General features: G+C 70.7%; 217 protein-coding genes, 1 tRNA gene and 1 pseudogene (2 of these 219 cut by a window edge). 126 read left to right on the top strand and 93 right to left on the bottom strand.

Annotation, left to right across the window (positions count from 1 at the left end; translation table 11 throughout):
- From BKE41_RS06840 to BKE41_RS06680, 35 genes are all read left to right on the top strand, one after another.
- Positions 1-143 carry the 3' portion of a GcrA family cell cycle regulator gene (locus BKE41_RS06840; protein ID WP_070998833.1) on the top strand. 409 nt of this gene lie to the left of the window's left edge, so 143 of the gene's 552 nt are visible here — the last part of the coding sequence; the start codon falls outside the window, past its left edge; the stop codon is at positions 141-143.
- A 1-nt stretch (position 144) separates the two neighbouring features.
- Positions 145-729: a transcription termination/antitermination NusG family protein gene (locus BKE41_RS06835; protein WP_070998831.1), complete on the top strand. Its 585-nt coding sequence runs from the start codon at positions 145-147 to the stop codon at positions 727-729.
- A 151-nt stretch (positions 730-880) separates the two neighbouring features.
- On the top strand, positions 881-1,291 hold the full coding sequence (locus BKE41_RS31980) for an HNH endonuclease (RefSeq protein WP_159392719.1): 411 nt from the start codon (positions 881-883) through the stop codon (positions 1,289-1,291).
- A 224-nt stretch (positions 1,292-1,515) separates the two neighbouring features.
- Positions 1,516-1,872 carry a hypothetical protein gene (locus BKE41_RS06825; protein WP_070998828.1) on the top strand — a complete coding sequence of 119 codons (357 nt, stop codon included), beginning with the start codon at positions 1,516-1,518 and terminating at the stop codon, positions 1,870-1,872.
- A gap of 7 nt (positions 1,873-1,879) precedes the next feature.
- On the top strand, positions 1,880-3,550 hold the full coding sequence (locus BKE41_RS06820) for a terminase large subunit (RefSeq protein WP_070998826.1): 1,671 nt from the start codon (positions 1,880-1,882) through the stop codon (positions 3,548-3,550).
- Between the two features lie 6 nt (positions 3,551-3,556).
- The gene (locus BKE41_RS06815) at positions 3,557-4,843 is read left to right on the top strand and encodes a phage portal protein (RefSeq protein ID WP_070998824.1); all 1,287 of its coding nucleotides are present in this window, start codon (positions 3,557-3,559) and stop codon (positions 4,841-4,843) included.
- A gap of 2 nt (positions 4,844-4,845) precedes the next feature.
- The gene (locus BKE41_RS06810) at positions 4,846-5,568 is read left to right on the top strand and encodes an HK97 family phage prohead protease (protein WP_199825831.1); all 723 of its coding nucleotides are present in this window, start codon (positions 4,846-4,848) and stop codon (positions 5,566-5,568) included.
- Between the two features lie 12 nt (positions 5,569-5,580).
- A complete protein-coding gene (locus BKE41_RS06805) occupies positions 5,581-6,882 on the top strand; it encodes a phage major capsid protein (protein WP_199825830.1) in 1,302 nt (433 codons plus the stop codon).
- 59 nt (positions 6,883-6,941) lie between these two features.
- Entirely contained in the window at positions 6,942-7,202 is a 261-nt protein-coding gene (locus BKE41_RS06800) for a hypothetical protein (protein ID WP_070998823.1), read from the top strand.
- A gap of 16 nt (positions 7,203-7,218) precedes the next feature.
- Entirely contained in the window at positions 7,219-7,887 is a 669-nt protein-coding gene (locus BKE41_RS06795; protein ID WP_070998821.1) for a hypothetical protein, read from the top strand.
- Complete coding sequence (locus tag BKE41_RS06790; RefSeq protein WP_070998820.1) at positions 7,887-8,231, top strand: head-tail adaptor protein; 345 nt, start codon at positions 7,887-7,889, stop codon at positions 8,229-8,231. The genes BKE41_RS06795 and BKE41_RS06790 overlap by 1 nt, the downstream gene beginning before the upstream one ends.
- On the top strand, positions 8,231-8,809 hold the full coding sequence (locus BKE41_RS06785; protein ID WP_070998819.1) for an HK97 gp10 family phage protein: 579 nt from the start codon (positions 8,231-8,233) through the stop codon (positions 8,807-8,809). The genes BKE41_RS06790 and BKE41_RS06785 overlap by 1 nt, the downstream gene beginning before the upstream one ends.
- The gene (locus tag BKE41_RS06780) at positions 8,809-9,282 is read left to right on the top strand and encodes a DUF3168 domain-containing protein (protein ID WP_070998818.1); all 474 of its coding nucleotides are present in this window, start codon (positions 8,809-8,811) and stop codon (positions 9,280-9,282) included. Before BKE41_RS06785 ends, BKE41_RS06780 begins: the two co-directional genes overlap by 1 nt.
- Positions 9,283-9,284: 2 nt before the next feature.
- A complete protein-coding gene (locus BKE41_RS06775) occupies positions 9,285-9,737 on the top strand; it encodes a hypothetical protein (RefSeq protein WP_070998817.1) in 453 nt (150 codons plus the stop codon).
- Positions 9,734-10,162, top strand: coding sequence for a gene transfer agent family protein (locus BKE41_RS06770; protein ID WP_070998816.1), 429 nt, complete (start codon positions 9,734-9,736; stop codon positions 10,160-10,162). The genes BKE41_RS06775 and BKE41_RS06770 overlap by 4 nt, the downstream gene beginning before the upstream one ends.
- Complete coding sequence (locus tag BKE41_RS32390) at positions 10,159-10,287, top strand: hypothetical protein (protein ID WP_280944501.1); 129 nt, start codon at positions 10,159-10,161, stop codon at positions 10,285-10,287. The genes BKE41_RS06770 and BKE41_RS32390 overlap by 4 nt, the downstream gene beginning before the upstream one ends.
- Positions 10,288-10,371: 84 nt before the next feature.
- On the top strand, positions 10,372-12,603 hold the full coding sequence (locus tag BKE41_RS06765) for a hypothetical protein (RefSeq protein WP_245295909.1): 2,232 nt from the start codon (positions 10,372-10,374) through the stop codon (positions 12,601-12,603).
- A gap of 3 nt (positions 12,604-12,606) precedes the next feature.
- Positions 12,607-13,188, top strand: a complete 582-nt coding sequence (locus tag BKE41_RS06760) for a hypothetical protein (protein ID WP_070998812.1) — start codon at positions 12,607-12,609, stop codon at positions 13,186-13,188.
- A complete protein-coding gene (locus tag BKE41_RS06755) occupies positions 13,185-13,574 on the top strand; it encodes a hypothetical protein (protein ID WP_245295908.1) in 390 nt (129 codons plus the stop codon). Before BKE41_RS06760 ends, BKE41_RS06755 begins: the two co-directional genes overlap by 4 nt.
- Positions 13,574-15,037 (top strand): hypothetical protein, encoded by a 1,464-nt coding sequence (locus BKE41_RS06750; protein WP_070998811.1) that lies wholly within the window; start codon positions 13,574-13,576, stop codon positions 15,035-15,037. Before BKE41_RS06755 ends, BKE41_RS06750 begins: the two co-directional genes overlap by 1 nt.
- Positions 15,038-15,044: 7 nt before the next feature.
- A complete protein-coding gene (locus BKE41_RS06745; RefSeq protein WP_070998809.1) occupies positions 15,045-15,737 on the top strand; it encodes a hypothetical protein in 693 nt (230 codons plus the stop codon).
- Between the two features lie 28 nt (positions 15,738-15,765).
- The gene (locus BKE41_RS06740) at positions 15,766-17,334 is read left to right on the top strand and encodes a hypothetical protein (protein WP_070998807.1); all 1,569 of its coding nucleotides are present in this window, start codon (positions 15,766-15,768) and stop codon (positions 17,332-17,334) included.
- Entirely contained in the window at positions 17,331-17,684 is a 354-nt protein-coding gene (locus BKE41_RS06735; protein ID WP_070998805.1) for a hypothetical protein, read from the top strand. The genes BKE41_RS06740 and BKE41_RS06735 overlap by 4 nt, the downstream gene beginning before the upstream one ends.
- Before the next feature lies 1 nt (position 17,685).
- Positions 17,686-18,093 (top strand): hypothetical protein, encoded by a 408-nt coding sequence (locus BKE41_RS06730; RefSeq protein WP_159392718.1) that lies wholly within the window; start codon positions 17,686-17,688, stop codon positions 18,091-18,093.
- Positions 18,094-18,105: 12 nt separating this feature from the next.
- A complete protein-coding gene (locus tag BKE41_RS06725) occupies positions 18,106-18,654 on the top strand; it encodes a hypothetical protein (protein ID WP_159392717.1) in 549 nt (182 codons plus the stop codon).
- A 9-nt stretch (positions 18,655-18,663) separates the two neighbouring features.
- Positions 18,664-20,016, top strand: a complete 1,353-nt coding sequence (locus BKE41_RS06720) for a hypothetical protein (protein WP_070998799.1) — start codon at positions 18,664-18,666, stop codon at positions 20,014-20,016.
- 3 nt (positions 20,017-20,019) lie between these two features.
- The gene (locus BKE41_RS06715) at positions 20,020-20,208 is read left to right on the top strand and encodes a hypothetical protein (protein ID WP_070998797.1); all 189 of its coding nucleotides are present in this window, start codon (positions 20,020-20,022) and stop codon (positions 20,206-20,208) included.
- Between the two features lie 10 nt (positions 20,209-20,218).
- Positions 20,219-21,955, top strand: a complete 1,737-nt coding sequence (locus BKE41_RS06710) for a hypothetical protein (RefSeq protein WP_070998795.1) — start codon at positions 20,219-20,221, stop codon at positions 21,953-21,955.
- 29 nt (positions 21,956-21,984) lie between these two features.
- Complete coding sequence (locus BKE41_RS31060; RefSeq protein ID WP_159392716.1) at positions 21,985-22,140, top strand: hypothetical protein; 156 nt, start codon at positions 21,985-21,987, stop codon at positions 22,138-22,140.
- A 32-nt stretch (positions 22,141-22,172) separates the two neighbouring features.
- Complete coding sequence (locus BKE41_RS06705; protein ID WP_070998792.1) at positions 22,173-22,871, top strand: TIGR02594 family protein; 699 nt, start codon at positions 22,173-22,175, stop codon at positions 22,869-22,871.
- Positions 22,872-22,951: 80 nt separating this feature from the next.
- Positions 22,952-23,659, top strand: a complete 708-nt coding sequence (locus tag BKE41_RS06700) for a hypothetical protein (RefSeq protein ID WP_070998790.1) — start codon at positions 22,952-22,954, stop codon at positions 23,657-23,659.
- A gap of 1 nt (position 23,660) precedes the next feature.
- A complete protein-coding gene (locus BKE41_RS06695) occupies positions 23,661-23,909 on the top strand; it encodes a peptidoglycan-binding protein (RefSeq protein WP_070998787.1) in 249 nt (82 codons plus the stop codon).
- Positions 23,906-24,097 (top strand): hypothetical protein, encoded by a 192-nt coding sequence (locus BKE41_RS06690; protein WP_070998784.1) that lies wholly within the window; start codon positions 23,906-23,908, stop codon positions 24,095-24,097. Before BKE41_RS06695 ends, BKE41_RS06690 begins: the two co-directional genes overlap by 4 nt.
- Positions 24,098-24,152: 55 nt before the next feature.
- Positions 24,153-24,719: a hypothetical protein gene (locus BKE41_RS31555; RefSeq protein WP_245295907.1), complete on the top strand. Its 567-nt coding sequence runs from the start codon at positions 24,153-24,155 to the stop codon at positions 24,717-24,719.
- A 70-nt stretch (positions 24,720-24,789) separates the two neighbouring features.
- Positions 24,790-25,074: a hypothetical protein gene (locus tag BKE41_RS06680; RefSeq protein WP_245295906.1), complete on the top strand. Its 285-nt coding sequence runs from the start codon at positions 24,790-24,792 to the stop codon at positions 25,072-25,074.
- Positions 25,075-25,891: 817 nt separating this feature from the next.
- Here BKE41_RS06680 and BKE41_RS31055 read toward each other — a convergent pair.
- Positions 25,892-27,637 (bottom strand): glycosyltransferase family 2 protein, encoded by a 1,746-nt coding sequence (locus BKE41_RS31055; protein WP_159392715.1) that lies wholly within the window; start codon positions 27,635-27,637, stop codon positions 25,892-25,894.
- A gap of 144 nt (positions 27,638-27,781) precedes the next feature.
- On the opposite strand from BKE41_RS31055, the gene BKE41_RS30040 reads away from it, so the two are divergent.
- The 6 genes and pseudogenes from BKE41_RS30040 (at position 27,782) to BKE41_RS31045 (ending at position 35,759) form a co-directional block, all read left to right on the top strand.
- Positions 27,782-28,536, top strand: a protein-coding gene (locus tag BKE41_RS30040) for an IS5-like element ISMra5 family transposase (RefSeq protein WP_107645293.1) whose coding sequence is annotated in 2 segments (ribosomal slippage) — positions 27,782-28,103 and positions 28,103-28,536 — 756 coding nt in all. Because the reading frame shifts where the segments join, the coding sequence is not laid out codon by codon here.
- A gap of 77 nt (positions 28,537-28,613) precedes the next feature.
- A pseudogene (locus BKE41_RS30035) lies at positions 28,614-29,263 on the top strand (transposase); the annotation flags it as partial.
- 263 nt (positions 29,264-29,526) lie between these two features.
- Positions 29,527-30,321, top strand: coding sequence for an ABC transporter permease (locus tag BKE41_RS06665; RefSeq protein WP_070998777.1), 795 nt, complete (start codon positions 29,527-29,529; stop codon positions 30,319-30,321).
- Positions 30,322-31,461: 1,140 nt separating this feature from the next.
- Complete coding sequence (locus tag BKE41_RS31050) at positions 31,462-32,301, top strand: hypothetical protein (RefSeq protein ID WP_159392714.1); 840 nt, start codon at positions 31,462-31,464, stop codon at positions 32,299-32,301.
- Positions 32,302-33,703: 1,402 nt separating this feature from the next.
- Positions 33,704-34,816 carry a hypothetical protein gene (locus BKE41_RS30030; protein WP_245295905.1) on the top strand — a complete coding sequence of 371 codons (1,113 nt, stop codon included), beginning with the start codon at positions 33,704-33,706 and terminating at the stop codon, positions 34,814-34,816.
- A gap of 490 nt (positions 34,817-35,306) precedes the next feature.
- A complete protein-coding gene (locus tag BKE41_RS31045; RefSeq protein WP_159392713.1) occupies positions 35,307-35,759 on the top strand; it encodes a hypothetical protein in 453 nt (150 codons plus the stop codon).
- Positions 35,760-36,289: 530 nt separating this feature from the next.
- On the opposite strand, the gene BKE41_RS06655 is transcribed toward BKE41_RS31045, so the two are convergent.
- The 8 genes from BKE41_RS06655 to pdxY all read right to left on the bottom strand — a co-directional run bounded on the left by BKE41_RS06655 (position 36,290) and on the right by pdxY (position 45,336).
- Entirely contained in the window at positions 36,290-36,688 is a 399-nt protein-coding gene (locus BKE41_RS06655; RefSeq protein WP_070998776.1) for a phosphomannose isomerase type II C-terminal cupin domain, read from the bottom strand.
- 1,030 nt (positions 36,689-37,718) lie between these two features.
- On the bottom strand, positions 37,719-38,399 hold the full coding sequence (gene cysC / locus BKE41_RS30025) for an adenylyl-sulfate kinase (protein WP_083374294.1): 681 nt from the start codon (positions 38,397-38,399) through the stop codon (positions 37,719-37,721).
- Positions 38,400-39,013: 614 nt separating this feature from the next.
- Positions 39,014-39,103 (bottom strand) — tRNA-Ser (locus BKE41_RS06650).
- Between the two features lie 141 nt (positions 39,104-39,244).
- Entirely contained in the window at positions 39,245-41,515 is a 2,271-nt protein-coding gene (gene glgX / locus BKE41_RS06645; protein ID WP_070998774.1) for a glycogen debranching protein GlgX, read from the bottom strand.
- 124 nt (positions 41,516-41,639) lie between these two features.
- Positions 41,640-42,638 (bottom strand): ABC transporter substrate-binding protein, encoded by a 999-nt coding sequence (locus BKE41_RS06640; RefSeq protein WP_070998772.1) that lies wholly within the window; start codon positions 42,636-42,638, stop codon positions 41,640-41,642.
- A gap of 180 nt (positions 42,639-42,818) precedes the next feature.
- The gene (locus tag BKE41_RS06635; RefSeq protein ID WP_012318148.1) at positions 42,819-43,553 is read right to left on the bottom strand and encodes an NUDIX hydrolase; all 735 of its coding nucleotides are present in this window, start codon (positions 43,551-43,553) and stop codon (positions 42,819-42,821) included.
- On the bottom strand, positions 43,546-44,430 hold the full coding sequence (locus BKE41_RS06630) for a PhzF family phenazine biosynthesis protein (RefSeq protein ID WP_070998770.1): 885 nt from the start codon (positions 44,428-44,430) through the stop codon (positions 43,546-43,548). Before BKE41_RS06630 ends, BKE41_RS06635 begins: the two co-directional genes overlap by 8 nt.
- Positions 44,431-44,487: 57 nt before the next feature.
- A complete protein-coding gene (gene pdxY / locus BKE41_RS06625; RefSeq protein ID WP_012318146.1) occupies positions 44,488-45,336 on the bottom strand; it encodes a pyridoxal kinase PdxY in 849 nt (282 codons plus the stop codon).
- A 136-nt stretch (positions 45,337-45,472) separates the two neighbouring features.
- Here pdxY and BKE41_RS06620 point away from each other — a divergent pair, with 136 nt between their 5' ends.
- From BKE41_RS06620 to BKE41_RS06605, 4 genes are all read left to right on the top strand, one after another.
- Positions 45,473-45,994 carry a DedA family protein gene (locus BKE41_RS06620; RefSeq protein WP_012318145.1) on the top strand — a complete coding sequence of 174 codons (522 nt, stop codon included), beginning with the start codon at positions 45,473-45,475 and terminating at the stop codon, positions 45,992-45,994.
- 16 nt (positions 45,995-46,010) lie between these two features.
- On the top strand, positions 46,011-46,787 hold the full coding sequence (locus tag BKE41_RS06615; protein ID WP_070998769.1) for a cobalamin-binding protein: 777 nt from the start codon (positions 46,011-46,013) through the stop codon (positions 46,785-46,787).
- Between the two features lie 116 nt (positions 46,788-46,903).
- Positions 46,904-47,416: an MmcB family DNA repair protein gene (locus BKE41_RS06610; RefSeq protein ID WP_012318143.1), complete on the top strand. Its 513-nt coding sequence runs from the start codon at positions 46,904-46,906 to the stop codon at positions 47,414-47,416.
- A gap of 102 nt (positions 47,417-47,518) precedes the next feature.
- The gene (locus tag BKE41_RS06605; RefSeq protein WP_070998767.1) at positions 47,519-49,123 is read left to right on the top strand and encodes a Na+/H+ antiporter; all 1,605 of its coding nucleotides are present in this window, start codon (positions 47,519-47,521) and stop codon (positions 49,121-49,123) included.
- Between the two features lie 36 nt (positions 49,124-49,159).
- Here BKE41_RS06605 and BKE41_RS06600 read toward each other — a convergent pair whose 3' ends face one another.
- Together BKE41_RS06600 and BKE41_RS06595 are read right to left on the bottom strand one after the other, a co-directional pair.
- Entirely contained in the window at positions 49,160-49,438 is a 279-nt protein-coding gene (locus BKE41_RS06600) for a hypothetical protein (protein WP_012318141.1), read from the bottom strand.
- A gap of 149 nt (positions 49,439-49,587) precedes the next feature.
- The gene (locus BKE41_RS06595) at positions 49,588-50,037 is read right to left on the bottom strand and encodes a GNAT family N-acetyltransferase (RefSeq protein ID WP_029361065.1); all 450 of its coding nucleotides are present in this window, start codon (positions 50,035-50,037) and stop codon (positions 49,588-49,590) included.
- Between the two features lie 199 nt (positions 50,038-50,236).
- Between BKE41_RS06595 and BKE41_RS06590 the strand changes: the two genes are divergently transcribed.
- The 3 genes from BKE41_RS06590 (at position 50,237) to glyS (ending at position 53,812) form a co-directional block, all read left to right on the top strand.
- A complete protein-coding gene (locus tag BKE41_RS06590; RefSeq protein WP_070998765.1) occupies positions 50,237-51,148 on the top strand; it encodes a glycine--tRNA ligase subunit alpha in 912 nt (303 codons plus the stop codon).
- A gap of 68 nt (positions 51,149-51,216) precedes the next feature.
- Positions 51,217-51,660 (top strand): hypothetical protein, encoded by a 444-nt coding sequence (locus BKE41_RS06585; RefSeq protein WP_024830717.1) that lies wholly within the window; start codon positions 51,217-51,219, stop codon positions 51,658-51,660.
- Positions 51,661-51,712: 52 nt separating this feature from the next.
- A complete protein-coding gene (gene glyS / locus BKE41_RS06580; RefSeq protein ID WP_070998764.1) occupies positions 51,713-53,812 on the top strand; it encodes a glycine--tRNA ligase subunit beta in 2,100 nt (699 codons plus the stop codon).
- Between the two features lie 79 nt (positions 53,813-53,891).
- On the opposite strand, the gene BKE41_RS06575 is transcribed toward glyS, so the two are convergent.
- Positions 53,892-54,572: an aldolase gene (locus BKE41_RS06575; protein ID WP_043073305.1), complete on the bottom strand. Its 681-nt coding sequence runs from the start codon at positions 54,570-54,572 to the stop codon at positions 53,892-53,894.
- A complete protein-coding gene (locus BKE41_RS06570; RefSeq protein WP_070998762.1) occupies positions 54,569-55,576 on the bottom strand; it encodes a LacI family DNA-binding transcriptional regulator in 1,008 nt (335 codons plus the stop codon). Before BKE41_RS06570 ends, BKE41_RS06575 begins: the two co-directional genes overlap by 4 nt.
- 307 nt (positions 55,577-55,883) lie before the next feature.
- Here BKE41_RS06570 and BKE41_RS06565 point away from each other — a divergent pair, with 307 nt between their 5' ends.
- The 5 genes from BKE41_RS06565 (at position 55,884) to denD (ending at position 61,308) form a co-directional block, all read left to right on the top strand.
- A complete protein-coding gene (locus tag BKE41_RS06565; RefSeq protein WP_012318134.1) occupies positions 55,884-57,206 on the top strand; it encodes an MFS transporter in 1,323 nt (440 codons plus the stop codon).
- A 106-nt stretch (positions 57,207-57,312) separates the two neighbouring features.
- Positions 57,313-58,221 (top strand): L-threonate dehydrogenase, encoded by a 909-nt coding sequence (gene ltnD, locus BKE41_RS06560; RefSeq protein WP_024830721.1) that lies wholly within the window; start codon positions 57,313-57,315, stop codon positions 58,219-58,221.
- A 29-nt stretch (positions 58,222-58,250) separates the two neighbouring features.
- Positions 58,251-59,033 carry a 2-oxo-tetronate isomerase gene (gene otnI, locus BKE41_RS06555; protein ID WP_058607906.1) on the top strand — a complete coding sequence of 261 codons (783 nt, stop codon included), beginning with the start codon at positions 58,251-58,253 and terminating at the stop codon, positions 59,031-59,033.
- A complete protein-coding gene (otnK, locus tag BKE41_RS06550; protein ID WP_070998761.1) occupies positions 59,030-60,304 on the top strand; it encodes a 3-oxo-tetronate kinase in 1,275 nt (424 codons plus the stop codon). Before otnI ends, otnK begins: the two co-directional genes overlap by 4 nt.
- Positions 60,305-60,330: 26 nt before the next feature.
- On the top strand, positions 60,331-61,308 hold the full coding sequence (gene denD / locus BKE41_RS06545; protein ID WP_012318130.1) for a D-erythronate dehydrogenase: 978 nt from the start codon (positions 60,331-60,333) through the stop codon (positions 61,306-61,308).
- Positions 61,309-61,311: 3 nt separating this feature from the next.
- Here the strand turns inward: denD and BKE41_RS06540 are convergent, their stop codons facing one another.
- Both BKE41_RS06540 and BKE41_RS06535 read right to left on the bottom strand, forming a co-directional pair.
- Complete coding sequence (locus tag BKE41_RS06540) at positions 61,312-61,713, bottom strand: type II toxin-antitoxin system VapC family toxin (RefSeq protein ID WP_070998759.1); 402 nt, start codon at positions 61,711-61,713, stop codon at positions 61,312-61,314.
- Positions 61,713-61,949: a type II toxin-antitoxin system VapB family antitoxin gene (locus BKE41_RS06535; protein ID WP_024830725.1), complete on the bottom strand. Its 237-nt coding sequence runs from the start codon at positions 61,947-61,949 to the stop codon at positions 61,713-61,715. Before BKE41_RS06535 ends, BKE41_RS06540 begins: the two co-directional genes overlap by 1 nt.
- 83 nt (positions 61,950-62,032) lie before the next feature.
- Here BKE41_RS06535 and recQ point away from each other — a divergent pair, with 83 nt between their 5' ends.
- The 5 genes from recQ (at position 62,033) to grxD (ending at position 67,513) form a co-directional block, all read left to right on the top strand.
- Positions 62,033-63,874 carry a DNA helicase RecQ gene (gene recQ, locus BKE41_RS06530; RefSeq protein ID WP_070998757.1) on the top strand — a complete coding sequence of 614 codons (1,842 nt, stop codon included), beginning with the start codon at positions 62,033-62,035 and terminating at the stop codon, positions 63,872-63,874.
- A gap of 154 nt (positions 63,875-64,028) precedes the next feature.
- Positions 64,029-66,254: a phosphoribosylformylglycinamidine synthase subunit PurL gene (purL, locus tag BKE41_RS06525; protein ID WP_070998755.1), complete on the top strand. Its 2,226-nt coding sequence runs from the start codon at positions 64,029-64,031 to the stop codon at positions 66,252-66,254.
- 126 nt (positions 66,255-66,380) lie between these two features.
- Positions 66,381-66,617: a BolA family transcriptional regulator gene (locus BKE41_RS06520; protein ID WP_007568343.1), complete on the top strand. Its 237-nt coding sequence runs from the start codon at positions 66,381-66,383 to the stop codon at positions 66,615-66,617.
- 23 nt (positions 66,618-66,640) lie between these two features.
- Positions 66,641-67,135 carry a DUF29 domain-containing protein gene (locus BKE41_RS06515; protein ID WP_012318125.1) on the top strand — a complete coding sequence of 165 codons (495 nt, stop codon included), beginning with the start codon at positions 66,641-66,643 and terminating at the stop codon, positions 67,133-67,135.
- A gap of 39 nt (positions 67,136-67,174) precedes the next feature.
- Positions 67,175-67,513: a Grx4 family monothiol glutaredoxin gene (grxD, locus tag BKE41_RS06510; protein WP_012318124.1), complete on the top strand. Its 339-nt coding sequence runs from the start codon at positions 67,175-67,177 to the stop codon at positions 67,511-67,513.
- A gap of 76 nt (positions 67,514-67,589) precedes the next feature.
- Here grxD and BKE41_RS06505 read toward each other — a convergent pair whose 3' ends face one another.
- On the bottom strand, positions 67,590-68,246 hold the full coding sequence (locus tag BKE41_RS06505; protein ID WP_070998753.1) for a class I SAM-dependent methyltransferase: 657 nt from the start codon (positions 68,244-68,246) through the stop codon (positions 67,590-67,592).
- 98 nt (positions 68,247-68,344) lie between these two features.
- On the opposite strand from BKE41_RS06505, the gene rlmN reads away from it, so the two are divergent.
- Entirely contained in the window at positions 68,345-69,619 is a 1,275-nt protein-coding gene (gene rlmN, locus BKE41_RS06500) for a 23S rRNA (adenine(2503)-C(2))-methyltransferase RlmN (protein ID WP_070998752.1), read from the top strand.
- Between the two features lie 82 nt (positions 69,620-69,701).
- On the opposite strand, the gene BKE41_RS06495 is transcribed toward rlmN, so the two are convergent.
- The 4 genes from BKE41_RS06495 to BKE41_RS06480 form a co-directional block, all read right to left on the bottom strand.
- Positions 69,702-70,826 (bottom strand): mechanosensitive ion channel domain-containing protein, encoded by a 1,125-nt coding sequence (locus BKE41_RS06495; RefSeq protein ID WP_029360372.1) that lies wholly within the window; start codon positions 70,824-70,826, stop codon positions 69,702-69,704.
- 291 nt (positions 70,827-71,117) lie between these two features.
- On the bottom strand, positions 71,118-76,424 hold the full coding sequence (locus tag BKE41_RS06490) for an alpha-2-macroglobulin (protein WP_070998750.1): 5,307 nt from the start codon (positions 76,422-76,424) through the stop codon (positions 71,118-71,120).
- A gap of 129 nt (positions 76,425-76,553) precedes the next feature.
- Entirely contained in the window at positions 76,554-76,853 is a 300-nt protein-coding gene (locus BKE41_RS06485; RefSeq protein ID WP_010685588.1) for an antibiotic biosynthesis monooxygenase family protein, read from the bottom strand.
- Positions 76,854-76,869: 16 nt separating this feature from the next.
- Complete coding sequence (locus BKE41_RS06480; RefSeq protein ID WP_024830777.1) at positions 76,870-77,730, bottom strand: Kdo hydroxylase family protein; 861 nt, start codon at positions 77,728-77,730, stop codon at positions 76,870-76,872.
- Positions 77,731-77,937: 207 nt separating this feature from the next.
- On the opposite strand from BKE41_RS06480, the gene BKE41_RS06475 reads away from it, so the two are divergent.
- A complete protein-coding gene (locus BKE41_RS06475; RefSeq protein WP_012318118.1) occupies positions 77,938-78,387 on the top strand; it encodes a DNA-directed RNA polymerase sigma-70 factor in 450 nt (149 codons plus the stop codon).
- 143 nt (positions 78,388-78,530) lie between these two features.
- Here BKE41_RS06475 and BKE41_RS06470 read toward each other — a convergent pair whose 3' ends face one another.
- Entirely contained in the window at positions 78,531-79,529 is a 999-nt protein-coding gene (locus BKE41_RS06470) for a GNAT family N-acyltransferase (protein ID WP_012318117.1), read from the bottom strand.
- 171 nt (positions 79,530-79,700) lie between these two features.
- The gene (locus BKE41_RS06465; protein ID WP_012318116.1) at positions 79,701-80,183 is read right to left on the bottom strand and encodes an Hsp20 family protein; all 483 of its coding nucleotides are present in this window, start codon (positions 80,181-80,183) and stop codon (positions 79,701-79,703) included.
- A 230-nt stretch (positions 80,184-80,413) separates the two neighbouring features.
- On the opposite strand from BKE41_RS06465, the gene BKE41_RS06460 reads away from it, so the two are divergent.
- Positions 80,414-81,448, top strand: a complete 1,035-nt coding sequence (locus tag BKE41_RS06460) for an alpha/beta hydrolase (RefSeq protein WP_024830778.1) — start codon at positions 80,414-80,416, stop codon at positions 81,446-81,448.
- A gap of 4 nt (positions 81,449-81,452) precedes the next feature.
- On the opposite strand, the gene BKE41_RS06455 is transcribed toward BKE41_RS06460, so the two are convergent.
- Positions 81,453-81,977 carry a histidine phosphatase family protein gene (locus tag BKE41_RS06455; RefSeq protein WP_012318114.1) on the bottom strand — a complete coding sequence of 175 codons (525 nt, stop codon included), beginning with the start codon at positions 81,975-81,977 and terminating at the stop codon, positions 81,453-81,455.
- A 213-nt stretch (positions 81,978-82,190) separates the two neighbouring features.
- Between BKE41_RS06455 and BKE41_RS06450 the strand changes: the two genes are divergently transcribed.
- A complete protein-coding gene (locus BKE41_RS06450; protein WP_063109977.1) occupies positions 82,191-83,114 on the top strand; it encodes a class I fructose-bisphosphate aldolase in 924 nt (307 codons plus the stop codon).
- Between the two features lie 13 nt (positions 83,115-83,127).
- On the opposite strand, the gene BKE41_RS06445 is transcribed toward BKE41_RS06450, so the two are convergent.
- The 4 genes from BKE41_RS06445 to BKE41_RS06430 form a co-directional block, all read right to left on the bottom strand.
- Complete coding sequence (locus BKE41_RS06445; RefSeq protein WP_070998749.1) at positions 83,128-84,048, bottom strand: NAD-dependent epimerase/dehydratase family protein; 921 nt, start codon at positions 84,046-84,048, stop codon at positions 83,128-83,130.
- A gap of 16 nt (positions 84,049-84,064) precedes the next feature.
- Positions 84,065-85,138 (bottom strand): glycosyl transferase, encoded by a 1,074-nt coding sequence (locus BKE41_RS06440; RefSeq protein WP_199825829.1) that lies wholly within the window; start codon positions 85,136-85,138, stop codon positions 84,065-84,067.
- A gap of 43 nt (positions 85,139-85,181) precedes the next feature.
- The gene (locus tag BKE41_RS06435) at positions 85,182-86,867 is read right to left on the bottom strand and encodes a methyl-accepting chemotaxis protein (RefSeq protein WP_053620876.1); all 1,686 of its coding nucleotides are present in this window, start codon (positions 86,865-86,867) and stop codon (positions 85,182-85,184) included.
- 110 nt (positions 86,868-86,977) lie between these two features.
- On the bottom strand, positions 86,978-89,020 hold the full coding sequence (locus BKE41_RS06430) for a protein meaA (protein ID WP_070998747.1): 2,043 nt from the start codon (positions 89,018-89,020) through the stop codon (positions 86,978-86,980).
- A 612-nt stretch (positions 89,021-89,632) separates the two neighbouring features.
- Here BKE41_RS06430 and ccrA point away from each other — a divergent pair.
- Together ccrA and BKE41_RS06420 are read left to right on the top strand one after the other, a co-directional pair.
- The gene (gene ccrA, locus BKE41_RS06425; RefSeq protein ID WP_012318106.1) at positions 89,633-90,919 is read left to right on the top strand and encodes a crotonyl-CoA carboxylase/reductase; all 1,287 of its coding nucleotides are present in this window, start codon (positions 89,633-89,635) and stop codon (positions 90,917-90,919) included.
- Positions 90,920-91,089: 170 nt separating this feature from the next.
- Positions 91,090-91,389, top strand: coding sequence for an alkylphosphonate utilization protein (locus BKE41_RS06420; protein WP_070998746.1), 300 nt, complete (start codon positions 91,090-91,092; stop codon positions 91,387-91,389).
- A 52-nt stretch (positions 91,390-91,441) separates the two neighbouring features.
- Here the strand turns inward: BKE41_RS06420 and BKE41_RS31550 are convergent, their stop codons facing one another.
- On the bottom strand, positions 91,442-91,618 hold the full coding sequence (locus tag BKE41_RS31550) for a hypothetical protein (RefSeq protein ID WP_012318104.1): 177 nt from the start codon (positions 91,616-91,618) through the stop codon (positions 91,442-91,444).
- A gap of 193 nt (positions 91,619-91,811) precedes the next feature.
- Between BKE41_RS31550 and BKE41_RS06410 the strand changes: the two genes are divergently transcribed.
- Entirely contained in the window at positions 91,812-93,284 is a 1,473-nt protein-coding gene (locus tag BKE41_RS06410) for a trypsin-like peptidase domain-containing protein (RefSeq protein WP_070998744.1), read from the top strand.
- 101 nt (positions 93,285-93,385) lie between these two features.
- Here the strand turns inward: BKE41_RS06410 and BKE41_RS30760 are convergent, their stop codons facing one another.
- From BKE41_RS30760 to BKE41_RS06380, 7 genes are all read right to left on the bottom strand, one after another.
- Positions 93,386-93,541: a hypothetical protein gene (locus BKE41_RS30760; RefSeq protein WP_007563230.1), complete on the bottom strand. Its 156-nt coding sequence runs from the start codon at positions 93,539-93,541 to the stop codon at positions 93,386-93,388.
- A gap of 121 nt (positions 93,542-93,662) precedes the next feature.
- The gene (locus BKE41_RS06405; RefSeq protein WP_053620879.1) at positions 93,663-94,712 is read right to left on the bottom strand and encodes a cysteine synthase A; all 1,050 of its coding nucleotides are present in this window, start codon (positions 94,710-94,712) and stop codon (positions 93,663-93,665) included.
- Between the two features lie 39 nt (positions 94,713-94,751).
- The gene (locus tag BKE41_RS06400; protein WP_012318101.1) at positions 94,752-95,735 is read right to left on the bottom strand and encodes a sulfate/molybdate ABC transporter ATP-binding protein; all 984 of its coding nucleotides are present in this window, start codon (positions 95,733-95,735) and stop codon (positions 94,752-94,754) included.
- 58 nt (positions 95,736-95,793) lie between these two features.
- The gene (gene cysW / locus BKE41_RS06395) at positions 95,794-96,675 is read right to left on the bottom strand and encodes a sulfate ABC transporter permease subunit CysW (RefSeq protein WP_012318100.1); all 882 of its coding nucleotides are present in this window, start codon (positions 96,673-96,675) and stop codon (positions 95,794-95,796) included.
- Positions 96,668-97,522 carry a sulfate ABC transporter permease subunit CysT gene (gene cysT / locus BKE41_RS06390; RefSeq protein ID WP_012318099.1) on the bottom strand — a complete coding sequence of 285 codons (855 nt, stop codon included), beginning with the start codon at positions 97,520-97,522 and terminating at the stop codon, positions 96,668-96,670. The genes cysW and cysT overlap by 8 nt, the downstream gene beginning before the upstream one ends.
- A gap of 11 nt (positions 97,523-97,533) precedes the next feature.
- Positions 97,534-98,544, bottom strand: a complete 1,011-nt coding sequence (locus BKE41_RS06385; RefSeq protein WP_107645291.1) for a sulfate ABC transporter substrate-binding protein — start codon at positions 98,542-98,544, stop codon at positions 97,534-97,536.
- 422 nt (positions 98,545-98,966) lie between these two features.
- The gene (locus tag BKE41_RS06380; RefSeq protein ID WP_012318097.1) at positions 98,967-99,152 is read right to left on the bottom strand and encodes a hypothetical protein; all 186 of its coding nucleotides are present in this window, start codon (positions 99,150-99,152) and stop codon (positions 98,967-98,969) included.
- A gap of 193 nt (positions 99,153-99,345) precedes the next feature.
- Between BKE41_RS06380 and BKE41_RS06375 the strand changes: the two genes are divergently transcribed.
- The 5 genes from BKE41_RS06375 to fdhE all read left to right on the top strand — a co-directional run bounded on the left by BKE41_RS06375 (position 99,346) and on the right by fdhE (position 105,895).
- Positions 99,346-99,687, top strand: coding sequence for a hypothetical protein (locus BKE41_RS06375; RefSeq protein ID WP_012318096.1), 342 nt, complete (start codon positions 99,346-99,348; stop codon positions 99,685-99,687).
- Between the two features lie 154 nt (positions 99,688-99,841).
- Positions 99,842-102,922, top strand: a complete 3,081-nt coding sequence (gene fdnG / locus BKE41_RS06365; RefSeq protein WP_083374293.1) for a formate dehydrogenase-N subunit alpha — start codon at positions 99,842-99,844, stop codon at positions 102,920-102,922.
- Between the two features lie 15 nt (positions 102,923-102,937).
- Positions 102,938-103,873, top strand: a complete 936-nt coding sequence (gene fdxH / locus BKE41_RS06360; RefSeq protein WP_024830790.1) for a formate dehydrogenase subunit beta — start codon at positions 102,938-102,940, stop codon at positions 103,871-103,873.
- 300 nt (positions 103,874-104,173) lie between these two features.
- Positions 104,174-104,896: a formate dehydrogenase subunit gamma gene (locus BKE41_RS06355; protein ID WP_012318092.1), complete on the top strand. Its 723-nt coding sequence runs from the start codon at positions 104,174-104,176 to the stop codon at positions 104,894-104,896.
- A 3-nt stretch (positions 104,897-104,899) separates the two neighbouring features.
- Positions 104,900-105,895, top strand: coding sequence for a formate dehydrogenase accessory protein FdhE (fdhE, locus tag BKE41_RS06350; protein WP_012318091.1), 996 nt, complete (start codon positions 104,900-104,902; stop codon positions 105,893-105,895).
- A gap of 18 nt (positions 105,896-105,913) precedes the next feature.
- Here fdhE and BKE41_RS06345 read toward each other — a convergent pair whose 3' ends face one another.
- On the bottom strand, positions 105,914-106,699 hold the full coding sequence (locus tag BKE41_RS06345) for an NAD(P)H-dependent oxidoreductase (RefSeq protein WP_070998740.1): 786 nt from the start codon (positions 106,697-106,699) through the stop codon (positions 105,914-105,916).
- A 91-nt stretch (positions 106,700-106,790) separates the two neighbouring features.
- Here BKE41_RS06345 and BKE41_RS06340 point away from each other — a divergent pair, with 91 nt between their 5' ends.
- Positions 106,791-107,741: a LysR family transcriptional regulator gene (locus BKE41_RS06340; RefSeq protein WP_043073282.1), complete on the top strand. Its 951-nt coding sequence runs from the start codon at positions 106,791-106,793 to the stop codon at positions 107,739-107,741.
- On the opposite strand, the gene BKE41_RS06335 is transcribed toward BKE41_RS06340, so the two are convergent.
- The 5 genes from BKE41_RS06335 to BKE41_RS06315 form a co-directional block, all read right to left on the bottom strand.
- Entirely contained in the window at positions 107,732-108,076 is a 345-nt protein-coding gene (locus BKE41_RS06335) for a hypothetical protein (RefSeq protein ID WP_024830794.1), read from the bottom strand. The two genes, BKE41_RS06340 and BKE41_RS06335, sit on opposite strands and share 10 nt — an antisense overlap.
- A gap of 200 nt (positions 108,077-108,276) precedes the next feature.
- Positions 108,277-108,762: an SRPBCC family protein gene (locus tag BKE41_RS06330; RefSeq protein WP_012318087.1), complete on the bottom strand. Its 486-nt coding sequence runs from the start codon at positions 108,760-108,762 to the stop codon at positions 108,277-108,279.
- A 125-nt stretch (positions 108,763-108,887) separates the two neighbouring features.
- Entirely contained in the window at positions 108,888-109,451 is a 564-nt protein-coding gene (locus tag BKE41_RS06325) for a glutathione S-transferase family protein (RefSeq protein WP_083374292.1), read from the bottom strand.
- Positions 109,452-109,543: 92 nt separating this feature from the next.
- Positions 109,544-110,182, bottom strand: coding sequence for a L,D-transpeptidase (locus tag BKE41_RS06320; RefSeq protein WP_070998739.1), 639 nt, complete (start codon positions 110,180-110,182; stop codon positions 109,544-109,546).
- A 134-nt stretch (positions 110,183-110,316) separates the two neighbouring features.
- On the bottom strand, positions 110,317-111,303 hold the full coding sequence (locus BKE41_RS06315) for a nitronate monooxygenase (protein WP_070998737.1): 987 nt from the start codon (positions 111,301-111,303) through the stop codon (positions 110,317-110,319).
- A 124-nt stretch (positions 111,304-111,427) separates the two neighbouring features.
- On the opposite strand from BKE41_RS06315, the gene BKE41_RS06310 reads away from it, so the two are divergent.
- Together BKE41_RS06310 and BKE41_RS06305 are read left to right on the top strand one after the other, a co-directional pair.
- Complete coding sequence (locus tag BKE41_RS06310) at positions 111,428-112,330, top strand: LysR family transcriptional regulator (RefSeq protein WP_070998736.1); 903 nt, start codon at positions 111,428-111,430, stop codon at positions 112,328-112,330.
- A gap of 99 nt (positions 112,331-112,429) precedes the next feature.
- Positions 112,430-113,722 (top strand): ArgE/DapE family deacylase, encoded by a 1,293-nt coding sequence (locus BKE41_RS06305; protein ID WP_012318082.1) that lies wholly within the window; start codon positions 112,430-112,432, stop codon positions 113,720-113,722.
- 113 nt (positions 113,723-113,835) lie between these two features.
- Here BKE41_RS06305 and BKE41_RS06300 read toward each other — a convergent pair whose 3' ends face one another.
- Together BKE41_RS06300 and BKE41_RS06295 are read right to left on the bottom strand one after the other, a co-directional pair.
- Positions 113,836-114,897 carry an SDR family oxidoreductase gene (locus BKE41_RS06300; RefSeq protein WP_070998734.1) on the bottom strand — a complete coding sequence of 354 codons (1,062 nt, stop codon included), beginning with the start codon at positions 114,895-114,897 and terminating at the stop codon, positions 113,836-113,838.
- A 194-nt stretch (positions 114,898-115,091) separates the two neighbouring features.
- Positions 115,092-116,426 carry an aspartate aminotransferase family protein gene (locus BKE41_RS06295; RefSeq protein ID WP_070998733.1) on the bottom strand — a complete coding sequence of 445 codons (1,335 nt, stop codon included), beginning with the start codon at positions 116,424-116,426 and terminating at the stop codon, positions 115,092-115,094.
- Between the two features lie 167 nt (positions 116,427-116,593).
- Between BKE41_RS06295 and BKE41_RS06290 the strand changes: the two genes are divergently transcribed.
- The 4 genes from BKE41_RS06290 to BKE41_RS06275 all read left to right on the top strand — a co-directional run bounded on the left by BKE41_RS06290 (position 116,594) and on the right by BKE41_RS06275 (position 119,424).
- Positions 116,594-117,154: a cupin domain-containing protein gene (locus tag BKE41_RS06290; RefSeq protein ID WP_012318079.1), complete on the top strand. Its 561-nt coding sequence runs from the start codon at positions 116,594-116,596 to the stop codon at positions 117,152-117,154.
- A gap of 13 nt (positions 117,155-117,167) precedes the next feature.
- Complete coding sequence (locus BKE41_RS06285; protein ID WP_070998731.1) at positions 117,168-117,803, top strand: alpha/beta fold hydrolase; 636 nt, start codon at positions 117,168-117,170, stop codon at positions 117,801-117,803.
- Between the two features lie 35 nt (positions 117,804-117,838).
- Positions 117,839-119,158 carry an MFS transporter gene (locus BKE41_RS06280; RefSeq protein ID WP_029359924.1) on the top strand — a complete coding sequence of 440 codons (1,320 nt, stop codon included), beginning with the start codon at positions 117,839-117,841 and terminating at the stop codon, positions 119,156-119,158.
- Between the two features lie 68 nt (positions 119,159-119,226).
- A complete protein-coding gene (locus BKE41_RS06275) occupies positions 119,227-119,424 on the top strand; it encodes a hypothetical protein (RefSeq protein WP_029359925.1) in 198 nt (65 codons plus the stop codon).
- 101 nt (positions 119,425-119,525) lie between these two features.
- On the opposite strand, the gene BKE41_RS06270 is transcribed toward BKE41_RS06275, so the two are convergent.
- The 3 genes from BKE41_RS06270 to BKE41_RS06260 all read right to left on the bottom strand — a co-directional run bounded on the left by BKE41_RS06270 (position 119,526) and on the right by BKE41_RS06260 (position 122,364).
- Entirely contained in the window at positions 119,526-120,395 is an 870-nt protein-coding gene (locus BKE41_RS06270) for an amidohydrolase family protein (RefSeq protein WP_043073279.1), read from the bottom strand.
- Positions 120,396-120,397: 2 nt separating this feature from the next.
- On the bottom strand, positions 120,398-121,702 hold the full coding sequence (locus BKE41_RS06265) for an MFS transporter (RefSeq protein WP_012318074.1): 1,305 nt from the start codon (positions 121,700-121,702) through the stop codon (positions 120,398-120,400).
- A gap of 140 nt (positions 121,703-121,842) precedes the next feature.
- The gene (locus tag BKE41_RS06260; protein WP_012318073.1) at positions 121,843-122,364 is read right to left on the bottom strand and encodes a hypothetical protein; all 522 of its coding nucleotides are present in this window, start codon (positions 122,362-122,364) and stop codon (positions 121,843-121,845) included.
- Positions 122,365-122,592: 228 nt separating this feature from the next.
- Between BKE41_RS06260 and BKE41_RS06255 the strand changes: the two genes are divergently transcribed.
- Complete coding sequence (locus BKE41_RS06255) at positions 122,593-123,354, top strand: phosphodiester glycosidase family protein (RefSeq protein ID WP_024830804.1); 762 nt, start codon at positions 122,593-122,595, stop codon at positions 123,352-123,354.
- 195 nt (positions 123,355-123,549) lie between these two features.
- Here BKE41_RS06255 and BKE41_RS06250 read toward each other — a convergent pair whose 3' ends face one another.
- Positions 123,550-124,668: an NADH:flavin oxidoreductase/NADH oxidase gene (locus BKE41_RS06250; protein WP_029359928.1), complete on the bottom strand. Its 1,119-nt coding sequence runs from the start codon at positions 124,666-124,668 to the stop codon at positions 123,550-123,552.
- 187 nt (positions 124,669-124,855) lie between these two features.
- On the opposite strand from BKE41_RS06250, the gene BKE41_RS06245 reads away from it, so the two are divergent.
- Positions 124,856-125,329 (top strand): hypothetical protein, encoded by a 474-nt coding sequence (locus BKE41_RS06245; protein WP_012318070.1) that lies wholly within the window; start codon positions 124,856-124,858, stop codon positions 125,327-125,329.
- Positions 125,330-125,373: 44 nt separating this feature from the next.
- Here BKE41_RS06245 and BKE41_RS06240 read toward each other — a convergent pair whose 3' ends face one another.
- Both BKE41_RS06240 and BKE41_RS06235 read right to left on the bottom strand, forming a co-directional pair.
- On the bottom strand, positions 125,374-127,302 hold the full coding sequence (locus tag BKE41_RS06240) for a propionyl-CoA synthetase (protein WP_053620891.1): 1,929 nt from the start codon (positions 127,300-127,302) through the stop codon (positions 125,374-125,376).
- Positions 127,303-127,501: 199 nt separating this feature from the next.
- Positions 127,502-127,684, bottom strand: coding sequence for a DUF465 domain-containing protein (locus tag BKE41_RS06235; protein ID WP_012318068.1), 183 nt, complete (start codon positions 127,682-127,684; stop codon positions 127,502-127,504).
- A gap of 131 nt (positions 127,685-127,815) precedes the next feature.
- Between BKE41_RS06235 and BKE41_RS06230 the strand changes: the two genes are divergently transcribed.
- From BKE41_RS06230 to BKE41_RS06215, 4 genes are all read left to right on the top strand, one after another.
- Positions 127,816-128,076, top strand: coding sequence for a DUF465 domain-containing protein (locus BKE41_RS06230; RefSeq protein WP_012318067.1), 261 nt, complete (start codon positions 127,816-127,818; stop codon positions 128,074-128,076).
- 78 nt (positions 128,077-128,154) lie between these two features.
- On the top strand, positions 128,155-128,655 hold the full coding sequence (purE, locus tag BKE41_RS06225) for a 5-(carboxyamino)imidazole ribonucleotide mutase (protein WP_012318066.1): 501 nt from the start codon (positions 128,155-128,157) through the stop codon (positions 128,653-128,655).
- Entirely contained in the window at positions 128,652-129,764 is a 1,113-nt protein-coding gene (locus BKE41_RS06220; protein WP_024830809.1) for a 5-(carboxyamino)imidazole ribonucleotide synthase, read from the top strand. The genes purE and BKE41_RS06220 overlap by 4 nt, the downstream gene beginning before the upstream one ends.
- A gap of 334 nt (positions 129,765-130,098) precedes the next feature.
- Positions 130,099-130,971, top strand: coding sequence for a tetratricopeptide repeat protein (locus BKE41_RS06215; RefSeq protein ID WP_070998729.1), 873 nt, complete (start codon positions 130,099-130,101; stop codon positions 130,969-130,971).
- Positions 130,972-131,040: 69 nt separating this feature from the next.
- Here BKE41_RS06215 and BKE41_RS06210 read toward each other — a convergent pair whose 3' ends face one another.
- From BKE41_RS06210 to BKE41_RS06195, 4 genes are all read right to left on the bottom strand, one after another.
- The gene (locus BKE41_RS06210) at positions 131,041-132,195 is read right to left on the bottom strand and encodes an acyl-CoA dehydrogenase (RefSeq protein ID WP_053620893.1); all 1,155 of its coding nucleotides are present in this window, start codon (positions 132,193-132,195) and stop codon (positions 131,041-131,043) included.
- Between the two features lie 193 nt (positions 132,196-132,388).
- Complete coding sequence (locus BKE41_RS06205) at positions 132,389-133,585, bottom strand: acyl-CoA dehydrogenase family protein (RefSeq protein ID WP_029359931.1); 1,197 nt, start codon at positions 133,583-133,585, stop codon at positions 132,389-132,391.
- Positions 133,586-133,587: 2 nt separating this feature from the next.
- Positions 133,588-134,772 (bottom strand): acetyl-CoA C-acyltransferase, encoded by a 1,185-nt coding sequence (locus tag BKE41_RS06200; protein ID WP_070998728.1) that lies wholly within the window; start codon positions 134,770-134,772, stop codon positions 133,588-133,590.
- Between the two features lie 14 nt (positions 134,773-134,786).
- The gene (locus tag BKE41_RS06195) at positions 134,787-136,856 is read right to left on the bottom strand and encodes a 3-hydroxyacyl-CoA dehydrogenase NAD-binding domain-containing protein (protein ID WP_070998726.1); all 2,070 of its coding nucleotides are present in this window, start codon (positions 136,854-136,856) and stop codon (positions 134,787-134,789) included.
- A 337-nt stretch (positions 136,857-137,193) separates the two neighbouring features.
- Between BKE41_RS06195 and BKE41_RS06190 the strand changes: the two genes are divergently transcribed.
- The 4 genes from BKE41_RS06190 to BKE41_RS06175 are packed head-to-tail and all read left to right on the top strand — an operon-like array spanning position 137,194 to position 141,003.
- Positions 137,194-138,222: a nitronate monooxygenase family protein gene (locus tag BKE41_RS06190; RefSeq protein WP_199825828.1), complete on the top strand. Its 1,029-nt coding sequence runs from the start codon at positions 137,194-137,196 to the stop codon at positions 138,220-138,222.
- Positions 138,219-138,956 carry an enoyl-CoA hydratase-related protein gene (locus tag BKE41_RS06185; protein WP_070998724.1) on the top strand — a complete coding sequence of 246 codons (738 nt, stop codon included), beginning with the start codon at positions 138,219-138,221 and terminating at the stop codon, positions 138,954-138,956. Before BKE41_RS06190 ends, BKE41_RS06185 begins: the two co-directional genes overlap by 4 nt.
- A complete protein-coding gene (locus BKE41_RS06180; RefSeq protein ID WP_245295904.1) occupies positions 138,953-139,795 on the top strand; it encodes an IclR family transcriptional regulator in 843 nt (280 codons plus the stop codon). The genes BKE41_RS06185 and BKE41_RS06180 overlap by 4 nt, the downstream gene beginning before the upstream one ends.
- An 11-nt stretch (positions 139,796-139,806) precedes the next feature.
- Entirely contained in the window at positions 139,807-141,003 is a 1,197-nt protein-coding gene (locus tag BKE41_RS06175) for a CaiB/BaiF CoA-transferase family protein (RefSeq protein ID WP_012318056.1), read from the top strand.
- Between the two features lie 37 nt (positions 141,004-141,040).
- On the opposite strand, the gene BKE41_RS06170 is transcribed toward BKE41_RS06175, so the two are convergent.
- Together BKE41_RS06170 and BKE41_RS06165 are read right to left on the bottom strand one after the other, a co-directional pair.
- Positions 141,041-141,418: a PH domain-containing protein gene (locus BKE41_RS06170; RefSeq protein WP_012318055.1), complete on the bottom strand. Its 378-nt coding sequence runs from the start codon at positions 141,416-141,418 to the stop codon at positions 141,041-141,043.
- Between the two features lie 256 nt (positions 141,419-141,674).
- Positions 141,675-142,130 (bottom strand): Rrf2 family transcriptional regulator, encoded by a 456-nt coding sequence (locus BKE41_RS06165; protein WP_041372265.1) that lies wholly within the window; start codon positions 142,128-142,130, stop codon positions 141,675-141,677.
- A gap of 87 nt (positions 142,131-142,217) precedes the next feature.
- Between BKE41_RS06165 and BKE41_RS06160 the strand changes: the two genes are divergently transcribed.
- A complete protein-coding gene (locus BKE41_RS06160; protein WP_012318053.1) occupies positions 142,218-142,997 on the top strand; it encodes a class I SAM-dependent methyltransferase in 780 nt (259 codons plus the stop codon).
- Between the two features lie 28 nt (positions 142,998-143,025).
- On the opposite strand, the gene BKE41_RS06155 is transcribed toward BKE41_RS06160, so the two are convergent.
- Both BKE41_RS06155 and BKE41_RS06150 read right to left on the bottom strand, forming a co-directional pair.
- Positions 143,026-144,042, bottom strand: a complete 1,017-nt coding sequence (locus tag BKE41_RS06155) for a GDP-mannose 4,6-dehydratase (RefSeq protein ID WP_070998722.1) — start codon at positions 144,040-144,042, stop codon at positions 143,026-143,028.
- A 26-nt stretch (positions 144,043-144,068) separates the two neighbouring features.
- Positions 144,069-145,307 carry a complex I NDUFA9 subunit family protein gene (locus BKE41_RS06150; protein WP_083374290.1) on the bottom strand — a complete coding sequence of 413 codons (1,239 nt, stop codon included), beginning with the start codon at positions 145,305-145,307 and terminating at the stop codon, positions 144,069-144,071.
- 270 nt (positions 145,308-145,577) lie between these two features.
- On the opposite strand from BKE41_RS06150, the gene BKE41_RS06145 reads away from it, so the two are divergent.
- Complete coding sequence (locus BKE41_RS06145) at positions 145,578-145,760, top strand: hypothetical protein (RefSeq protein ID WP_106427812.1); 183 nt, start codon at positions 145,578-145,580, stop codon at positions 145,758-145,760.
- A gap of 9 nt (positions 145,761-145,769) precedes the next feature.
- Here the strand turns inward: BKE41_RS06145 and BKE41_RS06140 are convergent, their stop codons facing one another.
- The 3 genes from BKE41_RS06140 to BKE41_RS06130 form a co-directional block, all read right to left on the bottom strand.
- Positions 145,770-146,711, bottom strand: a complete 942-nt coding sequence (locus BKE41_RS06140; RefSeq protein ID WP_012318049.1) for an MBL fold metallo-hydrolase — start codon at positions 146,709-146,711, stop codon at positions 145,770-145,772.
- 205 nt (positions 146,712-146,916) lie between these two features.
- Positions 146,917-148,110 carry a murein L,D-transpeptidase family protein gene (locus tag BKE41_RS06135; RefSeq protein WP_070998720.1) on the bottom strand — a complete coding sequence of 398 codons (1,194 nt, stop codon included), beginning with the start codon at positions 148,108-148,110 and terminating at the stop codon, positions 146,917-146,919.
- Between the two features lie 142 nt (positions 148,111-148,252).
- Positions 148,253-150,838, bottom strand: coding sequence for an ABC transporter ATP-binding protein/permease (locus BKE41_RS06130; protein ID WP_070998718.1), 2,586 nt, complete (start codon positions 150,836-150,838; stop codon positions 148,253-148,255).
- Between the two features lie 401 nt (positions 150,839-151,239).
- Here BKE41_RS06130 and BKE41_RS06125 point away from each other — a divergent pair, with 401 nt between their 5' ends.
- The 14 genes from BKE41_RS06125 (at position 151,240) to BKE41_RS06060 (ending at position 165,309) form a co-directional block, all read left to right on the top strand.
- Positions 151,240-151,899 carry a cytochrome c3 family protein gene (locus tag BKE41_RS06125; protein WP_012318046.1) on the top strand — a complete coding sequence of 220 codons (660 nt, stop codon included), beginning with the start codon at positions 151,240-151,242 and terminating at the stop codon, positions 151,897-151,899.
- Positions 151,896-154,868, top strand: coding sequence for a TAT-variant-translocated molybdopterin oxidoreductase (locus tag BKE41_RS06120; RefSeq protein WP_070998716.1), 2,973 nt, complete (start codon positions 151,896-151,898; stop codon positions 154,866-154,868). Before BKE41_RS06125 ends, BKE41_RS06120 begins: the two co-directional genes overlap by 4 nt.
- Before the next feature lie 2 nt (positions 154,869-154,870).
- On the top strand, positions 154,871-156,895 hold the full coding sequence (locus BKE41_RS32385; protein ID WP_070998715.1) for a DUF3341 domain-containing protein: 2,025 nt from the start codon (positions 154,871-154,873) through the stop codon (positions 156,893-156,895).
- Complete coding sequence (locus tag BKE41_RS06110) at positions 156,892-157,422, top strand: cytochrome c (RefSeq protein WP_070998713.1); 531 nt, start codon at positions 156,892-156,894, stop codon at positions 157,420-157,422. Before BKE41_RS32385 ends, BKE41_RS06110 begins: the two co-directional genes overlap by 4 nt.
- Positions 157,419-158,480, top strand: coding sequence for a hypothetical protein (locus BKE41_RS06105; RefSeq protein ID WP_053620903.1), 1,062 nt, complete (start codon positions 157,419-157,421; stop codon positions 158,478-158,480). The genes BKE41_RS06110 and BKE41_RS06105 overlap by 4 nt, the downstream gene beginning before the upstream one ends.
- On the top strand, positions 158,477-158,965 hold the full coding sequence (locus tag BKE41_RS06100) for a hypothetical protein (protein ID WP_058606987.1): 489 nt from the start codon (positions 158,477-158,479) through the stop codon (positions 158,963-158,965). The genes BKE41_RS06105 and BKE41_RS06100 overlap by 4 nt, the downstream gene beginning before the upstream one ends.
- Positions 158,962-159,951 (top strand): cytochrome c oxidase subunit II, encoded by a 990-nt coding sequence (gene coxB / locus BKE41_RS06095; RefSeq protein WP_070998711.1) that lies wholly within the window; start codon positions 158,962-158,964, stop codon positions 159,949-159,951. Before BKE41_RS06100 ends, coxB begins: the two co-directional genes overlap by 4 nt.
- Positions 159,948-161,624: a cbb3-type cytochrome c oxidase subunit I gene (locus BKE41_RS06090; RefSeq protein ID WP_024830827.1), complete on the top strand. Its 1,677-nt coding sequence runs from the start codon at positions 159,948-159,950 to the stop codon at positions 161,622-161,624. Before coxB ends, BKE41_RS06090 begins: the two co-directional genes overlap by 4 nt.
- Positions 161,621-162,280, top strand: a complete 660-nt coding sequence (locus tag BKE41_RS06085) for a cytochrome c oxidase subunit 3 (RefSeq protein ID WP_012318038.1) — start codon at positions 161,621-161,623, stop codon at positions 162,278-162,280. The genes BKE41_RS06090 and BKE41_RS06085 overlap by 4 nt, the downstream gene beginning before the upstream one ends.
- Before the next feature lies 1 nt (position 162,281).
- Positions 162,282-162,593, top strand: coding sequence for a hypothetical protein (locus tag BKE41_RS06080; RefSeq protein WP_024830828.1), 312 nt, complete (start codon positions 162,282-162,284; stop codon positions 162,591-162,593).
- A gap of 78 nt (positions 162,594-162,671) precedes the next feature.
- A complete protein-coding gene (locus BKE41_RS06075; RefSeq protein WP_012318036.1) occupies positions 162,672-163,457 on the top strand; it encodes a class II glutamine amidotransferase in 786 nt (261 codons plus the stop codon).
- 163 nt (positions 163,458-163,620) lie between these two features.
- Positions 163,621-164,361 (top strand): NepR family anti-sigma factor, encoded by a 741-nt coding sequence (locus tag BKE41_RS06070; protein ID WP_012318035.1) that lies wholly within the window; start codon positions 163,621-163,623, stop codon positions 164,359-164,361.
- Positions 164,362-164,487: 126 nt separating this feature from the next.
- Entirely contained in the window at positions 164,488-164,901 is a 414-nt protein-coding gene (locus tag BKE41_RS06065) for a DUF1236 domain-containing protein (RefSeq protein ID WP_012318034.1), read from the top strand.
- Between the two features lie 132 nt (positions 164,902-165,033).
- Positions 165,034-165,309 carry a hypothetical protein gene (locus BKE41_RS06060; protein WP_012318033.1) on the top strand — a complete coding sequence of 92 codons (276 nt, stop codon included), beginning with the start codon at positions 165,034-165,036 and terminating at the stop codon, positions 165,307-165,309.
- Positions 165,310-165,325: 16 nt separating this feature from the next.
- On the opposite strand, the gene mscL is transcribed toward BKE41_RS06060, so the two are convergent.
- From mscL to BKE41_RS06040, 4 genes are all read right to left on the bottom strand, one after another.
- On the bottom strand, positions 165,326-165,745 hold the full coding sequence (gene mscL / locus BKE41_RS06055; protein WP_024830829.1) for a large conductance mechanosensitive channel protein MscL: 420 nt from the start codon (positions 165,743-165,745) through the stop codon (positions 165,326-165,328).
- Between the two features lie 60 nt (positions 165,746-165,805).
- Positions 165,806-166,690: a phosphatidylcholine/phosphatidylserine synthase gene (locus tag BKE41_RS06050; protein WP_059408720.1), complete on the bottom strand. Its 885-nt coding sequence runs from the start codon at positions 166,688-166,690 to the stop codon at positions 165,806-165,808.
- 7 nt (positions 166,691-166,697) lie between these two features.
- Positions 166,698-167,408, bottom strand: coding sequence for a phosphatidylserine decarboxylase (locus BKE41_RS06045; RefSeq protein WP_012318030.1), 711 nt, complete (start codon positions 167,406-167,408; stop codon positions 166,698-166,700).
- A 1,029-nt stretch (positions 167,409-168,437) separates the two neighbouring features.
- Entirely contained in the window at positions 168,438-169,721 is a 1,284-nt protein-coding gene (locus BKE41_RS06040) for an RsmB/NOP family class I SAM-dependent RNA methyltransferase (RefSeq protein WP_071000640.1), read from the bottom strand.
- 152 nt (positions 169,722-169,873) lie between these two features.
- Here BKE41_RS06040 and BKE41_RS31965 point away from each other — a divergent pair, with 152 nt between their 5' ends.
- Positions 169,874-170,152, top strand: coding sequence for a DUF1674 domain-containing protein (locus BKE41_RS31965; protein ID WP_053622271.1), 279 nt, complete (start codon positions 169,874-169,876; stop codon positions 170,150-170,152).
- Between the two features lie 19 nt (positions 170,153-170,171).
- Here BKE41_RS31965 and BKE41_RS06030 read toward each other — a convergent pair whose 3' ends face one another.
- On the bottom strand, positions 170,172-171,182 hold the full coding sequence (locus BKE41_RS06030; RefSeq protein ID WP_070998709.1) for a 2-keto-3-deoxygluconate permease: 1,011 nt from the start codon (positions 171,180-171,182) through the stop codon (positions 170,172-170,174).
- A gap of 239 nt (positions 171,183-171,421) precedes the next feature.
- Here BKE41_RS06030 and BKE41_RS06025 point away from each other — a divergent pair, with 239 nt between their 5' ends.
- Complete coding sequence (locus tag BKE41_RS06025) at positions 171,422-171,730, top strand: cupin domain-containing protein (RefSeq protein WP_012318026.1); 309 nt, start codon at positions 171,422-171,424, stop codon at positions 171,728-171,730.
- A gap of 12 nt (positions 171,731-171,742) precedes the next feature.
- Here BKE41_RS06025 and BKE41_RS06020 read toward each other — a convergent pair whose 3' ends face one another.
- Together BKE41_RS06020 and bluB are read right to left on the bottom strand one after the other, a co-directional pair.
- Positions 171,743-172,252 carry a L,D-transpeptidase gene (locus tag BKE41_RS06020; protein ID WP_012318025.1) on the bottom strand — a complete coding sequence of 170 codons (510 nt, stop codon included), beginning with the start codon at positions 172,250-172,252 and terminating at the stop codon, positions 171,743-171,745.
- Positions 172,253-172,455: 203 nt separating this feature from the next.
- Positions 172,456-173,094: a 5,6-dimethylbenzimidazole synthase gene (gene bluB / locus BKE41_RS06015; protein WP_024830835.1), complete on the bottom strand. Its 639-nt coding sequence runs from the start codon at positions 173,092-173,094 to the stop codon at positions 172,456-172,458.
- 357 nt (positions 173,095-173,451) lie between these two features.
- Here bluB and BKE41_RS06010 point away from each other — a divergent pair, with 357 nt between their 5' ends.
- Positions 173,452-173,826 carry a DUF2794 domain-containing protein gene (locus BKE41_RS06010; protein ID WP_012318023.1) on the top strand — a complete coding sequence of 125 codons (375 nt, stop codon included), beginning with the start codon at positions 173,452-173,454 and terminating at the stop codon, positions 173,824-173,826.
- Positions 173,827-173,889: 63 nt separating this feature from the next.
- Here BKE41_RS06010 and BKE41_RS06005 read toward each other — a convergent pair whose 3' ends face one another.
- The 3 genes from BKE41_RS06005 to BKE41_RS05995 all read right to left on the bottom strand — a co-directional run bounded on the left by BKE41_RS06005 (position 173,890) and on the right by BKE41_RS05995 (position 176,671).
- Positions 173,890-174,783 (bottom strand): dihydrodipicolinate synthase family protein, encoded by an 894-nt coding sequence (locus BKE41_RS06005; protein WP_070998707.1) that lies wholly within the window; start codon positions 174,781-174,783, stop codon positions 173,890-173,892.
- Positions 174,784-174,878: 95 nt separating this feature from the next.
- Positions 174,879-175,649, bottom strand: coding sequence for a Bax inhibitor-1/YccA family protein (locus BKE41_RS06000; RefSeq protein ID WP_012318021.1), 771 nt, complete (start codon positions 175,647-175,649; stop codon positions 174,879-174,881).
- Between the two features lie 434 nt (positions 175,650-176,083).
- Positions 176,084-176,671 carry a PAS domain-containing protein gene (locus BKE41_RS05995; RefSeq protein WP_029360557.1) on the bottom strand — a complete coding sequence of 196 codons (588 nt, stop codon included), beginning with the start codon at positions 176,669-176,671 and terminating at the stop codon, positions 176,084-176,086.
- A 160-nt stretch (positions 176,672-176,831) separates the two neighbouring features.
- Between BKE41_RS05995 and BKE41_RS05990 the strand changes: the two genes are divergently transcribed.
- Positions 176,832-177,146: a hypothetical protein gene (locus BKE41_RS05990; protein ID WP_012318019.1), complete on the top strand. Its 315-nt coding sequence runs from the start codon at positions 176,832-176,834 to the stop codon at positions 177,144-177,146.
- Positions 177,147-177,500: 354 nt separating this feature from the next.
- On the opposite strand, the gene BKE41_RS05985 is transcribed toward BKE41_RS05990, so the two are convergent.
- Entirely contained in the window at positions 177,501-180,077 is a 2,577-nt protein-coding gene (locus tag BKE41_RS05985; RefSeq protein ID WP_053622273.1) for an FtsX-like permease family protein, read from the bottom strand.
- On the bottom strand, positions 180,077-180,760 hold the full coding sequence (locus BKE41_RS05980; RefSeq protein WP_107088353.1) for an ABC transporter ATP-binding protein: 684 nt from the start codon (positions 180,758-180,760) through the stop codon (positions 180,077-180,079). The genes BKE41_RS05985 and BKE41_RS05980 overlap by 1 nt, the downstream gene beginning before the upstream one ends.
- Positions 180,761-180,967: 207 nt before the next feature.
- Here BKE41_RS05980 and BKE41_RS05975 point away from each other — a divergent pair, with 207 nt between their 5' ends.
- Positions 180,968-181,567, top strand: a complete 600-nt coding sequence (locus tag BKE41_RS05975; RefSeq protein WP_059410012.1) for an arylesterase — start codon at positions 180,968-180,970, stop codon at positions 181,565-181,567.
- Entirely contained in the window at positions 181,567-182,106 is a 540-nt protein-coding gene (thpR, locus tag BKE41_RS05970) for an RNA 2',3'-cyclic phosphodiesterase (RefSeq protein ID WP_070998706.1), read from the top strand. Before BKE41_RS05975 ends, thpR begins: the two co-directional genes overlap by 1 nt.
- A gap of 85 nt (positions 182,107-182,191) precedes the next feature.
- Here thpR and coaA read toward each other — a convergent pair whose 3' ends face one another.
- From coaA to BKE41_RS05955, 3 genes are all read right to left on the bottom strand, one after another.
- Positions 182,192-183,181, bottom strand: coding sequence for a type I pantothenate kinase (gene coaA / locus BKE41_RS05965; RefSeq protein ID WP_012318014.1), 990 nt, complete (start codon positions 183,179-183,181; stop codon positions 182,192-182,194).
- Entirely contained in the window at positions 183,178-183,501 is a 324-nt protein-coding gene (locus BKE41_RS05960; RefSeq protein ID WP_024830843.1) for a phosphoribosyl-ATP diphosphatase, read from the bottom strand. The genes coaA and BKE41_RS05960 overlap by 4 nt, the downstream gene beginning before the upstream one ends.
- 142 nt (positions 183,502-183,643) lie before the next feature.
- On the bottom strand, positions 183,644-184,591 hold the full coding sequence (locus tag BKE41_RS05955; RefSeq protein WP_041372515.1) for an aspartate carbamoyltransferase catalytic subunit: 948 nt from the start codon (positions 184,589-184,591) through the stop codon (positions 183,644-183,646).
- Between the two features lie 379 nt (positions 184,592-184,970).
- Here BKE41_RS05955 and BKE41_RS05950 point away from each other — a divergent pair, with 379 nt between their 5' ends.
- From BKE41_RS05950 to topA, 3 genes are all read left to right on the top strand, one after another.
- On the top strand, positions 184,971-185,834 hold the full coding sequence (locus BKE41_RS05950) for a cytochrome b/b6 domain-containing protein (protein ID WP_012318011.1): 864 nt from the start codon (positions 184,971-184,973) through the stop codon (positions 185,832-185,834).
- Positions 185,831-186,790 (top strand): molybdopterin-dependent oxidoreductase, encoded by a 960-nt coding sequence (locus tag BKE41_RS05945; RefSeq protein ID WP_012318010.1) that lies wholly within the window; start codon positions 185,831-185,833, stop codon positions 186,788-186,790. The genes BKE41_RS05950 and BKE41_RS05945 overlap by 4 nt, the downstream gene beginning before the upstream one ends.
- A 162-nt stretch (positions 186,791-186,952) precedes the next feature.
- Complete coding sequence (topA, locus tag BKE41_RS05940) at positions 186,953-189,637, top strand: type I DNA topoisomerase (RefSeq protein ID WP_024830849.1); 2,685 nt, start codon at positions 186,953-186,955, stop codon at positions 189,635-189,637.
- Between the two features lie 175 nt (positions 189,638-189,812).
- Here the strand turns inward: topA and BKE41_RS05935 are convergent, their stop codons facing one another.
- Positions 189,813-190,001 (bottom strand): hypothetical protein, encoded by a 189-nt coding sequence (locus BKE41_RS05935; protein WP_012318006.1) that lies wholly within the window; start codon positions 189,999-190,001, stop codon positions 189,813-189,815.
- A 371-nt stretch (positions 190,002-190,372) separates the two neighbouring features.
- On the opposite strand from BKE41_RS05935, the gene parE reads away from it, so the two are divergent.
- Positions 190,373-192,433 carry a DNA topoisomerase IV subunit B gene (gene parE, locus BKE41_RS05930; RefSeq protein ID WP_059410009.1) on the top strand — a complete coding sequence of 687 codons (2,061 nt, stop codon included), beginning with the start codon at positions 190,373-190,375 and terminating at the stop codon, positions 192,431-192,433.
- Between the two features lie 51 nt (positions 192,434-192,484).
- Here parE and BKE41_RS05925 read toward each other — a convergent pair whose 3' ends face one another.
- On the bottom strand, positions 192,485-192,979 hold the full coding sequence (locus tag BKE41_RS05925; RefSeq protein WP_012318004.1) for a PRC-barrel domain-containing protein: 495 nt from the start codon (positions 192,977-192,979) through the stop codon (positions 192,485-192,487).
- 217 nt (positions 192,980-193,196) lie between these two features.
- Positions 193,197-194,063, bottom strand: coding sequence for a porin family protein (locus tag BKE41_RS05920; protein WP_012318003.1), 867 nt, complete (start codon positions 194,061-194,063; stop codon positions 193,197-193,199).
- A 447-nt stretch (positions 194,064-194,510) separates the two neighbouring features.
- On the opposite strand from BKE41_RS05920, the gene BKE41_RS05915 reads away from it, so the two are divergent.
- The 3 genes from BKE41_RS05915 to BKE41_RS05905 all read left to right on the top strand — a co-directional run bounded on the left by BKE41_RS05915 (position 194,511) and on the right by BKE41_RS05905 (position 197,817).
- Entirely contained in the window at positions 194,511-194,900 is a 390-nt protein-coding gene (locus BKE41_RS05915) for a hypothetical protein (protein ID WP_059409615.1), read from the top strand.
- Between the two features lie 209 nt (positions 194,901-195,109).
- On the top strand, positions 195,110-196,657 hold the full coding sequence (locus BKE41_RS05910) for a DEAD/DEAH box helicase (RefSeq protein ID WP_070998704.1): 1,548 nt from the start codon (positions 195,110-195,112) through the stop codon (positions 196,655-196,657).
- Positions 196,658-196,758: 101 nt separating this feature from the next.
- Positions 196,759-197,817 carry a GGDEF domain-containing protein gene (locus tag BKE41_RS05905; RefSeq protein ID WP_012318000.1) on the top strand — a complete coding sequence of 353 codons (1,059 nt, stop codon included), beginning with the start codon at positions 196,759-196,761 and terminating at the stop codon, positions 197,815-197,817.
- A gap of 45 nt (positions 197,818-197,862) precedes the next feature.
- On the opposite strand, the gene BKE41_RS05900 is transcribed toward BKE41_RS05905, so the two are convergent.
- Positions 197,863-198,240 (bottom strand): iron-sulfur cluster assembly accessory protein, encoded by a 378-nt coding sequence (locus tag BKE41_RS05900; RefSeq protein ID WP_024830854.1) that lies wholly within the window; start codon positions 198,238-198,240, stop codon positions 197,863-197,865.
- Between the two features lie 132 nt (positions 198,241-198,372).
- Complete coding sequence (locus BKE41_RS05895; protein WP_012317998.1) at positions 198,373-199,389, bottom strand: threo-3-hydroxy-L-aspartate ammonia-lyase; 1,017 nt, start codon at positions 199,387-199,389, stop codon at positions 198,373-198,375.
- Between the two features lie 236 nt (positions 199,390-199,625).
- Here BKE41_RS05895 and BKE41_RS05890 point away from each other — a divergent pair, with 236 nt between their 5' ends.
- Both BKE41_RS05890 and BKE41_RS05885 read left to right on the top strand, forming a co-directional pair.
- A complete protein-coding gene (locus BKE41_RS05890) occupies positions 199,626-199,844 on the top strand; it encodes a hypothetical protein (protein WP_024830855.1) in 219 nt (72 codons plus the stop codon).
- Between the two features lie 168 nt (positions 199,845-200,012).
- On the top strand, positions 200,013-200,186 hold the full coding sequence (locus tag BKE41_RS05885) for a hypothetical protein (RefSeq protein ID WP_245295903.1): 174 nt from the start codon (positions 200,013-200,015) through the stop codon (positions 200,184-200,186).
- 54 nt (positions 200,187-200,240) lie between these two features.
- Here BKE41_RS05885 and lpdA read toward each other — a convergent pair whose 3' ends face one another.
- The 8 genes from lpdA to BKE41_RS05845 form a co-directional block, all read right to left on the bottom strand.
- On the bottom strand, positions 200,241-201,680 hold the full coding sequence (lpdA, locus tag BKE41_RS05880; protein ID WP_012317996.1) for a dihydrolipoyl dehydrogenase: 1,440 nt from the start codon (positions 201,678-201,680) through the stop codon (positions 200,241-200,243).
- Between the two features lie 55 nt (positions 201,681-201,735).
- Positions 201,736-201,984: a hypothetical protein gene (locus tag BKE41_RS05875; RefSeq protein ID WP_012317995.1), complete on the bottom strand. Its 249-nt coding sequence runs from the start codon at positions 201,982-201,984 to the stop codon at positions 201,736-201,738.
- A gap of 45 nt (positions 201,985-202,029) precedes the next feature.
- Positions 202,030-203,463, bottom strand: a complete 1,434-nt coding sequence (locus BKE41_RS05870; RefSeq protein ID WP_070998702.1) for a pyruvate dehydrogenase complex dihydrolipoamide acetyltransferase — start codon at positions 203,461-203,463, stop codon at positions 202,030-202,032.
- Positions 203,464-203,467: 4 nt separating this feature from the next.
- Positions 203,468-204,061 (bottom strand): Uma2 family endonuclease, encoded by a 594-nt coding sequence (locus tag BKE41_RS05865; protein ID WP_043073252.1) that lies wholly within the window; start codon positions 204,059-204,061, stop codon positions 203,468-203,470.
- A 15-nt stretch (positions 204,062-204,076) separates the two neighbouring features.
- Positions 204,077-204,364 (bottom strand): DUF5076 domain-containing protein, encoded by a 288-nt coding sequence (locus tag BKE41_RS05860; RefSeq protein WP_012317992.1) that lies wholly within the window; start codon positions 204,362-204,364, stop codon positions 204,077-204,079.
- Between the two features lie 60 nt (positions 204,365-204,424).
- Complete coding sequence (locus tag BKE41_RS05855) at positions 204,425-205,867, bottom strand: pyruvate dehydrogenase complex E1 component subunit beta (protein ID WP_012317991.1); 1,443 nt, start codon at positions 205,865-205,867, stop codon at positions 204,425-204,427.
- 56 nt (positions 205,868-205,923) lie between these two features.
- Entirely contained in the window at positions 205,924-206,901 is a 978-nt protein-coding gene (pdhA, locus tag BKE41_RS05850) for a pyruvate dehydrogenase (acetyl-transferring) E1 component subunit alpha (RefSeq protein ID WP_234742070.1), read from the bottom strand.
- 268 nt (positions 206,902-207,169) lie between these two features.
- Positions 207,170-207,481, bottom strand: coding sequence for a septum formation initiator family protein (locus BKE41_RS05845; protein ID WP_012317989.1), 312 nt, complete (start codon positions 207,479-207,481; stop codon positions 207,170-207,172).
- Between the two features lie 113 nt (positions 207,482-207,594).
- On the opposite strand from BKE41_RS05845, the gene BKE41_RS05840 reads away from it, so the two are divergent.
- Positions 207,595-208,797, top strand: a complete 1,203-nt coding sequence (locus tag BKE41_RS05840) for an adenylate/guanylate cyclase domain-containing protein (protein WP_024830861.1) — start codon at positions 207,595-207,597, stop codon at positions 208,795-208,797.
- A gap of 466 nt (positions 208,798-209,263) precedes the next feature.
- On the opposite strand, the gene eno is transcribed toward BKE41_RS05840, so the two are convergent.
- Complete coding sequence (gene eno, locus BKE41_RS05830; protein ID WP_070998701.1) at positions 209,264-210,553, bottom strand: phosphopyruvate hydratase; 1,290 nt, start codon at positions 210,551-210,553, stop codon at positions 209,264-209,266.
- Between the two features lie 195 nt (positions 210,554-210,748).
- On the opposite strand from eno, the gene queF reads away from it, so the two are divergent.
- Positions 210,749-211,201, top strand: coding sequence for a preQ(1) synthase (gene queF, locus BKE41_RS05825; RefSeq protein WP_070998699.1), 453 nt, complete (start codon positions 210,749-210,751; stop codon positions 211,199-211,201).
- Positions 211,202-211,265: 64 nt separating this feature from the next.
- On the opposite strand, the gene BKE41_RS05820 is transcribed toward queF, so the two are convergent.
- The gene (locus tag BKE41_RS05820; RefSeq protein WP_012317985.1) at positions 211,266-211,604 is read right to left on the bottom strand and encodes a hypothetical protein; all 339 of its coding nucleotides are present in this window, start codon (positions 211,602-211,604) and stop codon (positions 211,266-211,268) included.
- A gap of 333 nt (positions 211,605-211,937) precedes the next feature.
- Between BKE41_RS05820 and BKE41_RS05815 the strand changes: the two genes are divergently transcribed.
- Positions 211,938-212,612 (top strand): methyltransferase domain-containing protein, encoded by a 675-nt coding sequence (locus BKE41_RS05815; RefSeq protein WP_043073250.1) that lies wholly within the window; start codon positions 211,938-211,940, stop codon positions 212,610-212,612.
- Between the two features lie 5 nt (positions 212,613-212,617).
- On the opposite strand, the gene kdsA is transcribed toward BKE41_RS05815, so the two are convergent.
- Both kdsA and BKE41_RS05805 read right to left on the bottom strand, forming a co-directional pair.
- Positions 212,618-213,472: a 3-deoxy-8-phosphooctulonate synthase gene (gene kdsA, locus BKE41_RS05810; protein WP_024830864.1), complete on the bottom strand. Its 855-nt coding sequence runs from the start codon at positions 213,470-213,472 to the stop codon at positions 212,618-212,620.
- Between the two features lie 10 nt (positions 213,473-213,482).
- On the bottom strand, positions 213,483-213,971 hold the full coding sequence (locus BKE41_RS05805) for a hypothetical protein (RefSeq protein ID WP_012317982.1): 489 nt from the start codon (positions 213,969-213,971) through the stop codon (positions 213,483-213,485).
- Between the two features lie 165 nt (positions 213,972-214,136).
- Between BKE41_RS05805 and BKE41_RS05800 the strand changes: the two genes are divergently transcribed.
- Positions 214,137-215,156: an alpha/beta hydrolase gene (locus BKE41_RS05800; RefSeq protein WP_012317981.1), complete on the top strand. Its 1,020-nt coding sequence runs from the start codon at positions 214,137-214,139 to the stop codon at positions 215,154-215,156.
- Between the two features lie 66 nt (positions 215,157-215,222).
- Here the strand turns inward: BKE41_RS05800 and BKE41_RS05795 are convergent, their stop codons facing one another.
- Positions 215,223-216,398, bottom strand: a complete 1,176-nt coding sequence (locus BKE41_RS05795; protein WP_012317980.1) for an amidinotransferase — start codon at positions 216,396-216,398, stop codon at positions 215,223-215,225.
- Between the two features lie 210 nt (positions 216,399-216,608).
- Here BKE41_RS05795 and BKE41_RS05790 point away from each other — a divergent pair, with 210 nt between their 5' ends.
- From BKE41_RS05790 to hpnJ, 4 genes are all read left to right on the top strand, one after another.
- The gene (locus BKE41_RS05790; RefSeq protein ID WP_012317979.1) at positions 216,609-217,721 is read left to right on the top strand and encodes a flippase-like domain-containing protein; all 1,113 of its coding nucleotides are present in this window, start codon (positions 216,609-216,611) and stop codon (positions 217,719-217,721) included.
- Positions 217,712-218,335, top strand: a complete 624-nt coding sequence (locus BKE41_RS05785; RefSeq protein ID WP_012317978.1) for an ABC transporter substrate-binding protein — start codon at positions 217,712-217,714, stop codon at positions 218,333-218,335. The genes BKE41_RS05790 and BKE41_RS05785 overlap by 10 nt, the downstream gene beginning before the upstream one ends.
- A gap of 86 nt (positions 218,336-218,421) precedes the next feature.
- Positions 218,422-219,630 carry a bacteriohopanetetrol glucosamine biosynthesis glycosyltransferase HpnI gene (gene hpnI / locus BKE41_RS05780; RefSeq protein ID WP_024830865.1) on the top strand — a complete coding sequence of 403 codons (1,209 nt, stop codon included), beginning with the start codon at positions 218,422-218,424 and terminating at the stop codon, positions 219,628-219,630.
- A gap of 57 nt (positions 219,631-219,687) precedes the next feature.
- A protein-coding gene (gene hpnJ / locus BKE41_RS05775; protein ID WP_012317976.1) for a hopanoid biosynthesis associated radical SAM protein HpnJ crosses the window boundary here: on the top strand, positions 219,688-220,591 show its 5' portion. It continues 530 nt past the right edge of the window; 904 of the gene's 1,434 nt are visible here — the first part of the coding sequence; the start codon lies at positions 219,688-219,690; the stop codon falls past the right edge of the window.

Raw genomic sequence — 220,591 nt, 5'->3', positions numbered from 1 at the left:
GCTGGTGCCGCGTGCACCTCGACGTCGTCAGCGGCGCGACCGGCCGAACCCCAGGCGGCGCCAGCGTGGCGAATGTCGCGAACGGCCAAGTGAGACCCGACCGCGAACCGGCGCGCTCGGGATGGGGCGCGACTGGAGCGTAGCGTGGGCAAGAAGCGCGGCACCAACGGACCACGGATCAAGGGGGAGCACGTGACGATCGATCAGAGCCTGACCTGGTACGTCGTGCATACCCTGCCACTGCATGAGGCCGCGGCCGCCGAGGAGTTCCAGAAGCTGGCCATGGAATGCTGGCTGCCGCGCTATCGCGTCACCGTCGTGCGCCGTGGCCGCAAGGTCGACACGCAGGCGATCTTCTTCGCCTCGTACCTGTTCGTCGGTCTCGACCGGGAGCGGCATGCATCACGCTGGACCGAGCCGCTGTTCGACAGCCGGCACGTGATCGACGTCCTCGGGCGCCGCGAGCCGCTCGCGATATCCGGCAAGGTGCTCCAGGCCCTGGCCGATCGCATCGCCGGCGTCGACGAGACCGATTACGCCAAGCGTCGGAAGGATGCGGCGATGTTCGAGATCGGCGAACTGCGCAGGGTTTTGAACGGCCCGTTCATGTCGTTCTTCGCCGAGGTCGAGGAGGTCCTGAGCAACGGTGTCGTAAAGGCCGGCGTGAGCATATTCGGGCGCCACACCCCGGTAGAGTTCACGCCTGACCAGTTGGGCGAGGTCGCCTGATCTGTCCACACGTCGAGCTTGACTCACCGAACCGGCTCTGAATCTATCCTGCCCGTGGACGGCCGGATTGTGAGCAGCGCTCGTTGGAGGGTGCGCCTGCCGGAGGAACCGGGTCACGTGTCAGCGTCGGGACCAGCTGCCCACGCGCGACATGGCCAGCCTGGACTCTGCGCGAACCCCCGGTGATCTGCTGATGCCCCGGCTGACCAACCTCAAGCCCAAGATCGCTACGCTCGACACCCGCCTGCGGTATGCCGAGCAGCCGCTCGGTCTCACCCCGGACCAAGCGTACAGCCGGGTGCGCAGGCAGAGCAGCCCAGTGGATCGGCTCTACACCTCGTCACGGTGGCGGGCCGTCAGAGCCGAGCAGCTGAGCCGAGAGCCGCTCTGCTGCATGTGCCTCGCGGAGGATGGACGGGCTGAAGCCGCCACCGTCTGCGACCACGTCACGCCTCACAGGGGCGATGTGGCCGCCTTCTGGGCCGGCCCGTTCCAGAGCCTGTGCGCTCACCACCACAACGCGGCCAAGCAGCGGGAAGAGAACGCAGCAGCCCAGAGGTAGGGGGGTCGGAAGTCGCGAAGCTTTCGGCACAGAGGCGGATGGCAACCCATCCGCAGAATTAATTTCAGACGGTCACAAATTCGATGTCGGATAATCGCCCTCGCCGCCGCGGTCGGCCGCCGAAGGCTGGCCCGCGTGAGGCGAACGGTCGGCTCAAGCGAGCGTCGAAGCCGTCAGCTTCGAGGGCCTCACTTCTCGCGCTGCCGAACGACCTGGCCCTTGAGGTGGAGCAGCTCGTCGCGCTCGGTGAGCCGCAGGCGGTGATCGCAGCGGCAGTCGGGTGCACCATGGAGGACCTGACCGCGCGCTTCGGCGTGGAGCTCCTCCACGGCCATGCGCGGCGCCGGCGCGAGGTGGTCGGGCTGATGTTCGCGAAGGCCAGGACCGGCAACGCCACCCTGATCAAGGAACTGCACGACCTCACGCGGCTGGTCGCGGCCGAGCGTGGGGCAGAGGCGGAGCAGACAGCAGCCGTGCCGGCGCGTCTGGGGAAGAAGGTCGAGGCGCAGCAGGCGGCCGAGACCGCGGGCGTCGGCACCGAGTGGGGTGACGACTTGGGCCAGGCCCCGTCGCTGAACTGAGGCACCGATGTGGGACACAGCCTGTCCGGACTGGGAGGAGCGGTTGCTCGCGCGGCGACCGCTCGTTCCGGATCTGCCGCTGTTCGCCGATCAGGCTGACAAGGCAGAGCGCATCTTCAACCGGCTGCGCATTCCGGACGTGATCGGCACACCGACCATGGCCAATGCGGCGGGCGACTGGATCCGCGCGATCGTGCGGGCGCTGTTTGGCTCCTACGACGCCGAGCGCCATCGGCGGATGATCCAGGAGGTGTTCCTCCTCGTGCCGAAGAAGAACTCGAAGAGCTCGTCGGCGGCCTCGATCATGGTCACGGCGCTGATCATGAATGAGCGGCCGGCCGCGGAATTTCTGCTGATCGCGCCGACGAAGGAGATCGCCGACATCGCGTTCAAGCAGGCGGCTGGCCTGATCGCCTTGGACAAGGAACTCGCCAAGCTCTTCCACCCGCAGCGGCACATCCGGACCATCACGCACCGGCGCAGCGGCGCGATGATGCAGGTGAAGGCGGCCGACACCGACGTCATCACCGGCTCGAAGAGCACGGGCATCCTGGTCGACGAGACCCACGTCTTCGCCAAGAAGCCGAACGCAGCGGACATCTTCGTCGAGATCCGGGGCGCGCTTGCGGCGCGGCCCGACGGGTTCATGATCCAGATCACGACCCAGTCGAAAGATCCGCCGGCTGGCGTCTTCGCGAGCGAGTTGCGTAACGCTCGAGACGTGCGGGACGGTAAGCTGCGGCTGCCGCTCCTGCCGGTGCTGTACGAGCTGCCGGAGCGCGTCGCGGCCGATGATGGCTGGAAGGCTCCCGAGACGTGGCCGCTGGTCAACCCGAACCTGGGCCGGTCGGTTGATGAGGGGTTCCTCCGGCGCGAGTTGCTGAAGGCCGAGCGCGAGGGGCCGGCGCAACTCGCGCTGCTCGCCTCGCAGCACTTCAACGTCGAGGTCGGGCTGCGCTTGCGCAGAGATCGCTGGGCCGGCGCCGACAAGTGGGAAGCGGCCGCCGAGCCGAGCCTGACACTGGACGAGCTGCTCGAGCAGTCGGAGGTCGTCTGCGTCGGCATTGACGGAGGCGGCCTCGACGACCTGTTCGGGCTCGCAGTGCTTGGCCGGCACAAGGTGACCAAGCACTGGCTCCTGTGGGTGCACGCCTGGGCCTACCGCGGGGTGCTAACGCTAAGGAAGTCCGAGGCGGCGCGGCTCCTCGACTTCGAGCGCGACGGCGACCTGACCGTCGTGGATCGGCTCGGCGACGACATTGAGGGCATCGCCGCGATCGTGAAGCGGATCGACGACGCCGGCTTGCTCGCCCGCGTGGGCCTCGACCCGGTCGGGGTCGGCGCCGTGGTCGACGCGCTGGACGGAATCGAGGTCAACGGCGACCGCGTCGTCGGCATCTCGCAGGGCTGGAAGCTCTCCGGGGCGATCAAGACGGCCGAGCGAAAGCTGGCCGACGGCACGCTCCGGCATGGCGGGCGACCGCTGATGGCTTGGTGCGTGGGTAACGCGAAGGTCGAGCCCCGTGGCAACGCCACGACGATCACGAAGCAGGCGGCGGGGACGGCGAAGATCGATCCGCTGATGGCGGCCTTCGACGCAGTGGCGCTGATGGCGATGAACCCGGAGGCCAAGGGCATCGACATGGACGATTTCCTCAAGAACCCGATCTGGGCGTGATCAGGCATGAGCGTCGGAACCGCGCTCCGGCGCCTCGTCGGCCTGCAGGCGAAATCGCGAGCGCTGTCGGTTGTCGATGGCCGCGACGCGCCGCTGTGGTCGCGCCTCCTCGGCTATGGCGACAGCGCCTCCGGCAAGGTCGTCACGCCTGAGACCGCGATGCAGGTCGCCACGGTGTGGTCCTGCATCCGGCTGCTCGCCGAGACGATCGCGACGCTGCCGCTGGTGGTCTACGAGCGCAAGGACGATGACAGCCGCGTCGTGGCGCGTTCGCACCCGCTGTCGACCCTGCTGCGGGTCTCCCCCGACGGCGAACACACTGCGGTCGAGTTCATCGAGGGGCTCATCATCTCGCTGTGCCTGAACGGGCACGCCTTCGGGGAGAAGATCCGCAGCGCCAACGGGCGCCTCGTCGCCATCCACCCGATGCTGTTCAACCGGACCACGGCGCGGCGGCTCGACGACGGGTCGTGGCAGTACCGCTACGACGACCCCGTCACGCGGATGGTTCGCATCCTGTCCGAGGACGACGTCTTCCACGTCCGCGGATTCGGGAACGGCCTCTCGCCCATCGCCTTTGCGCGGCAGACGATCGGGGCATCGATCGCGGCCGACGAGGCGGCGGGACGGCTGTTCGCGAACGGCGTGCGCCCGAGCGGTGTCCTTGAGGTCAGCCAGGTCCTGAAGAAGGAGCAGCGCCAGGACCTCCGCAACAACATCGTCGCTCCGCTGGCCGGCTCCCAGAATGCCGGCGGGATCTTCGTCCTGGAAGCCGGGATGAAGTTCACGCCGATCAGCCTCAACCCCGACGACGCGCAGCTGCTCGAAACCCGCCGATGGCACGTCGAGGAGATCTGCCGCTGGTTCATGGTGCCACCGATCCTCATCGGGCACGCGGCGCAGGGTCAGACGATGTGGGGCTCGGGCGTCGAGCAGATCAACCTCGGCTGGCTGTCGACGGGCCTGCGCAACTGGCTGAACCGGATCGAGGCCGCGATCCTGCTGCGCCTGTTCATGCCGGGCGAGCGCGGCCGCTACTACGCCGAGTTCAACATCGAGGGCCTGCTGCGCGCCGACAGCAAGACGAGAACCGACCTTCTCGCCCGGCGCGTCCAGAACGGCCTGATGAACCGCAACGAGGCCCGCCGCCTCGACAACCTCCCGCCCTACGAGGGCGGCGAAGCCTACACGGTCCAGTCCAACCTGCTGCCCATCGACATGCTGGGCAAGGTCGCCGTGCAGCCCAACGAGAAGCCGATCGGGGGCGAGGACGGGTCCCACCAGGAGCAATGACCATGCGAACCCACGGCACGGCCGCGCGCCTGGAGCGCAAGAAGGCCTCCCTCAAGATCCGCGACTTCGGTCTCGAGGTGAAGGCCGTCAACGACGACGGCACGTTCTCCGGCTACGGCTCGGTGTTCGGTGCGATCGACAGCTACGGCGAGGTCGTCGCCCCGGGCGCGTTCGCCGACAGCCTCGTCGAGATCGCGCAGAAGGGCCGGCCGGTTCCGGTGTTGTGGCAGCACCGCAGCGATCAGCCGATCGGGATCTACTCGTCGCTGAAGGAGGACGACACCGGCCTGTATGTCGAGGGCGCGCTGCTGAAGGACGCGGTCCGGCAGGCTGCCGAATCCTACGCGCTGATGAAGGCCGGCGCCGTCTCGGGCCTGTCCATCGGCTATTACGTCCGGGCGTCGTCCTTCGACGAGAAGACCGGCATCCACACCCTGCAGAAGGTCGACCTCGTCGAGATCAGCCTCGTCACGTTCCCGGCGAACGATGAGGCCCGGATCGATGCTGTCAAATCCAAGATCGCGCACGGTGAACTGCCGTCGCTGAACGAGTTCGAGCGGTTCCTGCGCGAGGCAGGCTTCTCGAAGACCAAGGCCGCCGTGATCGCCAATCGCGGCCTTGCGCATCTGCTCCGGAGTGAGTCCGCGGGCGACCAGGCGAACGAACCCGAGGCCGTCAAGGCGCTGCACAGCACGCTGTCCGGCTTCACCCTTCCCCAGTTCTGAGGACTCACCCCCATGAACATGCACACCCCCCGGCTCGTGCCGGGTCACCGCGAGTACGGCCGCAAGGATGCGGGCGGCGGCGGCACCGATCCCGCGCTCGCCCAGGTCCAGAACGAGATGTCCCGGATCCTCGGCGAGGTGAAGGGCTTCGCCGAGAAGGCCTCGGCCGAGGTCAAAGCCAACGGCGACCTCACCAAGGCGACCAAGGAGAAGGTCGACGAGGCGCTGCTCAAGTTCGGCGAGACCGCCACCAAGCTCCAGGAGGCCAGCGACCGCCTCACCGACGTCGAGCAGAAGCTCTCGCGTCGCGGCTCGCCGGAAGCGCCGGCCGCCGAGCGCACGCTCGGTCAGGCGGTGATCGAGAGCGAGGCGTTCAAGGCGGGCGGCATGACCAGCGCCTCGCGCATGTCGCTGCGCGTGAAGATGGACCGTAAGGACATCACCAGCGCCAACACCACCGTCGGCACCGGCCGCAGCCAGGGCACCTCGCTCGTGCCGGCCGATCGCCAGCCCGGCATCGTGACGCCGCCCGTTCGCCGGATGACGATCCGCGATCTGCTGCTGCCCGGCGAGACCGCGTCGAGCAACATCGAGTACGTGGTCGAGACCGGCTACACCAACAACGCCGCGATGGTGGCCGAGGGCACGACGAAGCCCAAGTCCGATCTCGCCTTCGACATGAAGAACGCGCCGGTGCGGACTCTGGCGCACATCTTCAAGGCGTCGCGCCAGATCATGGACGATGCGCCGGCGCTGCGCTCCTACATCGACGGCCGGGCCCGCTACGGCCTGACCTTCAAGGAGGAGGTGCAGCTCCTGAACGGTGACGGCACCGGTCAGAATCTGCTCGGCCTCCAGCCGCAGGCGACCGCCTTCGCCGTCCCGGACGGCATGGCCGCGGTGGCGAACATGACCGTCATCGACCGGCTGCGCATCGCCATCCTGCAGGTGATCCTGGCCGAGTACCCGGCCTCGGCGTTCGTCCTGAACCCGATCGACTGGGCGACCATCGAGCTGACCAAGGACACGCAGGGCCGCTACATCATCGGCGATCCCGCTGAGGGCGTGCAGCCCCGCCTCTGGAACCTGCCGGTCGTCGCGACCCAGGCGCAGGCACAGAACCGGTTCCTCACCGGTGCCTTCGACATCGCCGCCCAGATCTTCGACCGCATGGAGATCGAGGTTCTGCTGTCGACCGAGAACGTCGACGACTTCGAGAAGAACATGATGACGATCCGCGCCGAGGAGCGGCTGGCCCTGGCGGTCTACCGGCCCGAGGCCTTCGTCACCGGTCAGCTCGTCGTCACGCCGTAAGGCGTCGCGATCGCCCGAGGGGTACGCCTCTCGGGCTTCTCCAGCAGAGCGAGGGTGTCATGGCAAAGAACGAAGACGGGGCCGACCATGTCCTGGTCCGCGCCGTGCGCCCGTTCGAGGGCGCCGAAGGACACAAGGACGAGAGCAGCCCGCCTTTCCGCGTGCATCGTCGGCGGGCCGCCGAGCTGAAGGCGAACGGCCTCGTCGAGCATCATGACGAGCCGGAAGCCAAGGCCGCTCCCGTGCCGCAGAACAAGATGGCCGCCGAGCCGGCCAACAAGGCGGCCCCCGCCGCGACGGGCCGGCGCACCCGAGACTGACGGCCTCGGTGAACCGATGAACTGCGTTCAGATCGTGCCGCCGGCAGCGCTGCTGACCCTCGACGAGGCGAAGCGTCAGGTCCGCCGTACCGACGACACCGACGATGACGAGTACCTGACGGGCCTCATCGCGGTCGCGCAGGCGCAGATCGAGGCCGGCAGCGGCAATCTCGGCCGCTCCATCATGCCTCAGACCTGGGAGTTGCGCCTCGGCGCGGACGCTTGGCTGATGCCGTTCGATCGCTGCGACCGGTCACGGTGGAGCGCTGGCCTCCACGGCATTCCGCTCCCGTATCCGCCCGTGATCGCCCTCGACGGCGTCACCTACCGCGACGACACGGGAGCGCAGCAGGTCCTGGCCGGCTGCCAGATCGGCGGGGATCCGGCGAATGCGCCTCTGCTTCTGCCGCCCGCTGGCCGGACGTGGCCGGCGACCTCCCTCGCGCCCGACAGCATCCGGATCCGCTATCGAACCGGATACTCGAAGCGCGATGAGGACGGCGAGCCGGTTCTCGACGGCGCCGGCAAGGTCGAGGCGGCGGCGCCCGCCGCACTGAAGCATGCGGCCCTCCTCCTGCTCGCGCACCTCTACGAATACCGGGCCGCGGCCGTGCCGGTCGGCAGCGCCGTGACACTTCCGCTCGGATTCGAGAACCTCGTCCAGCCCTTCCGGGTCTGGTCCTGATGGACGCCGGCAAGCTCGACAAGCGCGCCGTCGTCATGCGGCGGCCGGTCATCACGGATGACGAGGGCGAGGATACGGGCCAGCGCGGAGATTACGCGCCGGCCATGTCGCTCTGGGCGAACTACAAGCCGCTGAGCGCTCGCGAGGCCGCAGAGGGCGGCCGGGCGCAGAACGTCGAGACCGGAACGCTGACGATCCGAGACAGCGCTCAGGCGCGCACCATCACGAACGGCGAGCGCATCGTGCTCCAGGGCCGGGACTTCGGCGTCACCGGTGCAGGCCTACCGGACCGGCGCACGGGCATGATCCAGCTCAACATTTCGACGGACCTCGGAGGGCAGTGATGCCTGATATCGGCGCCACCTTCGGCTACCTCGGACAGGGGCAGGCCGCTCTCGACCTGACCGGGGCGGCCCGCGGCTTTGATCGGGCGCCCGGGGTGCTGTCGGGGCTACGCTTCATCGACACCGTCGCCGGCGTGGTCGGCGTCGACCGGATCTCAGGCCAGCTGGCGAAGTACGCCGTGAAGCTGGCGCTGAAGGGCGACCAGGCCTCCCTGCACGCAGCGCAGGAGATGGTCGAGCTGATGCGGTCCCGGGTGCCGCTGGACACCGGCCTGCTTCTGAACGGGATCACGTACCGGCGCGAGGGCGGCTTCTACGTCGTCGAGGCCACCGCCGACCGCGGCGGCTACGACTATGCCCTGGCGGTCGAGGCCGGCCACCATGCCGGCGGCACGCACGCGGACGGGGACTTCTTCGCCGACACCACCGGCAAGGGGGGTCGGCAGGTGCGCCAGTCGCAGGAGAGCGACGTGCCCGGGCAGCCGTTTTTCTACGGGTCGGCCCGCGAGGCGCTGTCGGACTGGAGCAGCGAGCTCGGCGCCAGCATCGGCGCCGCGGCGCGCGAGGAGGGGCTATGATGGCCGCATCGACCACGTTCGAGCTCGCCCTGCGCGATGCGATCCGGGCCCGGCTGAAGGCCGACGCGGGCTTCAATGCGCTCGCGGCGAAGCGGATCTACGACGAGGTGCCGACGAGCAGCGGCAAGGCCATCCCGCTGCCGACGGATCCGGTGCCGCCCTACGCTTACTTCGGCCCGATCCGGCGCTCGAACAGGGTGCTCGACTGCAGCGAGTCCTGGACGATCCAGGCGCGGCTCTACGCGGTCTCGACCGCCTTCAACCGCGATCAGGGCTGGCTGCTCATCGACGCGATGGTGGCCTCGCTCGACCAGCTTGAGCGGCCCGACTTGCCGCTCGCCGAGCCCTACAGCCTGCGCACGCCCATTGTGGTCGGCCAGGCCGGGGACGTGATCGACCCGCTCCAGGCGAAGTCGGTCTTCTTCGACCTGACCACCACCATCGCCCGGCCGCTGCCGGCAGAGGAGAACTGACCATGGCAGAGCCCGCGCTGCTTCCTGGCAACCGATTCCGCGCTTATCGGTCCGATACCGGGACCTCTGGTCCGTGGTCGTTCATCTGCCTCGGCCAGTCGATCACCCTCACGCTCACCAACACGTACGAGGATGCCACGGTCGCGGACTGCGACGACCCCGTGGGCATCCCGGACCGCAAGAGCGTCCTGTCGTCGAGGTCCTGGGGCGGCCGCGTCGCCGGCCAGGTGGCGGCGGATCACCTTCCCGAGCTCCGCAAGGACGCCAAGAGCGAGACACCCGTTCCCTACCAGTTCCGCGTGGACCCGAAGGACGGCGTCGAGGCGGGGAATTGGACCGGCCTCGTGTTCGCCGAGAGCCTGGAGATCACGAAGTCGAACAACGGCATCGTGAGCTTTACGATGCAGTTCCGCGGCGACGGCCCGCTGTCCTGGAACGACGGGGCCAGCACGTGAGCGAGGCGGACACCTCACGCACCATGATCACCGCGCCCTTCGCCGGGCGCGAGTGCAAGTTCCAGCTTCGCCTCGGCGAGATGGCCGAACTGGAGCGGCTGGTCGGCCACGGCATCGGCGCGATCTTCATGCGCATCGCCGGCCACACGTTCAGCCACCGCGAGGTCTGGGACACGATCCGCCTCGGCCTGGAGGGCGGCGGGATGAGCAGCATCTCGGCCTCCGCGCTGGTGCTTCGCTACCAGAACGAGCCGCTGATGGATTACCTGTCGCTGGCCGGCCAGATCGTGGCCGCGGCAGTCAACGGCGTACCCAAGGGAAAAGCCGAGACCGAGAGGGGGAGCGAAGCCGACCCGGCGACCTCTCGGTCTTCGTCGGCGCCGGGGCGGTCGCGGGGTTCTCGCCGGAAGAGGTCCGCCGGATGACGCTGGCCGAATGGCACGTCGTCATCGACTCCTTCATCGCCGCCAACAGCCTGCCCGACGAGGGCAGCACCGAGGACGAGTTCATCGCGGTGCTGGCCGAAGAGATGGCCGCGGGGCGCGCCTGACCGCCCGACCACAGCAGGATCGCCGACTTGGCCGAACCGCTCGTCATATCGTTTGCCGCGGACACCTCGCGCGCTCAGAGCGCGATGGCGACGCTGGCCGGCCAGATCGTGGGCAACATGACCTCGATCGGCGTGGCCATGTCCGGCGGCGCGGCGAACAGCAACGGCTTCGGCGCGGCGCTCCAGGGGCTCGCGAACAATGCGCAGCGCGCAGCGGCAGCGGTCGGGCGCGACGTCCGAAACATCTCAACGGCCACGGCCAACGCCGCGACCGCGGACCGGGCGACGCTGGAGGGTGTGGTCCGCGCGTTCACCGGAGCGGCCGCCGCGTCGGAGACCGCCGGCGCTGGCGTGCGTGCCAGCCTCACGGCGACCACCAGCACCATCGCGGGCGTGGCGGCGCAGATCCCCTCGCTCAACACGCTGCTGGCCGCATTCCTGGGCTTCCAGGCCGCGAAGCTCGTGTTCGACAGCGTGGGCGCCTCGATCGAGGCGGCCCGCAAGCACATCCAGGATTACGTGCAGATCGGCAGGGACGCCGAGAAGGTCGGGGTCGGCACGGACTTCTTTCAGCGCGCCACGCTCAGCGCGGACAAGTTCGGCCTGAAGGTCGAGCAGGTCGTCGCCGCGCTTCAGAAGGCCCGCGAGGCCAGCGAGATCCGGATCGGCGAGGGGAAGGAAGGCACGAACACCTCGGCCATCGACGGGCGCCTCGAGCAGAACGTCCGCGCCGGAAATCTGACCGCGGCGGACAAGGCCATCTTCGACAACGCCGGCAGCCAGGAAGCCAAGATCAAGGCCATCCTCGACCTGATCGACAAGCTCCGGGCCAGCCAGCGCGATCTCGCCGCGTTCGACCTCGCCGGCAAGTTCTTCGGCGCGGACTTCGAGCGGCAACTCCGGAACGGCGTCGACCTGACCGCGCAGCTGCGGGACACGCTGAACAGCACCTCGACCACGGTGGGCGGCGTGCGCATCGTCGGCCCGGACGAGGTCGAGCGGGCCAACCAGCTCGACGCCAAGGCCAAGGACATCGCCGACACCTTCGCGACCGCGCTCGCGCCGATTCAGCGCGACATCTCGAACGCGGTGCTCGACACCTACCAGGCCTTCCTGAGCGTGGAGGCCGTGATCGCCCGGGTCGTGCAGATCGCGGCGAACCTCTACACGACGATCAGCGGGGTGGTCGGCAAGGTCCGCGACCTCGTCGGATCGATCCCGGGCATCGGCAAGATCATCACCGCGGGCAACCCGCTGACCTTCCTCCAGGAGGTCGGCAAGGCCACCGGCGTGATCGAGCCGGACGTGCAGGGCCCGCCGGCGCCGCTGACGGTGAAGGTGCGCCCGAAGGGTCCGGATCGGTCGGCGGTGCTGCCGTCACTGCGCACGCCCCGCGCGCGCGAGAGCGGCGGATCTGAGAGCCTCGACGCGGTCGAGACCCTGATCAACCAGCTTGAGAAGGCCCGGGACACCGCGAAGGCCGAGCTCGACAACGTCGGCAAGACGAACGTCGAGCGTGAGAAAGCGGTGGCGCTTGCCAAGGCCGAGGCGGCGGCGCGCGAGGAGGTGAAGAAGGGCAACCGCACGGATCCGGCTCTCGACGACGACGAGCGCTCCCGCGTGCTCGCCGCGGCCGAGGCCATGCAGAAGTACAAGGACGCCACCGACAACGCCCAGCAGGCGCTGAGGCAGACCGCCGACGCGGCCCGGTACTTCGCCGAGACCGCCTCGAACGGCCTCGCCGACGCGATCATCAACGGCAAGTCGTTCGGCTCGGTGCTGGCCGATATCTCGAAGCAGTTGGAGCGCTCGCTGCTCACCGGCCTGCTGACCGGCACGGGCCCGCTCGCCGGGCTGCTCGGCACTGCGCCGCTGGCCAGCGCCGGCAGCAACGCGACGGGCGGCCTCCTCGGCAGCGTATTCGGGAATGCGCTCCGCGGTGGCGGCGGCTCGGCCGGCTCGCCGCTCCCGGGCGCGCAGGGGCCCAGCCTCCCGTCAGTCGGGATCTTCGACACCATCGCCGGGCTGTTCCGGGCGAACGGCGGCCCGGTCTCGGCCGGCCAACCCGTGACGGTGGGCGAGATGGGGCGCGAGCTGTTCGTGCCGAACGCCGACGGCAAGGTGATCCCGATCACAGGCGGCAGCATGGGCGGCGGCGATAACATCACCATCGGCCCGCGGAACTACAACATCACGTCCGCGAACGGCGTCACTCCCGCGCAGATGACGGCGGCGCTGAACCGCTACGACGCCGACCTGAACCGAACGCTGAGCGCTCGCACCGCCACGGCAAGCCGCCGTTACGGGCGGCGCTGAGCGATGGCCATCTTCGATGCGGCCGGGGCGGCGGCGCTGCGCGGGGCGACGATCACCGCCGAGATCCTGGCGTTCTTCGACTTCGCTTCCGCGGCGCAGCGGATTCATGCCGGCTTCGGTACGCTGCGGGCCGGTGGCTACGACTGGCAGGGCATCGGCGGCCTCGGCGCGGTGTCCGACATTGAGAGCGCCGTCGGCGGCATCGCCCCGGTGGTCACGTTCACCTTGGAGGGTGTGGGCCCCGAGGTCGCGAACGATGTCGTGAACGCCAAGACGGAGGTGAAGGGCCGGGACTGCGCGGTGTACCTGCAGCTCTACGACCCGATGCTGACCCCGCTCGGCGGTCTCTACACCCTGTATCGCGGCGTGATGGATCGGCTGATCCACACCGCCGACGCCAACACCTGGACCGTGCAGCTCACCGCCGAGACCAAGTTCTCCCGGCGGGGGCTGCCGCCGTTCGGCAATCTGACCAACGCCGACCAGCAGCGCCGCTACCCCGGCGACAACGGCCTGTTCGACATCGCCGAGATGATCAACCGGAGGCGCCCTTGGAACCCCGAGATCCCAGAGGAAGACACGTGAGCGGCGACCTGATCGCGTTCATGCGCGCGATGGCCCGCGCCTCGTTCGTCTGGGGCTCGTGCGATTGCTCGCTCGTCATGGCGGACTGGTGCCGGGCCAAGCGCGGCGTGGACCCGGCGGCGAGCTTGCGGGGGCGCTACAGCACGGCGGCCGGCGCCATGCGCCATGTCATCCGGCTCGGCGGCTTCGAGGCCATGGGCCGCTCGCTCATGGCCGGCTGCGGCTTCTCGGTGACCGGGGCGCCCCGCGTCGGCGACGTCGGCCTGGTGACGCATCCCATCGTCGGGCCGGTGTTCGCGATCCGGTGCGCGCTCGGCTGGGCCGTGAAGAGCCCGGAGGGGTTCGCCGTGGACGAGTATCCGACCATCGTGGCCTGGTCCGTCTGATGCCTGCTGCCGTCGGTATCGCGATCCTCGGCGAGGTCGGTCTGAGCTCAGTGATCGGCACGACGATCGCCGGCGTGGCCGCCGAGACGCTGGTGGGCTACGCCGCGATCTCGGCCAGCCTGATCGGGGCGCAGTACGCCGCGCAGGCGCTCCAGGGCAGCGAGAAGCGCGCCGACGCCCAGATCACCATCCGGCAGGCGGTCGCGCCGCGGCGGCGCGTGTTCGGGCAGGCGAAGGTCGGCGGCGTCATCTTCGCTTTGGACACGAGGCCGTACCAGGACGAGAACAAGATCCTCTACCGCGGCGCTGTCCACTGCGTCGGCCCGATCTCCATCCTCCAGTACTTCCTGGGGGACATCAAAACGAGCCTGCCGTCCGGTCCGGGAGGCATCGTTCCGGACTCGGTCTACCAGGGGAAGGTCGTCATCGAGGGGCACGTCGGCGCGCCCGACCAACCCGCCTCGGCCTCGCTGCTGCAACTGCCCTACTGGGACGCCAGCATGCAGCTCAACGGGCTCTGCTACTCGGTGGTGGTGGCCACGCCGCTGCGGAAGGGCAGCCAGATCTTCCCCGAGGGGGCTCCGGACGTCCGGCTGCTCGTGGCGGCCGCGCCGTCCTACGACCCCCGGACCGGTGGCTACGCCTACACGGACAACGCCGCGATCGTGCTGCTCGACTACCTGACGCACGAGAGCGGCTACGGCCTCGCGCTTGGCGAGATCAACCTCCAGACGTTCGCCGATCTGGCCAACGTTTGCGACCAGCCGATTGCGCTCGTGCTGCCGGATCCGAACGGCTCGACTTCGGAACCGCGCTACCGTGCCTGGGGGAGCTACACCTACGACGAGCAGCGCTCGGATGTGCTGGGGCGCCTGCTCGCCTCGTGCGATGCCGAGCTCTACCAGGATGCCGATGGCCGCATCGCCGTGCGCGGTGGGCGCTGGCAGCCGCCGACCTTTACCATCGACGAGAGCATGATCCTCGGGTGGGAGCAGCTTGAGGAAGGCGACGAGGCCTACAACACCTTCACCCGGATCAAGCACACCTACACGGACCCGTTCCAGGACTACCAGCCGACCGAGGGTGACCCCTGGGACGATCTGGGCTCGCAGGCCGTCCAGGGCGTAATCGAGACCGAGAAGAGCTTCATCGCCGCGCCGTCGCACAGCCAGTCGCGGCGGCTGGCCAAGATCGCCATGGCGAAGGGCAACCCGCGGTTCCGGATCGCCGGGCTGCGCCTCTCGCCCGCCGGCCTGCCGGCATACGGCGAGCCGACCGTGGCGCTGAACCTGCCCTCGTTCGGCATCAACACGACGTTCGCGATCATGCGGGGCACGCTGGCGATGTCCGGGAACGCGCTCACCAGCGTGAAGCTCGACCTCATCTCGCTCGATCCCTCGGCCTACTCATGGGACCCGGGCGAGGAGGGCCAGCGCCCGCCGCTGCCCGACACCTACAACTGAGGCCGGCATGGCGGATCCGATCATCTGGCCGAGCCTGCTGGTGCCATCCTCGGAGGACTGGTCACTGCGGGGCGGCACGCGGTCCGGCGGCCAGACCTTCCTCGGAAACGAGCAGGTGGTGGCGTCGCCGACGGCGCGGTGGAAGGCGACGCGCACGATCCCCTGCATGACCCGCGAGACCAGCCTCGCGATGCGGAGGATCATCGCCCTGGGCCGCAGCGTCGTTTGGAACGTCGGGCCCTGCGAGAACACCCGCGCGCCCTGGAACATCGACCTGGTGGGCGGGAAGATCACCTACGGCCGGGCCGCCCAGCGCCCGGACGTCTACATCGGGGACCAGCGCCCGGATCTGGACTTCAAGGTCGCCGCGGCGGCCGCGACGAACGCCACAGAGCTGACCATCCAGCGCAACCGCGGCGGCGTGCTTGAGCACGGCATGATGCTCTCGATCGGCGGCAGGCTGCACACGATCGTGGATCTGCCGAACGGCGAACTCGCGGATCCCGGCAGCCAGGGTCCGGCGGGTACGGTCACCATCGTGATCCGCCCGTGGCTGCGGGTCGACGTGGATGCCGGCACCCCGGTCGAGTTCGGCACCCCCAACGGCCTGATGCGCCTCGCCTCGGACGACACCGGAGCGATGGAGCAGCAGCTCTCTCGGTTCAGCACCGTCGCGATCGACCTTGTCGAAGCGTTCTGACGCCCACCTTTCAGCCTCCGAGGCCCGCATGGTAGACCGCCCCGTGCCCGGGAATACCGGCGCGACCCTCAACAGCATCAATCAACTCTGCGACGCTGCCGATTTGGCGGCCGCGGCCATCGCCGATTTCGAGGCGCGTCTTGGCGTTGTGCAGGCTGCGGTCTCGGCCGAGGTCGCAGCGCGCCGGCAGGCGGTCTCGGGTGAAGCGCAGGCTCGCGGTGCGGCGGTGGCGACCGAGTCGCAGGCACGGCAGCAGGCCGTGACGGGCGAAGCGAATGCCCGTGTCGCCGCTATCCAGCAGGAGCAGCAGGATCGCGGGGCGGCGATCGCCTCGGCGGCTCAGGATCTCGGCCAGCGGATCAGCGATCTGCGCGATAGCCTGGGCGACGCATTGCGCGCCGAGACGCAGGCCAGGACTGCCGCCGACGCCGCGGAACAGAAGGGTCGCGTGGAGGCGATCACCGCGCAGGCCAAGGCCCTCACGGACGCTGTCGCTAATCTGGAAGCGCAGATCAGCACGAAGGCCAGCACCGATGATCTGACCGCCGCGGGCGCCGCGCAGGCGAAGGCTCTGGCTGACGCGGTCGCCGCGATCCGCGTGGTGACCGATGGGATCTCGGCCACCATCGCCGCGCAGCGTCTCGACTTCGTCGCCTACCCGGGGCGCCCGGGCGATGCGCCAGTGCGCTACACCTTCGTGACGGCGGCCGCGGCTCTGGCGGGCTCCCGTGCGGCACTGCCCCTCATCCCGCCTGCCATGCTGGCCGGGACCGAGAATGGCCCGGTCGTGCGCGTCGACGGCGCCGGGATCGTGGCCGGGCGCGCGGCTTGTCCGCTGGAGGACGGGCGGCTCTACCGGGCGCGGTACGTGGTCCAGCGCCGCGCCAACCCGGCTGATCCGAGCGGCGATGCGGTCGTGTGCGGCCTCGTGTTCCTCGACCAGTCATTGCGGGTGCTCGGCAGCGTGATGGCGGTGAAGGCCTATCCGGCCCTCACCACCGCGTTCGGGCGGCAGGAATGCGAGGCGCTGGTCTCGCGCTCGGCCGGGCTCGGTGAGGCCTTCGTGGCGCCGCCCCGAGCGCGGTTCATGGTGCCGGTGGTGGCGACCTTCGGACCGGACGCCCTCACCGATGTCGAGGTGCTGAACCTGGAGGACGTCACCGGCTCGTTCGTCTTGGCGCCGCCGCCGGACGGGCTGGAGGCGCGGCTGACGGCGCTTGTGGTCGGCCTCGCCGCCCGGGTGCAGGCGCTGGAGAGCGAGGCGGGCAACCCGAGCAAGCGGACCTTCGAGTCACGCGGCGACGCGGCGGCTGCGACCATCCCCGAGAGCGTGCAGGTCGTCGAGCTGCTCGGCCGACGGTTCGCGGGCGATGGCGGCGGCGGGCTGTTCGCGCGGGTCGGCGGCGATCCTGCGCCTGGCGCTGAGACCTTCACATCGAACGGCGCGGTGTTCCAGCGGGTACGCGCGCTCCCGGATGTCGCAGCCGCAACGCTCGACGCCGGATTCCCGACCTTCGTCGGCGCCTTGCCGAGCGAGCCACCGCCGACATCGGGCACCGCTTGGAACAACGCTGGCGCCCCGGTGCTCACGCCATGAAACCGGCTCACCACGACTTCCGCTTCCCGCGTGGCGGCGTGCCGTTCCTCGGCGTGCGTCTGCATGGCCGGGACCCTCGCACGCAGGAGGTGCGGCGGCTGCCGATCCCCGGCGTCACGATCGAGTGGACGATCGAATGGCCGGATAGCGAGGCCGAGACGCGCACGCAGTTCTCGGACGCACCGCTGACGATCGATCCCCGCAGCGGCTTCGTCATGTTCCCGATCGCAGCCGCCCGCGTCGAGGAGATCGAGGTCGCGGGCCGGTCGGTCCCGACCCGCATCTGCCTCCTGATGCCCGACGGCACGCGGGTGCCGTTCCTGGCCGGCGCAATCTCCCTGGAGTGCTGAGATGGCTGCAAGCCCGATGCCCGCTCTGCCGGCGGTGGTCGCCATCGCGCCCCGCCTCGAGCCGCACCTCGTCGAGGTGGTGGTCTGGTATCCGTTCGGCGCGGCGGATGAAGCCGTTGCGGCGGCCGCGGCGAAAGTCGCGGAGGTGCTGGCCGCTCCGGACCTCGGCGCTCCCACCGCCGACACGCCGGACGTGGATGAAGACAGCCCGCGCGTGGCGACCGCCGCCATGGTGCAGGCGGTGGCGCGCTTGGTGATCGAGGAGGCGCGGAAGATCGCCGCCGCGGCTGTCGTCGATCTCATGACCAAGCCCGGCGTGATGAGCGGCATGCTGCCGACCGAGCCGCCCCCGGATGCCGAGACGCCCTGGCTGAACAAGGGCGGTCTCGCGATCACCCCGAAGGCCTGACGGAGCCAGACCATGAATGCAGCTTGCGCCTCCCTAGGCCTCGTGCCGGGGGACTCTCTAGACCTGCTCATCAACCTGTACACCGACGAGGACGGCAACAAGCTGCCGCTCCAGATGGACCCCGGCGAGGTGTTCGTCCTGACGGTGGGCCGCGAGGTTGCCACCACGGCGGCGAACGGTCCCGAGCGGCTCCAGGTGCTGGCCACCGCGGACCGCACGACGTTCTCGCGCCAGTTCACCCCGGCCGAGACCAGCCGCTTCCGGCAGTCCGGCGGCCAGTGTGGGCAACCCCTGGAATGGTCCTTCGTGCGGATCCCGCGGAAGGGCATCCGCCGCACCTACGCTCGAGGCCCGATCACCCTGTCCGCCGGCAACTGCGCGGGCCCGGCGATCCAGACCCTCGACCTCATCGTCAAGGACGGCGGTGTGTTCATCGAGATGGGAGGCGTGCCGGACGTGGCCTCCTACACGGACGCTCGCGAGGCCGCCATCCGGCAGGACATGGGCCTGCAGATCAACCAGGCGGAGACCCTCGCCGCCGCTTTCGCGCTCCTGCTCTGAAGGTGAACCATGCGCAATCCGGCAGCCGTCTCCTACTCCTTCAATCACACGAACCGGACCGTCGATTTCTCGGGTGAGCCCGGGTTCGACATTCGGATCCTGAAGGGGATCTTCCACCTTCCGAGCGGGACGTTCCTCTATTTCCCCGGCCTGCCGGCGCTCGGCTACTCGGGGCTCAACGGCGCGGTCCTGACGCTGAAGGCCAACACCTCCGGCTTCAACGACAACGACCCGCTGCTGTGCATCCTGGACGACGGCCTGAATGGCGTCGCGACCTCGGCCAAGCAGGATGACGCCAAGGCGGTGCTCCAGAGCATCCTGGGCGTGCTGAGCAACCAGCGGGCCGAGACGCTCTGGACCGACAACACGGGCAAGTTCTTCATCCGCCTCGACAACGGCGCCGGGTCGATCTCGTGGACCACGATCACCGGTGCGCCGAGCAGCCCGCCCGGCGAAGGCGCGCGGCCGGAGACCGACGGCGGCACCGTCGTCTCGAAGTCGTCCTATCGCGCGACCGCGGCCGGCACCGGCTACAGCGTCGACGACGTCCTCGATCACCTCGCGGTCACCTCGGCCACGGCGGGCGACCTCGTCTCCAGCTTCTGGCTCAACGTCTCCACCGGCGCGCGGATCGACCCGCCGGATTCCGCGTCGATCGTGCCGCTGGCGCGGTTGCCAGATGGCGCCTCGACTGCGGATCTCCAGGCGGCAGGCAACGTCCTGCTGACCGCGTCCGCCACTGCTCTCGGAGCGCCGGGCGACACGGACCCAGGCGCGGATTCGGCGCCCGGTAGCATCGTTGCGAAACTGACCCGGCTCCTGCTGTCGGTCACCGGCCTCGGCAACCTGCTGACCGACATCAGGGCGCGGCTGCCGGCGTCGCTGTCGAGCGGTCGCCTCTCGGTGGACGGGTCAGGCGTGACGCAGCCGGTGGCCGGCGCCGGGGCGGTGGGCTCGGCTCCGACCACGGCCCCGCTGCACATCGCGGCGATCGACGCCAACGGCAGGAAGCGTGCGCTGCTGGTCGATGACGATGGCGCCCTGAAGGTGGCCACCTCGGTCCCGACCACCGTCCGGACCGGGCAGGTCAAGATCGTCACCACCGGCACCGCGGTTCAGCTCCCGGCCTATCCGCTTCGGAATGGCGTGGCGATCAAGGCGCATGTGGCCAACGCCCAGCCGGACGCCACGAACATGCTCAGCGCCATGGTCGGCCCCTCGGGGGTGACCATGCAGTACGACGGCGCCGGCAACGGCTACCCGCTCTCCCCCGGCGAGGGCGCCTCGTTCGCCTGTGCCGACGCCAGCGACGTGTGGGTCGTGGGCACGGCCGGCGACATCTTCTCCTTCGAGGGCAACTGAGCCATGGCCGCACCTCCGATCCCCCCGACCACGCTCAGCGTCGCCGCTCTCGTGGCCGCGCTGACCGCGCAGAACGGCGCCGCGCTTGCCGCCGTGAAGGCCGCCTTGCCCACGACGCCCGACGGCCTTCCGCCCGGTGCGCCCTGGTCCAACGGCGACACGATCTCTTTCGTCCCGCAGACTCAGTCGTAAGGAACCCGCCATGCGGACCCGTTTCCTCGCCGCGGCGCCCCTGGCGCTGCTCTCCAGCCATGCCTCGGCGTTCGATGCGTCGAAGGCGGCACGCTACCCGTCTCCGGACATGAACGCGCCCAACGTGGGGCAGATCACCACTTTCGGGCCGATCAAGTGCGCGCCCGGTGTGGTGTGCGATGTATCCGGTCTGAGCGTCGCATTTCCGAGTCTCGCTACCCGAACGCTTCTGGACCGGCTCCTCGAGCGCCCCTCGGTCATTGACTACGGCGTCGACATGACCGGGGCGGCGGACAGCACCGCCGCGCTCACTGCCGCCCTCAACTCCAGGAAGCGTGTCTCGGCGCCCTGTGGCACAGTCCGCCTCGTCTCGACGGTCACGGTCACGTCGCAAGCCCTGTTCGACGGGCCGGGTGATTGCCTGACGCTGAAGTACGACGCGCCAGCTGGATCGCCGGGAGCGCCCCTGCTCGACATCAAGCCGACCGCAGCAGGCTCGCGGTTTGACAACTTCGCTTTCGACCATCAGGCGAACACGAAGGGATTCACCGACCCGACCGTCTACGGCGGCAACCTCATCGCGGGGTCAGCCGTCCTAGTTCAGGCCGATAACACCAGCCTGACGCGCGTCACCGGGCGTAATGGACACAATAACTGCATCTCGGTCGTCCAACTTCCGAATAGCGGTCCGTCGTGGGAGGCCATTCCGGGCCAGCCACGAAACTATAGCCTGCAGACGATCCGAACCTTTGCCTGCGGTCAGGATCAGTATAAGGCCGGCGCCGGTATCGATATCGGGTCCGGTGCGCACGGCACCGTGGACGACCACACTGACGTAGGGTCGTATGGTGCCTTCATCCTCGACATCGGTGCGGGCGCGCAGGGCTCGTTCTCGAACCTCACCGGCATTGCCACGGCTTTCAGCCAGTCTCGCTTTGCCCTCGATGGTACTCGTTCGCAGACTTTCTACATCGGGTCCGGTGGTTCGAACTGGAGCAACCTCGTCTCTATCGACGCTGGCGACCGCGCTCTGTGGTTGGATGGCTTCGCCACCCGCACGGTGATGACGAATGTCAACTTAAAGACCCCTGCGGCTGAGGCAGCCATCATAAAATCTCCTCAGGCTACTATCTCGGGGCTCGTAATCGACAGCCCCGGTTACTTAAAGCCGACCGGTACGGTTGATGCCATCATCCTCGATACATCAGCAGGCCCGCTGACCGGGCTTAACCTCATCAATCCTTCTGTCCAGTCGACCTTTAACAAAGCTCGTTACGGCATCACTCAGACGGGTTCCAATGCCGCGACCGGCTATGCGCTGGGCTATGACTTCTCGGGGGCTGTGACCGAGAGCAACAACCTGTCGCCGACCTTCGGCATGATCAACGCCTCGGCGCTCGGCGGCGGATGGACGAGCTACACGCCGACCGTAACGTTCTCCAGCGGCACGGCCACCACGATGACCGTCACGGGCGCCTATCGAAAGGTCGGCAAGACGGTCGAGTGGCGAGCCAACGTCAACATGCCGAACATCGGCTCTGCCGCTGGCGCTGTCACAGTCTCTCTTCCGTTCGCGGTGTCGGATATTACCTCGTTCAACGGCACTGAAATCGTGAATACGGGCGCTTCGATACCTGGATCTGCTATCGGTGGTCAATCCACGGCGAGCTTCAAGCGCTACGACGGAACCTCTCCCGTCGCGAATAATAACTATCTGGCGCTGAACGGCACGTACCAGACGCCCTGATATCAGCGGCAGCATCCACGCGCTCGGCCATGCGAACGCTGGCCATCGCAACCCTCCTCGGGATCGTGTTCTGCGGTCCCGGGGAGGCGGCCAGCCGCCGGCATCAGCCGCGCGGCGTGTGCGTCCCGGTGTTCATCGAGGGCGCCGGCACCGTGCGGCTCTGCGCGCCGGTCCGCGGCCGCTGACGTAATACCAACCCCGACATCGTGAGGACGACATGACCGTGGAGGAAATCCAGCGGGCTCTGATCGCGCGCGGGTACGACCTCGGCAAGGCGGGGGCGGACGGCGATGCGGGCCCGAAGACGATCGCCGCGCTGACTGCCTTCCAGAAGGCGGCCGGGCTGCACGCGGACGGCATCGCCGGGCCGCTGACCCAGAAGGCGCTCGGCTCGGTCGACGTGACCCAACAGAAGGCCGAGCCCGCCATGCCGCCGTGGCTAGCATTGGCGAGCCACGAGATCGGCACCCACGAGGGCGTCGGCAAGGCGAACAACCCGAAGGTGGTGGCCTACTTCAAGGACGCCGGCTTCCCAGGCATCAAGGACGACGCGACCTCCTGGTGCGCGGCGTTCGTCGGGGCCATGCTTGAGCGCTCCGGTTACAAGCCGTCCGGCAGCCTCGCCGCCCGGTCCTACGAGGGCTGGGGCATCGGTCTGAAGGAGCCCGTGCTCGGCTGCATCGCTACCAAGAAGCGCGGCAACAGCTCCTGGCAGGGGCACGTCTTCTTCATCGTCGGAGCCGACAAGACGCACGTCTACGGGCTCGGCGGCAACCAGGCCGACGCGGTGAACGTGGCGACGTTCAAGCGGTCCGAGATCACCTCGTTCCGCTGGCCGTCCGACGTGCCGATCCCGACCGCCTCGAAGCTGCCGACCACGGTGGCAGGCGCCAAGGCCGGCGTGAGCGAGGCCTGACCCAAGCTCCGCGGTTTCCGCGGTAGTTCGACCCGAGCCGGCCGGGCCCGCCGCGCACCCCTGACAATCGAGATCTCGACATGACCCGCATTATCCCTGCGGCGCTGGCGCTCGCCTGCGTCTGCTCTCCAGCCCTGGCCGCGACCAGCCGGCCGTTCGATCTGTCCCGCGCCGCGGGCCACAGCGTGATGGTGCTCCTGCTCGGCTCGGGACTGATCGCCGCACTGATCTGCGCCGCCCGCCGCGCGCCTGGGCTGATGCTCGCCGCCGTGGCGCTCGTCGTCGCCGTCGGGGCCGGCATCCATCCGGCCTTCGCCCAGGCCGCAGCTACCGTCGCCCAGCCGGCGACCGATACCGCGGTGGTGACGGTGCCGCTCGGGACCTGGATCGCCTCCTACGCCCAGGCGGCGGTCGAGCTCGTTACGGCCGTCGTGATGGCGGCGATCACCTGGGGCCTGCGCCGGCTGCCGGCCTCGATCGGCGCCGTCGTGAAGGGCCTGATCACCCAGCAGCTCGTCGAGAAGGCGATCAGCTTCGGCGTCAACACGGTGGCCGGCGCCGCCAAGGACAAGACGCTGAGCTTCGACGTCGGCAACCAGGTGCTCGCCAACGCCCTGAACTACGTCGTCGAGCACACCCCAGGCTGGCTGCTCTCCTGGACCGGCGGCGTGAACGCGATCCGCGACCACATCATTGCGCTACTGCCGGTGGAGGATGGCGCCTCGCTCGCCACCTCGACGCCGACCGCCGCCGGCCCGACCACCACGGCCCCGGCTGTGGTCGGCTGACGTGTTCAGCTTCTCAGCCCTGCTGAGCGCGCTGCTCGGCCTCCTCGCGCGGACGTTCTCGGACGCCATCGTGAAGGAGGTCGACAGCCTGCGGCACGACCAGGATCAGCGCGACCTCGGCGCGGCCCAGCAGGCCAACGCCTCCACGCTGGTAGCCGAGGCGCAGGAGGCCCGGGCGCGCGCGGCCGCCGACGCCGCGGCGGACGGGCCGGACGACGACCGCGACATCGTCCCGGAGGTGACCTCGTGACCTGCATCGGCTTCGCCCTCGGGCTCGCGATCCTGCACTGCGACCTCGACGCGCCCGCGGTCCCGGCAGCCCGGCTCTGTCAGGTGATGACCTCGCCCGTGCAGTACGCGCGCACGGACGATCCGCGGACCCGGCGGCGGTTGCGCTCGCTCAACGCCGCGTGGCGCTCGGCCTGCGCGAGCCACTGATCGCCGTCTGATTCCCGGGGCTCCCCCGATCGCCCCCAGCATCGAGGAGAAGCCCTTGTCCTACCAGATCCCCGCAGCCGCGCGCCTGATCTCCGCGCCAGCCGTGTGCCGTATGCTCTACATGAAACAGTACGATCCGGACCCGGCGATTGATGCGAGGATCCGAAGGGCCGTTCGCTATGGACAGACCAGGTGGGCCGAGATCTGGTTCTCGGTGATCATGTTGGTGGTGGGCCTGACGTGTCTGATGCCGTGGCCCACCTTCGTCGGCCCGCAGTACCGGATCATCACCCACTACGTCAGTGAGCCGTCGGCTGGGCTAATCGCCCTGGCTGTCGGCACGTCGCGGGTCGTCGCCCTCTACATCAACGGGCGGAGGGGACGCGAGACGTCCTTTGTTCGGACCATCGGGTGCCTGCTTGGATTCGTCTTCTGGCTGGCAATGGCGCTTGGCTTCGCGCTGGCTTTCCCCCCCCTATCCCTCAGCGCTGGCATCTACACCGTCTTCGCGATCGCCGAGCTGCACTCGTCAGGCCGGGCGGCCGGCGACATGGCGGCCGAAGACACCTTCGGCTTCAGGAAACGGAGGCGAGCCAGTGCCGGCAGCAGCACAGCAGCTTGATGGATGGCCAGCGGTTGTCATTGCGCTGCTAGGCGCATTGGGAGTGCTTCTGGTCCCTCTGACCGGGTTCATGAAGGAGTGGTGGGGGTACAAGAAGGAGGTGCGGGCGGCCGAAGCGCTGAAGCCTGAGGTGGCGCGCGATGTGGCGGTGACGCCGGGTGCCACTCTGTTCGACAGCATCGCGCTCGCGGATCTCACCAAGGCGGTGAATGGCCTGACCGCTGCGATCGTCGCCGAAACAGCATCCGAGGAGGCTCAGCACACAAACCAGATGACCGCGGCGATCGCGCGGCTCACCGAAACGCTGGATCGATGGGATGATGATCACCCGCGCCAGCCTCGAGGGCGGCGCTGATGCTTTGGGCTCATCCGACCGAGACCATGATGTGGGTCGGTGTCGGCCTCATCATCGGCCTGTTCGTCGGCGGCTGGGTCGCGGACCGGCAGCGGCCGCCGCCACGCTGATTTTACGGAATCCGGCTCGAATTATGCACTGATCCATGCAAGCCCGCCCGGCTCCGGCCGAGGCGGTTTTTTTGTTCTCAACTGTCTGCTATCGAACCTGTACCGGCAGCTTGGACGGCCGCCGCCACTTCAGCCCCGCCGGCACTTGTCGCGCGGGGTTTTTTCGTGCGCATGAACGATCTCTCGGCGCCACCGAGGTGACCGCCGATTGGCACCCGCCGCTTGCTGAGGCTTGAACGCTGGTCAACGAGAGCAACTGCCCGAAGGCATTCAAGGCCAACGGCACGATCTACCCGAGCTGAGGCCAGCTGAGAGCTAATCGTTGATAGACCGGTCCGCCTGCTCAGGGCTGTTCGTACTCGAAGGCTGGCTCAGTTACGGCTCGTAGGCCAACTCAACCCGAGTGTCACCGGCATATCGCATGGGTCGCGGTCAAGGCCCATGGTTCATGCTCAGCCAGGCCGTACCAACCACTTACCATATGCCGATAGCTCGCCCAAATCGTAAAATCAGGGCGAAATCCTGTGTGTCTGGTACCAGCAGAAACGACAGAAACTAGAGCCTTGCCTGTTTTTTTGAATTATTCAGTCTCGCCACCCGGGCTATCTGCAGAATAACTATGACGCAAAACCCGTCTCAATTGGCATTTTGTCGCTCGCTTTGTAGATTTACATTGTATTTGGGCCGCTCGATAGATACGGAATAGATTATTGCTTCGCGACCGCAATGTCTGTCAGTATTTTCTTTATATCAGGCCGCTGTTTTATACCGTGGACCGAAGATTTAACTCCAAGGCTGGGCTCGGCCGCGGTTTTTTGCGACGGGTCGAGAAGCCATTTCAGATGCCAGAAATGATATGCCTTAGAAATGGCAGTTGTCATAAATTTGCTGGCCCAAGAAGCCAGGTCATGATCGAGCCTAGCCAAATACTCGTCTGCTCCAGAAATTCCAGAGAAGGCATGATGTCGATCTCTTCGGAACAGCGTTGGCAGTGCAGATTGTCTATTTTGATAAAGATCGCAGTAATAATCGCAATCTACGAGCTCCCTTTTGGAGCCGGCTATATGATCGATTCCGTAATTTGATGAAACCAGCGTTTTCAAATTCGGAAATTCAGGAAAATAGTCGTCAAGGTCGGCAAGAAGAATATAATCGTGTTGAGCTAAAAGGAGCGTGGTCGTCCGCCGTCGATCGGCCTCGAATCCTTTAACTCCACCTAAGCCGGCTTTTCTATAGCCATCTTTGTTGAAGATATTTCTGTCTCTAAAGGATGCCTGTTGGTCGCGGATAACATGGACGGGAAATCCTGTCTCCTTCGAGAACTTATGAAACAGGTCAATTGTCCCATCGGTGCTCCCGCCGTCGTTTACAATGATCTCATCACAGTGTGGGCGCACCATTTTACAATAGGTCTCAACAAGCGGCGCGTCATTAAACGATATCGCGATGCATGAAATTTTTACCTCACTCCGATCAACAGGAGAAATATTTTCGATTGGCTGATTTTCTCTAAGCATCTCGATACGGCCGGCTGAGGAGTAGGAATGAGACGCCGCAGCAACATCTCCCAACGACTCCTGCAGTGCACCAAGTGGCCAGTAACAGGCAAAATACTCTTCTCCGAGAGCAATCAGATTCTGAATTTCTTGCTCCGCCATTTCGGGACCGAGCCGCTCATGCATCTGCAGACTAAGTCTATAAGCATCGAAAGGAGAAAGTTTCGACCGGCTCTTCTCTAGTCCGGCATAAACATCACGCCACCTACTTCTGATATCGAGCGACGCAGGTGCAGAAAAATCACCATGAAGAAGACTGATCAACTTCAGCTCGTTATCATGGCTGCTGCTCCGCGAACCGCAGATTTTTTCGAATTCCGTCAATTGATTCTTCGAGCTAGCAATCTCGTAGAATTTCCTTAATGCCGCATCCGAAAGATCAAAATCATTTTCGAGCTCTTCAATTGAGACAACAAGATTTGCGAAATTATTATGGTCGGTAAGGTGGGTTATTATATGACTGATGACCCGGCCCCTGTTGTGCCGATTAAAATGGCGCAGCCGTTCTAGCGCTGCCTTAGTAGCAACAAGCCTGGATCGCTCTTTGATTGCTAGAGTATAAAATTTTAGGGATTCGAATAGCCAGTTTTCACCAATATTTTGCGCGATCTCTGTTTTGCAAAGTTCTCCTAATATGTATTCAGCCTCCTTATAGTTCTCGGTTTCAAGTAGACAAATTCCGTAATTTAGCACATGCGGGAGATGCATGTGGTTGGTTTGGAAGAGCAGCTCGAATTCCGATAGACAAAAACTGAGGCCCTTCTCATTCTTGAGTGAATCGCGTTTCTGAAACGCTTGATCGAACTCTTTATCGTCCCACATCACGGAATGCTGCTCGAAAAATTTGGGCGTGGCTTTTGTCGAGCCACACATACATGCCCGCATGATGTGCCTCAAGGTGGTCTTCGAGGTAGTCAGCATCAGTGGTTGGGAGGTCACATTTCGGCGCTCAATCCCCCTGCACCAGATTGCTAGCGTCCGGACCCATAACGGTGGCGCGGACGGCTTGGGTGTGATTCACGGCTCTTGCGGGAGGGGCCGATGGACCATTTCTGGCTGACGGACGAGCAGTTTGCGAGGATCGCACCGCTTCTGCCAAACGACACACGGGGCAAGGAGCGCGTGGACGACCGGCGCGTGATCAGCGGCATCGTCCACGTGCTGAAATCTGGAGGGCGCTGGACGGACGCGCCACGCGATCTCTACGGGCCGAAGAAGACCCTCTACAATCGCTTCGTGCGCTGGGCGGCCAAGGGGGTCTGGATCGGGCTGTTCGAGACCCTCGCTCAAGCCGGTGGGCCGCCCTCTCAAGTGCTGATCGACTCCACCGCCGTGAAGGCCCACCGCTGCGCCGCAGGAGGCAAGGGGGGGAGCAGAGCCAAGCCATCGGTCGCTCGCGGGGCGGGCGCACGACCAAGATCCACGCCCTCACCGACCGCTTCTGCCGTCCGCTCGCGTTCCTGCTGACCGGCGGGCAGGCTGCCGACTGCAAGGCTGGCGCGCTGCTGCTCGAACGCTTGCCCTCCTGCCGCATCGTGCTGGCGGACAAGGGCTACGACAGCGACGCCATTCGCCGGCAGATTGAGGCGGCCGGGGCCGCACCCAACATCCCGCCCAAGCTCAACCGCCGCTGGAAGCCGTGCTTCTCCCCGGTGCTCTATCGCGGGCGCAACGCCATCGAGCGCATGTTCGGCCGCCTCAAGGACTTCCGCCGCATCGCCACCCGCTACGACCGTCTGGCGACCAACTATCTCGCCGCCGTCTGCCTCGCCGCCACCGTCAGCTACTGGTTATGAGTCCGGACGGTAGGGTGCACCGCACCCCGTTTTGACCGGACAGGTGGCATAGCTCACGAAGGCATGGGCGTTGGCCTATGGGTAAGGCTATGTCATCCGATCCGACCGCCCCGCCCGTGCACGGCGAGATCCTGACCGGCGTTCAGCGTCGCCGGCGCTGGTCCACCACCGAGAAGATCCGCCTCGTCGAGGAGAGCCAGCAGCCCGGCTCGTCCGTGTCGTTCGTTGACCTTCGCTACGGCCTCTCGCCCAGCCTGCTGTTCTCGTGGAAGCGGCGCATGCTGGAGGGCGGCCATCAGGCCGTGCACGCCGACGAGGAGGTCGTCGGCACCAGCCGCGTGCGCGAGCTGGAGCGGCGCGTGCGCGACCTTGAACGCCTGCTCGGGCGCAAGACCATGGAGGTCGAAATCCTGAAGGAGGCGCTCGACCTCCCGCGCACAAAAAAACCGACCTCGCCGCTCAGCTCCTGGGGCGGTTCAACGGGCGGTTCGCGGTGAAAGCGGTCGCCGACACGCTCGACGTGGCCCGCTCCCACCTGGCCGAGCGCCTGAGACGACCTGCTCGGCCGCGCGGCCCCTACCACAAGCCCGAGGATGCGCAGCTGTTGCCGACGATCCGGGCGATCGTCGATGCCCGCCCGAGCTACGGCTATCGCCGCGTCACCGCACTGGTGAACCGGGCCCTGCGCTCGCGCGGCGAGGCGAGCGTCAATGCCAAGCGTGTGCTGCCTGGGCCCATCCCTTCTGCGGCCAAAGGTACGACGCCTTTCCCTCCCTGCCGACAGGCGTAAGCAGCTCCGATCTCGTGCGCAAATGACAATAAATGCCCCAGCCAAATCATGCTAAATCATTGGCCGGAAACCATTATTTACGTTTGGTGCCCTCGTTTCGAAACTCTCTGCTCGCTGTGCCTTCTCGATCAGCCGCGCTCCCATCGCACTTTGGCCTGGATTCTGATCAAGACACACGCCGCAACGCGAGAGTGCCGGTCATGCCCGCCCTTCCAACGTCATCATCACAGAAATCTCCTATAGAATCGTACCTGCATGTGCTGCACGCGTTGATGCTGCGCGACATGCGCACGCGCTTCGGAGCAACTTTGTGGGGCTATGGCGTCGTTGTGCTCTGGCCATGTGTGCATATTTTTGTGCTGATCGGAATATATACTTTCCAGAAGTTGGCAGTTCCCCTTGGAGATAGCCGGCCACTGTTTTTCGCAACCGGCGCAGTTCCGGTTCTAGTCTTCCAGTATATTTCTCGCGAAGTAATGAAGTCGGTAATCATGAACCGGCCTCTTACTTATTATCCCCAAGTTAAATTGTTTGACGTGATCTTAGCCAGAATTTTGGTCGAGATTGTAACGGGATTTTTGGCATTGCTGGTCGTAACGGCTGTCCTTATTTGTATTGGCACAAACCCATTGCCGGCCGATCCATTCAAAGCGATGTGCGCTTACCTATCGGCCATTCTTCTCGGAATTGGCATCGGAACAATCAACGTGGCCATAATCGGCTTCTTTCCCGGTTGGATGATCGGCTACGCGCTGCTAAGTATCCTTCTCTATATCTCCTCCGGGGTGATGTTTCTGCCAAGCTATTTGCCTGACAAAATTTACTATTGGATGAAATTTAACCCCGTTCTTCAGCTCGCCGAATGGGTCAGAGCAGCTTATTATCCATATGCTGGCATTGAGATTGACTATCTATATATAAATCTGTGCGCCTTGGCATCAATCACAGTCGGGCTATGGCTGGTTCGTACAGTTGTAACCAAAATGACTGCATAAGTGGATAAGTCAGGCCGAGCTCACCTGCTCTTTTAGGATGGGCTCGGCCTCGGTTTTGAGCGTCGCGGTTACATGAGGGCCATCGGAAGGCAGGATGTACCGGCCTCTTGCGCTATCTAGGCGCTCTGGTGCTGCCAAACCCAGGCTTCCTTACGCGCCTATCGGAACCGAACTGGCCGGAAGCCATCGAGTGGGCCTGACGACCGGTGTCCCTCTCGCTCTTAATCAATAGCTGTTCTCGGCACTGACCGGCCAATGATTTCGATGGGCTCAAGCCTCTGATCTCGGCATGGCGCGGGAGGCCGTCCAATCGTGCTGCCTTATCGAGAAGCTCCTCGGCTAATCACCCGGCCGAACGGGCTCGCCAGAAGGGCTTACCTGCCCAACGTGCACAGGCGCATCGCCGATCATCCGGCAAAACGGCTGGCCGCCCAACTACCTTGGGACTGATAGCCAGCCCCCAATCACTCAAGCCGCTTGACAAGCTAGCCCTTCGCCGAAATTTTACCCTTCAACCCCCTTAAGAACCTCACTACCTTGCGCTCGATGTACTAAGCTCGACCGCAGCTGAGCCTCTGCTCTTGCTAGGGCTGCCGTGGTCTCCTTCTGATTCTGATCGAGCCCAGACCCTTGCCCGTTCTGCTTAGGAGCTGAAGCAATTTGGGGTTTGATGCTCCCGTGTCGGAACGGTCAACTCTTTCCATGTTTAATCGCCCCAGCCGCCGCTCGATCGTCTTGTCTCTAGTCGCTTCTGGATCAGGTGCGGCCAGCACCGCACAGAGCGCTGTCCTGCTTGGCACTCCGCACTTGGCACGGGCTCCATGCCTACCATGGAGTTTGACTGACTTTGGGCCGACCGGCCGGCCCAACACCGACCATACGATACTGATACAAAAATCTATATCCAGCGGCGAAAAATTAGTCAGCTGCCCGCCCGGCAATTATAACGTTGAAGACACCATTAATTTTGGTATCGCCGGCATGAGATTCGTCGGCGCTGGTTCATCTACTGTATTTATAAATCGGAGACCTGCGAGATCACCCGCTATTCCGTTGATGTTGCTTCCGCGTGACGCTTCCGACTGTCATCTAACAGGGTTTGTTTTGAAGGCGGTCGGGTCGGACAAATCCAATCCGCAAGTGGGCAACGGAGACATCTCTTCAGTCCCATACGGGTCCGCACTCATCGTCTGCAGCGACCGGGTGCGGATTTCAGATGTGGATATCCATGATGCGTGGGACAACGGCTTGGCGCTGATTGGCGCGCCGTTCGGCAGCGCATCTCCAGGGGTGCCCGCCGACCCGCTGATCCGTGACGTGAGAACGTTCAACTGTGGCTGCGGAGATCACGCGATAGGTGGGCCCGGACGCATCGGATCTGGTATTAACATTCTCTCAGCATCCAATGCATCTGTCATCGGGTGCATTGATCGAGGCTCAAACGGTGCAGTGACGTTTGATGATGGCGGTGGAGCAAACGGGCGAGTTATCGGCTGTTCGGGATTCGAGAACCCGCGCAATGGGACAGGTGTGGGAGCCTCATTCTACACCGGGACGAATGAAGTCGAGTTCTTGGGCTGTCAGAGCTTTTTCCCGGCATCGCGGGGCTTTTGGCTAAACGGGGCCGCTGACATAGTTGGGGGGCTTGTGGTTGGTGCCACTGATGCTGGGCTACACATCACGGGCGATAATTGCAGCGTTTCTGGCGTAACCTTCAAGAATATAGGCTTCCGAGATCGGGATAATAAAGCGGCAGTTATATGCGTCGATCCAATTTTTCGTGATATAAAGAATTTGATAATACAGAATGTACGCTCTTGGTCCAGTGTCGCAAATATTCCTGCATATGGGTACTACGAAGTGCCTGATAGGAAGTACTCGGTCCGTGTGGAACTGACGGGCGACCTGACAGGCCGTGTGGCTGATTACAAAACGAATGGAGCCAGCAGGGTTCCGGCCAACACTAAGCCTCCGCGGTAGCTGCGCCTGCTGTAGATACTGAGGTATGAGCCGGACCAGGCCGCTACAGGGTATGTCGATTTGTAACTCCGGGTGCCAATTTTTCGGTTTGAAGGTAGCGGTGGTTGGTCTGTACTGGCTCTCGCATGAAAGGCGGGCGGTGATTGGACCCGCCGTGGCTAGCCGCATATTCCGACCTGCGCAGAAGGACGATCGGCAGAGCATTCTCAGCATCGTGCCCGTTCTGACTTCGAGCTGTCGAAGGCGCGACACCCAGTCGGCCTACGACCCGCGAACCACGGCCCGCAGCCAATTCGATCGATGGTCATGGCGTGGTTTGGAAAGCCGTACTCGCGGCTCAGGCCAAGCCTCGCTAGGCTGGCGACGCAGCAGCCACTCGACAGTGGTCACGTCTGGGTCCATCTCTTGGCCCATGGCTCTAGAGGGGGGCGTCAGCGCAGGCAGTCAGCTCGTCGCACGGCAGCCGGACCACCGAGATCCACACGCTCATCGAGGTGCTCGACTGCCGCGGTATTCTCTTGCAGCTCCTCGACTTCGCAGCGACGTCAGGACCGTGCGTGTGGCGACGAATGAAGCACCTGGCTGGATCCAGCGCCTGGCCTTTGACAGAACTACCACGCCCGCGGGCTGCGCGTTGATCTCCACAAGGGCAGCGTAACGCCATCCATCCCGAGCAGACAGGTTCGGCATAAGGGCCGGGTCTCACATGAAGGGTCCTGCTATCGGAGTGCTGGGAGATCGAGGCCTCCTTATCATCGAGTCAAGAACTTCCACCGCATTGCCACCCAATATGACAAGCCTACCCGTAGCTAAGCCTCCGCTCTTGTTGGACTGCGGACGTCGCCTTTTGGAGCTGATCGGTGCCAAGCCGGAGGGTGGCGCAACAGTAGAGCTGAACGCCGGTGCGATGCTGCGAACGATTCATGCTGTTCACCGCGACGTGACGGGTCGCCATAGGTTGTTACGGTGTGCGGCTCACCGCTATCGAAACCGGCATTCGATCTGTCGAGCCAAATTCGAGTTTGCAACCTTGCAGCGTTGCTGTCAGATAATACAAGAAAAAGCGTGCTTGGACGCGTTACGGCTTTGGGGGCGTCGATCCGGGCAAACAGCGAGCGTCGGGGCATGACAGTTAAGGTCTGGAAATGAGCGTCATCGAAGGCGGACTGAAGACCATCGCCCGACCCCAGCGATTACTAAACGCTTCGCCCGGGAAGGCGCACGACCCATAAACCATAAACTAGTTTGTATGCCGTTCGTCTGTAATTACAAAAATCAAGACGCGAGGGTTCGGGCTTTGTATAATAGGGTTGCCTTATTCCATCTGAAAAAGACGGCTGGAACTTCTGCGTACCGCCATCTTCGAGAGGCTGTCAGGCCAGATTTGGCTGCGAGCTGGAGTTTGAGTTTCGAACTGGCAAGATCTTATGACGTTATGGGAGGACATTATAGCTTCAAAGAAATCACAAGTCTTGATGCTTTAAAGATATGTTTCCTGCGCGACCCGGTGGAACGGGTTATTTCTTTATATAACTACGTGCATACGTTGTCAAAGCAAGAAATAATTCGAAATAGAGATGCCGGCGCGACAGCTATGTACTCGATGTCCCTTGAAGAATGTTTGGACAGCGATGATCAAAATGTTCTATATGACGTTTCAAATCATTACTGCAAGAATTTTTTTGGCCGAGACTACGTGTCAAGTGAGATCTTCTCCGAAGATGGACTGCTCACTGATTATGCTTCGACCGAAATAAATAAGATAGACTTCTTTGGATTCCAAGAAAATTTCGAATCGTCAATTTTGGAGATGATGGACTTTCTCGGATTGAGCCGACCGAGACGAATACATAGAGAAAAAAACATTAGTGATCTTGTGAACGACGGCAACAAATTTGCTGGGCCGGACGAGATAAAATCTCTTTCAACGAGGATCATGCTGCTTAACGCAGACGATATGGCGCTATATAGGAATATTCAAACGCGTAGATCCACATTGGCGTCGAGTCGGCCAAATTACATCCTAGGTGATTTTCCACGTGCCGAGGTTGGACGGAAATACCAGTTTAAAGGTGTTGTCGATTCGTTCGCGAATATCTTATATCGGGGGTGGTACGGTGTCGAAGATGGTGTTTGGTCAAAAGGAGCTACCGCTGCGCTAGCTGTGTCTAATAATTCCGATGCGAACTTGGTCGTTTTGGAAATTGAAGTGCCCCTACAGGACAAGGTCCCGAGTAAAACGATTACTGTTACTGTAAATGAGAAATCTATGCATCGGGCGCATATTATTCATTCTCACACTGCTTTTAAGATTGCGGATTTGAAGCCCGCCGATAGATTTGTTTCACCCGACAGTGCGGGAAAGTTCTTGTTGAGCATTCCAGTCGGGCATATATCGGAACCTGTGTACCATATGGTAATATCGATTGATAAGATCTTCGTGCCGGCGCGACATGAAGCGACGGGCGATGACAGAGAGCTTGGCTTCAAGATTCACCATGTCTCTGTTCTTTAAATATTACGCCTGATTTTGACGAGAGCGAGCGCGATCCATCAACTGCAACGGGATCGTTGCTTGTCTCCAAGTTTATAGAAAATATTGCTCGTCCGCTAACTCCTGCTTTGCAAAACGGAGTGCTTCTTCTGTTTTGACTTCATTACTCATTCATCACTTGGCACTATGATCAGAGTTGGTTTCCCCAAAAGCAATTCGATGCGGACCAAAGGCGCGAGCGTTAGATAGGAGGCCATTTGACCGCATCGCAGCCTAAATTCTGATTTGCGACCCGCTGTTGCTTTTTGGCATGACTGTATCAGGTGCCGGTCCATGGTAAGTAGTTGTGTTGCCGGTATCAGATGCCCTCGGAATGGCTGGCAATGCCCTCTCAAGCCGGTGCGTCGGCCTGGGCACACTCCCAATCGGACTTCGTGCAGTCGGGGTAGGGGTATTGAGCCGCCGCTAATGCGGCTTCATTGAGAGCTGATGGAGCGTTTCGGAGAGGTGCGTGATCGAGATGCTGGTGTCAAAATGCATTGATGTGCGACATTTAGCGTCGCGACCATGCTGTTTGCTTGAGACTTGTCACTCTACCGTCGTATCTTACGACACGAACTTTCATTTGGATCACGAGTCAAATCCAGATAATCCTGCAATATTTTTGATGTTGGAAGGTGGTGGCCTTCTGGTGCCTGCTCAACTGCCCAAAGTTCGGCGGACCATGCCTGATCGCTTCGTCTTCCCACTTTTGATCACTGAGTTGGAAGATGGGAGGCGTGCGCTGAAAGATTGCTTTTCAAGCCTGTATGTCTGCTCTCAACGAAGGGGTATGGACTCTAGTATTTGTATAGACAGGGATCACATAGCGGAATGGGAAAAATTTAAATTTGTCAAATTGCCCGAAAGCATCTTCGATGGGCACCCTGCCCAAATTTTTCTTCGTACTGTCTACGAGTTTTAGTGTAAGCGTCTTCCGGCTGTTCTGAGCAATGGCAGCGTCTGCTGTAAAATTGAATCGTTGGGAAAGTGTGCTGGCTTTTAAGGGTTGGCGCCGATGAAGACCATGAAGTTGGGTGAGCTGCGCTCGAAGCGACACGCTTCGCTTGCTCCGCGGTTGGCAAGGTGGGAGTGCGGCTCCGTTCGCCTGTCATCTGCGGGGTGTGGGGGCGAACCCATCTGGCTGGCATACTGAGCCAGCGTGCACTTCGAGATCCGCGTGCGCTCGGCACCGATCTCTTGAGCCAAATGCCCATCGATGCTGCGCAGGTGATGGTGACCGCCTCGGATCGGACTTTTCTACCAGGTGCTTGGCGTTGGCCGCCGCGTTGTCCTTCGCAACGCTCTTCAACGGGGACGGCCAGTCGCTGACCAGCATCTTAGCGTACGGCTGATGAAATAGCATTCGACATCAGGAATAACCTAACGGCGATCCGGTTCCTTGGTCCAGCATTGCTCGGGGTAAGTACATATCTTAGGCTGGGTGCCTGATCCTTAAGCCGGAACGCAGCGACCGTAATCGTCTGTCACGCGTACAATGTCGTTCTCGTCGAGCACTGCGCCGTATTGAACCTCGATGAAGACCATCTCACTGTCGCCGACGTTGCGGATGCGGTGCGTCGCGTTCAGCGGGATGTGGACGTGCTCACCGTTGGTCAGGCGTTGGAGCGAACCATCGATTTCCACCTCTGCGACGCCGGTTACAACAGTCCAGTGCTCGGCGCGATAGTTGTGGTATTGCAGCGACAGCCGTTGGCCAGGCGCGACGGTGATCCGCTTGACGGTGTAGCCAGATCCAGTCGCAAGCACCTCCCATCGCCCCCATGGCCTCACGTCGCTGTCGCCAGGGTTGTACCGGACGGCGGAAGGCTGGATCGGCGCCGTAGGCGTCATGGGAATTATGCCTCTGCAGTGTGGATAGACTCCTCTCGCCCGTTTTGGGGGCCATGTCTGTCGTTTGAGCGCCACAGGCGCCTATGAGGCTGTGGCGCCTTTGTGGCCACCGTCTGACCGCCAAAGAAACTAAGCAGTTGGATGTGCGTTGCCCCTATCAAAGGAGAGCGCGTATGCGGGCCAAGCTCTGGATTCACCTATGTGAAAGCACGCGCGAGTTGACCTGGGTTGGTCAAGGCGAGCAGTGCAATTGGTGCCCTGTGCAGGAGCTGAGCTGCGCGGAGTTGCTAGATGAGCACGAGCCGGCTGAGAGGCTTGCTACGCCTCAGGGACAGGCTGCCGGCAGCGAAGGTGAGAGCCAAAAGCAATAGCCGAGGCGAAATTTTGAGGAGGCATGCAAAGGCTCTGATGCCTTGGCGAGCCATCCAGACCGCCGCTCGCTCGCAAGTATGAGCATCTTTGTCCGGCTGCCTTCGCCCTGTCGACGCATGGGCAGACCAATGTGCCGGTGCCGTCCAGAATTCCCGCCACGATCGAGGTTTGGAGCGAGTCCGGCGGGAGCATCGCGTTGCGCCTCGCGACGATCTGTTCACCGCCGATGGCGAAGGTCGAGCTCAGGGCGGCGTGCTTCGAGTGGCTGACGCATTAGGTAACTCTACCCGATCGAGTGTCCGTCATATCAAGGCGTAGGCTGCCGCCACGGAGCACCTGTGCTTCAAAACCGACGACACTTACTGACGTTGTTGGCCTTCAGGGTTTATCGATTCTCGGGGTGTTCTTCGCTGGGGATGAACACACGCACAACTTCGGAGGTGGAGTGCATCCGGATTAATGCTTCTGAGCCTTTATCGACGGGCCAGACCTTGATTATAGTGCCCTGAATGCTGCCGTCATCTGACTTGTAGTCTTGCCCGACCTCCAGGCGCTTTCGCATAAACTTCATAGGTGATGCCTGACATCGCTTTTGCGCACGCAACTCAGGCAGGTCTTAGATGTTTCTGAATGTCTCCACTACAGATTGCCTTTTGCTTTAAGCAGCTTTCGCCGCCAAATTGCGATCAAGATTTCGTGAGTTGGGGTCCGGATCAATCGTCGCTTTCAAATTTGAGTTGTTCATCAACCGAGAGATGATTGATGTCGCCGATTGTTCAATCGTCCGCCCCTCGGTCGGAGCGACCAGATCAGGTGCTTCGGGAGCTTCGTAGGGGGCGGAGATGCCGGTGAAATTCGGTATCTTCCCAGCACGAGCCTTTAGATAAAGCCCTTTCGGATCGCGTCCTTCACAAACTTGGAGCGGCGTATCAACAAAGATTTCGAGAAAAGGAATGTCGCCTGCAATACAGCGCGCCATCCCGCGCTCCTTGCGGAAAGGGGAGATCAGCGAGACGATTACTATCAAGCCAGCGTCAGCCATTAGGCGAGCAGTCTCGGCCGCCCGACGGATGTTCTCGACCCGGTCAGCGTCGTTGAAGCCCAGGTCGCTGCTGAGGCCGTGACGTAGATTGTCCCCATCGAGCACCATGGTATGGCGCCCAGCCTCCGTCAGCGCGCGGTCAACCGCATTGGCGATGCTCGATTTGCCGGCCCCCGATAGGCCCGTGAACCACGCGATCACCGGGCGCTGTCCTAGAGCGCGCCACCGCTCCTCACGAGGTTGCAGCGTTTGCCAAGTCAGGTTGCGGTTTTCCGCGCCGTCAGGTCTCTTGTCCATCGGTCCGCCAGTCGCACAACTTGTGAGTAGAGTACACGGATCTGTGATGGTGAATGTGTTAAATTCGGCACGGTGGCGCGAGGGAATTTCGGCAAACTGAGGGCGTGTGAGCGAGCAAATTTCGCGGTGGTCTCCGCCGCCCGGTTAAGTTCCGGCAGCTCTCGTGGATCGCCAAGCCGGCATGCTCCAGACGCATCAGCGGCAGGCGGCATGAATGACGCTGTTGTCTGGGATCGCAGGCGTAAGCGGCGGTCAAAGGCTCGGACGTTAGGGGCGCCTGGTCGCGCGATCGAATGTCGTAACGCAGCCGGGTGCCTCAAACCGATGAGGTTTTCGGCGGAGGCCAGCCTAGACCAACGCCTCGATCGTGCCTCGACGGGTTGCGTTCAGCCGCTCGTCGTCGGATTGGTCCTGTACTCGGCAGAGATCCTCAGAACGATTTGCGGCCTCTTCCAGGCTGAGTCGGCCCGCGAATCAGACTATGATCCGCAACATGCGCTGGATGGGGCGCCGGTCAGATTGAGTGGCTGGAGAGCAGTTTCCACCGTCTGGTGGGATAGATGGTGGGGTAGGATCACCAGATCGGAAAATTATTCAACAAAATCAATGCTAATTGGCGGAGGGAGCGGGATTCGAACCCGCGATACCGTTTCCGGTATACACACTTTCCAGGCGTGCGCCTTCAACCACTCGGCCACCCCTCCGTCCGCGAACCGGGCACCCGGGCGCGCACGCGGCGCGCCGGGCGCGGCCAGGGCCGCGCGGTGCCGTGCTGTTAGCCGGGTGCGCCGTCCGGCGCAAGGCGCTGACGGCCGGGCGATGCGAAAACAGCCCGGCCGCGTCCCTCAACCCTCGGCGTCGTCGAGGTGGAAGCGGACATGCTCCACGTTCGCCCGCTCGAAGGCCTGCATCACGTGCTGGTAGGAGCGCTCCATGGCGTTGTCCTCGACCCCGGGGCTATCCTCGGGCTTCAGCACGAACATCAGGAGCGAGCGCCCGGTCACGTCGTAGCCGGAGCTGAACTTGAAGCTCTCCACGTCCTGGCTGTCGGGCAGGTTGGTGTCGAGGAGCCGCGTCCAGGCCACGCCGCCGACCGATTCCGGCAGCGTGAACGTCACGAGGTCGTGGTAGGCGTTGAACATGATCAGCAGCGTCGCGTCGCCGCCGCGGCGGTGCAGGCCGGTGGCCTGGGCGCGCCCGTCGAGCTGGACCGCGAAGGCCCGGGCCTCGCCGTCGGACCAGTTCTCGCCCGCCATCTCGCTCCCGTCCGGCCGCAGCCACGTCACGTCCTTGACGCCGAACTCCTCGTCGTACTGGCCGGTGAGGAACCGCCCGCGGCTCAGGATCGGCAGGGCGTTGCGCAGGATGATCAGGCGCTGGGTGAACTCGGCCAGATCCCGCTCCTCGTCGCCGATCGCTTCCCAGTCGAGCCACGAGACCTCGTTGTCCTGGCAGTAGGCGTTGTTGTTGCCCTTCTGGGTCCGGGCGAACTCGTCGCCGGCGAGCAGCATCGGCGTGCCGCGGGACAGGAACAGGGTCGCCAGCATGTTGCGCATCTGGCGCAGGCGCACCGCACGGATCTCGGGATCGTCCGTCGGGCCCTCCACCCCGTAATTGTACGAGAGGTTGTGCGAGTGGCCGTCGCGGTTGCCCTCGCCGTTCGCCTCGTTGTGCTTGTCGTTGTACGAGACCGTGTCGTGCAGGGTGAAGCCGTCGTGGGCGGTGAGGAAGTTCACCGAGGCCCAGGGCTTGCGCCCGCGCTTGTTGAACTTGTCGGCCGAGCCCGAGACGCGCGCCGCCAGGTCCGGCAGCAGCCCGCCGTCGCCCTTCCAGTAGGCGCGGACGTCGTCGCGGAACCGATCGTTCCACTCGGCCCAGCCAGGCGGGAAGCCGCCGACCTGGTATCCGCCCGGGCCGCAATCCCACGGCTCGGCGATGAGCTTGACGTTGTTGAGCACCGGGTCCTGCCGGCAGGTGTCGAGGAAGCCGCCGCCCTCGTCGAAGCCGTAGGGCTCGCGGCCCAGGATCGTCGCGAGGTCGAAGCGGAACCCGTCCACCTGCATCTCCTGCGCCCAGTAGCGCAGGGAGTCGGTGACGAGCTGCAGCACCCGCGGATGCGACAGGTTGAAGGTGTTCCCGGTGCCGGTGTCGTTGATGTAGTAGCGCGGATCGTTCGGCAGCAGCCGGTAGTAGGAGGCGTTGTCGACGCCCTTGAACGACAGGGTCGGACCCTTCTCGTTGCCCTCGGCGGTGTGGTTGTAGACCACGTCGAGGATCACCTCGAGGCCGGCGCCGTGGAAGCGCGACACCATCTCCTTGAACTCGGAGAAGGCGAAGTCCGGCACTGCCGCGTAGCGCCGCGCGGGGGTGAAGAACGAGATCGTGTTGTAGCCCCAGTAATTCACCAGGTCCTTCTGCTGCAGGTAGTCGTCCTGCACGAAGGCGTGGACCGGCAGCAGCTCCACCGAGGTGACGCCGAGGCTCTTGATGTAGTCGAGCACGTCCCGGGTGCCGAGGCCGGCATAGGTGCCGCGCAGCTTCTCCGGCACCCGCGGGTCGAGCTTGGTCATGCCCTTGACGTGGGTCTCGTAGATGATCGTCTTCTCCCACGGGACCAGCGGCTTCTGGTGCCGCCCCCAGGTGAAGGCCGGGTCGATGACGCGGGAGCGGCGCGTGTAGGGGGCGCTGTCGCGCTCGTCGAAGGTCAGGTCGTCGCCCGTCTCCATCTGGTAGCCGAACAGCGCCGGGTTCCAGGTGATCGAGCCGACGAGCCCCTTCGCGTAGGGGTCGATCAGCAGCTTGTTGGGGTTGAAGCGGTGACCGGCCTTCGGCTCGTAGGGGCCGTGGACGCGGTAGCCGTAGATCGTGCCGGGGCGCGCGTCGGGCAGGTAGCCGTGCCAGATCTCGTCCGTGTACTCGGGCAGCTCGATCCGCTCGATCTCCTGGTCGCCCTGGTCGTCGAACAGGCAGAGCTCGACCTTGGTGGCGTGGGCCGAGAACAGCGCGAAATTGACCCCGAGCCCGTCCCAGGTGGCGCCGAGGGGATAGGGGCGGCCTTCCTGGATGCGCGAGCGGGTCGCGCGGGCCTGCGATGCGGGACGACGGGAATCGGACATGGACACTCCGGAACGCGACCCGCCCGGCCACGTGCCGCTGCGGGGAGCCCCTGGTGAACGTGCCGGAAACAGCGAAGCTCCCGCAGTGCCGCAAAAATCGCGGAGCGTGACGACCGCGCCCCACTCAGTTCGAGGCCGCTTCCGTGAAGCTCCGGTCCACGGCCCGCCCGACATCGAGGGGCTTCGACAGGATGCCGTACCGCGTCGCCCGGTCCGAGGCCGCCTGGACCTCCCTCACGACGTCCGCGTCGAGCGCGATCGGGCTGGTCCGCTGCGCCGTGTAGGCCGCACGCAGGACGTCCTCGGGCAGCTTGGTCAGCGCGGCCGTGTTCCGGGCGTAGGCGTCGAGGTGGTCCAGCGACCAGAGCCGCGCCCGGCTCAGGCGGCTCAGGAAGTCCTGGAGGGCCGCCCGCTTGGTGGCGATGGCGCTGTCCGTGGCGACGACGAAAGTGATGGTCGGCGTGAGGCCCGCGCCGTCCGCGATCGGCCGGGCCCTGTCCTTGAGCGTCGCGAACGCGACGTAGGGCTCCCAGACCGCCCAGGCATCCACCGAGCCGGCCATGAGCGCGACCTTGGCGTCGACCGGGTTGAGCGGCGCGAACGTGGCCTCGGACGGCGCGATCCCGGCCTTCTCCAGTGTCGCGCTGATCAGGAACTGGCCCCAGCCGCCGCGGGTGCCGGCGAGTCGCTTTCCCTTCAGGTCGGCGGCCGAGCGGATCGGCGAATCCGCGCGGACCAGGATGGCCTGCGTCCGCGGATCCGACCTGGTGCCGCCGATCGCCTTGATCGGCGCCCCGGCCGCGACGGCGGTGAGGACGGAGAGGTCGCCGGTGTAGCCGACATCGAGGGCGCCGGCGTTGAGCGCCTCCAGGATCGGCGCGGCGGCGGGGAATTCCGACCACGCGATCCGGTAGGGCAGATCCTTCGCGTCGCCGGCGATCTCGAGGAGCGACCGGTTCCCGCCCTTCTGGTCGCCGACCCGCAGGACGACCTCCTCCGCGCGGGCGGTCACCGCGGCCAGCGTCGTCATGGCCAGCATCGTCGTGGCCAGCGACAGTGCGGCGGCGAGCAGCGCCCCGGCGAGCCGGCGGCCGCCGGGACGCGCGTGAGATCCGATGAGCATGAGGCCTGCCGCGATCCGCTGCCCGCGTTGTGCGGGACTGTTCTGTGGAGGGCCGATTTTATGCTTGCCGCCAGGACGGTCAACGAAAAGAAAATCTGTATTGTCCGCGGTCGATGCGCGAGATGACATCCGATCGACCCGCGCGGGGAGACGAATGTCTTTCCCCGCGCGCCGCGCCGGTCAGCGGGCGGGTGGGAACGCGTCCGCCAGGTAGGCCCGCACGAAGCCCGGCATCCGCGCGGCGTCGATGTCGTCGCGGCCGCGCACCACGTGCATCCGGGCGAGTTCCGGCTCGGCCTCGGCGCCGAGATGGTCGGCGATCCGGGCCACGAGCCGCGCGGCCGGCTCGGGGAAGCGCACCGGCCGGAGGAAGGCGAGCTGGCCCTCCCCCTCCAGCAGCACCCAATCCGTTTCGGCCTCGTCCGGCAGCGCGAGGCCGGTCTCCTCGGCGAGTTCCCGGGCGGCGCTGCCGGTGAGATCGACCTGCGCGCCGCGCACGTCGTCCGGATCCGGGGTGCCGCAGGGGAAGTAGAGCTGGCCGGCATTGGCCGTGTGGGCGCCCATCTCGCCGAGCAGGACGGCGCCGTCCGCCGTCCAGGGCACGATCGCCGCGAAGGCGTTGGCGATGCGGGCCTCGGCGTGGGGCACCTCCCGGTAGTAGGTGAAGGTCGCGTAGCGCGTCGCGAACAGGTCGAGGCGGGCGACCCCGTCGGCGACCGCGTGGTCGCAGCACAGCAGGACAGTCCCGTCGAACATGCCGGGGCTGCGGCGCAGCCGGGCCTGCCAGTGGGCCGCGATGGCGGCTTCGTGCGCGCGGGGGAAGGCCCAGTCGTGGTCCACGAACCGCGCCGCCACGTCCGCGACGCGGGTGATCCGGAAGCCGTCGGAGAAGCCGTCAGAAGAGCGGTCAGACATGCAGGGTGCCGTCCGACAGGATCACGGCGGCGCCGCCGATCTCGACGCCCTGCAGGGCGCCGGCCGCGACGGTGAGCTGGAGCGCGATGTCGCTCGGCCGTCCCATCGCCTCGCCCTGGCGGATCGCCACGTCGTGGGTGCCGTCGCCCAAAGCCTCGAACTGCATCAGCACCCCCGCGAAGGCGGAGGCCGCCGAGCCGGTGGCGGGGTCTTCCGGCACGCCGACATTCGGCGCGAACATGCGGACGCGCCAGCGCTGGCCGGTGCCCTCGGGATCCGGGGTGTAGAGGTAGAGCCCGTCGGCCGGATCGGGCGCCTGGGCCGTCCGGGCGGCGTCGAGGGCGGCCACCGACGCCACCGGCACGCAGGTGAAGGTCGGCCCCACGCCGTGGCGGCTCGGTGCGTGCCGGCCGGTGCCGATGTCGCCGGGCTTGAGGCCCAGCAGCGGCGCCAGCGCCGCGGGATCGGGGCCGGGCCCGAGGTATTCCGGCAGGACCGGGAGCCGGAACCGGGCCCGTCCGCCGGTCCCGTCCGCCAAGGTCTCGACCACGCAGGGGACGATCCCGATCCCCTCCTCCAGGCCGAAGGCCCGGGCGTCGCCCCGGGTCGGGTCCTGCAGCGCCAGCAGCACGGCGGTGCCGACCGTCGGGTGCCCGGCGAAGGGCAGCTCCCGGGCGGGGGTGAAGATGCGCAGCGACGCCCGGTGCCGGGCCTCCCGGGGCGGGAGGACGAAGACCGTCTCCGACAGGTTGAACTCCCGCGCGATGGCCAGCATGGCGGCGGTGTCGAGCCCCTCCGCGTCGAGCACCACGGCGAGGGGATTTCCGGCGAGCCTCTGCTCGGTGAACACGTCGAGGGTGACGAAGCGGCGCGCCATCGTGTCGATCCTTGCTGCTCTCTGCGGACTTGAACGGAGCGGTTTGCCGGGGGCGCCTCAGACCGCCTCGACCGGAAACCGCGCGCTCGGGTTCACGTACTCCTCCTGCGCGGCCACCGTCAGGATCTCCCGCGACCCCGCCTCGGCGGTGCGCTTGAGCAGCCCGTAGATCGAGGCCGCCGCCGCGCCGAGCGCCGCTTCGGCCGAGCCGGTCCGGGCGTAGTGCACCAGGAACAGCGCCGCGATGCAGTCGCCGGCCCCGTTCACCGCGATGGCGAGCCGCGGCGTCCGGACCCGGAACACCCGCCCCTCCGCGCCCGCGAGCAGGTCGATGCTGTCGGCCGGCGTGTCGGCGCAGAGCGCCGAGGTGACCAGGACCACCCGCGGCCCGCGCGCCCGGAGCGCCGCGATCGCGGCCCCGGCCTCCGCCAGGGTGCCGCTCGGCAGGCCGGTGAGCAGGCCGAGCTCGAACTGGTTGGGGGTGAGGATGTCGGCGGCCGGGACCGCGCGCTCGCGCAGGAACGCCTCGATGCCGGGCCGCACGTAGACGCCCTCCTCGACGTCGCCGATCACCGGGTCGCAGCAGTAGAGTGCCCGCGGGTTCGCCGCCCGCACGGCGTCCACCGCCTCCAGGATCGCGGCGCCGATCTCGGCCGAGCCCATGTAGCCCGACAGGACCGCGTCGCAGCCGCCCAGGACCCCGCGCTCGCCGATGCCGCGCACCACCTCGCGGATCATCGCCGCGTCGAAGACGGGGCCGCGCCACGCCCCGTAGCCGGTGTGGTTGGAGAACTGCACCGTGTGGACCGGCCAGACCTCGACCCCGAGCCGCTGCATCGGGAACACCGCGGAGGCGTTGCCGACATGGCCGTAGGCGACGTGGGACTGGATCGACAGGACGTTCAACGCGGGACTCGCTCGTTGTCCCGCTACGGTTAGCCGGTTCCCGCGCCGGCCGCACCCCTGTCCCTTGCCGCCCTCCCCCGCGCGCCTCAGATGGGACCGACCCTCCCCCTGCCCCCTAAGCCCCGTTCGGAGCCCCATGGACATCGAAGCCCTGCGCACCTCGACCCTCGCCTTCGTGGAGGCGCACAAGGCCTGGACGCCCCTCATCGCCGGCGGCCTCGCCTTCTGCGAATCGATCGCGATCCTGTCGCTGTTCGTCCCGGCGACCGTGATCCTGGTCGGCATCGGGGCCCTCGTCGGCGGCGCCGACATCCCGTTCTGGCCGGTGGTGATCGCCGCGGCGCTGGGGGCCGCCCTCGGCGACTGGATCTCCTACGAGGCCGGGCGCTGGTTCGGGCCGGGGGCGAAGACCAAGTGGCCGCTGCGGCGCTATCCCGAGCTCATGGCCAAGGCCGAGGCCTTCATCGGCCGCTGGGGCATCGCCGCGGTGGCTCTGGGACGCTTCTTCGGGCCGGCCCGCGCCCTGGTCCCGCTCTTCGCCGGGATCCTCGGCCTGGCGCGGCTGCCGTTCCAGCTGGCCAACGTCGCCTCCGCCCTGGTCTGGGCCTTCGTGCTGCTGGCCCCCGGGGCCGGGCTGCTGACGTGGCTCGACCGATGACCCGGCGCGGCCGCTGATGCGCCGCTTCCCGCCCGAGCGGATCGTCTGCCTCACCGAGGAGACGGTCGAGACCCTGTACCTCCTGGGCGCGGAGGACAGGATCGTCGGCGTCTCGGGCTACGCGGTGCGCCCGCCCCGGGTCCGCCGGGAGAAGCCGCGCGTCTCCGCCTTCACCAGCGCGGACATCCCGAAGATCCTGGCGCTGGCGCCGGACCTCGTCCTGGCCTTCTCGGACCTCCAGGCCGGCATCGTCGCCGACCTCGCCCGCGCGGGCGTGGCGGTCCACCTGTTCAACCAGCGCGACGTGGCGGGCTGCCTCGCGATGGTGCGCACGCTCGGCGCCCTCGTGGGCCTGCCAGAGCGGGCCGAGATCCTGGCAGCGGGCTTCGAGGCGCGGCTGGCCGCGGCCGCCGCGGAGGTGCGGGACCGGCCGCCCCCGCGCGTCTACTTCGAGGAGTGGGACGCGCCGATGATCTCCGGCATCGGCTGGGTCTCGGACCTGATCGGCCTCGCGGGCGGCCGGGACGTCTTTCCGGAGTTGAGCCGCCAGCCGGCCGCGAGGGACCGGATCGTCACCGCCGAGCAGGTGATCGCGGCCGCGCCCGACGTGATCCTCGCCTCGTGGTGCGGCAAGCGGGTCAACGCCGAGCGCATCCGGTCCCGGCCCGGCTGGGCGGCGATCCCGGCGGTGCGCGACGGGCGCATCCACGAGATCAAGTCGCCGCTGATCCTGCAGCCCGGCCCGGCCGCGCTCACCGACGGGTTCGACGCGATCCGGGCCTGCCTCGGGTGATCGCCGCTGGGCGATGCCGTGGGGCGATGCCGCGCCGCAGGTGACGGACCGGGCGCGACTTGGCAGGATGTCCCGATTCGGTACAGACGCACCCGCAGACGCATCCCACGAGCTCGATGTCCGCCACCCTCGGCCTTCCCGATTCCGCGCCCCCGTCCGTCGAGGCGCTGCTGCCGCCCGACCGGCGGCAATCGCCCACGGCCCTGCGCATCCAGCGCGGCGTGCGCCGGCTGTTCTCCGAGATGGGCTGCGTCACCCTGCCGGAATTCTCCCTCGTCAACGGCCGCCGCGCCGACGTGATCGCGCTCTGCGGCGCCGGCAAGCTCACCATCGTGGAGATCAAGTCGAGCGTGGCCGATTTCCGCGCCGACCGGAAATGGCCGGATTACCGCGACTTCTGCGACCGGTTCTTCTTCGCCATCCCCGAGGACGTGCCCGAGTCGCTGATCCCGGAGGAGTGCGGCCTGATCGTCGCCGACGCCTACGGGGCCGGGATCCTGCGGGAGCCGCCGGAGCACCCGCTGAGCGGCGCCCGCCGCAAAGCCGTGACGCTGCGCTTCGCCCACAGCGCCGCGCGCATCCTGCACGCGCTGGCCGACCCGGGGGCCGTGCGGGAAGGGGCGCTGTAGGGCGCGGCCCGCACCGCGACCCTGGGCGGCTCGGTATTCATCCGACCCAGAAACGTCCTAGAACGGCCGCGCTTGCCGGAGTTCCGGCGCCGAGACCGATCGATGACATCCGTCGCCCTGTTCGAGCTGATCCTCGGCCTCCTCGGCGCGGCCCTGCTGCTGTCGCTGGCGGCCGGGCGCCTCGGCTTCCCGCCGGCCGCCGCCCTCGTCGTCGGCGGCATGGCGCTGGCGGTGGCGCCGGGCCTGCCGGCCTTCGATCTCGACCCGGACCTGATCATGGTCCTGTTCCTGCCGCCGCTCCTGCTCGAATCCGCCTACTTCACCGTCTGGCGCGACTTCCGGGCGAGCCTCGGCCCGATCCTGTCGCTGTCCCTCGGCGCGGTCCTGTTCACGACCCTCGCGGTCGGGCTCGTCGCCCACGCGGTGGTGCCGTCCCTGCCCTGGGCCGCCTGCTTCGCCCTCGGCGCCATCGTGTCGCCGCCGGACGCGGTGGCCGCCAAGGCGGTGCTGGCCCGCGTCGCCCTGCCCCGCCGGATGATCACGGTCCTGGAGGGCGAGAGCCTCGTGAACGACGCCTCGGGCCTCGTGCTCTACCGCTTCGCGGTGGCGGCGGCCCTGACCGGCAGCTTCAGCGCCGCCGCGGCACTCGGCAGCTTCGCGTGGCTCGCGGTGGCGGGCGTCGCGGTCGGGATCGCCTGCGGGGTGGCGGTGACGCTCGTGGTGCGGCGGATGCACGACGCCAACGCCATCACGGTGCTGAGCTTCCTCGCCGCCTACGTCGCCTACCTCGCGGCCGAGGAGATCCACGCCTCCGGCGTCCTGGCCGTGGTGGCCTGCGGCCTGATGATGGGCGGCCGGGAGCACGAGACCTTCGACGCGCATGCCCGCCGCCATTCCGTGGCGGTGTGGGAATTCGTCGTGTTCGTTCTGGAGGCCCTGGTCTTCGTGCTGATCGGGCTGGCGCTCCGCGGCGTGCTGGCCCGGACCGGCGGCCAGCTGGGGGCGCTCTCGGCCGAGATGCCGCTGGCCCTCGCGGTCACCGCGACCTGCGTCGTCGCCCGCCTGCTCTGGGTGTTCCCCGCCGTCTACCTGCGGCGGCTCCTGTCGCCGCGGTTCCGCGCGCAGGAGCCCTCCCCGAGTCCGGCCGTGCCGCTGATCGTCGGCTGGGCCGGCATGCGCGGGGTCGTGACCCTGGCGGCCGCCCTGGCCCTGCCGGTGGACTTTCCCGGCCGCGACGCGATCCTGGTGGCGGCCTTCGCGGTGATCCTGTTCACCGTGCTGGTGCAGGGCACGACCCTGGGGCCGCTGATCCGCAGCCTCCGCCTCGACCCCGCGGCGCACCTCCCCGACGGCCATCTCGACGCGCCCATGGCCCGCGTGGTCGTGAACGAGGCCGGACTCGCCGCCCTCGAGGGTTTGGTGTTCCCCGAGACCGGCGCGCTGCAGCACCCGCGCCTCGTCGAGGAGTATCGCCGCCGGGTGCGGGCGTCCTCGCGGGACCGCGACGAGCGGACGGCGCTCGAGGCCGAGAAGACCGAGCACTTCGCCGCCGCGCTGCTCGCCGTGCGCTCAGGCCGGTCGGCCCTGATCGACCTGCACCGGCAGGATCGGATCCACAGCTCGGTGCTGCGGCAGCTGGAGACGGAGATCGACCTGGAGGAGCTCCATCTCAAGCGTCTCGCTGGGACCGCGCCGGCCCACGGCTAGGCGACGGTCGGCGCGGCCGGGGCCATCGACGGGCCGTCAGTGGGCGGCGCAGCCGTCCGCCGGCTGGCCGTAGCCGCTGTAGACGACCCGCACCTTGTGCCGGCAGGCCGGCTCGGCCTTCGGAGCGGCCGCCACGGGGGCGACCTCCACCGGCTCGACCCGCAGGGTCGCGGCCACCGGCTGGTCCTCGGAGGTGGCGAGCGCGCGGCTGGCGCTCATCACGAACGGCGTGGCGGCCAGCGACGAGATGGCGAGCGCGGCGAAGACGGCGATGTTCTTGCGGCCGAAGGTGTTGCGGGTGCGAGCATTGAACATGACGAGTGGTCCGACGTCTTGTGTTCGGCAGCGCTGAGGTGCCGAGATCCCCTGTTGCGCTGATAACTTGGCCGTCAGCTCGGCGGTTCCGGTTTATTGCCCAAAAACCGCCACGCTTGGGTGTCCCGGCGCACGCGGGGCGCCGGCGCTCAGAAGATCCTGCGGTACTGCACGAAGCCCGACTTCTCGGCGATCCGGTCGTAGAGCTGCATCGCGTCCGCGTTGGTCTCGTGCGTCAGCCAGTGGACGCGGGAGCAGCCGGCGGCCTGCGCGGCCGCGTAGACGTGCTCGATCAGCCGGCGGCCGATCCCGAGCCCGCGGGTGCCGTCCGCCACGAACAGGTCCTGGAGGTAGCAGTAGTCGCCGATCGTCCAGGCCGAGCGGTGGCGGATGTGGTGGACGAGGCCGACCGCCTCGGCGCCGCGCCAAGCCAGGGCGCCGTCCACCGGCTCGGCCGGATCGTTGAGGCGCTGCCAGGTCGTGTCCGTGACGGCCTCCGACAGGTCGACCTTGTAGAAGGCTTGGTAGCCCCGCCAGAGCGGCAGCCACGCATCCCGGTCGCCGGGGCCGATCGGGCGAATCGCGACGCTGCTGTCCATGATTGTCTCCGGCTGTCTCCGCGGGTCCGGGGCGATCGGACCATCATCCGGGCCGGGCAGGCAACCCGGGCCGCCGGCGCCGCAGATCCCGGGCGTGGCCTCGCGCCCGATACCCGCCGCCTTGCACCCCCGGCCGCCCGCACCTAAACCGGCCCGCCGGCGGCCCCAGCCGCCGCGCGATCCCGAGCCGCCGAGACCGATGTCCCAGAAAAAATCCTTCCAGGGTCTGATCCTGACGCTTCAGGAATTCTGGACGGCGCAGGGCTGCGTGATCCTCCAGCCCTACGACATGGAGGTCGGCGCCGGCACGTTCCACCCGGCCACGACCCTGCGGGCGCTCGGCCCGAAGCCCTGGAAGGCGGCCTACGTCCAGCCGTCGCGCCGGCCCAAGGACGGCCGGTACGGCGAGAACCCGAACCGGCTCCAGCACTATTACCAGTTCCAGGTGATCCTGAAGCCGAACCCGCCGAACCTGCAGGAGCTCTACCTCGCGTCGCTCGCCGCCATCGGCGTCGACCTCAAGCTCCACGACATCCGCTTCGTCGAGGACGATTGGGAGAGCCCGACGCTGGGCGCCTGGGGGCTCGGCTGGGAATGCTGGTGCGACGGGATGGAGGTCAGCCAGTTCACCTATTTCCAGCAGGTCGCGGGCTTCGAGTGCGCGCCGGTGGCGGGTGAGCTGACCTACGGGCTGGAGCGGCTCGCCATGTACGTCCAGGGTGTCGAGAACGTCTACGACCTCGACTTCAACGGCGCCGAGGGCGCCGACCGCATCACCTACGGTGACGTGTTCCTGCAGGCCGAGCAGGAGTATTCCCGCCACAACTTCGAGGCGGCCGACACGGCGATGCTGTTCCGCCAGTTCACCGACGCGGAGGCCGCCTGCCGGTCCTACCTCGCGGCGGGCGCGCCGGACGCGGAGGGCGCGCGCCACCGCATGGCGCAGCCGGCCTACGACCAGTGCATCAAGGCGAGCCACGTCTTCAACCTGCTCGACGCGCGCGGCGTGATCTCGGTGACGGAGCGCCAGAGCTACATCCTGCGCGTGCGCGAGCTGGCCAAGGCCTGCGGCGCGGCGTGGCTGAAGACGGCGGCCGGCGGAGCCCCTTGAGCCCTCGCGCGTTGCAACCCCCGCCAACCGGCGCGCCTCGGCGCGTCCGCAGACGCGGGAACCTCGTGATGAAGAAGACGATCCTCGCCCTCAGCCTCCTGGGATTCGGCCTCGCCCCCGCGCTGGCGGCCGATCCCGGTCCCGAGGCCACGGTGAAGAAGCTCTACGCCGAGCCGCACCCGAATCACTCCTCCGTGTACTCGAAGCGCCTGCAGGGCCTGTTCGACGCCGACGCGAAGCAGGCCAACGGCGCCACCGGCAACCTCGATTTCGACTACCGCCTGAACGGCGAGCCCCTGAAGCCCGACACGGTGAAGAACCTCACCTTCAAGGAGGCCACCGAGGGCAAGGATCAGGCGAAGGTCACCGTCGAGCGCAAGGGCGGCAACGGCGCCAACGTCATCGTGTACGATCTCGTGCGCGAGGATGGCGGCTGGCGGGTCTCGGACGCCCACGCGATCGGCGACCGCAAGTGGCAGCTCTCGACCATCCTCAAGGGCGAGTCGCGCTGAGCCTCGCGCGCCGACCCTCGACAGGGGTGCGGCGCGGCGATATGGCCGCCGCATGCCCGACCTCCTGCTCGAACTCCGCTCGGAAGAGATCCCCGCCCGCATGCAGCGGCGCGCGGCGGAGGATCTCAAGAAGCTCGTCACCGACGCCCTCGTGGCGCGCGGCTTCCTGTACGAGGGCGCCCGGGCGTTCTCGACGCCCCGCCGCTTGGCGCTGCACATCGCCGGCCTGCCCGCCCGGGGCGAGGCCGTGCGCGAGGAGCGCCGCGGCCCGCGGGTCGGCGCCCCCGAGGCGGCCGTCCAGGGCTTCCTGAAGGGCGCGGGGCTCGCGAGCCTCGATCAGGCCACGACCGTCACCGACCCGAAGAAGGGCGAGTTCTACCTCGCGGTGATCGAGCGGCCCGGCCGCGAGACGCTCGACGTCCTGGCCGAGCTCCTGCCCGAGATCGTCAGAAGCTTTCCCTGGCCGAAATCCATGCGCTGGGGCGCGGCCTCGGCCGAGCCGGGCTCTTTGCGCTGGGTGCGCCCGCTGCAGTCGATCGTCGCCACCTTCGGGCCGGAGACCGAGACGCCGGAGGTGGTCCCCGTCTCGGTCGGCGGGATCGCGGCCGGCACGGTGACCTACGGCCACCGCTTCCTCGCCCCCGAGGCGATCGAGGTGCGCCGGTTCGACGACTACATCCAGGCGCTGGAGCGCGCGAAGGTCATCCTCGACGCCGACCGGCGCAAGGACGTGATCCTGCACGACGCCCGCGACCTCGCCTTCGCCCGCGGCCTCGACCTCGTGGAGGACGAGGGACTGCTGGAGGAGGTGTCAGGCCTCGTGGAGTGGCCGGTCGTGCTGATGGGCTCGTTCGACGAGTCCTTCCTCGACATCCCCGCCGAGGCGATCCGCGCGACCATCCGGGCGAACCAGAAGTGCTTCGTGCTGCGGAAAGGCGGCTCCGAGGACTTGGCGCCGGCCTTCATCCTGGTCTCGAACCTCGTGGCCTCCGACGGCGGCCTAGCGATCACCGCCGGCAACGAGCGGGTGGTCCGGGCGCGGCTCTCGGACGCGAAGTTCTTCTGGGAGACCGACAAGGCGACCCGCCTGGAAGACCGACTGCCCAAGCTCGACGCCATCGTCTTCCACGAGAAGCTCGGGACGCAGGGCGAGCGCATCGCCCGCATCGCCGCCCTGGCGAAGGACCTCGCGCCGCTGGTCGGCGCCGACCCGGCACTCGCGGAGCGCGCCGCCCGCCTCGCCAAGGCCGACCTCGTCACCGAGATGGTCGGCGAGTTCCCCGAGCTCCAGGGCCTGATGGGCCGGAAATACGCGGCGCTCCAGGGCGAGCACGACAGCGTCTGCGCCGCCATCGAGGAGCACTACAAGCCGCTCGGCCCCTCCGACCGGGTGCCGACCGATCCGGTCTCCATCGCGGTGGCGCTCGCCGATAAGCTCGACACGCTGGCGGGCTTCTGGGCGATCGACGAGAAGCCCACCGGCAGCAAGGACCCGTTCGCCCTGCGCCGGGCGGCGCTGGGTGTGATCCGGCTGATCCTCGACCGGGGCCTGCGCCTGGCCCTGCTGGAGCAGGTCGGCGCGGCGGATCGCGGCCTCGCCGGGCGGGCGGGCGCCGACGCGCGGGACCTCCTCGGCTTCTTCGCGGACCGCCTGAAGGTCTATCTCCGCGACCAGGGCGCCCGCCACGACCTGATCGACGCCGTCTTCGCCCTGCCCGGCCAGGACGACCTGCTCATGGTCGTGCGCCGCGTCGAGGCGCTCGCCGCCTTCCTCGACACCGAGGACGGGAAGAACCTGCTCGCGGGCTACAAGCGCGCGGCCAACATCCTGCGGATCGAGGAGAAGAAGGACGGCCGCGCCTACGATGCCGCGCCCGACGCCGCCCTCGCCGCCGCGGGCGAGCCGGCCGAGCGGGCGCTGGCCGAGGCCCTGGCCAAGGCGCGGGAGACCGCCTCGGCGGCCGTCGCCCGCGAGGATTTCTCAGGCGCCATGCAGGCGCTCTCGACGCTGCGCGCGCCGGTGGACGCGTTCTTCCAGGACGTGACCGTCAACGCGCCCGACCCGAAGCTCCGCGAGAACCGCTTGGCTCTGCTCAACGCGCTGCGCGCCGCGACGCGGGAAGTGGCGGAGTTCGCGAAGATCGAGGGGTGAGCGTCGGCGCACCGAGCGCAGGATCTCGCGCAAGTCTCCCTAGAGGGGACTTGCGCCTCGTACCGACCCTTGAGGCCCCTCACCCGTGATCGTGCCCGGCATGGTCGTCCGGCTCGGGCAGGGTCAGGCCGAAATGGCTCACCAGATCGGCCACCTGCCCGGGGCTCAGCTGACGCGGGTTGAGGTTGCGCAGGAGTAGGTAGAGCTTGGCGGTCTCCTCCAGCTCCTCGGTGGCGAAGACCGCGCCCTCCAGGCTGTCGCCCGCCACCACCGGTCCGTGATTGGCGAGCAGCACCGAGCTGTACTTCCCGGCCAAGCCCCGGATCGCGTCCGCCACGGCCGGGTCGCCCGGGCGGTGATACGGCACGAGCGCCGTGCCGCCGGTCCGCATCAGGTAGTAGGGCGTCAGCGGCGGCAGCACCTGCCGCGGGTCGATCTCCGGCAGCATCGACACCGCCACCGCGTGGGTCGAGTGCAGGTGGACGATAGCCTTCGCCGCGCTCCGGCTCTCGTAGAGCGCGCTGTGCAGCGGGATCTCCTTGGTGGGCTTGTCGCCGGAGACGAGGCGCCCCGCATCGTCGAGCCGCGAGATCCGCGCCGGGTCGAGGAAGCCGAGCGACGCGTTGGTCGGCGTCACCAGCCAGCCGCCGTCGGGCAGGCGCAGCGAGATGTTGCCGGACGAGCCCGGCGTCAGCCCGCGCTCGAACAGCGAGCGGCCGTAGCGGCAGATCTCCTCGCGCAGCCGGCTCTCGTCGCTCATGCGGTCGCTCCCTCGATCAGCTCGAATCCGAGATCGATTGTTTTCGGGCCTTCGCCGGTCAGGCAGGCGGCGGCCCGCCGACCGATCTCCAGGCGCGGCGTGCGCACCGTCGACAGGGGCTGGGGCATCGCCGCCGCGAAGTCGAGCCCGTTGAAGCCGAACAGCGCGATCCGCCCCGGCACCGCCAGCCCCGCCGACAGGCAGGCGAAGTAGCCGCCGAGCGCCATGTCGTCGTTGGAGAAGTAGACCGCGTCGAGGTCGGGCACGCGCGCCAGCAGCGCCTCCAGGCCGGCCCGGCCCGAGGCCGGCGAGGACGGCCCCGGCCGGATTTCCCTGCCCCAGAGCGCCAGCCCCGCCTCCTCCAGCGCGGCCTCGAACCCGGCGAGCCGCTTGCCCGCGCGCAGGTCGACGCGCAGGTCGTGGCCGAGATAGCCGATCCGCCGGTAGCCGCGCGCGACGAGGTGGCGGGCGCTCGCCGCCCCTACGGCCCGGTTGGAGAAGCCGACCACGGCGTCGATCCCCTCCCCGTCCGTGTCGATCATCTCGACCACGCGCACGCCCCCGGCCTTCGCCATGGCCACCGTCCCGGGATTGTGCTCGAGCCCGGTGAGCAGCAGCGCCGCCGGCCGCCAGGACAGGAGCGCGGCCACGAGCGCCTCCTCCCGGTCCGGATCGTAGTCGCTCACCCCGATCACGCAGGGGATGCCCTCGGCATCGAGGGCCGCGGTCAGGCCACGCAGCAGGTCGGGGAAGACCACGTTGGCGAGCGACGGGATGACGACGCCCACGAGCCGCGCGCTCGCCCCCTGGCCGGCGAGGCTGCCGGCGAGGCGGTTCGGCACGTAGCCGAGCCGGGCCACCGCCTCCGCCACCCGCTCGCCGGCGCGCTTGGAGTAGGAGCCGTGGTTGCGCAGGACCCGCGAGACCGTGCTCTCGCCGACCCCGGCCTCGCGGGCGACGTCGGTGAGGGTGACGAGCCGCCCCGGCGGCTGGATGTCGTCCATGGCCTCGCTCTCCCGGCGCGGTTTTTTTTCACGACGCCCGTCGAACCTCCCGGCCTGCTTCCCTCATCCTGAGGCGACCCGAGGCGGGGCCCGAAGCAGGCCTCCGCCGCGCTGCGGCGCCTCGGGATAAGGCAGGGGATGGGAAGACCGTCCGCGTCGATCCGCGACTGACATAGCCGCCTGCATTATCTCGCACAACCGGATTGGCAGCGCTGCCAAAAGGCGATATGGCACCGCCCCAGCGCCGCCCGACGAGCGGTGAAGACCAATGTCCGGCGGCCGTGCGGCCCGGACCAGGGAGTACGCCATGCCGGTCCAAGCTGCCCCGCTGGGGGGCGCCTCCGCAGCCGCGGACCAGAAATCCTTCGCCGACCGCACCTATGCGAAGGTGTTCTGGCGCCTCGTGCCGTTCCTGATGCTCTGCTACGTGGTGGCGTATCTCGACCGGGTGAATGTCGGCTTCGCCAAGCTCCAGATGTCCCAGGAGCTGAAGTTCTCCGAGACGGTCTACGGCCTCGGCGCCGGCATCTTCTTCCTCGGCTACTTCCTGTTCGAGGTGCCCTCGAACGTGATCCTGCACCGGGTCGGCGCCCGGGTGTGGATCGCCCGGATCATGATCACCTGGGGGGTGATCTCCGGGGCGTTCCTGTTCGTGAACTCCGAGTGGAGCTTCTACGGGATGCGCTTCCTCCTCGGACTCGCCGAGGCCGGGTTCTACCCGGGCGTCATCCTCTACACGACCTCGTGGTTCCCGGCCCATCGGCGGGCCCGGGTGATCGCGGTGTTCATGGCCGCGATCCCGATCTCCGGCATCTTCGGCAACCCGCTCTCCGGCTGGATCATGGACGCGTTCAACGGCGCCCACGGCCTGTCCGGCTGGCAGTGGATGTTCCTGATCGAGGCGGTCCCGGCGGTGCTGATCGGCCTCGCGGTGTTCTTCTACCTCGACAACCGCCCCGCCGAGGCCACGTGGCTGACCGACGCCGAGAAGCAGCTCCTCGAGCGCGACATCGCGGCCGACAACCAAGGCAAGGAGTCGAGCCCGCACTCCATCGCCACCGTGTTCCGCAACGGCCGCGTGTGGTTCATGAGCCTGATCTACTTCGCCTTCGTCACCGGCCAGTACGGGCTGACCTTCTGGATGCCGACGATCGTCAAGGCGTCGGGCGTGCAGGGCAACTTCAACATCGGCCTGATCAGCGCGATCCCCTTCGTCTGCGCGGCGATCGTGATGGTCCTGCTCGGCCGCTCCGCCGACCGGATGCGCGAGCGCCGCTGGCACCTGATCATCCCGGCGCTGATCGGCGCGGTCGCCTTCGTGGTCTCGGCCAATGCCGGCTCGACGACGCTCGCCATCGCGGCGCTGTCGGTGGCGGCGGCCGGCGTGCTGACCTGCTCGCCCCTGTTCTGGTCGCTGCCCACGGCGTTCCTCAGCGGCGCCGGCGCGGCGGCCGGCATCGCGCTGATCAACTCGGTGGGGAACCTCGCGGGCTTCGTCAGCCCCTACGTGATCGGCGCGCTGCGCGACGCCACCGGCAGCACCGCCACCGGCCTCTACGCGCTGGCCGCCATGCTGGTGGTCGGTTCGGTCTGCGTGTTCGTCACGCCCGCCCGGATGGTCAACCGCTGACGCGCCGGATCCCGGCACGACCCGCCCCTCTCCCGCACGGGAGAGGGGACTTGCGCCCCACGCGGTGATGCGGAGGCGCCCTCCCCTTCATGCAGGAGCCGCCCCGATGACCAACGCAACACACCGCGCCGCGGTGATCGGCCTGGGCTCCATGGGCTCCGGCATGGCCGGCTCGCTCCTGCGCGCGGGCTTCTCGGTCGCCGCCTGCGACGTGAACCCGGAGGCGGTGGCGCGCTTCGCGGCCGCCGGCGGGCGCGCCGCCGCGAACCCCGCCGAGGCGGCGCGCGACGCCGACGTGGTGGTGAGCGTGGTGGTCAACGCGGCCCAGACCGAGGCGGTGCTGTTCGGCGAGAACGGCGCCGCCGCCGCGATGCCGGAGGGCGCGGTGTTCGTCTCCTCCGCCACCATGGATCCGGCCGTCGCCCGGGCGCTGGCGGCGCGGCTGGAGGCCACCGGCCGCCACTATCTCGACGCCCCGATGAGCGGCGGCGCCGCCCGCGCGGCAGAGGGCGGCCTGACCTTCCTGGCCTCGGGCTCGACGGCGGCCTTCGCCAAGGCGCGACCCGCCCTCGATGCCATGGCCGGCACGCTCTACGAGCTCGGCGACGCGGCCGGCCAGGGCGCGGCCTTCAAGATGATCAACCAGCTGCTCGCGGGCGTGCACATCGCCGCCGCCGCCGAGGCCATGGCCTTCGCGGCCAAGCAGGGGCTCGACCTCCGGCGCGTCTACGAGGTGATCACCAAGTCGGCCGGCAATTCCTGGATGTTCGAGAACCGGGTGCCGCACATCCTCGACGCCGACTACAGCCCGAAGAGCGCGGTCGACATCTTCGTCAAGGATCTCGGCATCGTGCAGGACATGGCCCGGGCCGAGAAGTACCCGGTCCCGGTGGCGGCGGCGGCCCTGCAGATGTTCCTGATGGCGTCCGGCGCCGGTATGGGCCGGGACGACGACGCCTCGGTGGCGCGGCTCTACGCGCAGGTCTCGGGCGCGAAGCTGCCGGGCCAGAAGTAGCCGGATCGAACGCAGGGAGTTCGAAGACAATGCCGCGCTTTGCCGCAAACCTGAGCCTCATGTTCAACGAGGTGCCCTTCCTCGACCGGTTCGAGGCCGCGGCCCGCGCCGGGTTCGACGCCGTCGAGTTCCTGTTCCCCTACGAGCACCCGCCGGAGGCCATCGGCGAGCGGCTCCGGGCCAACGGCCTGACCCAGGCCCTGTTCAACCTGCCGCCGGGGGACTTCGCCAAGGGCGAGCGCGGGATCGCGGCTTTCCCCGAGCGCTTCGACGAGCTGAAGGCCGGTGTCGATACCGCACTCCGCTACGCCGAGGCGACCGGCGTCGGGCGGCTCCACCTGATGGCGGGCCTCGCGCCCTGGGACGACGCCGCGGCGGCCGAGTCCTACCGCCGGGCCGTCACCTGGACGGCCGAGCGGCTGGCGTCGGCCGGCCTCGACCTCGTCCTGGAGCCGATCAACGGCCGGAACATGCCGGGCTACTTCCTCAACGATTTCGGCCGGGCCGCGGACCTGATCCGCGACCTCGCCCTGCCGAACCTGAAGCTGCAGTTCGACCTCTACCACTGCCAGATCCTGCACGGCGACGTGACCATGCGGCTGCGCGCCCTGATGCCGCTCATCGGCCACGTCCAGACCGCGAGCGTGCCCGAGCGGCACGAGCCCGGCACCGGCGAAATGGCCGACTTCTTCCTGTTCGACGAGCTGGATCGGCTCGGCTACCGCGGCTTCGTCGGCTGCGAGTACATTCCGGCCGCCGACACCGTCGCGGGCCTCGGCTGGCTCGCCGCCTACAAGGGGAGCGCCCGATGAGCCTCGCGCTGGGATGCGTCGCCGACGACTACACGGGCGCCTCGGACCTCGCCAACACGCTGACCAAGGCGGGCCTGCGCACGATCCAGACCATCGGCGTGCCTGAGGCGGGCCGGGCGCTGCCGGAGGCCGACGCGGTGGTGGTGGCCCTCAAGAGCCGCTCGATCCCCGCCGATCAGGCCGTGGCGCGCTCCCGCGAAGCCGAGCGCTGGCTGCGGGCGCGGGGCGCGGCCCACGTGATGTTCAAGGTCTGCTCGACCTTCGACTCCACCGATGCGGGCAATATCGGCCCGGTCATGGACGCCCTGCGGGCCGACGCGGGCGAGACCGTCGCCCTCGTGACGCCGGCCTTCCCGGAGACGGGGCGGAGCGTCTACCAGGGCAACCTGTTCGTCGGCTCGGTGCCGCTGAACGAGAGCCCGCTCAAGGACCACCCGCTCAATCCGATGCGCGACGCCAACCTCGTGCGCGTGCTCGGGCGCCAGAGCCGGAGTCCGGTCGGCCTGATCGACACCGCCACGGTCGCCCGGGGCGCGGAGGCCGTGGCTGCCCGCCTCGACGCCCTCGCGCAGGAGGGCAAGGGCGCCGCCATCGCGGACGCGATCTTCGACAGCGACCTCGAAGTGCTCGGCCGGGCGATCCTCGACCGCAAATTCTCGGTGGGGGCCTCCGGTCTCGGCCTCGGCCTCGCGCGGGCGCTGGCCGCCGACGGGCGCGGCACCAGGGACGCCGCCGGCGCGGCCGTGGGCGAGCCGGTGGGCGGAGCCTCGGCCTGCCTCGCCGGCAGCTGCTCGCAGGCGACCCTCCAGCAGGTCGCCGCCGCGGAGGCGATCATGCCGGTGCTGCGCCTCGACCCGGCGCGGCTGCTCGCGGGCGACGACGTGGTGGCGGAGGCCCTGGCCTTCGCGGAGGAGCGCCTGGCCTCCGGCCCGGTGCTGATCGCCACCTCGGCGCCGCCCGAGGCGGTGCGCGCGCTCCAGGCCGCCCACGGAGTCGACGCGGCCGGCCACGCCATCGAGGCGGCGCTGGCTGCGACAGCCGAGGGCCTCGTCGCCCGCGGGGTGCGCCGGCTCGTGGTCGCCGGCGGCGAGACCTCCGGCGCGGTGGTCGACCGGCTGGGGCTGACCGCCTTCCTGCTCGGGCCGGAGATCGCGGCGGGCGTGCCGGTGCTGCGCACGGCGGGCCGGCCCGAGCCGATGCTGCTCGCCCTCAAATCCGGCAATTTCGGCGGCGCCGACTTCTTCGGCCGCGCCCTCGACATGATGGCCTGACGCCACAACCCGACGGGAGGTTTTCCATGCACGCCCTGATTCTTGGCGCCGCCGGCATGATCGGCCGCCGCCTCGTGGACGCCCTGGTGAGGGACGGCCGGGTCGGCGGTGAGCCGCTCACCGCCCTCACGCTCCTCGACGTGGTGCCGCCCTCGCCGCCCGAGGGCTTCTCCGGCCCGGTGCGGGCCGAGGCCGCCGATCTCACGGCGCCGGGCGCCGCCGAGGCCGCCATCGCCGAGCGGCCGGGGGTGATCTTCCACCTCGCCGCCGTGGTCTCGGGCGAGGCCGAGGCCAACCTCGAACTCGGCTACCGGGTCAATCTCGACGGCACCCGCCTGCTCCTCGACGCGATCCGGGCGGCCAATGCGGCGGACGGCTACCGGCCGAAGCTCGTCTTCACCTCCTCCCTCGCGGTGTTCGGGCCGCCCTTCCCGAAGGTCATCCCGGACGACCACATCCTGCGCCCGGCCTCGTCGTACGGCGTGCAGAAGGCCATGGGCGAGCTGATGCTCGCCGACTACGCGCGCCGCGGCTTCCTCGACGGGATCGGCCTGCGCCTGCCGACGATCTGCGTGCGGCCGGGCAAGCCCAACAAGGCGGCCTCGGGCTTCTTCTCGGGGATCATCCGCGAGCCGCTGGCCGGCCAGGAGGCGATCCTGCCGGTGCCCGACACCGTCCGGCACTGGTTCGCCAGCCCCGCCGCGGCGGTGGGCTTCCTGGTCCACGCCGCCGGGCTCGACCTCGCGGCGATCGGCCCGCGGATCAGCCTGACCATGCCGGGCGTCTCGGCGACGGTGGCGGAGGAGATCGAGGCCCTGCGCCGCGCGGCGGGTGACAAGGCCGTGGCGCTGATTCGGCGCGCGCCCGATGCCACCATCGCGCGGATCGTCGGCTCCTGGCCGGAGGCGTTCGAGCCGGAGGCCGCCCTGGCCCTGGGCTTCCGGGCGGACGCGTCCTTCGACGCCATCGTGGCCCAGCACGTGGCCGAGTTCCACGGCGGCTGAGGCTCAGCCGAGGGCCGAGCGGATGTCGGTCTGCGAGAAATCGTCGCCGACGTAGAGCAGCGGCACGCCGTGCACCCGCGCGCAGGCATAGGCAAAGCAATCGCCGAGGTTCAGTCGCGCCGGGTGGCGGCCCTTGCCGTAGCGGGCATGGGCCGCGAGGGCCAGGGCGGTCTCGGCCTCGGCGACGGGGACGATTCGCAGACCTACGACGCGGATGAATTCCGCGACCTGCGCCTCGGCGTCGTCTACGGACATCGCCGTCTTGCGGGCCACCGCGATCGCCGTTTCGAAGACGGCGAGGCCTGAGGTCAGAGGGTCCACCGCACCGTCGAGGCGGCTCAGTAGAGTGGAACGCTCCGTTCCCGCGGTCAGGATCGCCACGAGGGCCGAGGTGTCGACGAACATCACTCGTCGTTCAGGCTGTCGTAGAATGCCTTGTCGCCCTCGAGGCCCGTGCGCGGCACGGCATCCATCCTGTCAAGGAGGGGCTTCAGCCGTTCTGCAAGGGACAGGCACGACTCCCGGCGCGCCAGCTCGTTCGCGAGCGCGAGTCGCACCGCCTCAGTCTTGCTCACGCCGGCCCGCGATGCCAGCTTCTCGGCCAGCTGATTCACCTCTTCGCTGCGGATGTTGAGCGGCATGGCGGCTCCCGTGTAGACACGTGGAGGCTAGTGTCTACACACCCCTGCCGCAAGGGCGGCCAGAACCCCGACCAAGGATCCCGATGACCCGCCTCGACGAGGCCCGCGCCGCGCTGAAGAAGACGTTCGGCTACGAGGATTTTCGCCCCGGCCAGGACGAGGTGATCGGCGCCGTGCTCGACGGGACCGACGTGTTCGCCGTGATGCCCACGGGTTCGGGCAAGTCGATGACCTACCAGCTCCCGGCCCTGGTCGACCCGGGGCTGACCGTGGTGGTCTCGCCGCTGATCGCGCTGATGCACGATCAGGTCCAGCAGATGCGCAGCGTCGGCATCCAAGCCGCGACCCTGAACTCGACGGTCGGGGAATCCGAGTCCCGCGAGACGTGGCGCGCCCTGCGCTCCGGCGACCTGCGGCTGCTGTTCGTCTCCCCCGAGCGCCTGCTGATGGACGGCTGCATGGACGCCCTGCGCGGGGCCGGCGTCCGGCGGCTGGCCGTCGACGAGGCCCACTGCGTCTCGCAGTGGGGGCACGATTTCCGGCCCGAGTACCGGGAGATCGCCCGCGCCCGGACGGCGCTGGGCAACGTCCAGACCCTGGCGCTCACCGCCACCGCCGACGCCGCGACCCGCGCCGAGATCGCCGAGCGGCTGTTCCCGCAGGACCGGCCGCCGAAGATCTTCGTCCATTCCTTCGACCGGCCGAACATCCGGCTGACCTTCCAGCCAAAGGACAACCCGGCCCGGCAGATCGAGCGGTTCCTGAAGCACCGGCGATCGGAGAGCGGGATCATCTACTGCTCGTCGCGCAAGCGCACCGAGCAGCTGGCCGAGACCCTCCGGAAGGACGGGTTCGACGCCCTGCCCTACCATGCCGGCCTCGACCAGGCGACGCGGATGGCGAACCAGGACCGGTTCCTGCAGGAGGACGGGGTGGTGATGACCGCCACCGTCGCCTTCGGCATGGGCATCAACAAGCCGGACGTGCGCTTCGTCTGCCACGCCGACATGCCCAACAACGTCGAGGGCTACTACCAGGAGATCGGCCGCGCCGGCCGCGACGGGCTGCCCGCCGACACGCTGACCCTGTACGGCCTCGACGACATGGCGCTCCGCCGCCGCCAGATCGACGAGAAGGAGATCTCGGACGACCGCCGCCGGGTCGAGCGGCGCAAGCTCGAGGCGATGATCACCCTGTGCGAGGGCGCGACCTGTCGCCGCCAGTCGCTGCTCGCCTATTTCGGCGAGTCGAGCGGCGCTTGCGGCCGCTGCGACCTGTGCCGCGGTGGCGTGACCCTCGTCGACGGGACCGTACCGGCCCAGAAGATCCTCTCGGCGATCGTGCGCACCGGCCAGCGCTTCGGCGCGGCCTATATCTGCGATGTGGTCCACGGGAAGGAGAGCGACCAGATCCGCCGCAACGGCCACGCGAGCCTCAAGACCTTCGGGGTCGGGGCGGACAAGCCGGTGGCGGCCTGGCGGGCGATCCTGCGCCAGCTCTTCGCGGCCGGGGCGATCGCCGAGAACGCCGACGGCTACGGCGGCCTGTCCATGACCGAGAAGGGCGAGGCGATCCTGTTCGGCCGGGAGCCGGTCCAGCTCCGCCCCGACCCGGAGCCGAAGGCCGAATCCCGCGAGCGCCGCCGGGCCGCCGCCCGCGAGGACGGCGAGATCGCCCTCTCGGAGGCCGACGAGGCGCTGTTCCAGCACCTGCGGGGCCTGCGCGCCACGCTGGCCCGGGCCGAGGGCATCGCGGCCTTCATGGTCTTCCCGGACCGCACCCTCATCGAGATGGCCCGCCAGAAGCCCGTCGACCTCTGGGCGCTGCGCACCGTGCACGGCGTCGGCGAGCGCAAGCGCGAGGCCTACGGCGACAAGTTCGTGGCGGCGATCGCCGATTTTCTGGCCCATCCGCCGGCGGCGTGAGCGGCACCCATACACGGCCAGCAGGGCCGGCGTATTGCAACGCGGTGGCGGAACGCACTAATCCGTCACCGTCGCCGCGCGCGGCCCGGTTCGGGTCGCGCATCGGGTCGAGGGCCCTGCCGGGGCTCCCGGACCGCCCTCGTCGAGACCGCCCATGTTCCGCAACGACGTTCCGATCACCCCCGAGCTCGTGGCCCAGCACGGCCTGACGCCGGACGAGTACGAGCGCTTCCGCGGCCTGATCGGGCGCGACCCGACGCTGACCGAGCTCGGCATCGTCTCGGCGATGTGGAACGAGCACTGTTCCTACAAATCCTCCCGCAAGCACCTGCGCGGGCTGCCGACCTCGGCGCCTTGGGTGATCCAGGGGCCGGGCGAGAACGCGGGCGTCATCGACATCGGTGACGGCCACGCCTGCGTCTTCAAGATGGAGAGCCACAACCACCCGAGCTACATCGAGCCCTACCAGGGCGCGGCGACGGGCGTGGGCGGCATCCTGCGCGACGTCTTCACCATGGGCGCGCGGCCGATCGCGGCGCTCAACGCCCTGCGCTTCGGCTCCCCCGACCACCCGCGCACGCGCAGCCTCGTCTCCGGCGTGGTCGCGGGCGTCGGCGGCTACGGCAATTCCTTCGGCGTGCCGACCGTCGGCGGCCTGACCGGCTTCCACCGGCGCTACGACGGCAACATCCTGGTCAATGCCATGGCGGTGGGGCTCGCCCGCACCGACGGCATCTTCTACGCGGCCGCCGCCGGCGTCGGGAACCCGATCGTCTATCTCGGCTCCAAGACCGGCCGCGACGGCATCCACGGCGCCACCATGGCGTCGGCCGAGTTCGACGAGGAATCCGAGTCGAAGCGCCCGACCGTGCAGGTCGGCGACCCCTTCGCCGAGAAGCTGCTGCTGGAAGCCTGCCTGGAGCTGATGGCCTCCGGCGCGGTCATCGCCATCCAGGACATGGGCGCGGCCGGCCTCACCTGTTCGGCGGTGGAGATGGGCGCCAAGGGCGACCTCGGCGTCGAGCTCGACATCGACAAGGTGCCGGCCCGCGAGGAGGGCATGACGCCCTACGAGATGATGCTCTCGGAGAGCCAGGAGCGCATGCTCATGGTGCTCAAGCCCGGCATGGAGGCCGAGGCCGAGGCGATCTTCGTGAAGTGGGGCCTCGATTTCGCGGTGATCGGCCGGACCACCGACACGCTGCGCTTCGTCATCAAGTGGCACGGCGAGACCGTGGCCGACCTGCCGATCAAGGAGCTCGGCGACGAGGCCCCGCTCTACGACCGGCCGCATCTGGCCAACACGCACCAGCCGGTGATCGCGGCCGCCGATGTCCCGGCGCCGGCCTCGCTCACCGACGCGCTGAAGCGCCTCGTCGGCTCCCCCGACCTCGCCTCGAAGCGCTGGGTGTTCGAGCAGTACGACCACTTCATCTTGGGCAACACCGTCCAGAAGCCCGGCGGCGACGCCGCCATCGTGCGGGTCGAGGACGGGCCGAAGGGCCTGGCGCTGACCTGCGACGTCACCCCGCGCTACTGCGAGGCCGACCCGGTCGAGGGCGGCCGGCAGGCCGTTGCTGAGGCGTGGCGCAACATCACGGCGGTCGGCGCCAAGCCGCTCGCCATCACGGACAACCTCAACTTCGGCAACCCCGAGAAGCCCGAGGTGATGGGCCAGCTCGTCGGCTGCCTCCAGGGCATCGGCGAGGCCTGCCGGGCGCTCGACTTCCCGGTCGTGTCGGGCAACGTCTCGCTCTACAACGAGACCAACGGCGTCGGCATCCTGCCGACCCCGACCATCGGCGGCGTCGGCGTGCTCGACGACGTCGCGCGTCACGCGACGATCGCCCTCAAGCGCGAGGGCGACGTGCTGGTGCTGATCGGGGCGAGCGAGGGCTGGCTCGGCCAGTCGGCCTACCTGTCGGTGATCGAGGGCCGCGAGGAGGGCGCGCCGCCGCCCGTCGACCTCGCGCTGGAGCGCCGCAACGGCGACTTCGTCCGCGGCCTGATCCAGGCGGGCACCGTCGACACGGTCCACGACCTCGCAGATGGCGGCCTCGCCGTCGCGCTCGCCGAGATGGCCATGGCGGGCCGCCTCGGCGCGGCGCTCTCCGACGTGCCGGTTGACCTGCCGCCCCACGCCTACCTGTTCGGCGAGGATCAGGGCCGCTACCTGCTGGCGGTGCGGCCGGAGGCGGCCACCGACCTGCTCGCGGCCGCCGCGGCCCAGGGTGTGGCGGCGGCCTCGGTCGGCGTCGCCGGCTCCGACCGTTTGACCCTGCCGGGCGGCGAGACCATATCGCTCGCCGACCTGTCCGCGGCGCACGAGAGCTGGCTGCCCGACTACATGGCGAGCCAGCCGGCCGCGCCCGCGTCCTGATCCCCGTTGGGCATCGGACCGGATTCCAGATCCGGTCCGATGCCCCAGATCTTCATTTTAGCATCATCGTTTTCCGAAAGCCGGCGACCACCTTTCGGGATGATGCTCGACCCCAGGAGTTTCCCGATGCCGATGGATGCGGGCGAGATCGAGCGCATGATCCGCGAGGCCCTGCCGGACGCGCAGGTGGAGATCCGCGACCTCGCGGGCGACGGCGACCACTACGCCGCCACCGTCCTGTCGGCGGCCTTCAAGGGCAAGACCCGGGTGGCGCAGCACCAGATGGTCTACGGCGCCCTCCAGGGTCGGATGGGCGGCGTGCTCCACGCCCTTGCGCTGACCACGGGTGTCCCGCAGGATTGAGCCTTCTGGCGGGAGCGCTCCCGATGGACCGACCGAGCCTCTACGACGACGATATCGTGACCTGGGCCGAGGAGCAGGCGGCGGCTCTGCGCGCGCTGGCCGAACGGCCTGAGCTGTCGAACGCGGTCGATTGGGAGAACGTTGCCCAGGAGATCGAGAGCGTGGGGCGTTCGCATCTCCGGGCCGTCGAGGGGCTGTTGATCCAGACGCTTGCCCACCTCCTCAAGCGCGCGTCCGCCCCCCTCGCGCCGGCCAGCCTGCACTGGCGGGAGGAGATCGCGACCTTCCAGATCACCGCCTGGAACGCCTACGAAGCGTCGATGCGGCAAAGGCTGAACTGGAGCAGGATCTGGAAATCGGCCGTCACGGCTGCGGAGGCTGGTCTCGGTGCCTATGGGAACGCGCTGCTCCCGGGACTGCCGGAAGCCTGCCCGATCCGTCCTGAGGATCTGCTGACCGAGACTTTCGATATCGAGCGCGCCCTTCGCACGATCGCTGCATCGGTTGCGCGCCGCTGACCCAGACCTCACATACGACCGACGAACAAGGACAGAGCGATGACCGACGTCAACACGACCATCCAGAACGAGATCGCCTCCCAGGACGTGGTGGTGTTCATGAAGGGCACGCCGCAGATGCCGCAATGCGGCTTCTCGGGGCAGGTGGTGCAGATCCTCAACTACCTCGGCGTGCCGTTCAAGGGCGTGAACGTCCTGGCCGACCAGGAGATCCGCGAGGGCATCAAGGCCTTCTCCAACTGGCCGACCATCCCGCAGATCTACGTGAAGGGCGAGTTCGTCGGCGGCTGCGACATCACCCGCGAGATGTTCCAGTCGGGCGAGCTGCAGACCTTCCTGTCCGAGAAGGGCGTGCCGGTGAAGACCGCCGCCGCCTGATTGTTTCAGGGGCCTTTGACAGATGGATCAGGGCGCCCGCGGGCGCCCTTTTTCGTGTCTGAGGACGGCAACCGGCTCAGCGCGGCTCGCGCGCCACGAACAGCGCGACACAGCCTACCACCGTGATCTCCACCGACCGGAAGCGCCGGTCCAGCGCCGCGCGCAGGGCCGGCAGCGTGTCGGCGGCGTTCGAGAACACCCCCTTTCGGTTGTAGACCCGCATCAGCGCCCGCGCCGCACCCGTGGTCGGGATGCCGCCCGACAGGATCGTGGCGCCGAACACCACGCCGTCGTCCGCCAGGCACGGCCGCACCGTGTCAAAGGCCTTCGCCTTCGCGGCGATGTCGCCCGGCAGGCAGTGCAGCAGGTAGGTCATCCCGATCGAGGCGAACGGCGCGATGCCGCTGGCCGGGGCGCCGAGCACGTCGACCCGGTAGGTCTCGGGCCGGTAGCGCGCGATCCGGTCGGCCGCGAAGGCGAGGCTGTCGGCGTTGAGGTCCATCAGGCCGACCCGCGGCGCGGGCGCGGGGAAGCGGCACCGGCCGAGGTACCAGCCGGTCCCGACCCCGACATCGAGATGCGAGGCGCCCGCGTGCTGATCGTAGAGGGCGAGGATCCGCGCGGTCGGGCAGCGCCAGATCAGCGGGTTCGACAGGCGCAGCACGACGAGGTCGTAGAGCCGCAGCGTCCGCGGATTGTAGATCGCCTGTCCGGCTCGGGTGTCGGTCGCCATGGCTCTCCGTCAGGGCCCCTGTGGGCGGTGCGCATTCGCATTTGCCGCCGCGATCGCCTATATCAGACCCTTTCCAACGTATGGATCGTTTGAACGCCATGGCGACGCCGTCGCTCGACAGCGCCCGCGCGGCCGATGCCGCGATCGAGAAGGCGCCGGATCTCCTCCCCGAGGCGCTGCCCGGCCGTCGCCCGTCGCTGGTCGGCCTGACCCGCGAGGCCCTCAAGGCGCAGCTCGTCGGCATGGGCGTGCCCGAGCGCGAGAGCCGGATGCGCGCCGGCCAAGTCTGGCACTGGGTCAATTTCCGCGGGGCGTCCGACTTCGCCGAGATGACCAATGTCGGCAAGGCGCTAAAGGCGCAGCTCGCCGAGCACTTCACCCTGGAGCGGCCCGAGGTGGCGAGCCGGCAGGTCTCCCGCGACGGCACCCGCAAGTGGCTGCTGCGCATGGCCCCGACCAACCGGCAGGAGCACAACCGCGGCGCCGAGATCGAGTGCGTCTACATTCCCGGTCCGGACCGGGGCACGCTCTGCGTGTCCTCCCAGGTCGGCTGCACCCTGACCTGCTCGTTCTGCCACACCGGCACGCAGCGCCTCGTGCGCAACCTGTCGGCGGCCGAGATCGTCCAGCAGCTGGTCACCGCCCGGGACGAGCTCGGCGACTGGCCCGGCCAGATGCCGAGTCGCGACGCCGGCGGCTCCGGCGAGGTCGGCCGGCTTGTGACCAACATCGTGTTCATGGGCATGGGCGAGCCCCTCTACAACCTCGACGCCGTGGTCGACGCGGTCGGGGTGATGTCGGACCAGGAGGGTCTCGGCCTGTCCCGCCGCCGGATCACGGTCTCGACCTCGGGGGTCGTGCCGCAGATCCCCCGCCTCGGCGAGCAGGCCAACGCCATGCTGGCGATCTCGCTCCACGCCGTGCGCGACGACCTGCGCAACGAGCTGGTGCCGCTCAACCGGAAATACCCGATCGCCGAGCTGCTCGCCGCCTGCCGGGCCTATCCGGGCCTGAGCAACGCCCGCCGGATCACCTTCGAGTACGTGATGCTCAAGGGCGTCAACGATTCGGACGCGGACGCGCGGGAGCTGGTCCGGCTGCTCAAGGGCATTCCGGCCAAGATCAACCTGATCCCGTTCAACCCCTGGCCGGGCAGCCGCTACGAGTGCTCGGACTGGGACCGGATCGAGCGCTTCTCCGAGATCGTGTTCAACGCCGGCTACGCCTCGCCGGTGCGCACGCCCCGCGGCCGGGACATCCTGGCGGCCTGCGGCCAGCTCAAGAGCGAGACGGAGAAGCTGCGCGCCCGCGCCCGGTTGATGCAGGAGGAGGGCATCGGCGTGGAGAGTTTCTACGCCGGCGCCGACGACTGAGCGACGATCGAACGGAAGACGTCGAACCCGCGCTTCAGGATGAGGGCGTGGCTGGGGAATCCGGAACACGGAATGGTGTCGCTCACGCCGCGAACCGCCGCGCCTCCGCCCGGCGCAGCGCCGGTTCCTCGGCGCCGACCCATTCCGTCCGGTGCCGCGGCAGGGCCTCCGGGTGCTCGGCCTGGAGCCACGTGATCATCGCCTCGCGGACCACGCAGCGCAGGTCCCAGGCCTGGGGCGCGTTGCGGGCGCTCACCAGCATCCGGATCTCGATCGTCGATTCCTTCGCGTCCGAGACCTGGAGGTTGACCACTCGCCCGTCCCACAGGGGCGTGGCCCTGGCGATCTCGGCGAGCTTCTCGCGCATCGCCGCGACCGGCGCCCGGTGGTCGACGTAGAGGAAGACGCTGCCGATCAGCGAGGCGCCGTCGCGGGTCCAGTTCTGGAACGGCTTCTGGATGAAGTAGGTCAGCGGCAGGACCAGCCGGCGCCAGTCCCAGAGCCGGACGACCACGTAGGTCGCGGTGATCTCCTCGACCCAGCCCCACTCGTTCTCGACGATGATCGCGTCCTCGATCCGGATCGGCTGGGTGATGGCGATCTGGATGCCGGCCACGAGGTTCGACAGGACCGGCTGCATGGCCAGCCCGAGGACGAGGCCCGCCGCGCCCGCCGAGGCGAGCAGGCTGACGCCGTACTGGCGCACCGGCTCGAAGGTCATCAGCGCCACCGAGAGGGTGACGAGCGCCACCAGCGTCACGCCGGCCCGCTCGAGGATGCGCATCTGCGTGAAGTGCTTGCGCGCCAGGAGGTTGTCCTCGGCGTCGAGCTTGAACCGGCGCAGGTAGATCACTGTGGCGATGTGGAGCGCGGTGGCGCAGCACCAGCCGGTCAGCGTCACGAAGGCGACCAGCAGGATCTGGTTGAGGGCGATCCGCACCTCCCAGGACAGGTGCACGGTGGTCGAGGCGAGGCTGATCGCCACCACTATCAGGCCGAGGCGGCTCGGTCCGCGGGTGCGCGACACCAGCGAGCGCCAGAACAGGCTCTTGCCCGCGACCGCCCGCTTCATCGCCCGATACACAATCCCGTGCAGGGGCATCACCACGGCGCAGCAGGCGACGATGAGGATCAGGCTCTCGGCCCACCATGGCAGGTAGGCCAGCGCGCGGGCTGCGGAGCCGGCGAGCGCGTCGAGGTCCGGCATCGGGCATCGCTCCACGGGTTCCGAACGGGACCTGTGGCAATGGGTGGGCGCTGGCGGGGGTTCCGCAGCGCACCATGTGCTCGCCGCAACGCAGCGGCCCGGCGCAGCGGGTTGCGCCTTCGCGTCCGAGGCGGGGGCCGGACGATGGCCTCAGCACCGCGTCTCTGCGAGCGCAGCGAAGCAATCCAGGGAAGCGGCAAGCTCACCGATGGCACGCTGCCCTGGGTCGCTTCGCTGCGCTCGCGATGACGCGAGGTCGACGTCGAGCGCAGCGCTCGAACGCCGGCCGCCCTACTTCGCCGCCCCGACCGTCACGCTGCCCGAGGCAGTCCGGCCGAACCGCGCCGGCCGGTACATGTCCTCCACGGTGGCGCCGGGATGGACGTAGGTCCCGGGCGAGACCGCCCGCACCGTGTAGCCCACCGTGAAGAACGCCGACTGGCTCGGGTCACGGTCGTAGGCCGCCACGAACCGGTCGTCGCGGAACTCGGTGTGGACCGGCTGCACGTCGGACTTGGCGAAGGCGAGCCCCTGGAGCGCGTCGGCGTCGAGGAGCTTCGGATTGTCGATCTCCAGCCCCGCCGGCAGCGGATCGACCAGCAGGAGCCGCGCCGCCTCCGCCTTGGCCTCCGTGACCTTGAGCACCACCACCAGCCGGTCGTTCTGGCGCAGGCCGCTCGCCGGGTCGACGGTGCTGCCGTCGAGGCGGCGGAAGCTGCGCTCGATCGTGTAGCCCTGCTGCGCCGCCGGCTCCGGCACCAGGGGGCTGCCGTTGACGGTCACGGCCACCTGCACGGGGTTGCGGCCGGTATTGGTGAGCTGAACGCCCCGCTCGCCGAGGGCTGCCTCCCGGTAGACCCGGGCGAGCGTCCCGGTCTGCGGCGCGCCGTCCAGGGTGAACGACAGGCCGCCCGCCTCGTTCGAGAGGCTCTCGGCGGCGAGCACCATCCAGGCATTCTCCTGCGTGCTCGTCGCCCGGTCGGCCTGCTGCTCCTCGCCGAGCGCGGCCGCCGCGGGGCCCAGCGCCCCCTGCGCCAGCCCGCTCTCGGCGGCAAGGGTGATCAGCCCGGCCCCGTCGCGCAGGCGGGAGCCGTAATCGGCGCGGTACTGGCCCTTGTCGCGGTCGGTCCGCAGCACGGTCAGCGCCGAGTCCATCGCCTTCGCGGCCCGGCCGCGGTCGCCCAGCAGCGCCAGGGCGGCGGCGAGCTGCGCCCGACCGAGGGCAGAGGAGAAATCACCGATCTTGGTGTCGGCGAGGTAGCGCAGGTCGCCCATCACCGGCCGGCCGTTCCGGGCGAGCACGTAGGCCGCGTAGGCGAGGTCGGCGCCGCCGTTGCGCACCTCCGTGGCGTTGGCCACGGCGTTGCGCAGGTAGTCGAGGGCCTGGGCGAAGGCCTTCTGCGGCACCGCGAAGCCGCGCTCCCGGGCGCGGGTCAGGAAGTCGGTCACGTAGGCGTCGAGCCAGAGGTCGCTCGACCCCTGCGCCGACCACAGGCCGAAATCGCCGCTCGAATCCTGGCGGGCGAGCAGGCGCTCGATCGATTCGCGCACCCGCTCGTCCGCGCCCGCGTCGAGGGCGAGCTTCTCCAGGGCCGCGAGCTTGTTGACGTAGAGCAGCGGCATCGCCCGGCTCACCACCTGCTCGGAGCAGCCGTAGGGGTAGCGGTCGAGCGCCCGGAGCAGGGCCGCCACGTCGACTCCCGGCAGGGCCGTGGCCGAGAGCGAGACGCTGCCGGTGCCGGGCTGCAGGTCGGCGAGGAGGTCCGACGTAAGCGTCAGGTTCGCGCCGGGGGCGAGGCTGCGTACCGAGCGGCGCAGCAGCGCGCCGGTCCCCGGCGAGATCCCGAGGGCGAAGCTCTGGTTCAGGGCGGCCGGGAGGCCGGGTCCCGACAAAGCGAGGTCGAGGCGGGCCGTGCCCGGCCCGGCGGCGGTGAGCGGGATCGCGAACTGGCCCTTGGCGCCGGCCTCCAGCCGCAGCGTCTGGCGCAGCGCGCTGGCGCCGACCACGACCGGGCCGGTCGGGTTCAGGTCGACCGTGTACTCGCCCGCCCGCCCCTCGACGTTGTCGAGGGCCACGAACAGGCGCGAGCGGTCGCCGGTGTCGAGGAAGCGCGGCAGCGTGGCGCTGAGCACGACCGGGTCGCGGATGATCACGTCGGCCTGCGCCTGCCCGACCCGGTCGCCGCTCCAGGCGGTGACCATCACGCGCCCGGTGCCGTTGAAGGCCGGGACCGGGAAGGTCACGCTGGCCGCGCCGTCCGGCCCCACGGTCACGACGCCGGAATAGAGCGCCAGCGGCGCCTGGGTCGGCGGGGAATCGGCGAGCTCGCCGCCGCCCGCGTCGCCGCCCGAGCGGATCGCCCCGGCCGAGCCCTGCATGCCGTCGATCAGGTAGCCGTAGAGGTCGCGGACCTCCGGCCCGAGCGCCCGCTGGCCGAGGAAGTACTGGGTCGGGTCCGGCGCCGCGTAGCGGGTCAGGTTGAGGATGCCGACATCGACCAGCGCCACGGTGATCCGCGCCGGCTCGCCGGCCTTCAGCCCGGTGAGCTGGACCGGCACGGTCAGGTCCTGGCGCGGGCGCGCCCGCTCCGGCGCCTTCAGGGCGACGCCGAGGCTGCGCCGCTCCCGGTCCACCGAGAACCACGCCAAGCCGAGCGCCCGGCCCGGCAGGCGCTTGGCCGCCTGGTCGAGGGGCCGGTAGGCGGTGGCCACCAAGTAGGCGCCGGCGCCCCACTCGGCCTTCACCGGGATGCTGACCGTGGTGCCGCCCTCGGGCACGCTGACCTCAAGGGTCTGGTGCACGCGGTCGCTGACGACCATCAGGCTGGCCTGGCCCCTGAACTTCGGGCTGAGCTTGGCCCGCAGGGTGTCGCCGGCCGCGTAGGCCGCCTTGTCGAGGGTCAGGTCGAGGAGGTCGGGCGCCTCCGCGGTCTCCGAGCCGCCCCAGCCGACCTCGAAGCCGAGGCTCGCGGTCGCCTCCGGGGCGCCCGCGGCCGAGACCTCCAGCCGGTAGCGGCCGAGGCCGACCGGCGCCTCGATCCGGCTCGGACCGGCGGCCGTGAGGTCGACGGTGCCGCTGGCGACGCGCCGGGCGGACTTCACCGCCTCGAACGACCAGCGCCCGTCCGCCCGGTACCACTGGTAGGAGGAGTCGATCCGCGACAGGGTCCAGCTCACGCCCGGCCGGGCGAGGAGCGCCCCGTCGGGGCTCGCGAACACCGCGTCGAAGCCCGCGATCCCGCCCTCCTTCAGGTCGGTGAAGCCCTTGCGCAGGGCGAGGACCGGGCTGGCCGGGAGGATCGGGAGGGTCAGGCTGCGCGACAGCGCCCGTCCGCCGGGCTCGCCGACCGCCAGCGTGATCTTCGCCTCCAGCGCCCGCGGGGCCGCGACCTGCGGCACCGGCACCGTGACGGTGGCGCCGCCCTGCGCGTTCGTGGTGGCGTGGTCCTGCAGTTCCTGGGTCGCCGGCTCGACCGCCTCGTCGTCGAGACCGATGGAATAGGTCTCCAGCCCCTTGATGCCGCTGGTGGCCGCCGCCTGCACGGTCACGCTGCCCGACACGTCGAGATCGGCGCCCGGGGCGCCGTAGAGGTAGCGGGCGGCGACGTCGACCTGGGCGGCCTCGCCCCGGTTCAGGGCGGCCTGCCGGGCCTTGAGGGTCACCTCCAGCCGCTCGGGGACGTAATCCTCCACCAGGAAGCTGGTCTCGCCGATCGCGGGCGCCTTCGGGTCCGTGTAGGCGGAGACCCGCCACGTGCCGTGCATCGCCCCCGACAGGAGCGGCAGCGGCAGGGCCCGGCCGCCGAGCCCCTGGTCGGGCACCGAGACGCGCCGGTACTCGACGCCGTCCGGCCGCTTGACCACCAGGGTCAGGGGCAGGTCCGGCACGGCGGCGCCGCGGGGATCGCGCAGCAGGGCGGTGAGCTGGACGGTCTCGCCCGTCCGGTAGACCCCCCGCTCCGGGAACAGGTAGGCGTCGAGGCCGCCGGTCTCGGGGCGGCCCTTCACGCCGCGGTCGGTGAGGTCGAAGGCGCCGAGGTTGAGGTCGAGGAAGCCGTAATCGCCGCCCGCCTGGGCGACCACGAGGCTCGGCGCGAGGCCGCCCTCCCCGCGGGCGAGCCCCGGATCGAAGGCGACGTGCCCCTGCGCGTCCGTGGTCCGCGTGCCCAGCACCTCGTTGTTGCGGGCGATCAGCCGGATCTCGGCGCCCGGCATCACCTGCGCGGAGGCAAGCGAGCGCAGGACCACGTGGACCCCGTCCCGCCCCTTGGTGGCGGTGAGTCCCAGGTCGGAGACCACGAACCACTGTGTCGCCTGGGTGTCGTACTCCTCGTCGGAGGCGGCCACGCCCGACGGGCGAGCCAGCATCACGTAGAGGCCCGGCTCCAGCTTGCCCACCGCCTGGAGGACCGGGAAGGCGGTGACGGCCTCCTGATTCACCTCCGCCTTGGCGGTGTCGAGGGTGCCCTTCCAGACGCGCTGGCCCTTCTCGGACGCGATCGTCCGGGCGGTGGACCCGCTGAGCTGGCCCAGGAAATCCTCGGAGCGCAGGGTCGGCAGCAGGCCGCGGTCGCCGATGCGCAGCACCTCGACGTCGAGCTTGGGCGCGTTCACTGAGACCAGGGGCACGCCCGCCTGACCGGTCCGGGGCAGCACGTAGTTGCGCCCGGTGAAGCGCACCTGCGGGGCGCGGTCGCGGACGTAGATCTCGTAATCGGCGGCCTTGAGCAGGCTCTCGCCGACCGCGGAGGGCAGGCCCTGGCGGACCACGATGGCGTAGCGCCCGCCGTGCTTGAGCCCGTCGACGCAGACCTGGGAGCCCTCCCCGGTCACGGCGGCCGCGCTGCTGCCCGACACGGCGACGAAGGGCGCGTAGTCGGTCTTGGGCCTGATCGCCTCCGAGAAGGTGAAGCAGGCCCGCGGGGCGGCGGCGTCGGAATCGACCTTGTAGTCGAGGATGCGGAATCCGTGCTCGGTCCGCAGGGTCTCGTAGGTTTCCCGGGCCGGGCCGGTCTCGGCCAGGGCGAGGCTCGCCGCGTAGGCGTCGAGCGCCGGGCGCCAGGATTCCTGCTCGGCCTCCGCGGCGCCGAGCGCGGCCAGCGCCGCCGCGGCGTCGGCGGCCGTCCCGGCGCGCTCGTAGGCGCGGTAGGCGGCGGCCGTCACCCGCCCGCGCAGGCGCGACCGCCCCTGGTAGTCGTTGTCCTCCAGCGCGCCCAGGGCCGCGGCGGCCCCGCGGGCATAGGCCTGCCAGTTGCGCCCGTCGGTCGGGTCGGCCGCCACCGCGGCGGTGAGCGGCGCCAGCGCCTCGTCCGGCTTGTCGGCGGCGAGCAGGGCCAGCCCGGCGGCGCGGGACTGGCCCGCGGGCCGGAGCGGCCCCCCGGCTTCCGCCTTGAGCGCGGTCTCCAGGCGGACCGCCGCGCTGGCGAGGTCGGGCCGGACGAAGCTCTTGGCGAACGGCGCGGCGATGGCGGTGGCCGGCCGGGGCGCGGTGCGGGCCGCAGGCGGGGATTGCGCGAGCGGGGACTGGGCGAGAGCTGGAACGCCCGCGATCACTCCGAGGAGCGCCAGGGCACCCGCGAGCCGTCCGAGCCGCGCCATCAGCCTGTTCCCCACCCGCCGCGACCCCGATGATTCGCCTCGGGTCCGGTCGCGCGGGAGCCTAGCACCGGCTGTCGGTGTCGCAACGCTCCGGGCCGCCGGAGGCTCTGCCCGGACCCGCGCCGGGGCTCAGAACGCCTTCAGCACCTGCTCGGCATGCTCGACGGCCACCGGGCCGGCGAAGCAGTGGGAGACCAGCGCGCGGTAATCCTGCCAGGGCTGCGAGCCGGTGAAGTCCTTGGTGTGGGCCTCCAGCGTGTCCCAGTGGATCAGCAGCCGGTAGCGCTGCGGATGCTCGATGGAGCGCCGGACCTCGAAGTGCCGGCAGCCCTTGGCCTGCTTGAAGATCGCCGAGGCCTCGGTGATGCCCTTCTCGAACTCGGCCTCCAGGCCGGGCTTGATCTCGATCTGCGCGATTTCGAGGATCATCGGTGACGTCCCTGTCTCAGGTGCGAAGGGCGCGGCCGAGCTTGGCCGCGAGGATGCGCTGCGGGCTCAGGGCCGGGTCGGCCTGGGCGGCGACCGGCAGGTAGGCGGTCTGCTCCAGCATGTAGCGGCCGCCCATGGCCCCGTGCATCACGAGGTCGGAGAAGGTCACCCAGGTCTCGCCGGGGCGGAATTCCACGTCGGCCTGGGGAGCCTCGGCCTGATAGGTCTCGTCCTGCTTGAGCGCGTCGTGCAGGTGCAGCATCAGGTGGTCGTATTCCGAGCGCTTCGCCTTGGTGATGCGCAGAGCCGCGAGCAGGCGCGCCGAGAGCGGCGAGTAGCCCGGCAGCCGCGGCAGGAACTTCTGCGCCATCGACCCGAAATCCTCGCCGACCCGCCAGCGGCGCGGCTCGCCCGCCGGGTTGACGTTGCGGAACACCCGCAGGATCCGCTTCTCGCCGATCGGGTTCGACGGGAACGCGTCGACGTGCAGGCGCGTGTCGTCGCGCCGCCAGCTCAGCTTGCGCCGGTCGACGTCGAAGGGCCGGTAGGAGGTGCCGGCGAGGCTCACCCGGTCGCGGTACTCGGGCAGATAGGTGCCGATCAGCTCGCGGGCGAAGGCGCGGTAGCGGATCAGCAGCTGGCGCAGGGCTTCCTGCTCCTCCGGCGTGCCGGCCGCCCCGCGCAGCTCGGCGGCCTCGCCGCGGATGTTGACGTTCTTGGCCTTGCCGTCCGCGAAGGGCCGCTCGGTGAACCGGCGCTCGAAGTCGCTGAACGGAAACGGCAGGTCCGGGAACAGCAGCACCGCCCCGGCCTCCAGCTCCCGCGCCAGGGAGCCGGGCGTCTCGCCGGGGGCAATTCTGCGGATCGGGCTGATCATCGTCTGCGCGCTGGCTGCCGTCACGGTGCGGCCCCCCTGTAGCGGAGCCGCCGGGGGGAGGCCAGCGCCGCGCATTTCCGGTGGACGACGGGTGTCATCCACCGGCCCGGCGGAGGGCGCCCGCCCGATCGGCTTGCGCAACCGCTTCGTTCCCGGCACGTTCCTCGGCCAGCACCCGGCCCGAGAGCCCGGCGGAGGATGGCGCCGATGGCGACGTTGAAGGAATTCGAGGAAGCCTTGCGCGAGCACGGCATGAACATGGCGCTGGCGCTGCTGGAGCGCCTGCGCGAGCGCGACCGCGCGACCCGGACGGTGAAGCCCGCCCGGCGGCTGACCGGACAGAAGATGACCCCGGAACTCGCCCGGGCGATCCTGGACCTGCACGCCACGACCGGCATGACCCAGCAGGAGATCGCCTTCAAGGTCGGGGTCAACCAGGGCCGCGTGAATGAGGTGATCAAGCGCGGCAAGTGGCTGACCGACGACCCGAGCGCCCCGGAGGCCGTGGCCCGCGACAAGGCGGTGGCCCGGATGCGCGGCGACCCGAAGCCCAAGAGGCCGGCCGCCGCCCGCCCCGCCTCCGGGCGGGCCAAGGAGCGCAAGGCCGCGCCGCCGAAGGCGCGCAACCAGGGTCAGCTGGCATTGGGGGATCTCTAAGGGCCTGCAGCACCCTCGTCCTGGCGAGCGGAGCGAAGCGAGTGAGGGCAGCGCGATCCCGCGAAGCGCGGCGCTCCCGGGTTGCCTCGCTCCGCGCGCGAGGACGCTGAGCTACGAACCCTCCGGGTTCCCGGAGCGGCCGCTCACCCCGCCGGCGCGAAATGGCCCCGGTAGCGCGCGCCGATCACCTCGACCGGCAGGGTGACGAACACGTCCGTCGTGCCGAACTGGCGGTCGATCACCGCGCCGTCGCCGAAGGTCGCGCCGAGGCGCAGGTAGCCCTTGATCAGCGGCGGCAGCGCCTGCAGGGCGGCTTTGGCATCCACCGCCTCGCGCGGCATCCGGTCCATCGCCACCGCCCGCTCCGGCAGCGCCCGGGCCCGCCAGCCCTCCGGCGCGCGGGCATGGTGGTGCAGGAAGGCGAGCGGCAGGGCCAGCCGGTCCGGATCGGTACCCTCCAGGCTCGCGCAGCCGATCAGCGCGTCGATCCGGTGGTGCAGGACGTAGGCGTAGATCCCCTGCCACAGCAGCTCGACGGTCCGCTTGCTCCGGTAGGGCTTGAGCACGCAGGAGCGGCCGAGCTCCAGGAGCCGCCGGTGCCCCTGCGCGGCGAGCAGCGGCGCGAGGTCGTACTCGCTCTCGGAATAGAAGCCGGTGTGCCGCTCGGCCACCTCGCCGCGCAGCAGCCGGTAAGTGCCGACGACCTTCGGGCGCGGCTCGACGAACGGCTTCTTCCGCCTCGGCGCCGCGTGGTCGAGAACGAGCAGGTGGTCGCAGACCGCGTCGTAGCCGTCGACGTCGCGGCGGGACAGCGCGGCGAGCCCGGAGGGCACCGCCGACATCTCCTCGTAGAAGACCTTGTAGCGCAGCCGCTGGGCCCGCCGAATCTCGGATTTCCGCGTCGCCAGCCGGACCTCGAGGCTGCCGATGCGGCCGAGGCTGCGGCCCTCGAACGGCTCGGGCAGGCGGATCGCCCGCTCGGCCGAGAGCACGTCGTCGATTCCGCCCGCGCCCGCGACGCCCGGCAGCGGGACTGCCCGGCGGCGCAGCTTGGCGATCGGCGCGCCGACGCCCCACTGCACGCCCTTGTGCCAGCCGGCTCCGAGCGCGCTGTAGGCTCCGCGGGCGAGATTGGCGACCATGGTCGGGTTCACTCCGGGTGCGCGTCCGTGCACCGTCGAATCCGACAGAGAGCACGACGGCCACACGCCATTATGACAGCCGCCACGATAAAGCGCCCCGGCCGGGGCCGGGGCGCTCCGAGAGCCTGATTGGGGCCCGATCGGAACCTGACGGTTCCGCCCCGGACGGGATCAGGCGGCCTGCTGGACCGCGTCCTTGCGGACGTCGCCCTCGATCACCGGGGCGCTCGGGCGCGCCGCCGAGGCGATCTCGATGCGACGGGGCTTCTTCGCCTCCGGGACCTCGCGGACGAGGTCGATGTGGAGGAGGCCGTTCTCCAGCGCCGCGCCCGTCACCTGGACGTGGTCGGCGAGCTGGAACCGGCGCTCGAAGGCGCGGGCCGCGATGCCCTGGTGCAGGAACTCCGCCTTGCCCTCGGCCTTGCGCTCGCCCTTCAGCGTGAGCGCGTTCTCCCGAACCTCGATCGACAGGTCGGACTCGGTGAAGCCGGCGACCGCGACGGTGATGCGGTAGGCGTTCTCGCCGGTCCGCTCGATGTTGTAGGGCGGGTAGGTCGGGGCCGCCTCGGCGCTCGCGAACTGGTCGAGGGCGGAGAACAGGCGATCGAAGCCGACGGTGGAGCGGTACAGGGGAGCGAGATCGAACTGACGCATGACATATCCTCGTCTGAGCAACATGCAATTCCGGTCCGCCCGATTGGGCCGGACCCGTCTCTCGTGCCGCCTGACGGCCGGCACAGACGAGATATCGGAGGGGGAAAATCGCGCTTCAAGACCCCCGGCGATGGCGGGAAACGAGATTTTTTCGCTACGGTCGCACAGTGCATCGGAGGGTGCATCGGGCCGCGCAGCGACCGGTGCGCGGAGGCGCTGAGGTGAGGCCAGTGAGACGCTTCGACGGTGATACCGGGCGCGAGCCGCCGCTCCTGACCCTGCGCAGCACGCCCGACAACCCGGTCCCGCCGGGCGGCACGCTGATCGCCGTCGGCACGCGCGACGACTGCACCCTGCGGGCGGCCTACTGGCAGACGACGGCGCGCACCTGCCGGGGCACGGTCTGCCTGCTCCAGGGCCGGGCCGAGTTCATCGAGAAGTACTACGAGACGATCCACGAGCTGCGCGCCCGGGGCTTCGCGGTCGTCGCCTTCGACTGGCGCGGCCAGGGCGAATCGGACCGGCGGGTGGACGATCCGCACAAGGGCCACGTCGCCCGATTCGACGATTACCGCCTCGACCTGCGGGCCGTGGCCGAGACGATCCTGGTGCCGCTGATGCCCGAGCCCCATGTCGGCCTCGCCCATTCCATGGGCGGATGCGTCGCCCTCCTCGCGGCCCTCGACGGCGCGCTGCCGTTCCGGCGGCTGGTGACCCTGGCGCCGATGCTGTCGATCCGGATGATCCGCTGGCCGGCCGGCGCCGCGATCCTGTCGCGGGGGCTGCAGCGGCTCGGCCTCGGGAGCCGCTACATCCCGTTCGGCAAGCCGGTCTCGATCGCCACCAACCCGTACGCCGGCAACCGCCTGTCGCGCGATCCCGTCCGCTACGCCCGCAACGCCGCGGCGGCCCGACAGGTCGGCGCCGGCGCGGTCGGCGACCCGACGATCGCGTGGCTCGCCGAGGCGTTCCGCGCGATGGCGCGGCTGCGCGACCCGCGGGCGGCGCCGCGGATCGGGCTGCCGACCCTGATCGTCGCGGCGGGCGCCGACCCGGTCTGCGGCACGGCGGACACCGAGCGCTTCGCCGCCCGGCTGAAGGCCGGCCACATCCTGGTCCTGCCGGATTCCCGGCACGAGATCCTGACCGAGCGCGACGCGATCCGGCAGGATTTCTGGGCGGCTTTCGAGGCCTTCGTGCCGGGCTCGCCCCTGCCGACCCACGCGGAGGTCGAGGCGCACGCCGTCGCGGTGCCGGTCGCCTGAGGCGTCAGCCGCCGAGATCCGGGTCGATGTCCCGGGGGCGCACGAACCGGTCGAGACGCCCGCGGCCCGGCGCGATCTCCGCCCAGTGGTCGCCGTCGAAGTCGATCACCGCGCAGGCCGCCGTCGGGAATTCCAGGGCCAGCCGGTCCCGGGCCGCCCGCGGTCCCGACCCGGCGAGCGCCGCCGCGAGGTCGCCGAGGCCCGGGTTGTGGCCGACCACGATCAGCGTGGCGGCCGCGTCGGGCGCCTGCCGGATCACCCCGAGGATCCGATCCGCCGGCGCCTCGTAGATCTCGGAGTGCCAGCGCGTCTCGGGGCTGCCGAGGGCGGCCTCCATCGCGGCCCAGGTCTCGCGGGTCCGCGCGGCGGTGGAGACCAGGGCGAGATCCGGGCACAGGCCCTCCCGCGCGAGGTGGGCGCCCACCGCCGGGGCGGCGCGTCGCCCGCGCTCGTTGAGCGGGCGCTCGTGGTCGGCCACGCCCGGCGGACGGTCGGACTTGGCGTGCCGCAGCAGGATCAGCCTGCGCATGAGCGAACCTCTGACGCGAATCGTGGGCCGGCCTCGGGGCTCCCGGTTCCGGCGCGCGCGCCCAGACCGGGCGGCGCCCGCTCACCTCCGGTTAGCCGAAAGCGCCCCGTGCGGGAACCTCGGCTTTGCCCTCATCGTTCCGACCGCGAGCCGTCCGCGCACGACCCGCGGCCCGATCCGCGGCGCGACGGTCTCTGGCCAGGAGGCTGCCCGATGGACCGATCCGCCCGCGTCACCGAGATCCTGTCGTGGTACGGGGCCGACAGCCCCGGGACCCTCACCAACCTCGCCCGGATGCTGGAGCACGGGAAGCTCGGCGGCACCGGCAAGATGCTGATCCTGCCCGTCGACCAGGGCTTCGAGCACGGGCCCGCGCGCAGCTTCGGCCCGAACCCGCCGGCCTACGACCCGCACTACCATTTCGAGTTGGCCCTGGCGGCCGGCTGCAACGCCTACGCGGCGCCGCTCGGCTTCCTGGAAGCGGGCGCGCGCGACTATGCCGGGCGCATCCCGCTCATCCTGAAGCTCAACGACCACGACCTCCTCGCCGACGAGGAGGATCCCGAGCAGGCGATCACCGGCTCGGTGGCGGACGCCCTGCGCCTCGGCGCCTGCGCGATCGGCTTCACGATCTACCCGGGCTCGGCCCACCGCAACGCCATGTACGGGCAGATCCGCGAGATCGCCGAGGAGGCCAAGAGCGTCGGCCTCGCCGTGGTGATCTGGTCCTACGCCCGCGGCTCTGCCCTCTCGAAGGAGGGCGAGACCGCCATCGACGTGATCGGCTACGCGGCCCAGATCGCCGCGCAGCTCGGCGCCCACATCATCAAGGTCAAGCTGCCCTCGGCCCATATCGAGCAGCCGGCGGCCAGGAAGGTCTACGAGTCGACCGGCATCCCGATCGGCACGGCGGCCGAGCGCGTCCGCCACGTGGTGCAATGCGCCTTCGACGGGCGGCGGATCGTGATCTTCTCCGGCGGGGCCCATGCCGAGGAGGCGACGTTCCTCGACGAGATCCGCGCCATCCAGGCGGGCGGCGGGTTCGGCTCGATCGTCGGCCGCAACGCCTTCCAGCGCTCGAAGGCGGACGCCCTGTCGCTGCTCGGCAAGATCACCGACATCTACGCGGGCCGCTGAGGCGGGCCGCGCCTCAGCCGCCGCCGCGGGCCAGCCGGGCGAGCCCGTCGCGGGTCGACCCGGCCGGCCGCCAGCCGAGGGACGCGAGCCCGTCGGCGCGGGCGACGAGCCCCTCGGCGACGCGGGCGAACTGCGCGTCCCGGCCGGTCAGCCGGCAGGCCAGCCGGAGGAGCCCGGCCGGCACCGGGACGAGGCCCGGGCCGCGCCCGAGGCCCTGGCGCAGGGACGCGATCATCTCGGGCAGGCTGAGCGGGTCCGGGTCGGCCGCGACGAGGGCCCGGTTCAGGGGGGCGGGCGCCGCCAGCACCGCGTCCACGGCGCCCGACAGGCTCTCCAGCGAGATCAGCGAGCGCCGCGCCGCGAGGCCGCCCAGCGGCAGCGGGTAGGGGCTGCGCGCCAGCCGCAGGAGCGCGGCCATGTTGCCCTTCACGCCGGCCCCGTAGACGAGGACGGGGCGCAGCGCGACCCAATCCAGGCCGATCTCGGCGAGCGCCGCCTCGGCCTCCAGCTTGGAGCGGCCGTAGGCGTCGGTGGGCCGGGGCGGATCGCCCTCCCCGACCACGCCCGGCGCGCTCGCCCCGACCTGCGCGCGGATCGACGACAGGAACACGAAGCGACGCACCTTCGCGCGCGCCGCGGCCTCCGCCAGCCGGCGCGTCGCCTCGGTGTTGAGCGTGCGGTAGTCGTCCTCCGGTGCCCCCGACATGGCATGGGCGAGGCCGGCCGAATGCACCACCGCGTCGACGCCGCTGAGGGCCGCGGCCATGTTGATCGGGCGGGTCAGGTCGCCCACGACCGCGCTCGCCGCGCCCTCCGGCACGGTCGTGGGCCGGCGCAGCAGCACGCGGACCCGGTAGCCCCGCGCGGTGAGGTCGGCGAGCAGGTGGCGGCCGATGAAGCCGGTCGCCCCGGTGAGCGCGATGAGTCCGGTCACGGCTGGGCGGCACCTTTCACGGCTGGGCGGCACCTTCGGCTGGGCCCGGTGCCGGGGCGCGGGCGAAGCGGCGGAGCAGGGCGGCGACCAGGGCGAGCCCGGCGGCCGATGCGGCGAGCGTGACCGTCCAGGACGGCCAATGCAAGGTCGCGGCGGCGAGCGCCGCCAGGGCGAGATTGACCGCGAACACCCGCCCGACCACGCCGGGCACGCCGAGCCCGTTGACGGTGGCCCGCTGGTAGTAGTGCCCGCGATGGGCCTCCCAGACCCGCTCGCCCCGCGCCGCCCGGGCGGCGAGGGTCAGGCTGGCATCGGCGAGGTAGACGAGCGGCAGCAGCAGGGCGGCGGCAAGGCCGCCCGCCAGGGCGAGCTGGCACAGCAGCCACGCGGTGACGAGCCCGACCGGCAGCGAGCCGACATCCCCGAGGAAGAGCCGCGCGACCGGCCGGTTGAACGGCGCGAAGCCCAGCACCGCGCCCAGCAGGCTCGCCGCCACCAGGGTCGGCAGCGGCGGCAGGTGCCCGACGAGGCCGATGAGCAGGAGCGCGCCCGCCACCGGGACGATCTCCGCGACCGTCATCCAGTCGAGCCCGTCCATGAAGTTCGTCAGGTTGACGAACCAAAGGCCCGCCAGCAGCGCGAGGCCGCGCTCCAGCCAGAGCGGCAGGCCCGGCAGCAGGCGCCCGTCGAGGTGCCAGACCAGCAGGCCGACCACGACGGCCTGCACGGCGAGCCGCAGGGCGGCCGGCAGCGGCCGGACGTCGTCCACGGCGCCGAGGAGCGCCAGGGCCAGGGCGCCGCCCGCGAGCCAGATCCAGTCCGGCCGGCCGCCGATCTCCGGCGCCGCGATCAGCAGGCCCGAGATCGTGACCAGGGCCGTCACCACGGCGATCCCGCCCCCCTGCGGGGTCGGCACGGTGTGGCTGGAGCGGGCGTTCGGCCGGGCCAGGGCGTAGCGCTGCAGCAGCGGGCGCAGGCGCAGGATCAGGCCCGCCGAGAGGGCGGCGGCGAGGGGTACCGCCAGGAGCAGGATCGTGGTCAGTGCGGGCGGCAAGTTGGGCGGCATGTCGGGCGGCAGGGCGGGCGGCATGGTGCCGTCCTACGCGATCCGCCGCCCGACCGTGAGGGGCTCCCTACGCGGCCCGCACCGTGGCGAGGAAGCGCGCGACCTCCGCCCCGAGATGCTCGGACTGGCGCGACATCTCGGTCGCGGCGCCGAGCACCTGGGCGGCGGCGGTGCCGGTCTCCTCGGCGGACTGGGCGAGGCTCGCGATGGTGCCGGTCACCGCGCCGGTGCCGGCGGCCGCCTCGGCGACGTTGCGGACGATCTCCTGGGTGGCCGCGCCCTGCTGCTCCACGGCGGCCGCGATGCTGGCGGCCACGCCGTCGATCTCGCGGATGCGCCGGCCGATCCCGTCGATCGCCGACGCGGCCTGCCCGGTGGAGGACTGGATCCGGCCGATCTGGCCGGTGATCTCCTCGGTGGCCCGGGCGGTCTGCTCGGCGAGCGCCTTGACCTCCGAGGCGACGACCGCGAAGCCGCGGCCCGCGGCGCCGGCGCGCGCCGCCTCGATCGTGGCGTTGAGCGCCAGCAGGTTGGTCTGGGCGGCGATCCCGGAGATCAGCGCCACCACGTCGCCGACCTTCGCGGCCGCGCTGCTCAGGTCCTGGACCAGCGCCACCGTGTTGGTCGCCTCCGCGACGGCGACCCGCGCGAGCTCCGCCGAGCCGCTGACCTGCCGGCCGATCTCTTGCACGGAGGAGCCCAGCTCCTCGGCGGCGGCCGCGACGGTGTTGACGTTGGCGGCGGCGTCGCTCGCCGCGCTCGCGACGGTGCCGGACTGCCCGGCCGCGTCCGCCGCGCTGCCGGTGAGGGACCGCGCGGTCGCCTCCAGCTCGGTCGCCGCCGCCGACACGCCGCCGACGATGCCGCCCACCGCCTGCTCGAAGGCGTCGGCCATGGCCCGGGTCGCGGCGCGGCGCTGCGTCTCGGCGTCCGCGCGGGCCAGCGCCGTCTCGGCTTCCAGGGCGCGCGCGCGGACGAGGTTGTCGCGGAACACCACCACGGAGCCCGCCAGAGCCCCGATCTCGTCGCGGCGCTCCTGCCCGGGGATGGCCACCTCGGCGTCGCCCGCCGCGAGGCGCTGCGTCACCGCGCTGATGGTCCGGAGCGGCCGGCTGACGCCGCGGGTCACCAGCACGAAGGCCCCGAGCGCCACCGCCAGGGCGAGGCCGGCGAGCGCCAGCACGTTCCGCTTGGCGGCGTCGTAGGTCTGCGCGATCAGCGTGCCGCTCGCCTGCGACCCGTCGCCGTTCAGGGCGACGAGCTTCTCCCAGTCGGCCATGATGGCGCGGATGCTGTCCGACATCGTCGTGTTGTAGATCCGCTGACCGCCGGCGACGTCGCCCGCCTCGGCCTTGGCGACCGCCTCCCGCTGCTGCTCGGCGTAGGTGGCCACGTGCTGGCGGAAGGCCGCGTAGGCCTCGCGCTCGGGCTGGGTCAGCGGCAGGGCCTCGTACCGGGCGTACTGGGCAGCGAGCAGCGCGTCGCGCTTGGCGATCTGGTCGGCGACCTCGGCCCGCAGCTCGGGCGTGTCGGCGGTGATCAGGCGGACGGCGTTGACCCGCTGCCGCATGAAGTTGATCCCGATCCGGCCGAGGGCATCGGTGGCCGGGATGCGGGTGTCGCGCAGCTGCGCGGCGGCGGATTCGATGCGGCCGAGCTCGGCCAGCGAGAGGCCGCTCGTCGCGGCGATCAGCAGCACCAGGGCTGCGAGGCACAGGCCGAGCTTGGCCGCGATGGAGATACCGGCGCGCATAGGATTCGTCCCCGGTCCCGCAAATGGGACCGGGGCCTATGCTTGTCTGAGAAATATTAAGGTTGTTTGGTCCTGCCCGGACCGCGCGCGCTCCGGGCAGGCTCGGTCCGCTAGTAGACCTGAGCCTCCGCGCGCGGCTGGTTCGACGGGCCGTCCCGGCGCTCCAGGCCCTTCTCCACCACCTTGGCGAGCCCGACCATGATCTGGTCGATGGCGTAGTCCTTCGGCGTGTAGACGGCGCGCACGCCCATGTTCTTGAGGACCAGCTCGTCCTCCGGCGAGATGATGCCGCCGACCACCACCGGGATGTGGTCGAGCCCCGCCTCCCGCATCTTGGCGCGGACCTCCCGCACCAGCGGCACGTGGGATCCGGACAGGATCGACAGGCCGACCACGTGGGCGCCGGTCTCCTTGGCCTTCGCGACGATCTCGGCCGGCGTCTGGCGGATGCCGTCGTAGGTCACGTCGAAGCCGACGTCCCGGGCGCGGAGCGCGATCTGCTCGGCGCCGTTGGAATGGCCGTCGAGGCCGGGCTTGCCGACCACGAGCTTCGGCGTCTCGCCGAGCCGCTCGCCGAGATCGGCGATCAGGAGCTTGGCCTCCTCGGCCGCGCCGCTGGAGACCGTCTCGACGGTCACGCCGGTGGGGGCCCGGTACTCGCCGAACACCGCGCGCAGGCGCGCGCCCCACTCGCCCGTCGTGACGCCGGCCTTGGCGGCCTCGATCGAGGGCGGCATGATGTTGGTGCCGGAGCGCGCCGCCCGCTCCAGGGCGTCGAGGGCTTGGCCGACGGCGTTCTCGTCGCGGCGGCCGCGCCACTCGCGGATCCGGCTCTGCGCCTCCATCTCGACGGTCTCGGAGACGGAGAAGATCGCTCCCTCCCCGGCCGTGAGCGGCGACGGCTCGCCCTGCTGCCACTTGTTGACGCCGACGACGATCTGCTCGCCGGCCTCGATGGCCGAGATCCGGCGGGCGTTCGACTCCACCAGCGCGCGCTTGAGCGCGCCGGTCTCCACCGCCGCGACCGCGCCGCCGATGCCGCCGATCCGCTCCAGCTCGGCGCGGGTCTGCGCCTTCAGCTCCTCGACCTTGGCCTCGATCACGTGGCTGCCGTCGAAGATGTCGTCGTATTCCAGCAGGTCGGTCTCGAAGGCCAGGATCTGCTGCATGCGCATGGACCATTGCTGGTCCCAGGGCCGCGGCAGGCCGAGCGCCTCGTTCCAGGCCGGGAGCTGCACCGCGCGGGCGCGGGCGCGCTTGGACAGCGTCACCGCCAGCATCTCGATCAGGATGCGGTGGACGTTGTTCTCCGGCTGCTGCTCGGTGAGGCCCAGAGAGTTCACCTGCACGCCGTAGCGGAAGATGCGCTTCTTCGGGTCGTCGATGCCGTAGCGCTCCCGGGCGATCTCGTCCCAGAGCTCCGAGAACGCCCGCATCTTGCAGATCTCGGTGACGAACCGCAGGCCCGCGTTCACGAAGAACGAGATCCGGCCGAACACCTCCGGGAAGCTCGCGGCGTCGAATTCGGGGTCGTCGCGCACGGTGTCGAGCACCGCGATGGCGATGGCGAGCGCGTAGGAGAGTTCCTGGACCGGCGTCGCCCCCGCCTCCTGCAGGTGGTAGGAGCAGACGTTCATCGGGTTCCACTTCGGCACGTTCCGGGTCGTGAACAGGATCACGTCCTTGGTGAGCCGGAGGGACGGCGCGGGCGGGAACACGTAGGTGCCGCGCGATAGGTACTCCTTGATGATGTCGTTCTGGGTCGTGCCCTGGAGCGCGGCGATCGGCGCGCCCTGCTCCTCGGCCACCGCGAGGTAGAGCGCCAGCAGCCACGGGGCCGTGGCGTTGATCGTCATCGAGGTGTTCATCTGGGCGAGCGGGATGTCCTGGAACAGGGTCCGCATGTCGCCGAGATGCGCGATCGAGACGCCGACCTTGCCGACCTCGCCGCGGGACAGCTCGTGGTCGGGGTCGTAGCCGGTCTGGGTCGGCAGGTCGAAGGCGACCGACAGGCCGGTCTGGCCCTTGGCGAGGTTGCCCCGATAGAGCTTGTTGGACTCCGCCGCGGTCGAGTGCCCTGCGTAGGTGCGGATGATCCAGGGCTTGTCGCGGCTCGACTTGTCGCTCCTGGTCTCGGCGACGCTCGCGCCCATTCCTCGCCTCCGTGTGATCTTTGTATCCGCGCGGGGCGCGGCCTTGCGGTCACCGTAGCGAAGGGTTGGGCACGCGTCATCCGGGACGGAAGTGCAAGACGCCCGACCGGGCTTTCCCGGCTCATGAAAAAACTTGCCCGCCGGAACAGCGGGATTTGAAGGCGCCGCTGCGCGCGGCCGCCCGCGCGCCGTCCGCGACCGCCGCCCGGACGGACCCGGGCGACGGTCGCGGACGGCTTTGTCAGTGCTGGTATAAAGTCCACCTGATCTGTTCTTCGCAGGACCTGCCGCTGTTCAGGCGCGAGAGAGCACGTCTTACCAAGGACTTAGAGCTGCATGTGCTCGCCGGGCGTCCGGGAGCAGCTCAGGCTCGCGGCGGCGGGGTCGGGGAAGGTCTCGGCACCGGGTCGGTCAAGGCCAGCGCCGAATAATACTTGGTCTGCCGGAAAGCCGATTTTGAATACGTGGATGCGCGCCCTGTGCTCGCGCTTTTTTCATGTCGGAAACCGTCGGCTTTCGACTTTCGGCCCACTTGGACGCCTCCGGCATCGCCGCTATAGCGCGAAGGAGAACCGCGGCCGTGAGCAACACGCGGGACGAGAGGAGAGCGAGATGGCGGCGAGCGCTGCGATCAGTCCGACGGGCGGGGAGGTCAAGGACCTCTACGAGATGGGTGAAATCCCGCCGCTGGGTCATGTGCCGGCCAAGATGTATGCCTGGGCGATCCGGCGCGAGCGGCACGGACCCCCGGAGCAGTCCCACCAGCTCGAGGTGCTGCCGGTCTGGGAGATCGGCGACGACGAGGTGCTGGTCTACGTCATGGCGGCGGGCGTCAACTACAACGGCGTCTGGGCCGGCCTCGGCGAGCCGATCTCGCCCTTCGACGTCCACAAGGGCGAGTACCACATCGCGGGCTCCGACGCCTCCGGCATCGTCTGGAAGGTCGGCTCCAAGGTGAAGCGCTGGAAGGTCGGCGACGAGGTCATCGTCCACTGTAACCGGGACGACGGCGACGACGAGGAGTGCAACGGCGGCGACCCGATGCTGTCGCCCTCGCAGCGCATCTGGGGCTACGAGACCGGCGACGGCTCCTTCGCGCAGTTTTGCCGGGTGCAGTCGCGTCAGCTCATGACGCGGCCCAAGCACCTCACCTGGGAGGAGGCTGCCTGCTACACGCTGACGCTCGCCACCGCCTACCGCATGCTGTTCGGCCACGCCCCGCACACGGTGAAGCCGGGCCAGAACGTGCTGATCTGGGGCGCCTCGGGCGGTCTCGGCGTGTTCGGCGTGCAGCTCTGCGCGGCCTCGGGCGCCAACGCCATCGCGGTGATCTCGGACGAGTCGAAGCGCGACTACGTGATGAGCCTCGGCGCCAAGGGCGTCATCAACCGCAAGGACTTCGACTGCTGGGGCCAGCTCCCGAAGGTCAACAGCCCCGAGTTCCACGCCTGGACCAAGGAGGCGCGGAAGTTCGGCAAGGCGATCTGGGACATCACCGGCAAGCAGGACGTCGACATCGTGTTCGAGCATCCCGGCGAGGCGACCTTCCCGGTCTCGGCGCTGGTGGTGAAGCGCGGCGGCATGGTGGTGTTCTGCGCCGGTACGACCGGCTTCAACATCACCTTCGACGCCCGCTACGTCTGGATGCGGCAGAAGCGCATCCAGGGCTCGCACTTCGCCCACCTCAAGCAGGCCTCGGCGGCGAACCAGTTCGTGCTCGACCAGCGGATCGACCCGTGCATGAGCGAGGTCTTCCCCTGGGACAAGATCCCCCAGGCCCACACCAAGATGTGGAAGAACCAGCACCCGCCGGGCAACATGGCCTGCCTCGTCAACTCACCGCGCGCCGGCCTGCGCACGGTCGAGGACGTGATCGAGGCCGGTCCGCTGAAGCGGTAGGGCGCTCGATCGGACCGGCCCCGCCGCGCTCGCGCGGGGCCGGTCCGATCGGCTAAGCTCGCGGCGTCCTGCGCCGACTCGCTGACCGGTTCGGTGTGCCGGGACGCGCGGATGACGGGCCCACGCGATCCTGACAGGACCCGGCCCCGATCCGAACAGGGGGCACGGATTTGACCGGCGACGACGAGGCTTACGTCTACGACGAGGCGACGGGCGAGTGGCTCCCGCCCGGGTCCGCCGCCACGCCCCCCGAGACGAGGGCCGTCCGCGACGCGGCCGGCAACGTCCTGGCCGACGGCGATTCGGTCACGCTGATCAAGGACCTCAAGGTCAAGGGTGCCAACCAGACCCTGAAGCAGGGCACGGTCATCCGGTCGATCCGGCTCACGGACGATCCGGACGAGATCGACTGCCGCCACGACACCATCAAGGGTTTGGTGCTGCGCACCGAATTCGTGCGCAAGCGCTGAGCGGACGGTCCGGTCGGGGCCTCGCGCCGCCGGCGCGGCCCCGATCCTCGCGTCAGCGCCGCCGCGTCTCGTCCTGCGGCAGGTGGCGGCCGTAGGCCTCCTGCTTCTCCGCGCGCTCCTGGATCAGGTCGGCGTAGGCCTGTCGCATCTCCGGCGACACGCTGATGCTCTTGCCCTTGGCGGCCTTGCGCTTGGGCGCCTTCTTGAAGGTGTTGTTCGTGTCGCTCATGCCGGGCTCCGCGTCGAACCGTGGCGGCATCGCGTAGCCGGACGAGCGATCCGGGATCCGGCCGCCGCCCAGGGCCGGGTATCCGCCCTGTAGCGCATCGCGGTTCCGGACGCACGGTCGCCGGGACCGGATTGACCTGGCCTGTCGCCGCGGCCTCTGCCAGGATCGGGACGTCGAGGGTCGGAGGGCGGGAATGGATTCGGGTGACGCGTCGCGGTGTCGGATTCCGGACGCCCCGCGCGGCCGCGCCCGGCGCGCGACGGCCCTCGCGATCCTGATCGCCCTCGGGACCGGGCCGGTCGCCGGCCAGGACCGGCCGGCCCCCGCCCGGGTCGCGCCGAGACCCGCGCCGGCGCCCGGAGCGCTGGCCGATCCCGCCTTCGAGGCGATGAGGGCGGGCTTCGAGGCCCTCCCGGAGGCCGACCGCAAGGCCGTCCAGGACGCCCTGGTCTGGACCGGCGACTTCAACGCCGTGGTGTCGGGGGCCTTCGGACGTCGGACCTTCGAGGCGCTCAACGCCTACGCGGCCCGGACCGGCGGGGCCGACCCCCTCGATTCGCGCGGCCGGGCGGCGCTGCTGGCCGCCGGCGCGGCGGCGCGGAACGCGGCGCGTTTCCGCGTTGCGGTCGATCCCGGGACCGGCACCGTGATGGGGGTGCCCGAGCGCCTCCTGGGGCGGCGGACCGCCCTGCCCTCCGGAACCCGCTGGCAGAGCCAGGACGGGCGCGTGACCCTCGAATCCCGCGCCTTCCCGCCGGGGACCGAGAGCCTGGACGCGCTGTTCGAGAAGGCGACCGCGCCGCTTCCCGGCCGCAAGGTGACCTACAAGCTGCGGCGGCCGGACACCGTGGTGGTCACCGCCGAGACCGGGCCGGGCTTGTCCTACATCCGCTACGCGTCCGGCCCCGAGGGCGTGCGCGGTTTCCTGCTCGGCTACGACCGCGCCCTCGCGCCGGAGGTCGACCGGCTCGTCATCGCCGTGGCGAACGCCTTCGTGCCGTTTCCGGACCCCGCCGCGGCGCCGGCCGCCCAGCTTTCCGCGGGCCCGGCGCCGGCGACCCGCGCCGCCGCAAACCCGGCCCCCCCGCCGCAGGCCGCCGCGCCCCTGAGGCCGGCGAGCCTCTCCTCCGCTCCGGCATCGGGCGCGGGTCTCGCGGTGGCGCCGGGACGCGTTCTGACCGCCTCCGCCGTGCTGGAGGGCTGCGCGCAGCCCCGCGTCGGCGCGACGCCGGTGCGGGTGCTCGCCACCGATCCGGCCGGCCTCGCCCTCCTCGATGTGCCCGGCACCCCCGCCCCGCTCCGGGCCGCGATCCGGATCGAGCCCGTCGGTGCCGAGGAGAGCGTGATCGCCCTGGCGCCGGGCCCCGACGGGGTCCAGGCCGCCCCCGGCGAGGTGCGGGGCGGCGACGTGATCGCGGCGCTCCAGCCGGGTTCCGGCGGCGCGCCTGTGCTCGAACGGTCGGGGACCCTCGTCGGGCTCGTCGCCCGCTACCCCGCGGCGCCGCGCCGGGTCGCCGGGGTGGTGCCGCCGGCGCGCCTGCCGCTCGTGCCGGCGCGGGCGATCCACGCCTTCCTCTCCGCCCAGGGCGTTCCCCCGGCGCCGCCGCAGCCGGGTGCCGGGCCCGGCGCGGTCGCGCCCGCCGTGGTGGGGATCACCTGCCGCTAGGTGCGCGCCGCGGGCGGATCCCCTGACGCCCGGCGGCCGGCACCTGCGGCCGTCCGGGGACCTGGGCGGACGGTTCCTCCGCCCAGGCGACGGGCTACGGCTCAGAGCCGCCCGGTGACCAGGAGCACGATCAGCACGATCAGCAGGATGCCGCCCAGACCGAAGCCGGGACCGCGATACGCGCCGCCGCCGAGGAAGCCGCCGCCGCCGAAGGCCAGGATGATCAGGATGATGAGCAGAATGGTGACGAGGGACATCGGTCGCGTTCTCCGGACGGTCGCGCTGGTGCGAGCGTGACCGTTCAAACGCTGCGACATTCCGTTCCGTTCAACGCCAAGCCACGCTTTTGTGAGGAAAATTCCGGATGAGGCTCGGGCCTCAAGCGTGCCAGTCGGGCAGGGCCTCCTGCGGCGCGTCGAGCCAGCCCGGAACCGGCAGGCCGCGCTCGGCGAGGAAGGCCGGGTTGAACAGCTTCGAGGCGTAGCGGGCCGCCCCGTCGCAGAGGATCGTCACGATGGTGTGACCGGGCCCGAGGTCCCGGGCCAGCCGGATCGCCCCGGCGACGTTGATGCCCGACGAGCCGCCCAGCGACAGCCCCTCCTCCCGCATCAGCCCGAAGACGATGTCGAGGGCCTCGCGGTCCGGGATCCGGAAGGCGCGGTCGGGGATGAAGCCCTCGAGGTTGCGGGTGATCCGCCCCTGCCCGATCCCTTCGGTGATCGAGGAGCCCTCGGCCTTCAGTGTGCCGGTCGTGTAGTGGGCGTAGAGGGCCGAGCCCTCGGGGTCCGACAGCGCGATCCGCACCTGCGGGTTGCGGGCGCGCAGGGCCTCGGCGGTGCCGGCCAGCGTGCCGCCGGTCCCGGCCGCGCAGACGAAGCCGTCGACACGGCCGCCGGTCTGCGCCCAGATCTCCGGGCCGGTGCCGTCGACATGGGCCTGCCGGTTGGCGACGTTGTCGAACTGGTCGGCGAAGAAGGCGCCCGCCGGCTCGGTGGCAGCGAGTCTGTCCGCGAGCCGCCGGGCCACGTGGACGTAGTTGTTCGGGTTGGCGAAGGGCACCGCCGGCACCTCCACCAGCCGGGCACCCGCGAGCCGCAGGGTCTGCTTCTTCTCCTCGGACTGGGTGACCGGGATGACGATCAGCGTCCGGTAGCCGCGCACCGAGGCCACCAGGGCGAGGCCGATGCCGGTGTTGCCGGCGGTGCCCTCGACGATCGTGCCGCCCGGGCGGATCAGGCCCCGCGCCTCCGCGTCCCGCACGATGGACAGCGCCGCGCGGTCCTTCACCGACAGGCCGGGATTGAGGAACTCCGCCTTGCCGTAGATGGTGCAGCCGGTCTCCTCGGAGGCGCGGCGCAGGCGGATCAGCGGCGTCTGGCCGATGGCGGCCAGGACGTCGGGGGCGGGTTCGCGACTCGGTCCGGTCATGGTCGGGAGCCTAGGGTGCCGCGCGGCCGCTGGCGAGCCTCACCCGAACACGTGCCCGCCGTTGATCCGCAGGCCGACCGGGTGGCCGGCCGGGTAGCGCACGCCGTCGAAATCCTCCACGGCGAGGACGCGACCTTCGGGGTCGGCCACCTCGATCCGCTGGCGGCCCTGCGTCCGGTACGAGCTGCGCACCGTGCCGGACAGGTGCGCGGCCTCGGGCTCGGCGAGCTGCAGCTGCCAGGGCCGGACGTAGAGCTTGACCGGACCGAACAGGCTGGCGGGCGCCGCCACCGGGGTCTCCCGGCCCCGGACCAGCACCCGGCCGCCCTCGGCGATCGCCTCGACCTCGACGGAATCGCCGAGAAACTTCATCACGGTGGCGGAGGCCGGGTTCTCCTGCACCTCGTCGGGCGTGCCGACCTGCTCCAGGCGGCCGCGGTCGAGCACGGCCACGCGGTCCGACAGCTCCAGCGCCTCGTCCTGGTCGTGGGTCACGAAGATCGTGGTCTGGCCGGTGCGGTCGTGGATCTCGCGCAGCCAGCGGCGCAGGTCCTTGCGGACCTGGGCGTCGAGCGCCCCGAACGGCTCGTCCAGCAGCAGCACCCGCGGCTCGACCGCGAGGGCCCGGGCGAGCGCGACGCGCTGGCGCTGGCCGCCGGAGAGCTGCGACGGGTAGCGGTCGCCGAAGCCGGAGAGCCGGATCAGGTCGAGCAGGTCGCCGACCCGGCGCTTGATCTCGGCCTTGGCCGGCCGGTCGGCGCGGCGCCGCGCGTTCAGCCCGTAGGCGATGTTGTCGGCCACGCTCATGTGCTTGAACAGGGCGTAGTGCTGGAACACGAAGCCCACCGCCCGCTCCTGCACGGCGAGGCCGGTGGCGTCGTCGTCCCCGAACAGGATTCGGCCCCGGTCCGGCGCGTCGAGCCCGGCGATGATCCGCAGCAGCGTCGTCTTGCCCGAGCCCGAGGGGCCGAGCAGCCCGATCAGCTCGCCCGCCCGCACGTCCAGCGACAGGTCGTGCAGCACCGCCGCCGTGTCGAACGTCTTCGAGACGTCCTCGACCCGGATCGCCGTGGAGGGGCGATCAGTGCGCCCGGCCGTGCGCGAGCTCGCCTGCGAAGCGCCACTCGAGGACGGATTTGAGGACGAGGGTGATGAGGGCAAGGACGGCGAGGAGCGAAGCGACGGCGAATGCGGCGACGAAGTTGTACTCATTGTAGAGGATCTCCACGTGGAGTGGGATAGTGTTGGTCAGGCCGCGGATGTGGCCCGACACCACCGACACCGCTCCGAACTCGCCCATCGCCCGGGCATTGCAGAGGAGCACGCTGTAGAGCAGGCCCCAGCGGATATTGGGCAGCGTCACCGTCCGGAACGCGTGCAGGCCCGAGGCGCCCAGCGTCAGCGCCGCCTCCTCCTCGGCGGTGCCCTGCTCCTGCATCAGCGGGATCAGCTCGCGGGCGACGAACGGGAAGGTGACGAACACCGTCGCCAGCACGATCCCCGGCAGGGCGAACAGGATCTGGATGCCGTGATCGATGAGCCAGGATCCGAACAGGCCCTGGGACCCGAACAGCAGCACGTAGATCATCCCCGAGACCACCGGCGAGACCGAGAACGGCAGGTCGATCAGGGTGATCAGCAGCGACTTGCCGGGAAACTCGAACTTGGCGATGGCCCAGGAGGCGGCCAGCCCGAACACGACGTTGAACGGCACCGCGATCGCCGCCACGGTCAGCGTCAGGCGGATCGCGCTCCAGGCATCGGGCTCCCGGAAGGCGTCCAGGAAGGCGTCGATCCCCTTCGAGAAGGCCTGGAGGAAGACCGCGAACAGCGGCAGCACCAGGAACAGCGCCAGGAACGCCACGGCGATGCCGATCAGGACCGCGCGGACGCCGGCCCCCTCCGAGGCGACCGGGGCCGGCTTGGCGGCCGGCACGAAGGCGGGGGAGAAGATCTCAGACATAGCCGAACCGCCGCCGTGACCAGGCCTGGATGAGGTTGATGGCGAGCAGCGTCAGGAACGAGATCCCGAGCATGATCGTCGCGATGGCCGCCGCCCCGCCGTAGTCGAACTCGGAGAGCTTGATGACGATCAGGAGCGGCGCGATCTCCGACACGTAGGGCAGGTTGCCGGCGATGAAGATGATGGAGCCGTACTCGCCGACGCCCCGGGCGAAGGCGAGCGCGAAGCCGGTGAGCACCGCCGGGATCAGCGGCGGCAGCACCACCCGGGTGAGGGTGACGAGGCGCGTCGCTCCGAGGGTGGCCGAGGCCTCCTCGATCTCCTTGTCGATCTCGGCGATCAGCGGCTGCACGGTCCGCACCGCGAAGGGCAGGCCGATGAAGACCATGGCGATGAAGATGCCGACCGGCGTGTAGGCCGCCTGGATGCCGAGGCGCGCCAGCGGCGCGCCGAGCAGCCCGTCCGGCGCGTAGAGCGAGGCGAGCGCGATGCCGGCGACCGCGGTCGGCAGGGCGAAGGGCAGGTCGACGGCGGCGTCGACCAGCTTGCGGCCCGGGAAGCGGTAGCGGGTCAGGACCCAGGCCACCAGGAAGCCGAAGGCCGAGGCGACCAGCGCCGCGATGGCCGAGACGCCGAAGCTGATCCGCAGGGCGCTGGCCACCCGCGGATCGGTGGCGACCTCCCAGATGCCCGACAGGCCGAGCCCCGAGGCCTTCACCACCAGCCCGGCCAGCGGCAGCAGGACGATCAGGCCGAGGCAGGTCAGCGTGTAGCCGAAGCTGATCCCGAAGCCCGGGATCACGCTCGGCCGTCGGAATGTCCGACGGGGACGGGGCGTCTGGACCATGGTCTGGAGCCTCAGCGGCCGGCCCGGCTCAGACGATCGAACAGACCGCCGGCGTCGAAGTTCCGCTTCTGGATCTCGTCCCAGGATCCCTGGAGATCCTCGATCTTGAACAGCTTGATGTCGGGCAGCTGGGCGAGGTCCGCGGGGGCGGCCGCCTCCCGGCGGATCGGCCGGTAATGGTGCTTGGCGAAGATCGCCTGGGCGCGGTCGCTGTAGAGGAAGTCGAGATAGGCCTGGGCCGCCTTGGTGGTGCCCTTCCGCTCGGCGTTGACCGCCACCAGGGCCACCGGCGGCTCGGCGTAGATCGAGGTCGGCGGCGAGACGATGTCGAACTTGTCGACGCCGAACTCCTGGAGCACGAGGTAGGCCTCGTTCTCCCAGGTCGGCAGGACGTCGCCGAGGCCGCGCTGCGCGAAGGTCACCGTCGAGCCGCGGGCGCCGGTATCGAGCACCGGCACGTTCTTGTAGACCTGCCCGACGAAGGCGTCGGCCTTCGCGGCGTCCTTGTCCTTCCCGTAGGCGTAGCCCCAGGCGGCGAGGAAGTTCCAGCGCCCGCCCGCCGAAGTCTTCGGATTCGGCGTGATCACCTTCACGTCGGGCTTGACCAGGTCGTCCCAGTCCTTGACGCCCTTCGGGTTGCCCTTGCGGACGAGGAACACCACCGTCGAGGTGTAGGGCGTCCCCTGGTTCGGCAGCCTGCTGCGCCAATCCTCCGGAATTTTGCGGGTGAGCTTGGCGATCGCGTCGATGTCGGACGGGATGCCGAGGGTGACCACGTCGGCGTCGACGCCGTCGATCACCGTGCGCGCCTGCGCGCCCGAGCCGCCGTGCGAGGCCCGCACCGTGATGGCCTCGCCGGTCTTGGCCTTCCACGCCTCCGTGAAGGCGGCGTTGATCTCGCGGTAGAGCTCGCGGGTCGGATCGTACGAGACGTTGAGGAGCGCGGTCTCGGCGGCGGCCGGCAGCGCGCAGGCCAGCAGGCCGGCTCCGGCCAGAAGGGAGAGCCCGATCGCCCGAGCCATCCGACCCCGACCTGCAGCGTTCGTCATCACGTCCGATCCCCCAGCCATCCGCGGTTGCGACGCAGGGGACAGGCGTCCCCGAGACACCCGAAATCGTTCGTTTTATCGAACGAAGTCAAGTCTCGGATGCGGATCCGCGCGGTGGCGTAGCGCGCTCAAGATCGACGATAGGGCCGGAAAGGCAAGGGAAGTCAGGGCGGTAGGTCGGCAGAACGCATGGATCTTCTCTCCGACGACGCCCCTGGAGAAGAATCGGTGCGCGGAACCGGGTTTCTCAGAACGAACAATCTCAAGTGTTCTGGCGCACATCCGGTGGCGTCCGGCGCGTCGGCGGTGTCCTGCCGGTGCTGCGCACGGGCCGTGGACCGCGCGGCGGCGATCCCGGTCGTCCCGGCAGACTGGCCGGTCGGCGCCGGTCCGCGTCAGCGCTTCGGCTTGCCGAGCCGGTCGATCAGCGCTTCCAGCCGCTGGTCGACCGGGGCCGAGAGCGTGTCGGTGAGGAGCGTGCGCAGGTTCTGGCCGAGATGGCGCCGGATGCCGGGGCTGAGCGGCGGCGCGTCGACGCTCCGCTCGGTCTCGGAGGGGCGCTCGGGATGCGGCTTCGACATGACCGGGAGATCCTCGCACCTGTGGAGACGCACGGTTGCAAGGTTTGGTTAAGGAGCCGTCACCGCCGGCACTGGATCCCAACGCGATGCGGGCCCGTGATCCGGATGCCCGGTGCCGGGACGGTGTCGCAGCTCGGAACTGCGGCGGCGAAGGCTACGTTGCCCGGGCATTCCCCGCTGCCAGGAGCCCCCCGTGTCCCGCTCGATCCCCCTGATGATGTCGGTGCTCCTCTGCGCGGCGACGGCCGCCTCGCCCTGCCTCGCGCAGACGAAGCCGGGCGAGATCAAGGGCGTCGACGCGATGGGCGACAAATCCCGCAGCGCGCAGGACGGCTGGAGCCAGGCGCCGGTCCCGCGGGAGCAGTCGGCCGCCAAGGACGCGCCCGATCCGGGCGGCCGCTCGATCAAGGAGAACGCCGACCGTCCGGTCCCGCCGGCTCAGCCCGGCGGCTCCTCCGCCACCGAGCCGCAGGCGCCCCTGGAGCATCGCACCGCCAGCCCGTCGGGCTCGAACCCGGCAAATCCAAGCAAGTAAAAATAACCGTCTTCATGCAGGATGATGCCGGTGCGGAAAACGTGTTGCTTCGGCTGAGACATGGCGACTTGCTGTGTCACGCAACCGCACTTGCCTCGCGCACGCTTTTTTGGGACACCCTGGAATTATACCAGATCGCTTTTACGGAGCGGAGATGACGGTCCAGGTCTCAAGGCGTGGCCTGCTCAAGGGGGCCGGCGCCGGCCTCGCGGGCGGCTCGCTGGGCGCGCTCGGGTTCGGCGGACTCGAGCCCGCGATGGCGGCTGCCGTGCGGCCGTTCAAGCTCGCGCAGATGCGCGAGACCCGCAACACGTGCCCGTACTGCTCGGTCGCGTGCGGCGTGATCCTCTACAGCCTCGGCGACCGTTCGAAGAACGCGCGCTCCTCGGTGATGCACATCGAGGGCGACCCCGACCACCCGATCAACCGCGGGACGCTCTGCCCGAAGGGCTCGGCGCTGCTCGACTTCGTGCACGCTGACACCCGCACCAAGTACCCGCTCCATCGCGCCCCGGGCTCATCGGAGTTCAAGCGCGTCTCCTGGGACTTCGCCCTCGACCGGATCGCGAAGCTCATGAAGGAGGATCGGGACAAGAACTTCGTGGCCAAGAACGGCGACCTCACGGTCAACCGGTGGACCACGATGGGGTTCCTCGGGGCCTCGGCCACCACCAATGAGACGGCCTGGCTGACCTACAAGACAGTCCGAAGCATGGGGGCCCTGGTCTTCGATAATCAGGCCAGAGTTTGACACGGTCCGTCGGTCGCCAGTTTGGCGCCCTCCTTCGGACGCGGTGCGATGACCAACCTCTGGATGGACATCAAGCACGCGGACGTGATCACCGTGATGGGCGGCAATGCCGCCGAGGCGCACCCTTGCGGCTTCAAGTGGGTCGTGGAGGCGAAGGCCCATAACAATGCCAAGCTGATCGTCGTTGATCCGCGCTTCACCCGCACGGCGTCGGTGGCCGATCTCTACTGCCCGATCCGGCAGGGGACCGACATCGCGTTCCTGTCGGGCGTGGCCAAGTACCTGCTCGACAACGACAAGCTGCAGCACCGCTACGTCTCCGCCTACACCAACGCCGGGTACGTGGTCCGCGAGGGCTACGACTTCAGCGAGGGTCTGTTCACGGGCTACGACGCGGACAAGCGCGACTACGACAAGACCACCTGGGACTACGAGATCGGCCCCGACGGCTACGCCGTGGTCGACGAGACGATGCAGCATCCGCGCTGCGTGATGCAGCTCCTGAAGAAGCACGTCTCGCTCTACACCCCGGAGATGGTCGAGAAGATCTGCGGCTCGCCCAAGGAGACCTTCCTGAAGGTCTGCGAGATGATGGCGACGACGGCTTCCCCCGAGAAGTCGATGGCCTCGCTCTACGCGCTCGGATGGACCCATCACTCCAAGGGCTCGCAGAACATCCGCTCGATGTGCATCGTGCAGACCCTGCTCGGGAACATCGGCGTTCTCGGCGGCGGCATGCAGGCCCTGCGCGGTCACTCCAACATCCAGGGGCTGACCGATATCGGGCTGATGTCGAACCTCATCCCCGGGTACCTGAACATCCCGGTGGAGAAGGAGCCCGACTACGCGAGCTACATCGCCAAGCGGCAGTTCAAGCCGCTGCGGCCCGGACAGACGAGCTACTGGCAGAACTACAACAAGTTCTTCGTCTCGTTCCAGAAGGCGATGTGGGGCGACAAGGCTACCAAGGAGAACGACTGGGCGTACGACTACCTGCCCAAGCTCGACGTGCCGACCTACGACGTGCTGCGCGGGTTCGAGCTCGCCAAGCAGGGCAAGATGACCGGCTACGTCATCCAGGGCTTCAACCCCCTGCTGTCGTTCCCGAATCGCGCCAAGATGACGGAAGCCTTCTCCAAGATGAAGTTCATCGTGGTGATGGATCCGCTCAAGACTGAGACGGCCCGGTTCTGGGAGAACCACGGCGAGTACAACGACGTCGACCCGACCAAGATCCAGACCGAGGTGTTCGAGCTCCCGACCACCCTGTTCGTGGAGGAGGAAGGCTCGCTGTCGAACTCCAGCCGGTGGCTGCAGTGGCACTGGCAGGCGCAGGACGCGCCGGGCGAGTGCCGCTCGGACATCGAGATCATGTCGGAGATCTTCCTCCGCATGAAGGCGGCCTACAAGAAGGACGGCGGGGCCTTCCCGGACCCGATCGTCAATCTGAAGTGGGACTACGCGATCGCCGAGGCGCCGACGCCGACCGAGCTCGCCCGCGAGCTCAACGGCTACACGCTGGCGCCGACGCCGGACCTCAACGGGACGATCATCCCGGCGGGCAAGCAGGTCGACGGCTTCGCCCAGCTCAAGGACGACGGGACCACCGCCTGCGGCTGCTGGATCTACTCGGGCTGCTACACCGAGAAGGGCAACATGATGGCCCGCCGGGACAACACCGATCCCGGCGACCGCGGCATCGCGCCCAACTGGGCCTTCGCGTGGCCGGCCAACCGGCGCGTGCTCTACAACCGCGCCTCGTGCGACCCCGAGGGTCGCCCGTGGTCGGAGAAGAAGAAGCTCATCGAGTGGAACGGCAAGCAGTGGATCGGCTTCGACGTGCCGGACTACGGCGTCACCGTCGCCCCCGATAAGGGCGTCGGGCCGTTCATCCTGAACCAGGAGGGCGTCGCCCGCCTGTGGACCCGCGGTCTCATGCGCGACGGGCCGTTCCCGGCGCACTACGAGCCCTTCGAGTCCCCGGTGGCCAACCTCGCCTTCCCGAAGATCAAGGGCGCGCCCGCGTCCCGCATCTTCAAGGACGATCTGGCCGATCTCGGCGACGCGAAGGAGTTCCCCTACGCGGCGACGAGCTACCGCCTGACCGAGCACTTCCACGGCTGGACCAAGCACGCCCGGATCAACGCGATCCTCCAGCCGGAGGCCTTCGTGGAGATCTCGGAGGAGCTCGCCAAGGAGAAGGGCATCGCCAAGGGCGGCTGGGTCCGCGTCTGGTCGAAGCGCGGCTCGCTCAAGGCCAAGGCGGTGGTGACGAAGCGGATCAAGCCGCTGATCTGCGACGGCAAGCCCGTCCACGTCGTCGGCATCCCGCAGCACTGGGGCTTCATGGGCCACACCAAGAAAGGATGGCACCCGAACTCGCTGACGCCCGTCGTCGGCGACGCGAACACCGAGACGCCGGAGTTCAAGGCCTGGCTCGTGAACATCGAGCCGACCACGCCTCCGTCGGACGCGGTCGCGTAAGGGGGAGCGGCAGACATGGCTGACTACAGCTCCCTCGACATCCGCCAGCGCTCCGCCTCCACGGAGACGCCGCCGGAGATCCGCCGCCAGGTGGAGGTCGCCAAGCTCATCGACGTGTCGAAGTGCATCGGCTGCAAGGCCTGCCAGTCGGCCTGCGAGGAGTGGAACGACCTGCGCGACGACATCGGCGTCAACACGGGCACCTACCAGAACCCCCACGACCTCACGCCGAAGTCGTGGACGCTGATGCGGTTCACCGAGTACGAGAACCCGGAGACCAACAACCTCGAATGGCTGATCCGCAAGGACGGCTGCATGCACTGCACCGAGCCGGGCTGCCTGAAGGCCTGCCCGTCGCCCGGCGCGATCGTGCAGTACTCCAACGGCATCGTCGACTTCATCGAGGAGAACTGCATCGGCTGCGGCTACTGCGTGAAGGGCTGCCCCTTCAACATCCCGCGCATCAGCCAGACCGACCACAAGGCGTACAAGTGCACCCTGTGCTCGGACCGGGTGGCGGTGGGTCAGGCCCCGGCCTGCGCCAAGGCCTGCCCGACCGGCTCGATCATGTTCGGCACCAAGCAGGCCATGATCGATCAGGCCCACGACCGCGTCGAGGACCTGAAGTCGCGCGGGTTCGACAAGGCGGGTCTCTACGACCCGGCCGGCGTCGGCGGCACGCACGTCATGTACGTGCTGCACCACGCCGACCAGCCGAACCTCTACGCGGGCCTGCCGAACGACCCGAAGATCTCGCCGCTGGTCGCCTTCTGGAAGGGCGGCGCCAAGGTGTTCGGTCTCGCCGCGATGGGCTTCGCGGCGGTCGCGGGCTTCTTCCACTACGTCACGGCCGGCCCGAACGAGGTCGTGCCCGAGGAGGAGGAAGAGGCGGTCGAGTACGACGAGGCCAAGCGCCGGGAGAATGGCGGCGGCGAGGTCCGGCCGCACTGACCCAACGGTCTCCCTCCCCCTCTGCAGGGGAGAGAGACCCGCGAAGCGGGTAGGACAGGGGAGCGACGGTGCAGAACAGACCTCTGCCCGTCGTGCTGGTCGCGCCCTTCCCTGAACCGGGGTTGCTCTCTGCCGACCCCTGCTGACGCAGGGCCGGCCCTCCCGTACCGCGTGGGAGGGAGGAGCGTAGATCCGAAAGCGACAGGGTGGAGACGGTGCAGCCGCCCCACCCTATCTTGAAGCTCAGAGCCACCTCCGCCGTGATGCGGGGCCGGCACCGCATCAGGCGCGAGAAGGCCGATGACGATCCACAGCGACATCCGGGACGGCGATCCCCGCCCCCTCCACCACGCCAAGTCCGCGGCGCCGGAGGTGATGTACGTCCCGCGCTACACCGGCGTGCAGCGGGTGAACCACTGGATCACCGCGATCCTGTTCACCTTGCTGACCCTGTCGGGTCTGGCGATGTTCACGCCCTACCTGTTCTCGCTGACCGGCCTGTTCGGCGGCGGGCAGGCGACCCGGGCGATCCACCCGTGGTTCGGCGTGGCGCTGGCGGTCAGCTTCTTCTTCCTGTTCGTGCGCTTCTGGAAGCTCAACATCCCCAACAAGGACGATGTCGAGTGGACCAAGCACATCGGCGACGTGGTCACCAATCGCGACGACCGGCTGCCGGAGCTCGGCAAGTACAATGCCGGTCAGAAGGGCGTGTTCTGGGGCCAGACCGCGCTGATCGGCGTGATGTTCGTCACCGGCCTCGTGATCTGGAACACCTATTTCGGCGGCCTCACCTCGATCGAGACCCAGCGCTGGGCGCTGCTCGCCCATTCGCTCGCCGCCGTGATCGCCATCGCGATCATCGTGGTGCACATCTACGCCGGCATCTGGGTGCGCGGCACCGGCCGGGCGATGGTCCGCGGGACGGTCACGGGCGGCTGGGCCTACCGGCATCACCGCAAGTGGTTCCGGCAGATCGCGGGCGGCAAGGCGCGCCACGGCTCGGTGGACAAGCGCGGATCCTGAGTCTTGGCCAACTTCTTCAAGCGTAAACCCGCGGTTCCGGCCGCGGACAAGACCCCGACACCCGCCGAGGCCCCGAAGCCCCGCCGCCGGGATTTCAGCGAGCTGAAGCCCGATCCCGACAAGATCGGGATCTCGGGCTCGGTGCCGTTCGTCCGCCTGCCCGATCCCACCGGGCTGTTCGCCGACCGGGCCGCGCGCCTTGTGGAGGCCGCGCCCGGGCACCCGCTGGAGGCCTATCTCCGCTTCGTCGCAGAGATCGCCCGGGCCCAGTCGGTGATCCAGGCGCGGTTCCCGGCCCCGGCGGTGCCGGATGCCGCCGATCAGGCGCTGCGGAGCGAGCACGGCATGCCGCCGCTGTCGCGGCACAGCCTCGAGGCCGATCCGGATCTCGACGCGTCCCTCCTGGCGCTGCTGGCCGAGCTCGATCTCTCGACCGCGCCCGAGGCTTCGGCCGCGGCGCGGGACGCCCTCCGGGCCGCCTCCCGCGAGGATCGCCTCGATCTCGCCGTTCAGGTCTTCGAGGGCGCGCTGCCGGTGGACCGGATCGCGGAATGCGTGTTCGTCTCGGCCGCGCTGCAGGTGCGCCTCGCCGGGCAGGCCGCGCGCCTCGACACGAAGACGCTGAAGCCCGTGGCGGACGGCGTCTGCCCGTGCTGCGGCGGCGCGCCGGTGGCGAGCGTCATCGTCTCCTGGACCCCCGCCGACAAGGCTCGCTATCTCAGCTGCTCGCTCTGCGGCACGTACTGGAACCACGTCCGGATCCGCTGCACCGCCTGCGGTGACGGCGAGGGCGTGAGCTATTACGGGCTCGACGAGGTCTCGAAGGACGTCCAGGTCGAGACCTGCACGACCTGCCACAGCTACATCAAGCACCTCCACCAGCACCGCGCGCCGGCCCTCGACCCGGTGGCGGACGACATCGCGTCCTACGGGCTCGATCTGAAGATCGCCGAGGACGGTTTCCGGCGCGCCGGTCTGAACCTGCTGTTCGTGATCTGAACGCCCCGCCCGCGCCGGTCACGTGCCGTCGCGGTGGAGGGCGAAGCCGCGCGCGCCCGGCGCCTCCAGCCCCGGCCGGAGCTGCATGCCGGGGATCAGGTAGTCGCCGCCATTCTGCCGCCGGAACGGGATCGGGGGCGTCGTCGCGAGGGCGGACAGCCGGTCCCGCAGGCGCTCCGCGACGGCCGCGAACGCGGCCGCGTCGAGTCCGTCGGCCCGGTAGACGACGAAGGGCGGCAGCACCGCGTAGCCGGGATAGTGCAGGATCCCGTGCTGGATCGGGAACAGCAGGTCGTCGATCGGCCCGTTGATCCCGCGCGCGGAATAGTGCTCCTCCCAGCCGCCCGCGGTCACGATCAGCATGGCGCGCCGGCCCGCGAGGCGGCCCTCGCCGTAGCGGTCGCCCCAGCGGCGGTCGCTGTGCTCGCCGACGCCGTAGGCGAAGCCGTGCGCGTAGACCCGGTCGATCCAGCCCTTGAGGATCGCCGGCAGGCCGAACCACCAGAGCGGGAACAGCAGGATCAGCTGATCGGCCCAGAGGAGCTTGGCCTGCTCGGCGACCACGTCCTCGGTCAGGCGGCCGGCCGCGGCGGCCTGCCCCGAGGCGGCCGGCACGTGGAGGCGCGCCTCGGGGGCGACGTCCGGGAAGTCCGCGCGGTCGACCGCCGCGGTCCAGTTCATGGCGTAGAGATCGGACACCGCGACCGCGTGGCCCTGCGCCGCCAGCGCGGCCACGGTCTCGTCCCGGAGCGCGCCGCAGAGGGAGCGCGGCTCCGGATGGGCGAAGACGATCAGGGTGTTCATGGTGCGGGCTCCGTCGTGGCGCGGGACCCCCTGCTAGCCCAGGGCCGATCGTTCCGGTACGTGAGGCGTCCGGATAGGATTATGCCGCGGAATGGATAGATCCGACGTCACCCTGGAGCGCATGCGCAGCTTCGTCCGGGTGGCCGAGCGCGGCAGCCTGTCGGCGGTGGCGCGCGAGTTCGGGGTCGGGCAATCGACGATCACCCGGCACCTGCGCGAACTCGAGGACGCCCTCGGCGTCGCCCTGATCAGCCGGACGACGCGGCGCCTCGCCCTGACGGCCGAGGGCTTGGCCTATTACGAGAACAGCCTGCGCATCCTGCACCTCGTCGAGCAGGCGGGCGCCGAGGCGCGGGACCGGCGGGACGCCCCGGCGGGCACCGTCCGCCTGTCGTGCACGGCGGCGCTGGGCGTCCTCCACGTCGGCGCCATCGTCTTCGCGTTCCAGGATCGCTACCCCGACATCTCGGTGGATCTGAGCCTCACCGACGAGCGCGTGGATCTCGTCCGCGAGGGTATGGATCTGGCGATCCGCCTGGGCCCCCTGGCCGACAGCGCGCTGAGACTCCGGGCCGTCGGGCGGTCGGAGCGTCGGCTCGTCGCCGCCCCCGCCTACCTGGCGGCGCGCGGCCGGCCCCTGACGCCGGAGGATCTCGTCGGCCACGAGGGGATCCGCATGACGAACGTGGCCGGGAGCGGTACCCTGGTCCTCGAAGGACCGGAGGCCGGGCGCCGCGCGGTGCCCTTCGGCGGCCGCCTCCGGGTCGATCACGGGCTGGCCGCGCGGGCGGCGGTCCTGGCCGGGCGGGGCATCGCGCCCGCGCACCGCTGGCTGGTCGCGGATTGCCTCGCCGACGGCCGGCTCGAGGCGGTCCTGCCGGACTACGCCCTGCCGTCGGTGCCGCTCAGCCTGCTGATCGTGCCCGAGCGGGCCGCGATCGCGCGGGTCCGGCTGCTGGCGGATTTCCTCGCCGCGGAGCTCCGCGCGGTCCCGGGGATCGTGCCGGAGCCCGCCGCGCGTGCGGCGTCGGCTCAGCGATAGCCGTAGCGGCTCTTGGCGGCGGCGAGCAGGTGCAGGGCCTCGCCCGACTTGCCGGCCGAGCACTCGGCGGCGGCGTGGGCGAGGTCGGCGTTGAAGCGGTCGCCCACCGGCTTGTTGAGATTGCCGGTGGCCACGTCGCTGTCGACGATCGCCTTGGTGCGCGCGATCTCCGGGCCGCAGCCGCTGCCGGTGGGCAGGGACAGGGGAGCCGGGATGACCGGCGCGGGTTCCGTGACCGCGGGCGTGGCGCGCTGCTGGCAGGCGCCCAGCGCCGCGACGGCGAGGGCGACGAGGCTGAGGCGCATCGGGAGACGGGACGCGGGCACGGCGATCATCCTGTTGGGGCGCGAGGGGCCGCGCCGCCGAGGTTTTGGGCCGAGCTTGGCAGTGGGTCAATCGCCCCGGCCACATGCCGAAGGGGCTCGGAACGCGGGACCCTGAACGCGGGAAACGCGCGATTCCGCTGGCGTCGGAGGGACTTGGTGCGCGCCGCCGGCATCCTGCACCGGCGGCGCGCTCCGAATCGTGACGGGGCTTACTTGGCCTTGTCGGCGAGGGCCTTCAGGCCGGAATCGTAGATGCCCTGGATCGCGTCGGTGGCGACCGTGTCCGGCGCGCCCTTGGCGTTGAAGGTCCCGGTCCAGGTCACCTTCGAGCCGGAGCCGGCGGGGGCGACCGAGAGGGTCGACTTGTAGTCCGAGACCGGCAGCGGGCTCTCCAGGATCGTGTAGGTGTAGCTCATCACCTTGTCGTCGCGGGAGACCTGCTCCTCCTTGATGGTGCCGCCGCCCTTGAGGCTGAGGGTGCGGACCTTCATGCCGTCCTTGTCCGACAGGACGCACTTCTCGATGGCGGGGTGCCAGTCGCCGATGCCGCAGAACTCGCCGATGGTCTGCCACACCTTGGCCGGCGGCGCGGCGATGTCGGCCGAGCGCGTCACCTCCAGGGCGTAGCCGGGCACGGTGGCCGCGGCGAGCGCCAGGGCGGCGAGGGGAAGGGACCGGCAGAAAGCGAAGGGCATCTCGGGGTGTCTCCGTCCGTCTCAGGTCGCGGCAGGGGCCGCGCAGGCTCTGATGGCCGCGCAGGAGCTAGGCCGGGAGGGTACGCTCGGCAATGGGCGGGAGCGACGGCGCATGACTTTCGCGATCAGACGACGCGATCCGTGATCGTCTGCGCGTAGGGCACGGAGTCCGCGAACGACGGACGCGCTTCCAGGCGGTCGCTGAGCCGGGCGAGGTTCGGATGCCGGGCGCGCCAGTCCAGCTCGGGGAACCGGACGGAGAGGTAGCCGGCGACGGTGCCCGCCGCGATGTCGCCCAGCGTGAATCGGTCGCCCACCGTCCAGTCGCGGTCGCCGAGGAGCCGCGCGATCTCGGCCAGCCCGCCCTCGATCTTGCGACGCTGGCGGGCGAGCCAGGGGGCGCTCCGGCCGGCCTCGTCGCGCTGGCGCTCGAAGAACGTGAGCACCACCGCGTCGCAGATCCCGTCGCACAGCACCTCGTAGCGGCGCGCGGCCAGGACCCCGTCGGGATCGGGCGGCAGCAGCGGCGGATCCGGATGCTTCAGCTCCAGCCATTGCAGGATGTAGCTCGACTCGTAGACGCTGCCGCCGGCCGGCAGGAGCAGCACCGGGAGCTTCTCCAGCGGGTTGTGGCGGGGCACCGTCGTGGCCGAGTCCCAGGGCACTTCGGTGACGAGTTCGAACGGCAATCCCTTCTAGGCCAGCGCGATCCGGACCTTCCGGGCGTAGGGGCTCGGGGTGGCGCTGATCAGCCGATACCGGGTCTCGACCATGCCCCGGCCTACCAGCCGTCCATCTCGTCGGTGTCGACCGGGTAGCCGTAGACGGTCGCGGGCGCGTATGCGGGGCGGGCCGCGGGCCGGTAATAGGCCGGCACCGACCGGCGCCCCATCTGGTCGCTGTTCGCCAGCAGATCGTCCGGCTCGTAGGGGCTGCGGTGCCGGGCGACCCGGGAGCCGCGCTGGCCGCGGTCCGCCATCGGGACATCCGCCCCCTCGATGACCACCCGCGTCCGGCCCATGCCCTGGCTCTTCACGAGGTTGAACAGGGTCGCGGCGTTGCGCACCGACAGGCGCACGCAGCCGTGCGAGGCCGCGCGCCCCAGGCTGCGGACGTGGTTGGTGCCGTGGATGGCGTGGCCCTGGGTCGTGAAGAACATCGCGAAGGGCATGGGCGCGTCGTCCCACTCCTTCGAGAAGTGCGTGCGCTCCATCCGGAACGGCCGGTAGGCGCCGGACGGCGTGTCGTAGCTCGCGACGCCGGTCGAGACCGGCCAGGAATAGCGGGGCTGCCCGTCGACCGAGACCTCCATGCGCTGGGTGGTCTTGTCGACGTTGACGAGCACGTCCGCGCTGGCCGTCGCGGGGATGCCCGCACACAGGAGAAGCCCGGACAGGACGGAGATCAGACCGATACGCATGAGCGACTCCGACACGGGACGCGCCTCGACAAACCGCGACGGTTTGCCGTCACGCTAAAGCCCCGGCAACACCGAGGTTCCGGCCCGCCGTGCCCCTGCGTAGTCACGCTTTGCTGAGCGTCCCCGCGACGCCCTCACGGCGCGGGCGCGGCGATGGCTGAGACCCGGCGGATCGCGGCCTCGGCCTCCTCGGCGATGCGCCCGACCAGGTCGCCGGCGCCCGGCAGGTCGTCGATCAGCCCGACGGCCTCGCCGACCGTGACGTTGGCGACGTCGTAATCGCCCGCCGCGTCGGCATCCTCCACGTCCCGGCGCCGCTCGGCCGAGGCCGCGCGCAACGCGTCCTCGCGGCCGTGCCACGTCTCGATGAACGCGTTGCGCAGGAGCCGGCCGGTATAGGGCGCCGGCCAGGCCCGCTGGCGGGCGATGTCGTAGACCCGCGTGCGGATCGTGTCGTCGCCGGTGGCGGCGAGAACCCGCTGCTTCGCGGCCGGGTGGATCAGCGCCTCCCGCGTCGCCCAGAATCGCGTCCCCATCAGGACACCGTCGGCGCCCAGCGCCAGGGCGGCGGCGAGACCGCGCCCGTCCGCGATGCCGCCCGCCGCGAGGAGCAGCGTCTCGGGGCGCTCGCGGGCGATCAGGTCGGCGACCGCCGGCACGAACGCCGCGGTGCCGCGGGCGGTGAGGCCGTGGCCGCCGGCCTCCGTCCCCTGCGCCACCACCACGGCCGCGCCGACCTCCAGGGCGCGCCGGGCCTGCGCCAGGGTGTGCACCTGGCAGATCAGCCGCACGCCGGCGGCGCGGATCCGGTCCGCGAACGGCGCGGGATCCGCGAAGGAGAGCATCAGGGCCGCGGGCGACCGGGCGAGCGCCGCGTCGAGGAGCGACGGGTCCCGGGCCATGGACCACGTGATGAAGCCGCAGCCGACCCGCTGATTGCCCGCGCGGGCGAATTCCCGGTCGAGGGTCGCGTGGTCGCCGTAGCCGCCGCCGATCAGGCCGAGGCCGCCGGCGGCGCTCACCGCCGCCGCGAGGGCGCCCCCCGAGGCCGGGTCCATGGGGGCCAGCACGATCGGGTGCCGGAGCCCGAAGGCGTCGGTGAGTCTGGTCCTCAAGGCCATGGGTCCCCTCCCCGCGGAGCGTCTCGGTCGCGCGGTTGCGCGCGCCGCCCGTCCGGCCTTAACGATCCGTACGATGCGGAAAAAATGATTCCTTCAGAAGGAAGGCATCGGAAAAGCAGATGGCATGAACAGCACCGACCTGATGTTCTTCGCGGCGGTGGCCGAGACCGGCGGCATCGGGCGGGCGGCGGCACGGCTCAACACCGTCCAGTCCAACGTCACCGGCCGGATCCGCGCCCTGGAGCAGGCCCTGCGCGTGCCGCTGTTCCACCGCGGCAGCCGCGGGGTGACGCTGACCCGGGCCGGGGAGCGGCTCCTGCCCTACGCCCTCCAGGTCGGGCAGCTGCTCGCGGAGGCGCGGCACGCCCTGCTGGCCGAGGGCGAACCCCGCGGACCGCTGCGGATCGGCGCCATGGAGACGACCGCGGCCCTGCGCCTGCCCGGCCCGCTCGCCGACTTCGCCGCGCGCCACCCGGACGTGGACATCGAGCTGGAGACCGGCCCGACCGAGCGGCTGATCGCCCGGGTCCTCGACCGGAGCCTGGAGGGGGCCTTCGTGGCCGGCCCGGTCGCGCAGGCCGACCTCGTGGGGATCCCGGTCTTCACGGAGGAGCTGGTGCTGGTGGCGCACCCGGCCGTCGGCAACCTCGCGGCGCTGCTCGACCGGCTGGCCCGGGCGCGCGACGCGAAGGTGCTCGTGTTCCGGGCCGGCTGCTCGTACCGGAGGCGCCTGGAGGATTTTCTGGCCCGCCAGGGCCTCGTGCACGTGCGGCGCATGGAGTTCGGCACCCTCGACGGCATCCTCGGCTGCGTGGCGGCCGGCCTGGGCGTGACCCTGGTTCCGCGGGGCGTGGCGGACCCGGCGCACCGCGCCGGCCGCGTCTCGCTCCACCCCGTGCCCGACGGGGACGGGCACGCCCCGACCCTGCTGGTCCACCGCGCCGACGTCCGGCCGAGCGCGGCCTTCGCGCGGTTCGCCGAGCAGGTCCAGGCGGCCTTCCCGGATTCGCCGTCGGCTTCGCCCTAGGGCCTCGGTTCCGGCACGGACCGTGCCCTTGACAACCGCCGGTTGACAGCGGCCCGAGCCCGGGCGCTTCCTCCCGGCCGCAGACGGTTCGGAGTTCCCATGGCCCTCGACCCCACCCTCGCCGCCGAGATCGAAGCCTCCGTGGCGGAGGGCTTCGCCGATCAGGTCGCCCACACGCAGGCGCTCGTCCGGTTCGCCTCCCTGCGCGGGGAGGAGCATGCCTGCCAGGATTACGTGTTCGAGCAGTTCCGCGCCCGCGGCTACGCCACCGAGCGCTTCGCCATGGACCGCGGCGCCATCGCGGCCCATCCGGGCGGCTCGAAGATCGACGACGCGCACCACTCGGACGCGCCGATCGTCGTCTGCCACCACCGGCCGGGCACCGAGACCGGGCGCTCGCTGATCCTGCAGGCCCATGTCGACGTGGTGCCGCCGGGTCCCCTCGACCTCTGGACCCATCGACCCTTCGACCCCGTGATCCAGGGCGACTGGATGTACGGCCGCGGCGCCGGCGACATGAAGGCCGGCCACGCCGCCAACCTGTTCGCCCTCGACGCCCTGGCCCGGCTCGGCCTGCAGCCAGCGGCCTCGGTGACGGTGCAGTCCGTGGTCGAGGAGGAATCCACCGGCAACGGCGCCCTGATGACCCACCTGCGCGGCTACCGGGCCGACGCCGTGCTGATCCCCGAGCCCGAGGACGAGAAGCTCGTGCGCGCCAATACCGGCGTGCTGTGGTTCACCGTCGAGGTCCGGGGCGTGCCGGTCCACGTCCGCGAGATGGGCGCGGGCGCCAACGCCATCGACGCCACCTACCGGGTGATCGGCGCGCTGCGCGAGGTCGAGGCCCGCTGGAACGCCGAGAAGGCCGCGCACCCGCATTTCGAGACCGAGGACCACCCGATCAACCTCAACATCGGCAAGATCGAGGGCGGCGACTGGGCCTCCTCGGTCCCGGCCTGGTGCCGGATCCACTGCCGGGTCGCGCTCTACCCGGGCGTCACCGCCGCGCAGGCCGCCGCCGAGATCGAGGCCGCGGTGGCGTCCTTCTCCCGCACTGACCCGTTCCTGGCCAACAGCCCGCCGCGGGTGGTGTTCAACGGCTTCTTCGCCGAGGGCTACGTGCTGGAGGCGGGCTCGGAGGCCGAGGCGGTGCTCGGCCGGGCCCACGAGCGGGCGATCGGATCGCCGCTCCAGAGCTTCATGACGGCGGGCTACCTCGATACTCGCGTCCACGCCCTCTACGACCGGGTGCCGGCCCTCTGCTACGGCCCGACCTCCCAGAACATCCACGGCTTCGACGAGCGCGTGAGCCTCGCCTCGGTGAAGCGGATCACGACCACCATGGCGCTGTTCGTGGCCGAGTGGTGCGGGACGGAGCGCAAGGTCTCCTGATCCGCCGCCGTCTTTGCGAGCGCAGCGAAGCAATCCACGGCAGCGCTGCGCTCACGGGCGTCGTGCATCCCTGGGTCGCTTCGCTGCGCTCGCGATGACCGTGGTGTTCTCCGTCAGGGGATCAGCCGGTCCGCCCGGAGCTGGGCGAACAGGTCGTAGAATGCGTCGTCGGTCGGCTGATAGGCCGTGAAGCCAAGGCGGCGGCTCTTGCTCATGTCGGTGACGACCTCGATCGGCCGGCCGAGATCGGCGTCCGTGTGCCAGGGGGAAGCCAGCTTCTCGAGGTTCGGCTCGGCCAGCCCGTAGCGCTGCGCGATCTCCGCCCAGGCCGGGCCGTCCTGCGCCATCCGCGGCTCGAGCGGCCGGTGCGTGCCGTCGAACGGCACCGCCTCGATCCCGAACCAGGCGGCGATCCGGCCCCACATCCAGCTCCAGCGGAAGACGTCGCCGTCGACGACGTTGAACGCCTCGTTGGCGGCCCTCGGCTCCGTAGACGCCCAGAGCAGCTGGCGGGCGAGAAGCCGCGCGTCGGTCATGTCGGTGAGCCCGTTCCACTGCGCGGCCGAGCCCGGGAAGAGGAACGGGCGCCCCAGCTCCCGGCACAAGGTGGCGTAGCAGGCGAGCGTCGTGCCCATGTTCATGGCGTTGCCCACCGCCTTGCCGATGATCGTGTGCGGGCGGTGGACGCTCCAGGTGAAGCCGTCGCGGGCGGCGGCCGCGAAGACGGCATCCTCCTGGGCGTAGTAGAAATTCTCGATGTCGAGGCGGCCCTGGTCCTCGCGGAACGGCGTCTGCGGGAGCTTGCCTTTGCCGTAGGCCTCGAACGGGCCGAGATAGTGCTTGAGCCCGGTGACCAGGGCGACGTGGCGGACGCTCCCCTTCGGGCGGAGCGCGTCCAGCAGGTTCTCGACCATCGCGCGGTTGACGCGGATCATCTCCGCCTCGGTCGGGCGCCGCTGCCAAGTCGCGAGGAACACGTGGGTCGGAGCGAGGTCGGCCAGCGCCTTCTCCAGCGAGGCCGGGTCCTGCAGGTCGCCGGCCACCGGCTCGACGCCCGCCTGGGCCACCGGACGGCGCGCGAGGCCCGCGACCCGCCAGCCCTCCTGCTGGAGCAGCGCCGCAGTGGCGCTGCCGACGATCCCGGTGGCGCCGACGATCAGGGCGGTGTTCGACATGGAAACCCTCGCGCCCGGCCCAAATCCGGGTCCGGGGCAGATGGGCACAGGCGGTGCTGCGACAACCCCGCCGGGCAGCGGGGACGCCTGTGCGCCGCGCAAGGGTTGTGTGCTCGCGAGACCTCTCCCGTCATCGCGAGCGCAGCGACGCGACCCTGGATCGCTTCGCTCCGCTCGCGAGGACGGAGGGGCCCTCAGGCGACCCGGTCGATCGCCGCGCCGAGGATCTCGACGATCTCGCCGATCTGGCCGCGCTCGATGATCAGCGGCGGCGACAGCGCGATGATGTCGCCGGTCACCCGGGTGAGCAGGCCGCGCTCGAAGCAGTCCACGAACACCTCGTAGGCGCGCTTGCCCACCGCGTCCGGCCGCGGCGCCAGCTCGATGCCGGCGACGAGCCCGATGGTGCGGATATCGACGACGTTCTTGCGCCCGCGCAGGTCGTGGATCGCCGCGGCCCAGTCGTCGGCGATGTCGGCGACGCGGGTGAGGAGCCCCTCCTCCCGGTAGATGTCGAGCGTCGCGATACCGGCCGCGCAGGCGCTCGGGTGCCCGGAATAGGTGTAGCCGTGGAACAGCTCGATCCCGTCCGGGCCCTGCATCAGCGCGTCGTGGACCGCGCGGCTCGCGAAGACCGCGCCCATCGGCACCGTGCCGTTGGTCAGGCCCTTGGCGCTGGTCACGAGGTCGGGGACGACGCCGAAGAAGTCGGTCGCGAACGGCGCGCCGAGGCGGCCGAAACCCGAGATGACCTCGTCGAAGATCAGCAGGATGCCGTGCTTCGTGCAGATCTCGCGCAGGCGCTCGAGGTAGCCCTTCGGCGGGATCAGCACGCCCGTGGAGCCCGCCACCGGCTCGACGATGCAGGCCGCGATGGTCTCGGCCCCGTGGAGCGCCACCAGCCGCTCCAGATCCTCGGCGAGCTCCGCGCCGTGCTCGGGCTGGCCCTTCACGAAGGCGTTGCGGGCCGGATCGTGGGTGTGGCGCAGGTGGTCGGTGCCGTTGAGCTGCGGGAAGACCCGCCGGTTCGACACGATGCCGCCGACCGACAGGCCGCCGAAGCCGACGCCGTGGTAGCCGCGCTCGCGCCCGATCAGCCGGGTGCGGGTCCCCTGCCCGATCGCCCGCTGGTAGGCGAGCGCGATCTTGAGGGCGGTGTCGACCGATTCCGAGCCGGAATTGGTGAAGAACACCCGGTCGAGGCGCTTGCCGGGGCCGCCCGGGGCGATCTCGGCCAGCCGCTCGGCAAACTCGAACGCGATGGGGTGGCCCATCTGGAAGGTCGGGGCGAAGTCGAGGGTCGCGAGCTGGCGCTCCACGGCCGCCGCGATGCCCCGCCGCCCGTGGCCGGCATTGACGCACCAGAGGCCCGCGGAGCCGTCGAGGACCTTGCGGCCGTCGTCGGCGGTGTAGTGCATGCCCTCGGCCGACACGAGCAGGCGCGGCGCCGCCTTGAACTGGCGGTTGGCCGTGAACGGCATCCAGAAGGCGTCCATCGCGGGCGTGTTGCGGAGCGGATGGTCGGTCATGGGGCGGTTCTCCGGGGCAGGCGGCGCGGATCGGGCGGCGGGACCAGGGGACACCTTCGCCGATCGGGCAACAAGTCCTTTTCTGGTCGCCGCCAACCCCTTGCAGGATCGGGGCCGCGGGTGGCACCGTTGCGGGATCCGCAACACCTGAAACGGGCCTGAGCCGGATGAGCATCGATGTCGGCGCGCGCCTGCGCTTCGTTCGGGCCCGCCACGGCCTGTCGCAGCGGACGCTCGCCAAGCGCGCCGGGGTGACCAATTCCGCGATCTCGCTGATCGAGGCCAACCGGGTGAACCCGTCGGTGGGCGCCCTGAAGCGGATCCTCGACGGCGTGCCGATCGGCATGGCCGAGTTCTTCGCCCTGGAGCCGGAGCCGGAGCGCAAGGCGTTCTTCGCCGCCGAGGAGCTCACCGAGATCGGCCGCCGGGCCGCCAAGGGGGCGATCTCGTACCGGCAGGTCGGCGACAGCCTGTTCGGGCGCAAGCTCCAGATCCTCAAGGAGCGCTACGAGCCCGGCGCCGATACCGGCCGGGTGCCGCTCTCGCACGAGGGCGAGGAGGGCGGGATCGTGCTCTCCGGGCGCCTGGAGGTGACGGTGGACGCCGAGCGCCGGATCCTCGGCCCCGGCGACGCCTACAGCTTCGACAGCCGCCGCCCGCACCGGTTCCGCTGCGTCGGGCCCAATCCCTGCGAGGTGGTGAGCGCCTGCACGCCGCCGAGCTTCTGACCGCGCCGATCCCATGCCGAGCGACAGCGTCGTCCTCCTGCACGGTCTGGGGCGAAGAGCCGCCTCGCTCGCCCGGATGCGCTCGGCCCTGACGGCGGAGGGCTACCGGGTGTTCGCGCTCGACTATCCCTCGACCCGGCACGACCTGCCCACCCTGACGTCGACGCTCCGCCCAAAGGTCGCCGCGATCGCCGGCGCGACGGCGGGCGCCGTGCATTTCGTCGGGCACTCGATGGGCGGTCTCCTCGCGCGGAGCCTGATCGCGGATGCGCGGCCGGACCGGCTCGGCCGCCTCGTCATGCTCGGACCGCCCAACCGCGGCAGCGAGATCGCGGACCGGCTGCGGCATGTCGGGCTCTATCGCCGCCTGCTCGGGCCGGCCGCGCTGTCGCTCGGGACCGCGACGGTGCCGGTCTGGCCCGATCCGGACTACCCGATCGGCGTCATCGCCGGCACGCGCAGCATCGATCCGGTCGGCTGGCTGATGCTGCCCCGGCCGAACGACGGGCGGGTGAGCGTCGCCCGCACCGGGATCCCGGGCCTGCACGGGCATCTGGTCCTGCCCGTCAGCCACGCCCTGATGATGAACCATCCGACCGTGATCGCGCAGACGGTGCGGTTCCTTGCGACGGGGGCCTTCGCCGCGTAACCGTGAATTCAAAATACCGTTACGCGCGAGGATCGATGGCCGTCACCACAGCCGCCCCGGCCGCCGGGCCCGGACAGAACCAGTCGGCGCGCGCGGCGCTGGCGGCCTTCGTGGGCACCACGATCGAGTGGTACGACTTCTTCATCTACGGCACGGCGGCGGCCCTGGTGTTCGGGCCGCTCTTCTTCACGGCGGAATCGCCCTACATCGCCACGCTCTCGGCCTTCGGCACCTTCGCGGTGGGCTTCCTGGCCCGGCCGCTCGGCGGCCTGATCTTCGGGCATCTCGGCGACCGGTTCGGGCGCAAGCGCGCCCTGGTCGCGACGCTCGTGATGATGGGCATCGCCACCTCGTGCATCGGGCTTCTGCCGACCTACGCCTCGGTCGGCCTGTGGGCGCCGGTGATGCTGGTGGTCCTGCGGCTGATCCAGGGGCTCGCGGTCGGCGGCGAGTGGGGCGGGGCCGTGCTGATGGCCGCCGAGCACGCGCCGGCCGGGCGCAACACCTTCTTCGCCTCCTTCGCGCAGCTCGGCAGCCCGGCCGGGCAGATCCTGTCGCTGCTGGCCTTCCGCCTCGCGGGCCTGCTCGACAAGGAGAGCTTCCTGACCTGGGGCTGGCGGGTGCCGTTCCTGGTGAGCATCCTGCTGCTGTTCGTGGGGCTGGCGATCCGCCTCGGGGTCGCGGAATCGCCGGCCTTCGAGAAGGCCCGCGCCGCGGGCGGACCGCCGCCGGCCCCCGTGCGCGAGGTGCTGACGGCCTACCTCAAGCCGGTCCTGCTGGCGGCAGGCGCCAACACCTTCGCGATCGCCTCGGTCTACCTGTTCAACACCTTCATGATCGCGTTCACCACGCAGTATCTCGGCATCGCGCGGGCGACGATCCTCGACGCCCTGCTGATCGCCGCCGTGGTCCAGCTGGTGATGACCCCGGTGGGCGCCCGGATCGCGGAGGTGATCCGCAACGAGCGGCTGTTCCTCCAGGGGACGCTGGTCTGGGCGATGCTGGCCCCCTACCCGCTGTTCTGGCTGGTCGAGACCAAGTCGGTGCCGCTGATCGTGCTGGGCCTCGCCCTCAACGTCATCGGCAGCGCGACCTTCTACGCGGTGATCGCCGGCTACCTCGCGGGCGCCTTCCCGACGCGGGTGCGCTACACGGCGATCTCCATCGCCTACCAGTTCTGCGGCGCCCTCGCCGGCGGTCTCACCCCGATCGTCGGCACGGTGCTGGCCGAGCGCTTTCAGGGCCACTGGTGGCCGATCGCGGTGTTCGGGACGTGCCTCGCCGGCGTGTCGTTCCTGTGCGTCACGGCGATCAGCGGCTACCGGGCCCGGCAGCGGGGCTTCCTGGACGGGTGAGCGCGACCGGTCGAAGGCGCCGGATCCGGGTAACGCCGGATTCAGATCGGAGGTCTAGGGTCGGCGTCATGGATTCGATCGCCGCAGCCGCCGTCCAGATGCTGGGTTCGTCCCAGAGCCAGCAGATCGGCATCGCCGTCGCCAAGCAGCAGCTCTCGGCCGACAAGGCGGTCGCCGGCCTCGTGGCGGACAGCGCCGCCCAGGCGGCGAGCGCCGGCCCGCCGGCCCCCTCCGGACAGGGGCTGAGCGTCGACCGGCGGGTCTGACGGAAACGCCGCCCCCGCTTTCCGGGCCTCGCGCGACCCTGGATCGCTTCGCTGCGCTCGCGAGGACAGCGGGCTCTACGGAGCTTCTCGAACGCCGGCCCCTACGCGAAGCCGTAAAGCCGCCGCGGGTTGTCGACGAACACCATCCGGCGCCTGTCCGCGTCCGGCACCCAGTCCGCCATCAGGTCGAGGAGCGCCGTCGTCCGCGGCGGCCCGTCCCAGGCGGCCACGTGCGGCCAGTCCGAGCCCCAGAGGCAACGTTCCGGCGCGGCGTCGTTGAGCGCCCGGGCGAAGGGGATCGTGTCCGCGTAGGGCGGCCCGGTCACGGAATCCCGGAACGCGCCCGAGAGCTTGACCCAGTTCCCGTCGCCGACGAGGCCGAGCAGCGCCCGGAAGCCCGGATGGTCCACCCCCGCCGAGGTCGGCATGTGGCCCATATGGTCGAAGACCAGCGGCACCGGCAGCCGCGACAGGCGGCCGGCGATCGGCGGCAGATCGCGGGCATCGAGCAGGAACTGGAGGTGCCAGCCCATCTCGCGGGCGAGCGCCCCGTAGGATTCAACCGCGTCGAGCCCGACCCCGCCGCCGAACAGGACATTGAGGCGCAGGCCGACGACGCCGGCCTCCTTGAGCGCGGCGAGCTCCGTGTCGGGCAGGCCGAGCGGGATCACCGCGACGCCGCGCAGGCGTTGCCGGTGGGCGCGCAGCGTCTCGACCATTAGCCGGTTGTCGGTGCCGTGCACGCTGACCTGGATCAGCACGCCGTTGGCCATGCCGGTCCCGTCGAGCATCGCGAGGTACTGATCGGCCGGCGCCGCCGGGGGCGTGTAGCTCCGGTCCGCCACCAGCGGGTAGGCCGGCGGCAGGCCGATGACGTGGGCGTGCGTGTCGACCGCGCCGTCCGGCACGGCGTAGCGGGTCGGGCCTTCCGGATGCGGGTCCGGGGCGGGGCAGTCTCGGATCTCGGGCATGATCAGGAATCCGCGTGGAGGACCTTGCCGCGCGTCTCGGGCAGCGCGAAGGCCGCCAGGAAGAAGATCCCGTAGGCCACGGCCGCGAAGATCGCGATGGCGGAGGCGAGGCCGGCGCGCTCCGCGAGGTAGCCGACCAGCGCGGGGAACAGCGCGCCGATGCCGCGGCCGAAATTGTAGCAGAACCCCTGCCCCGAGCCGCGCAGGCGGGTCGGGTACAGTTCGGTCAGGAAGGCGCCCATGCCGGAGAAGTAGCCGGAGGCGAAGAAGCCCAGCGGGAAGCCCAGCACCCACAGCACCCCGTTCGAGAGCGGGATCTGCGTGTAGGCGACGATCACCGCGATGGCGCCCAGCGAGAAGATCAGGAACAGCGGCCGCCGCCCGAGCCGGTCGGCGAGCCACGCGCCCACGAGGTAGCCGGTGAACGAGCCGATGATCAGGGCCGCGAGGTAGCCGGTTGACGACACGATCGACAGGTGGCGCTCGGTGGTGAGGAAGCGCGGCACCCAGGTGGTGATCGCGTAGTAGCCGCCCTGGCAGCCCGCCGCCGCCAGCGAGGCGAGCAGCGTCGTCTTGAGGATCGGGCCGGAGAAGATCTCCCAGATCTGCGGCCGGTCGCCCGTGGCGGCGGCCCGCGCGCGGGATTCGGCGGCGACCTCCGGCTCCTTCACGTAGCGGCGCAGGTAGAAGACCAGCAGCGCCGGCAGGGCGCCCACCGCGAACATCCAGCGCCACGCGGTCTCGGGCGGCAGGACCGAGAACAGCACCGCCTGCGACAGGACCGCGAGGCCCCAGCCGATCGCCCAGCCGGACTGGACGGAGCCCACCGCCCGGCCGCGATACTCGGCCCGGATCGTCTCGCCGATCAGCACCGCGCCGGCCGCCCACTCGCCGCCGAAGCCGAGGCCGAGCAGCGCCCGCGCGATGAGGAGCTGCTCGAAGTTCTGCACGAAGGCGCAGAGCAGGGAGAACAGCGAGAACCAGAGGATCGTGATCTGCAGGGTCAGCACCCGGCCGATCCGGTCGGCGACGAAGCCCGCGAGCCAGCCGCCGAGCGCCGAGGCCAGCAGCGTCACCGTGGCGGCGAGCCCGGCCGTGCCGGCATCGACGTGCCACAGAGCCATGATCGTCCCGATCACCAGCGGGTAGATCATGAAGTCCATGCCGTCGAGGCACCAGCCGGCGGCGCAGGCCCAGAAGGTGTGCCGCTCCGGCGGCGTCATCGATCGGTAGAAGGCGGAGAGGCTGGCGTCGCGGATCTCGACCGCGTCCACGCCCGTGGGCCCCTGCCCGGTTGCTGAACTCATCACCGCCTCCCGCCGCCCGATACCAGTATCAGCGTCCCAGGCAGAGCTGTCCAACGATGCGGCGGGTCACGCAAGGAACAGGAAAGGAAAAGGCCGCCCGGAGGCGGCCTGTCCCGTTCTTTTTGGCGGTCGATCGACGCTCAGTAGCAGCGCTCGACCAGCACCCGGCGGTAGCCGTAGGGCGTCCAGCGCACCCGCGGGACCGTGTAGCAGCCGCCGCCGTAGCCGTAATCGTAGGCCGCCGGGGCGTAGTAGCCACCGTAGCCGTAGCCTGGGTAGCCGTATCCGTAGCCGCCGTAGAGGCTGCCGGCCGCGAGGCCGAGCCCGACGCCGAGGCCCAGGCCGCCGAGTCCATAGCCGTAGCCGCCGCGATAGCCGTAGCCGCCGCGCCAGCCGTAACCCCGCCCGTAGAAGCCGCGGCCGTAGCCGAAGCCGCCCGGACGGAAACCGACACCGCGGAAGCCGCCACCGAAGCCGCCGTTGCGGAATCCCCCGAACCCGCCGCCCCGGAAGCCGCCGCCGAAACCGCCACCGTGGAAGCCGCCGCCGAAGCCGCCGCCGTGGAAGCCGCCGCCGCCGAATCCGCGCGCGTCCGCGCTGGCCGGCGCCAAGGCCAGAGCACCCGCCGCCAGCAGGGCCGAGCCGAGCACTGCACCCTTCATCACGTCATCTCCGTGGAAACACGCCCTCTGCGGCTAAGAACGCCCGAATCGGGAAAACGGTCCAGCCCCGCCCGCGGCGCGGCCGCGAGACGCATCCGGACCCATTCGGACCCATTCGGACCCATCCAGCTTCATCCCGGCGCCCTCGGGCACGAAATTCGCCGCTTTCCGGAGCGAAGGGCGCGCCGATCGAGCTTCGCCGTCCCCGAATCGCGTCTTCCGATCGGCATGGAACGAATGATGATGCTGCGCCCGGCTCACGCCTTGTTGATCGTGCTGCTCGCCCTCGCGGCCCCGGCCCGGGCGGCCTCTCCGGCCGCCGCCGAGCCCTGCCGGGCGGTCGAGGCCCAGGGTGAGACCTTCACGGTCTGCACCATCGACCTCCGGAAGCAGCGGCTGCGGCTGTTCTGGCTCCAGGACGACGGCAAGCCCTACGGCGCCCTCGGCACCCTCGCCGAGAAGCAGGGCGGCCGCCTCGCCTTCGCGATGAACGCCGGGATGTACGACAAGGACCAGGCGCCGGTCGGCCTCTACGTCGAGGACGGGCACGAGCTGAAGCGCGTCTCCACGACCGACGGGCCGGGCAACTTCCACCTGAAGCCCAACGGCATCTTCTGGGTGAAGGGTGAGCGCGCCGGGGTGGTCGACACGGCCCGCTATCTGCGGGCGAAGATCCGGCCGGATTTCGCCACGCAGTCCGGGCCGATGCTGGTGATCGACGGCCAGATCCACCCGAAGATCGCCGCCGACGGGCCGAGCCAGAAGATCCGCAACGGCGTCGGCGTGCCCGGCGACGGGCATGTGGCGATCTTCGCGATCTCCGAGCGCCCGGTGACCTTCGGGGCCTTCGCGCGGCTGTTCCGCGACGATCTCGGCTGCCGCAACGCCCTGTTCCTCGACGGCTCGGTCTCCAGCCTCTACGCGCCGAATCTCGGCCGCTCGGACATCAGCCGGCCGCTCGGGCCTCTGGTCGGGGCTCTGCCGCGCTGAGGGGCGGTTCCGGGCTTGCGTGACTGCGGCGGGTTGGCCCTCGATCCCGATCCCGCGATCAGGCTGGCTCAGACGACGCCCGCACCGCCATCGCGGGCTCGCCCGCGGCCCTCGGAACGACGGTGCGGTCGGCCGGCGACGGAGCACCCGCCGCGGCTCGTCCGCCGCCGGCCGTTCCAGGCGCGGCGGCCGCCCTCAGCGCTGGCCGAAGGCCGTGTCCTTGAACAGGTCCTTGTACTCCCGCGGCTGCGAGCGCCAGTACTGCCTGGGCGCGCGCACCCGGGCGCCGAGCTCGGCCGCCGCGTGCCAGGGCCAGCGCGGATCGTACAGCATGGCGCGGGCGAGCGAGATCGCGTCCGCCTTGCCCTCCTGCAGGATCGTCTCCGCTTGGTGCGCCTCGGTGATCAGCCCCACCGCGATCGTGGTGAGGCCGGTCTCCGCCTTGATCCGCTCGGCGTAGGGCACTTGGTAGCCCGGCCCGAGCTTGATCGCCTGCTTCGGCGAGACGCCGCCCGTGGAGACGTGGAGCGCCGGCGACCCGGCCCGCTTGAGCGCCTGGGCCAGCTCGATGGTCTCGTCCAGGTCCCAGCCGTCCTCGACCCAGTCGGTGGCCGAGACCCGCAGCCAGACCGGGCTGCCGGCGGGCACGACATCGCGCACCGCGTCGTAGACCTCGAGGGGGAAGCGCATGCGGTTCGCGAGGCTGCCGCCGTACGCGTCCGTCCGCTTGTTGGCGATCGGCGACAGGAACTGGTGCAGCAGATAGCCGTGGGCGCCGTGCAGCTCCACCGCCTCGATGCCGAGGCGCACGGCCCGCTTGGCGGTGGCCACGAACGCGTCGCGGACGCGCTTCAGGTCGGCGGCGTCGAGGGCGTGGGGCGGGACCTCGCCCTCGCCGTGGGCGACCGCCGAGGGCGCCTCGGTGCGCCAGCCGTAGGCGTGCTCCGGCGGAATCTGCTGGCCGCCGGCCCAGGGCGCCTCGCTTGAGGCCTTGCGCCCGGCATGGGCGATCTGGATGCAGACCGGGATCGGCGCGTACTCGCGCACGGCGTCGAGCACCCGACCCAGCGCCCGCTCGCAGCCGTCGTTGTAGAGGCCGAGATCCCAGGCGGTGATCCGCGCCTCCGGAGAGACCGCGGTGGCCTCCAGGGTCAGCAGGCCCGCCCCCGACATGGCGAGCTGACCGAGGTGCATCATGTGCCAGTCGGTCGCCTCGCCGTCCCGCGCCGAGTACTGGCACATCGGCGCGACGAGGATACGGTTCTCGAGCGTGAGCGCGTCGAGCGTCAGCGGTTCGAACAGGCGAGCGGTCATCGGCAACTCCTGGTGGAAGGGCCACTCTGGCCCAGGACGGGCGCGGCGGCCAGTGCGGTGCGGCAGAGCACCTCTGCGGGCAGGCGATGCGGGAACTTGCGGATGTGACCGCCCGTTTCCTGGCCTGTCGCCGCATCGCGGCAATCGACGCGAACCGCCTGAGGGGGCGAGATCGCCCGAGGTCCAGATGATGCTCACCAAACTCGCCGTCCCGCTCGTCCTGGCCGCCGGCTGCGCCGCCCTCGCGGGCGCGGCGCAGGCCCAGCCGGCCGCCTTCGGCGGACCCAAGATGCTGATCCACGGCAATTACTGCGGGCCGGGCAACAACGCGCCCCTCCCGCCGATCGACGCCCTCGACGCGGCCTGCGCGCGTCACGACGCCTGCACGCCGGAGGGGGGATTGCCCTCGCAGGCCTGCAACCTGCGCCTCAAGCAGGAGGCGACGCTGATCTCGCGCGATCCAAGTCAGCCGGACGACGTCCGGTCCCTCGCCGGCCTCGTGGCCGCCACCGCGACTCTGATCCCGTCCGAGCCGAACGCGCGGCGCGTGCCGGCCTCGGTCACCACCGGTCCCGCCTCGGGTGCCTACGTGCCCGCCGTGACGCGGCCGGCGCCGACGGTCGATGTCGACCCCGACGACGACGGCGCCGACGCGGACTGAGGCGAGCCGCAGTCCTCGACGCTCCGTCGGCGCGGCCCGGCGGCCTACCGGGCCGCGCCGATCCCCCGGTCCTTCAGACTGTCTCCGATCTCGTCGAGGGCGGCCGCGTCGTCGATCGTCGCCGGCATCGTCCAGGGCTCGTGGTCCGCGATGCGCTTCATGGTCGCCCGCAGGATCTTGCCCGACCGGGTCTTGGGCAGCCGCGGCACGGTGAGCGCCAGCTTGAACGCCGCTACCGGGCCGATCTCGTCCCGCACCTTCGCGACGAGTTCCCGCTCGATCGTCTCGGTCGGCCGGGCGACGCCGGCCTTGAGCACCACGAACCCGCAAGGGACCTCGCCCTTCAGCGCGTCGCGGATGCCGATGACCGCGCACTCCGCCACGTCCGGGTGGCTCGCCAGCACCGCCTCCATGCCGCCGGTGGACAGGCGGTGGCCCGCGACGTTGATGATGTCGTCGGTCCGTCCCAGGACCGTGATGTAGCCGTCCCCGTCGATCACCCCGGCATCCGACGTGTCGTAGTAGCCCGGGAAGGTGGCGAGGTAGCTCGACCGCATCCGGTCGTCCGAGCCCCACAGGGTCGGGAGGCAGCCGGGCGGGAGCGGCAGGCGGATCGCGATGGTGCCCATGGTCCCCGCCGGAACCGGCCTGCCGCCCTCGTCCAGGACTTCGACCCGGTAGCCCGGCATCGGCACGCAGGTGCTGCCGTGCTTCACCGGCAGGAGGCCGAGGCCCATCGGGTTGCCGGCGATCGGCCAGCCGGTCTCGGTCTGCCACCAATGGTCGACGACCGGCCGGTCCAGCACGCGCTCGGCCCAGGCGACCGAGTCGGGATCGGCGCGCTCGCCCGCCAGGAACAGGCTGCGGAAGGCCGAGAGGTCGTACGCGGCGATCCGGGCGCCCTTCGAGTCCTCCTTCTTGATCGCCCGCAGCGCCGTCGGCGCGGTGAACAGGCAGACCACCCCGTACTCGGCGACCACCCGCCAGAAGGCGCCGGCATCGGGCGTGCCGACGGGTTTTCCCTCGTACAGCACCGTGGTGCAGCCGTGCAGGAGCGGCGCGTAGACGATGTAGGAGTGGCCCACCACCCAGCCGATGTCGGAGGCGCAGAAGTAGGTCTCACCGGGCTGGACGCCGTAGAGGTTCGGCATCGACCAAGCCAGGGCGACGAGGTAGCCGCCGGTGTCGCGGACGACGCCCTTCGGCTTCCCGGTCGTGCCGGAGGTGTAGAGGATGTAGAGCGGGTCGGTGGCGGCGACCGGCACGCAGTCCGCACGCCGCCCCGCCGCCCGGGCCGCCGCGACGGTCTCGGCCCAGTCGCGATCCCGTCCCGCGACGAGGGTCGCGGGCCCCTGCGGGCGCTGGAGGATCAGGCAGGCCTCCGGCTTGTGCCGCGAGGCCGCGATCGCCGCGTCGAGGAGCGGCTTGTAGGCGACCACGCGGTTCGGCTCGATCCCGCAGGAGGCGGCGAGCACCACCTTCGGCGCCGCGTCCTCGATCCGCACCGCCAGCTCGTTGGCGGCGAAGCCGCCGAACACCACCGAGTGGACCGCGCCGAGCCGCGCGCAGGCCAGCATGCCGAACAGGGCCTCGGGCACCATCGGCATGTACAGGATCACCCGGTCGCCCTTGCCGACGCCGAGATCGGCGAGCACGGCGGCCAGCACCGCCACCTCGTCGCGCAGGACCCGGTAGGTGATGCTGCGCTTGGTCCCGGTGACGGGCGAGTCGTAGCGGATCGCCACCTGATCCGCCCGGGCGCCGTCGGCGTGACGGTCCACCGCGTTGTGGCAGGCGTTCAGGGTGCCGTCCGGGAACCATCGGCCGTAGGGGCCGGAATCCGGCGCGAAGGCCCGTTCCGGCGACCGCGCCCAGTCGAGGGCCCGCGCGGCGCCGAGCCAGAACGCCTCGGGGTCGCGGCGGGCCGATTCGTAGATCTCCGGGTAGCGGCCCGGCAGGCTGGCTCTCGTCATCGGTTCGGCGTTTCCTCACGGGCCGCTCTCCGGCGGCGGCCCGCAGAGTAGCCCATTCTCGGGCGCGCGGGAGTGGTCCCGGGCGAGAAGGCCGCGCCCGGCTGCGGCGCGAGGCCCGCCATGAGAAAACCGCCGCACCGGGGCGCCCGGTGCGGCGGTCGTCAGCTCGGATTCGCTATCGGATCGGACGTGTCAGGCGTCAGTGCAACGTGTCGTTGCCCGCCTGGAGCTTGTTGATCTCGTCCTTGAGGAGGAGTTTCCGTCGCTTCAGCTCGGCAATGTGGAGGTCGTTCGCCGAAGGTCTGTGGATCGCTTCCTGAATCTCGCGCTCGAGGGCTTCGTGCTTCCGGGCGAGTTGGTTCAGATGCGTCTGCAGCGACATGAGTCGAATCTCCTGTCATCGTTTCGACACACCGAGATTGGCACAGGATGTCGGACCTGTCGAAGCGTTTTCTGCTGCTAAGTCTGATGATTGCTTACCGCGCCGCCTTGTCCGGCGCCGGAGCGTGACGCATGCTCTCGGGCGACGAACGGTCTTCGGGTTCTCAGGTGACGATGGCGGACGAGGCGGGTGAGGGTGCGCAGTCGGATCTCCTGGGCGAGCTGGCGCGGCTGCGCGAGGAGCACCGGGATCTGGACAGCGCCATCGAGGCGCTGGAGCGCAGCGTCGCCGGGGACCAGCTCCAGATCCAGCGCCTGAAGAAGCGCAAGCTCACGCTGCGCGACCGCATCTTCCACATCGAGGACGCGCTCACGCCGGACATCATCGCCTGATGCCGGTGGACGCCCTCGGGCCCCGCCTTGCCGCCGGCCCGCACCGCCTGTAAGCGCCCTCTTTTGCCGGGATCAACGATGGCGTCGCCTCCTCCGGTCGCGATCATCATGGGCAGCCAGTCCGACTGGGCGACCATGCGTCATGCCGCCGAGACGCTCGACGCGCTCGGCGTGCCGTACGACGCGCGCATCGTGTCGGCCCACCGCACGCCGGACCGGCTCGTGGCCTTCGCCAAGGGCGCGGTCGCGGCCGGTCTCAAGGTCGTGATCGCGGGCGCGGGCGGCGCCGCGCACCTGCCCGGCATGGCGGCCGCGATGACCCGCCTGCCGGTCTTCGGCGTGCCGGTCGAATCGAAGGCCCTGTCCGGCCAGGACAGCCTGCTCTCCATCGTCCAGATGCCGGCTGGCATCCCGGTGGGGACCCTGGCGATCGGCCGGGCCGGGGCCGTCAACGCGGCCCTGCTCGCCGCTGCGGTCCTGGCGCTGACCGACCCGGGCCTGGCGGAGCGCCTGGAGGCGTGGCGCGCGGCCCAGAGCGCCTCGGTGGCCGAACGGCCGGTGACGGAAGAGAACGCGTGACGGACAAGATCCTCGGCCCCGGCTCTACCCTCGGCATCGTCGGTGGGGGCCAGCTCGGGCGCATGATCGCGCTCGCGGCGGCCGATTACGGCCTCAAGGCGCATGTCTACGCGCCCGACGCGGACAGCCCCGCCTTCGACGTGGCCGCCCGGACCACCTGCGCGGCCTACGACGACGCCGCGGCGCTGGCGGATTTCGCCCGCAGCGTCGACGTCGTGACCTACGAGTTCGAGAACATCCCGCACGCCACCGCCGACGTGCTGGCCCGGCACGCCGCCCTGCACCCGAACGCGCGGGCGCTCTCGACCACGCAGGACCGCCTCTCCGAGAAGGAGTTCATCAACGGCCTGGGCATCCCGACGGCGCCGTTCCGGGCGGTGGACACCCCCGACGACCTCGACCGGGCGATCGAGGTGATCGGCCTGCCGGCCGTGCTCAAGACCCGCCGCTTCGGCTACGACGGCAAGGGGCAGCGCATGCTCCGCGAGCGGGCCGAGGGCGACCGCAACGCCCTGTTCGCCGAGTTCGGCGGCGCGCCGCTGATCCTGGAGGGCTTCGTGCCGTTCGAGCGCGAGGTCTCGGTGGTCGGCGCGCGCGGGCGCGACGGCAGCTTCGCGGCCTACGACCTCTGCGAGAACGAACACCGCGACCACATCCTCGCGCTGACCCGGGTGCCGGCGCCCGGCGTGTCCGCCGAGACGGGCCGCGCCGCCGTCGAGATCGCCCGGCGGATCGCCGACGCCCTCGACTACGTCGGCGTGCTGGCCGTCGAGATGTTCCTCGTCCGCGAGGACGGGGCTGAGCGGCTCGTGGTCAACGAGATCGCGCCCCGGGTCCACAATTCCGGCCACTGGACCAGCGAGGGGGCGCTGACCTCGCAGTTCGCCCAGCACGTCCGGGCCGTCTGCGGCTGGCCGCTGGGCGATCCGGGCCGGGTCGGCGGCCTCCCCGTCGAGATGCGCAACCTGATCGGCGCCCAGGCCGACGACTGGCACGCCCTGCTGGCCGAGCCCGGCGCCCACCTGCACCTCTACGGCAAGGGCGAAGCGCGCCCCGGCCGCAAGATGGGTCACGTCACCCGCCTCGGGGCCGGCCCGACCGGTTCCTGAGGCTTCGAAGGCACACAAGCGCCGCCGCATGACCGCCGGAGGTCCGTCCGCGGCCCCGCGCGACGGTCGAGCCATACCTTCGCCACATCCCGCCGCTTCCACGGAACCGTGGTCGGTTCCGAATGCTGTCGATCGCGTCCGCCCGCACTGCCTCGGTCCCGCCGGGACCGGGCGGGGGCCGGGGCACGACGCGGCGCTTCTTAAGCCGGCCTTCACCGTGATGCGCGACGGTGCCCCGACTTCGGGTGTGCCCGGCGCAGGGCGCGGGCTCTTGGACTGTGAGGGGCGGGGCGGGCACGCGCGGAGCGGGCGACGCCTCGGGGAGAGTGGGGCGATGAACGTACGCATCCGGCTGGGACGGAAGACGGCACTGATCGGCGCGGCCTTGGTCGCGGCCGCCGGCCTCGCGGGCTGCGAGACCGTCGGCAGCGCGGCCGGCCCGCGGCAATACGCGGTCCTGGAGAAGGACACGACCGGCGCCACGAACGTCAACATCGCGTCCCTGACCGAGGTGGTGCAGCGCAACCCGAACGACGCGGCGGCCTACAACACCCGCGGCGCCGCCTACGCCCGCGCCGGCCAGTTCAACGACGCCATCGCCGACTTCACCAAGGCGATCCAGCTCGATCCGAACTCCGCCTCCGCCTACAACAACCGCGCCCTCGCGAACCGCCAGATCGGCCGCGACGGCCCGGCACTGCAGGACTTCTCCAAGGCGATCGGGATCGATCCGAATTACGGGCCGGCCTATATCGGCCGCGCCAACGTCGAGCGCGCCCAGGGCAACCTCGACCAGGCCCTGAACGACCTCAACGTCGCGATCCGCCTGAGCCCCGAATCCGCGCAGGCCTATCACGCCCGCGGCCTCGTGAAGCAGAAGCAGGGCCAGGACACACAGGCGATCGCCGATTTCGACGCCGCCATCGACCGCGACCCGTTCGTGGCCGCGCCCTATGCGGCCCGCGGCCAGAGCCTGATCGCGACCAACCAGTACGCGAAGGCGATCGAAGACTACAACGCCGCGCTGAACGTGAACGCCAAGGACGCCACGTCCTGGGCCTATCGGGGCCTCGCCTACGAGAAGCAGGGCCAGCGCAAGGAGGCGATGGAGAACTACCAGCGCGCCTCGACGATCGACCCCAACAACACCGTCGCGCGGGCCGGCCTCGGCCGCGTGCAGGGCGGGGTCGGCTCGCTGTTCAACTGATCCCGGTCATCCCGGCGCCCTCGTCCCGGGGCGCCGGAAGTCTCCTTCGCCGAGGCCGCGTCGCGATCCTCAGGCCGCCAGCAGCCCGTTCTCGTCCTGCGTGATCCGGCGCAGGTGGTGGGCGGTGTCGCCGAGCTGGTACTCGATCATGGCGAGCCGCTTGAAGTGGTGGGCGCCGACATACTCGAGCGTCATGCCGATGCCGCCGTGGAGCTGGACCCCCTCCTGGCCGACGTAGCGGCAGGCCTTGTTGATCTGCACCTTCACGGCCGACAGGGCCGCGGCCCGCGCCCGCGCGTCCGGCGTGTCCACCATCATGGCGGCGTAGAGCGCCATCGAGCGCGCCTGTTCCAGCTGGATCAGCATGTCCACGGCCCGGTGCTGCAGGGCCTGGAACGAGCCGACGCTGACGCCGAACTGCTTGCGGGTCTTGAGGTACTCGACCGTGAGCTTGTGGAGCGCGTCCATGGAGCCGACCGCCTCGGCGGCGAGCGCCGCGATGCCGTGCTCCACCACCCGCTCCAGGAGCGGCAGGCCGTCCTCCGGATCGCCGAGCGCCGCGTCGGCGGGGATCTGCACTTCCGAGAAGGACACCTCCGCGGCCCGGCCGCCGTCCTGGGTCGGGTAGGCCTCGACGGCGACGCCGGCGGCGTCCGTCGGGACTAGGAACAGGCCGAGTCCGCGGGGATCGCGCCGCTCGCCCGAGACGCGGGCGGAGACCACCATCAGGCCGGCCGCGTCGGCGTTGGGCACGACGCTCTTGGCCCCGCTCAGCACGAACCCGTCGCCGCTGCGCCGGGCCGCGGTGGCCACGTCGGCGAGGTCGTAGCGGGACTGGCGCTCGGTGTGGGCGAGGGTCAGGCGCAGGTCGCCGGCGACGAGGCCTGGGACGAGGCGCGCCTTCTGCGCGGCGCTGCCGCCGAGCCGGAGGGCCGTCGAGCCCAGCACGAGGCTCGCGAGCAGGGGTTCGACCACGAGGTTGCGGCCGACCGCCTCCATGACCAGCATGGTCTCGACCGGGCCGCCGCCGAGGCCGCCCTCCTCCTCGGAGAAGGGCAGGCCGGCGACGCCGAGCTCGGCGAAGGCCGTCCAGCCCTCCTCGGGGAAGCCGAAGGGCGCCTTGAGCCGCGCCTGCCGGCTCTCCAGCGAGGGGTAGAGGTCGGCGGCGAGCCGCTCGACGCTGTCGCGCAGGAGCGACTGGTCCTCGTTCAGGTCGAAATCCATGGTGTTCCCTCGCGGATATCGTCGGGGGCGCCCGGCACTGGTCCGTCCCACCAGATCCCCTCATCCTGAGGTGCCGGAGCGCAGCGAAGGCCTCGAAGGAGGCCTCCGGGAGTCGCCGCGATCCCTGGAGCCCTCTCGCGAGGCTGCCGCGCAGCCCCGCAGGACGAGGGAGAGGTTGGAACGAGGCGCTGACTCACAAACCCAGAATGCCCTTGGCGATGACGTTGTGCTGGATCTCGTTCGAGCCGCCGTAGATCGAGACCTTGCGGTTGTTGAAGTAGCTCGGCGCGGCGGCGTCGACCCAGTCGAAGCCGCCGGGCAGGTTGTTGGCCCCTGCCCCGCGCGCGGGCGCCGCGAGGGCGAAGGGCCCGGCGAGCTCGACGAGCAGCTCGGTCGCCGCCTGCTGGAGCTGCGAGCCGCGGATCTTGAGGAGCGACGAGGCGGGGTCCGGCTCCACCGAATCCGCCCGGCCCTGCTTGGCCGCCACCCGCATCTGGGTGATCTCCAGGGCCTTCAGCTCGACCTCGACCTCCGCGACGCGACCGCGGAAGGCGGGATCGTCCCACATCGTCCCGGACCCGGCCGGCATCTCGCGGGCCAGCCGCTTGATCCGGGCGATCCGTTCCTTGGTGAGCCCGATCCGGGCGATGCCGGTGCGCTCGTTGGCGAGCAGGAATTTCGCGTAGTCCCAGCCCCGGTTCTCCTCGCCCACGAGGTTCTCGACGGGCACGCGCACGGCGTCGAAGAAGACCTCGTTGACCTCGTGCCGGCCCTCCAACGTCAGGATCGGCCGCACGGTGATCCCGGGCGTCGTCATGTCGATGAGAAGGAAGGAGATGCCGCGCTGCTTCTTGGCCTCGAAGTCGGTGCGCACCAGGCAGAAGATCCAGTCGGCGTGCTGGCCGAGCGTCGTCCAGGTCTTCTGGCCGTCCACGACGTAGTGGTCGCCGTCGCGCACCGCCTTGGTCTTGAGCGAGGCGAGGTCCGAGCCGGCGCCGGGTTCGGAGAAGCCCTGGCACCACCAATCGTCGAGATTGGCGGCGCGCGGCAGGAAGCGTTCCTTCTGGTCCTGCCGGCCGAAGGTCGCCAGCACCGGGCCGAACATGTAGCAGTTGAACTGCTGCGGCAGCGGCACGGCCGCCTGGAACAGCTCCTCGGTGTAGATGTAGCGCTGGATCGGGGTCCAATCCCGGCCGCCCCATTCCTGCGGCCAGTGCGGCACCGCCCAGCCCTTGGCGTTGAGGATCCGCTGGCTCGTGACGTAATCGTCCTTGGTGAGGCTGCGCCCCTCCGAGACCTTCCTGCGGATCTCGGCGGGGATCTCCGTCCGGCAGAAGGTGCGGACCTCGTCGCGGAACGCGATCTCTTCGGACGTGAAGCGGAGATCCATCGTCAGCCTCCGATCTCGAACAGGCCGGCGCAGCCCTGGCCGCCGGCGACGCACATGGTCACCACGGCGTAGCGCGCGCCGCGGCGGCGGCCCTCCAGCAGCGCGTGGCCCACGAGTCGGGCCCCCGACATGCCGAACGGGTGGCCGACCGCGATGGCGCCGCCGTTGACGTTGACCCTCGAAGGGTCGATCCCGAGCCTGTCGCGGCAGTAGACCGACTGGGACGCGAAGGCCTCGTTCAGCTCCCACAGGTCGATGTCGGAGACGCGCAGGCCCTGCCGCTCCAGGAGCCGCGGCACCGCGAAGACCGGGCCGATGCCCATCTCGTCCGGGCCGCAGCCCGCCGAGGCGAAGCCCCGGAAGGTGCCGAGCGGCGTCAGGCCCCGCCGCGCCGCCTCGTCGGCCGACATCAGCACGCTGGCCGAGGCTCCGTCCGAGAGCTGGCTGGCATTGCCCGCCGTGATGAAGGCCCCCTCCCCGCGCACGGGTTTGAGCTTCGCGAGCCCTTCGAGGGTGGTGTCCGGCCGGTTACCCTCGTCCTTGGCGAGCCGGGTCTCGACCTCCCGGGTCTCGCCGGTGGCCTTGTCGGTCACCGCCATCACGGCGCTCATCGGGACGATCTCGTCGTCGAAGAGGCCGCGCGCCTGGGCCTCGGCCGTGCGGCGCTGGCTCTCCAGTGCGAATTGATCCTGCGCCTCCCGGGAGATCCGATAGCGCTCCGCCACGATGTCGGCGGTCTCGATCATCGGCATGTAGATCGCCGGCAGGTGGGCCTCCAGCCACGCGTTGCGGGTCAACTCCCGCTGGACCTTCGGCTGGACGAGGCTGATCGACTCGACGCCGCCGGCCACCGCCACCGGCACGCCGTCGAGGACGATCCGCCGGGCCGCGCTGGCGATCGCCTCCAGCCCCGAGGCGCAGAAGCGCGAGACGGTGACGCCGGCCGACTCGACCGGGATCCCCGCGACCAGGGCCGCGTGGCGGGCGACGTTGCCGCCCGTGGCGTTCTCCGGATAGCCGCAGCCGAGGACCACCTCCTCGACCGCCTCGGGCTCCAGGCGCGCCCGGTCCAGGGCGCCGCGGATCGCGTGGGCGGCGAGGTCGGCGCCGCGGGTGAGGTTCAGGGCGCCGCGATGGGCCTTGCCGATGGGCGTGCGGGCGGTCGCGACGATCACCGCGTCGGTCATGATCTCCCTCCCGCTCAGGCGTTCTTCAGATCGGCGAAGCTGCCGCCCTCGGCGGCGAGGCGCTTCAGGAGCGGCGCCGGCTCCTGGCTGTCGTCGCCGGTCTCGGACGCGAAGCGGGTCAGCGCCTCGGCGATCGTCTTGAGACCCACCGTGTCGGCCCAGTGCATCGGGCCGCCGCGCCAGGCCGGCCAGTTGTAGCCGTTGATCCAGATCGTATCGATGTCGCCGGGCCGGGCCGCGATGCCCTCCTCCAGGATCCGCGCGCCCTCGTTGACCATCGGGTACATCAGCCGCGCGACGATCGCGTCGGCCGTGAAGCTGCGGCGAGCAACGCCGTGCTCGGCGGCGACGCGCGCGATCAGCGCCTCGACCTCGGGATCGCGCGTGCCGGTGCGGGCACCGTCCGGGTACAGGTAGAAGCCGCGGCCGGTCTTCTGGCCGAACCGGCCCTGCTCGGCGAGCGAGTCGGCGACGGGGGCCCGCCCGCCGAAATCCTTGCGCGAGCGCCAGCCGATATCGAGCCCCGCGAGGTCGCCCATGGCGAAGGGCCCCATCCGGAAGCCGAAGCCGGTGACCGCCGCGTCGACCTCGTGGGGCAGCGCGCCCTCGAGCAGCAGGCGCTCGCCGGCCCGGCTGCGACGCTCCAGCATGCGGTTGCCCACGAAGCCGAAGCAGACCCCCACCGCGACCGGAAGCTTGTTGAGGCGCTTGCCCAGGTCGAGGGCGGTGGCGAGCACCTCCGGCGCGGTCTTCTCGGCCCGGACCACCTCGACGAGGCGCATGACGTTGGCCGGGCTGAAGAAGTGCAGGCCGAGCACGTCCTGCGGCCGGTTCGTGACCGCCGCGATGGCGTTCACGTCGAGATACGAGGTGTTGGTGGCCAGGATCGCGCCGGGCTTGGCGATATGATCGAGTTCGGAAAAGATCCCGCGCTTGACGCCCATATCTTCGAAGGCCGCCTCGACGACGATGTCGGCCTCCCTGGCGTGCTCCAGACCGATCGCGCCCGTGATCCGGCCGACCCGCTCCTCGCGCTGGGCCTCGGTGATCGAGCCCCGCTTCGCCGAGCCGGCGTAGAGCGCCTTCACCCGGTCGAGGCCGCGCGTCAGGGCGCCCTCCTCAGTCTCGATCACCGTCACCGGGATGCCGGCATTGGCGAAGCACATGGCGATGCCGCCACCCATCGTGCCGGCGCCGATCACGGCGGCCGTGCGGATGGGGCGGCGCGGCGTGTCCTTCGGCAGGCCGGGCACCCGGGCGGCCTCGCGCTCGGCGAAGAAGGCGTAGCGCAGGGCCTTCGAGCGCGGATCCTCCACCAGGGCGCGGAACTCGGCCCGCTCCACCGCTACCGCGGCATCGAAGTCCTGCTCCAGGCCGGCGCGCACCGCCCGCGCCAGGGCGTGGACGTTGGTGGCGTCGGGATCGCGCTTCACCGCCTCGGTGGCCTGCGCCTCGAACCGCTCCCGGGCCTCGGGCGTGAGCTTGTCGGAGCGGTCGCGCACCCGCGGCAGCGTCCCCGCATCGGCGAGTTCCAGGGCGCGGGTCCGGGCCTCCGCCACGAGGTCGCCCAGCACCACGGCATCGACGATGCCGAGCGCCGCCGCCTTCTCGGCGGAAACCGGCTCGCCGGTGAGCATCATCGGGAAGGCGGTGTCGGGCCCGATCAGGCGCGGCAGGCGCTGCGTGCCCCCGGCGCCCGGGATGATCCCGAGCTTGATCTCCGGCAGGCCGATCCTGGCCGACGGGGCCGCGACGCGGCCGTGGCAGGCCATCGCCAGCTCCAGGCCGCCGCCGAGGGCCGCGCCGCCGATCGCCGCCACCACGGGCTTCGGGCTGGCATCGAGCCGGTCTAGGATGTCGGGAAGGCTCGGCGGGCGCTGCGGCTTGCCGAACTCGCCGATGTCGGCGCCGCCGACGAACACCTTGCCCTCGGCGGCCAGCACGACGGCGCGGACCGACACGTCCGCGATGACCTGCGTCAGGGCCTCGTCGAGGGCCGCCCGCAGCGCGGCGCCCAGCGCGTTGACCGGCGGGTTGGCGAGCGTGAGCACCGCCACCCCGCCATCGACCTCCTGACGAACCACCCGATGCTCCCTGATGTTCTGCAATGCAGAATGAACGTTCGCAATTCGGCGGGATGTTGGTCCGAGTGATCGCGAGCGTCAAGGACGGGCGGCACAGGTTCTCTCCGGGTCGCCGACCGTTCCGCAGTGCAGAAACTCCGCGGCTCGGCCGTTTGACCCAGGGCCCGGGGCCGTGGCATCACAACGGCCCTGGACGAGACTCGGTTGCGGACGCCGCCCGGCGCGCGAAAGCCGGGCTGCCGGGAGGCAGGGGGAGGATCGCGGTGCGCGGCAAGGATCGGGACGAGCGGCCCGGGGGCGCCTGTCCGGCGCCGGTTCTGGCGGCCGGGAGCGGGCGGTGAGCGACGGTCCGGAGCGAGACCCGGGCGGGCGCCTGCCCGAGATCCTGCGCGGCCGGCTCGCCCTGCCGGTGATCTGCGCCCCGATGTTCATCGTGTCCGGCCCGGAGCTGGTCATCGCCCAGTGCCTGTCCGGCGTGGTCGGTTCCTTCCCCGCGCTGAACGCCCGACCGGCCGAGCTCCTCGACGAGTGGCTCTCGCGGATCACGCAGACGCTCGCGCAGGCCCGCGCCGCGGACCCGTCGCGGCGGATCGCGCCGTTCGCGGTGAACCAGATCGTCCACGCCTCCAACGACCGGCTGGCCCAGGATGTCGAGGCCTGCGTCCGGCACCGGGTGCCGATCATCATCACGTCGCTGCGGGCGCCGGACGCCGTGATCCGCCCGGTCCACGCCTATGGCGGGGTGGTGTTCCACGACGTCACCACCGTGCGCCACGCCGAGAAGGCCCTGGAGGCCGGCGTCGACGGGCTGATCCTGGTCTGCGCCGGGGCCGGGGGCCACGCCGGCACGCTGAGCCCCTTCGCCCTCGTCGGCGAGATCCGGCGGTTCTACAACGGTCCGCTGATCCTGTCGGGGGCGATCACCTCGGGCTCGGCGATCCTGGCGGCCCAGGCCATGGGCGCCGACCTCGCCTACATGGGCACCCGCTTCATCGCCACCCGGGAGGCGAACGCGGCGGCGGCCTACAAGGACATGATCGCCGGCAGCGCGGCCGCCGACATCCTCTACACCCCCTACTTCACGGGCGTGCCGGGCAACTACCTCACGCCGAGCATCCGCGCCGCCGGGCTCGATCCCGAGGCGCTGCCGGCGCGCGACAAGACCGCGATGAATTTCGGCAGCGGCAGCGTGAAGGCGTGGCGGGACGTCTGGGGCGCCGGCCAGGGCGTCGGCACCATCGCGGACGCGCCGGCGACCGCCGACCTCGTCGCCCGCCTCGCCCGGGAATACGCGGCGGCGCGGGCGCGGACGGCCGGCAGCGCCGCGGACTACGCGACGGACCGCGCCGGCGGGGTCGCCCCGTGAGCGTCCGCGTCGCCGATCCGGAGCCCGGGATCCGGCTCGTCACGATGGACCGGCCGGAGCGGCGCAACGCCCTCGACCGGGCGACCTACGCGGGCCTAACCGACGCCCTGGACACGGCGGGAAGGGACGCGGAGGTGCGCGCCCTCGTCCTCACCGGCGCGGGCGGCTGCTTCACCGCCGGCAACGATCTCAAGGATTTCCAGGACGTCGAGACCGCGGGCGCCAGCCCCGGCCTGACCTTCCTCAAGGCCCTGCGCGCCTGCCCGCTCCCGGTCGTGGCCGCCGTGGAGGGCCACGCGGTCGGCATCGGCACGACGCTGCTGCTCCACTGCGACCTCGCCTACGCGGGGGACGGGGCGCGGTTCCGCCTGCCGTTCACGGCCCTGGGCCTCAGTCCGGAGGGCGGGTCGAGTTACCTGCTGCCCCTGGTGGCGGGATCGAAGCGCGCCGCCGAGCTGCTGATGCTCGGCGAGCCCTTCACGGCCGCGGACGCCGCCGCGGCCGGCCTAATCAACGCCGCCGTCCCGGCCGGGACGGCCCTGGATACCGCTCTGACCAAGGCGCGCGCGCTCGCCGCCCTGCCCCGGGTCTCGATCGCCGCCACCAAGCAGGCCCTGCGCCGCGGCCACGACGACAGCGTCGCCCGCGCCCTCGACGCGGAGGCGGAGGTCTTCCACGCCCTCCGCCGCGGTCCGGCGGCGCAGGCGGCCTTCGCGGCGTTCCTGCGCCGATGAGCGGGCCGATGGAGGCGGATGCGGGCCTGCGCGCCGGATCCGACGGCGCCGAGCCCGACGCTGGCGGGTCCGGCGCGAAGGAGGACCGGCACTTCGTCACGGCGCTCGCCCGGGGGCTGTCGGTGCTCGCCTGCTTCGGCCCGGGGCGCACGAGCCTCGCCAACCACGACATCGCGGAGGCCTGCGGGCTGCCGCGCTCCACCGTGTCGCGGCTGACCTACACGCTGACCAAGCTCGGCTACCTGCAGCACATGCCCGAGCTCGGCCGGTACCGCCTCGGCACCGCCACCATCGCGCTGAGCTCGGCCGCCCTGGGCGGCCTCGACGTCCGCGCCATCGCCCGGCCGGTGCTGCGCGCGGTCGCGGAGGCGGCCAACGCCTCGGTGGGGCTCGGGGTGCGCGACCGGCTCAGCATGCGCTACGTCGATTGCCAGCGCGGCCCAGCGGCGATCTCGCTCAACCTCGACACCGGCTCGCGCATCTCGCTCGCCCGCAGCGCCATGGGCCGCGCCTACGTGGCGGTCTGCCCGGACCGGGAGCGCGCGGGCATCTACGAGGACCTGAAGGCGCTCGATCCCGTGGCCTGGCCGGCGCTGCGCGCCGGCCTCGACCGGGCGGTGGAGGAGCACCGGGACCTCGGCTGCTGCACCTCGTTCGGCGAGTGGCAGGAGACGGTCTGCGCCATCGCGGTGGGGTTCCATCCCGGCGGCGGCCTGCCGCCCATGGCGGTCAATTGCGGTGCCCCCACCGTCATCACCGACGCGCGCTTCCTCCTGGAGGTGGCGCGCCCGAAACTGATCGACGCCGTGCGCAGTCTCGACGGCGTCATGGGAGCCTGAGGACTTTCGCGATGGATGCCGTTGCCGACCTGCCGCTCGCCGGAATCCGCGTCCTCGACCTGTCCCGGGTCCTGGCCGGACCCTGGTGCGCGCAGGTGCTGGGCGATCTCGGCGCCGACGTGATCAAGGTCGAGCACCCGGAGCGCGGCGACGACACCCGCGACTGGGGCGTGCCGACGAGCCCCGGCAACACCTCGTATTTCGACAGCGTGAACCGCAACAAGCGCTCGATCGGCGTCGACCTCGCCACGCCGGACGGCCTGGCGATCGTGAAGGCTCTGGCCCGCGACAGCGACGTGCTGGTCCAGAACTTCAAGACCGGCGGGGCCGAGAAGCTCGGCCTCGGCTACGCGGCGCTCGCGGCGGAGAATCCCGGCCTGATCTACTGCTCGATCGCCGGCTACAGCTCCGACGGCTCGGAGGCCGGCCGGCCCGGCTACGACCTCGTGGTCCAGGGCGAATCCGGCGTGATGGCGCTCAACGGCGAGGCCGGGGGACCGCCGCTCAAGTTCGGGGTCGCGGCGGTCGACCTGTTCACCGGCCAGTTCGCCGCCCAGGCCGTGCTGGCGGCCCTGTACCAGCGGGAGCGGACCGGGCGCGGCCGGACCGTTGACCTCGCCCTGTTCGACTGCGGCGTGGCGCTGACCTCCTATTACGGCCTCGAGGCGCTCGCCCGCGGGATCGATCCGCCCCGCTACGGCAACGCCCACCCGTCGATCGTACCCTACGGGGTGTTCGAGGCCGGCGACGGGCCGGTGGTGATCACGGTCGGCAACAACGGGCAGTACCGCCGCTTCTGCGAGCAGGTGCTGGAGCGCCCGGACTGGGTCGCCGACCCGCGCTTCGCCAGCAATCTCGACCGGTCGCGCAACCGCGCCGCCTTCATCCCGGTGCTGGAGGCCGAGCTCGCCAAGTGGGAGCGCGCGCCGCTGATCGCGCGGCTCAGGGCCGCGGGCATCCCCTGCGGCGAGGTGATGGGCCTGCGCGAGGCGCTCACCTGCGACCGCGCCCGGGAGGCCGGGCTGGTGGTCGCGGCGTCGGAGAACGCCCACGTCATCGCCCCGCCCTACCGGCTCGACGGGCGCCGGCTGCCGGTGCGGCGGATGCCGCCGGGCCTCGGGGATTCGAGCGCCGAGATCCTGGCGGAGCAGCTGGAGTATCCGGAGGACGCGCGCGACGCGCTGCGGGCCAGGGGCGTGGTCCGGTAGGCGGGCCGTCGCCTGCCGGCGCGTGCCGTGTCCCGGGCTAGCGCAGCACGCCCTCGGCGAGCGCCCGCTGGATACCCCGGACATCCGCGCCCTTCTTCAAGGTCCGCTGGATCGGCTCCGCCGCCCCCGAGACCCAGATCTTCAACTCGGCGTCGAGGTCGAACGTGCCGGCGGTCTCGACCGAGAAGCGCACGATCGCGCGGTACGGCACCGACAGGAACTCGACCTTGCTGCCGGTCACGCCCTGGACGTCGATCAGGATGACGCGGCGCTCGGTGAACACGAACACGTCCCGGATGATCTTGAAGGCGAGCCGCGCCGTCTCGCCCTCGATCAGGATGCCGGCGAGCCGGCGCTCCAGGGAGGCCGCGTCGACGGCCGAGCCGTGTCCGAGCAATCCGTCCAGAAGGCCCATGGCCGATCATCTCGTGCTGGTCCGCGTCGACGCGGAGCATGGCGTCTGGCCGTCGGCGCGGCAACCGCCCGGCGCGATCCGGTCCCCGATCCGGACCGCGATCCCGGTCGCGCGGCGTGCCTCGGGCATCGTCCGGGCGCCGACCAGGGGGCACGGATCATGGATGAGCGGCCGGAGAGCCGGAGCAGAGCGTCGATGAAGCAGTTTCATGAGGCTGCCTATCGGCGCGACGCCGGGCCCGGCGTCGCGCCCGGCGTCACGCGCAGCTCGAGGCGTCCGACGGCCCCCCGGGCCGACACCGGGCGTCGAAGCTCCGCGCGAGCTCGGCGAGGCTGACGGAACCGAGCCGCGCGATCAGGAGGGCCTCGGCCTCGCGCAGCGTTTCCTCGACCGCCTCGTTGACGACCTTCTCGACGGCGCAGGCCGGGTTCGCGCGATCGCTGCCGATCGCGAAGATGCGCGGACCGCCGACCGCGCGGTGGACGTCGAGCAACGAGACCGCGCTCAGGTCCGCCGCGATGGTCCATCCGCCGCCGTGCCCCTTCTCAGATTTCACGTAGCCCGCGTTCCGGAGCCCGGCCATCGTGCGGCGGACGACCACGGGGTTCGTCCCGAGCATCCGCCCGATCGCCTCGGACGTCATCGGTCCGTCGTGGCGCGCCATGTGAAGCAGCACATGGAGCGTTCGGGAGAGGCGGCTGTCGGTGCGCACCCGTCGATCCATCACACCGAACTCGGGATTGGCAACCGCGCGCCATCACGATACTTATCAAGTTGCGTGATGGCGAGGGTTGTGGCGATGCGCGAGTTCGAGAACCCGGATCGGTGGGACAAGGTCGCCGAGCACTACGCGACGACCGCCCACCCGTTCACGGCGCGCTTCGCCGAGGCGGCGCTCGCGCGAGTGCCGCTGACCGAAAGCAGCCGCGTCCTCGACGTCGCGGCCGGCACCGGCGCCCTCGCGCTGGCCGCGGCGCGGACGGGGGCGCAGGTCCTGGCGGTCGACTTCTCGCCGGGCATGGTCGCGCGCGTCGCCGGGGCGGGCTCGGCCAATGTCGAGGCGCGGGTCATGGACGGCCAGGCGCTCGCCCTCCCCGACGGCGGCTTCGACGCGGTGTTCTCGATCTTCGGGGTGATCATGTTCCCCGACTGGCGGAAGGGGCTCGCCGAGATGGCGCGCGTGACGCGGCCCGGGGGCTGGGGCATCGTCGCGACGTGGCAGGATCAGGGCGCGGCGACGTTCCTGCTGCTCGGCGAGATCCGCCGCCGGCTGTTCCCCGAGCGCGAGAGCCGGGCGATGCCCGAAGGGGTGCGGGTGCTCGGCGATCCGGCCGGGTTCACCCGGGAGATGGTCGCGGCCGGGTATGGACCGCCCCGGATCGAACGCGTGACCTTCGACTACGCCCTCGACGTCGCCCTGCTGGACGACCCCGACACGGTGTTCGGCCTGTCGCCGGACTGGGTCGACCTGAGTGCGGACGACCGGGCCGCGGTGACCGCGGAGGCGCGGCGCGTGGCGGGCGGCCGGCCCGTCCTGCCGATCCCCTCCACCGCGCTGATCGCCGTCGCGGAGCGGTGAGCGCCGCTTCGGTGCGAGACCTCCCGCCTCAACTGGGCCCCTGCGCGTCCGCCAAGCGCGCCCGCGCGTCGTCCAGAACCCGGGTCAGGGCCGCGTCCCACGAGACCCGCGGCTGCCAGCCGGTGGCGGCGTGGAGGCGACCGGCATCGCCCGCGGCCAGGGGAATCTCGGTCGGCCGCACCCGCTCCGGGGCGACGCGGATCTCGAACGGGACCCGGGCGCGGGCGCGCAGATCCTCGAGGACGCTGGCGATCGTCCGCGGCTGGCCCGAGCTGATATTGAAGACGCTCCCGTCCGCCAGGGAGTCCGCCCGGCCGATCAGGTCGGCATAGGCGTTCGCCACGTCGGCGACGTCGAGGAAGTCGCGGTAGGAGGAGAGATTGCCGACCTCCAGGCACGGCGGCACGAGGCCGGCCTCGATCCGGGCGATCTGGCCCGCGAAGGAGGCCACGACGAAGCGCTCGTCCTGGCCGGGGCCGATATGGTTGAACGGCCGCAGCACGACGAGCTTCACGCCGATCCGGGGCAGCAGGTCGCGGAGCAGCTGCTCGCCCACCCATTTCGACCGCGCGTAGGTGTTGCGCGGCAGCGGCTCGACCGCCTCGCTCAGGGCGTGGCCCGCCAGGAAGGCGCTGCCGTAGACTTCGCCGGAGCTGACGAAGAAGAAGGTGCAGCCCGGCACCGCCTCTACCGCGGCCACGAGGTTCATCAGGCCGTTGACGTTGACCCGCCACGTCTGGCCCGGACCGCTCGCGGAATCCGCCACCGAGGCGAGGCCCGCCAGGTGGAGGATCGCGGTCGGCCGGAACCGCGCCACGAAGCCGCCGAGCGCGGCCTCGTCGAGGAGGTCGATCGCCGCGTAGGTGACCCCCTCCGGCAGGCGCGGCGACCGCCCCCGCCCGATCCCGGCCACGCAGTCGCCCGTCCGCGCCGTCGACCCCGCCAGGAGCGGCAGCACGTGGCCGCCCACGAAGCCCGCCGCCCCGGTGACGAGGATGCGCCGCGCGGCGGGGCCGCCGGCCGCGTGGGGAGAGGGCGCGCTCACGGCGCGATCCGGGCGCGGGCCGTCACCTAGCCCGGGTTCCGGGTTCCCCAGCGCACGCCCATGCTGCCCTGTCCGGCGCCCGGCGAGCTGCCGGCATCGGCGCCGATCGCCGGGCCGGAGGCGGTCTTCGGTCGGTGCTGCGAGCCGGCCGCCAGGGGCTGCGACGCCATCGTGTCGGGCACCTCCGACAGGTACTCCTCGTCCCGATCGGTGGCGAACTGGCCGGCCTTGCGGAAGGTCCAGAGATAGCCCGGCACCACGGCCTCGGCGGCGGTCGGCGTGATCCCGATCCCCTCGAAGGTCCTGCCCTCGGCCTTGGCGGCTTCCGAGACGACGTTGTCGTTCTGGAGCAGGGTGACCTGATCGCGGGTCAGCTTCAGCGAGGCCGGCAGGAGGCCGAAGGTCAGGGTGTCGGCGATCTCCAGCATGCGGGCCTGGAGCTTGGCCGCCGGCACGGGCAGGTCCACGACCACCCGCTTCCGCCGGATCGTCTTCAGCATGTAGCGCACGAAGTGCTCGAGCGTGCCCACCTCCGGGCCGCCGAGTTCGTAGACCTTGCCGGGCGCGACGGTGCCGTCGACCGCGCGGGCAATCGCCTCGGCGACGTCGCCCACGAAGGCCGGCTGGAAGCGCGACTGGCCGCCGGCCAGCGGCAGGACCGGGAGCGCCCGGGCGAGGCCGGCGAAGCGGTTGAAGAAGCTGTCGCCGGGACCGAAGATCAGCGAGGGCCGGAACACGACCGCGTCCGGGCAGGCGGCGAAGACCCGCGCCTCACCCTCCGCCTTGGTGCGCGCGTAGAGCGACGGCGAGGCCGGATCGGCGCCGATCGCCGAGACCTGGATCATCCGGGCGCCCTGGCGCGCCGCGGCGCGGGCGATCGCCTCGGCCCCGTCGACCTGCAGCCGCGCGAAGCTCTGGGAGCCGGTCTCCTGCAGGATGCCGACGAGGTTGATCAAAACGTCCGACCGCTCGGCGGCCCGGGCGACCGAATCCGGGTAGCGCAGGTTCGCCTGGACGGCGACGATCTGGTTGACCTTCCCCAGCGGCTGCAGGAACAGCGCGAGGTCCGGCCGGCGCACCGCGACGCGGATCCGGTAGCCGCGCTTCGCCAGCGCCCGCACCACGTGCCGGCCCAGGAAGCCGGAACCGCCGTAGATCGTCACGAGCTGGTCCTGGGGGCGCAGGGGACCCGGCGCGGCGACGGAACGCGTCTGCGGACTGGTGTGCGCCGTCGCGGACGCCGTCGTGTTGTCTTGGCCGCTCATCGCCGTGGTCTCGAGCTCCTCGCGCGCCCCGGGGCGCCGTCAGGCGGCCTACTTAGCCTAACTTCGGCGCGATGGGAGCCGCCGAATGCACCGCCGCGCCATTCCGGTGAACAGCGCGGCGCGGATGACCGCTGCCGGAGGCCCGAGCGCCGCCGGCGCGACGCTGGTCACAGCGCTGGAACGGGTGCGGCCGCCGCGCATTCTTCCCCACCATACGGCCCTGCCGAATCGCGCGGATGGGACGCGCCGGGGACTTCGATGATTGTAGGGATGCTCGTTTCCGCGGCGATCGCGGTGTTCGGTCTGCTGGTGGCGCTCGGGTATGTCGGCCACCCGATCGACGCGCAGCTCGTCAGCAACTACGGCTGGAGCATCCTGATCATCGGCGTCGCGCTGTTCGTTCTGTTCACCTGGGCCCGGTACAGCCGGACCCGCAGGCGGCGCTCCGCCTGACTCCGCGCCTCAGGCAACCTTGATCCGGCGGCGCATCTCCCGCGCCACGGCCGGGCGTCCGCTCGGCCGGCCGCTCACCGCCCGCGGCGCGCCTACGATCAGGCTCTGCCGCTCGCGCGCGATGAACGCCGTCGGCATCTCGGCCTGGAGGTCGGCCTCCATGTCGCGCAGCGCCGTGTCGGAATGGGCCGGGTGCAGGTGGATGATCCCGAGCGCCTTGACGCCCGCGTTCCGGGCGAGCTCCACGCCCTTCTGCCAGGTCGAGTGGCCCCAGCCCCGGCAGGTCGGATACTCCCCGTCGGTGAACATGCCGTCGTAGACCATCAGGTCGGCGTCGGCGACGAAGGCGGCGAGCTCCGGATCCGGCCACGGGTCGCTGTGCTCGATGTCGCTGATCAGGCACAGGCGCCGGCCGCCGTGCTCGAACCGGTACCCGACCGAGCCCTGCGGATGGTTCAGCATGATCGTGGCGACCCGCGTCCCGTCCGGGAAGGCCAGGGTCTGGCCCGCCTCGAAGCCGTGGTGGTGAAAGGTGCAGCACAGCTTGTCGAGCGTAACCGGGAAGAGCGGCGGCGCGAACAGGCGGTCGAGGGTCGGCCCGGCCGATTCGCCGCCGAGGTTGCCGCAGTAGGTGTTGATGACCCGGTCGGGATCGAGGACCGCCGGCTTGAAGAAGGGCAGACCCGCGGTGTGGTCGAGATGCAGATGGCTGAACAGCAGGTCGACTTCCTGGGGCAGATCGGTCCGGTGACCCTGCCCGAGGTTGTAGATGCCCGAGCCCGCGTCGACGATGAACATGCGCTGGCCGCACCGCACCTCGATGCAGGGCGTGCTGCCGCCGAACTCGGCGTATTGCGGGCCGCTGACGGGCGTCGAGCCGCGGACGCCCCAGAAGCGGAGTGCGAGGTCCTGGTCGGCCGCCAGGATGGTCGGCTCGGAACTGTTCGACATGGCGATCACGAATCCGCGGACAGTCAGTCCCGATCACTTATGATCGAAACCCCGTCGCCGTTCCGGGAAGGTAGCTTTGAATACGGCAGGCCGACGGAGCAGGTGTACCGCTCATCCCCTGCCGTATCATGAATTGGTGTGCCGCACGCGGCCGTGATGTGCGTCCGCGCACACGCACGGGCCGCCGCGACGGGCCTTCGCATGCTCAGAGGGGCTCCGCGGCGGCCAGGAGACCGGCCGCCGACCCGGCAAGAATGGGGCGTCCGGCCGCCGATCCGGCGAGTCCCGCGGCCAGCCAGGACGGGAGTGCGTCGCTGTACCGCGTCGGGAGCGGCGCGACCAGCGCCCCGAACGGATCGGGCGCGCGCTCGTAGACCGGCACGAAGCCCGCCATCTGCCGCGGCGACAGGCCCGACTCGGGCGCGGCCCAGCCGGCCCAGACCGTGTCGGGCACCGGGCGATGGGCGCGGTGGCCCGGAACGACCACCACCTCCTGGCCGGCGAAGGCCAGGGCCTCCGGCCGGCTGATGTCCCCCACCGCCCCGCCCCGGGCCGTGTAGGCCGCCCAGAAGGCGTTCTGGCCGCCGTCGGAATAGGTGGTGCGGACGGCGGGCTCGCCCGCCTCGGCGAGCGCGGTCATCCGTGCCTCCTCGACCGCCCGGCGGGTGGTGACGGCCGCCTCGACGGCGGGATCCCGCGCGGGCGCGAAGGCGTAGCGGCTGGCGACCACCGAGACCTGCAGCTCCTCCCGGCTGACCTCGAACCGGTCGGAGCCGGCCTTGAGGTCCCGCCAGAAGGCGATGTTGGGGTCGGTCCGGTGGCGGGCCATGTTCTCGGCCGTCATCCGGAACGGGTAGGACTGGAACTGGAAGGCCGCCTGCCCGCCGTTCAGCGCGTCCCGGGCGATGGCGTAGATCTCGCCGACCGTGCCGTTGGTCATGGCGAAGCAGCCCATGGACGAGCAGATCCCGTGCACCATCACGGCGGAGCCGGTGCCGCCATGGGCCCGGTCGTAGGCGTTGGGATAGCCGACGTCGAAGGACAGGTAGTAGTGTGAGTTCGGGTTCATCTGGCGCCGGGGCACCGAGTAGAACCCCTCCGGGGTCTGCCGATCGCCGCTCCTGCGCTTCGGCCCGAGCTGGCCGGACCAGCGGCAGATCGGGAAGGTCTTGATGTAGACATAGCCCGCCGCGCCCTTCTTCCAGACCTCGATCTCCGATTCCTTCTTGTAGGCCCGGAACAGGACCGGCGAGGCGGCCGTCACGCCCTTCTGCGCCATCAGGGCGAGGGTCGCGGCCGGAATCGGCGCCTCGGCCTTGCCCGCCTGCGCGGCGGCCGGGCCTGCGAGGGCCAGCAGAACGAGGCCGGCGGCGAGAGGAAGCGAGGTCGACAGGGGCATGAACCGTCCGCGCTGGATCGGCCGGGATGGCTGCCGGACGGGCGCGGCCTCGCGACCTGACGGATTATTGCGGCGGCCGTGAGGCTGCGCGTCCGGTCCGTCCGGCGCCGCGACGGCGCGGCCGGACAACCGACGGTCACCCTCAGGCCGTCGGCGCCGGCTCCCGCTCGGGATCCGCCGGCACGGGCGCGACGACGGCGCTGTTCTCCACGGCGATCACCGCGTCGAACGGCGCGGCGCTCTCCGCGAGGCCCGTCTCGGGCAGGCAGACGATGAGGCCGCGCCCGGCCCGCGCCTGCCGCAGCTGGGCGAGCCGCTCGCGCGCGCCCTCGGCCTTGCGCTCGTCCATCGCGACCGCCACCACCAGGATGTCGGGGTCGCGGGCGAGGCACCGGCTCAGCTCGATCGCCACCCGCTCGCGGGCGTTGATCGCGCCGTCCGCCAGCGCCCCGGTGCTGGGCTGGATCTCGACCTTGCTGTCGAGGCCGAGGCCGTAGACCGAGGCCTCGAGGCCCTCGTCGGCCAGCACCCGGCGCACCAGCTCGCGCACCCGCGGCTCGGCATTGGCCTCGCCGAGACTGATCCGGCCGAACAGCAGGTTCTCCTCCAGGCTCGCGGCCGGATTGACCCGCGAGGGGTCGTGGAACACCACCGCGCCGGCGAGGTGGGGCGGCAGCATCCGGGCGAAGGACCGACGCGCCTGTACGAGGCGGTCCTCGAACAGGCCGTCGATCAGGCCGAAGCGGTGGCGGGACTCGTTGTAGCGCAGCGCGAGGCCGATCAGCCGCGTGCGGTCGCGCTGGCCCGCCGGCCCCCGGCGCAGGCTCGCCGCGCTGGGCAGGCGCACCACGAGATCCTCGAAGTAGCCCCGCTCGGCCGCCTGGAACAGCGAGTAGGCGTCGAACAGGGGGTGGTCGTTGGGCAGGTCGGCGAAGATCTCCACCGTGCTGCGGGCGACCGACAGGCCGATCTCGGTGAGCGGGCGGACCAGCCCCTCGGCCTCCAGGACCGCCCGCAGGTAGGGGTGGCGGGCGAAGCGCAGGGGCGCGAAGGTGCCGCCCACCGGCTCGCCGAACAGGATGTTCTCGCCGATGCTCGCCTGGTTGTTGTAGCGGTCGGGATCGAACGGCTCGACGAGGCGCTCGGCGCCCTTGGCGGCCAGCGCCACCCGCATGGTCCGGCGGGCGGTGACGATCGCGGCGGCGAGCCGCGGCTGGGCGGCCGGATCGAGCCGCCCGGTCAGACCGCGGGCGTACACGAAGCCGTCGAGGCCGGTGAGCCGGCTGATGCCGATCAGCGCGATGTCGTCGGGGGCGGTCGCCGGATCGGTTCCGTAGAGCAGGTTCTGGCGGAGGGAGCCCTCCATCAGGATCGCCTCGCCCGACGTGAAGGCGATCCGCCGGGCGCGCTCGGCGGCGTCGAAGTCGCGCAGGTCCGTGCCCGCGTAGGTGACGGCCCCGGCCGTCGGCTCGACTTGCCCGGCCAGCACCGCCGCCAGCGCGCGGGCGCCGCTGCCGCGGCTGCCCGTGATCGCCACGTGGCCCGGCATCGACACGGCGACGTCGACGCCGGTCAGGCGCTCGCCCGTGGCCGGGTCGAAGGCACCGACGCCCTCGGTGGCCAGGATCCCGGACCGGGGCAGCGGCAGGGCAGTGGCCCCGGTCCGGGCGGCCCGTGCCCGCCGGCCCTCCAGGGCCGCGATGGTGCGGGCGAGGTCGCGGAGCCGCGGGCGCACCGACCTGCGGACCATCCAGAGCCGCGCGCAGATCGCGGCGAGCCAGCCGGCGAGGCCGAAGGCGCCCACGGCTGCCACGAGGGCGGCCGGATCCACCGGCGCCGCGGGCGGCTGGCCCGGCCCCGAGCGCCAGAGCGCGGTGCCGGCGGCGATCGCCGGCAGGATCACCGCCAGGGCCAGGGCGGGCGCCCGGGCATAGGCCAGCCGCGCCTCGGCCCGCCCGACATTGGTCCGCATCGCGGCGACGCGGGCGGCGATGCGCCGGCGCTCGATGGCCGCCGCCCCGTGGTTGCGCACGGCGGGCAGCCGCCGGACGAGGTCGTTCAGGCTCTCCTCCGCGCGCGCGCTCGAGCGCAGGCGCAGCTCCTGCCGGTCGCGCGCGCGCTCGAGCACCAGCCCGTAGGCGAGGCCGATCGCCGCGAGGCCGATCACCGCCGCGGGGACCAGCCGGGGCGCGGCGAGCGCCGCGAAGCCGAGGGCCAGGATCAGCGCCGCGAGGGTCATCGCCGGCAGGACGATGCCGGCCGCGAGCAGGCGGTCGGCCCGGGCCAGCACCTCGCCGACGATCCGGGTGAGGCCGCGCGCCTCGTCCCGGGCTCCCGCCGGCGCGTCGAGGATCGCCTGCAGCACGCCCTCGCGGACGGCGTCCCCGGCCTTGTTCTGCGCCTTGAAGCACAGGCGCGCCACGAACCAGCCGACACCCGCCAGCGCCAGGGCGCAGACCGCGATGCACAGGAAGGCCGTGAGTTCGAGCTCGGCGGGGCGCATCGGCATGCCGGGGACGAGCACCAGTTCCCCGCCCGGGAGTTGCACCGCCACGCGCAGGAACGGGAGCACCGGCGCCTCGTCGCGCGGCAGGACCGCGATCAGGTCGCGCAGGCACAGGAGCGCGAGGGCGCAGAGCGGCGCGCCGATCCCGACCGCGAGGGCCGCCGCGACGGTGTGCTGGGGCCGCGCGGCGCGCCACGTCAGGAGGAGAGGATCGGATTCCATGCGTCTCCGGACAGGATCGGGCGTCGGGACCGTCGCGGGGGAATAGGCTCTCGCGCCGGTCACGGGAAGTGTCGCGGCAGATGTGGCGGGGCCTGTCGCGGGCCTCGGCCCGCCTTGCCGTGGGCCGCTGCGACATGTCGGCCGGCCTGTTTCCGGTCGTGGCCCTGGTTTGGAAGCGCTCCAGCGTTAAAACCATCGGGCACGATGGGGCGCGGCGCCGCCGGGGCTCGGTTCCGCGAGGCTCGGGTCCGCGACGCCGCAGGCGCCCCGGTTCCCTTCGCGCGGGCGTCTGGCGCGCCGCACGATGTCGACCGGGACCAGAGGGTGAGGCGAGGCTTGCGGCGAGGGGCTGAGACGACCGAGCGCCATCTCACGGCCCTCGCCAGGCGCGGGCCGGCCTGATGGCGCAGCTGTTCACTCCCGGGGCCGACGCGCTCTACCGCCTCGCCCTGATGACCGGCGTCGCCTGCCTGGTGGGTCTCCCGGTCCTGGCGGCCGGGATCGTGCGCTCGAACTACGTCACGGGCGTCGGGATCGCGCCGGCGCAGCCGCTGCCGTTCAGCCACAAGCACCATTCCGGCGAGCTCGGCATCCAGTGCCGCTACTGCCACACCACGGTCGACCGGGAGGCCACCGCCGGGATCCCGCCGACCCACACCTGCATGACCTGCCACTCGCAGATCTGGACCGGCTCCGAGATGCTCAAGCCGGTGCGCGACAGCTACGCGCAGGACAAGCCGCTGGAGTGGAAGCGGCTGAACAAGCTGCCGCAATACGTCTACTACAACCACTCGGTCCACGTGACGAAGGGGATCGGCTGCTCGACCTGCCACGGCGACGTCACGTCGATGCAGATGACCTACCGGGCCAACGCCTTCGAGATGCAGTTCTGCCTCGACTGCCACCGGGCCCCGGAGAAATACGTCCGCACGCCGGATCAGGTCTGGAACATGACCTGGAAGCCGCCGTCCGACCAGGCGACCCTGGGCCCGAAGCTCGTGGCCCAGTACCATATCCGCGGCGGGGAGCGGCTGACCGAATGCGGGATCTGCCACCGATGACCGGCGCCCCCGACATCGCGGCCCTGCGCGAGAAACTCGCCGGCGGCGACGGGCCGCGCTTCTGGCGCAGCCTCGACGCCGTGGCCGACAGCCCGGACTTCCGCGCCTATCTGGCGGCCGAGTTCCCGTCGGCGTCCCGGCTCGCCGCCGCCCCGGAGCGGCGCGGCTTCCTGAAGCTCATGGCCGCGTCCTTCGCGTTGGGCGGCCTCACCGCCTGCGGCGGCGGAGGCGGCCGCGACTACGAGGTGCCCTACGTCAACCAGCCCGAGCGGATCGTGCCGGGCACGGACCTGTCCTACGCCTCCTCGGCCCTGTTCGACGGCTTCGGCAACGGCATCCTGGTCACCACCCGCAACGGCCGCCCCCTGAAGATCGAGGGCAATCCCGAGCATCCCTGGAGCCGCGGCGGCACGGACGTGCTGGCCCAGGCCTCGGTCCTCGGGCTCTACGACCCGTTCCGCTCCCAGGCGGTGCAGCATCTCGGCCGGCCGAGTTCCTGGGCGGCGTTCCGGGCGGACCTGCAGGCGCGGATGCCGGGCTGGCGCGCGGGCCGCGGCGAGGGCCTCGCCCTGCTCACCGGCCCGGTGACGTCGCCGGGCGTGGCGGCCCAGATCGCGCGGCTGCGGGCCGCCTACCCGGCTTCGCGCTGGTACACCGGCGCCGGGGCGGGGCGCGCCGGGATCTACGAGGGCGCCCGCCAGGCTTACGGCCGGCCGCTGGAGACGATCCCGGATTTCGGCCGCGCCCGCACCATCGTGGCGCTGGACGGCGATTTTCTGGACCTCGGGCCCGGCCAGGTCGGCCTGTCGCGGCGCTGGAGCGAGGCGCGGCGCGCGGCCTACGCGGAGGGCCGCCTCCTCACCCTGCACGCGGCGGCGCCGACCCCGACGCTGACCAGCGCCAAGGCGGATCGCGGCCTCGTGGTCCCGGCCGGCCGGCTTGAGGACCTCGCCCGGGACCTGCTCGCCCTGGCCGCCGGCGGCGCGGCCCCTGCGGGCGACGATCCCGTCGCGCGCTGGACGCGGAGCGCCGGGACGGCGCTCGCCGGGGCCCGGGGAAGCGGCATCGTCACCGCCGGCCTGACCGCGAGCCCCGAGTTGCACGCGCTGGTCCACCGCCTCAACGGCGCCCTCGGCAACACCGGCGCGACCCTGGTCCACACGGCGCCCGCGGAGGAGACCGGCGCCGGGACCCTGGCGGAGCTCGCGGAGGCGATGGATCGGGGCGCCGTCCAGGTGCTCGTCGTGCTCGGCGCCAATCCGGTCTACGAAGCGCCGGGCGTCCTCGATTTCGCCGCCCGGATGGCGCGCGTGCCGCTCAAGATCCACGCGGGGCTCTACTACGACGAGACCGGCGTGCACGCCGACTGGCACCTGCCCGCCGCCCACCCGCTGGAATCCTGGGGCGACATCCGATCCCTCGACGGGACGGTGGGGCTGATCCAGCCGACCGTCGCGCCCCTGTACAACGGCCGCACGCCGGCGGAGATGCTGGCCTTCCTGGCCGGCGGTGAGGGTGGGGAGAGCGGCCAGGACGCGCTGGGCCTCCTCAAGGCGCAGGCGCGGAATGCCGGCGAGGACGACGCGGCTCTCGAAACCCGCTTCACGGAAGCCCTGCGCCTCGGCTTCTGGGCGGGCAGCGCGCGCCCGGCCGAGACCGTCGCGCTGACGCAGGCCGCGGCCCCCGCGGCCGCTCCATCCCCCGCGCCCGCGGGCGAGGTCGAGGTGCTGTTCCGGCCCGATCCGACGATCTGGGACGGCACCCATGCCGACCTCGCGTGGCTGCAGGAGCTCCCGAAGCCCCTGACCAAGGTGGTCTGGGAGAATGTGGTCGCGGTGAGCCCGCGCCTCGCCGAGCGCGAGGGGATCGCGACGGGCGACATCCTGCGGGTCGAGGCCGGCGGCCGCGCCGTCGAGGGGCCGGCCTGGATCCTGCCCGGCCAGGCCGAAGCCAGCGTCACCCTCACCCTCGGCTACGGTCGCGACGTGCCGGACCACCTCGCCCGCGGCCTCGGCTACGATTCCGCGCCCCTGCGCCCGGCCGGTTCGACCTGGCGGCTCGCCGGCGCCCGGCTGACGAAGACCGGCCGCGCGCGCAAGCCGGTGACAACCCAGCATCTCGGCACGATGGAGGGGCAGGATCTCGTGCGCGTGCAGGCCCTGGGCGCCGCGCCCGCGGGCGATCCCAAGGGCGCGCCGGCCCCCGCCTCGTTCTACCCGCCCCCGGAGAGCCAGGATCGCTGGGTCGCCGCGCAATGGGGCATGGCCATCGACCTCGACGCCTGCATCGGCTGCAACGCCTGCGTCACCGCCTGCCAAGCGGAGAACAACATCCCCGTGGTCGGGCGCGAGGAGGTCGCTCTCGGCCGGTGGATGAGCTGGCTGCGGGTCGACCGCTACTACGCGGGCGCGCTCGACGCGCCGACGACGCATTTCCAGCCGGTGCCCTGCATGCATTGCGAGCAGGCGCCCTGCGAGCTCGGCTGCCCCGTGGAGGCGACGCTCCACGACAGCGAGGGCCTGAACCTGCAGGTCTACAACCGCTGCGTCGGCACCCGGACCTGCCAGAGCTACTGCCCCTACAAGGTCCGCCGCTTCAACTACCGCGACTATACCGGCGGCATGACCCCGGTGGAGCAGCAGCAGCGCAATCCCGAGGTCACGGTCCGGTCCCGCGGCGTGATGGAGAAGTGCACCTACTGCATCCAGCGGATCACGGCCGCCCGGATCACCTCCGCCAAGGATGCCCACGCGCCGATCCCCGACGGGACCGTCGAGACCGCCTGCCAGGGCGCCTGCCCGACCCGGGCGATCACTTTCGGCAACGTCGCCGACCCGGGGAGCCAGGTCTCGGCCGCCCGCAGGGACACGCGGGAATACGCGCTCCTCGGCCACCTGAACACGCGGCCGCGCACCACCTACCTCGCCGGGCTCGCGCCCGCCGCGGACTCGGACGGACGGGAGGGCTGAGTATGTCCGGCGCCCTCTCCGGCGGCACGCAGCCCGGATCCCTGATCCGGCCCGACGAGACCCTCCAGGGGATCGGCGGCGCGGTCACGGCGATCCCGCTGACCCATCCGGGCAACCGGCGCTGGTGGATCGCCTTCGCGGGGGCGGCCGCGCTCCTCGGCCTGTTCCTCCTCACCCTCGGCTACCTGCTCTACGCCGGCCCCGGCATCTGGGCGAACAACAACGCCGTCGTCTGGGCGCTCGACATCGCGAGCTACGACTGGTGGATCGGCGTCGCGTCCGGCAGCCTGCTGGTCTCGGCGATCCTGCTCCTGCTCGGCGCGGAGTGGCGCGGGGCGGTGAACCGCGTCGCCGAGACCCTGGCGCTGCTGGCCACGGCGGCCGCCGGGCTCTACCCGATCATCCATCTCGGGCGGCCGTGGTTCTTCTTCTGGAACCTGCCCTACCCCAACACCTACGATCTCTGGCCGCAGTTCCGCTCGCCGCTCCTCTGGGACGCGATCGACATCGTGTCCTTCCTGGTGATCTGCGTGAGCCTCTGGTTCATCGGCCTGCTGCCGGACCTCGCGACGCTGCGCGACCGGGCGCACCTGGAGGCGATGCGCCAGCTGGAGACGAAGGCGCCGACCCGGAAGCTCGCCGTCCTGCGCGCGCAGGTCTACGGCATCCTCGCCTCGGGCTGGCGCGGCTCGGCGGCCCACTGGCAGATCTGGGTCCAGGCCTACCGGACGGTGGCGCTGCTCGGCGTGCTGCTGGTTGTCTCGGTCCAGACCGGGGCCTCGGTGATGCTGGCGGGCTCGCTGATGCCCGGCTGGCACAGCACGCTGCTGCCGGTGAGCTTCCTGGTCAACGCGGTCTATTCCGGCGTCGGCGTCACGGCGGTGATCGTGATGCTGATCCGCCGCGTCTACGGCCTCGACGCCCTGGTGACCGACCGCCACCTCGACGTGCTCGGGCGGCTGCTGCTCTGCCTCGGCTGCGCCAGCGCCTACTGCTACGCGGCCGAGTACTTCGACACGTTCCTCAACGGCGACGCCGAGGGGCGCGGCGTCCTGGTCCGGCGCATGACCGGCGACCACGCCCTCGTGTCCTGGACGGCGATCCTGTGCCTCGTCCTGCCCGCGCAGATCCTGTGGTCGGCCCGGGCCCGCACGGCGCCGCTGGCCCTTGCGACGGTCGGCCTCCTCGTGGCGATCGGCGCCTACGCGGACCACGTCATGGTCCTGGTCGTCACCCTGACCCAGGACTTCCTGCCCTCCTCGAGGCTGCCCTACACGACCGACGTCTGGGGCATCGCCACCTTCGCGGGCTCGATCGGGCTGTTCCTGACCCTGCTGCTCCTGTTCCTGCGGTACCTGCCGGCCGTCTCGATCGTCGAGAGCCGCCGCCTCGCCCTGACGGTGTCGCCGGCCGCCCAGGAGGCTGCCCGCGCGGCCGCGTCCCGGGCCACGGGCCGCCCGGAGGAGAACCCGGTCACCGCGCCCCTTTGGGGCGTGTCGGCGACCTTCGCGAGCCAGGGCGACCTCGCGGCCGCCCTCCAGGCGGTTTCCGGGCTCGGCCCGGATCAGGTCCATCTCGACGGGCACGGCCCGGTGCCGATGCCCCGCACCCTGCGGCCCCTGGGCCTGGAGGGGCGCTCGATCCTGCCCTACGCCCTCGGCGGCGCCCTGCTTGGCGGCTTCGGCTTCTTCGCCATGTGCGTCTACGCCACGGCCTACGACTACGTGTTCCTGATCGGCGGACGCCCGCGCCTGTCCTGGCCCTCCTTCGTGGTCCCGAGCGTCTCCTTCGCGATGATGGCGGGCTGCGTGGCGATCCACCTCGCGCTCCTCGTGCTCAACCGCCTGCCCCGCCTGAACCACCCGGCCTTCAACATCCCGGGCTTCCTGCGGGCCTCGGAGGACCGGTTCTTCCTCTCCGCGGAGGCGCGCGGCGACCGGTTCGACGCGGGCCGGATCGAGCGGCGGCTCGCGTCCCTGCCGGCCGAGGCCGGCCGCCCCCTCGAGATCCGGCGGATTCCGCGATGAGGCGCGCCCTCCTCGCCTGCCTGGCCCTGGCGCCCCTCGCGGCCTGCGGCGAGGCCGACATGGCCGATCAGGCCCGGGCCAAGACCTGGGACAGGAACCCGTTCTTCCCCCGCGAGATCACCATGCGCCAGCCGGTGGCCGGCACCGTGCCGCGGAGCGATCCGGCCCGCGCGGCGCCGCAGCCGCAGACGATCAGCCGGGCGCTGCTCGACCAGGGCCGCGAGCGCTACGGGGTATTCTGCACACCCTGCCACGGGCAGGACGGCCGCGGCGCCGGGATGATCGTGGCCCGGGGCTTCCCGTCCGCCGGCGATCTCACGGCCGGGCCCGTGCGGGCGGCCTCCGCGTCCGACCTCTACGACGCGATCTCGAACGGCCGGAAGGCGATGTTCGGCATGGCCCAGATGATCCCCTCGGCCGACCGCTGGGCGATCGTCGCCTATGTCCGCGCCCTCCAGCTCAGCCAGGACGCCCCGGTGGCGAGCCTGCCGGCGGAGGATCGCGCGCGGCTGGAGGCGACGCCGTGAGGCGCCCCGCCCTGCTCGGCCTCGCCGGCCTCGTCCTCCTGGCCGTCTGCCTGACCGCGGGCGGATGGCGCGGAGCCGCGGCCTCGTATCTCGCGGCGTGGCTGGTCCTCCTCGCCCTGCCGGTCGGTGCCCTGCCGGTGGTCATCGTCGCCGAGCGCTTCGGCGAGCGGGTCCGCGCGCGCGGCGGCATCGAGATGCTGGCGGGTCTGCGCCGGCTGACGGCGCTGATGCCGGTCGCGGCCGTGCTGGCGCTGCCGCTCCTGGCCGCCGCGCCCCTGCTCTATCCCTGGGTGAGCGCCCCGGCGCGAACGCCCCTGGCCGCCCTGTGGTTCACGGTGCCGTTCTTCGCGGTCCGGGTGATCGTCTACCTCGCGGCCTGGATCTGGCTGGCGCTGCGCTTCGCCAAGCCGTTCGACGCGCCCGGCGAGGGGCGGACCGTGCCGGCGGTGGGGCTGCACGCGGTCGTCGGCACGCTGTTCGTCACCGACGTCGTCGCCTCCCTGGATCCGCGGCTCGACTCGACCCTCTTGGGCCTCCTGGTCATGACGGCGTGGAGCGGCCTCGCCTTCGCGGCGGCGATCCTGCTGGCCTGGGAGGAGCCGGAGCCCGTGGGCCGCGGTCGCACGGCTCCCGGACGAGGCCGGCTGGTGCCCCTCGTGGTGCTCCTCGGCCTCTGGGCCTACCTGCACTTCGTGCAGTTCCTGATCGTCTGGTCGGCCAACCTGCCGCCCGAGGTGGCGTGGTACTTCGCCCGCGGCGGCTGGGTCGGGCGGGCGCTGGCGATCGTGGCCGGCGCGGTGGTGGTGCTGGCCGGCCTCGCGACCCTCCGGCCCGGGCGCCCGACCACCCGGATCCTGGCCGGCGCGGCGCTCGCCGTCCACGCCCTGGAGATGTTCTGGCTGATCACCCCGGCGGTGCGCGACCGCTTCGTCCTCCGGCCGAGCGACGTGCTGGCCGCCGGCGCCGTGGCCTGCCTCGCGGCCGCGCTGCGCCCGCTGATGCGTCCGCGCGCCGATCGGGCGGCCTCCGACGCCCGCCGCGCCGGGAGGCCGGCGTGAGCGCGGACGGACCCACCGGCCTGATCCCGGCGATCCTGGCGGGGCTGACCCTGCGCGGCACCGGCCTCCTGAACGGGCGGCCGCCGCGCCCGGCGGCCAATTCCCAGCGCGATCCCGACGATCCCGGGCACGAGACCAGCGACGTCAACGTCCGCAACACCGTGCTGGTGATGGCGGGCCTCGCGCTGACGGCGCTGGCGGTCGTCGGCACGATGGTCTGGCTGATGGGCACCTTCGCGGCGAGCCAGCGGCGGGCGCTCCCTGCCCTGACGCCGCAGCAGACGACGCGGCTTGAGCCGCCGCCGCCGAACCTGCAGGCCGACCCTTACGCCGATCTCGACCGCGAGCGGGCGGCGGCCGCGGCGCACCTCTCCGGCTACGGTTACCGGGACGAGGCCCGCACCCGCGCCCGCATCCCGATCGGGCGCGCCATGGACCTGACCGTCGGCCGCTCTCTCGAACCGGCGGAGCCCGCTGCGCGATGACGCCGAGCCACGATTCCCTCCAGCTCTGGCCCGCCGCGGTCTCCGCCACCGCGAGCGAGACCGACCTGCTCATCCTGGCCTTCACGGTCCTGACGCTGCTGCTGACCGTGCCGGTCTTCGTGGCGATCACCTACTTCGCCCTGCGCTACCGCGAGGGCTCCGAGGCGGACCGGAGCCCCTCGGGCATCCGCTCGAACCTCATCGAGATCAGCTGGATGCTGATCCCGTTCCTGCTGACGCTGATCTTCTTCGTCTGGGGCGCGCGGCTGTTCATCCAGTCGAAGAACCCGCCCCCCGACGCCATGGTGGTCGAGGCGATCGGCCGGCAATGGATGTGGAAGTTCCAGCACCCGACGGGCCAGTCCGAGATCAACAACCTGCACCTGCCGATCGGCCAGCCGATCCGCCTGCATATCATCAGCCAGGACGTGATCCACGCCCTCTACCTGCCGGCCGTGCGGATGCAGGTGGCGGCCCTGCCCGACCGCTATACCGACCTGTGGTTCAAGGCCGACAAGGTTGGCACCTACCACCTCTACTGCTCGGAATATTGCGGCACCGACCATTCCGTGATGGGCGGCGAGGTCACCTTCATGAACCCCGGCGACTACCAGGACTGGCTGACCCACGCGGGCGCGCAGCAGGGCAAGGTCGCGGCCGGTCGCGCCCTCTACGAGGCCTATGGCTGCGCCGGCTGCCACGAGCCCGGCTCCCCCGTGAAGGCGCCGAGCCTCGCCGGCCTCTACGGCAGCCAAGTGACGCTCGCCGACGGCCGCACCGTCACGGCCGATGACGGATGGCTGCGCGAGAAGATCCTGAACCCGAACGGTGACCGGCTCGCCGGCGGGGGCAAGCAGGTCATGCCGAGCTTCGCTGGCCGGATCCCGGCGGACGAACTCGGCACGCTGATCGATTTCCTGAAATCCTACACGGGCCCGGCCTCCGGCAAGGCCGCGGACGCGACGCCGCCGGGAGCGACACGATGAGCGCATCGGGCAGCATCGGCGGCACGGCCCGCCGGGAACCCCACGCCCCGGAATCCACGATCGGGCGCAAGGCCGACTACCTGCACGCGGAATCGACTCTGCGCTCGTGGTTCCTCACCACCGACCACAAGCGCATCGCGCTCCTCTACCTCGCCTCGATCACCGGCTTCTTCGTGATCGGCGCCCTGGCGGCCGGCGTGGTGCGCCTCGCGCTGATCGTGCCCAACGGCGCGATCATGACCAACGACACCTACAACAAGGCCTTCACCATCCACGGGGTGGTGATGGTCTGGTTCTTCCTGATCCCGTCGATCCCCGCGACCTTCGGCAACTTCCTGATCCCCTTGATGATCGGGGCCAGGGACCTCGCCTTCCCGAAGCTCAACCTGACGAGCTGGTACGTGTTCATGGCGGGCGCCCTGTTCACCCTGGTCTCGGTGGTGCTGGGCGGTGTCGATACCGGCTGGACCTTCTACGCCCCGCTCTCGACGGCCTTCTCGAACACCTGGGTGCTGCCGGCGCTGATCGGCGTGACCATCGTGGGCTTCTCGTCGATCCTGACGGGGCTCAACTTCGTGGTCACGATCCACACCATGCGGGCGCCCGGCATGACGTGGTTCAAGCTGCCGATCTTCGTCTGGGCGCACTACGCCACGAGCCTGATCTTCCTGCTGGCGACGCCCGTCATCACCACCGCGCTGATCCTGCTGATCGCGGAGCGCGCCTTCCACATCGGCGTGTTCGACCCGGCCTATGGCGGCGACCCGGTGCTGTTCCAGCACCTGTTCTGGTTCTACTCGCACCCGGCCGTGTACATCATGGTCCTGCCCGGCATGGGAGTGATCTCCGAGATCGTCCCGGCCTTCGCGCAGAAGAAGCTGTTCGGCTACCGCTTCGTCGCCTACGCGTCGATCGGGCTGGCCTCCGTGACCTTCTTCGTCTGGGGCCACCACATGTTCGTCAACGGCCAGAGCGACTTGGCCTCGCTGGTCTTCTCCGCCCTGTCCTTCGCGGTGGCGGTGCCCTCGGCCGTGAAGGTCTACAACTGGACCGCCACGATCCATAAGGGAGCCCTGCGGCTCGACACGCCGATGCTCTACGCGATGGGCTATATCGGCCTGTTCGTGCTCGGCGGCCTCACCGGCCTCTACCTCGCGACGCTCGCCATCAACCAGCACATCCACGCGACCTACTTCGTGGTCGCGCATTTCCACTACATCATGGTCGGCGGCACGGTGCTGGCGTTCCTGGGCGGCCTGCACTTCTGGTGGCCGAAATTCACCGGCCGGATGTACAGCGAGCCCTGGGGCCGGGTCTCGGCGCTGCTGATCTTCATCGGCTTCAACGTGACCTTCTTCCCGCAGTTCATCCTGGGCTATCTGGGGATGCCGCGGCGCTACGCGACCTATCCGGCCGAGTTCCAGCTCCTGAACGTGCTGTCCTCGGCGGGCGCCACGATCCTGGCGGCGGGCTACATCTTCCCGATGCTCTACCTCGTCTATTCCCTGTGGTTCGGGCGGAAGGCGCCCGCCAACCCGTGGAACGCGAAGGGACTCGAGTGGGAGACCGCCTCCCCGCCGCCGACGCACAACTTCCTGTCGCCGCCGGAGGTGCCGCGCATCCCCTACGACTACCCGATCCAGGCCCAGGAATCCCGGGACCAGCACGGATGAGCGCGCCCCTGGCCGACGGCGTCGGGGTCGCCCGCGCGCACCATTTCGAGACCGTCGCGCAGCAGCGCGCGGCGGCGACGCTCGGCATCTGGGCGTGGCTGATCACCGAGCTCCTGCTGTTCTCCGCCCTGTTCCTGGTGGCGCTGATCACCCGGATCCAGCACCCCGAGGCGACCGTCGCGGCGGCCAAGCACCTCAAGTTCTGGATCGGCGCCACCAACACCGTGGTGCTGATCTGCTCCAGCCTGACCATGTCGATGGCAATCGAGTTCTCGCGGATGGGCTGGCAGCGCGCCATGGTGCGGGCGATGCTGGCGACCGCGGCGCTCGGCGGCCTGTTCCTCGTGCTCAAGGGCTACGAGTACTACGCCGACTGGGCCGAGCACATGATGCCGTTCCTCTCCGACCGGCCCTTCGCGCTCGCCGAGACGCCGGCGGCACGGCTGTTCGTGAACCTCTACTACGTCGCGACGCTGCTGCACGCGCTGCACCTGTTCACCGGCATCGCACTCCTGCTCGGCATGACCTGGCTGGCCGCCAAGGCCGGTTTCCTCGCTCGGCACCAGAACTGGATCGAGGTCTACGGTCTCTACTGGCACTTCATCGACCTCGTCTGGATCCTGGCCTTCCCGATCCTCTACGTGGTGAACCGGTAGGATGCGGAACCCCCTCGTGACCCTGAGCGCCGACGAGCGCGCCCTGCTCCGGAAGCGCCTGCGCACGCCCGTCCTCACCTTCCTGGCGCTGCTGGCCCTGCTCGCCATCAACGTCACCCTCGGCGCCACCCTCCCCTTCGCGCAGGTCTGGATCGTCGAGCTCGCCGTCGTCGCCGTGATGGTGGCGCTGATCCTCCTCGTCTCCATGGAGGTGATCCACGAGCCGCCGCTGATCTGGCTGTTCTCGGGACTCGGCTTCTTCTGGGTCGCCATCATGGTCGGCATGACGCTGACCGACTATCTCGCCCGCTGACCCGCGCGAAAGCCGTTGTCGGGGCGGCCGAACGCTCCTAAACGTCGCCGCTTCCCCGCATGGCCCGGCTGCAAGACGATGTGCGAACTGCTCGGCATGAGCGCCAACGTGCCGACCGACATCCGCTTCTCCTTCGCGGGGCTCGCCCGGCGCGGCGGCGAGACCGGGCCCCACGCCGACGGCTGGGGCATCAGCTTCTACGACGGCCGCACCTGCCGCAGCTTCCACGAGCCGGAGCCGAGCGCCCGCTCGCAGCTCGCCCGGCTCCTGCGCGACATGCCGATCAAGAGCCGGATCGTCGTCGCCCATGTCCGCAAGGCCAATCGCGGCCGGGTCAGCCTGGAGAACACCCACCCGTTCTCCCGGGAATTGTGGGGCCGCCGCTGGACCTTCGCGCACAACGGCCAGCTCAAGGGCGTGAAGCGGCTGCCGCTGGGCGGCTTCATGCCGATCGGGTCCACCGACAGCGAGCACGCCTTCTGCTGGATGCTCGGCCGGCTCCAGGCCCGGTTCCGCGCCCTGCCCCGGCCCGAGACCCTCGACCGGGCGGTGGCCGACCTCGCGGGCGAGCTGCACGCGCTCGGCGTGTTCAACATGCTGCTCACCGACAGCCGCACCCTCTACGCCCATTGCGGCAAGCGCCTCTGCTATCTCACCCGCTGCGCGCCCTTCGGGAAGGCCACCCTGATCGACGAGGACTGGCAGGTGGATTTCGCCCAGGAGACCACCGAGCACGACGTGGTGACGGTCATCGCCACGCAGGCGCTGACCCGGGACGAGTGCTGGACCGATCTCGCCCGCGGCGACGTCCTGACCCTGCGCGACGGGGCGATCCGGCTGTTGAGACCGAGCAACTTAGCTTAAGTGTGTTTTGCCTGAGGGTGCATGCCCGCGCCCGATGCGCTAGAACTCCGGTAACAGGAGCGCATCGGCCGGACTTCCGCACCGGGTCGAGCCGGCAAGCGCCCCACCTCGACCCGCTCCGGACCACAGGTCGAGCCACGATGAGTTGACGAGCGCGATACGCATGACCCGCGACGACACCGACACCGTCCTGTCCCAGGAGGACGGGACTCGGGATGGCCGCCCGAACCTGGCGCCCGGCATCCGCACGCATCTCGGTGAGCACCTGCGCACGGTCTACGAGCGGATCGGCGAGGAGACGATGCCGTCCCGCTTCGCCGAGCTGATCGAGAAGCTCGAGGCGGCCCTGCGTGCCCGCGGCGAGGCGATCGAGCCGGAATTCCGCAACGGTCTGCTCGCGGCCGTGCCGTCGCTGCGCGCCTTCGCGCTGTCGCTGACCTCGAACCCGGCCCGCTCGGACGACCTCGTGCAGGACACCCTGCTGAAGGGCTGGCAGCACCGCGCGCGCTTCCAGCCGGGCACCAACCTGAACGCGTGGCTGTTCACGATCCTGCGCAACATCTTTTACTCGGACCATCGCAAGCGGGTCCGCGAGGTCGAGGATCAGGACGGATCCTACGCGGCCCGGCTCGCCACCGCCCCGCACCAGGGCGACCGGCTCGACGTCGAGGACCTGCAATCGGCGCTCGCGAAGCTGCCGCCGGACCAGCGCGAGGCGCTGGTGCTGGTCGGTGCCGAGGGCGTCTCCTACGAGGAGGCCGCGACTATCATGGGCTGCAAGGTCGGCACCGTGAAGAGCCGCGTCAGCCGCGCCCGCGGCCGACTCGCCGAGCTCCTGGGCTACGACGAGGAGGACCTCGGCTCCGACCGGTTCATCCAGTCGGCGATGCCGAAGGACGCGTAGGCGCCCGGCCCGAACCGGGCCGGAAGTCCACAAAAAAAGATGCATCCGATTCCGGGGATCGGGCGTTACCGGCCCGAGCTTCGCTGCGCCAGCGCGGCGAGACACCACGGAACGGAGATGCATCGCATGACCTTCAAGACCCTCATCGCCGCCTCGGCCCTCGCCCTCTCGCTGCCGCTGGCGGCCCAGGCCCAGGGCACCATCCCGGGCGCCGAGCGCGGCGCGGCGGCCGGTGCCGATGCGGCCGGCCCGATCGGCGGCATCGTCGGCGGCGCGGTCGGTGCGGCCACCGGCACGGTGGGCGGCATCCTCGGCGTCGACATGGCCCCGCGCTTCCGCAGCTACGTCCGCGAGCGCAACGTCCGCTCCTACGACTACGACGGTCGCGTCGCCGTCGGCACCACCCTGCCGGCCTCGGGCGTGACCTACTACGACGTGCCGAGCGAGTACCGCGTGCAGCCGGGCTACCGCTACACCGTGGTGAACGACCGCCCGGTGCTGGTCGACCGCGGCCACCGCATCGTCGAGGTCATCGACTGAGACCCTGGGCCGGTCTCGCACCGGCCCTAACGCCCCCGGAGCCCGGCTCCGGGGGCATTCCCGCAGCCGCGGCCGCCGGCGCAACGCTTCATCCGTCCGGCCGTTGATGACGGTTCGACCCGTGAGGCGACCATGAGCGACACTCCCACCGATCCGAAATCCACCCTGCCGGAACCGGTGCGCGACCATCTCGGCCAGCAGCTGCGCAGCGTCCTGCCGGTCGGGTCCGACAAGCCGCGCTTCCTCGGCGACGACCCGGTGCCGGACGAGTTCGAGCCCCAGATCCGCCGGCTCGAGACCCGCCTCAAGACCCACGAGGAGGGCACCGGCGCCGTCGGTCAGGCCCTCGACCAGATCCTCGACGCCTTCGGGGTGAAGCCGCGGGACGACGACACGCGCGCGGACTGAGCCGTCGACCGAGCCGTCAGACGCGCGGCTTCGTCGCCAGGATGTCGCGGATCTCGGAGAGGAGCTTCACGTCGGCCGGCACCTCGTCGGGCTTCTTGGTCTCGGCGAGCTGGAGACGGTTCATCGCCCGGATGACGAGGAACAGCACGAAGGCGACGATCGCGAAGTTCAGCGTCAGGGTCAGGAACTGGCCGTAACCGATGACGGCGCCCTGCTTCTTCGCGTCCACGTAGGGCAGGCCGGCCTGCACCTTCGACGACAGCGGGATGTAGTAGTTCGAGAAATCGAGCCCGCCCGTGATCGCGCCGATCACCGGCATGAAGATGTCCTGGACCGCCGAATTGACGATGGCCCCGAAGGCCGCGCCGATGATCACGCCGACCGCGAGATCGACCACATTCCCGCGCAGCGCGAACTTCTTGAATTCCTCGAGCATCGCCGAATCCCCCTCGCCGAACGCCGCCAAGGTAGGGGATCATCCCGCGACGGCCAGTGCCTAGTCCGGCTTCACCGCCGCGGCCCGCGCCTCCGCGGCGCTCTCGGGCTGCGCCTCGGCGCCGGCGGCGGACCGTTCCCCGGCCGGGGCGGCCAGCTCCGCCTTGAGCCGGCGGCGGTACTGGGCGGCGACCACCGGGATGGTCAGCAGGTAGCCGCCGCTCACCGCCACCAGCGCCTCGAACGGGTAGCTGATCAGGATGCCGAAGGCCGCGACGCCGAACAGGAAGATCGGCAGGACGAGGCTGCGCGGCACCCGCTTGCCCATGGTCTTGCCCGAGTAGGTCGGGACCGTGGAGACGACCAGCAGGGCGATGCACAGCACGTAGATCAGGACCGCCGGCGCCGCCCAGGTCTCGATGCCGAAGCCCAGGAAGTGCAGGTAGAGCGGCAGCATCGCGGTGAGCGCCCCCGCCGGGGCCGGCATGCCGACGAAGAAGTCCTTCTTCCATTCCGGCCGGTTCGGGTCGTCCAGCATCGCGTTGAAGCGGGCGAGGCGCAGCGCCATGGCGATGGCGAAGATCAGCGCCACGATCCAGCCCACCGACTTCAGGTGGAACAGCACGAAGCCGTAGAGGATGAGCGCCGGGGCGCAGCCGAAATTGACGAAGTCGGCGAGCGAGTCGAGCTCCGCGCCGAAGCGCGACGTCCCCTTGAGCAGCCGCGCCACCCGCCCGTCGATCCCGTCCAGCACGCCGGCCACCACCACGGCGATGACGGCGGGCTCGAACTTGCCCTCGAAGGCCAGCCGGATCGCCGTCAGCCCGAGGCAGAGCGCCATCAGGGTGATCATGTTGGGCGCGATCATCCGGAACGGCACCGGCTTGAACCGGCGCGGCCGCGGCTCGTTCGGGTCGGGCGCGAAGGGCGGGAAGAGATCGTCCATGGCCGCCTCAGATCCGCTTGAACAGCCGCTCCGGGCCGCCGCCGAGATCGGCCAGCACCGTCTCGCCGGCCACCGCCTTCTGGCCGAGGCCGACCAGCACGGTCGAGCCGGCCGGCAGATAGACGTCCACCCGCGAGCCGAAGCGGATCAGGCCGAACCGCTCGCCGACGCCGAGCACGTCGCCCGCCGAGACGAAGCCGACGATGCGCCGGGCCACGAGGCCGGCGATCTGCACCACGCCGACCCGCTTCGGCTGGCCCGCATGGGTCGTCTCGATGACCATGCCGTTGCGCTCGTTGTCGTCGCTGGCCTTGTCGAGCTCGGCGTTCAGGAACAGGCCCGGCGTGTAGTGGATCTGGCCGATCCGGCCGGCCACCGGCACACGGTTCACGTGGCAGTCGAACACGTTCATGAACACCGAGACCCGCAGGGTCGGCACCTGCGGCAGGTCGAGCTCGGGCGGCGGCAGCACGGTGGCGATGAGGTTCACGCGGCCGTCGGCGGGCGAGATCACGAGCCCGTCGGCCACCGGGGTGACGCGCTCCGGATCGCGGAAGAAGTAGCAGACCCAGAGGGTCAGGATCAGGAAGATCCAGCCGAAGAACTGGGAGAAGTAGCCCGCCAGCACCGTCAGCACGATGCCGATCAGGATGAAGGGGTAGCCCTCCTTGTGGATCGGCACGAGCGTCCGGCGGATCGTCTCGATCAGGTCGGTCATGGGGTCAATGGACTCGAGAGGGGCGCGGGCGGGGACGACGGGCGGGCGGACGTGTCGGACCGGCGGATGGCAGTCCGCCGGGCCGCCGTCAACTTTCCAGGGGTCGCGGGGCGGCGCGGGCCGCCGCGCCCGCTGCCGCCGGGTGCCGCTCAGGCGCCGATTCGGGGGCGAGAACCCGCCGGCTTGCGGACACGCGTGATCGTCCCCGCGCGCGCCTGGGCGCCGGGGGCATGGCCCGGGAGACCACACGAGGGACGCGGGACGCCGCGGGAACCCAGGTGTCGGCCAAGTACGCGCGGGATCCGATCCCCGCGGCGCCCCGCGGCACCGGCCGGGCATGGTCCCCGGCCGCTGCCGTCTTTCTCGTCGCGGCGTCTCCGACGTCCCGGTCCTGCGACTCCCCGTTAGCGGTCTCGGGCGAGGTGCGCGCACGCCGTGCCCGCAACCCCCGGAACCCGCATCGGCGCCGTGGCCTTCCAGCCGTCCCCCGCCTCGTCGTGGGCGGGTCCGCAGGTCGCTCAGGGTCAGCCCAGAGGCGGGTCGGCGCGGGGGCATTTCCTCCCCCGCCGGGCAGAGTGCCGCCCGGTCTCACGCCCGCGTCCGAGGCACGCCCCGCACCGGTCCGCCGCCCGGGGCGATGGCGGCTGAGAGCCACCGACGCGGGCGCCGCCCCGTCCCCGGACCAGACCGGTCAGCCACCGGGCAGGCCCCCGAAGGACGCCCCGGAATCGCTGCCGAGGCGCCGCGGACAGGTGCGGTCAGGAAGCACAAAATAGGAACATTGTCAAGGTCGGAGCGCAGTTGGACGTCTCGACGCGCGGGGGCGAGCGCGGGTCCCCTCTCCCGTGCAGGAGAGGGACAGGGTGAGGGATCAGGTCTGTCCGGACGTGGCTCGACGCGGACGCGCGGTGATGGTCCGCCCGATCCGGAAACGTCTTGTCCCTCACCCCAGCCCTCTCCCGCACGGGAGAGGGGGCACGGTGCGGGTCTGGGTTCCGGGCTCGGGTGCGACCCCCGGTCCGCCCCCGGTCAGTCCGCCCGCCGGAGGCGGCTCGCGAAGAAGCCGTCGAGGCCGCCGCGGGCGCCGGGGATCTCCGGCAGGTGGCACGGCAGGGTCCGCAGGTCGCCGCAGTCGTCGATCAGCGCCGCGGCGCCGCCGACCTCGTCGGGCCGGACCGGGACGCGCGCGTAGCCGGGCTCGCGGGCCAGGAAGGCCGCCACCTGCGCCTCGCCCTCCTCCGGCTCCAGCGAGCAGGTGCAGTAGACGAGGAGGCCGCCCGGCCGCACCAGCGCGGCCGTGTGGTCGAGGAGCCTGGCCTGGAGCGCGGCGAGCCGGCCGATATCGGCTTCCGCCTTGGTCCAGGCGACGTCGGGATGGCGCCGGATCGTCCCGGTGGCCGAGCACGGCGCGTCGAGCAGCACCGCGTCGTGGTCCTGCGGCTCCAGGGCGAGGACGTCGGCGACCACGACGTCGACGGCGAAGCCGAGCCGCGCGACGTTCTCGCGCAGGCGCTCCAGCCGCGGCGCGGACCGGTCGACCGCGGTGACCCGGGCGCCGGTGGCGGCGAGCTGCAGGGTCTTGCCACCGGGCGCCGCGCAGAGGTCGAGGACGCGGGTGCCTTCCCGGGGTCCCAGGAGGCGGGCCGGCAGCGCCGCGGCGGCGTCCTGGACCCACCACGCTCCCTCCTGGAAGCCCGGCAGGTCGGGGATGGCCGGGCCGTTCTCCGGCAGGCGCAGGGAGCCGGTCGGCAGGGTCGCGGCGCCGAGCCGCGCGGCCCAGTCGCCGGCGTCGCCCCGCGGGGTCAGGTCGATGGCGGCCCCCGCGAGATGGGCGCGGGCGATCGCGGCCGCGCGCTCGGGCCCGTAGGCCGCGACCCATCGGCGGGCGAGCCAGTCCGGGGTGTTGACCGCCAGGGCGTCGGCGTCCGCGGCCAGGATCGCGTCCCGCTCGCGGGCGACCCGGCGCAGGACGGCGTTGACGAGCCCGGCGAGATGGGCCGTGCGGGTATCCGCCTTGGCGAGCCGCACGGCGAGGTCGACGGCGGCGTGGTCGGGGACCGCGAGGTCGAGGATCTGGGCGGTCGCGGTGGCGAGCAGGGCCGTGAGCTGCGGCTTGGCCGCGGGGAGCCCGCGCTCGAGCCGCGCGGCCAGGGCTGCCCGGATCAGCCCGTAGCGACGGAAGGTCGCCACCGCGATGGCCCGCGCCAGCCCGGCATCGGCCGGCGCCAGCGCCTCGGCGCGGATCGCCTGGGCGAGGGCGTCGTCGAGGGCGGGGGGGCGCTCCTGGCCGATCAGGGACGCGACCGCCTGCATCGCCGCGCGGCGCGCGGCCAGTCCCGCGATGTCCGGACCGGTTCCGCCCGGTGCCGCTGCGTTCCGCGTGTTGCGGCCTGTGTCCCGCGATGCCACTTCTGCTCCAGATCCGACGTCTTCCGGACCCACGCCCTCACACCCGAGCGAGCGCGATGCAAGAGCCGACCGCAAGAGACCTGCACCGACAAGACCTGCACCGACAGGACCCGCACCGACAGGACCCGACCGAGGAGGCCGGAGCCGGCGCCGCGCCGCCCCGTATCCTCAGCCCGGCGGCCCAGCGCGCCCTGGCCGAGGCCGCCGAGCGCCGCGCGGCGATCGACGCCCGGGCCGCCGAGATCGGCGCCAAGCCCGAGCGCCAGGGGCGCGGCGGCCTGGAGCCGGTCCGCTACGACGACTGGGAGGTGAAGGGCCTCGCGGTCGACTTCTGAGGGACCTGTCGCGGGGTGCCTACTCGGCCGGGACCGCCAGCGGCGCGCCGGCCTCGTCCTCGGTCCGGGCCTCCGCGACGCCCGCCCCGAACCGCCGGTACCAGAGCCCGGTCAGGATCGGCACGAGGATCGAGGTGACGATGATGCAGATCGTCACCAGCACGGTGGCGGGCTGCGCCGACGGGGCGAATTGCGGGGCGACGGCGGCGATCGCCAGCGGGTTGGAGGCGGCGGCCCCGGCCGTCGAGGAGGCCGCCAGCCCCGCCGTGCCGGTCCCGCCCCCGATCGCCCGGTCGGCCAGGATCAGCGGGATGCCGGTCAGGACGATCACCGCCAGCGCCAGCACGATGCCGAGCCCCGCGAGCGGCGAGAGCAGGTTGTTGAGGTCGACCGTGTTCCCGAGCGCGAAGGCGAAGAACGGGATCATCAGCTGGCCGCCCGGGGCGAACAGGGCGCGGAGCTTCGGGTCGAGGTTGCCGAGGGCGAAGCCGACGAGGAAGGGCAGCACCGCGCCCACGAAGATCTGCGGCTCGAAATGCGCCGCCCCGGAGGCCCCCAGGATGATCATGCTCATCAGCGGACCGGACTCGATCGAGGTCAGGATGAAGGCGCCGGCCTCCTCGCGGCTGCCGTAGGTCTGCATCAGCGAGGCGTAGAGGCCGCCATTGGTCATATCCATCGCGCAGACGATCGCCAGGATCGACAGGCCGGCGAAGAAGCCGGTCCGGATCCCCTCGGGCGGGATGAACAGCCCGGCCACCAGCACGATCGCCCAGGCAGCCACGAGCTTGGTCGCCACCAGCGTGCCGGACTTGCGCAGCACCGTGCCGGTCGCCTTGAGGCTGACCGAGGCGCCCATGCAGAAGAACCAGACCGCCAGGATCGGGATCACGCCGGTCATGATCCCCTGCGTGAAGCCCTTGAAATAGGCTGGGGCGCCCGGCGCGAAGGTCTTGCACAGGGCTCCGAGCAGGAGCGGCACCAGCATCAGGCCGCCGGGAATCCTGTCGATCGCCGCCTTGATCTGCATGGCGCGTCCCTCCCGATCCGGGTCGTCCGCCGACGCGCCGGACCCGAACGGGCTCGCGGGCGCCGTGCCGGCCCGCGCCTCTGTCGGGCGCCTCTCGGACCGGTGCGTCATCCTGTCGGGGCGCGGCGCGGGCCGTCAAGCGGCGCCCCGGCGCGGGGCTTGCCGAACGTGTCGCGCTGTCGGGCGCGGAACGTCGGGCGCCGGGCCCCGTTGGGCAGGTTCACCCGAGGGAGGCCAAGATGGCGACGACAGTATCGGCCCGAAGCGCGGTCGCGGGACCGCACGGCGAGATCCCCCTCGCCCGCGGCGAGCGGCTCGGCATGCGCATGTGGCGGGCCGAGGAGCCCAACGCCGACAAGCCGATGACCACCTCGGCGCACGAGACGGTCGGCTACGTCGTCAGCGGCCGGGCCGAGCTCGTGCTGGAGGGCGAGACCGTGGCGCTCGCGCCGGGCGACTCCTACTGCGTGCCGGCCGGCGCCGCGCACACCTACCGGATCCTGGAGACCTTCACGGCCGTCGAGGCGACCGCCCCGCCGGCCGCGTGAGCCCCGCCCGCCTCAGTGGGTCATGTAGACCTGCGTGCCGACATCGACCCGCGCGTAGAGGTCGACCACGTCCTGGTTGTACATCCGGATGCAGCCGTAGGACGCGTAGGTGCCCACCGAGCTCGGCCGGTTGGTGCCGTGGATCGCGTACTCGCCGCCCGCGAGCGTCATCGCCGCCGCCCCCATGGGATTGTGCGGCGAGCCGCCCGCGATGAGGTTCGGCAGGCGCGGGTTGTCGCGCTTCACCTCCGCGGGGGGCGACCAGGCGGGGGCGACGTACTTGCCGTCGATCGGCTTGATGCCGAACCACTGCTTGCCGGGACGGCCCACCGCCACGGGATAGCGGATCGCCGTGCCGTCGCCGTTCACCAGGTAGAGCTTGCGCTGCGACACGCTGATCACCACCGAGCCCGGCGCGACGCCGTTCGCGAAGGGGACGATCTCGCGCGCCTGCGCAGCCTGGAAACAACCGGCCAGCATCGCGCCGGCCAAACCGAATAGAGCCGCCACCCGACCCGACATCACCGCGATCCTCGCAAAGCTAGACTTGACGCGGGCAAGTAATCCCCGGCCGAGCTTACCGTTCCGAGAAAAGCTATGGTTGATGCGGCGTCATACTGCGGATCCGCGGGCCACGGTAAAAGAGCAACCACGATCCAGGGTGTACGGGCGGTTGCCGGGCAGCCGGGCCGCCCTGCGGGTCCCGGAGCGCGCCCGAGCGCGTCTCAGCGCTCGTGGAGCTCGCTGCCGCGCCGGTCCTCCGGCTGCCAGCCGTGGCGCTCCAGCTCCGGGTCGAGATGCTCCTCCACCGGGTACCCGACGCAGAGATAGGCCACGAGCCGCCACGTCTCCGGCACGGCCAGGATCCCCGTGACCGCTTCCGGCTCCAGGATCGAGACCCAGCCGACGCCGAGTCCGCGGGCCCGGGCGGCGAGCCAGAAGCACTGCACCGCCCCCACCACCGAGTAGGCCAGGGTCTCGGGCATGCTGGCCCGGCCGAGGCCGAGGCCGGTCTCGGTGGCCGCGTCGCAGAAGGCGGCCAGGTGGACCGGCGCCTCCCGCAGGCCGGCGAGCTTCAGCCCGCGGTACTGCGCGGCCCGGTCCGCCGCGTAGCCGGCGGCCGCGGCGGCGTTGCAGCCGGCGAAGTTCTCCGCGACCGCCCGGCGCCGTCCCGGATCCGCGACGCGCACGAAGCGCCAGGGCCGGCTGTTGCCGACCGAGGGGGCGTGGTGGGCCGCCGCGAGGCAGGCGCGCAGGGCGGCCTCGTCGACCGGATCCGTCCGGAAGCGGCGCACGTCGCGGCGCCACGCGAACAGCGCGTCGAGGTCGTGCAGGAAGGCGGCGTCGAAGGCGGGCGGGCCCATGGTGCGGCTGGCATAGCCGCAACTCCGGCCCGACGGGAAACAGAAAAAAGGCCGCCCGAGGGGCGGCCTGAAGTCTTGGGTCTCGAAACCTCGGAGTGCCGGATCCTGGGATCCCGAGCGGCGACCGATGGCTGGGGAGCTGGGTGTCGGTCGCCGACCGGGCAGAACCCGGCGAGGTTCGACGCCTGTTGTCGCGCTGCAACGCGGCCTGCAAAAGGCGTGAATCGGGCCAAACCGTGTTTTTTGTCGCTTGGGCGTGTCTCGCGGGACACGCCTGCCGCCGCCCCGGCCGCGACCCTTGCGGGCCGCGGCGGCGAGGCCCATCATCCGGTAAAGCATCGATGCACGGGAGCCGTGATGACCGAGAGGACGAGCGCCGGGTCGAGGCCCGACGAAGCGGCGGGCCATGTCATTCCCTTCCCCGCCCGCGCGGCCCCTCCGCAGATCGCCTTCAACCGGGACGAGCTCCGCACGATCTTCAATCTCTACGGCCGGCAGGTCGCCGCGGGCGAGTGGCGCGACTACGCCCTCGATTTCCGCCGGGACAAGGCGGTGTTCTCGATCTACCGCCGCTCCTCCGAGATGCCGCTGTACCGGATCGAGAAGGATCCCCGGCTCGCCCGTCGCCAGGGGGCCTACGCGGTCGTCGCCGCGAGCGGCCAGATCCTGAAGCGCGGCACCGAACTCGCCCGGGTGCTCGCCGTGCTGGAGCCGGCGCCGACGGCGGTCTGACCGCGCGCGCAGGCAGGCTCCGGGTGACGCGCGGGCCCGGAACGTCCGGCGCGACGCGGCCGCTCAGGCCAGGGACAGGCTCCGGACCGTCGCGGCGATCTCGGCCACCGCCTCCGGCGCGAGGGGCCGGATCGGCCGCGGCGGTTCGGCGTGGCACAGGCCCATGAGATCGGCCAGGGCGTAGACCACCCGCAGGCTCGAGTGCGTCCGGAACAGCGTCCAGAGGGGCTCCAGCTCCGCGTCGAGGGCGCGGGCCCGCTCCGCCTCGCCCGCCGCGACGGCCCGGACGATCGCCAAGCAGGTCCGGGGGAACAGCCCGCCCGCCACGCTGAACCACGCCGCGCCGCCGGCGATCAGCGCCTCGGTCACGTTCCAGTCGCCGCTGAAGCCGACGGGGAACCCCGCCGGGACGGCCTGCCGCAGGGCCGCGACGCCGGACGCGGCCTGCGCCGGCTCCGGCGCCGCGCACTTGGCGGCCACGATACCGGGGCGGCGGGCGATCCGGCCGATCAGCGCCGGCGTGAAGCGGAAATGCGTGGTCGCGGGGTTGTCGTAGAGGACGAGGGGCAGGCCGCCCGCCTCCGCCACGGCGGCGAAATGCGCCTCGACCTCGGCCTCGGTGAGCGGCGTGTAGGAGACGGGGGCGAGGAGCCCGGCATCCGCGCCGGCCGCCCGCGCGTCCTGCGCGAGGCGGACGGCCTCGTCGGTGCGCAGGGCGCCGATGCCGACGAGGAGCGGCACCCGTCCGCCCACGGTCTCGGCGGCGATCGTCACCGCCCGGCGCCGCTCCTCCCGGCTCAGATACGCGTAGGTCCCGGTGCTGCCGAGCAGGCCGATCGAGTCGACCCCGGCGGCCGCCAGGGGCTCCAGCAGCCGGCGCAGCGCGCCGGCGTCGACGCGGCCGTCGGCGTCGCTCGGGGTGATCGGGAAGGCGGAGAGTCCGGAGATCGCGGGCATGGCCCGAGCCTAGCGCGTCCGCGCACGGGGGCCAGGCAAAAAGAGACCCCGGCGGTCGCCCGCCGGGGTCTCCACGTCTCGCCGTTCGGGCTGGCTCAGCGGCGGTCGCCGATCAGGCTCAGCAGGAACTGGAACATGTTGATGAAGTCGAGATAGAGCGTCAGGGCGCCGTTCACCGACATCTTGGCCGCCATCTCGCCGTCGAAGCCGCCGTAGAGATACATCTCCTTGAGCTTCTGGGTGTCGTAGGCGGTCAGCCCCGCGAAGATCAGCACGCCCAGCACCGAGATGGCGAACTGGAGGGCCGACGAGGCGAAGAAGATGTTCACCAGCGACGCGAGGATGATGCCGATCAGGCCCATCATCAGGAACGAGCCCATGCCGGAGAGGCTGCGCCGGGTGGTGTAGCCCCAGAGGCTGAGCGAGCCGAAGGCCGCCGCCGTGATGAAGAACACCTGCACCACGCTGCCCCCGGTGAACACCAGGAGAAGCGAGGACAGAGAGGCGCCCATCACCGCCGCGAAGGCCCAGAACATCGTCCGCGCGGAGGAGGCCGACATCCGGTCCATCCGCATGGAGAAGACGAAGATGAACGCCAGCGGGGCGAGCATCAGGACCCACTTCAGCGGGCTGAGGTAGAGGGTCTGACCGAACGGGGTCAGGATCGGGCGGGTGCCCTGGTAGGCCGCCACGGAGGCCATGTTCAGGCCGAGCGCGACGAGACCCGAGATGCCAAGCCCGACGACCATGTTGTTGTAGACGCCGAGCATGAAGGTGCGCAGGCCCTGGTCGACTTCGACCTGGGTGCCGGCGTAGCCGGTCGGCTGCTGGGCGCCGTACCGGAAGGGGCTGTTCTCGAATGCCATGGGAGTTTCCTTGCGGAGGCTCTCTCAGCGTGGTGTTCGGGCGAGGCCCACGCAGGACCTCTGGCGCCAGGCTGGCGCCTCGCTGTGGAATATGTTGCGCCCGCCGCCGCGACACAAGTCCCCGGCCACGGTTCCGGGACCGCTTTTCCGTGTCCGGTTGATGTATTTTTGTCCATCCGGGCCGGGATTAAAATGCATTCCGCTCCGTCGCCGGATTATTCGACTGACGGTTGCCGCCATCCAGGCGTTTCGACGCCCCTGCGCGAAGTCTTAACGGCTTCCTTATGCCACGTGCGCCCGCGCGCGTGCCGATTTCTCCGGTGCGGACCGCCGCGGCGCGGCGAGTTCGAGCCTGCGCGGGCGACCCGCGGCCGCCGAGAACCGGTCTCCGGCGCGCGGAATCTGGCGGAGGCTGGCTTGTCCGGAGGGGCGGCTCAGTGCGTCATCCGGCGGGCGAGGGTGCGGCCCAGACCCAGCAGCATCAGGTCTGCGGCGGCCCGCACCTCGGCGGGCATGTCGTCGGTGAGCGTCTCCTTGAGCGCGACGGCGAGGGCGGCCGCCCGCTCCAGCGGGTCTCCGCCCGCCATGGGCTTGCCGACCACGTAGCGGTCGCCGCCGTCGCGGATCTCCGTGATGTCCATCAGGATGCCGTGCGAGCGCTGCGGCTGGCCGTCCCCGTTCCGGTGGGTCCGCCCGCGGCTCAGGAGCCAGCGCACGGAGCCGTCCGCCGTGAACACGCGGTACTCGGCCAGGACCAGACCGCTGGACCAGACGGCCCGGAGCATGTGGTCCATCAGCCACGTCATGTCCTCGGGGTGCACCGCGGCCAGGGCCATCGGTCCGTTGATCGGACGGTCGGCGAGGCCGGGATTGCCGGTCAGCAGCCGGGCCGCGCCCGCGTCGTAGACGACCACGCCGCGGACGTGGTCCCACTCCCAGGCTCCGACGACGCACGAGGCGTCGAGGGCCGCGCGGAGACGGTCGGCGTTCTCCGCGGTGCCGTCGATGACGTTGATGCGCATTCTGGGCGCCCCCCCTGACCGGCCGAAGCTCGAATGTCCAGCTCCGTACCGATCTTGCTGCAGAATGACAAAGAGTTCACTTGCGAATATTCCTTCAGCAGGGCACCCCTTGTCACGGTTGGGAAATTATCCTCCGTCGCGAGTGATTCGAGGGACCGCCATGGATGAGAACGGGCTCGAATTTCTACGCACGATTGCCGACAGGAAGACGGAATCCTCCGCCGCGCGCGCGCTGAACAGGATTGCGCAGTCCCTCGATTTGCCGGTCGAGGCGTTCTACGAGTCCGAGCGCCGCGGACCTGCGGACCGGCTGACGGTCGAGCGGGAGACGGAGCGGCTGCTGACGCTGGTCGGGGCCCACCTGCGCCGCCTCGACCCGGGCGCGCGCAGGCGTTTCGGCGAGGCGGTCCTCGCCCTGGTCGGCCCCGAATCGGCGGAGGACTGCGCGCGGACCGCCGAGCGCGACGATCCGTGAGCGCCGCGCCCGACGGCGGGACGCCCCTCCCCTGCGGACCGAGGGCACCGACTCCCGGCCGGACCGCCGTCGACCGGGCCGCCGTCGACCGGGCGCTGTCCGCCGCGACGATCGAGGGCCCGCGTCCCGCGCACACGGACGAGGCGCGGTTCATCGCGCTCCATCGCGCTCCGCGGCCCCGATCGCGGCCTTCGCCGGATACGGAGCGGCTGCGGCGCCCGCAAGACCGGCCCGCGGCTGGACGGCGAGGCCTGTCGCGTCGTGCCGGCGCTCCGCGCGGCGCCGGCGCTCCGGACGCGCGGCGGTGATCCTCGGGTCCGGCACCGAGGCCGGGCCCGCGCGCGCCGGCGCGCGTCAGATCTGCCGGAGATACGGCGCGGGCTTCTGCCCCAGGATCCGCCACGTGCCGGCGAGCCCGAGGAGGATCGCCAGCGCCACGGCGGCCACGGCCGCGACCAGCGCGCCCGAGAGGTCGAGGCGGAAGTCGAGGTGCATGACCTTGGCGACGATCACCCAGCCGGCGAGCGACCCGGCCAGCAGGCCGAACAGGGCCGTGGCGAGCCCCAGCGCGGCGTATTCGAGGGCGTAGGCGGTGAGCAGCCGCGCCCGGCTCGCGCCCAGCACCTTCAGCACGACGGCGTCGTAGAGCCGCGCCCGGTGCCCGGCCGCGATGGCGCCCGCCAGCACGAACAGGCTCGCCAGGACCGCCACCGCGCTCGCCCCGCGGATCGCCAGGACCAGCCGGCCGACGAGGTCCCCGATCGCGTCCAGCGCGTCCTTCACCCGGACGGCGCTCACCGACGGGAAGGTCTTCGCGACGTCGCGCAGGACGCGGTTCTCGGCGGCCGCGTCGGTGCCGCCGGGCAGCGTCAGCGTGGCGAGGTCCGAGTGCGGCGCGCCGCGGAAGGTGCCCGGCGAGAACACCATCACGAAGTTGATGCCGAGGTTGCGCCACTCCACCCGGCGCAGGTTGAAGATCGTCGCGGTGAGGTCGCGGCCGAGCACGTTGACCGTCACGGTGTCGCCGAGCTTCAGCCCGAGCTGGCGGGCGAGGTCGGCCTCGAAGGAGACCAGAGGCTTCGCGCCCTGCTCGGCGCTCCACCACGCACCCTCGGTGAGGCTGGAGCCGTCCGGCACCGTGTCGGCGTAGGTGATGCCCCGGTCGCCGTCGAGCACCCAGGCGGCGTCCTCCGGGGGCCGGATCTTGCTCGCCGGCACGCCGTTCAGGGCGACGATCCGGCCGCGCATCATCGGCACGTCCTCGATCTTCCCGCTGGGGGCCGCGCGGGCCAGGAACTCCCGGAACTGGGCGGCGTCCCGCGAGGGGATATCCAGGAAGAAGAGATTGGGCGCCCGCGCCGGCAGGGTCGCGCTGATCGTGCGGCGGACGTTGGCGTCGATCAGGCTGAGCGTCACGAGGAGCGTCACGCCGAGGCCGAGCGACAGCACGATGGCCGGCGTCAGCGCGCCGGGCCGGTGGAGGTTGGCGAGCGCCATCCGGGGCGCCGGCCAGCGCGGGTGCGGCATGCGGCGGGCGAGCGCCATCAGCCCGAGCGCCACCAGATGGAGCAGCCCGAACGCGATGGCGGCGGCCGCGATGAAGATCAGCGCCACGCGCCGGTCGAAGGCGGTCGCCACCGACAGGCCGACCAGGGCCGCGAGGCTGGCGGCGAGCCAGATCCGGTAGCGCCAGCGCGGGCTGACGCGCGCGGGGTCGACCGTGTCGCGGAACAGGCCGGAGACCGGCACGTCGTGGGCGCGGCCGAGCGGCGTGATCGCGAAGGCGAAGGCGGTGATCAGCCCGTAGGCGGCGGCGAGCGCGAGCTCGCCCGGGGCGAGCGTCGGGTTCAGCGGCAGCGGCAGGTCGGCGGCGAACAGGGCGTCGAGCAGGAAGGGCAGGCTCGCGCCGATGACGAGGCCGATCAGGGTGCCGAGGCCGGCGATGAGCATCACCTGCGTCAGGTAGAGGGCGACCACCTGCGAGCCCGGCGCGCCGACGCTCTTGAGGGTCGCGATCGAGGGCCGCTTGCGCTCCACGAAGGCGTGGACGGCGTTGCCGACCCCGACGCCGCCGACGATCAGCGCGGTCAGCCCGACCAGGGTCAGGAACTGGGTGAAGCGCTCGATGCTCTTGGCGAAGCGCGGGTCGGCGTTGGTCCGCGAGCGGATCTCCCAGCCGGCCTCCGGGGTCGCGGCGCGGATCCGGGCCTGCGCGGCGTCGAGATCGGCGTCCGGCGTGCCGGGCGGGAGGATGAGGCGGTAGCTCCAGCGGTTGAGGCTGCCGGGCTGGACGAGGCCGGTGGCGCGGAGCGTCGGTTCGGAGACCATCAGCCGCGGCCCGAAGCCGATGCCGCCGGCGATCTTGTCGGGCTCGGACACGATGGTGCCGCGGATCGCCACGGCGTGCCCGGCGAGCCCGATCCGGTCGCCGACCTTGACGTCGAGGCGGGTGAGCAGCGCCGGGTCGGCGAGCGCCCCCGGCACCCCGTCGCGCTCCGCCAGCAGGTCGGCGAGGCGGCCCGGCGGGTCGGTCGCGAGGTCGCCCGCGGCCGGGTAGGTGGCGGGGTCGACGGCCTTCAGCTCGACCAGGGCCGCGTCGCCGCCCGGCGCCACCGCCATGGCCCGCAGGGAGGCGACCACGTCGAGGCGGCCCTCCCGCGCGAGGGCCTGCTTCTCCGCGTCGGTCGCCTCGCGGTTGATGAGGTTGAAGGCGAGGTCGCCGCCGAGGATGCGCCGGCCCTCCCGGCCGAGCCCGTCCGAGAGCGAGCGCGAGATCGAGGCCACCCCCGCGATGGCCATGACGCCCAGCGCGATGCAGGCGAGGAACACCGCGAAGCCGTTGAGCCCGGCCCGCAACTCGCGCAGCGCGAGGCGCAGGGTCAGCGGGATCCGGCGGGGCGCGGGGTCGGGACGGGCGATCGTGCCGTGCATCAGGCCGCCACCGCCTCCTCGATCCGCCCCGAGCGCAGGCGCACGGTGCGGTCGCACAGGCGGGCGAGGCCGTTGTCGTGGGTGACCAGCACCAGCGTCGCGCCGCGGTCCCGCTTCAGCCGGAACAGCAGGTCGACGATCTGGCGGCCGGTGGCCTCGTCGAGGTTGCCGGTGGGCTCGTCGGCCACCAGGATCGCCGGGTCCGGGGCGACCGCCCGGGCGATGGCGACGCGCTGCTGCTCGCCGCCCGAGAGCTGCGCCGGGTAATGGTGCAGCCGGTGGCCGAGGCCGACCGCCTCCAGCTCGGCGCGGGCGCGCTCCAGGGCGCCTTGCCGGTCGGCGAGTTCCAGCGGCAGCGCCACGTTCTCCAGCGCCGTCATGGTCGGCACGAGGTGGAAGGCCTGGAACACGATGCCGATCCGCCGGCCGCGGAACCGGGCGAGGGCGTCCTCGTCCAGCCGGACGAGGTCGGTGTCCTCGATGACGACGCCGCCGGAATCCGGCCGCTCCAGCCCGGCCATGACCATCAGCAGCGTCGACTTGCCGGAGCCGGACGGGCCGACGAGGCCGACCGCCTCGCCCCGGTCGACGGTCAGCGAGATGCCGCGCAGGACGTGGACGCGGGCGGCGCCTCGGCCGAGGCTGAGGTCGATGTTCGACAGCGCGATCGCGGGCTCGCGCAGCACCTTGCCTTGGCTCACCGGTGAGCCGATCTGTGGGCGATGACGAGCATGGCGCGCGAGGTCCTCACGTGGGGTCGATCCTGGCTGTACCGGCCGCGGGTGCACCGCGATATGGGTCCCGCATTGGGGCCACGCCATGACGGGCGCGGTGTGTTCCGGCGCACGGCCCTGTATGCCGCAGCGCTAGCGCTCCTGATGGTCCCTTTCATGACAGTTTCGCGGGCCGCCCCGGGCGGCCCGATCAAGCTCGTCGCCCTCGGCGACAGCCTGACCGCCGGCTACCGCCTCCCCGCCGACGCCGCTTTCCCCACCGTGCTGGAGCGCCTGCTCAAGGCCAGGGGCCAGGACGTGACGGTGGCCAACGCCGGCGTGTCCGGCGACACCGCCACGGGCGGCCTCGACCGGGTCGACTGGTCGGTCCCGGACGGGACCGCCGGCGTGATCCTCGAGCTCGGCGCCAACGACATGCTGCGCGGCACCGACCCGAAGGTCACCGAGGGCGCGCTGGCGGCGATCATCGAGCGGCTGAAGGCGCGGGGCATCCCGGTCCTGCTCGCCGGCATGCAGGCCGCGCCCAATCTCGGGCCCGACTACAAGGCGCGGTTCGACGCGATCTACCCGGCGCTCGCCGAGCGCTACGGCCTGACCCTCTACCCGTTCTTCCTCGACGGCATCATCGGCGACCGGGCGCAGCACCTCGACGACATGATCCACCCGAACCGGCAGGGCGTGGAGACCATCGCGGCCCGCATGGCGCCCACGGTCGAGGCGTTCCTGGACCGAATCCGCCAGCAGCCGGTGCGCTGATGCCGCGCCTGTTCACCGGGCTCGCCGTGCCGGCGGAGATCGCCGAGGCGCTCAAGGTCTACCAGGGCGGCTTGCCCGGCGCCCGCTGGATCGAGCCGGGCGATTTCCACGTCACCCTGCGCTTCCTCGGCGACGTGGAGGCGACCGTGGCCGACGACGTCGTCGAGGCCCTGTCGGAGATGCGGGCGCGCCCGGCCCTGACGGTGACGCTCGACGGACTCGGCATCTTCGGCGGCGACAGGCCCCGGGCGCTCTACGCGTCGGTGGTGCCGGAGGCGGGGCTGATGGATCTCCAGGCCGAGCAGGAGCGGCTCGTGCGCCGCGCCGGGGTCGAGCCGGAACGGCGGAAATTCACCCCGCACGTGACCCTGGCCCGGCTGCGGCGCGACGCCACGCCGGAGGCGACCGCGATGTACCTGTCGCAGGCGCCGGTCTTCGCGCCGCTGACTTACACGTTGGACCGGGTGACGCTGTTCTCGGCGCGGGACTCGACCGGCGGTGGTCCGTATGTGGCGGAGGCGGAATTTCCATTCGCGTGAGCGGGCTGCTCCCACCCGCGCCCTCATCCTGAGGTGCCGGAGCGGAGGCCTCGAAGGAGGGTGCGGTCTGGAGCCCCGAACCGGCCTACAGCCGCCGCAAAGCCACGCTCTCGATCCGGTGGCTCGCGCCCTTGGTGAGGATCAGGCTCGCCCGCTGGCGCGTCGGGACGATGTTCTCGCGCAGGTTCGGCAGGTTGATGGTCGTCCAGAGCCGGTCGGCGATGTCGAGCGCCTCGGTCTCGGGGATCCCGGCGTATTTCCGGAAGTAGGAGCGCGGATCGCGGAACGCCGTCTGGCGCAGCTTCATGAAGCGCGTGACGTACCAGCGGTGCAGGTCGTCCTCGTGGCCGTCGAGATAGATCGAGAAGTCGAAGAAGTCGGACACGAACGGGATCGCGGTCCCGTCCCGCGGCAGCCGCGCCGGCTGGAGCACGTTCAGGCCCTCGACGATCAGGATGTCGGGGCTCTCCACCACCCGCTCCTCCCCGGGCACCCGGTCGTAGACGAGGTGCGAGTAGAGCGGCGCGGTCACGCGCTTGTGGCCGGCCTTCACGTCGTGGAGGAAGCGCAGCAGCGCGGCGGTGTCGTAGCTCTCCGGGAAACCCTTCCGCTCCATCAGCCCGTTGGCGGCGAGTTCGGCGTTGGGCAGCAGGAACCCGTCGGTGGTGACGAGGTCGACCTTCGGGGTGTTGGGCCAGCGCGCCAGCAGGGCGGTCAGGATGCGGGCGGTCGTCGACTTGCCCACCGCCACCGAGCCGGCGAGCCCGATGATGTAGGGCGCCTTGGTCTCGCGCTCGGCCAGCAGGAAGCGCTGCGTCGCCTTGAACAGCCCCTGCGTCGCCGCGACGTAGAGGGCGAGCAGGCGGGACAGCGGCAGGTAGATCGCCTCCACCTCCTCCAGCGAGATCGGGTCGTTGATCGATTGCAGCCGCTCGAGATCCTCCTGCTTGAGGGTCAGCGGCGTGTCGGCGCGGAGCTGCGCCCATTCCTCGCGGCTGAAGCGGCGATACGGCGAGAGCCGGTCCGACGCTTCGAGGATCGCCTCGACCGAGCCCGGCAGCGCGGCCGCGTTCACGCGGGGCGCCTCGCGGCCTTCTCGGCGATGCCGCTCTGGGCGGTGCGGCGCTCCAGCTCGGCCATGACGGCGTCGAGCTCGACGCCGCCGGCCCGGAGCAGCACGACGAGGTGGTAGAGCACGTCGGCGGCCTCGTTCCGCAGCCCGGTCTTGTCGCCCTGCACGGCCGCGATCGCCGCCTCCACCGCCTCCTCGCCGAGCTTCTTGGCCGCCTTGGCGGGTCCCTCGGACAGGAGCTTGGCCGTGTAGGAGGTGGCCGGATCGGTCCCGGCGCGGCTCGCCACGAGGGCGGCGAGGTCGGCGAGCGTGTAGGCGGTCATGAAGCGATCTGCATGTTACGACGGCCCCTTATACGGATCAGGGCCGGATTTCGGCAGGAAACTGCGCTACGGCCGCCCCGCGGGCAAGCGGGGCGGGTGAAGGCCGCCCGGCTTTGTCCGGGGTTCACCCGTTGTCGCGGCCTCACCCGTTCGGCAGGTGCCGCGCCAGCGCCTCCAGCACGGCCATGCGGACGGCCACGCCCATCTCGACCTGCTCGCGGATCAGCGACTGCGCGCCGTCGGCGATCTCGGAGGAGATCTCGACGCCGCGGTTCATCGGGCCCGGATGCATCACCAGGGCGTCGGGCTTGGCGAGCGCCAGCTTCTCGCCGTCGAGGCCGAAGTACCGGAAATACTCCTTCACCGAGGGCACGAACGAGCCGTTCATGCGCTCCCGCTGGAGGCGCAGCATCATCACGATGTCGCAGCCGACGAGGCCCCTGCGCATGTCGGTGAAGGTCTCGACGCCGAAGCGCTCGATGCCGGCGGGCAGCAGCGTCGAGGGCGCGATCAGGCGGACCCGCGCGCCCATCGCCTGCAGCAGGATGATGTTGGAGCGCGCCACCCGCGAGTGCAGGACGTCGCCGCAGATCGCCACCTGCAGCCCCTCGATCCGGCCCTTGTTGCGGCGGATGGTGAGCGCGTCGAGGAGCGCCTGGGTCGGGTGCTCGTGGGCGCCGTCGCCGGCATTGACCACCGCGCAATCGACCTTGCGGGCGAGCAGGTGCACCGCGCCGGCCGATTCGTGGCGGACCACGATGATGTCGGGCCGCATGGCGTTGAGCGTCGCGGCGGTGTCGATCAGGGTCTCGCCCTTCTTCACCGAGGACGAGGCCACCGACATGTTCATGACGTCGGCGCCGAGTCGCTTCCCGGCGAGCTCGAAGGACGATTGCGTCCGGGTCGAGGGCTCGAAGAACAGGTTGATCTGCGTGCGGCCCCGCAGGGTCGTGCGCTTCTTCTCCACCTGCCGCGAGATGTCGACGGCGGATTCGGCGGCGTCGAGCAGCACCTCGATATCGGGCCGGGTCAGGCCCTCGATGCCGAGGAGGTGCCGGTGCGGGAAGGCCGGGGGCGGAGGCGTCGTCATGATGAGGCCCGGGTGTAGGTGCGGCGCGCCCGGCGGGCAAGGCTGTGTCGCGGACATCTCGGTTCTATCCGCGGCGTGGGCTCCGTCCCGGAAGGGCTGCGGGTGACAGGCGGGTGACAGGGTTGTGAGGCCCCGGCAGGCTCGACCGGCGGCGGGCGGAAGCGCGGGTCCCTCTCCCGCAGGGGGAAGGAACGCTCGCGCTCCGCCATCGACCGCGCGCCCCCACGGGCGCAGCCGTGTCCCGAGGGGAGGCTTAAGGGGCGGCTGCGGCCTTTTTTCCGGCGGATGGTAACCGGACGCCCCTGCGCCACGTATTCGCCCGAACGGTCGGGTTCCAGACGATTCCCGGCCTCGCGATGCTTGTCCGGGACCGTGAAGCTTGGCCGCCTCCCCTGCCCTCGAAGCCCCCGAGACCGTCGACCGGCAGGGGCGCCGCTGGTTCTACCGCCACCCGCTGGTTATCCGGCTGGCCCACTGGATCAACGCCGCCGTCCTGCTGGTGCTGCTGATGAGCGGCCTGCAGATCTTCAACGCGCATCCGGCGCTCTACTGGGGCGCGACCTCGACCTTCGACACTCCGGCGCTCGCCATCACCAGCGAGCAGGGCCGCGACGGCACGGCCCGCGGCGTCGTGACGGTCGGTTCCCACACCCTCGACACCACCGGCGTGCTCGGCCTGTCGAAGGAGTACGGCACCGAGGTGGAGCGCGCCTTCCCGTCCTGGGCGACGCTGCCGGCCAACCAGGACCTCGCCACGGGACGGCGCTGGCACTTCCTGTTCGCGTGGCTCCTCGTGATCAACGGCGCAGTCTACCTCCTCTACGGCCTGTTCAGCGGCCAGCTCCGCCGGCGCCTGATCCCGGACGGCGACCAGATCCGCGACTTCGGCGGCTCGGTGAAGGAGCACCTGCTCCTGCGCTTCCCCGAGGGCACCGAGGCCAAGCGCTACAACGTCATCCAGAAGCTGACCTACCTCGTCCTCGTGCTCGGCCTGCTGCCCGCGATGGTGCTCGCCGGCCTCGCCATGTCGCCCGGGATGGACGCCGCGTGGCCCTGGCTCACCGAGCTGTTCGGCGGCCGGCAATCGGCGCGCAGCGTCCACTTCATCGCCGCCGGGCTGATCGTGCTGTTCGTGGTGGTCCACGTGCTGCTCGTGATCGTGTCCGGGCTCGTCAACAACATGCGCGGCATGATCACCGGCTGGTTCAGCCTCGGCCGTCCCGAGAAGGAGCCCGCCCGATGATCCTCCACCGCCGCAAGCTCCTCACCGCGGGCGCGGGCCTGATGGGCACCGCCCTCCTCGGCGGCTGCGACCGGTTCGCCGGGAGCGAGACGGGGCGGCGCACCCTCCAGGTCGGCGAGGACGCGAACCAGTACGTCCAGCGCCTGCTGATGTCGCCCGCGACCCTGGCCCGGGAATTTCCGGCCTCGATGATCTCGCCCTGGTTCAAGCCGAACGGCACCATCGACCCGCCGGACCGCGCCTACCGGGCGCTGGCGGCGCAGAAGTTCTCGGACTTCAGGCTGACGGTGGACGGGCTGGTCCAGACCCCGCTGTCGCTGAGCCTCGCGGACCTGCGCGCCCTGCCCGCGCGCACCCAGATCACCCGTCACGATTGCGTGGAGGGCTGGAGCTGCATCGGGCAGTGGAGCGGCGTGCCGCTCGCCGAGGTGCTGAAGAAGGCCGGGCTGAAGCCGCAGGCGCGCTTCGCGGTGTTCCACTGTGCCGACACGCTGGAGTTCGAGGCCGGTCCCAAGGGCGGCGGCAAGGGGCGCGATCAGGGAGCGTCCCTCTGGCGCCCGACCCATCCGGGCGCGGTGCGCGCGGCCTATATCCGGCTCGCCGCCGCAGACGACTGGGGCGGCCCGGCCACCGCCACCGACGCCCCCAAGGACGATTGGGGCCAGGGCAGCCCGGCCCCGGAGCCCGAGCCGGCCGGGATCCCGATCCGCTACTACGAGAGCATCGACCTCTACGACGCCGTCAACCCGCAGACGATCCTGGCCTACGACCTCAACGGCAAGCCGCTGCCGGTCTCGAACGGCGCGCCGCTCCGCCTGCGGGTCGAGCGCCAGCTCGGCTACAAGCAGGCCAAGTACGTGATGCGGGTCGAGATGGTGGAATCGCTCGCCGGGATCGGCCAGGGCAGCGGCGGCTACTGGGAGGATCGCGGCTACGAATGGTACGCGGGGATCTGAGTCGCCGGCTCGGCCGAACGCCCCCGCCATTTGACATCCCGCCGCCCGTGACCCACTTGTCCCCGGCGCGCGGCCCCGGCCCGACGGCGGGCATACGTCCCACGCGAATCTCGAACAGAATTCGTCCGTCGCGCCCAGGCCCCGTCAGGGGCAGAGGTCTGAATGAAAGTCGTCGTCGTCGAGTCGCCGGCCAAAGCCAAGACGATCAATAAGTATCTCGGCCGCGACTATGAAGTCATCGCCTCCTTCGGGCACATCCGCGACCTGCCGCCCAAGGACGGCTCGGTGGATCCCGAGCAGGATTTCCGCATGGTCTGGGAACTGGCCGACCGCGGGGCGAGCCGGGTCTCCGAGATCGCCAAGGCGGTCAAGGGCGCCGACAAGCTGATCCTCGCCACCGACCCGGATCGCGAGGGCGAGGCGATCTCCTGGCACGTGCTGGAGGCGCTCACCGCCCGCAAGGCGCTCAAGGGCATCCCGGTCGAGCGCGTGACCTTCAACGCCATCACCAAGGCGTCGGTCGAGCAGGCGATGCGCAAGCCGCGCGAGATCGACCAGGCGCTGGTCGACGCCTACCTGGCGCGCCGCGCGCTCGACTACCTCGTCGGCTTCAACCTCTCGCCGGTCCTGTGGCGCAAGCTCCCGGGCGCCCGCTCGGCGGGGCGCGTGCAGTCCGTGGCGCTCCGCCTCGTCGTCGAGCGCGAGATGGAGATCGAGCGGTTCAAGCCGCGCGAGTACTGGACCCTCATCGCCACGCTGACGACCGCGGACGGCGCGACCTTCGAGGCCCGGCTCGTGGGCGCCGACGGCAAGCGCATTCAGCGCCTCGACGTCGGCACGGGCGACGAGGCGGCCGCCTTCAGGCGCGACCTCGAGCTCGCGACCTTCCAGGTGGCGAGCGTCGAGGCCAAGCCCGCCAAGCGCCACCCGCAGCCGCCCTTCACCACCTCGACCCTTCAGCAGGAGGCCTCGCGCAAGCTCGGCATGGCGCCGGCCCAGACCATGCGGGTCGCCCAGCGCCTTTACGAGGGCGTCGACATCGGCGGCGAGACGGTCGGCATCATCACCTACATGCGGACCGACGGCGTCGACATGGCGCCGGAGGCGATCCAGGACGCCCGCCGGGTCATCGGCAAGGAGTTCGGCGACCGCTACGTGCCGGACGTGCCGCGCAAGTACAGCGTCAAGGCCAAGAACGCCCAGGAGGCCCACGAGGCGGTGCGTCCCACCGACATGGGCCGCCTGCCCAAGACGGTGGCGCGCCACCTGGAGCCCGAGCAGGCCCGGCTCTACGAGCTGATCTGGACCCGCACCATGGCGAGCCAGATGGAATCGGCCGAGCTGGAGCGGACCACCGTCGACGTCACCGCCAAGGTCGGGCCGCGGACCATCGACCTGCGCGCCACCGGCCAGGTGGTGAAGTTCGACGGCTTCCTGACCCTCTACCAGGAGGGCAAGGACGACGAGGAGGACGAGGAGAGCCGCCGCCTGCCGCCCATGAAGGCCGGCGACCCCCTCACCCGCGAGCGCATCAGCGCGACCCAGCACTTCACCGAGCCGCCGCCGCGCTACTCCGAGGCGAGCCTCGTGAAGCGCATGGAGGAGCTCGGCATCGGCCGGCCCTCGACCTACGCCGCGGTGCTCCAGACCTTGCGGGACCGCGAGTACGTCAAGATCGAGAAGAAGCGGCTGCAGCCGGAGGACAAGGGGCGGCTCGTCACGGGCTTCCTGGAGAGCTTCTTCCGGCGCTACGTCGAGTACGACTTCACCGCCGGCCTCGAGGAGCAGCTCGACCGGGTCTCCAACGCCGAGATCGACTGGCGGGCGGTGCTGCGCGACTTCTGGCGCGACTTCTCCGCGGCGATCGGCGAGACCAAGGAGCTGCGCGTCGCCGACGTGCTGGAGGCGCTGAACGGCCTTCTCGGGCCGCACATCTTCCCCGACAAGGGCGACGGCTCGAACCCGCGCACCTGCCCGACCTGCGGCTCGGGCCAGCTGTCGCTGAAGCTCGGCAAGTTCGGCGCCTTCATCGGCTGCTCGAACTACCCGGAGTGCAAGTACACCCGCCAGCTCTCGGCCACGGGCATCGACGGCGACGGGGACGGCTCCTCGGCCGAGGGCGGCCAGCCGGGCGTGCGCGTGCTGGGCGACGATCCCGCGACCGGCCTGCCGGTGACGCTCCGCGACGGCCGCTTCGGGCCGTTCCTCCAGCTCGGCGAGGCCTCCACCGAGAAGGGCGCGGAGAAGCCGAAGCGCTCGTCGCTGCCGAAGGGGCTGAGCCCCTCGGACGTGGATCTGAACAAGGCGCTGGCCCTGCTCGCGCTGCCCCGCGAGGTGGCGCGCCACCCCGAGACCGGCGAGCCGATCCTGGCCAATCTCGGCCGGTTCGGGCCCTACGTGCAGCACGGGAAGACCTACGCCAATCTCGGCAAGGACGACGACGTGCTGGAGATCGGGGCCAACCGCGCCATCGACCTGATCGTCGCCAAGGAGCAGGGCGGCGGCCGCGGCCGCCCGGCCGCCGATCCGGGCCGGCCGCTCGGCAAGGACGAGGCCAGCGGCCGAGACCTCGTGGTCAAGGCCGGCAAGTACGGACCCTACGTCACCGACGGCGAGGTCAACGCCACGCTGCCGAAGACGATGAGCGCCGAGGCGCTGACGCTGGACGAGGCGATCGCCCTGGTGAACGCCAAGCGCGCCGCGGGCGGCGGCAAGCCGGCGAAGCGGGGGGCGGCCCGGAAGAGTTCGGCGCGCGCCGCGAGCGGCGACAAGCCGGCGGCGAAGAAGACCGCCACGAAGAAGCCGGCGGCCAAGAAGGCGGCGACCAAGAAATCGAGCTCGGGCTGAGGGGCTCGCGGGCGGGGGCCGGGAGCGGCCGCCCCGTCCTCGCGCGCGGAGCGGGGCGATCCGGGACAGCCCGGGGCCGCCGAGCGTGGCGCGGACCGGTTGCCTCGCTGCGCGCGCGCGGATGTCGGTGGGGGCTCGCCGCCCGCTCAGCGCGCGCCGCGGTCGGCGATCGGGATCAGACCAGGTAGGTGATCGTCGCCGCCAGCGCGGTCGCGAAGGTCGCCAGCGCGAGGGTGGTGGAGTTCATCAGGGCCCGGCCGGGCGGCACGCCGGCCGCGTCGTCGTCGCAGCCGAAGGCGGCGCCAGCCGCGTGCTCGAATCGGATCAGCGTGAGGCGGCGGGCCTCGATCGCGGCGTCGCTCATGGACTGCGGCTCCCTGACCACGGTCAAGATTTATCTCCGCCACTAACGTCGATCGTCCCGTTCTGTTCCGGTCGTCGCCTGTGGAGGCCGGGCCTGCGGGTCACGAGAAAGCCTTAACCCATCGTTGTGCAACGTCGTGATGACGGCCCGGCGCGCACAACCGTGTCCCGGCGCGGCCGCGGCCCTCGCTCGCGGCGGCGCAGCATGCGATGATGCGACCGCTTCGCCGCAGGGCGAACGGCTTTGATGTTTCCGGTTTGTTCCGCTATCATGCGGGGATGAAGGCGCATGCTCCACGACCCGAGACCCGTCCCAAGACCCGTCCGCGCGATTCCGAGCCGGCCGACGCGCCGCGCGCGCGGAGGCCGCGCGTGAGCGACCCGGCGCGGGACCTGTTCGGGCCGGGCGGCAAGGGCGCGGCGGCCCGTCCGCCCGAGCCGCGGCGGCGCCTGGACGCCTCGGCCTCCGTGGCGACGCTCGCGGCCGCCGAGCCCGAGGGCGGCTACACCGCCTCCGACATCGAGGTGCTGGAGGGGCTGGAGCCCGTCCGGCGCCGGCCCGGCATGTATATCGGCGGCACCGACGAGCGGGCGCTGCACCACCTCTTCGCAGAGGTGATCGACAACTCGATGGACGAGGCGGTCGCCGGCCATGCCAGCTTCATCGAGGTGGAACTGGAGGAATCCGGCGCCCTCGTGGTCACCGACAACGGCCGCGGCATCCCGGTCGACCCGCACCCGAAGTTCCCCGGCAAGTCGGCGCTCGAGGTCATCATGACCACGCTGCACGCCGGCGGTAAGTTCGACTCGAAGGTCTACGAGACCTCGGGCGGCCTGCACGGCGTCGGCATCTCGGTGGTGAACGCGCTCTCCGACCTGCTGGAGGTCGAGGTCGCGCGCAACCAGACCCTCTACCGCCAGACCTTCTCGCGCGGTCACGCGCAGGGCGCGTTGGAGCTGGTCGGCCGGGTGCAGAACCGGCGCGGCACCCGGGTCCGTTTCCACCCGGACGCCCAGATCTTCGGCTCGCTGAAGTTCGACCCGCGCCGCCTGTTCAAGATGGCGCGCTCGAAGGCCTACCTGTTCGGCGGCGTCGAGATCCGCTGGCGCTGCGCTCCCGCCCTCCTCGAGGGGCTGGCGGACGTGCCGGCCGAGGCGGTCCACCGCTTCCCCGACGGGCTGCGCGACTATCTGGCCCGGGACATCGACGGCAAGGAGCTCGTCACCGAGGCGATGTTCTCCGGCAAGATCACCAAGCCGGGCTCGCACGGGTCGCTCGAATGGGCGGTGGCCTGGATGGTGGCCGAGGACGGGTTCTCGCACTCCTACTGCAACACCATCCCGACCCCCGAGGGCGGCACCCACGAGGCGGGCCTCCGCGTCGCGCTGCTGCGCGGCCTGCGCGAGCACGCCGAGCGGGTGAACCAGGCCAAGCGCATGACGGCGGTGACCACCGACGACGTCATGGCGACCTGCGCGTCGATGCTCTCGGTGTTCATCCGCGAGCCCGAGTTCCAGGGTCAGACCAAGGACAAGCTCGCCACCGTGGAGGCCCAGCGCATCGTCGAGACGGCGGTGCGCGACGCCTTCGACCACTGGCTCGCCGCCTCTCCGGCCCAGGCCAACAAGCTCCTCGACTGGGTGATCGACCGGGCCGAGGAGCGCCTGCGCCGCCGCCAGGAGAAGGAGGTCGCCCGCAAGAGCGCGACCCGCAAGCTGCGCCTGCCCGGCAAGCTCGCCGACTGCTCGGCGGCCGGCACCGCGGGCTCGGAGATCTTCATCGTCGAGGGCGACTCGGCCGGCGGCTCCGCCAAGCAGGCCCGGGACCGGGCGACCCAGGCGATCCTGCCGCTGCGCGGCAAGATCCTGAACGTCGCCTCGGCCTCGCGCGACAAGCTCGGCGCCAACCAGCTGATCTCGGATCTGACTCTGGCGCTCGGCTGCGGCACCGGCACGGCCTTCCGCGAGACGGACCTGCGCTACGAGAAGGTGATCATCATGACGGACGCCGACGTGGACGGCGCCCACATCGCCTCGCTGCTGATCACGTTCTTCTACCGGCAGATGCCGAGGCTGATCGACCGCGGCCACCTCTACCTCGCGATCCCGCCGCTCTACCGACTGCAGCAGGGCTCGAAGGTGGCCTATGCCCGGGACGACGCGGATCGCGAGCGGATCGTCAAGACGGTGTTCAAGGGCGGCAAGGTCGAGATCGGGCGGTTCAAGGGCCTCGGCGAGATGATGCCGGCCCAGCTCAAGGAGACCACCATGGACCCGAAGAAGCGCACGCTCCTGCGCGTCGCGGTCCTGGACGAGGCCCGGGAATCGACCGGCGACACGGTCGAGCGCCTGATGGGCAACAAGCCCGAGGCGCGCTTCGCCTTCATCAGCGAGCGCGCGGCCTTCGCGGAGGGCGCCGACCTCGACATCTGACGCAGTCCCGGCGCGGTCCCGCCGCGTCGGGCGACGGCCTCCGGTCGCGGCCTAGCGCGGGGCCGCGATCGCCTTGGCCGGGTCGAAGGGCTGGGCCGCCGCCACCGCGTCCTTGCCCATGTTGAGGACCGCCGAGAACCGGTCGCCGCCGGGCCGCAGAACCAGGGCTCCCGGCTCGACCGCGATGAGCTTGCTGCCGAGGCCCAGGAAGCCGCCGACGTCGATCACCACCGCCCTGAGCGTCCCGCCGTCGGTGATCAGCAGATCGTCGATCTTGCCGACGCTGTCGCCGGCGGCGTTGCGCACCGTCACGCCGATCATCTTCGTGGTCAGGAAGCTGACGGGCTTGAGTCCCTGGCGCTTGGCGGCGTCCTCGGCGTTCGCCGCCTCCATCAGCCGCCCCACCCCCTTGCCGTCCGTCGAGGTGCCCGGCCCCGTGCCCGGCAGGATCGTGTCCTTGCCGATCACACTGGCGTCCTGCGCGGAGGCCGGCGCGCCGGCCAGGCCGAGGGCGGCGAGCGACAGGAGAAGGATTCGGCTTCGCATGGCTGATCGCTCCGCGCGCCCGATCCCTGCGTGGAAGGCCCCGTCCGGGTCCCCGTGGGGCGCCGCGGTCTCAATCGCGGGCGGCGCGCCCGGTTCCGGCCTTCCCTGTCGCACCCGGACCGGCCGAACCGCGGCCCCGAAACGCGAGAAGGGCCCGGCCTTGCGGCCGGGCCCTTCCCCTGCGCGGAGCCGGCAGGGCCGGCTCCGGCATACGATCTCAGTACGAGCCGAACTTGTAGTTCAGGCCGGCGCGGACGACGGCGAACTCGGTCTTGGCGGCGGCGCCGTTGAGGTAGGCGATGCCGTTCGGGGGCAGGAGGTTGCCGTAGAACACGCCGCCGGCCGAGTTCTTCTGGCGGTCGAGGCTGACGTACAGGCCTTCGACCTTCAGCGTCACGGCGTTCGAGCGGAAGAAGTTCAGGAACGAGTCGGTCGGCAGGGCGTACTCGATGCCGCCGCCGGCGGCCCAGCCGGTGCGGAAGCTGTCGCGGAAGCGGTTGCCGGCGAAGTTCTGGTCGTCCTGGCCCGAGCCGTAGGCGAAGCCGCCGGTGCCGTACACGAGGGTGCGGTCGAAGGCGTAGCCGAGGCGGCCGCGCACCGTGCCGAAGTAGTCCAGCCCGTTGCCGCTCGTGGCGACGAAGGCGCGCGGGGCGGCGAACGCGATGCCCGGGGCGCCGCCGAAGGCGTAGTTCTGGGTGGCGTTGGCGCGGCGGGCGAAGTCGACGTACTGGGCGTCGGCCTCGAAGCCGATCACGACGCCGGAGCCCGGGGTGAACTGGTAGTTGTAGCCGATCTGGGCGCCGCCCGAGAAGCCGTCGTTGTTGCTGCGGTTGTTGACGCTGACGACGCCGGCGGTGCCGGGCGAGTTGATCAGCGAGCCGCCGGGCAGGGCGTAGTTGGTGGTGTTGCGGCTGTTGGCGTCGAAGCCGTAGCCGGCGTTCACACCGAAGTAGAAGCCGGTCCAGGTGAACACCGGCACCGGCGTGAACACCGGCGGCGGCGCGGCGCGGCGCGGCAGGTCGGCGGCGGACGCCGCGGCGGTCATGCCGGCGAGAACGGTGGATGCGAGGAGAAGCTTCTTCATGGTGGTGTTCGGTCCTGGGGTTAGCTTGAGCCGGCAGCCTTCTAGGCGCTCTCGGATGGCGGGTCTGTCGCTTTCCTGCAACAAGCCTCCTCAGGCTAGGGACATCCCGTCAACGAAAGATGAAGACTAGCCGGCCCGCCGCACAGCAGAGGGCCGGGTCGCGGCCCCGCACGGGGCGCGGACAGTTGCAAAACCCCGGATGACGAGCTGCGTTGCGCGCCGCGCATATTGTCGGAAGCCGGCGTGTTCCGGGCGAGATCGCCCGAGGTCTCTGCAGGGACGGGCGAGGGCGGACGTTTTATTCCGGCACAACTTTGACGAGAGGCCGCCGCCTCGTAAGCGATCGGTTAACCCTGTTGACCGATGGTCCGGGGCTCGCGGGCTCGCCCGCGAGCCCCGTCGCGCCCCGCACCGAACCCGGTCCCCGGCCGGTGGAGAGAACCGTCCATGCAGAGCCCCGACGATCGGAGCCGGACAACCTTCGGCAAGCGCCGGACCGTCGAGACCGCGCCCGGCGCGCAGGCCGGCTCGCAGGCCGGCTCGCAGGTCGGCTCGACTGCCGCGCGGGTCGCGCGCGCCAAGCCGAGCCGGACCGCGGGCCCCCTGCCCTGGGCGCTGCGCGTGGCGGGCTTGGCCGGGATCGTCGCGGTGATCGGCGCCTACCAGCTCGCGCGGCTGAGCCGGCCCGACGCGGCGCTGCCCGGGACCGCCCTCGCGACGGCGGCGCTGCCGCCGATGGCCGAGCCCGAGACGACCGGCGCGCTCGCGGCGCGATCCGCCCGGTCCACCCGTCTGGACCCCTGCGCCGTGCCCGCGGTCGACCGTCTCCGGCCCTGATCGGGGGCCGCTCCCGCGGCCGATCCCCTGTGCGCGGACGCGCGCTGTCGCGATTGCGAGATTGACAAGTCGCGCCAAGGCCCTAACTGACGGGGACGATGCGCCCCGCGGCCCCGGGAGCGTCCGAGCGCCCCGCGCGAGCCTTTCCCAGCCGTTGCCGCGACGGTGTCCTTCGCGCCGGCCGGGCGCGCAACGGTTCCTGAACGCAAATGCCTTTTTCCGACCTGGGACTGAGCGAGAAAGTCCTGAACGCCGTCGAAGCGGCGGGTTACACAGAGCCGACGCCGATCCAGGCCGAGGCGATCCCCCACGTGCTGGCACGCCGCGACGTCCTCGGGATCGCCCAGACCGGAACCGGCAAGACCGCGGCCTTCACGCTCCCGATGCTGACGCTGCTGGAGAACGGCCGCGCCCGCGCCCGGATGCCGCGCACGCTGATCCTGGAGCCGACCCGCGAGCTGGCCGCCCAGGTGGTCGAGAATTTCGACCGCTACGGGACCAACCACAAGCTCAACGTGGCGCTGATCATCGGCGGCGTCTCCTTCGCCGACCAGGACGCCAAGCTGATGCGCGGCACCGACGTGCTGATCGCCACGCCCGGCCGCCTGCTCGACCATTTCGAGCGCGGCAAGCTGCTGCTCACCGGCGTCGAGCTCCTGGTCATCGACGAGGCGGACCGCATGCTCGACATGGGGTTCATCCCCGATATCGAGCGCATCGTGAAGATGGTGCCGTTCACCCGGCAGACCCTGTTCTTCTCGGCCACCATGCCGCCGGAGATCGAGCGGCTCGCCGACATGTTCCTGCACAACCCGCAGCGGGTCGAGGTGGCCCGGCCCGCCTCCACGGCGACCACGATCACGCAGCGCCTCGTCGCCACCGGCGCCGAGGGCCACGCCAAGCGCGAGCGCCTGCGCGGCCTGATCCGCGGCGAGGAGGATCTGAAGAACGGGATCATCTTCTGCAACCGCAAGCGCGACGTCGCGCTGCTGCAGAAGTCCCTGGTCAGCCACGGCTTCGACGCCGCGGCGCTCCACGGCGACATGGACCAGCGCGCCCGCACGACGGCCCTCGACGGCTTCCGCAACGGCGAGACCGCCCTGCTGGTCGCCAGCGACGTGGCGGCGCGCGGCCTCGACATCCCCGCGGTCAGCCACGTCTTCAACTTCGACGTGCCGCATCACCCGGAGGATTACGTCCACCGGATCGGCCGCACCGGCCGCGCCGGCCGGAGCGGCACGGCCTACACGCTGGTCGCCCCCGACGACGCGCGCTCGCTCGGCGCCATCGAGGCGCTGATCGGGCAGCCGATCCCCTGGCTGGACGGCGACCTGACGAGCGTGGCCGACGCGTCCGGCGACACCGGCACGCGCCACCGCGGCCGGTCGAGCGACGGGCGGCGGGGCGGGCGCTCCGCGAAGAGCGGTGGCAGGAGCGGCGACAAGGGCAGCGACAAGGGCGTCGTCGAGAAGAGCACCCGGAGCGCCGGCGAGGCCGCGGAGGTCCGCGAGCGCCCGACCCGGTCGCGCGGCGGCCGCGGCGCGGCGCGCGCGGAGAGCCGCCCGGACGACCGTCCCGAGAGCCGCTCTGAGACCCGCCCCGAGAGCCGTCCGGAGCCGCGCGCGTCGGGCCGCGGCGAGTCCGCGCGCGAGGAGCGCGGGCGCCGGATCGACGCCGACGGGGACACGCCCGTCGGCCTCGGCTCCCACGTTCCGGCATTCCTGCTTCGACCAGTCTTGGCGAAGAAGGATAAGTAACAGACGTCTGTTCGGGCTTAACTGTCCGGCTACCAGGCGGCCGTATATCAAGTCTGGGTGACGGCGCATGCGCGCCGGTCGCCCCGGACCGCGGGATACGGATGAGCCAGGAGACCTATTCGGATCGCGATCGCAGCTTCGCGCTGGCGAAGCGCAGCCACGATCTGATTCGCGACTACGGCCCCTCCGCGACGCCGCGCGCCTACGCCGTCTGGTACGCCTACGTCTCGGGGGAGCTGCCGCTCCTCGCCGACGCCGTGAAGCGCCTCACCACCCAGAATGGCTGCCTCACCGAGGGCGACATCGACGACCTGCACGAGACCTATCTCGACGGGCGCCGCCTCGCGAGCACCACCGACGACGTCAGCCGCGTCGTCCTCAGCGAGATCGCGGCCGTCACCGAGATCCTGGACCTCTCCTTGGGCTCGACGGCGCAGTACAGCGAGTCCCTGCGCGGGGTCGCGCAGGATCTCTCCCAGGGCGTCCCGAGCCGGGCGCGGTTCGGCGAGATCGTCGCGACCCTGGCCGCGACGACCCGGGAGGTCGCCGCCAACAACCGGATCCTCGAAGCCCGCATGCGCGAGACCCGCAGCGAGATCGAGACCCTGCGCGAGAAGCTCGACGCGACCCGGCGCGAGAGCCTGACCGACGCCCTGACGGGGCTGGCGAACCGCAAGCATTTCGAGGAGACGCTGAAGGCGTCCATGGAGACGGCCCGGGCGCGCACGACGCCCATGAGCCTGATCATCCTCGACATCGACTTCTTCAAGCGCTTCAACGACCTGTACGGTCATCTCACGGGCGACCAGGTCCTGCGACTCGTGGCGATCGTGATGCGCGAGAACGCCGGCAAGCAGGCGCAGCTCGCCCGGTTCGGCGGCGAGGAGTTCGGGATCATCCTGCCCGGCGTCGACCGGGCGGTGGCCAAGCAGGTGGCCGAGACGGTGCGCACCAGCGTCATGGGGCGCGAGCTCGTCAAGCGCTCGACCGGCGAGTCGCTCGGCAAGATCACGATCTCCCTGGGTGTCGCGGTGCTGCGCCCGGGCGACACGCCGGCCTCGCTGATGGAGCGGGCCGACCTGTGCATGTTCGCCGCGAAGCGCGCGGGCCGGAACCGCTTCCTGGACGACGCCGCCGAGTCGCTGTCGCAGGTGGCCTGAGGGCGCGGCGCGCCGCCGGCTCGCTGCGCGCCGGGGCGCTCCCGCTCAGACCTGCGCGGGCAGGCGGTCCGCCGAGACCGGCGTGATCGCCACGGATTCCCCGCAGCCGCAGGCCGAGGTCTGGTTCGGATTGTTGAACACGAACTGCGACGCCAGCTTGTTGGTGGTGAAGTCCATCTCGGTGCCGAGCAGGAACAGCACCGCCTTCGGATCGACGAACACGCGCACGCCGCGATCCTCGACCACGTCCTCGCCGGGCTTGGCCGCCTCGGCATACTCCATCGTGTAGGACATCCCGGCGCAGCCGCCGTTCCGGACGCCGACGCGCAGCCCGGCGATCGGCCGGTCGGCCTCCGCCATGATCGCCTTGATCCGATCGGCGGCGCGATCGGTCAGCGAGAGAACCTTGAAACCAGCGGACATCGTCACCCTCCCGCCCATCCGGGTTCAAGGCCCGGGGACGCGCATTCCGACGCGCACAAGATAAGCATTGGCTCGGGGCCGGTCCACCGCGGCGGGGTCACACCGGCCCGGCAATCGGCGCCTGAGGCCGCCTCAGGCCGCCTCGCCGGTCAGCCGCGCGAAGGCCGCGAGATCGACGTTGCCGCCGCTGATCACAACGCCGACGCGCTTGTCCGTCACGTCCACGAGGCCGCTCAGCACCGCCGCTGCCGCGAGGCAGCCGGTCGGCTCGACCACGAGCTTCATCCGGCTGGCGAAGAACCGCATGGTCTCGACGAGCTGCGCGTCGGTGACGGTGAGGATGTCGGACACCTGCGCGCGGATGATCGCGAAGGTCAGGTCGCCCAGCGCCGTCGACTGCGCCCCGTCGGCGATGGTCCGGGGCACCGGGATCGTGACGATCCGGCCCTCGCGGAACGAGCGCTGCCCGTCATTGCCCGCCTCCGGCTCGACGCCGATCACCCGGCAACCCGGCGACAGCGCGGCGGCGGCGAGCGCGCAGCCCGCGAGCTGGCCACCGCCGCCGAGGCAGGCCACCAGCACGTCGAGTGGCCCGACCGTCTCGATCAGCTCCTGCGCCAGCGTCCCCTGCCCGGCGATGACGTCGGGATGGTTGAAGGGCGGGATCAGCGTCAGGCCGCGGGCCTCGGCGATCTCGCGGCCGAGGGCCTCGCGATCCTGGGTGTAGCGGTCGTACAGGACCACCTCGGCGCCGTAGCCGCGGGTGGCGGCGATCTTCGCCGCGGGGGCGTCGCCCGGCATGACGATGGTGGCGGGCGCGCCGAGCAGCCGGCTCGCGAGGGCGATCGCCTGGGCATGGTTGCCCGAGGAGTAGGTGATCACTCCGCGTGTGCGGGCCGCCTCCGGCAGGGCGCTGATCGCGTTGTAGGCGCCGCGGAACTTGAAGGCGCCGGCCCGCTGCAGGTTCTCCGCCTTGAAGAACAGGCGGCCGCCGGTCATCGCGTCCGCCGTGCGCGAGGTCAGGACCGGGGTGCGGTGCGCGGCCCCGGCGATCCGCTCCGCGGCGCGGGCCACGTCGGCGAAGGTGGGGAGGCCGCCGGCGGTCCCGCCGGGTTCGCCCTGTTGGGTGTCGTGCGTCGTCGCCTGCATCGTCGCCTGCATCCCATCCGCCCGGGCCGCGCCCGAAGAAGCGGGGGCGCGGCAGCCTCTCATACGGGCGTTTCGGCCCGCATGCATCCGGCCGATCCACATGCGCAAGCGGAGCCATTCGCCGACTCGCCGCTTATACCCAGCGACAACTTGGCAGGAACGCTGGGGGGCGGCATCGCCATGGCCATCGAGACCACGTGCGGACCCGTACCGCGGCCACGCGACGGAGGCACGCCGTGAGCGCCCTGGACCGCGCGTCGGGCGACGCGGCGACCGAGGTCACCTTCCGGGGGCGCGGGCTGGCGCTGCGCACCGGCTCGCGGCTGATCCTGCTCGTCTGCCCGCTCTGCTCCCAGCGCAACGCGCAGCGCGGCGCGGAGCGCGGGATCTGCCAGTGGTGCGCCTACGTGCCGTCCCCGGACCAAGCCGAGCCCGTGGAGCGCGGGCATAGCTGAGGTTCGGGATCGCCTCTGACGCCTCGAAGCGGCCTCAGATCCATGATCTAGGATTGTGTTTCGACTAAGTACTATCTTCGGTTGCATAATCGGGCGCGCCTCGCCAGACTCCCGACGGGGGCCTGATTTGGAGCGCGCATGCAACCGTCCGAATGCTGCATCTTTCGGATGACCATCGCCTCCGTGATCGGCAGCTGCATCACGCTCCTGCTCGTCCGGGGGCTCGATCCGTTCGTCGCCCTGCTGCTGATCCCGATCGGCGGCAGCGCAGCGACGGTTCTGGTGATCCTGCTGTTCCAGGCCGTGAGCCTGACGCTCGCGGCGCGGTCCCGCCCGCACTGACCGCTCGGCGGCGCGCGGGTCCACGTCCGACCCGCGCGCCCCGTCGGCCGCCGATCAGGTGTGGATCACCTTGCCGTAGGCGTCGAGCACGCTCTCGTGCATCATCTCGCTGAGCGTCGGGTGCGGAAACACCGTGTGCATCAGCTCCTCCTCGGTGCTCTCGAGGTTCATCGCCACGACGTAGCCCTGGATCAGCTCGGTCACCTCGGCGCCGACCATGTGGGCGCCGAGCAGCTGGCCGGTCTTGGCGTCGAACACGGTCTTGATCAGCCCGTCCGGCTCGCCGAGCGCGATCGCCTTGCCGTTGCCCGCGAAGGGGAACCGGCCGACCTTCACCGAGAAGCCCTGCTCCTTGGCCTTGGCCTCGGTCAGCCCGACGCTGGCGATCTGCGGCTGGCAGTAGGTGCAGCCCGGGATCTTGGCCTTGTCCATCGGGTGGGTGTGCAGGCCCTTGATGGTCTCGATGCAGATGACGCCCTCGTGCTCGGCCTTGTGGGCGAGCATCGGCGGGCCGGCGACGTCGCCGATCGCGTAGAGGCCGGGCACGTTGGTGCGGCCGAGCCCGTCCGTCACCACGATCCCGCGGTCGATCTTCACGCCGAGCTTCTCGAGGCCGATATTCTCGATGTTGCCGACGACGCCCACCGCCGAGATGAGCTTCTCGGCCGTGATCTGCTGGCTCTTGCCGTCGCCGCCCTCGACGGTGGCGGTGACGGAGTTCGCGCCCTTCTCGACCTTCGTGACCTTGGCGCCGGTGAGGATCTTGATCCCCTGCTTCTCGAAGCGCTTGCGCGCGAGGCCTGCGATCTCGGCATCCTCGACGGGCAGGATCTGCGGCAGCAGCTCCACCACGGTCACCTCGGCGCCCATGGTGCGGTAGAACGAGGCGAACTCGATGCCGATGGCGCCCGAGCCCATCACCAGCAGGCTCTTGGGCATCGTCTCGGGGACCATGGCCTCGTAGTAGGTCCAGATCAGCTTCTTGTCGGGCTCGATCCCGGGGATGGCGCGGGGGCGCGCGCCGGTCGCCACGATGATATGCTTGGCCTGGTAGGTGCCGGCGCCCTTGGCGCCCTTCGGCGGCTCGGCGCGCTTGGTCTCCTTCACGGTGACCTGGCCGGGCTGGTTGCCCTGCGCGACGCTGTCGACCGCGGCCTCACCCCAGATCACGTCGACCTTGTTCTTCTTGAGCAGCATGCCGACGCCGCCGTTGAGCCGGCCCGAGACGCCGCGGGAGCGCTTCACGATCGCCGCGGTGTCGAACCCGACCTTCTCCGCGGTCAGCCCGTAATCGCCGGCGTGCTGGAAATAATGAAAAATCTCGGCCGAGCGGAGCAGGGCCTTGGTGGGGATGCAGCCCCAGTTCAGGCAGATGCCGCCCAGGTGCTCGCGATCGACCACGGCGGTCTTGAAGCCGAGCTGCGCCGCGCGGATCGCCGTGACGTAGCCGCCGGGCCCGGCGCCGATGATGAGGACGTCGTAGGTGTCGGACATCGTGTCTCAGCTCTCCGCTGTGGGGCGCGCGACCGCACCGTCTTTGAGGAGGCGATCAGGGCGAGGTCTCCAGCGCGCTCAGCCGCTGCTCCATGGCCTTGATCGTCTTCTTGATCGACTGAAGATCCGCCTTCGCCTGCGTGCCGAGGCCGGTCTCGTAGGCGACGTAAATCTCCAGTTCTTCCAGCTTCTCGGTATGACCCGTCAGGGTTGTCTTGATCGCTGCGACATCGCGCTTCACCTCGGCGATGTCGCTCTGCATCCGCTGTAGGACTGGCAGGACCAGATCGGTAACTTCCGACAAGCGACTCTCCTTTGATCGCTCAGGCGATCATAGCAGAGTCGCTCCTCACACCAGCATGCCCATCGGGTTCTCGATCAGCCCCTTGAAGGCCGAGACCAGCTCCGCGCCGAGCGCCCCGTCGAGCACCCGGTGGTCGCACGACAGGGTGCAGGTCATCACCTGGACCACGGCCGGCGCCCCGTCCTTCACGACGACGCGCTTCTCGCCCGCGCCCACCGCCAGGATGCTCGATTGCGGCGGGTTGATCACCGCGGTGAAGTGCTTGATGCCGAACATGCCGAGGTTCGACACCGAGGTGACGCCGCCCTGGTACTCCTCGGGCTTCAGCTTCTTGGCGCGGGCGCGGGCCGCGAAGTCCTTCATCTCGTTGGAGATGGTCGAGAGCGTCTTCTCGTCCGCCCGGCGGATCACCGGGGTGAACAGCCCGCCGTCGATCGCCACCGCGACGCCGACCTCGGCGTGCTTGAAGCGCAGGATCCGGTCCTCGGCCCAGACCGCGTTGGCGGCGGGCACGCGGGTGAGTGCCAAGCCCATCGCCTTGATGACGAAGTCGTTCACCGAGAGCTTGAAGGCGGGCTTGCCGTCCTTGTCCTTGCCGGCGGAGCCGTTCAGCGTCTCGCGCAGCTTCATCAGCGCGTCGAGCTCGCAATCCACCGTCAGGTAGAAGTGCGGGGCGACCTGCATCGCCTCGGTGAGGCGCTTGGCGATGGTCTTGCGCATGCCGTCGAGGGGGACTTCCTCGTAGGCGTCCTTGGCGAAGAAGCCCTTGACCTGATCGGTCGTGAGCCCGGCCGGCGCCCCGCCCGCGGGGGCGGTCTTCGGGGCCGGGGCTGCCGCCTTCGGCGCCTCGGCGGCGGGCTGCGCGGCGGCGGGCGCCTGGGTGGCGCCGGAAGCCTTCGCGGCCTGCACGTCGCGGGCGATGATGCGGCCGTGCGGCCCGCTGCCCCGGACGGCGCCGAGATCCACGCCCTCCTGCTTGGCGATCCGCCGGGCGAGCGGCGAGGCGAAGACCCGGCCGCCCGAGCCGGCCTGCGCGCCGGCCTGCGGGGCGCCGCCGGGCTGCGCGCCCTCGGGCGCCGCGTTCACCCGCTCGTACGCCATGTGGCCGCCGCCGGGCGTCGTGTTCTGCCCGGCCGCCGAGGCGTCGGCCTTCGGCTCGGGCTTGGATTCCGCCTTGGCCTCGCCGTTCGAGGCGGCCTTCGGCGCGCCGCCGGCCTGCACGCTCGAGGGGTCCTCGCCCTCGCCGGCGATGATGGCGATCAGGTCGTTGACCGGAACGTCCGCGGTGCCCTCGGGCACGAGGATCTTGGCGAGCACGCCCTCGTCGATGGCCTCCACCTCCATGGTGGCCTTGTCGGTCTCGATCTCGGCCAGCACGTCGCCGGACTTGATCGGGTCGCCCTCCTTCTTCAGCCACTTGGCGAGGTTGCCCTTCTCCATGGTCGGGGAGAGCGCGGGCATCAGCACGTTGATCGGCATGGCATCAGGTCTCGGGCAAGGCCGGGGCGGCCGGATCGTCGAAGGGGAAGAGGTCGTCGAAGGGGAACGGGACGGCGTCGAAGGGCGGCAGGGCCACGGTCTCGCCGCGCTGGATCGTGGCGAGGAGCACCCAGCGCCCGTCCGCGGGGGCGAAGCCTTCCAGCACGCCGGCCGCCGGGTCCAGCAGCCAGAGGTGGTCGACGCCGGACCCGGCGTAGATCCGGCGCTTCGGCCCGCGATCGAGGCGAATCGTCGACGGCGAGAGGATCTCGCAGACCCAATCCGGAGGCGTCTCGATGAAGGCATCCTCGGGTTCGGTCGGCATCCGCTCGCGGCGCCAGCCCGCAAGATCGGGCACGACCACCTGGGATCCGAGGTGAAGCTCAGGCTCGGTGATGGAGACCCATCCGCCGGGACCACCACGGCCGCGTGCGAACGGCCGATCCAGCTCTCCCGACAGGCGGGCCGCGGCGATGCCGTGCCGGGGTCGCGGCCGCGGATACGTCTCCAGCACCCCGTCGATGATCTCGGCGACGCGATGCTCCGGGACTGCCTCCAGATCCGCGTAGGTCGCCTGCCGGACAGCCGCCTCAGCCATGGTCGGCCGCCATCGTCAGTTGAGGCCGCCGGGGTCGAGCCCCTCGGCCTCCCAGCCCGCGCGGATGCGCTCCAGCGCCTCCTCCTCCGACATGTCGGTCTCCAGCGCGTAGGCGCGGGCCGCCTGCCGGGCGAGGTCGATCAGCAGCCGGCCCCAGGTCGCCGGGTCGTCGAAGGAGCGGCGGAGCGCGACGCTCACCGCGCCGTCCACCACGGCCGCGCGCAGAACCTCGATACCGCCCTGCTCCAGGGCGTCGGGCGGGATGGCGAGTTCGGCGAAGTCGCTGCTGGGATCCTGGCTCATGGCGCGCCGGCTGTTCCTCGGTCCTGGCCGGGGCGGGCGACGGCGTCGCCCGCGCGCCGGTCACTTGTAGCAGACGCTCTTTGCGGCCTCGACGACCTCCGCCACCGTCGGCAGGGCCAGCTTCTCGAGGTTGGCCGCGTAGGGCATCGGCACGTCCTTGCCGGTGATCCGCAGGACCGGGGCGTCGAGGTAATCGAAGGCGTCGACCATCAGGCGGGCCACGATCTCGGCGCCGACGCCGGATTGCGGGAAGCCCTCCTCCACGGTGATGCAGCGGCCGGTCTTCTTGACCGACGCGACCACCGTCTCGGTGTCCATCGGCCGGATGGTGCGCAGGTCGATCACCTCGGCCTCGATGCCCTGCTCGGCGAGGGCCTGCGCGGCCTTGAGGGCGTAGGTCATGCCGATCGCGAAGGACACGATGGTCACGTCGCTGCCGGTGCGGTGGATCTTCGCCTTGCCGATCGGCAGCACGAAGTCGTCGAGCTGCGGCACCGGGAAGGACTGCCCGTACAGGATCTCGTTCTCGAGGAAGATGATCGGGTTCGGGTCGCGGATCGCGGCCTTCAGCAGGCCCTTGGCGTCGGACGCCGTGTAGGGCGCGATCACCTTGAGGCCCGGCACGTTGGAGTACCACGCGGCGTAGTCGTGGCTGTGCTGGGCGGCGACGCGGGCGGCGGCGCCGTTCGGGCCGCGGAACACGATCGGGCAGCCGAGCTGACCGCCGGACATGTACAGGGTCTTGGCCGCCGAGTTGATGATGTGGTCGATCGCCTGCATGGCGAAGTTGAAGGTCATGAACTCGACGATCGGCTTCAGGCCGGCCAGCGCCGCGCCGACGCCGATGCCCGCGAAGCCGTGCTCGGTGATCGGGGTGTCGACCACCCGCTTCGGCCCGAATTCCTGCAGCAGGTTCTGGGTGACCTTGTAGGCGCCCTGGTACTCGGCGACCTCCTCGCCCATGACGAAGACGTCGCCGTCGCGGCGCATCTCCTCGGCCATGGCGTCGCGCAGGGCCTCGCGGACGGTCTGCGTGACCATCGGCGTGTCGGCCGGGAACTCCTCCATCACCGGCTCCTGGGCCTTGTTGGTGATGACGGCGGGCGCGGCCGGCGCCTTCGGGGCGTCGTCGCCGGTCTTGGCCGCGGGAGCCGGTCTGTCGGCCATGCCCTCGGCCTGCATGTCGGGGGCCGGGGCGGGTTGCCCGCCCGCGCCGTTGGGCTTGGCGCCGCCGCCGGACTGGACGCTCGCCGGGTCCTCGCCCTCGCCGGCGATGACGGCGATCGGCGTGTTCACCGCGACGCCCTCGGTGCCCTCGGCGATCAGGATCTTGGCGAGGACGCCCTCGTCGATGGCCTCCACCTCCATGGTGGCCTTGTCGGTCTCGATCTCGGCCAGCACGTCGCCGGACTTGATCGGGTCGCCCTCCTTCTTCAGCCACTTGGCGAGCTTGCCCTCCTCCATGGTGGGCGAGAGGGCGGGCATCAGGATGTCGGTCGCCATGCTCAGCTCTGCGGTCGTTTATTCGTTGGGGGGGCGGCCAGCGGTGTCGTCCGCGCTCAGGCGTGCGCGTCCAGGAGGATGTCGGTCCACAGCTCGGACGGATCCGGCTCGGGGTCGTTCGTGGCGAACTCGGCCGAGGCGTTGACGACCTCGCGGACCTTGGCGTCGGTGGCCTTCAGCTCGGCCTCGGGCACGGCGTGCAGCTCGAGCAGGCGCTTGCGCACCATCTCGATCGGGTCGTGCTCGTCGCGCATCTTCGAGACCTCGTCCTTGGTCCGGTACTTGGCCGGATCGGACATGGAGTGGCCGCGGTAGCGGTAGGTCTGCATCTCCAGGATGTACGGGCCCTGGCCCGTGCGGGCGTGCTCGATCGCCCGGGTCGCCGCCTCGCGGACGGTGCGCACGTCCATGCCGTCGACCTGCTCGCCGGGAATGCCGAAGGAGAGGCCGCGCTTCGAGAAGTCGGTCTGCGCCGAGGCCCGGGCCACCGAGGTACCCATGGCGTAGCGGTTGTTCTCGATCACGTAGACGACCGGCAGCTTCCAGAGGGCCGCCATGTTGAAGCTCTCGTAGACCTGCCCCTGGTTGGCGGCGCCGTCGCCCATGTAGGTCAGGCTGACCTTGCCGTTCTCCCGGTAATGGTCGGCGAAGGCGAGGCCGGTGCCCAGCGAGACTTGCGCGCCGACGATGCCGTGGCCGCCGAAGAACTGCTTCTCGCGGCTGAACATGTGCATCGAGCCGCCCTTGCCGCGGCTGTAGCCGCCGCGGCGGCCGGTCAGCTCGGCCATGACGCCCTTCGGATCCATGCCGCAGGCCAGCATGTGGCCGTGGTCGCGGTAGCCGGTGATGACCTGGTCGCCCTCGACCGAGGCCATCTGCATGCCGATCACCACGGCCTCCTGGCCGATATAGAGGTGGCAGAAGCCGCCGATCAGGCCCATGCCGTAGAGCTGGCCGGCCTTCTCCTCGAAGCGCCGGATCAGCAGCATCTCGTGATAGGCGTGGAGATCCTCGTCCCGCGTGAACTGCGGCATGTTCGGCGCGGGGCGGTGCGCCTCGGCGGCCTGAGGGCTCGCGGCCTGCACCGGCGCGGACGACGCGTCCGTTGCGGGCTCTTTGGCAGGCTCCTTGGCGGCGTCCATCGGCGCTCTCCCCGTGATTCCACGCGACTGCGTGGGGGTGTAGGACAGCGACGATTGGAAAGCGAGGGCTGCCGCTCTGACAGGAAGCCGCTCTTGTCAGAGCACTTTCAGGACTGCGGAAAACCCTCCCCGGGACTTCCGCGGGATGCTCGCGCGACGGTCAGGGCGTGATGATGACCACGTCGTTGGCGTGCACCCGGCCCAGGACGATCCGGGCGCGCTCCTCCAGGAGGTCGCGGTCGATCTGGTCGCTCTTGAGCAGGTTCACCCGATGCTCCCAGACGGCGCGCTCGGCCTTCACGGCGGCGAGTTCCTGGCTGAGGCCGTAGGCGCGGATCTTCAGGGCCTTCTTGGCCTCGAGGCCGCGGTTGCCACTCTCGGCCTGCCACACGAAATAGCCGACAACGAGCGCCGACAGGGTCCAGAGACCCAGCGGCAACACGACCATTCTGACTCGGCGGCGCACGACCATGGCGCGACCCTCGCGCGGAAAGGTTAACGGTTCTTTTCGATCGCGCCGCGGTCGGGACAGGGCCGGGTCGGGGCCGGACCGCGGCCGGCACGGACAGGGGGCGAGCCTGAGGCATGGACCTGACGCATCTGGGGCGCTGGATCGCCGCGCACGCCACGGCGACCGACGACCACGACACCCTGCTCGCGGGCTTCTGCGAGTCGCTGGTCGAGGCCGGCCTCCCCGTCTGGCGGGTCAGCGTCATGGCGCCGGCCCTGGACCCGACGCTGCGCGGCGTCAGCCTGAACTGGCACGCGGGCGAGGGCATGTCCTTCGTCGCCAACGCCCACGGCGCCGACGAGGAGAGCGACTGGCTCCTGAGCCCGGTCTACGCCCTGGTGGAGAAGGGCGAGACCTTCGGCCGCTGGCGCCTCGACGCGCCCGGGCTGGCGGTGGACTTCCCGGTCCTGAACGCCCTCGGGGCGCAGGGCGGCGTCGACTACGTGCTGCACATCGCCGAGTTCGCCCCCGGCACCGCGCTGCGGGGCATCGCGGTCTCGTTCTGCACCCGCGCCGCCGCCGGCTTCACCGGGGCGGACCTCGCCGCGATCGCCGATGTCCTGCCGTTCCTGACGCTGGCGATGGCCAAGATGGGCCTCGCCCACACGTTCCGGGAAGTGTCGGCCACCTATCTCGGCCGGTCCACCGCCGAGCGCATCCTCGACGGCCAGATCCGGCGCGGCGAGGGGCGGGCCGTGCCGGCGGCGATCCTGCTGACCGACCTCCGGGGCTTCACGGCCCTGGCCGACCGGGTGGATCCCGCCGACATGGTCACGTGGCTCAACGAGCACTTCGACGCCCTCGGCGACCCGGTGGCGCGGCACGGCGGCGAGATCTTGAAATTCCTCGGCGACGGCTTCCTGGCGATCTTCCCGGTCCCGGACGCCGAGAGCCTGCCCTGTCCGGTCTGCGGCGGCGCCCTCGACGCCGCGACCGAGGGGCTCGCCGCCAACGCGGCGCTCAACGCCCGCCGCCGCGCCGCGGGGCTGCCCGAGCTCCCGGCCGAGTGCGTCGTCCATTTCGGGACGGTCATCTACGGCAATGTCGGCACCGAGCGGCGCCTCGACTTCACGATCATCGGGCGGGCGGTCAACGAGGCCAGCCGGATCGAGAGCCAGTGCGCGGCCCTCGGCCACGAGCTCCTCGTGTCGGACTCCTTCGCCGAACGGTGCGCCCGGCCGCTGGAGCCGGTCGGGACGATCGAGCTCCGGGGCCTGTCGCGGCCGATGCGGGTCTGGACCGTGCCGGGCGAGCCGTCCGGTGCGGCGACGGCCTGAGGAGGCGGAGATCCTCCGTCCGAGTCGAGCGGACGAGCGCACGAGCGGACGGATCGGCGCCGCCCTCAGAACAGCGCGCAGCTCCGCTGCAGCACCAGGCCGACCGCGCCCTGCGCGAAGCGGGTCCGGTACGCCTCCTGCACGGCGCGCAGGGAAGCGACCGCCTCGGGCGTGGGTTCGGTGACGATCAGGACGATGCGGGCGGCCTCGTGGACGATCCGTCCGTCCGGTCCGCGCCACTGGCCCCGGCCGGCGAAGACCGTGAGCCCGTCCGGGAAGCGCGGGGTGATCCGCTCGGCCAGGAACCGGTCGAAGGCCCGGCCGGAGACGCGCCCGCCGTCCGGCCGCGACAGGCCGAACAGCAGCTGCGCGCTGAGCGTCGGGCGGGCCCCGTCGCAGAGCGGGTCCGCGCGGGCGGGGCCGGCCGCTCCGACACCGAGCAGGCCGGCCAGCAGGATCCGCCGGATCAGCGGCGGGCGAGCTGCTTGAGCGCCGACGGGCCGGCGTAGAGCGCCTGCGGGCCCAGGCCCTCCTCGATGCGGATCAGCTGGTTGTACTTGGCCAGTCTGTCCGAGCGGGCGAGCGAGCCGGTCTTGATCTGCCCGCAATTGGTGGCGACCGCGAGGTCCGCGATGGTCGAGTCCTCGGTCTCGCCCGAGCGGTGCGACATCACCGCGGTGTAGCCGGCGCGCTGGGCCATATCGACCGCCGCCAAGGTCTCGGTGAGCGAGCCGATCTGGTTGACCTTGATCAGGATCGAGTTGGCCGTGCCCTCGGCGATGCCGCGGGACAGGCGCTCGACGTTGGTGACGAACAGGTCGTCGCCGACGAGCTGGCAGCGGTCGCCGATCTTGTCGGTCAGGAGCTTCCAGCCGGCCCAGTCGTCCTCCGACATGCCGTCCTCGATCGACACGATCGGGTAGGTGGCGACGAGCTGCGCGAGGTAGTCGACCTGCGCCTCGATGGTGCGGGTCTTCCCCTCGCCCTCGTACGCGTAGGCACCGTCCTTGAAGAACTCGGTGGCGGCGCAGTCGAGGGCGAGCGCCATGTCCTGGCCGGGCTTGAAGCCGGCGGCGCTGATCGCGTCCATCACGAAATCGAGGGCGGCCTCGGCGGACGGCAGGTTCGGGGCGAAACCACCCTCGTCGCCGACGTTGGTGTTGTGGCCGGCCTTCTTCAGCTTGCCCTTGAGGGTGTGGAACACCTCGGAGCCCATGCGCACGGCCTCGGCGAGCGAATCGGCGCCCACCGGCATGATCATGAATTCCTGGAAGTCGATCGGGTTGTCGGCGTGCGCGCCGCCGTTGATGATGTTCATCATCGGCACGGGCAGCACCCGGCCCTGCACGCCGCCGACGTAGCGGTAGAGCGGCAGGCCCGAGGCCTCGGCCGCGGCCTTGGCCACCGCCAGCGACACGCCGAGGATCGCGTTCGCGCCGAGGCGCGCCTTGTTGGGTGTGCCGTCGAGCTCGATCATCGCCTCGTCGACCGCGACCTGGTCCTCGGCGTCCATGCCGCCGATCGCGTCGAGGATCTCGGTCTGGGCCGCCTCGACCGCCTTCAGGACGCCCTTGCCGAGGAAGCGGTTCTTGTCGCCGTCGCGCAGCTCCACCGCCTCGTGGGCGCCGGTGGAGGCACCCGACGGCACCGCCGCGCGGCCGAAGGAGCCGTCTTCCAGGATGACGTCGACCTCGACCGTGGGGTTGCCTCGGCTGTCGAGGATCTCGCGGGCGCTGATATTGGTGATCGCGGTCATGGAACGTCCTCTCGCGGGGGCCGCGGGTCGGCGACCGCGCCCCGATCGGGGGGTGCGGCGCATCGCGGCGGCTTATCCGTCAAGCCGCGGCCGGCGGCAAGCGCCGGGACGGACGGCGCACAGCCGGGTTCACCCGGGAAAGCGTCGCGGATCAGGCGGATGCGCGCGGGGCCGGCAGGCTCTATATGGCCGGCCATGACCTCCACCGACGATCTCCAGCTCGGCCAGCCGACGCCCTTCCCCGCCTCGCCCGAGGAGGCGCGGCTCGACCGGGTCCCGAACCCGCACGCGGACACCGACTACGTCGCCCGGTTCACCGCGCCCGAATTCACCTCGATCTGCCCGGTCACCGGGCAGCCGGACTTCGCGATCCTCGTGATCGACTACGTGCCCGGCGACTGGCTCGTGGAGTCGAAGTCGCTGAAGCTCTACCTCGGGTCGTTCCGCAACCACGGCGCGTTCCACGAGGATTGCACGGTGGCGATCGGCAAGCGGCTCCGCGACCTCTTGGAGCCGCGCTACCTGCGCATCGGCGGCTTCTGGTATCCCCGCGGCGGCATCCCGATCGACGTGTTCTGGCAGACGGGCGAGCTGCCGAAGACCGCGTGGCTGCCGGACCCGGGCGTCCCGCCCTACCGCGGACGCTGATCGGACAAACGAAAAGGGCGACCGGCTCGCGCCGGTCGCCCCCGATCCTCTCGGATCTCCGATCTCAGTAGCCGTAGCCGTAGTAGCCGTAGCCCGGGGCCGCGTAGCCGTAGCCGCCGTAGACCGGGGCGTAGCCGTAGCCGTAGGACGGGGCGTAGCCGTAGCCGCCGCCGTAGTAGCTGTCGCGGGCCGCGCCGGCGGCGATCGCACCGGCCGCGAGGCCGGCGATGCCGAGGCCGATGGCGGCGCCGGTGCCGATGCCGCGACGGCCGCGGTAGTAGCCGTGGCCGTAGCCGCCGTAGCCGCCGTGGTAGCCGTAGGGACGCGCCTCGGCGCTGGTCGTGACGGCGACGCTGCCGAGAGCCATGGCGGCAGCGGTGGCGATGATACCGATCTTGCGCATAGTGTTCCTTCTCGATCCTCGATCGAACATGCCCAATAACGTGGCCGCACCCGGACAGTTCCAGATTTCATGACGTGCTTGCGTGCGGATCCGCACGCGGGCAGGATTATGAACCGCCGTTCATCGTTCCCGCCTCTCCGTCGACTTCGGTCAAGCTTGGGCGCCTCTGCGGGAACTGCCTCCGAACTCTTGCGCGGTGCCGTTCAGGGCGGGCGTGACGACTGCGCCGCGCGAGACTTCTGTCCTGAGGCCGCGACGACCGCCCGGCGCGCGCGGAGGAAATCCCTCCTCTCCCCGCCCGCCCGTGCTACGGATCCTCGCGGAGGACCGACGATGGATGCCCTGACCCTGATCCGCGAGAGCCTCGCGCCGCTGGCCGGCAAGCGGATCGTCGATATCGGGTGCGGCCCCGGGGCGCTGGCGCGGCGACTGGTCGACGCCGGCGCGCGCGTCACCGGGATCGACCCCGGCGCGGCGGCGCTCGCCCGGGCGCGGGACGCCGTGCCGGAGGCGCGCTTCGAGGCCGCGACCGGCGAGGCCCTGCCCTTCCCCGACGCCAGCTTCGACGGCGCCGTGATGCTGAACGCCCTCCACCACGTCCCGGACCCGGCGGCGGCCCTCGCCGAGGCGGCCCGCGTGCTGGTCCCGGGCGGACGGCTCGTCGTGGTCGAGCCCCTGGCGGAGGGCAGCTTCTTCGAGGCGCTGCGGCCGATCGAGGACGAGACCGCGGTCCGCGCCGCCGCCCAGGACGCCATCGCGGCCGCCCTCGCCCGCGGCGCCTACACGTGCCGCCGCGACGCGACGATCGAGCGGCGCGAGCGCTTCGACTCCCTCGACGCGTTCCTCGCCCGCGTCAGCGCCGTGGACCCGGCCCGCGAGGCGACCATCCGGGACCGGCGGCCCGTCGTCGCGGAGGCCTTCCTCGGCGCCGCGGCGCGCGAGGCCGACGGGACGTTCGGCCTCGTCCAGCCCCTGCGGATCCACGTCCTGGAGCCGGCGGCCGCCTGATCCGGTCAGGCGGTCCGGCGCTTGGCGAGGCGGTCGAAGGCGAGGAGCTCCTCGAGCAGGGCCGGCATGTCCCTCAGCGCCACCATGTTGGGGCCGTCGGAGGGCGCGCGGTCCGGGTCGGGATGGGTCTCGATGAACACCCCCGCCACGCCCACCGCCACGGCGGCGCGGGCGAGGACGGCGACGAACTCGCGCTGGCCGCCGGAGCTCGCCCCCTGCCCGCCGGGCTGCTGCACCGAGTGGGTGGCGTCGAACACCACCGGCGCGCCCTGCGTGACCTGCGCCATGATCGGCAGGCTGCGCATGTCCGAGACCAGAGTGTTGTAGCCGAAGGAGGCGCCGCGCTCGGTGACGATGACGTTGGGGTTGCCCGCCTCCGTCACCTTGGCGGCGACGTGCTTCATGTCCCAGGGCGCCAGGAACTGGCCCTTCTTGATGTTGACCGCCCGGCCGGTCGCGGCGGCGGCCAGCAGCAGATCGGTCTGGCGGCACAGGAAGGCGGGGATCTGGAGCACGTCCACCGCCTCGGCGGCGCGGGCGCACTGCTCGGCGGCGTGCACGTCGGTCAGCACCGGCAGCCCGAGGGTCTCGCGGATCTCGGCGAAGACCGGGAGCGCCCCGTCGAGGCCGATGCCCCGGGCGGCGCTGCCCGAGGTGCGGTTGGCCTTGTCGAAGGAGGTCTTGAACACGAGGCCGACGCCCAGGCCCGCGGCCATCTCCTTGAGGGCGGCGGCGATCTCCAGGGCGTGCTGGCGCCCTTCGAGCTGGCACGGGCCGGCGATCAGCGTCAGCGGCAGGTGGTTGGCGAAGCGCGCGTCGCCGACTTGGACGACGGGGCCGGGTGTCTCGATCTTCGACATGCCGGCCCGTCTAGCCCGCGCGGCGGATCCGCGAAAGCCCGGGCCGTGGCGCGACCCGGCAGACCGTGCGGTCGTCCCGGAGGGCGTCGGTGCGCGGGCCGGTCTCGCACAGCATCAGGATCCGGCCGGCGCCGCCCCGGCGCGGGGCATCCGCCAGCAGGCTGGCCTGGTGAAGGTTGAGCGCCAGCACCTCGATCACGGCGGCGTCCGCCCCGGCAAGCGCCTGCGCGGCGCGGCCGATCAGGACGAAGTAGGCCGGCGCCGGCTCGCGGTCGCGGGAGGCCACGGTGATCCGGGCCGGGGCGCGGCAGTCGAGGCTCAGCCGCTCGGCATCCTGCGCCCGGAACACCGCGACGGGCCCGGCCCGGCCGGCCAGGGAGGCGCCGGTGGTGCGGATCACCCGCGCGGCCAGGGCGTCGCAGGCATCCGCCGCCCGGGCCGGGGCGGGCCCGAGGAGGAGCGCGCCGGCGAGGGCGGTCAGGGTGGTGAGGCGCAGCATCGGGACATCCGCGGCGAGAGACGGTCGCCCCCGGGAGATAGCGCGCGCCGCGGCGGGCGCGAAGCTGCGGCGCTCCGCGGGGCGTGGACAGGGGCGCCCGGATGACCGATCTGAGCGGGCGGCGCGGCGCCGCACGCCGCTCGCAGACCAGGCTCCGACGCGGCCATGCTCCGAAACCTCCTCGCCTCCGTCCTGCTGGCCCCGCTGGCCCTGCTGCCGGCGGGACCCGCTTCCGCCGAGCCGCTGCCGCAGCCGACCTACGGGCCGGAACTCGAGGGCTTCGCCTACCCGTTCCCGGTGGAGCGGTTCCTGTTCACCTCGCAGCGCCAGCCGCTGCAGATGGCCTATCTCGATGTCCGCCCGGCGACGCCGAACGGCCGGACCGCGGTGCTGCTGCACGGCAAGAACTTCTGCGCCGCCACTTGGGAGAGCCAGATCCGGGCGCTCAGCGCGGCCGGGTACCGGGTGATCGCGCCGGACCAGATCGGCTTCTGCAAGTCGAGCAAGCCGGCGGCCTACCAGTTCACCTTCCGGCAGCTCGCCGAGAACACCCACGCGCTCCTGGCCAAGCTCGGGATCGAGCGCCCGATCCTGGTCGGCCACTCCACGGGCGGCATGCTGGCCGCCCACTACGCCCTGCTCTACCCGAAGGCGGTGGAGCAGCTCGTGCTGGTCAACCCGATCGGCCTGGAGGACTGGGCCGCCAAGGGCGTGCCGCCGACCTCGGTCGAGCAATGGTACCAGCGCGAGCTGAAGGTGACGGCGGCCTCGATCCGGGCCTACGAGACGGCGACCTACTACGCCGGCGCCTGGGAGCCCCGCTACGAGCCCTGGGTCACGATGCTGGCGGGCCTCAACGGCGGCCCCGGCAAGGAGGCGGTCGCCTGGGACTCGGCGCTGCTCTACGACATGATCCTCACCGAGCCGGTGGTCTACCGGTTCCCGCAGATCGCGGTGCCGACGCTGCTCCTGATCGGCCAGAAGGACAACACGGCGATCGGCAAGGACCTCGCGCCGCCGGAGGTGCGGGCGAGCCTCGGCAACTATCCCGAACTCGGCAAGGCGGCCGCCAGGGCCATCCCGGGCGCGCGGCTCGTGGAGTTCCCGGATCTCGGCCACGCGCCGCAGATGTCCGACCCGGACGGGTTCAACGCGGCGCTGATCGCGGGCATCGCGGCGCGGTAGGCGCCGCGCGACGTCGCCCGTCGTCCCGGGGCGCTCGCGGCGCCCCGGGACGACGGCGGGCCGGTCCTAGAAGTACGACTTCAGCACGCCCCGGCGGCGGACGTCGAGGGTCGCGCAGTGGAACGAGCCGCCGAACGGGCCGTAGCTGAGGAACGGCGCCGGGATCGGGTCGAAGCCCCAGTCCTTGAGCGCCTTGATCAGCGTCGGCTGGCTCTGGTCGACGACGATCTTCTTCTCGGTGATCGCCAGGACGTTGATCGAGGTCCAGGGCGAGCACATCGAGATCTTGCTCATGAAGCCCTCGACCGGGTCGGGGCGCGGGGCGATCAGCACGTCCCACTTCTTGAGCACGGCCGGCAGCTTCTCGACGTCGACGTAGTCCGGGTTCACCAGCACCTTGCCGGGCGCCAGCGGCATGAACGACGAGTCGATGTGCATCGGCTGCGGGCAGCGGCTCTCGATCTCGTGGATGCGGAAGCCCGGGCCGAGGTGGCGGCGCAGCCACTCGATGCCCATCAGGTTGGTCACGTTGGAGCGGGTTACGAACAGGTCGCGGCCGCAGCGGACGAAGTCGGCGGCGTCGAAGACCGGCTCGAACTCGTTGACCGTGAACTGCATGGGCTCGCCGGCCTTCAGGTTCGGCACCCGGTAATCGTAGTTGTAGAGGTCGTCGGTCAGTTGCGGGCGCGGCGCGGAGGTCCAGCGGGCGCCGGCGCGGAAGTACTCCTTGAACAGCGACCGGTAGGCGTCGCCCTCGAAGTAGCGCGAGCGCCAGCACATCGGGCTCTCGATGATCTCGTCGCCGATGACGAGGTACGGGTCGCGCGGGCAGGCGACGCAGAAGCCGCGGGAGGACCAGCGCGGCGCCTTGAACTTCTTGGAGAAATCCACCGCGTCGGGGCGGCGGACTTTCACGCCCTCGCCGGCCAGGATGGTGATGAAGTTGTCGAGCTCGGCCTGGGCGAGCTTCTTCATGAACTTCGGATACTTCCAGCCGCTCGCCAGCCGGTAGAACGGCTGCGCGGCGCGCGGCAGGTTGAAGATCACCGTCAGGTGGTGGGTCGGGATCGTGGCGCCGTCGAGCGAGCCGACGATCACCTCCTCCAGCGGATCCCACTCGTTCCAGGCCATCACCGGCGACTGCGGAGCCGGCACGCCGGGTCCGGTCCCGCCCGGAAAGCCGCCCGCATGCGTGTCGTCGGTCACGGCCTCCAGGGCCGTGATCGGTGATTCGCGCTCCATGACGTGTGCCCCTTCTGCGACGTGCCGCGGCCTTCTGCGCGGGCTTCTCGGCCCGGCCGCCGCTTTGGCCCCCGGTGTGTCAAACGGGTGATAGACACCGCTAATCCGTGCTGCAACGTGACAGAAACGTTCCCGGCCCGGCGGACCTATTTCTGCCGCGACCGTGACCGATTTCCCGCATCAAGCCTTATGCGAGCTTGAAAGACGACAATGAAGCGCCTGACGACCTTGGCCTCGATCGCCGGTCTGTGCACGGTCGTCGGCCTGTTCATGTCCTCCGGCCTGGAGGACGTGTCGGCCGCCGTCGTGAGCGCCGGCTGGGGCGCCGCCCTCGTGGTGCTGGCGCGCCTCGTGGCCGTCGCCTGGGCGGGACTCGGCTGGTACGTCGTGTTCCCCGCCGGCGCGACCAAGCTCGCCGACTGCGTCTCGCTCCGCTTCGTCCGCGAGGGCATCAACACGCTGCTGCCGGTCGCCACCGTCGGCGGTGACTTCGTCGGCGCCCGCCTGCTGTCGAAGCGCAACGTCCCGGGCGCGCTCGCGGGCGCCAGCATGTTCGTCGACCTGATGACCCAGGCGCTGACGCAGCTCCTGTTCACGGTGGCCGGACTCGCCCTGCTGGTCCTGATCTCCGGCGACGGGCCGATCGCCCACACGGTCGAGGGCGGGCTGGCCCTGGCGGTCCCGGCCCTCGGCGCGTTCTACCTGATCCAGCGCCGGGCCGGTCACCGCCTGATCCAGGCCCTGCTCAGCCGCTTCGCCTCCGGGCGCGAGTGGCGCGCCTTCGGCGCCATCGACCAGCTCTACGACAGCCTGCGCCGGCTCTACGGCAACCACGGTCGCTTCGCGGCGGCTCTCGCGGTCCACCTCGTTGGCTGGGTGATCGGCACGCTCGAGGTCTATGTCTGCCTGCGGTTCATGGGCTACCCGATCGACTTCGCGCAGGCGCTCATGATCGAGAGCCTCGCCCAGGCCGTGCGCGGCGCGGCCTTCGCGGTGCCCGGCGCCCTGGGCGCGCAGGAGGGCGGCCTGATCGCCCTGTGCGGCCTGTTCGATATCCCGGCCGAGGCGGCGCTCGCCCTCTCGCTGGTCAAGCGCTTCGCCGATCTCGGCGTCGGGCTCCCGAGCCTCCTGCTCTGGCACCGGATCGAGTCCAGGCTCCGGTCCGAGGCGCCCGAGGAAGAGGCGCGCGAGCCGGAGCCGGAGGCCGGGCGCAAGGCCAAGAGGGTCGCGCAGCCCGCCACCCTCGGCCCGTTCTACAGCTACGCCCCGCCGCGCATGGGGGCGCGGCTCGGCGACGGCGAGGAGTTGAAGAAGTGCGCCTGACCCGCCGGCTCGCGGCCGCCCTCGTCGCCGCACCCCTGGCCCTGACCCTGCTCGTCCCGGCCCCGTCACGGGCCGCGGACGATCCGGCCGTTCAGACCGTGCGCGACCTCTACGCCGCCTTCTCGGCCGCGCTGAAGGACGGGCCCGGCCCCCTGCCGGCCCGGGTCGAGGCCGTCGGCCCCGCGCTCGACAAGGCGTTCGACTTCCCCGCCATGACCCGCATCGCGGTGGGCTCGAAATGGTCGAGCTTCACCCCCGAGCAGCAGGCGGCGGTGATCGACGCGTTCAAGCGCAGCCTGACCGTGACCTACGCCAACCGGCTGGCCCGCGCCGCCGGCGGCAAGTTCGACGTGACCCCGAAGGTCGAGGAGCGGGGCGCCCAGCGCGTGGTGCCGACCCGCGTCACCGCCGCGGACGGCGACGATTCGGCCGTGGACTTCGTCGTCAACGCCGACAACCGCATCCAGGACGTCCTGCTCAACGGCGACGTCAGCGAGATCGCCGCGCAGCGGAACGCCCTGTCGGCGCCGCTGAAGTCCGGGGGCGCCGACGGCGTCGTGAAGTTCCTCCGGGCGCGGACCGACGGCATGCTCGCGGCCAAGCCGACCCCCTGAGGATCGCCGGCGCCAGCGCCGACCTGAACCGGCCGCTCGCGGCCATCGCCGCCTCGGCGGCCGGACGACCGCACGGACCCGACCGGATGGATGTCTCCTCCCTGGCGCTGCACGGCCTCTCGTGGCTCTCGCTGCTCTGCCTGATCCTGGCGGCGGCGGGCTGCGTCTACGGGCTGGCCGCCGCCATCTGCGCGGGCCGCTACGCGGGCCGACGCCCGCCGGCGCTCCCCGGGGGAGCCCCGCGGCCCTCCGTGACCGTGCTGAAGCCGCTCTGCGGCCTCGAGCCCAACCTCTACGCGAATCTCGAGACCGTTCTGCGCCAGGACTACGCCGGGCCGGTCCAGGTCGTGTTCGGCGTCCAGAAGCCCACCGATCCCGCGATCGGCGTGGTCGAGCGCCTGCAGCAGGCCTATCCGGAGGCCCGCATCGACCTCGTGATCGACGGCCGGCAGCACGGATCGAACCGCAAGGTCTCGAACCTGATCAACATGGCCGAGGCCATCGCCCACGACGTGGTGGTGCTGGCCGACAGCGACATGGTGGTCGGCCCCGACTACCTGGAGCGCCTCGTCGCGGAGCTGTCGCAGGACGGCGTCACCGGCGTGACCTGCCTGTACCACGGCGTCCCGGCCTTCCGGGGCCTGTACGATCAGCTCTCGACGCTCGCGATCGACACCCACTTCCTGCCCAACGTGGTGATGGGCCTGAGCCTCGGGCTGGCGAAGCCCTGCTTCGGCTCCACCGTGGCCTTCACCCGGGCGAGCCTGGAGGCGGTCGGCGGCTTCCGAACCTTCCGCAACGATCTGGCGGACGACTACGCCATCGGCGCGGCCCTGCGCGGACTCGGCGGCCGCGTGGTGATCCCGAGCTTCACGATCGGCCACACCAGCGTCGACACCGATCTCTCCGGGCTGTGGCGGCACGAGCTGCGCTGGAACCGGACGATCCGCACCGTCGACCCGGCCGGCTACGCCGGCTCGATCGTCACCCACGCCTTTCCCCTCGCCCTGCTGGGCGCGCTCCTGCCCGGCGCTGGGACCGGCGCGCTCTGGGTCGCCGCCGCGGCGCTGGCGAGCCGCGTGCTGCTCTGCCGGCAGCTGGAGCGGGCCTTCGGCCTCGCCCCGCACCCCTACGGACTGTTGCCGATCCGCGACATCCTCTCCTTCCTGAACTTCTCCTGGGCCTTCGTGTCGGGGGCGGTGACATGGAAAGGTCACGATTATCACGTGGTTGCGGATGGCACCCTGATCCCGGACGCCGAACTCGGCCGCGATGCCGGCGCGCCGCTCCGCTGAACCCGGCTCCCTCGTCCTCCGCCCTCCCCCCGGCATTGCCCTGAGGCCTTGAACCCCATGCGCACGCTCTTCCTCCAGGCCCCCACCTTCGACGGTTTCGACGGCGGTGCCGGCTCCCGTTACCAAGCCAAGCGCGAGATCAAGTCGTTCTGGTACCCGACCTGGCTGGCCCAGCCGGCCGCCCTGGTGCCGAACTCGAAGCTGATCGACGCGCCGCCGCACAACATCAAGCTCGCCGAGATCGTGGCCCAGGCCAACGACTTCGACCTCGTCGTGCTCCACACCTCGGTGCCGTCGTTCAAGTCCGACGTGAAGACGATCGAGGCGCTCAAGGCCGCCAACCCGAAGCTCATCGCCGGCCTGATCGGCGCCAAGGTCGCGGTCGACGCCGCCGGCGCGATGGCCCAGGCCCCGGTGGTCGATTTCTGCGCCCGCAACGAGTTCGACTTCACCGTCAAGGAAGTCGCCGAGGGCGTCCCGATGTCGGAGATCAAGGGGCTGTCCTATCGCGACGCCAACGGTGTCGTGGTCCACAACGAGGACCGCGAGATCATGACCGACATGGATCAGCTGCCCTTCGTCACCAGCGTCTACAAGCGCGACCTGGAGATGGAGAAGTACTTCATCGGGTACCTGAAGCACCCGTACATCTCGTTCTACTCCGGCCGGGGCTGCAAGAGCCGCTGCACCTTCTGCCTCTGGCCGCAGACGGTCGGCGGCCACACCTACCGCACCCGCTCGGTCGCGCACGTGATCGAGGAGATCAAGTACTGCCTGAAGGAGTTCCCGCAGACCAAGGAGTTCTTCTTCGACGACGACACCTTCACCGACAACCTGCCGCGCGCGGAGGAGATCGCCCGCGAGCTCGGCAAGCTGGGCGTCACGTGGTCGTGCAACGCCAAGGCGAACGTGCCGCGCGAGACCCTGAAGGTGCTCAAGGAGAACGGCCTGCGCCTGCTGC

It is taken from the genome of Methylobacterium sp. C1, assembly GCF_001854385.1.
Lineage (GTDB): Bacteria > Pseudomonadota > Alphaproteobacteria > Rhizobiales > Beijerinckiaceae > Methylobacterium > Methylobacterium radiotolerans.
Note: the sequence above shows the minus strand (reverse complement) of the source record. Positions and strands in the feature narration are given on the sequence as shown.

Excerpts from the sequence above, each read along its gene's own strand:
- BKE41_RS06815 (WP_070998824.1), top strand. The coding sequence starts at position 3,557 with ATGAGCGTCGGAACCGCGCTCCGGCGCCTCGTCGGCCTGCAGGCGAAA.
- BKE41_RS06240 (WP_053620891.1), bottom strand. The coding sequence starts at position 127,302 with ATGACGAGAGCCAGCCTGCCGGGCCGCTACCCGGAGATCTACGAATCG.
- mscL (WP_024830829.1), bottom strand. The coding sequence starts at position 165,745 with ATGCTCGAGGAATTCAAGAAGTTCGCGCTGCGCGGGAATGTGGTCGAT.
- BKE41_RS31965 (WP_053622271.1), top strand. The coding sequence starts at position 169,874 with ATGCAAGAGCCGACCGCAAGAGACCTGCACCGACAAGACCTGCACCGA.
- BKE41_RS06450 (WP_063109977.1), top strand. The coding sequence starts at position 82,191 with ATGGACCGATCCGCCCGCGTCACCGAGATCCTGTCGTGGTACGGGGCC.
- BKE41_RS06070 (WP_012318035.1), top strand. The coding sequence starts at position 163,621 with ATGACCCGCGACGACACCGACACCGTCCTGTCCCAGGAGGACGGGACT.
- BKE41_RS05800 (WP_012317981.1), top strand. The coding sequence starts at position 214,137 with ATGCTCCGAAACCTCCTCGCCTCCGTCCTGCTGGCCCCGCTGGCCCTG.
- BKE41_RS06570 (WP_070998762.1), bottom strand. The coding sequence starts at position 55,576 with ATGGACGACATCCAGCCGCCGGGGCGGCTCGTCACCCTCACCGACGTC.
- BKE41_RS05905 (WP_012318000.1), top strand. The coding sequence starts at position 196,759 with ATGAGCCAGGAGACCTATTCGGATCGCGATCGCAGCTTCGCGCTGGCG.
- BKE41_RS06435 (WP_053620876.1), bottom strand. The coding sequence starts at position 86,867 with ATGCGCGCCGGTATCTCCATCGCGGCCAAGCTCGGCCTGTGCCTCGCA.
- pdhA (WP_234742070.1), bottom strand. The coding sequence starts at position 206,901 with ATGCCGCAGTTCACGCGGGACGAGGATCTCCACGCCTATCACGAGATG.
- fdxH (WP_024830790.1), top strand. The coding sequence starts at position 102,938 with ATGGCTGACTACAGCTCCCTCGACATCCGCCAGCGCTCCGCCTCCACG.
- BKE41_RS06585 (WP_024830717.1), top strand. The coding sequence starts at position 51,217 with ATGAAGAAGACGATCCTCGCCCTCAGCCTCCTGGGATTCGGCCTCGCC.
- BKE41_RS06020 (WP_012318025.1), bottom strand. The coding sequence starts at position 172,252 with ATGTCGGGTCGGGTGGCGGCTCTATTCGGTTTGGCCGGCGCGATGCTG.
- otnK (WP_070998761.1), top strand. The coding sequence starts at position 59,030 with ATGAGCCTCGCGCTGGGATGCGTCGCCGACGACTACACGGGCGCCTCG.
- BKE41_RS06040 (WP_071000640.1), bottom strand. The coding sequence starts at position 169,721 with ATGCAGGCGGTCGCGTCCCTGATCGGCCAGGAGCGCCCCCCCGCCCTC.
- BKE41_RS06290 (WP_012318079.1), top strand. The coding sequence starts at position 116,594 with ATGAGCATCGATGTCGGCGCGCGCCTGCGCTTCGTTCGGGCCCGCCAC.
- BKE41_RS06790 (WP_070998820.1), top strand. The coding sequence starts at position 7,887 with ATGGACGCCGGCAAGCTCGACAAGCGCGCCGTCGTCATGCGGCGGCCG.
- BKE41_RS06310 (WP_070998736.1), top strand. The coding sequence starts at position 111,428 with ATGAACAGCACCGACCTGATGTTCTTCGCGGCGGTGGCCGAGACCGGC.
- BKE41_RS06635 (WP_012318148.1), bottom strand. The coding sequence starts at position 43,553 with ATGTCTGACCGCTCTTCTGACGGCTTCTCCGACGGCTTCCGGATCACC.
- BKE41_RS06520 (WP_007568343.1), top strand. The coding sequence starts at position 66,381 with ATGCCGATGGATGCGGGCGAGATCGAGCGCATGATCCGCGAGGCCCTG.
- BKE41_RS06780 (WP_070998818.1), top strand. The coding sequence starts at position 8,809 with ATGGCCGCATCGACCACGTTCGAGCTCGCCCTGCGCGATGCGATCCGG.
- BKE41_RS06180 (WP_245295904.1), top strand. The coding sequence starts at position 138,953 with ATGAGCGGGCCGATGGAGGCGGATGCGGGCCTGCGCGCCGGATCCGAC.
- BKE41_RS05885 (WP_245295903.1), top strand. The coding sequence starts at position 200,013 with ATGACCATCGCCTCCGTGATCGGCAGCTGCATCACGCTCCTGCTCGTC.
- BKE41_RS06725 (WP_159392717.1), top strand. The coding sequence starts at position 18,106 with ATGAATGCAGCTTGCGCCTCCCTAGGCCTCGTGCCGGGGGACTCTCTA.
- BKE41_RS05920 (WP_012318003.1), bottom strand. The coding sequence starts at position 194,063 with ATGAAGAAGCTTCTCCTCGCATCCACCGTTCTCGCCGGCATGACCGCC.
- BKE41_RS06050 (WP_059408720.1), bottom strand. The coding sequence starts at position 166,690 with ATGGACGATCTCTTCCCGCCCTTCGCGCCCGACCCGAACGAGCCGCGG.
- BKE41_RS06680 (WP_245295906.1), top strand. The coding sequence starts at position 24,790 with ATGAAGGAGTGGTGGGGGTACAAGAAGGAGGTGCGGGCGGCCGAAGCG.
- BKE41_RS06140 (WP_012318049.1), bottom strand. The coding sequence starts at position 146,711 with ATGTCGAACAGTTCCGAGCCGACCATCCTGGCGGCCGACCAGGACCTC.
- BKE41_RS06080 (WP_024830828.1), top strand. The coding sequence starts at position 162,282 with ATGCGGAACCCCCTCGTGACCCTGAGCGCCGACGAGCGCGCCCTGCTC.
- BKE41_RS30760 (WP_007563230.1), bottom strand. The coding sequence starts at position 93,541 with ATGTCCCTCGTCACCATTCTGCTCATCATCCTGATCATCCTGGCCTTC.
- bluB (WP_024830835.1), bottom strand. The coding sequence starts at position 173,094 with ATGGGCCCGCCCGCCTTCGACGCCGCCTTCCTGCACGACCTCGACGCG.
- BKE41_RS06355 (WP_012318092.1), top strand. The coding sequence starts at position 104,174 with ATGACGATCCACAGCGACATCCGGGACGGCGATCCCCGCCCCCTCCAC.
- BKE41_RS06200 (WP_070998728.1), bottom strand. The coding sequence starts at position 134,772 with ATGACCGACGCGGTGATCGTCGCGACCGCCCGCACGCCCATCGGCAAG.
- BKE41_RS06005 (WP_070998707.1), bottom strand. The coding sequence starts at position 174,783 with ATGCCCGCGATCTCCGGACTCTCCGCCTTCCCGATCACCCCGAGCGAC.
- thpR (WP_070998706.1), top strand. The coding sequence starts at position 181,567 with ATGCCGCGCCTGTTCACCGGGCTCGCCGTGCCGGCGGAGATCGCCGAG.
- cysW (WP_012318100.1), bottom strand. The coding sequence starts at position 96,675 with ATGTCTGAGATCTTCTCCCCCGCCTTCGTGCCGGCCGCCAAGCCGGCC.
- BKE41_RS06615 (WP_070998769.1), top strand. The coding sequence starts at position 46,011 with ATGCGCCGCTTCCCGCCCGAGCGGATCGTCTGCCTCACCGAGGAGACG.
- BKE41_RS06750 (WP_070998811.1), top strand. The coding sequence starts at position 13,574 with ATGCCTGCTGCCGTCGGTATCGCGATCCTCGGCGAGGTCGGTCTGAGC.
- BKE41_RS06045 (WP_012318030.1), bottom strand. The coding sequence starts at position 167,408 with ATGACCGACCTGATCGAGACGATCCGCCGGACGCTCGTGCCGATCCAC.
- BKE41_RS05945 (WP_012318010.1), top strand. The coding sequence starts at position 185,831 with ATGATCCTCCACCGCCGCAAGCTCCTCACCGCGGGCGCGGGCCTGATG.
- coxB (WP_070998711.1), top strand. The coding sequence starts at position 158,962 with ATGACGCCGAGCCACGATTCCCTCCAGCTCTGGCCCGCCGCGGTCTCC.
- BKE41_RS06575 (WP_043073305.1), bottom strand. The coding sequence starts at position 54,572 with ATGAGCGACGAGAGCCGGCTGCGCGAGGAGATCTGCCGCTACGGCCGC.
- BKE41_RS06710 (WP_070998795.1), top strand. The coding sequence starts at position 20,219 with ATGCGGACCCGTTTCCTCGCCGCGGCGCCCCTGGCGCTGCTCTCCAGC.
- BKE41_RS05865 (WP_043073252.1), bottom strand. The coding sequence starts at position 204,061 with ATGGCTGAGGCGGCTGTCCGGCAGGCGACCTACGCGGATCTGGAGGCA.
- BKE41_RS06820 (WP_070998826.1), top strand. The coding sequence starts at position 1,880 with ATGTGGGACACAGCCTGTCCGGACTGGGAGGAGCGGTTGCTCGCGCGG.
- BKE41_RS06210 (WP_053620893.1), bottom strand. The coding sequence starts at position 132,195 with ATGGATTTCGACCTGAACGAGGACCAGTCGCTCCTGCGCGACAGCGTC.
- BKE41_RS06535 (WP_024830725.1), bottom strand. The coding sequence starts at position 61,949 with ATGCCGCTCAACATCCGCAGCGAAGAGGTGAATCAGCTGGCCGAGAAG.
- BKE41_RS06540 (WP_070998759.1), bottom strand. The coding sequence starts at position 61,713 with ATGTTCGTCGACACCTCGGCCCTCGTGGCGATCCTGACCGCGGGAACG.
- hpnI (WP_024830865.1), top strand. The coding sequence starts at position 218,422 with ATGGATGTCTCCTCCCTGGCGCTGCACGGCCTCTCGTGGCTCTCGCTG.
- BKE41_RS06125 (WP_012318046.1), top strand. The coding sequence starts at position 151,240 with ATGGCGCAGCTGTTCACTCCCGGGGCCGACGCGCTCTACCGCCTCGCC.
- BKE41_RS06485 (WP_010685588.1), bottom strand. The coding sequence starts at position 76,853 with ATGATCCTCGAAATCGCGCAGATCGAGATCAAGCCCGGCCTGGAGGCC.
- BKE41_RS05995 (WP_029360557.1), bottom strand. The coding sequence starts at position 176,671 with ATGCGCATCAACGTCATCGACGGCACCGCGGAGAACGCCGACCGTCTC.
- BKE41_RS06810 (WP_199825831.1), top strand. The coding sequence starts at position 4,846 with ATGCGAACCCACGGCACGGCCGCGCGCCTGGAGCGCAAGAAGGCCTCC.
- grxD (WP_012318124.1), top strand. The coding sequence starts at position 67,175 with ATGACCGACGTCAACACGACCATCCAGAACGAGATCGCCTCCCAGGAC.
- BKE41_RS05985 (WP_053622273.1), bottom strand. The coding sequence starts at position 180,077 with ATGCACGGCACGATCGCCCGTCCCGACCCCGCGCCCCGCCGGATCCCG.
- cysT (WP_012318099.1), bottom strand. The coding sequence starts at position 97,522 with ATGGTCCAGACGCCCCGTCCCCGTCGGACATTCCGACGGCCGAGCGTG.
- BKE41_RS06665 (WP_070998777.1), top strand. The coding sequence starts at position 29,527 with ATGCCCGCCCTTCCAACGTCATCATCACAGAAATCTCCTATAGAATCG.
- BKE41_RS06410 (WP_070998744.1), top strand. The coding sequence starts at position 91,812 with ATGGATTCGGGTGACGCGTCGCGGTGTCGGATTCCGGACGCCCCGCGC.
- denD (WP_012318130.1), top strand. The coding sequence starts at position 60,331 with ATGCACGCCCTGATTCTTGGCGCCGCCGGCATGATCGGCCGCCGCCTC.
- BKE41_RS05915 (WP_059409615.1), top strand. The coding sequence starts at position 194,511 with ATGCAGAGCCCCGACGATCGGAGCCGGACAACCTTCGGCAAGCGCCGG.
- topA (WP_024830849.1), top strand. The coding sequence starts at position 186,953 with ATGAAAGTCGTCGTCGTCGAGTCGCCGGCCAAAGCCAAGACGATCAAT.
- BKE41_RS06455 (WP_012318114.1), bottom strand. The coding sequence starts at position 81,977 with ATGCGCAGGCTGATCCTGCTGCGGCACGCCAAGTCCGACCGTCCGCCG.
- lpdA (WP_012317996.1), bottom strand. The coding sequence starts at position 201,680 with ATGTCCGACACCTACGACGTCCTCATCATCGGCGCCGGGCCCGGCGGC.
- BKE41_RS06160 (WP_012318053.1), top strand. The coding sequence starts at position 142,218 with ATGCGCGAGTTCGAGAACCCGGATCGGTGGGACAAGGTCGCCGAGCAC.
- BKE41_RS06785 (WP_070998819.1), top strand. The coding sequence starts at position 8,231 with ATGCCTGATATCGGCGCCACCTTCGGCTACCTCGGACAGGGGCAGGCC.
- BKE41_RS06655 (WP_070998776.1), bottom strand. The coding sequence starts at position 36,688 with ATGACGCCTACGGCGCCGATCCAGCCTTCCGCCGTCCGGTACAACCCT.
- BKE41_RS06030 (WP_070998709.1), bottom strand. The coding sequence starts at position 171,182 with ATGCAGATCAAGGCGGCGATCGACAGGATTCCCGGCGGCCTGATGCTG.
- BKE41_RS06465 (WP_012318116.1), bottom strand. The coding sequence starts at position 80,183 with ATGCGTCAGTTCGATCTCGCTCCCCTGTACCGCTCCACCGTCGGCTTC.
- BKE41_RS05895 (WP_012317998.1), bottom strand. The coding sequence starts at position 199,389 with ATGCAGGCGACGACGCACGACACCCAACAGGGCGAACCCGGCGGGACC.
- BKE41_RS05870 (WP_070998702.1), bottom strand. The coding sequence starts at position 203,463 with ATGCCGATCAACGTGCTGATGCCCGCGCTCTCCCCGACCATGGAGAAG.
- BKE41_RS06595 (WP_029361065.1), bottom strand. The coding sequence starts at position 50,037 with ATGGACAGCAGCGTCGCGATTCGCCCGATCGGCCCCGGCGACCGGGAT.
- BKE41_RS05960 (WP_024830843.1), bottom strand. The coding sequence starts at position 183,501 with ATGACCGCCTACACGCTCGCCGACCTCGCCGCCCTCGTGGCGAGCCGC.
- BKE41_RS06260 (WP_012318073.1), bottom strand. The coding sequence starts at position 122,364 with ATGAAGGGTGCAGTGCTCGGCTCGGCCCTGCTGGCGGCGGGTGCTCTG.
- BKE41_RS06300 (WP_070998734.1), bottom strand. The coding sequence starts at position 114,897 with ATGTCGAACACCGCCCTGATCGTCGGCGCCACCGGGATCGTCGGCAGC.
- BKE41_RS05975 (WP_059410012.1), top strand. The coding sequence starts at position 180,968 with ATGACAGTTTCGCGGGCCGCCCCGGGCGGCCCGATCAAGCTCGTCGCC.
- BKE41_RS06610 (WP_012318143.1), top strand. The coding sequence starts at position 46,904 with ATGTCCGCCACCCTCGGCCTTCCCGATTCCGCGCCCCCGTCCGTCGAG.
- glgX (WP_070998774.1), bottom strand. The coding sequence starts at position 41,515 with ATGTCCGATTCCCGTCGTCCCGCATCGCAGGCCCGCGCGACCCGCTCG.
- BKE41_RS06145 (WP_106427812.1), top strand. The coding sequence starts at position 145,578 with ATGCTCGTTTCCGCGGCGATCGCGGTGTTCGGTCTGCTGGTGGCGCTC.
- cysC (WP_083374294.1), bottom strand. The coding sequence starts at position 38,399 with ATGGACAAGAGACCTGACGGCGCGGAAAACCGCAACCTGACTTGGCAA.
- BKE41_RS06085 (WP_012318038.1), top strand. The coding sequence starts at position 161,621 with ATGAGCGCGCCCCTGGCCGACGGCGTCGGGGTCGCCCGCGCGCACCAT.
- BKE41_RS06170 (WP_012318055.1), bottom strand. The coding sequence starts at position 141,418 with ATGGGCCTTCTGGACGGATTGCTCGGACACGGCTCGGCCGTCGACGCG.
- BKE41_RS06275 (WP_029359925.1), top strand. The coding sequence starts at position 119,227 with ATGGATTCGATCGCCGCAGCCGCCGTCCAGATGCTGGGTTCGTCCCAG.
- BKE41_RS06090 (WP_024830827.1), top strand. The coding sequence starts at position 159,948 with ATGAGCGCATCGGGCAGCATCGGCGGCACGGCCCGCCGGGAACCCCAC.
- BKE41_RS06715 (WP_070998797.1), top strand. The coding sequence starts at position 20,020 with ATGGCCGCACCTCCGATCCCCCCGACCACGCTCAGCGTCGCCGCTCTC.
- BKE41_RS05805 (WP_012317982.1), bottom strand. The coding sequence starts at position 213,971 with ATGCTGCGCCTCACCACCCTGACCGCCCTCGCCGGCGCGCTCCTCCTC.
- BKE41_RS06175 (WP_012318056.1), top strand. The coding sequence starts at position 139,807 with ATGGATGCCGTTGCCGACCTGCCGCTCGCCGGAATCCGCGTCCTCGAC.
- BKE41_RS06430 (WP_070998747.1), bottom strand. The coding sequence starts at position 89,020 with ATGGGCGCGAGCGTCGCCGAGACCAGGAGCGACAAGTCGAGCCGCGAC.
- BKE41_RS06000 (WP_012318021.1), bottom strand. The coding sequence starts at position 175,649 with ATGGCATTCGAGAACAGCCCCTTCCGGTACGGCGCCCAGCAGCCGACC.
- BKE41_RS06760 (WP_070998812.1), top strand. The coding sequence starts at position 12,607 with ATGGCCATCTTCGATGCGGCCGGGGCGGCGGCGCTGCGCGGGGCGACG.
- BKE41_RS06495 (WP_029360372.1), bottom strand. The coding sequence starts at position 70,826 with ATGCCGGACCTCGACGCGCTCGCCGGCTCCGCAGCCCGCGCGCTGGCC.
- BKE41_RS05790 (WP_012317979.1), top strand. The coding sequence starts at position 216,609 with ATGAAGCGCCTGACGACCTTGGCCTCGATCGCCGGTCTGTGCACGGTC.
- BKE41_RS06720 (WP_070998799.1), top strand. The coding sequence starts at position 18,664 with ATGCGCAATCCGGCAGCCGTCTCCTACTCCTTCAATCACACGAACCGG.
- BKE41_RS06295 (WP_070998733.1), bottom strand. The coding sequence starts at position 116,426 with ATGACCGACCATCCGCTCCGCAACACGCCCGCGATGGACGCCTTCTGG.
- BKE41_RS31060 (WP_159392716.1), top strand. The coding sequence starts at position 21,985 with ATGCGAACGCTGGCCATCGCAACCCTCCTCGGGATCGTGTTCTGCGGT.
- queF (WP_070998699.1), top strand. The coding sequence starts at position 210,749 with ATGACCTCCACCGACGATCTCCAGCTCGGCCAGCCGACGCCCTTCCCC.
- BKE41_RS05815 (WP_043073250.1), top strand. The coding sequence starts at position 211,938 with ATGGATGCCCTGACCCTGATCCGCGAGAGCCTCGCGCCGCTGGCCGGC.
- glyS (WP_070998764.1), top strand. The coding sequence starts at position 51,713 with ATGCCCGACCTCCTGCTCGAACTCCGCTCGGAAGAGATCCCCGCCCGC.
- purE (WP_012318066.1), top strand. The coding sequence starts at position 128,155 with ATGGCGTCGCCTCCTCCGGTCGCGATCATCATGGGCAGCCAGTCCGAC.
- BKE41_RS05840 (WP_024830861.1), top strand. The coding sequence starts at position 207,595 with ATGGACCTGACGCATCTGGGGCGCTGGATCGCCGCGCACGCCACGGCG.
- BKE41_RS06620 (WP_012318145.1), top strand. The coding sequence starts at position 45,473 with ATGGACATCGAAGCCCTGCGCACCTCGACCCTCGCCTTCGTGGAGGCG.
- BKE41_RS06740 (WP_070998807.1), top strand. The coding sequence starts at position 15,766 with ATGGTAGACCGCCCCGTGCCCGGGAATACCGGCGCGACCCTCAACAGC.
- BKE41_RS06320 (WP_070998739.1), bottom strand. The coding sequence starts at position 110,182 with ATGCGTATCGGTCTGATCTCCGTCCTGTCCGGGCTTCTCCTGTGTGCG.
- BKE41_RS06150 (WP_083374290.1), bottom strand. The coding sequence starts at position 145,307 with ATGAGCGGCCAAGACAACACGACGGCGTCCGCGACGGCGCACACCAGT.
- BKE41_RS06705 (WP_070998792.1), top strand. The coding sequence starts at position 22,173 with ATGACCGTGGAGGAAATCCAGCGGGCTCTGATCGCGCGCGGGTACGAC.
- BKE41_RS05990 (WP_012318019.1), top strand. The coding sequence starts at position 176,832 with ATGGATGAGAACGGGCTCGAATTTCTACGCACGATTGCCGACAGGAAG.
- BKE41_RS06800 (WP_070998823.1), top strand. The coding sequence starts at position 6,942 with ATGGCAAAGAACGAAGACGGGGCCGACCATGTCCTGGTCCGCGCCGTG.
- BKE41_RS06480 (WP_024830777.1), bottom strand. The coding sequence starts at position 77,730 with ATGATCAGCCCGATCCGCAGAATTGCCCCCGGCGAGACGCCCGGCTCC.
- BKE41_RS06065 (WP_012318034.1), top strand. The coding sequence starts at position 164,488 with ATGACCTTCAAGACCCTCATCGCCGCCTCGGCCCTCGCCCTCTCGCTG.
- BKE41_RS06470 (WP_012318117.1), bottom strand. The coding sequence starts at position 79,529 with ATGGTCGCCAATCTCGCCCGCGGAGCCTACAGCGCGCTCGGAGCCGGC.
- BKE41_RS06130 (WP_070998718.1), bottom strand. The coding sequence starts at position 150,838 with ATGGAATCCGATCCTCTCCTCCTGACGTGGCGCGCCGCGCGGCCCCAG.
- eno (WP_070998701.1), bottom strand. The coding sequence starts at position 210,553 with ATGACCGCGATCACCAATATCAGCGCCCGCGAGATCCTCGACAGCCGA.
- BKE41_RS05910 (WP_070998704.1), top strand. The coding sequence starts at position 195,110 with ATGCCTTTTTCCGACCTGGGACTGAGCGAGAAAGTCCTGAACGCCGTC.
- BKE41_RS06600 (WP_012318141.1), bottom strand. The coding sequence starts at position 49,438 with ATGTTCAATGCTCGCACCCGCAACACCTTCGGCCGCAAGAACATCGCC.
- BKE41_RS06205 (WP_029359931.1), bottom strand. The coding sequence starts at position 133,585 with ATGGATCTCCGCTTCACGTCCGAAGAGATCGCGTTCCGCGACGAGGTC.
- BKE41_RS06640 (WP_070998772.1), bottom strand. The coding sequence starts at position 42,638 with ATGCTCATCGGATCTCACGCGCGTCCCGGCGGCCGCCGGCTCGCCGGG.
- BKE41_RS06515 (WP_012318125.1), top strand. The coding sequence starts at position 66,641 with ATGGACCGACCGAGCCTCTACGACGACGATATCGTGACCTGGGCCGAG.
- rlmN (WP_070998752.1), top strand. The coding sequence starts at position 68,345 with ATGGCGACGCCGTCGCTCGACAGCGCCCGCGCGGCCGATGCCGCGATC.
- BKE41_RS06075 (WP_012318036.1), top strand. The coding sequence starts at position 162,672 with ATGTGCGAACTGCTCGGCATGAGCGCCAACGTGCCGACCGACATCCGC.
- BKE41_RS06405 (WP_053620879.1), bottom strand. The coding sequence starts at position 94,712 with ATGACCGGACCGAGTCGCGAACCCGCCCCCGACGTCCTGGCCGCCATC.
- BKE41_RS06285 (WP_070998731.1), top strand. The coding sequence starts at position 117,168 with ATGCCGAGCGACAGCGTCGTCCTCCTGCACGGTCTGGGGCGAAGAGCC.
- BKE41_RS06795 (WP_070998821.1), top strand. The coding sequence starts at position 7,219 with ATGAACTGCGTTCAGATCGTGCCGCCGGCAGCGCTGCTGACCCTCGAC.
- BKE41_RS06315 (WP_070998737.1), bottom strand. The coding sequence starts at position 111,303 with ATGGCCTTGAGGACCAGACTCACCGACGCCTTCGGGCTCCGGCACCCG.
- BKE41_RS06630 (WP_070998770.1), bottom strand. The coding sequence starts at position 44,430 with ATGGCGCGCCGCTTCGTCACCCTCGACGTGTTCACCGAGCAGAGGCTC.
- BKE41_RS05860 (WP_012317992.1), bottom strand. The coding sequence starts at position 204,364 with ATGAGCCAGGATCCCAGCAGCGACTTCGCCGAACTCGCCATCCCGCCC.
- BKE41_RS06490 (WP_070998750.1), bottom strand. The coding sequence starts at position 76,424 with ATGGCGCGGCTCGGACGGCTCGCGGGTGCCCTGGCGCTCCTCGGAGTG.
- BKE41_RS06775 (WP_070998817.1), top strand. The coding sequence starts at position 9,285 with ATGGCAGAGCCCGCGCTGCTTCCTGGCAACCGATTCCGCGCTTATCGG.
- BKE41_RS06330 (WP_012318087.1), bottom strand. The coding sequence starts at position 108,762 with ATGCCCTTCGCTTTCTGCCGGTCCCTTCCCCTCGCCGCCCTGGCGCTC.
- BKE41_RS06590 (WP_070998765.1), top strand. The coding sequence starts at position 50,237 with ATGTCCCAGAAAAAATCCTTCCAGGGTCTGATCCTGACGCTTCAGGAA.
- BKE41_RS06120 (WP_070998716.1), top strand. The coding sequence starts at position 151,896 with ATGACCGGCGCCCCCGACATCGCGGCCCTGCGCGAGAAACTCGCCGGC.
- BKE41_RS06215 (WP_070998729.1), top strand. The coding sequence starts at position 130,099 with ATGAACGTACGCATCCGGCTGGGACGGAAGACGGCACTGATCGGCGCG.
- BKE41_RS06250 (WP_029359928.1), bottom strand. The coding sequence starts at position 124,668 with ATGACCGCTCGCCTGTTCGAACCGCTGACGCTCGACGCGCTCACGCTC.
- BKE41_RS06335 (WP_024830794.1), bottom strand. The coding sequence starts at position 108,076 with ATGATCGCCGTGCCCGCGTCCCGTCTCCCGATGCGCCTCAGCCTCGTC.
- BKE41_RS06765 (WP_245295909.1), top strand. The coding sequence starts at position 10,372 with ATGGCGACGCTGGCCGGCCAGATCGTGGGCAACATGACCTCGATCGGC.
- BKE41_RS06340 (WP_043073282.1), top strand. The coding sequence starts at position 106,791 with ATGGATAGATCCGACGTCACCCTGGAGCGCATGCGCAGCTTCGTCCGG.
- BKE41_RS05955 (WP_041372515.1), bottom strand. The coding sequence starts at position 184,591 with ATGACGACGCCTCCGCCCCCGGCCTTCCCGCACCGGCACCTCCTCGGC.
- ltnD (WP_024830721.1), top strand. The coding sequence starts at position 57,313 with ATGACCAACGCAACACACCGCGCCGCGGTGATCGGCCTGGGCTCCATG.
- recQ (WP_070998757.1), top strand. The coding sequence starts at position 62,033 with ATGACCCGCCTCGACGAGGCCCGCGCCGCGCTGAAGAAGACGTTCGGC.
- BKE41_RS05935 (WP_012318006.1), bottom strand. The coding sequence starts at position 190,001 with ATGAGCGACGCCGCGATCGAGGCCCGCCGCCTCACGCTGATCCGATTC.
- BKE41_RS05855 (WP_012317991.1), bottom strand. The coding sequence starts at position 205,867 with ATGGCGACCGACATCCTGATGCCCGCCCTCTCGCCCACCATGGAGGAG.
- BKE41_RS06730 (WP_159392718.1), top strand. The coding sequence starts at position 17,686 with ATGGCTGCAAGCCCGATGCCCGCTCTGCCGGCGGTGGTCGCCATCGCG.
- BKE41_RS06305 (WP_012318082.1), top strand. The coding sequence starts at position 112,430 with ATGGCCCTCGACCCCACCCTCGCCGCCGAGATCGAAGCCTCCGTGGCG.
- BKE41_RS06280 (WP_029359924.1), top strand. The coding sequence starts at position 117,839 with ATGGCCGTCACCACAGCCGCCCCGGCCGCCGGGCCCGGACAGAACCAG.
- ccrA (WP_012318106.1), top strand. The coding sequence starts at position 89,633 with ATGGCGGCGAGCGCTGCGATCAGTCCGACGGGCGGGGAGGTCAAGGAC.
- BKE41_RS06505 (WP_070998753.1), bottom strand. The coding sequence starts at position 68,246 with ATGGCGACCGACACCCGAGCCGGACAGGCGATCTACAATCCGCGGACG.
- BKE41_RS06745 (WP_070998809.1), top strand. The coding sequence starts at position 15,045 with ATGGCGGATCCGATCATCTGGCCGAGCCTGCTGGTGCCATCCTCGGAG.
- BKE41_RS31550 (WP_012318104.1), bottom strand. The coding sequence starts at position 91,618 with ATGAGCGACACGAACAACACCTTCAAGAAGGCGCCCAAGCGCAAGGCC.
- BKE41_RS05900 (WP_024830854.1), bottom strand. The coding sequence starts at position 198,240 with ATGTCCGCTGGTTTCAAGGTTCTCTCGCTGACCGATCGCGCCGCCGAT.
- BKE41_RS06060 (WP_012318033.1), top strand. The coding sequence starts at position 165,034 with ATGAGCGACACTCCCACCGATCCGAAATCCACCCTGCCGGAACCGGTG.
- BKE41_RS06440 (WP_199825829.1), bottom strand. The coding sequence starts at position 85,138 with ATGCCGCCCGCCCTGCCGCCCGACATGCCGCCCAACTTGCCGCCCGCA.
- BKE41_RS05795 (WP_012317980.1), bottom strand. The coding sequence starts at position 216,398 with ATGGAGCGCGAATCACCGATCACGGCCCTGGAGGCCGTGACCGACGAC.
- BKE41_RS32390 (WP_280944501.1), top strand. The coding sequence starts at position 10,159 with ATGACGCTGGCCGAATGGCACGTCGTCATCGACTCCTTCATCGCCGCC.
- BKE41_RS05925 (WP_012318004.1), bottom strand. The coding sequence starts at position 192,979 with ATGCGAAGCCGAATCCTTCTCCTGTCGCTCGCCGCCCTCGGCCTGGCC.
- BKE41_RS06605 (WP_070998767.1), top strand. The coding sequence starts at position 47,519 with ATGACATCCGTCGCCCTGTTCGAGCTGATCCTCGGCCTCCTCGGCGCG.
- BKE41_RS32385 (WP_070998715.1), top strand. The coding sequence starts at position 154,871 with ATGTCCGGCGCCCTCTCCGGCGGCACGCAGCCCGGATCCCTGATCCGG.
- kdsA (WP_024830864.1), bottom strand. The coding sequence starts at position 213,472 with ATGTCGAAGATCGAGACACCCGGCCCCGTCGTCCAAGTCGGCGACGCG.
- BKE41_RS06565 (WP_012318134.1), top strand. The coding sequence starts at position 55,884 with ATGCCGGTCCAAGCTGCCCCGCTGGGGGGCGCCTCCGCAGCCGCGGAC.
- BKE41_RS06345 (WP_070998740.1), bottom strand. The coding sequence starts at position 106,699 with ATGAACACCCTGATCGTCTTCGCCCATCCGGAGCCGCGCTCCCTCTGC.
- BKE41_RS06245 (WP_012318070.1), top strand. The coding sequence starts at position 124,856 with ATGATGCTCACCAAACTCGCCGTCCCGCTCGTCCTGGCCGCCGGCTGC.
- BKE41_RS06110 (WP_070998713.1), top strand. The coding sequence starts at position 156,892 with ATGAGGCGCGCCCTCCTCGCCTGCCTGGCCCTGGCGCCCCTCGCGGCC.
- otnI (WP_058607906.1), top strand. The coding sequence starts at position 58,251 with ATGCCGCGCTTTGCCGCAAACCTGAGCCTCATGTTCAACGAGGTGCCC.
- BKE41_RS06230 (WP_012318067.1), top strand. The coding sequence starts at position 127,816 with ATGCTCTCGGGCGACGAACGGTCTTCGGGTTCTCAGGTGACGATGGCG.
- BKE41_RS06235 (WP_012318068.1), bottom strand. The coding sequence starts at position 127,684 with ATGTCGCTGCAGACGCATCTGAACCAACTCGCCCGGAAGCACGAAGCC.
- BKE41_RS06010 (WP_012318023.1), top strand. The coding sequence starts at position 173,452 with ATGACCGAGAGGACGAGCGCCGGGTCGAGGCCCGACGAAGCGGCGGGC.
- BKE41_RS06255 (WP_024830804.1), top strand. The coding sequence starts at position 122,593 with ATGGAACGAATGATGATGCTGCGCCCGGCTCACGCCTTGTTGATCGTG.
- BKE41_RS06700 (WP_070998790.1), top strand. The coding sequence starts at position 22,952 with ATGACCCGCATTATCCCTGCGGCGCTGGCGCTCGCCTGCGTCTGCTCT.
- BKE41_RS06805 (WP_199825830.1), top strand. The coding sequence starts at position 5,581 with ATGAACATGCACACCCCCCGGCTCGTGCCGGGTCACCGCGAGTACGGC.
- BKE41_RS05820 (WP_012317985.1), bottom strand. The coding sequence starts at position 211,604 with ATGCGCAAGATCGGTATCATCGCCACCGCTGCCGCCATGGCTCTCGGC.
- BKE41_RS06380 (WP_012318097.1), bottom strand. The coding sequence starts at position 99,152 with ATGTCGAAGCCGCATCCCGAGCGCCCCTCCGAGACCGAGCGGAGCGTC.
- BKE41_RS31980 (WP_159392719.1), top strand. The coding sequence starts at position 881 with ATGGCCAGCCTGGACTCTGCGCGAACCCCCGGTGATCTGCTGATGCCC.
- BKE41_RS06135 (WP_070998720.1), bottom strand. The coding sequence starts at position 148,110 with ATGCCCCTGTCGACCTCGCTTCCTCTCGCCGCCGGCCTCGTTCTGCTG.
- BKE41_RS06735 (WP_070998805.1), top strand. The coding sequence starts at position 17,331 with ATGAAACCGGCTCACCACGACTTCCGCTTCCCGCGTGGCGGCGTGCCG.
- BKE41_RS06270 (WP_043073279.1), bottom strand. The coding sequence starts at position 120,395 with ATGCCCGAGATCCGAGACTGCCCCGCCCCGGACCCGCATCCGGAAGGC.
- BKE41_RS05845 (WP_012317989.1), bottom strand. The coding sequence starts at position 207,481 with ATGGTCGTGCGCCGCCGAGTCAGAATGGTCGTGTTGCCGCTGGGTCTC.
- BKE41_RS06025 (WP_012318026.1), top strand. The coding sequence starts at position 171,422 with ATGGCGACGACAGTATCGGCCCGAAGCGCGGTCGCGGGACCGCACGGC.
- purL (WP_070998755.1), top strand. The coding sequence starts at position 64,029 with ATGTTCCGCAACGACGTTCCGATCACCCCCGAGCTCGTGGCCCAGCAC.
- BKE41_RS06265 (WP_012318074.1), bottom strand. The coding sequence starts at position 121,702 with ATGAGTTCAGCAACCGGGCAGGGGCCCACGGGCGTGGACGCGGTCGAG.
- BKE41_RS06385 (WP_107645291.1), bottom strand. The coding sequence starts at position 98,544 with ATGGCTCGGGCGATCGGGCTCTCCCTTCTGGCCGGAGCCGGCCTGCTG.
- BKE41_RS06475 (WP_012318118.1), top strand. The coding sequence starts at position 77,938 with ATGGCGACGTTGAAGGAATTCGAGGAAGCCTTGCGCGAGCACGGCATG.